At 70.7% G+C, this 227,719-nt stretch carries 202 protein-coding genes, 1 tRNA gene and 1 riboswitch (2 of these 204 running past the window's edge); of the genes, 80 read left to right on the top strand and 123 right to left on the bottom strand.

Annotated elements, in window-relative coordinates:
* The 3 genes from AB0G47_RS03320 to AB0G47_RS03310 form a co-directional block, all read left to right on the top strand.
* Positions 1–2,156 carry the 3' portion of a PEP/pyruvate-binding domain-containing protein gene (locus tag AB0G47_RS03320; protein WP_360763521.1) on the top strand. It extends 61 nt beyond the left edge of the window, so 2,156 of the gene's 2,217 nt are visible here — the last part of the coding sequence; the start codon falls outside the window, past its left edge; the stop codon is at positions 2,154–2,156.
* Positions 2,153–3,058 (top strand): hypothetical protein, encoded by a 906-nt coding sequence (locus AB0G47_RS03315; protein ID WP_360763519.1) that lies wholly within the window; start codon positions 2,153–2,155, stop codon positions 3,056–3,058. Before AB0G47_RS03320 ends, AB0G47_RS03315 begins: the two co-directional genes overlap by 4 nt.
* 96 nt (positions 3,059–3,154) lie before the next feature.
* On the top strand, positions 3,155–3,865 hold the full coding sequence (locus tag AB0G47_RS03310) for a dual specificity protein phosphatase family protein (protein ID WP_360763518.1): 711 nt from the start codon (positions 3,155–3,157) through the stop codon (positions 3,863–3,865).
* 30 nt (positions 3,866–3,895) lie between these two features.
* On the opposite strand, the gene AB0G47_RS03305 is transcribed toward AB0G47_RS03310, so the two are convergent.
* Positions 3,896–4,111, bottom strand: coding sequence for a DUF397 domain-containing protein (locus AB0G47_RS03305; RefSeq protein ID WP_360763954.1), 216 nt, complete (start codon positions 4,109–4,111; stop codon positions 3,896–3,898).
* A gap of 93 nt (positions 4,112–4,204) precedes the next feature.
* A complete protein-coding gene (locus tag AB0G47_RS03300) occupies positions 4,205–5,065 on the bottom strand; it encodes a helix-turn-helix transcriptional regulator (protein ID WP_360763516.1) in 861 nt (286 codons plus the stop codon).
* A gap of 63 nt (positions 5,066–5,128) precedes the next feature.
* Here AB0G47_RS03300 and AB0G47_RS03295 point away from each other — a divergent pair, with 63 nt between their 5' ends.
* Positions 5,129–5,692, top strand: coding sequence for an ATP-binding protein (locus tag AB0G47_RS03295; RefSeq protein WP_360763515.1), 564 nt, complete (start codon positions 5,129–5,131; stop codon positions 5,690–5,692).
* A gap of 107 nt (positions 5,693–5,799) precedes the next feature.
* Positions 5,800–6,261, top strand: a complete 462-nt coding sequence (locus AB0G47_RS03290) for a hypothetical protein (RefSeq protein WP_360763513.1) — start codon at positions 5,800–5,802, stop codon at positions 6,259–6,261.
* Here the strand turns inward: AB0G47_RS03290 and AB0G47_RS03285 are convergent.
* The 3 genes from AB0G47_RS03285 to AB0G47_RS03275 form a co-directional block, all read right to left on the bottom strand.
* Complete coding sequence (locus AB0G47_RS03285; RefSeq protein WP_360763952.1) at positions 6,258–7,529, bottom strand: acetoin dehydrogenase dihydrolipoyllysine-residue acetyltransferase subunit; 1,272 nt, start codon at positions 7,527–7,529, stop codon at positions 6,258–6,260. The genes AB0G47_RS03290 and AB0G47_RS03285 overlap by 4 nt on opposite strands.
* A gap of 2 nt (positions 7,530–7,531) precedes the next feature.
* Positions 7,532–8,395, bottom strand: coding sequence for a transketolase C-terminal domain-containing protein (locus AB0G47_RS03280; RefSeq protein WP_360763511.1), 864 nt, complete (start codon positions 8,393–8,395; stop codon positions 7,532–7,534).
* A 208-nt stretch (positions 8,396–8,603) separates the two neighbouring features.
* Entirely contained in the window at positions 8,604–9,608 is a 1,005-nt protein-coding gene (locus tag AB0G47_RS03275) for a thiamine pyrophosphate-dependent dehydrogenase E1 component subunit alpha (protein WP_360763509.1), read from the bottom strand.
* A gap of 219 nt (positions 9,609–9,827) precedes the next feature.
* On the opposite strand from AB0G47_RS03275, the gene AB0G47_RS03270 reads away from it, so the two are divergent.
* Entirely contained in the window at positions 9,828–11,774 is a 1,947-nt protein-coding gene (locus tag AB0G47_RS03270; RefSeq protein ID WP_360763950.1) for an ABC transporter ATP-binding protein, read from the top strand.
* A 3-nt stretch (positions 11,775–11,777) separates the two neighbouring features.
* On the opposite strand, the gene AB0G47_RS03265 is transcribed toward AB0G47_RS03270, so the two are convergent.
* The 4 genes from AB0G47_RS03265 to AB0G47_RS03250 all read right to left on the bottom strand — a co-directional run bounded on the left by AB0G47_RS03265 (position 11,778) and on the right by AB0G47_RS03250 (position 15,637).
* Positions 11,778–11,969 carry a hypothetical protein gene (locus AB0G47_RS03265; protein WP_360763507.1) on the bottom strand — a complete coding sequence of 64 codons (192 nt, stop codon included), beginning with the start codon at positions 11,967–11,969 and terminating at the stop codon, positions 11,778–11,780.
* Positions 11,970–12,084: 115 nt separating this feature from the next.
* Positions 12,085–12,774: a DUF899 domain-containing protein gene (locus tag AB0G47_RS03260; protein WP_360763505.1), complete on the bottom strand. Its 690-nt coding sequence runs from the start codon at positions 12,772–12,774 to the stop codon at positions 12,085–12,087.
* Between the two features lie 164 nt (positions 12,775–12,938).
* Positions 12,939–14,186 (bottom strand): cytochrome P450, encoded by a 1,248-nt coding sequence (locus AB0G47_RS03255; RefSeq protein WP_360763503.1) that lies wholly within the window; start codon positions 14,184–14,186, stop codon positions 12,939–12,941.
* A 50-nt stretch (positions 14,187–14,236) separates the two neighbouring features.
* Positions 14,237–15,637 (bottom strand): amidohydrolase, encoded by a 1,401-nt coding sequence (locus AB0G47_RS03250; RefSeq protein ID WP_360763502.1) that lies wholly within the window; start codon positions 15,635–15,637, stop codon positions 14,237–14,239.
* A 105-nt stretch (positions 15,638–15,742) separates the two neighbouring features.
* Here AB0G47_RS03250 and AB0G47_RS03245 point away from each other — a divergent pair, with 105 nt between their 5' ends.
* Positions 15,743–16,702 carry an endonuclease/exonuclease/phosphatase family protein gene (locus AB0G47_RS03245; RefSeq protein ID WP_360763500.1) on the top strand — a complete coding sequence of 320 codons (960 nt, stop codon included), beginning with the start codon at positions 15,743–15,745 and terminating at the stop codon, positions 16,700–16,702.
* A 22-nt stretch (positions 16,703–16,724) separates the two neighbouring features.
* On the opposite strand, the gene AB0G47_RS03240 is transcribed toward AB0G47_RS03245, so the two are convergent.
* Entirely contained in the window at positions 16,725–17,162 is a 438-nt protein-coding gene (locus AB0G47_RS03240; RefSeq protein ID WP_266868182.1) for a nuclear transport factor 2 family protein, read from the bottom strand.
* 103 nt (positions 17,163–17,265) lie between these two features.
* Between AB0G47_RS03240 and AB0G47_RS03235 the strand changes: the two genes are divergently transcribed.
* Positions 17,266–17,760: a helix-turn-helix domain-containing protein gene (locus AB0G47_RS03235; protein ID WP_360763497.1), complete on the top strand. Its 495-nt coding sequence runs from the start codon at positions 17,266–17,268 to the stop codon at positions 17,758–17,760.
* A 3-nt stretch (positions 17,761–17,763) separates the two neighbouring features.
* On the opposite strand, the gene AB0G47_RS03230 is transcribed toward AB0G47_RS03235, so the two are convergent.
* A complete protein-coding gene (locus AB0G47_RS03230) occupies positions 17,764–18,819 on the bottom strand; it encodes a phosphatidylinositol-specific phospholipase C domain-containing protein (RefSeq protein ID WP_360763495.1) in 1,056 nt (351 codons plus the stop codon).
* A 284-nt stretch (positions 18,820–19,103) separates the two neighbouring features.
* On the opposite strand from AB0G47_RS03230, the gene AB0G47_RS03225 reads away from it, so the two are divergent.
* On the top strand, positions 19,104–19,598 hold the full coding sequence (locus tag AB0G47_RS03225) for a DUF3574 domain-containing protein (RefSeq protein ID WP_360763494.1): 495 nt from the start codon (positions 19,104–19,106) through the stop codon (positions 19,596–19,598).
* Between the two features lie 63 nt (positions 19,599–19,661).
* On the opposite strand, the gene AB0G47_RS03220 is transcribed toward AB0G47_RS03225, so the two are convergent.
* Positions 19,662–21,497, bottom strand: a complete 1,836-nt coding sequence (locus AB0G47_RS03220; protein WP_360763492.1) for an FUSC family protein — start codon at positions 21,495–21,497, stop codon at positions 19,662–19,664.
* Between the two features lie 151 nt (positions 21,498–21,648).
* Between AB0G47_RS03220 and AB0G47_RS03215 the strand changes: the two genes are divergently transcribed.
* Entirely contained in the window at positions 21,649–22,290 is a 642-nt protein-coding gene (locus AB0G47_RS03215; protein WP_360763491.1) for a 2'-5' RNA ligase family protein, read from the top strand.
* Here the strand turns inward: AB0G47_RS03215 and AB0G47_RS03210 are convergent.
* From AB0G47_RS03210 to AB0G47_RS03180, 7 genes are all read right to left on the bottom strand, one after another.
* Positions 22,265–22,687 (bottom strand): hypothetical protein, encoded by a 423-nt coding sequence (locus tag AB0G47_RS03210; protein ID WP_360763489.1) that lies wholly within the window; start codon positions 22,685–22,687, stop codon positions 22,265–22,267. The genes AB0G47_RS03215 and AB0G47_RS03210 overlap by 26 nt on opposite strands.
* Before the next feature lie 244 nt (positions 22,688–22,931).
* A complete protein-coding gene (locus AB0G47_RS03205; protein WP_360763948.1) occupies positions 22,932–26,729 on the bottom strand; it encodes an AAA family ATPase in 3,798 nt (1,265 codons plus the stop codon).
* Positions 26,730–26,790: 61 nt separating this feature from the next.
* The gene (locus AB0G47_RS03200) at positions 26,791–28,851 is read right to left on the bottom strand and encodes a restriction endonuclease (RefSeq protein ID WP_360763487.1); all 2,061 of its coding nucleotides are present in this window, start codon (positions 28,849–28,851) and stop codon (positions 26,791–26,793) included.
* A 354-nt stretch (positions 28,852–29,205) separates the two neighbouring features.
* Entirely contained in the window at positions 29,206–30,201 is a 996-nt protein-coding gene (locus tag AB0G47_RS03195) for a DUF4073 domain-containing protein (protein ID WP_360763485.1), read from the bottom strand.
* A gap of 136 nt (positions 30,202–30,337) precedes the next feature.
* Entirely contained in the window at positions 30,338–31,969 is a 1,632-nt protein-coding gene (locus AB0G47_RS03190) for an SWIM zinc finger family protein (RefSeq protein ID WP_360763483.1), read from the bottom strand.
* 170 nt (positions 31,970–32,139) lie between these two features.
* Positions 32,140–32,619, bottom strand: coding sequence for a hypothetical protein (locus AB0G47_RS03185; RefSeq protein ID WP_360763481.1), 480 nt, complete (start codon positions 32,617–32,619; stop codon positions 32,140–32,142).
* A 51-nt stretch (positions 32,620–32,670) separates the two neighbouring features.
* A complete protein-coding gene (locus AB0G47_RS03180; RefSeq protein WP_360763947.1) occupies positions 32,671–35,631 on the bottom strand; it encodes a DEAD/DEAH box helicase in 2,961 nt (986 codons plus the stop codon).
* A gap of 286 nt (positions 35,632–35,917) precedes the next feature.
* Between AB0G47_RS03180 and AB0G47_RS03175 the strand changes: the two genes are divergently transcribed.
* From AB0G47_RS03175 to AB0G47_RS03165, 3 genes are read left to right on the top strand one after another with little or no spacing between them, the layout of a single operon-like run.
* Positions 35,918–36,919: a metallophosphoesterase gene (locus AB0G47_RS03175; protein ID WP_360763480.1), complete on the top strand. Its 1,002-nt coding sequence runs from the start codon at positions 35,918–35,920 to the stop codon at positions 36,917–36,919.
* A gap of 9 nt (positions 36,920–36,928) precedes the next feature.
* On the top strand, positions 36,929–38,260 hold the full coding sequence (locus tag AB0G47_RS03170; RefSeq protein WP_360763478.1) for an MFS transporter: 1,332 nt from the start codon (positions 36,929–36,931) through the stop codon (positions 38,258–38,260).
* Positions 38,257–39,255 (top strand): hypothetical protein, encoded by a 999-nt coding sequence (locus tag AB0G47_RS03165; RefSeq protein ID WP_360763476.1) that lies wholly within the window; start codon positions 38,257–38,259, stop codon positions 39,253–39,255. The genes AB0G47_RS03170 and AB0G47_RS03165 overlap by 4 nt, the downstream gene beginning before the upstream one ends.
* A 20-nt stretch (positions 39,256–39,275) precedes the next feature.
* Here AB0G47_RS03165 and AB0G47_RS03160 read toward each other — a convergent pair whose 3' ends face one another.
* A complete protein-coding gene (locus tag AB0G47_RS03160) occupies positions 39,276–40,118 on the bottom strand; it encodes an alpha/beta hydrolase (RefSeq protein ID WP_360763474.1) in 843 nt (280 codons plus the stop codon).
* Between the two features lie 113 nt (positions 40,119–40,231).
* On the opposite strand from AB0G47_RS03160, the gene AB0G47_RS03155 reads away from it, so the two are divergent.
* Positions 40,232–40,666 (top strand): RidA family protein, encoded by a 435-nt coding sequence (locus tag AB0G47_RS03155; protein ID WP_360763473.1) that lies wholly within the window; start codon positions 40,232–40,234, stop codon positions 40,664–40,666.
* 25 nt (positions 40,667–40,691) lie between these two features.
* Here the strand turns inward: AB0G47_RS03155 and AB0G47_RS03150 are convergent, their stop codons facing one another.
* The 3 genes from AB0G47_RS03150 to AB0G47_RS03140 all read right to left on the bottom strand — a co-directional run bounded on the left by AB0G47_RS03150 (position 40,692) and on the right by AB0G47_RS03140 (position 44,064).
* The gene (locus AB0G47_RS03150) at positions 40,692–41,744 is read right to left on the bottom strand and encodes a glycoside hydrolase family 6 protein (protein WP_360763471.1); all 1,053 of its coding nucleotides are present in this window, start codon (positions 41,742–41,744) and stop codon (positions 40,692–40,694) included.
* 118 nt (positions 41,745–41,862) lie between these two features.
* Positions 41,863–42,582: an aspartate/glutamate racemase family protein gene (locus AB0G47_RS03145; protein WP_360763469.1), complete on the bottom strand. Its 720-nt coding sequence runs from the start codon at positions 42,580–42,582 to the stop codon at positions 41,863–41,865.
* Entirely contained in the window at positions 42,583–44,064 is a 1,482-nt protein-coding gene (locus AB0G47_RS03140) for an NCS1 family nucleobase:cation symporter-1 (protein WP_360763467.1), read from the bottom strand. It abuts the gene before it with no gap.
* A 147-nt stretch (positions 44,065–44,211) separates the two neighbouring features.
* Here AB0G47_RS03140 and AB0G47_RS03135 point away from each other — a divergent pair, with 147 nt between their 5' ends.
* A complete protein-coding gene (locus tag AB0G47_RS03135) occupies positions 44,212–44,877 on the top strand; it encodes a GntR family transcriptional regulator (protein WP_360763945.1) in 666 nt (221 codons plus the stop codon).
* 46 nt (positions 44,878–44,923) lie between these two features.
* Here the strand turns inward: AB0G47_RS03135 and AB0G47_RS03130 are convergent, their stop codons facing one another.
* Both AB0G47_RS03130 and AB0G47_RS03125 read right to left on the bottom strand, forming a co-directional pair.
* The gene (locus AB0G47_RS03130; RefSeq protein ID WP_360763465.1) at positions 44,924–46,462 is read right to left on the bottom strand and encodes a YfcC family protein; all 1,539 of its coding nucleotides are present in this window, start codon (positions 46,460–46,462) and stop codon (positions 44,924–44,926) included.
* The gene (locus AB0G47_RS03125; protein ID WP_360763464.1) at positions 46,459–47,823 is read right to left on the bottom strand and encodes a M20/M25/M40 family metallo-hydrolase; all 1,365 of its coding nucleotides are present in this window, start codon (positions 47,821–47,823) and stop codon (positions 46,459–46,461) included. The genes AB0G47_RS03130 and AB0G47_RS03125 overlap by 4 nt, the downstream gene beginning before the upstream one ends.
* 190 nt (positions 47,824–48,013) lie before the next feature.
* Between AB0G47_RS03125 and AB0G47_RS03120 the strand changes: the two genes are divergently transcribed.
* Positions 48,014–48,442 (top strand): RNA-binding S4 domain-containing protein, encoded by a 429-nt coding sequence (locus tag AB0G47_RS03120; protein ID WP_360763462.1) that lies wholly within the window; start codon positions 48,014–48,016, stop codon positions 48,440–48,442.
* Between the two features lie 141 nt (positions 48,443–48,583).
* Here the strand turns inward: AB0G47_RS03120 and AB0G47_RS03115 are convergent, their stop codons facing one another.
* Together AB0G47_RS03115 and AB0G47_RS03110 are read right to left on the bottom strand one after the other, a co-directional pair.
* Positions 48,584–49,291: a class I SAM-dependent methyltransferase gene (locus AB0G47_RS03115; protein ID WP_360763943.1), complete on the bottom strand. Its 708-nt coding sequence runs from the start codon at positions 49,289–49,291 to the stop codon at positions 48,584–48,586.
* Positions 49,292–49,361: 70 nt separating this feature from the next.
* Entirely contained in the window at positions 49,362–50,264 is a 903-nt protein-coding gene (locus AB0G47_RS03110) for an acyltransferase domain-containing protein (RefSeq protein WP_360763942.1), read from the bottom strand.
* Positions 50,265–50,525: 261 nt separating this feature from the next.
* On the opposite strand from AB0G47_RS03110, the gene AB0G47_RS03105 reads away from it, so the two are divergent.
* Complete coding sequence (locus AB0G47_RS03105; RefSeq protein WP_266869865.1) at positions 50,526–50,798, top strand: DUF6343 family protein; 273 nt, start codon at positions 50,526–50,528, stop codon at positions 50,796–50,798.
* Here the strand turns inward: AB0G47_RS03105 and AB0G47_RS03100 are convergent.
* From AB0G47_RS03100 to AB0G47_RS03080, 5 genes are all read right to left on the bottom strand, one after another.
* Complete coding sequence (locus tag AB0G47_RS03100; RefSeq protein ID WP_360763460.1) at positions 50,795–51,187, bottom strand: tetratricopeptide repeat protein; 393 nt, start codon at positions 51,185–51,187, stop codon at positions 50,795–50,797. The genes AB0G47_RS03105 and AB0G47_RS03100 overlap by 4 nt on opposite strands.
* 110 nt (positions 51,188–51,297) lie before the next feature.
* On the bottom strand, positions 51,298–51,681 hold the full coding sequence (locus AB0G47_RS03095) for a DUF3592 domain-containing protein (protein WP_360763459.1): 384 nt from the start codon (positions 51,679–51,681) through the stop codon (positions 51,298–51,300).
* Positions 51,682–51,695: 14 nt separating this feature from the next.
* A complete protein-coding gene (coaE, locus tag AB0G47_RS03090; protein WP_360763458.1) occupies positions 51,696–52,298 on the bottom strand; it encodes a dephospho-CoA kinase in 603 nt (200 codons plus the stop codon).
* A gap of 23 nt (positions 52,299–52,321) precedes the next feature.
* Positions 52,322–53,260 (bottom strand): PAC2 family protein, encoded by a 939-nt coding sequence (locus AB0G47_RS03085; RefSeq protein WP_266868129.1) that lies wholly within the window; start codon positions 53,258–53,260, stop codon positions 52,322–52,324.
* Positions 53,261–53,392: 132 nt separating this feature from the next.
* The gene (locus AB0G47_RS03080; protein ID WP_360763456.1) at positions 53,393–53,824 is read right to left on the bottom strand and encodes a hypothetical protein; all 432 of its coding nucleotides are present in this window, start codon (positions 53,822–53,824) and stop codon (positions 53,393–53,395) included.
* 253 nt (positions 53,825–54,077) lie between these two features.
* Between AB0G47_RS03080 and AB0G47_RS03075 the strand changes: the two genes are divergently transcribed.
* Positions 54,078–55,049, top strand: a complete 972-nt coding sequence (locus tag AB0G47_RS03075; protein WP_360763454.1) for a right-handed parallel beta-helix repeat-containing protein — start codon at positions 54,078–54,080, stop codon at positions 55,047–55,049.
* A gap of 181 nt (positions 55,050–55,230) precedes the next feature.
* Here AB0G47_RS03075 and rpsA read toward each other — a convergent pair whose 3' ends face one another.
* A complete protein-coding gene (gene rpsA, locus AB0G47_RS03070; RefSeq protein ID WP_135336207.1) occupies positions 55,231–56,745 on the bottom strand; it encodes a 30S ribosomal protein S1 in 1,515 nt (504 codons plus the stop codon).
* A gap of 387 nt (positions 56,746–57,132) precedes the next feature.
* Between rpsA and AB0G47_RS03065 the strand changes: the two genes are divergently transcribed.
* Positions 57,133–57,963: a class I SAM-dependent methyltransferase gene (locus AB0G47_RS03065; protein WP_360763452.1), complete on the top strand. Its 831-nt coding sequence runs from the start codon at positions 57,133–57,135 to the stop codon at positions 57,961–57,963.
* 49 nt (positions 57,964–58,012) lie between these two features.
* Here AB0G47_RS03065 and AB0G47_RS03060 read toward each other — a convergent pair whose 3' ends face one another.
* Positions 58,013–58,528 carry a GNAT family N-acetyltransferase gene (locus AB0G47_RS03060; protein WP_360763446.1) on the bottom strand — a complete coding sequence of 172 codons (516 nt, stop codon included), beginning with the start codon at positions 58,526–58,528 and terminating at the stop codon, positions 58,013–58,015.
* 37 nt (positions 58,529–58,565) lie between these two features.
* Between AB0G47_RS03060 and AB0G47_RS03055 the strand changes: the two genes are divergently transcribed.
* A complete protein-coding gene (locus tag AB0G47_RS03055; RefSeq protein WP_360763444.1) occupies positions 58,566–61,253 on the top strand; it encodes an ATP-dependent helicase C-terminal domain-containing protein in 2,688 nt (895 codons plus the stop codon).
* Here AB0G47_RS03055 and AB0G47_RS03050 read toward each other — a convergent pair.
* The 5 genes from AB0G47_RS03050 to polA form a co-directional block, all read right to left on the bottom strand.
* The gene (locus AB0G47_RS03050; RefSeq protein ID WP_360763442.1) at positions 61,243–62,235 is read right to left on the bottom strand and encodes a DUF3068 domain-containing protein; all 993 of its coding nucleotides are present in this window, start codon (positions 62,233–62,235) and stop codon (positions 61,243–61,245) included. The two genes, AB0G47_RS03055 and AB0G47_RS03050, sit on opposite strands and share 11 nt — an antisense overlap.
* A 19-nt stretch (positions 62,236–62,254) precedes the next feature.
* Positions 62,255–62,389, bottom strand: a complete 135-nt coding sequence (locus AB0G47_RS03045; RefSeq protein WP_107099098.1) for an SPW_0924 family protein — start codon at positions 62,387–62,389, stop codon at positions 62,255–62,257.
* A 185-nt stretch (positions 62,390–62,574) separates the two neighbouring features.
* Positions 62,575–64,308, bottom strand: a complete 1,734-nt coding sequence (locus AB0G47_RS03040; RefSeq protein WP_360763440.1) for a lytic murein transglycosylase — start codon at positions 64,306–64,308, stop codon at positions 62,575–62,577.
* Positions 64,309–64,445: 137 nt separating this feature from the next.
* A complete protein-coding gene (locus AB0G47_RS03035; protein ID WP_360763438.1) occupies positions 64,446–65,465 on the bottom strand; it encodes a serine hydrolase in 1,020 nt (339 codons plus the stop codon).
* Positions 65,466–65,646: 181 nt separating this feature from the next.
* On the bottom strand, positions 65,647–68,388 hold the full coding sequence (polA, locus tag AB0G47_RS03030) for a DNA polymerase I (protein ID WP_360763437.1): 2,742 nt from the start codon (positions 68,386–68,388) through the stop codon (positions 65,647–65,649).
* 122 nt (positions 68,389–68,510) lie between these two features.
* Between polA and AB0G47_RS03025 the strand changes: the two genes are divergently transcribed.
* The 8 genes from AB0G47_RS03025 to AB0G47_RS02990 all read left to right on the top strand — a co-directional run bounded on the left by AB0G47_RS03025 (position 68,511) and on the right by AB0G47_RS02990 (position 78,462).
* Positions 68,511–70,805 carry an FdhF/YdeP family oxidoreductase gene (locus AB0G47_RS03025; protein ID WP_360763435.1) on the top strand — a complete coding sequence of 765 codons (2,295 nt, stop codon included), beginning with the start codon at positions 68,511–68,513 and terminating at the stop codon, positions 70,803–70,805.
* A 58-nt stretch (positions 70,806–70,863) separates the two neighbouring features.
* On the top strand, positions 70,864–71,337 hold the full coding sequence (locus tag AB0G47_RS03020; protein ID WP_360763433.1) for a hotdog fold thioesterase: 474 nt from the start codon (positions 70,864–70,866) through the stop codon (positions 71,335–71,337).
* Positions 71,338–71,422: 85 nt separating this feature from the next.
* Positions 71,423–71,827, top strand: coding sequence for a hypothetical protein (locus tag AB0G47_RS03015; RefSeq protein ID WP_360763431.1), 405 nt, complete (start codon positions 71,423–71,425; stop codon positions 71,825–71,827).
* Between the two features lie 866 nt (positions 71,828–72,693).
* The gene (locus AB0G47_RS03010; RefSeq protein ID WP_360763429.1) at positions 72,694–73,941 is read left to right on the top strand and encodes a branched-chain amino acid ABC transporter substrate-binding protein; all 1,248 of its coding nucleotides are present in this window, start codon (positions 72,694–72,696) and stop codon (positions 73,939–73,941) included.
* 154 nt (positions 73,942–74,095) lie between these two features.
* Positions 74,096–75,025, top strand: coding sequence for a branched-chain amino acid ABC transporter permease (locus AB0G47_RS03005; RefSeq protein WP_360763428.1), 930 nt, complete (start codon positions 74,096–74,098; stop codon positions 75,023–75,025).
* Between the two features lie 5 nt (positions 75,026–75,030).
* A complete protein-coding gene (locus tag AB0G47_RS03000; protein WP_360763426.1) occupies positions 75,031–76,875 on the top strand; it encodes a branched-chain amino acid ABC transporter permease in 1,845 nt (614 codons plus the stop codon).
* 4 nt (positions 76,876–76,879) lie between these two features.
* A complete protein-coding gene (locus AB0G47_RS02995; protein ID WP_360763424.1) occupies positions 76,880–77,746 on the top strand; it encodes an ABC transporter ATP-binding protein in 867 nt (288 codons plus the stop codon).
* Positions 77,746–78,462, top strand: coding sequence for an ABC transporter ATP-binding protein (locus AB0G47_RS02990; protein WP_360763422.1), 717 nt, complete (start codon positions 77,746–77,748; stop codon positions 78,460–78,462). The genes AB0G47_RS02995 and AB0G47_RS02990 overlap by 1 nt, the downstream gene beginning before the upstream one ends.
* A gap of 88 nt (positions 78,463–78,550) precedes the next feature.
* On the opposite strand, the gene AB0G47_RS02985 is transcribed toward AB0G47_RS02990, so the two are convergent.
* Positions 78,551–79,207, bottom strand: a complete 657-nt coding sequence (locus AB0G47_RS02985) for a response regulator (protein WP_360763420.1) — start codon at positions 79,205–79,207, stop codon at positions 78,551–78,553.
* Positions 79,208–79,307: 100 nt separating this feature from the next.
* Here AB0G47_RS02985 and AB0G47_RS02980 point away from each other — a divergent pair.
* From AB0G47_RS02980 to AB0G47_RS02970, 3 genes are all read left to right on the top strand, one after another.
* Positions 79,308–79,382: transfer RNA gene (locus tag AB0G47_RS02980), tRNA-Leu, on the top strand.
* Between the two features lie 110 nt (positions 79,383–79,492).
* Complete coding sequence (locus AB0G47_RS02975; protein ID WP_360763418.1) at positions 79,493–80,257, top strand: transcriptional regulator; 765 nt, start codon at positions 79,493–79,495, stop codon at positions 80,255–80,257.
* A 162-nt stretch (positions 80,258–80,419) separates the two neighbouring features.
* Positions 80,420–81,550 carry an alkyl sulfatase dimerization domain-containing protein gene (locus AB0G47_RS02970; RefSeq protein ID WP_360763416.1) on the top strand — a complete coding sequence of 377 codons (1,131 nt, stop codon included), beginning with the start codon at positions 80,420–80,422 and terminating at the stop codon, positions 81,548–81,550.
* 17 nt (positions 81,551–81,567) lie between these two features.
* Here AB0G47_RS02970 and pyk read toward each other — a convergent pair whose 3' ends face one another.
* Positions 81,568–83,013 (bottom strand): pyruvate kinase, encoded by a 1,446-nt coding sequence (pyk, locus tag AB0G47_RS02965; RefSeq protein WP_360763414.1) that lies wholly within the window; start codon positions 83,011–83,013, stop codon positions 81,568–81,570.
* Between the two features lie 157 nt (positions 83,014–83,170).
* Positions 83,171–83,878 (bottom strand): SIMPL domain-containing protein, encoded by a 708-nt coding sequence (locus AB0G47_RS02960; RefSeq protein ID WP_360763412.1) that lies wholly within the window; start codon positions 83,876–83,878, stop codon positions 83,171–83,173.
* A gap of 129 nt (positions 83,879–84,007) precedes the next feature.
* Between AB0G47_RS02960 and AB0G47_RS02955 the strand changes: the two genes are divergently transcribed.
* The gene (locus tag AB0G47_RS02955; protein ID WP_360763410.1) at positions 84,008–85,810 is read left to right on the top strand and encodes a 5'-nucleotidase C-terminal domain-containing protein; all 1,803 of its coding nucleotides are present in this window, start codon (positions 84,008–84,010) and stop codon (positions 85,808–85,810) included.
* A gap of 12 nt (positions 85,811–85,822) precedes the next feature.
* On the opposite strand, the gene AB0G47_RS02950 is transcribed toward AB0G47_RS02955, so the two are convergent.
* Entirely contained in the window at positions 85,823–87,004 is a 1,182-nt protein-coding gene (locus AB0G47_RS02950) for a GDSL-type esterase/lipase family protein (protein WP_360763408.1), read from the bottom strand.
* 104 nt (positions 87,005–87,108) lie between these two features.
* Between AB0G47_RS02950 and AB0G47_RS02945 the strand changes: the two genes are divergently transcribed.
* A complete protein-coding gene (locus tag AB0G47_RS02945) occupies positions 87,109–87,519 on the top strand; it encodes a hypothetical protein (RefSeq protein ID WP_360763406.1) in 411 nt (136 codons plus the stop codon).
* On the opposite strand, the gene AB0G47_RS02940 is transcribed toward AB0G47_RS02945, so the two are convergent.
* The 6 genes from AB0G47_RS02940 to AB0G47_RS02915 form a co-directional block, all read right to left on the bottom strand.
* Positions 87,509–88,939 carry a SidA/IucD/PvdA family monooxygenase gene (locus AB0G47_RS02940; RefSeq protein ID WP_360763404.1) on the bottom strand — a complete coding sequence of 477 codons (1,431 nt, stop codon included), beginning with the start codon at positions 88,937–88,939 and terminating at the stop codon, positions 87,509–87,511. The two genes, AB0G47_RS02945 and AB0G47_RS02940, sit on opposite strands and share 11 nt — an antisense overlap.
* The gene (locus AB0G47_RS02935) at positions 88,936–90,330 is read right to left on the bottom strand and encodes an aminotransferase class V-fold PLP-dependent enzyme (RefSeq protein WP_360763402.1); all 1,395 of its coding nucleotides are present in this window, start codon (positions 90,328–90,330) and stop codon (positions 88,936–88,938) included. Before AB0G47_RS02935 ends, AB0G47_RS02940 begins: the two co-directional genes overlap by 4 nt.
* A 223-nt stretch (positions 90,331–90,553) precedes the next feature.
* Positions 90,554–91,396 (bottom strand): NAD(P)H-binding protein, encoded by an 843-nt coding sequence (locus tag AB0G47_RS02930; protein WP_360763400.1) that lies wholly within the window; start codon positions 91,394–91,396, stop codon positions 90,554–90,556.
* A 116-nt stretch (positions 91,397–91,512) separates the two neighbouring features.
* The gene (gene pepN, locus AB0G47_RS02925; protein WP_360763398.1) at positions 91,513–94,026 is read right to left on the bottom strand and encodes an aminopeptidase N; all 2,514 of its coding nucleotides are present in this window, start codon (positions 94,024–94,026) and stop codon (positions 91,513–91,515) included.
* Between the two features lie 71 nt (positions 94,027–94,097).
* The gene (locus AB0G47_RS02920; protein WP_360763396.1) at positions 94,098–94,436 is read right to left on the bottom strand and encodes a chorismate mutase; all 339 of its coding nucleotides are present in this window, start codon (positions 94,434–94,436) and stop codon (positions 94,098–94,100) included.
* 11 nt (positions 94,437–94,447) lie between these two features.
* Positions 94,448–95,356, bottom strand: a complete 909-nt coding sequence (locus tag AB0G47_RS02915) for an AraC family transcriptional regulator (protein ID WP_360763395.1) — start codon at positions 95,354–95,356, stop codon at positions 94,448–94,450.
* Between the two features lie 147 nt (positions 95,357–95,503).
* On the opposite strand from AB0G47_RS02915, the gene AB0G47_RS02910 reads away from it, so the two are divergent.
* Entirely contained in the window at positions 95,504–97,252 is a 1,749-nt protein-coding gene (locus AB0G47_RS02910) for a beta-galactosidase family protein (protein ID WP_360763939.1), read from the top strand.
* Positions 97,253–97,353: 101 nt separating this feature from the next.
* Here the strand turns inward: AB0G47_RS02910 and AB0G47_RS02905 are convergent, their stop codons facing one another.
* Both AB0G47_RS02905 and AB0G47_RS02900 read right to left on the bottom strand, forming a co-directional pair.
* The gene (locus tag AB0G47_RS02905) at positions 97,354–100,437 is read right to left on the bottom strand and encodes an endo-alpha-N-acetylgalactosaminidase family protein (protein WP_360763393.1); all 3,084 of its coding nucleotides are present in this window, start codon (positions 100,435–100,437) and stop codon (positions 97,354–97,356) included.
* A gap of 198 nt (positions 100,438–100,635) precedes the next feature.
* The gene (locus AB0G47_RS02900; RefSeq protein ID WP_360763391.1) at positions 100,636–101,430 is read right to left on the bottom strand and encodes a serine protease; all 795 of its coding nucleotides are present in this window, start codon (positions 101,428–101,430) and stop codon (positions 100,636–100,638) included.
* 280 nt (positions 101,431–101,710) lie between these two features.
* Between AB0G47_RS02900 and AB0G47_RS02895 the strand changes: the two genes are divergently transcribed.
* Complete coding sequence (locus AB0G47_RS02895) at positions 101,711–102,619, top strand: hypothetical protein (RefSeq protein ID WP_360763389.1); 909 nt, start codon at positions 101,711–101,713, stop codon at positions 102,617–102,619.
* Between the two features lie 12 nt (positions 102,620–102,631).
* Here the strand turns inward: AB0G47_RS02895 and AB0G47_RS02890 are convergent, their stop codons facing one another.
* From AB0G47_RS02890 to AB0G47_RS02880, 3 genes are all read right to left on the bottom strand, one after another.
* Positions 102,632–103,504 (bottom strand): pentapeptide repeat-containing protein, encoded by an 873-nt coding sequence (locus AB0G47_RS02890; protein ID WP_360763387.1) that lies wholly within the window; start codon positions 103,502–103,504, stop codon positions 102,632–102,634.
* Between the two features lie 371 nt (positions 103,505–103,875).
* Positions 103,876–105,465, bottom strand: a complete 1,590-nt coding sequence (locus AB0G47_RS02885) for a DEAD/DEAH box helicase (RefSeq protein WP_360763385.1) — start codon at positions 105,463–105,465, stop codon at positions 103,876–103,878.
* A gap of 94 nt (positions 105,466–105,559) precedes the next feature.
* Complete coding sequence (locus AB0G47_RS02880) at positions 105,560–105,763, bottom strand: cold-shock protein (protein ID WP_037661310.1); 204 nt, start codon at positions 105,761–105,763, stop codon at positions 105,560–105,562.
* Between the two features lie 395 nt (positions 105,764–106,158).
* Between AB0G47_RS02880 and AB0G47_RS02875 the strand changes: the two genes are divergently transcribed.
* Entirely contained in the window at positions 106,159–106,410 is a 252-nt protein-coding gene (locus AB0G47_RS02875; RefSeq protein WP_360763383.1) for a hypothetical protein, read from the top strand.
* A 201-nt stretch (positions 106,411–106,611) separates the two neighbouring features.
* Entirely contained in the window at positions 106,612–107,559 is a 948-nt protein-coding gene (locus AB0G47_RS02870) for a tyrosine-protein phosphatase (RefSeq protein ID WP_360763381.1), read from the top strand.
* A gap of 27 nt (positions 107,560–107,586) precedes the next feature.
* On the opposite strand, the gene AB0G47_RS02865 is transcribed toward AB0G47_RS02870, so the two are convergent.
* Positions 107,587–108,312 carry a VWA domain-containing protein gene (locus tag AB0G47_RS02865; protein ID WP_360763379.1) on the bottom strand — a complete coding sequence of 242 codons (726 nt, stop codon included), beginning with the start codon at positions 108,310–108,312 and terminating at the stop codon, positions 107,587–107,589.
* Positions 108,313–108,484: 172 nt separating this feature from the next.
* Between AB0G47_RS02865 and AB0G47_RS02860 the strand changes: the two genes are divergently transcribed.
* Complete coding sequence (locus AB0G47_RS02860; RefSeq protein WP_360763377.1) at positions 108,485–109,231, top strand: glucose 1-dehydrogenase; 747 nt, start codon at positions 108,485–108,487, stop codon at positions 109,229–109,231.
* A gap of 12 nt (positions 109,232–109,243) precedes the next feature.
* Here the strand turns inward: AB0G47_RS02860 and AB0G47_RS02855 are convergent, their stop codons facing one another.
* The 3 genes from AB0G47_RS02855 to AB0G47_RS02845 all read right to left on the bottom strand — a co-directional run bounded on the left by AB0G47_RS02855 (position 109,244) and on the right by AB0G47_RS02845 (position 111,171).
* Entirely contained in the window at positions 109,244–109,600 is a 357-nt protein-coding gene (locus AB0G47_RS02855; RefSeq protein ID WP_360763373.1) for a hypothetical protein, read from the bottom strand.
* 241 nt (positions 109,601–109,841) lie between these two features.
* Positions 109,842–110,942 (bottom strand): hypothetical protein, encoded by a 1,101-nt coding sequence (locus tag AB0G47_RS02850; RefSeq protein WP_360763371.1) that lies wholly within the window; start codon positions 110,940–110,942, stop codon positions 109,842–109,844.
* Positions 110,943–110,952: 10 nt separating this feature from the next.
* A complete protein-coding gene (locus AB0G47_RS02845) occupies positions 110,953–111,171 on the bottom strand; it encodes a hypothetical protein (protein WP_360763369.1) in 219 nt (72 codons plus the stop codon).
* A gap of 113 nt (positions 111,172–111,284) precedes the next feature.
* Here AB0G47_RS02845 and AB0G47_RS02840 point away from each other — a divergent pair, with 113 nt between their 5' ends.
* Positions 111,285–112,184 carry a chitosanase gene (locus AB0G47_RS02840; protein WP_360763367.1) on the top strand — a complete coding sequence of 300 codons (900 nt, stop codon included), beginning with the start codon at positions 111,285–111,287 and terminating at the stop codon, positions 112,182–112,184.
* A gap of 24 nt (positions 112,185–112,208) precedes the next feature.
* Here the strand turns inward: AB0G47_RS02840 and AB0G47_RS02835 are convergent, their stop codons facing one another.
* From AB0G47_RS02835 to AB0G47_RS02810, 6 genes are all read right to left on the bottom strand, one after another.
* Positions 112,209–113,042, bottom strand: coding sequence for a carbohydrate ABC transporter permease (locus AB0G47_RS02835; RefSeq protein ID WP_360763365.1), 834 nt, complete (start codon positions 113,040–113,042; stop codon positions 112,209–112,211).
* A complete protein-coding gene (locus AB0G47_RS02830; RefSeq protein WP_360763363.1) occupies positions 113,039–114,034 on the bottom strand; it encodes a sugar ABC transporter permease in 996 nt (331 codons plus the stop codon). The genes AB0G47_RS02835 and AB0G47_RS02830 overlap by 4 nt, the downstream gene beginning before the upstream one ends.
* 36 nt (positions 114,035–114,070) lie before the next feature.
* On the bottom strand, positions 114,071–115,372 hold the full coding sequence (locus AB0G47_RS02825) for a sugar ABC transporter substrate-binding protein (RefSeq protein WP_360763361.1): 1,302 nt from the start codon (positions 115,370–115,372) through the stop codon (positions 114,071–114,073).
* 316 nt (positions 115,373–115,688) lie between these two features.
* Positions 115,689–117,149 (bottom strand): glutamate synthase subunit beta, encoded by a 1,461-nt coding sequence (locus AB0G47_RS02820; protein WP_360763359.1) that lies wholly within the window; start codon positions 117,147–117,149, stop codon positions 115,689–115,691.
* Complete coding sequence (gene gltB, locus AB0G47_RS02815) at positions 117,142–121,734, bottom strand: glutamate synthase large subunit (RefSeq protein ID WP_360763357.1); 4,593 nt, start codon at positions 121,732–121,734, stop codon at positions 117,142–117,144. Before gltB ends, AB0G47_RS02820 begins: the two co-directional genes overlap by 8 nt.
* Positions 121,735–122,040: 306 nt before the next feature.
* Entirely contained in the window at positions 122,041–122,772 is a 732-nt protein-coding gene (locus AB0G47_RS02810) for a VIT1/CCC1 transporter family protein (RefSeq protein WP_360763355.1), read from the bottom strand.
* Positions 122,773–123,019: 247 nt separating this feature from the next.
* Between AB0G47_RS02810 and AB0G47_RS02805 the strand changes: the two genes are divergently transcribed.
* The 7 genes from AB0G47_RS02805 (at position 123,020) to AB0G47_RS02775 (ending at position 130,911) form a co-directional block, all read left to right on the top strand.
* Entirely contained in the window at positions 123,020–124,027 is a 1,008-nt protein-coding gene (locus AB0G47_RS02805) for an ADP-ribosylglycohydrolase family protein (protein ID WP_266868077.1), read from the top strand.
* A gap of 182 nt (positions 124,028–124,209) precedes the next feature.
* Positions 124,210–125,418: an ADP-ribosylglycohydrolase family protein gene (locus tag AB0G47_RS02800; RefSeq protein WP_360763353.1), complete on the top strand. Its 1,209-nt coding sequence runs from the start codon at positions 124,210–124,212 to the stop codon at positions 125,416–125,418.
* Positions 125,378–126,541 (top strand): ADP-ribosylglycohydrolase family protein, encoded by a 1,164-nt coding sequence (locus tag AB0G47_RS02795; RefSeq protein ID WP_360763352.1) that lies wholly within the window; start codon positions 125,378–125,380, stop codon positions 126,539–126,541. Before AB0G47_RS02800 ends, AB0G47_RS02795 begins: the two co-directional genes overlap by 41 nt.
* Positions 126,538–127,947 (top strand): ADP-ribosylglycohydrolase family protein, encoded by a 1,410-nt coding sequence (locus tag AB0G47_RS02790; RefSeq protein ID WP_360763349.1) that lies wholly within the window; start codon positions 126,538–126,540, stop codon positions 127,945–127,947. The genes AB0G47_RS02795 and AB0G47_RS02790 overlap by 4 nt, the downstream gene beginning before the upstream one ends.
* Positions 127,944–128,891 carry a ribokinase gene (gene rbsK, locus AB0G47_RS02785; protein ID WP_360763348.1) on the top strand — a complete coding sequence of 316 codons (948 nt, stop codon included), beginning with the start codon at positions 127,944–127,946 and terminating at the stop codon, positions 128,889–128,891. Before AB0G47_RS02790 ends, rbsK begins: the two co-directional genes overlap by 4 nt.
* The gene (locus tag AB0G47_RS02780; protein ID WP_360763346.1) at positions 128,888–130,081 is read left to right on the top strand and encodes a CoA transferase; all 1,194 of its coding nucleotides are present in this window, start codon (positions 128,888–128,890) and stop codon (positions 130,079–130,081) included. Before rbsK ends, AB0G47_RS02780 begins: the two co-directional genes overlap by 4 nt.
* The gene (locus AB0G47_RS02775; RefSeq protein ID WP_360763344.1) at positions 130,078–130,911 is read left to right on the top strand and encodes a CoA ester lyase; all 834 of its coding nucleotides are present in this window, start codon (positions 130,078–130,080) and stop codon (positions 130,909–130,911) included. The genes AB0G47_RS02780 and AB0G47_RS02775 overlap by 4 nt, the downstream gene beginning before the upstream one ends.
* A 330-nt stretch (positions 130,912–131,241) precedes the next feature.
* On the opposite strand, the gene lgt is transcribed toward AB0G47_RS02775, so the two are convergent.
* The 9 genes from lgt to AB0G47_RS02730 all read right to left on the bottom strand — a co-directional run bounded on the left by lgt (position 131,242) and on the right by AB0G47_RS02730 (position 139,565).
* Positions 131,242–132,189 (bottom strand): prolipoprotein diacylglyceryl transferase, encoded by a 948-nt coding sequence (lgt, locus tag AB0G47_RS02770; protein ID WP_360763341.1) that lies wholly within the window; start codon positions 132,187–132,189, stop codon positions 131,242–131,244.
* Positions 132,190–132,267: 78 nt separating this feature from the next.
* Positions 132,268–133,044 carry a thioredoxin domain-containing protein gene (locus AB0G47_RS02765; protein WP_360763339.1) on the bottom strand — a complete coding sequence of 259 codons (777 nt, stop codon included), beginning with the start codon at positions 133,042–133,044 and terminating at the stop codon, positions 132,268–132,270.
* Positions 133,045–133,107: 63 nt separating this feature from the next.
* Positions 133,108–133,923: a tryptophan synthase subunit alpha gene (gene trpA, locus AB0G47_RS02760; protein ID WP_360763337.1), complete on the bottom strand. Its 816-nt coding sequence runs from the start codon at positions 133,921–133,923 to the stop codon at positions 133,108–133,110.
* Positions 133,920–135,206 (bottom strand): tryptophan synthase subunit beta, encoded by a 1,287-nt coding sequence (gene trpB / locus AB0G47_RS02755; protein ID WP_360763335.1) that lies wholly within the window; start codon positions 135,204–135,206, stop codon positions 133,920–133,922. The genes trpA and trpB overlap by 4 nt, the downstream gene beginning before the upstream one ends.
* A gap of 334 nt (positions 135,207–135,540) precedes the next feature.
* The gene (trpC, locus tag AB0G47_RS02750) at positions 135,541–136,350 is read right to left on the bottom strand and encodes an indole-3-glycerol phosphate synthase TrpC (RefSeq protein ID WP_266868057.1); all 810 of its coding nucleotides are present in this window, start codon (positions 136,348–136,350) and stop codon (positions 135,541–135,543) included.
* 147 nt (positions 136,351–136,497) lie between these two features.
* Positions 136,498–136,941: a DUF2752 domain-containing protein gene (locus tag AB0G47_RS02745; protein ID WP_360763333.1), complete on the bottom strand. Its 444-nt coding sequence runs from the start codon at positions 136,939–136,941 to the stop codon at positions 136,498–136,500.
* A 126-nt stretch (positions 136,942–137,067) separates the two neighbouring features.
* On the bottom strand, positions 137,068–137,301 hold the full coding sequence (locus AB0G47_RS02740) for an HGxxPAAW family protein (protein WP_360763332.1): 234 nt from the start codon (positions 137,299–137,301) through the stop codon (positions 137,068–137,070).
* A gap of 91 nt (positions 137,302–137,392) precedes the next feature.
* Positions 137,393–138,055 carry a TIGR02234 family membrane protein gene (locus tag AB0G47_RS02735; RefSeq protein WP_360763330.1) on the bottom strand — a complete coding sequence of 221 codons (663 nt, stop codon included), beginning with the start codon at positions 138,053–138,055 and terminating at the stop codon, positions 137,393–137,395.
* A 7-nt stretch (positions 138,056–138,062) separates the two neighbouring features.
* Positions 138,063–139,565, bottom strand: coding sequence for an anthranilate synthase component I (locus AB0G47_RS02730; RefSeq protein WP_360763328.1), 1,503 nt, complete (start codon positions 139,563–139,565; stop codon positions 138,063–138,065).
* A 79-nt stretch (positions 139,566–139,644) separates the two neighbouring features.
* On the opposite strand from AB0G47_RS02730, the gene AB0G47_RS02725 reads away from it, so the two are divergent.
* Positions 139,645–140,133 carry a hypothetical protein gene (locus tag AB0G47_RS02725; RefSeq protein ID WP_360763326.1) on the top strand — a complete coding sequence of 163 codons (489 nt, stop codon included), beginning with the start codon at positions 139,645–139,647 and terminating at the stop codon, positions 140,131–140,133.
* 12 nt (positions 140,134–140,145) lie between these two features.
* Here AB0G47_RS02725 and hisI read toward each other — a convergent pair whose 3' ends face one another.
* Positions 140,146–140,526 carry a phosphoribosyl-AMP cyclohydrolase gene (hisI, locus tag AB0G47_RS02720; protein ID WP_360763324.1) on the bottom strand — a complete coding sequence of 127 codons (381 nt, stop codon included), beginning with the start codon at positions 140,524–140,526 and terminating at the stop codon, positions 140,146–140,148.
* An 82-nt stretch (positions 140,527–140,608) separates the two neighbouring features.
* Between hisI and AB0G47_RS02715 the strand changes: the two genes are divergently transcribed.
* On the top strand, positions 140,609–141,244 hold the full coding sequence (locus tag AB0G47_RS02715) for a TIGR03085 family metal-binding protein (RefSeq protein WP_360763322.1): 636 nt from the start codon (positions 140,609–140,611) through the stop codon (positions 141,242–141,244).
* Between the two features lie 48 nt (positions 141,245–141,292).
* Here AB0G47_RS02715 and AB0G47_RS02710 read toward each other — a convergent pair whose 3' ends face one another.
* The 10 genes from AB0G47_RS02710 to hisD all read right to left on the bottom strand — a co-directional run bounded on the left by AB0G47_RS02710 (position 141,293) and on the right by hisD (position 149,097).
* Positions 141,293–142,588 (bottom strand): MFS transporter, encoded by a 1,296-nt coding sequence (locus tag AB0G47_RS02710; RefSeq protein WP_360763320.1) that lies wholly within the window; start codon positions 142,586–142,588, stop codon positions 141,293–141,295.
* A gap of 15 nt (positions 142,589–142,603) precedes the next feature.
* The gene (locus AB0G47_RS02705) at positions 142,604–143,206 is read right to left on the bottom strand and encodes a helix-turn-helix domain-containing protein (RefSeq protein WP_360763318.1); all 603 of its coding nucleotides are present in this window, start codon (positions 143,204–143,206) and stop codon (positions 142,604–142,606) included.
* A 118-nt stretch (positions 143,207–143,324) separates the two neighbouring features.
* Positions 143,325–144,080 (bottom strand): imidazole glycerol phosphate synthase subunit HisF, encoded by a 756-nt coding sequence (gene hisF / locus AB0G47_RS02700; protein ID WP_360763316.1) that lies wholly within the window; start codon positions 144,078–144,080, stop codon positions 143,325–143,327.
* Entirely contained in the window at positions 144,077–144,478 is a 402-nt protein-coding gene (locus AB0G47_RS02695) for a RidA family protein (RefSeq protein ID WP_360763314.1), read from the bottom strand. Before AB0G47_RS02695 ends, hisF begins: the two co-directional genes overlap by 4 nt.
* The gene (priA, locus tag AB0G47_RS02690) at positions 144,475–145,200 is read right to left on the bottom strand and encodes a bifunctional 1-(5-phosphoribosyl)-5-((5-phosphoribosylamino)methylideneamino)imidazole-4-carboxamide isomerase/phosphoribosylanthranilate isomerase PriA (RefSeq protein WP_360763937.1); all 726 of its coding nucleotides are present in this window, start codon (positions 145,198–145,200) and stop codon (positions 144,475–144,477) included. Before priA ends, AB0G47_RS02695 begins: the two co-directional genes overlap by 4 nt.
* Positions 145,201–145,217: 17 nt before the next feature.
* On the bottom strand, positions 145,218–145,862 hold the full coding sequence (hisH, locus tag AB0G47_RS02685; protein ID WP_360763312.1) for an imidazole glycerol phosphate synthase subunit HisH: 645 nt from the start codon (positions 145,860–145,862) through the stop codon (positions 145,218–145,220).
* Between the two features lie 16 nt (positions 145,863–145,878).
* Entirely contained in the window at positions 145,879–146,043 is a 165-nt protein-coding gene (locus AB0G47_RS02680) for a hypothetical protein (protein WP_360763310.1), read from the bottom strand.
* Positions 146,044–146,048: 5 nt separating this feature from the next.
* On the bottom strand, positions 146,049–146,642 hold the full coding sequence (gene hisB / locus AB0G47_RS02675; protein WP_360763308.1) for an imidazoleglycerol-phosphate dehydratase HisB: 594 nt from the start codon (positions 146,640–146,642) through the stop codon (positions 146,049–146,051).
* Positions 146,639–147,751 (bottom strand): histidinol-phosphate transaminase, encoded by a 1,113-nt coding sequence (locus AB0G47_RS02670; protein ID WP_360763306.1) that lies wholly within the window; start codon positions 147,749–147,751, stop codon positions 146,639–146,641. Before AB0G47_RS02670 ends, hisB begins: the two co-directional genes overlap by 4 nt.
* Positions 147,748–149,097: a histidinol dehydrogenase gene (gene hisD / locus AB0G47_RS02665; RefSeq protein WP_360763304.1), complete on the bottom strand. Its 1,350-nt coding sequence runs from the start codon at positions 149,095–149,097 to the stop codon at positions 147,748–147,750. Before hisD ends, AB0G47_RS02670 begins: the two co-directional genes overlap by 4 nt.
* Positions 149,098–149,243: 146 nt before the next feature.
* Between hisD and AB0G47_RS02660 the strand changes: the two genes are divergently transcribed.
* The 4 genes from AB0G47_RS02660 to ybaK all read left to right on the top strand — a co-directional run bounded on the left by AB0G47_RS02660 (position 149,244) and on the right by ybaK (position 153,290).
* Positions 149,244–150,830, top strand: a complete 1,587-nt coding sequence (locus AB0G47_RS02660) for an oxidoreductase (RefSeq protein ID WP_360763302.1) — start codon at positions 149,244–149,246, stop codon at positions 150,828–150,830.
* A 149-nt stretch (positions 150,831–150,979) separates the two neighbouring features.
* On the top strand, positions 150,980–151,987 hold the full coding sequence (locus AB0G47_RS02655) for a hypothetical protein (RefSeq protein ID WP_360763300.1): 1,008 nt from the start codon (positions 150,980–150,982) through the stop codon (positions 151,985–151,987).
* 11 nt (positions 151,988–151,998) lie between these two features.
* Complete coding sequence (locus tag AB0G47_RS02650; RefSeq protein ID WP_360763298.1) at positions 151,999–152,739, top strand: LON peptidase substrate-binding domain-containing protein; 741 nt, start codon at positions 151,999–152,001, stop codon at positions 152,737–152,739.
* Positions 152,740–152,786: 47 nt separating this feature from the next.
* Entirely contained in the window at positions 152,787–153,290 is a 504-nt protein-coding gene (gene ybaK, locus AB0G47_RS02645; protein ID WP_360763935.1) for a Cys-tRNA(Pro) deacylase, read from the top strand.
* Positions 153,291–153,436: 146 nt separating this feature from the next.
* Here ybaK and AB0G47_RS02640 read toward each other — a convergent pair whose 3' ends face one another.
* The 4 genes from AB0G47_RS02640 to AB0G47_RS02625 form a co-directional block, all read right to left on the bottom strand.
* Positions 153,437–154,102 carry a DUF2567 domain-containing protein gene (locus AB0G47_RS02640; protein WP_360763296.1) on the bottom strand — a complete coding sequence of 222 codons (666 nt, stop codon included), beginning with the start codon at positions 154,100–154,102 and terminating at the stop codon, positions 153,437–153,439.
* Positions 154,103–154,136: 34 nt separating this feature from the next.
* Positions 154,137–154,958 carry an ABC transporter permease gene (locus AB0G47_RS02635; RefSeq protein WP_360763294.1) on the bottom strand — a complete coding sequence of 274 codons (822 nt, stop codon included), beginning with the start codon at positions 154,956–154,958 and terminating at the stop codon, positions 154,137–154,139.
* Positions 154,959–155,007: 49 nt separating this feature from the next.
* Entirely contained in the window at positions 155,008–156,021 is a 1,014-nt protein-coding gene (locus tag AB0G47_RS02630; protein WP_360763933.1) for an ABC transporter ATP-binding protein, read from the bottom strand.
* Between the two features lie 107 nt (positions 156,022–156,128).
* Positions 156,129–157,373 (bottom strand): NYN domain-containing protein, encoded by a 1,245-nt coding sequence (locus AB0G47_RS02625; RefSeq protein WP_360763292.1) that lies wholly within the window; start codon positions 157,371–157,373, stop codon positions 156,129–156,131.
* A 251-nt stretch (positions 157,374–157,624) separates the two neighbouring features.
* On the opposite strand from AB0G47_RS02625, the gene AB0G47_RS02620 reads away from it, so the two are divergent.
* Positions 157,625–157,813: a hypothetical protein gene (locus AB0G47_RS02620; RefSeq protein WP_360763290.1), complete on the top strand. Its 189-nt coding sequence runs from the start codon at positions 157,625–157,627 to the stop codon at positions 157,811–157,813.
* Between the two features lie 72 nt (positions 157,814–157,885).
* Here AB0G47_RS02620 and dnaE read toward each other — a convergent pair whose 3' ends face one another.
* Positions 157,886–161,422, bottom strand: a complete 3,537-nt coding sequence (dnaE, locus tag AB0G47_RS02615; RefSeq protein WP_360763289.1) for a DNA polymerase III subunit alpha — start codon at positions 161,420–161,422, stop codon at positions 157,886–157,888.
* Positions 161,423–161,602: 180 nt separating this feature from the next.
* Between dnaE and AB0G47_RS02610 the strand changes: the two genes are divergently transcribed.
* The 5 genes from AB0G47_RS02610 (at position 161,603) to AB0G47_RS02590 (ending at position 167,886) form a co-directional block, all read left to right on the top strand.
* Positions 161,603–162,931 carry a DUF2252 domain-containing protein gene (locus AB0G47_RS02610; protein ID WP_360763288.1) on the top strand — a complete coding sequence of 443 codons (1,329 nt, stop codon included), beginning with the start codon at positions 161,603–161,605 and terminating at the stop codon, positions 162,929–162,931.
* 84 nt (positions 162,932–163,015) lie between these two features.
* Positions 163,016–163,699 carry a hypothetical protein gene (locus AB0G47_RS02605; protein WP_360763286.1) on the top strand — a complete coding sequence of 228 codons (684 nt, stop codon included), beginning with the start codon at positions 163,016–163,018 and terminating at the stop codon, positions 163,697–163,699.
* 45 nt (positions 163,700–163,744) lie between these two features.
* Entirely contained in the window at positions 163,745–164,563 is an 819-nt protein-coding gene (locus tag AB0G47_RS02600) for a thioredoxin domain-containing protein (protein WP_360763285.1), read from the top strand.
* A gap of 114 nt (positions 164,564–164,677) precedes the next feature.
* Positions 164,678–166,339: an alkaline phosphatase D family protein gene (locus AB0G47_RS02595; RefSeq protein ID WP_360763284.1), complete on the top strand. Its 1,662-nt coding sequence runs from the start codon at positions 164,678–164,680 to the stop codon at positions 166,337–166,339.
* Between the two features lie 44 nt (positions 166,340–166,383).
* Positions 166,384–167,886 carry a serine/threonine-protein kinase gene (locus tag AB0G47_RS02590; protein ID WP_360763282.1) on the top strand — a complete coding sequence of 501 codons (1,503 nt, stop codon included), beginning with the start codon at positions 166,384–166,386 and terminating at the stop codon, positions 167,884–167,886.
* 4 nt (positions 167,887–167,890) lie between these two features.
* Here the strand turns inward: AB0G47_RS02590 and AB0G47_RS02585 are convergent, their stop codons facing one another.
* On the bottom strand, positions 167,891–168,460 hold the full coding sequence (locus AB0G47_RS02585; protein WP_266868000.1) for a dienelactone hydrolase family protein: 570 nt from the start codon (positions 168,458–168,460) through the stop codon (positions 167,891–167,893).
* Between the two features lie 30 nt (positions 168,461–168,490).
* Between AB0G47_RS02585 and AB0G47_RS02580 the strand changes: the two genes are divergently transcribed.
* Positions 168,491–169,582: a mechanosensitive ion channel domain-containing protein gene (locus AB0G47_RS02580; RefSeq protein ID WP_360763279.1), complete on the top strand. Its 1,092-nt coding sequence runs from the start codon at positions 168,491–168,493 to the stop codon at positions 169,580–169,582.
* Between the two features lie 21 nt (positions 169,583–169,603).
* Here AB0G47_RS02580 and AB0G47_RS02575 read toward each other — a convergent pair whose 3' ends face one another.
* The 5 genes from AB0G47_RS02575 to AB0G47_RS02555 all read right to left on the bottom strand — a co-directional run bounded on the left by AB0G47_RS02575 (position 169,604) and on the right by AB0G47_RS02555 (position 174,478).
* Entirely contained in the window at positions 169,604–171,193 is a 1,590-nt protein-coding gene (locus AB0G47_RS02575) for a Na+/H+ antiporter (RefSeq protein ID WP_360763277.1), read from the bottom strand.
* A gap of 127 nt (positions 171,194–171,320) precedes the next feature.
* Positions 171,321–171,797, bottom strand: coding sequence for a GNAT family N-acetyltransferase (locus AB0G47_RS02570; RefSeq protein WP_360763275.1), 477 nt, complete (start codon positions 171,795–171,797; stop codon positions 171,321–171,323).
* Positions 171,794–172,735, bottom strand: a complete 942-nt coding sequence (locus tag AB0G47_RS02565) for an RluA family pseudouridine synthase (protein WP_266867992.1) — start codon at positions 172,733–172,735, stop codon at positions 171,794–171,796. The genes AB0G47_RS02570 and AB0G47_RS02565 overlap by 4 nt, the downstream gene beginning before the upstream one ends.
* A gap of 75 nt (positions 172,736–172,810) precedes the next feature.
* Positions 172,811–173,503: a signal peptidase II gene (gene lspA / locus AB0G47_RS02560; protein WP_360763273.1), complete on the bottom strand. Its 693-nt coding sequence runs from the start codon at positions 173,501–173,503 to the stop codon at positions 172,811–172,813.
* Positions 173,504–173,581: 78 nt separating this feature from the next.
* Positions 173,582–174,478 carry a TraR/DksA C4-type zinc finger protein gene (locus AB0G47_RS02555; RefSeq protein ID WP_360763271.1) on the bottom strand — a complete coding sequence of 299 codons (897 nt, stop codon included), beginning with the start codon at positions 174,476–174,478 and terminating at the stop codon, positions 173,582–173,584.
* 328 nt (positions 174,479–174,806) lie between these two features.
* Here AB0G47_RS02555 and AB0G47_RS02550 point away from each other — a divergent pair, with 328 nt between their 5' ends.
* Positions 174,807–174,998: a DUF1059 domain-containing protein gene (locus AB0G47_RS02550; protein ID WP_360763269.1), complete on the top strand. Its 192-nt coding sequence runs from the start codon at positions 174,807–174,809 to the stop codon at positions 174,996–174,998.
* A 376-nt stretch (positions 174,999–175,374) separates the two neighbouring features.
* Positions 175,375–178,515 carry an isoleucine--tRNA ligase gene (gene ileS, locus AB0G47_RS02545; RefSeq protein ID WP_360763931.1) on the top strand — a complete coding sequence of 1,047 codons (3,141 nt, stop codon included), beginning with the start codon at positions 175,375–175,377 and terminating at the stop codon, positions 178,513–178,515.
* A gap of 208 nt (positions 178,516–178,723) precedes the next feature.
* Here ileS and AB0G47_RS02540 read toward each other — a convergent pair whose 3' ends face one another.
* The 16 genes from AB0G47_RS02540 to rsmH all read right to left on the bottom strand — a co-directional run bounded on the left by AB0G47_RS02540 (position 178,724) and on the right by rsmH (position 196,347).
* Positions 178,724–179,821, bottom strand: a complete 1,098-nt coding sequence (locus tag AB0G47_RS02540; protein WP_266867984.1) for a DivIVA domain-containing protein — start codon at positions 179,819–179,821, stop codon at positions 178,724–178,726.
* 46 nt (positions 179,822–179,867) lie between these two features.
* Positions 179,868–180,158, bottom strand: coding sequence for a YggT family protein (locus tag AB0G47_RS02535; protein WP_030783884.1), 291 nt, complete (start codon positions 180,156–180,158; stop codon positions 179,868–179,870).
* A gap of 71 nt (positions 180,159–180,229) precedes the next feature.
* The gene (gene sepF, locus AB0G47_RS02530) at positions 180,230–180,874 is read right to left on the bottom strand and encodes a cell division protein SepF (protein WP_360763266.1); all 645 of its coding nucleotides are present in this window, start codon (positions 180,872–180,874) and stop codon (positions 180,230–180,232) included.
* A gap of 124 nt (positions 180,875–180,998) precedes the next feature.
* The gene (locus AB0G47_RS02525; RefSeq protein ID WP_360763264.1) at positions 180,999–181,718 is read right to left on the bottom strand and encodes a YggS family pyridoxal phosphate-dependent enzyme; all 720 of its coding nucleotides are present in this window, start codon (positions 181,716–181,718) and stop codon (positions 180,999–181,001) included.
* 6 nt (positions 181,719–181,724) lie between these two features.
* On the bottom strand, positions 181,725–182,435 hold the full coding sequence (gene pgeF / locus AB0G47_RS02520) for a peptidoglycan editing factor PgeF (RefSeq protein WP_360763262.1): 711 nt from the start codon (positions 182,433–182,435) through the stop codon (positions 181,725–181,727).
* A 17-nt stretch (positions 182,436–182,452) separates the two neighbouring features.
* Entirely contained in the window at positions 182,453–183,673 is a 1,221-nt protein-coding gene (gene ftsZ, locus AB0G47_RS02515; RefSeq protein ID WP_360763261.1) for a cell division protein FtsZ, read from the bottom strand.
* Between the two features lie 274 nt (positions 183,674–183,947).
* Positions 183,948–184,736 (bottom strand): FtsQ-type POTRA domain-containing protein, encoded by a 789-nt coding sequence (locus AB0G47_RS02510; RefSeq protein ID WP_360763259.1) that lies wholly within the window; start codon positions 184,734–184,736, stop codon positions 183,948–183,950.
* A gap of 35 nt (positions 184,737–184,771) precedes the next feature.
* The gene (murG, locus tag AB0G47_RS02505; protein ID WP_135333683.1) at positions 184,772–185,866 is read right to left on the bottom strand and encodes an undecaprenyldiphospho-muramoylpentapeptide beta-N-acetylglucosaminyltransferase; all 1,095 of its coding nucleotides are present in this window, start codon (positions 185,864–185,866) and stop codon (positions 184,772–184,774) included.
* A 6-nt stretch (positions 185,867–185,872) separates the two neighbouring features.
* A complete protein-coding gene (gene ftsW / locus AB0G47_RS02500) occupies positions 185,873–187,195 on the bottom strand; it encodes a putative lipid II flippase FtsW (protein WP_360763257.1) in 1,323 nt (440 codons plus the stop codon).
* Between the two features lie 81 nt (positions 187,196–187,276).
* Positions 187,277–188,704, bottom strand: coding sequence for a UDP-N-acetylmuramoyl-L-alanine--D-glutamate ligase (gene murD, locus AB0G47_RS02495; protein ID WP_360763255.1), 1,428 nt, complete (start codon positions 188,702–188,704; stop codon positions 187,277–187,279).
* On the bottom strand, positions 188,686–189,756 hold the full coding sequence (mraY, locus tag AB0G47_RS02490) for a phospho-N-acetylmuramoyl-pentapeptide-transferase (RefSeq protein WP_266867965.1): 1,071 nt from the start codon (positions 189,754–189,756) through the stop codon (positions 188,686–188,688). The genes murD and mraY overlap by 19 nt, the downstream gene beginning before the upstream one ends.
* Complete coding sequence (gene murF, locus AB0G47_RS02485) at positions 189,753–191,165, bottom strand: UDP-N-acetylmuramoyl-tripeptide--D-alanyl-D-alanine ligase (protein WP_360763252.1); 1,413 nt, start codon at positions 191,163–191,165, stop codon at positions 189,753–189,755. The genes mraY and murF overlap by 4 nt, the downstream gene beginning before the upstream one ends.
* 4 nt (positions 191,166–191,169) lie before the next feature.
* Entirely contained in the window at positions 191,170–192,822 is a 1,653-nt protein-coding gene (locus AB0G47_RS02480) for a UDP-N-acetylmuramoyl-L-alanyl-D-glutamate--2,6-diaminopimelate ligase (protein ID WP_360763250.1), read from the bottom strand.
* A 35-nt stretch (positions 192,823–192,857) separates the two neighbouring features.
* The gene (locus tag AB0G47_RS02475) at positions 192,858–194,819 is read right to left on the bottom strand and encodes a penicillin-binding protein 2 (protein WP_360763248.1); all 1,962 of its coding nucleotides are present in this window, start codon (positions 194,817–194,819) and stop codon (positions 192,858–192,860) included.
* Positions 194,820–194,824: 5 nt separating this feature from the next.
* Positions 194,825–195,340, bottom strand: a complete 516-nt coding sequence (locus AB0G47_RS02470; RefSeq protein WP_360763245.1) for a septum formation initiator family protein — start codon at positions 195,338–195,340, stop codon at positions 194,825–194,827.
* Positions 195,341–195,387: 47 nt separating this feature from the next.
* Positions 195,388–196,347: a 16S rRNA (cytosine(1402)-N(4))-methyltransferase RsmH gene (gene rsmH, locus AB0G47_RS02465; RefSeq protein ID WP_360763244.1), complete on the bottom strand. Its 960-nt coding sequence runs from the start codon at positions 196,345–196,347 to the stop codon at positions 195,388–195,390.
* Positions 196,348–196,706: 359 nt separating this feature from the next.
* Here rsmH and AB0G47_RS02460 point away from each other — a divergent pair, with 359 nt between their 5' ends.
* From AB0G47_RS02460 to AB0G47_RS02445, 4 genes are all read left to right on the top strand, one after another.
* Positions 196,707–197,330, top strand: a complete 624-nt coding sequence (locus tag AB0G47_RS02460; RefSeq protein WP_360763242.1) for a carbonic anhydrase — start codon at positions 196,707–196,709, stop codon at positions 197,328–197,330.
* A 225-nt stretch (positions 197,331–197,555) separates the two neighbouring features.
* Positions 197,556–198,575, top strand: a complete 1,020-nt coding sequence (locus tag AB0G47_RS02455; RefSeq protein ID WP_266867951.1) for a MoxR family ATPase — start codon at positions 197,556–197,558, stop codon at positions 198,573–198,575.
* Complete coding sequence (locus AB0G47_RS02450) at positions 198,575–199,939, top strand: DUF58 domain-containing protein (protein ID WP_360763240.1); 1,365 nt, start codon at positions 198,575–198,577, stop codon at positions 199,937–199,939. The genes AB0G47_RS02455 and AB0G47_RS02450 overlap by 1 nt, the downstream gene beginning before the upstream one ends.
* 73 nt (positions 199,940–200,012) lie before the next feature.
* Positions 200,013–202,436, top strand: coding sequence for a DUF3488 and transglutaminase-like domain-containing protein (locus AB0G47_RS02445; protein WP_360763238.1), 2,424 nt, complete (start codon positions 200,013–200,015; stop codon positions 202,434–202,436).
* A gap of 223 nt (positions 202,437–202,659) precedes the next feature.
* Here the strand turns inward: AB0G47_RS02445 and AB0G47_RS02440 are convergent, their stop codons facing one another.
* The 3 genes from AB0G47_RS02440 to AB0G47_RS02430 all read right to left on the bottom strand — a co-directional run bounded on the left by AB0G47_RS02440 (position 202,660) and on the right by AB0G47_RS02430 (position 204,776).
* Entirely contained in the window at positions 202,660–203,073 is a 414-nt protein-coding gene (locus AB0G47_RS02440) for a DUF3040 domain-containing protein (protein ID WP_266867945.1), read from the bottom strand.
* A 274-nt stretch (positions 203,074–203,347) separates the two neighbouring features.
* Complete coding sequence (locus AB0G47_RS02435) at positions 203,348–204,118, bottom strand: methyltransferase (protein WP_360763236.1); 771 nt, start codon at positions 204,116–204,118, stop codon at positions 203,348–203,350.
* Positions 204,119–204,248: 130 nt separating this feature from the next.
* Positions 204,249–204,776 carry an SAV_6107 family HEPN domain-containing protein gene (locus AB0G47_RS02430; RefSeq protein ID WP_360763235.1) on the bottom strand — a complete coding sequence of 176 codons (528 nt, stop codon included), beginning with the start codon at positions 204,774–204,776 and terminating at the stop codon, positions 204,249–204,251.
* A 160-nt stretch (positions 204,777–204,936) separates the two neighbouring features.
* Between AB0G47_RS02430 and AB0G47_RS02425 the strand changes: the two genes are divergently transcribed.
* The 5 genes from AB0G47_RS02425 (at position 204,937) to AB0G47_RS02405 (ending at position 211,054) form a co-directional block, all read left to right on the top strand.
* A complete protein-coding gene (locus tag AB0G47_RS02425; RefSeq protein ID WP_360763233.1) occupies positions 204,937–205,746 on the top strand; it encodes an ATP-binding cassette domain-containing protein in 810 nt (269 codons plus the stop codon).
* The gene (locus tag AB0G47_RS02420; RefSeq protein ID WP_360763231.1) at positions 205,733–207,817 is read left to right on the top strand and encodes a YhgE/Pip domain-containing protein; all 2,085 of its coding nucleotides are present in this window, start codon (positions 205,733–205,735) and stop codon (positions 207,815–207,817) included. The genes AB0G47_RS02425 and AB0G47_RS02420 overlap by 14 nt, the downstream gene beginning before the upstream one ends.
* A 29-nt stretch (positions 207,818–207,846) precedes the next feature.
* Positions 207,847–208,464, top strand: coding sequence for a TetR/AcrR family transcriptional regulator (locus AB0G47_RS02415; RefSeq protein WP_266867937.1), 618 nt, complete (start codon positions 207,847–207,849; stop codon positions 208,462–208,464).
* Positions 208,465–208,853: 389 nt separating this feature from the next.
* Positions 208,854–209,468, top strand: a complete 615-nt coding sequence (locus tag AB0G47_RS02410; RefSeq protein WP_360763229.1) for a DUF4126 domain-containing protein — start codon at positions 208,854–208,856, stop codon at positions 209,466–209,468.
* A 59-nt stretch (positions 209,469–209,527) separates the two neighbouring features.
* The gene (locus tag AB0G47_RS02405; protein ID WP_360763227.1) at positions 209,528–211,054 is read left to right on the top strand and encodes an NAD(P)/FAD-dependent oxidoreductase; all 1,527 of its coding nucleotides are present in this window, start codon (positions 209,528–209,530) and stop codon (positions 211,052–211,054) included.
* Positions 211,055–211,063: 9 nt separating this feature from the next.
* Here AB0G47_RS02405 and AB0G47_RS02400 read toward each other — a convergent pair whose 3' ends face one another.
* The 5 genes from AB0G47_RS02400 to AB0G47_RS02380 form a co-directional block, all read right to left on the bottom strand.
* Positions 211,064–211,921 (bottom strand): hypothetical protein, encoded by an 858-nt coding sequence (locus tag AB0G47_RS02400; RefSeq protein WP_360763225.1) that lies wholly within the window; start codon positions 211,919–211,921, stop codon positions 211,064–211,066.
* A 44-nt stretch (positions 211,922–211,965) separates the two neighbouring features.
* A complete protein-coding gene (metF, locus tag AB0G47_RS02395; RefSeq protein WP_360763224.1) occupies positions 211,966–212,886 on the bottom strand; it encodes a methylenetetrahydrofolate reductase [NAD(P)H] in 921 nt (306 codons plus the stop codon).
* Between the two features lie 88 nt (positions 212,887–212,974).
* Positions 212,975–213,625, bottom strand: a complete 651-nt coding sequence (gene thiE, locus AB0G47_RS02390) for a thiamine phosphate synthase (protein ID WP_266867929.1) — start codon at positions 213,623–213,625, stop codon at positions 212,975–212,977.
* An 87-nt stretch (positions 213,626–213,712) separates the two neighbouring features.
* Positions 213,713–214,078, bottom strand: coding sequence for an Rv2175c family DNA-binding protein (locus AB0G47_RS02385; RefSeq protein WP_360763222.1), 366 nt, complete (start codon positions 214,076–214,078; stop codon positions 213,713–213,715).
* A 51-nt stretch (positions 214,079–214,129) separates the two neighbouring features.
* Positions 214,130–215,350: an FAD-dependent oxidoreductase gene (locus AB0G47_RS02380; protein WP_360763221.1), complete on the bottom strand. Its 1,221-nt coding sequence runs from the start codon at positions 215,348–215,350 to the stop codon at positions 214,130–214,132.
* Positions 215,351–215,481: 131 nt separating this feature from the next.
* Positions 215,482–215,595, top strand: a riboswitch (TPP riboswitch).
* Here AB0G47_RS02380 and thiO point away from each other — a divergent pair.
* The 6 genes from thiO (at position 215,593) to AB0G47_RS02350 (ending at position 221,319) form a co-directional block, all read left to right on the top strand.
* Positions 215,593–216,783, top strand: coding sequence for a glycine oxidase ThiO (gene thiO, locus AB0G47_RS02375; protein ID WP_360763219.1), 1,191 nt, complete (start codon positions 215,593–215,595; stop codon positions 216,781–216,783). Its footprint overlaps the riboswitch before it by 3 nt.
* Positions 216,780–216,989, top strand: coding sequence for a sulfur carrier protein ThiS (gene thiS / locus AB0G47_RS02370; protein ID WP_266867923.1), 210 nt, complete (start codon positions 216,780–216,782; stop codon positions 216,987–216,989). The genes thiO and thiS overlap by 4 nt, the downstream gene beginning before the upstream one ends.
* A gap of 6 nt (positions 216,990–216,995) precedes the next feature.
* Positions 216,996–217,790 (top strand): thiazole synthase, encoded by a 795-nt coding sequence (locus tag AB0G47_RS02365; protein ID WP_360763217.1) that lies wholly within the window; start codon positions 216,996–216,998, stop codon positions 217,788–217,790.
* Positions 217,791–217,881: 91 nt separating this feature from the next.
* The gene (gene pknB / locus AB0G47_RS02360; RefSeq protein ID WP_360763215.1) at positions 217,882–219,834 is read left to right on the top strand and encodes a Stk1 family PASTA domain-containing Ser/Thr kinase; all 1,953 of its coding nucleotides are present in this window, start codon (positions 217,882–217,884) and stop codon (positions 219,832–219,834) included.
* Positions 219,835–219,960: 126 nt separating this feature from the next.
* Entirely contained in the window at positions 219,961–220,845 is an 885-nt protein-coding gene (locus AB0G47_RS02355) for a deoxyribonuclease IV (RefSeq protein WP_360763213.1), read from the top strand.
* Positions 220,846–220,854: 9 nt separating this feature from the next.
* On the top strand, positions 220,855–221,319 hold the full coding sequence (locus AB0G47_RS02350; RefSeq protein WP_360763211.1) for a DUF4396 domain-containing protein: 465 nt from the start codon (positions 220,855–220,857) through the stop codon (positions 221,317–221,319).
* Between the two features lie 27 nt (positions 221,320–221,346).
* Here the strand turns inward: AB0G47_RS02350 and AB0G47_RS02345 are convergent, their stop codons facing one another.
* Positions 221,347–221,979, bottom strand: coding sequence for a sulfite oxidase-like oxidoreductase (locus AB0G47_RS02345; RefSeq protein WP_266867914.1), 633 nt, complete (start codon positions 221,977–221,979; stop codon positions 221,347–221,349).
* A gap of 167 nt (positions 221,980–222,146) precedes the next feature.
* Between AB0G47_RS02345 and bfr the strand changes: the two genes are divergently transcribed.
* Positions 222,147–222,626 (top strand): bacterioferritin, encoded by a 480-nt coding sequence (gene bfr, locus AB0G47_RS02340; RefSeq protein WP_360763209.1) that lies wholly within the window; start codon positions 222,147–222,149, stop codon positions 222,624–222,626.
* A gap of 10 nt (positions 222,627–222,636) precedes the next feature.
* Here bfr and AB0G47_RS02335 read toward each other — a convergent pair whose 3' ends face one another.
* The 3 genes from AB0G47_RS02335 to AB0G47_RS02325 form a co-directional block, all read right to left on the bottom strand.
* Positions 222,637–222,885, bottom strand: a complete 249-nt coding sequence (locus tag AB0G47_RS02335; RefSeq protein WP_360763207.1) for a (2Fe-2S)-binding protein — start codon at positions 222,883–222,885, stop codon at positions 222,637–222,639.
* A 188-nt stretch (positions 222,886–223,073) separates the two neighbouring features.
* Positions 223,074–224,426 carry a class II 3-deoxy-7-phosphoheptulonate synthase gene (locus AB0G47_RS02330; RefSeq protein ID WP_266867911.1) on the bottom strand — a complete coding sequence of 451 codons (1,353 nt, stop codon included), beginning with the start codon at positions 224,424–224,426 and terminating at the stop codon, positions 223,074–223,076.
* A gap of 35 nt (positions 224,427–224,461) precedes the next feature.
* A complete protein-coding gene (locus AB0G47_RS02325) occupies positions 224,462–225,391 on the bottom strand; it encodes a DUF2867 domain-containing protein (protein WP_360763204.1) in 930 nt (309 codons plus the stop codon).
* A 51-nt stretch (positions 225,392–225,442) separates the two neighbouring features.
* On the opposite strand from AB0G47_RS02325, the gene AB0G47_RS02320 reads away from it, so the two are divergent.
* The 3 genes from AB0G47_RS02320 to AB0G47_RS02310 form a co-directional block, all read left to right on the top strand.
* Positions 225,443–226,030: a TetR/AcrR family transcriptional regulator gene (locus AB0G47_RS02320; protein WP_360763202.1), complete on the top strand. Its 588-nt coding sequence runs from the start codon at positions 225,443–225,445 to the stop codon at positions 226,028–226,030.
* A gap of 10 nt (positions 226,031–226,040) precedes the next feature.
* Complete coding sequence (locus AB0G47_RS02315; RefSeq protein ID WP_353962302.1) at positions 226,041–226,097, top strand: trp operon leader peptide; 57 nt, start codon at positions 226,041–226,043, stop codon at positions 226,095–226,097.
* 111 nt (positions 226,098–226,208) lie between these two features.
* Positions 226,209–227,719 carry the 5' portion of an anthranilate synthase family protein gene (locus AB0G47_RS02310; protein WP_360763200.1) on the top strand. It continues 340 nt past the right edge of the window, so only the first 1,511 of its 1,851 coding nucleotides appear in the window; its start codon is at positions 226,209–226,211; its stop codon lies off the right edge, out of view.

Below are 227,719 nucleotides of genomic sequence, written 5' to 3'. Positions count from 1 at the left end.
GCAAGGGCGGGCCGCGGGGCATGGACGCGGCGCACGCCACGGCGCTCCCGCCCGTTCCCCTGGAGGATCCGCGGGCCGCACAGACCCGTCTCACCGGCTCCAAGGCCGCGCACCTCGCGCGAGCCGCCCGTGCCGGACTCCCCGTACTGCCCGGCTTCGTCGTCCCGCACGGCGCGGATGAAGCACCCGGCACCCTGCACCACGCCTGGCGCGAGCTGTCGGCGGACGGTGCGCTGCCGCTCGTCGTCCGTTCCTCCTCTCCGCAGGAGGACACCCAGGAGTCCTCCCTGGCCGGGCAGTTCGCGTCCGTGCTCGATGTGCGGGGGTGGGATGCCTTCCGTGCGGCCGTCGATGTCGTCCGCGCGTCGGCGCGGCTTTCCGACGGCACGACGGCCGCGATGGCGGTCCTGGTCCAGCCGATGCTCACCGCCCCCGTCGGCGGCGTGCTGTTCGGCGCGGATCCCGTCGAGGGGCGGCGGGACCGGATGCTGGTGAGCGCGGTGCGGGGCGGTCCCGACACGCTCGTCAGCGGCGAACAGCCCGGCACGAACTATCTGCTGAGCCCGCGCGGGCGCGTCCTGCGCACCGAACCCCCGGCGCCGGAGGCGCTGTTGACCCCGGCGGAGCTGCGCCGCCTCACCCGCCTGGCCCGGCGCGCGCGCAAAGTGTTCGGCGGGCCGCAGGACATCGAGTTCGGCTTCGACGAGGGCGGGCGCCTTTGGCTCTTTCAGAGTCGTCCCATCACGGCGATGGCGGCCCGGCCGCCGCGCGGGGCCCGGCTGCTCGGTCCCGGCCCGGTCGCGGAGACGCTGCCGGACCAACTCCAGCCGCTGGAAGAGGACTTGTGGGTCGCTCCCATGGCGCGCGGGCTCGCCGCCGCGCTGGACATCGGGGGCACCGCGCCGCGCCGCACGCTGCGGACGACGCCCGTGGTCACGGTGGTCGGCGGACGCGCGGCGGCCGATCTGCGCCTCCTGGGCGCCGCCCCGCCGCCGCACCGCGGGCTCGCGCTGCTCAACCCTGCGCCGGGCGCCCGCCGGCTCGCCGCGGCCTGGCGGCTCGGCCGGCTGACCGCGGCGCTCCCCGGACTCGCCCTGGACCTCGCCGCGGACATCGACCGCGGGCTCGCAGGGACGGCACAGACCGCCCAACTCCCTTGCTCCGAGCTCGTGTCCACGCTCCGCTGGACCCGCGCCGCCCTCGTGTCCCTGCACGCCCAGGAGGCTCTGTGCGGGGCGCTGCTCCCCGAGCGGCACACCGCGACGGCGGCGGGTGCGGCGCTCACCGCGCTCGCGCAGGCGCGGGCACGGGGGCTGTCGGACGACCATGCCGTGGCGCGGGATCCGGTGCTGCTCGCGCTGGTTCCGCCCCGCCTGGAGGGACAAGTGCGGCTGCCGGGGAGCGCGGGGCGAGGCGGAAGCCCGTCGGCGTCGGCCGCGTCCATGGGCGCGGTGCGGCTGCCGGGGAGCGCGGGGCGAGACGGGAGTACGTCGGCGCCCGCTTCCGTGGGCGCGCCGGGGCTTCCGCCGCGCGAGGCGCTCCGGTTGCGCATCCGCTGGGTTCAGGAGCTGCAGGTACGCCTTGTGCGCGAGGCGGCGCGGCGCCTCGTGGCGCGGGGCGAGCTCGGCGCGCCGGGGCGGGTCGGGCTGCTGCGGTGGCCGGAGCTGATGGACGCGCTCACCGGCGGCCGGCTGCCCGGCGATGCCGGGGAGCGGCTGCCGCGGGCCGCGTCGGCCCGGCTGCCGGACGCGTTCCGGATCGCGGAGGGCGGCGCGGTGGTCGCGGAACGGTCCGCGCGGGGTGCGGGGGACGGCGGGCGCGGCGTGTCCGGCGGGCGGGCCGCGGGAACGGCGTGGGACGGCACCGGGGCGCGGCCGCCGGACGCGGTGCTCGTGGTGCGCACGCTCGACCCGGCGCTCGCGCATCTGCTGCCCGGCCTCGCGGGACTCGTCGCCCAGACCGGCAGTCCACTCTCCCATCTGGCCGTGCTCGCCCGCGAGTTCGCCCTTCTCGCGGTCGTCGGCGTGTCGGACGCGGTACGGCGCTTCCCGCCGGGTTCCCGCCTCACACTGGACGGCACGACCGGCGACGTACAGACGGACACGGACGCGGACGCGGAAGGCACAGCGGACACAGATCCCGAGGTGCCCCGATGAAGCGTCTCGCCTACTTCTTCGGCGGTGCGGCCGCCACCGGAGCCGCCGTCTACCTGGTCGTCTATCTCTACCGCTGGCAGTGGCAACGGGCCATCCTGTGCGGGGTGTTGCTCCTGGTCGTCGAGATCGCGCTGCTCGGCGCGGTGCTCCTCGGCCGTATCGCCCGCGTCGAGGAGCGGCTGCGCGACGCCGACCGGCGCCAGGAGGACGTACTCGCGCGGCTGCGTACGGACGGGAACACCGGCCCCGATTCGCGGACGGCACGCTTCCGCTGGCTCGACGACGACCCCGCAGGACGCACGTACGTCTTCGTGCCCGTCCTGATGGTGACCGGCGTACTCCTGTCCGGTCTCGCCTGGGCGGTGCAGCGCATCGCGTCCGCGACGGCGCGCCCCGCCGCCGAACAGCGGCTCGCCGGGCGCCTCACCGTCCTCGCGGCGCCGCCGCCCGGCACCGGCCTTGAGGATCTGCCGCCGCCGGGCGCGCCGCGCGACCGGCGCGGCACGGTGCGCCTCCTGGCCGCCGCGACCGTGGGCGCCGCCCTGCTCGCCGCGCTCCTCGTGGGCATCGCCGAGCTCACCCAGACCCGCGAGGATCAGGCGAACACGTCGGCGGCGACCTCGGTGCTCCTGCGGATCGACATGCGTGGCGCGGACGCCACACCGGAGCGCCGCTCGCTGGCCGCCCATCAGATCTGGGAACGCTGCCGGGACTCCACTTCCGCCCCCCTGCGCCATGCCGCGCTCGGGCCGCTGGGCGACGACATGTACGCGGGTGTCGTGCGGCCCGCGCTCACCGACCACGACCGTATGCGGCTGCGCGGCTGTCTGGAGGACACGGGTCTGGACAAGGCCCGTCTGACGGTGCGGGGAATCGGCGACACGGATCCGGACGACGGCTGAGCAGCCGTACCCCGACCGCCGGATCACTCCTCAACTCACCTTTATGTACGGTGCGTTACCCTTCCAGTACGCCTCGTCCCCGACCCTTGGTCACCCATGACCGTCACCTGCACGGCCCCGTCCCCGTCCCCACCGCTCCCCCGCCATCGCCGTCTGCGCCGCGTCTGTCTGCGCGTCATCGCCGGATGCGCGCTCGGCTATCTCGCGCTCTGGGCGACCGGCACCCTCGGCATCCTTGCGCTCTCCTTCTGGGCGCGGAACGCGACGGCGGCCCCCACAAGCACCGTCACCGCGCCCGGCATCCATCACTTCCGCCCGGTGGACGGCGAAGGACTCCTGTGGCGGGGCGCCGCGCCCTCGCCCGACGGGTACCGCAGGCTGGCGCAGCTCGACTTCGCCACGGTCGTCGATCTGCGCGCCGAGGACCTGAGCGCGGCCCAGCTCGCCGCACCGCGGCGCGCCGGACTCGACGTCGTACGGCTGCCGATCCGCGACGGCCAGACGCCGACGCCGGTGCAGGTGCGCCGGTTCCTCGACGTGGTGCGCACCGCCCACGGGCCGGTGTTCGTGCACTGCGGCGCGGGGGTCGGGCGTACGGGGACGATGGCGGCCGCGTATCTCGTGCGGACCGGAGAGAGGTCGTCGCAGGCCGCGGTGCGGCGCAATCTCGCGGTGGGGCCGCCCTCGGTCGAGCAGATCTACTACGCGCTGCGGCTCCGCGACGACCGTGCGCAGCAGCCCCCGATGCCGGTCGTCGCAGTCAGCCGTCTGGTGGACGCCCCGCGCCGGATGTGGTCGCGGCTGTGAGACGCCCGCGTCTCCTGAAGACCCTGGCGGTCACGACAGGAGAAAGTCGGCCTCCCCGTCCTTCGCCCCCTGGATGAACGCCGTGATCTCGCCATGGGTGTAGATCAGCGCCGGGCCGTCCGGATCGGCGGACTGGCGGACCGCGACCCTGCCGTCGGACAGCTTCATGGCCTCCAGGCAGTTGCCGCCGTTGCCGCCGCTCCACGGCTTGTGCCAGCCCTCGCTGCCGAGGTCACGGGCGGGCATGCCGTTGTAGATCCGGGAGTCGTCCCGGGACTCGGGGCGGGACCCGGCTCCGGGCTTTGACCCGGGTCGCGTACCGGCTCGGTGTCGATCCATTCACAGCTCCTTGCGGACATCCCGGAGGATCTCCTTTGTGCGATGTGCCGTCGCGGCTTGCGCCGCCATGCGGTCCATGACCTCCAGGTGGGTCGCCACCTCGCCCCGCGCGTCCAGATAGACGGCACCGGTCAGGTACTCGCTGTAGACCATGTCCGGCAGCTCCGGCATGGCGAACCGGAACAGCACGAACGGGCCGTACGTGCCGGGATGCGGCCCCGCCGAGAACTGCGCGATCTGCAGCGTCACATGGGGCAGTTCGACGGATTCGAGCAGCTTGTCGAGCTGCTCGCGCATCACATCGGGACCGCCCACGGGTCTGCGCAGCGCGGTCTCGTCCATCACGATCCACAGGCGCGGCGCGTCCTCGCGGGTGAGCAGCGCCTGACGCTCCATCCGCAGCGCCACATACCGCTCGATGTCATCGGGGTTGGTCTGGCCGATCGCCCCGGATCGCATCACAGCACGGGCGTACTCCTCGGTCTGGAGCAGTCCGGGCACGAAGTGCGGTTCGTAGGACCGGATGAGGCTGGCCGCGCCCTCCAGGCTGACGTACATGCTGAACCAGCCCGGCAGGATGTCGTGGAACCGCTGCCACCAGCCCGGCTTGTTCGCCTCCTCGGCGAGCATCACGAAGCCCTCGGCCTCTTCGTCCGTGATGCCGTAGGACTTCAGGAGCAGTTGGAGGTACGGGATCTTCAGCGCGACCTCGGCCAGCTCCATGCGGCGGACCGTGGCCGGGGCGACGCGCAGGATCCGCGCGGCCTCCTCGCGTTTGAGGCCGGCGCGCTCACGCAGGTCCTGCAGGCGGCGACCGAGAACGACCTGTCCGACGGTCGGCGCAGACCGCGGTTCGCTCACGTCCCTACCTCCACGTACTCCACGTAACCCCAACTCACTCCGCACCTGGAGCCGTTGCGAGCAGTGTGCCATGCGCCGTCTCGGAGGAACACGCCACTGTGCACTTTTCAGAGTGGGTCTTGCCAAGGTGTTCCCGGCGGGGCGATAGTGGATGGCGTGACTCCGCCCGCGCCGTTACATGCCGCAGCCGCCGAGACCCGTGTTGGCGATACCGCCGACGCATGGTCCGAGGGCGGTGCCGAGCTCTGCGTCAGCTTCGCGCTCGCGCCACGGCCGGGATCTGCCGCGCAGGCCAGACGACTCGCGGGCGCCCAGCTCGTGGGCTGGGACATCGACGAGGACGCGCGCGATGCCGCCGCCCTCGTCGTCTCCGAACTGGTCACCAACGCCATCGTGCACACGGCGAGCCACCGGATCATCTGCGAGCTCTGTACGCGCCCCGGGACGCTGCGCATAGCGGTACGTGACGAAGGGTGGGGGTCAGGTGCCCCGCGTCCCGCCCATCGAGGTCCCGACGACGAGCACGGGAGGGGATTGCTCCTCGTCGAGGCGGTCAGCAGGGCGTGGGGGGTGCGGGACGAGGGTCCCGGCGTGGGCTGCACGGTGTGGGCGGAGCTTCGGGCGTGAGCTGGTGTTCGGCGTGAGCCGGTGTTGAGCCGGTGTTCGGCGTGGGCGTGCGGGCGGCTTGGGCGTGCGGGCGGCCCGGGCGTGACGACGATGCGGGCGGGGAGCGTGTGAACGGGGTGACAGTGCGGCGGCCGTTGGATCTGAACACGCTGGTCCGCTTCGAGCGGGGGCGGGCCGCGGCCGCCGTTCCGCCGCTCACGCGGCTCGCCGTTCCCGAGGGGATGTCCCAGCCGCTGGGGTGCGATGCCGTGGCGGTGCCTGCGGGGATCGGGCCCCGGTTGATGGCGCGGTTGCCTCGGGTGGGGTGTGTGTACGAGGACGTGGACGGGGCGCGGTGGTGGTGGATCGTGCCGGCGGACTCCGATGTCGCTCTGGAGTGGCCGGCTCCCGCGTACTACGCCGCGGGGGCGGTCGTCCCCGGCGCGCGCCGGTCCCCCTCCCTGATCCACCGCCCGCCGGCGGAGGGCGCTGCCGCCGGTGTCCCCTACACTCCGCCGATTCCTCTGTACCTGGCGTTGTGCAGGGTGACGGGGACTACGCCGGGGTGGTCGCGAGCGGTGCGGGCCTAGCTTCCGGGGTTCCTTTCCCCAACCCCGCCCCTACCCGAATCAATTCCGGCTGCGCCGGCCGCGAGGTGACTGTCCATCACCGCCTTCGGCGAGTTCGTCCTCAAACGCCGGACGGGCTGAAATAACTGCGGCCGGGCTGAAAGAGCTCGCCGATCGGGTGGGCGGGCAACTGCGGAGATTGGGGTGGGTGGGTGGGAAAGATTCGCCGCGAAGCGGCGGTCTAGCCGGACACCGCCCGTTCCACCGTCGTCGCGGCCCCACACCGCCACCACCCGCAGCGACGCGGGCAACAGGTGCCGCACGTCGAGGGCCGGTGCGTCGTCCTCGTCGAGCAGCGTGGTCAGCAGCGTGCGCAGGGCGACGTCCACGCCATCCAGGCGTTTGTACTTGAGCAGGTCGTCCACCAACTGCCGCGTGACAAGACCCTCGTCGGCAAACAGCTTTCCCAGGTGGGGGCGGAGCTCACGCCGCGTACCGGCCGCCGCGAAGCCCCGCAGGTAGGAGGCGTCCACCTCCGGGCCGTACCCGGCGGGTGCGATCAGCGTCAGGGAGCGCACCCGCTCCGGGACCCGCGCCGCGACCGCCGTCACGACCGCGCCGCCCAGCGAGTGCCCCACCAGATGCGCCCGCTCGATGCCGAGCGCGTCCAGGAAGCCAGCGACCACGTCCGTCAGCGCGTCCAGACCGCCCACGCCGACGTCCTTGCCCGATTCCCCGTGACCGGGCAGGTCCAGCGCGTACACCGTGTGCCGCGCCGCGAGGGGCTCCTGCACGAAGAGCCAGGAGTTCTTGTCGCCGCCGTAGCCGTGGACGAGCACGATCTCCTCGGGGCCCGCGCCCGACGTCGCGTACGCGAGGGCCCTGCCGGCCACCTCCGCGAGACCGCCGACCGGGCTGCCCTCGTCCTCCGCGGGCACCCCGCGCGCCAGTTGCTCGCGTGCCTCGGCGGCCACCCGCTCGATCTCGCCCTCCGGGACCTCCGCGGGCGCGATGACCGCGATGACGCACCCCACGGGCGCCTCGCCGCCCGCCTCCGTGACGATCCGCCGCAGCACGCCGCCGGACGGAGCCTCCAGCGTGCCCGCGATCTTGTCGGTGTCGATCTCCGCCAGATCGTCTCCCTCCTCGACCTCGTCGCCCTCCCTGGCGATCCACTCGATGATCTTCCCGGTCTTCATGGACAGGCCCCACTTGGGCATGGTGACCCGCTCGACGAGCGACATCCCCTGCGTCCCCTCCGCCCCCTCCGGCCCCTCCGGCCCCTCCATCCTCACGGCTTCCAGTCCACGGCCGACTTGACCGCGGCGGCGACCCGCCCCGCGTCCGGCATGTACAGGTCTTCCAGCGCCGGGCTGAACGGCACCGGCGTATGCGGCGGCGTCACCGTCCCGATGGGCGCCCGCAGCGCCCCGAACTCCTCGCGCGCGACGAGCGCCGCGATGTCGGCGGCCATCCCGCAGCGCGGCGACGCCTCGTCCACCACGACAAGGCGCCCGGTCCGCGCGACGCTCTCCAGGATCGTGTCGGCGTCCAGCGGGCTCGTCGTGCGCGGGTCGATCACCTCGCAGTCCACCCCCGAGGCGGCCAGGTCCGCCGCCGCGTCGGACGCCACGGACACCATCCGCCCCAGCGCCACCACCGTCACGTCCTCCCCCTCGCGCACGATGCCCGCCTCCCCGAAGGGGATCGTGTAGCTCTCGGCGGGGACCTCGCCGACCACGTCGTACAGCGCCTTGTGCTCGCAGAAGATCACCGGGTCGTCGTCCCTGATGGCCTGGATCATCAGCCCCTTCGCGTCGTACGGAGATGAGGGGAGGACCACCTTCAGTCCGGGCACGGCCGTGAACGCGGGGTACATCGCCTGGGAGTGCTGGGCCGCCGCCCGCAGTCCGGCCCCGTACATCGCACGGATGACGACGGGGGTAACGGCCTTGCCGCCGAACATGTAGCGGAACTTGGCGGCCTGGTTGAAGATCTGGTCGAAGCACACGCCCATGAAGTCGATGAACATGAGCTCGGCGACCGGCCGCAGGCCGCGTGTCGCCGCGCCGATCGCCGCGCCGATGAACGCCGACTCGGAGATGGGCGTGTCGAGGACCCGCCCGGGGAAACGCGGGTGGAGCCCCTTCGTCACGCCCAGCACCCCGCCCCAGGCGTCGGATTCGCCGGGCGCCCCCCGCGCCGCCCGCGTTGTCCTCACCCATGACGATGACGGAGGGGTCGCGCTCCATCTCCTGCGCCAGTGCTTCGTTCAGCGCCTCGCGATAGCTGATGCTGCGTGCCACGGTCGACTCCCCTCAGAGGAACAGGATTCAGAGGAACAGGATTCAGCGGTACGAGATTCAGAGGTACGAGATGTAGACGTGGGTCTGCAGATCCGCGCCGGTCGGCAGCGGAGCCGCCTGCGCCTCCGACACGGCCTCGTCGATCAGCCGGGCCACCTGCGCGTCGATCGCGTCGAGTTGGGCGTCCGTCAGAGTTCCCGCCACTTGCTGCCGGAAGCGCTTGATGCAGTCGAGTTCGGCGCGGGCGCTCCGCACCTCGTCCGCCCGGTACTTCTGCTGGTCGCCTTCGAAGTGGCCGTAGTAGCGGGTCAGTTGGACCTCGATGAGGGTGGGCCCGCCTCCCGCGCGGGCCCGGTCGAGCGCCGCGCCCGCCGCCTCGTGCACCGCGAAGAAGTCGAAGCCGTCGACCGTGACACCGGGCATGCCGAAGGCCGCCGCGCGGGCCGCGATGGAGCCGCCGCCCACCGACCACTCGGCCGAAGTGGCCTCCGCGTAGCCGTTGTTCTCGGCGACGAAGACCGCGGGCAGCTGCCAGACCGAGGCGAGGTTGAGGGATTCGAGGGTGGTGCCCTGATTGCTGCCGCCGTCGCCGAAGAAGGCCACGCCGACGCCGCCGTCCCCGCGTACCTTCGCGGCGAGCGCGGCACCGCAGATGAGGGGCGGCCCGCCGCCGACGATGCCGTTGGCGCCGAGCATGCCCTTGGAGAGGTCGGCGATGTGCATGGAGCCGCCCTTGCCGTGGCACGCCCCGGTCGTACGCCCGTAGATCTCGGCCATCATCGACTTCACGTCGACGTGCTTGGCGATGCAGTGGCCGTGGCCCCGGTGGGTGGACGCGATGACATCGCGGTCGTCGTCGAGGTGCGCGCACACCCCGGTCGCGGACGCCTCCTCACCTGCGTACAGATGGACGAAACCGGGGATGTCACCGGTCGCGAACTCCTCGTGGAGCCGCTCCTCGAAGTCACGGATCGTACGCATCGTGCGGTACGCGTCGAGCAACGCGGGTCCGTCGAGGCCGTGTTCGTGCGGGGCCCGAGGTGTCCGGAGGGTGTCGGTCACGGGATAACTCCTTTGCCGGTGCGGGTGCGGAGTTGCGTGCATGGGGTATGGCACTGCGACCTGGGCCCGACCGGCAACAGTTGCCCGGGGTTGCAAGCCACCACACGACGTACGCAACCGGAGAAGGAGAAGCAGACGAACGACAAGCAGAACAAACAGAGCAACACCCCTACAGGCAGCGGAACTTCAGAGTCGGAGACGCTGCTCTTCGGCGGCCCGCTGCGCTACGACACCGGCTGGGCCCAGCACGAAGAGGCCTTCCTCCAGCTGGGGTTCCGTTCCATGGTGAAGCGGCTCCCCGCGCTCCTCGCCGCCAGCTTCCGGCTCGCCCGGCAGGCCGACCGCCAGGCCACACGCATCGTAGTCGGCTCCGAAGTGGGCCGGGGACTCGCGCAGGCGGTGAGCCTGCTCGCGGTCAACAGCGTGCTCGGCCGGCTGATGACGGACGCGCCCGTCGCCGACCGGCTGCGCGGCGCGGCGCCCGCCCTGGTGACCGTGGCGACCGTGCTGTTCGTCGCCGCGCTGCTGCGCGCCGCTTCGACGTACGCGACGGGACGCCTCGAGCCGAAGGTCGAACGGGTCGCCACCGAGCAGTACTTGGAGAAAGCGGCGTCGGTCGAGCTGTCGGCCATCGAGGACGACGCGTTCCACAAGCTGCTCGACACCGCGCAGTACGGCGCCGCTTCGGCCCGCCGCATGATCGGCATCGCGACGCGCGTGGTGAACGCGATGATCTCGCTGATCGCCGCGGCGGGCGTGCTGACCGTGCTGCACCCGGTGCTGCTTCCGCTCCTGGTGACGATGACCCTGCCCAGCGCGTGGAGCGCCCTGACGATCGCCCGGCGCCGCTATGTCTCCTTCCACGCCTGGGTGCAGCACGCCCGCGCGGGACGGCTGATCGGCAGCCTGCTGACGGAGGCGCGGGCCGCCCCGGAGATCCGGGTGCACGGCGTGGGCCCGTTCCTGCTGCGGCATTTCCGCTCCATGTCGGAGGCCGCGGAGGAGGAGCAGGCCCGCCTTGCGCGGCTCGCCGCGCGTACGGGGCTCATCGCGGCGGCGTGGACGGGCCTGGCCACGGTGGCGACGTACGCGACGCTCGGCGGTCTGCTGCTCGCGGGGGCGATGGCGCTGTCCGTCGCGGGCACGGCCGTGATCGCGATCCGTACCGGGGCGTCGAACCTGGACACGCTCGTCCTCGAGGTCAACTCGCTGCACGAGGACGCCCTGTTCGTGGGCGATCTGGACCGGCTCTTCGTGGAGGCGGCACAGCGCGCGATCCCGGTGGGCGGTGCCGAACTGCCTCCCGATCCAAGGGAGATACGGTTCGAGAACGTCACCTTCCGCTATCCGGGGACGTCGGGCAGGGACGCGCTCAGCGATGTCTCCCTCACCCTGCCCACCGGGAAGATCGTCGCCCTTGTGGGGGAGAACGGCTCGGGCAAGACCACCCTGGTGAAGCTCCTTGCGGGCCTGTATCCGCCGAAGGAGGGCCGGATCCTGTGGGACGACGTGGACGCGGCGACGGCGGACCGGCACCGCCTTGCCGAGCGCGTCGCGATGGTGGCGCAGGACTTCAAGCGGTGGCCGTTCACGGCCCGTGTGAACATCGCGATCGGCCGTGCGTCGGTGCCGCTGACCGACGAGCGGATCGGCGCGTCCGTCGCGGAGGCCGGCGCCGGTGACGTGGTGGCCGATCTGCCGCGCGGGCTCGACACCCTGCTCGCCCGCGCGTTCACCGGTGGGCACGAGCTCTCGGGAGGGCAGTGGCAGCGGCTCGGCATCGCGCGTGCGGCGTACCGGCGCGGCGGCATCCTGATCGTGGACGAGCCGACGGCGGCGCTCGACGCCCGGGCGGAACTGGAGGTCTTCGAGAAGATCAGGGCGCTGGCCGGGACGGGCCAGACGGTCATCCTGATCACCCACCGCCTGGCGTCGGTGCGGCACGCGGATCTGGTCCATGTCCTGGACCAGGGGCGCCTGGTGGAGTCGGGCACCCCGGACGAACTCCTGCGGACAGGCGGCGTCTACGCGGAGCTGTACGCGCTGCAGGCGGACCAGTTCACGGCGCAGGCGCCGTCTCCAAAGACGCAGGCTCCGTCCCCGAAGACGCAGGCGCCGTCCTCGGAGACGCGGGTCCCGTCCCCCAACGGGCACGCCGATCGCTGAGCCTCACGCGGCGGCGGCCACCTCCGCGACCTCGGTGTCGCGCACGATCACCAGGAAGGCGTCGGACGCGAGGTCCATGACGACCTCCGCCTGCTGCCCCTCCATGCGTCGGGCCCGCGCGAACTCCTCCGCGGGCCACGATCCGCGCGGCCCGCCGGCCGGAAAGCGTTCCAGTACCACTCGACTGTTCGTCATCGTCTTCCTGCTCCCCCGTCGGCAGTCCAGCAAAGGACTCTCATGGAGTAGAACGCACCAGGGGGCGGAAAGGACTCACAACGTGACGGACCTGACACCGAGTTGTGTCCGTCCCTCACTCCTCGTACTCGTCGTGGTACCGCACCCGGCTGCTTCCGGCGGGCGCTCCGAGTGCGGACGAGCGTCCCTTCGGCAGCTCCCACTCTTCCTGCCGGCCGAGGGCGGTGAGGTCGAGGAGGCTGGAGTAGGAACCCACCCAGTCGGTGCCGCGGTCGTACGCCGAGTATGTGTGGAAGACGCGGTCGCCGTCGCGCAGGAAGCAGCTGATGCCCGGTGCTTCGACAGTCCTGCCGTCCTCGTCGACGCTGGCGTGGAAATCGTGGTTGAAGTCGTCACCGTTCGACGAGTACCACGGCACCGTCCAGCCCATTCGTGCCTTGAAGGGCAGGATCTTGGTGAACGGGGCGCGGGAGACGGCGACGAAGTTGGTGCCGCGGGCCCGCAGATGGGCGAGGTGCCCGATCTGGTCGAGGAACGCCGAGCAGCTGGGGCATCCCGCGTCCCACTCCGGGGCGAACATGAAGTGGTGGACGATGAGTTGGGCGTGACCGTCGAAGAGGTCGAACAGCGTCGCCTTGCCGTCGGGACCGGCGAACAGATACTCCTTCTCGATCTCCACCATGGGGAGCCTGCGCCGCTCGGCATTGAGCGCGTCGCGCGCCCGGGTCGCCGCCTTCTCCTTGGCGAGCAGTTCCGCGCGCGCGGCGAGCCACTCCTCGCGCGTGACGATGTCGGGAAGTCCCATGGTCCCCAGTCCCTCCTGCGGATCCGCGCCTCGGATCCGTGCTTCTCGGAGGGGTGACCCGCGGGCTCACCGGAACTCATCGGTCGCGACGAAGAAAGTTGGAGAATTTCTGTTACGCCTGGTCAGCGGCCCGGGAGTTCAGCCATGGGTTCAGAGCCATGGGCTCAGAACGTCACCGGCAGCGCGAGCAGCCCGCGGGCCCGCATCGAGGGGCGCCACCGAAGCTCGTCCTCCGGCACACCGAGGGCGAGCCGGGGGAAGCGTTCGATGAGGGCGCCGAGCGCGGTGGCCGTCTCCAGACGGGCCAGGGGTGCGCCGACGCAGTGGTGGATGCCATGACCGAGGGCGAGGTGGCCCGTGGTGTCGCGGGCGATGTCGAGGCGGTCGGCGGCGGGGAAGCGGCGCGGGTCGCGGTTGGCGGCGGACGGCGAGAGCAGCACGGTCTCACCCGCCGGGACGGTGACCCCACCGATGGTGACGTCCTGGAGCGGGAAGCGGCGGATGGCGAGCAGTGCGGGGCCGTCGTAGCGGCTGAACTCCTCCACAGCGGCGGGCAGTTGGGATGGGTCCTTGCGCAGGGCCGCGAGCTGGTCGGGGTGCCGGAGCAGGGCCAGGGTCGCGTTGCCGATGAGCTGGACGGTGTTCTCGTATCCGGCGAAGAGGATCAGGAAGGCGAGCGACATCAGCTCGTCCTCGCTGAGGCGATCCCCCTGCTCGCTCTCGTCGCGTACGGCGATGAGGTCGGACAGCAGGTCGTCGGCGGGGGCCTCGCGCTTCTCGGCGAGCAGCCGGGTGAAGAAGCCGAGCATCGCGACGACGGCCTCCTTGGCGGCCCCCGGTCGCGCCGGATCGGGCGCGACCAGAGCGTCGGTCCAGGCCCGGAAGTCCGGCCGGTTGCCGTCCGGCACCCCGAGGAGGTCGCAGATGACGGTGATCGGGAGCGGGGCGGCGTAGGCGGCGACGAGATCGGCGCGGCCCGACGGCTCGACGGCGTCGAGGAGTTCGTCGGCGGTACGCCTGATCGGTGCACGCAGGCTCTCCACCCGGCGGGAGGTGAAGGCCTTGGCGACCAGGCGGCGGATGCGGGTGTGGTCCGGCGGGTCCATGTTGAGCAGGTTCGCTTCCAGGGCGGGCGGCAGCGCGAAGCCCCGGTAACTCCCGGGCAGCGCATGGCTGTTGTCGAGCGAGAGGCGTGGGTCGGCGAGCGCCGCGCGCACGTCGTCGTACCGCGTGACCAGCCAGGCCGGGCTGCCGTCGGGGCCGGCGACGCGGTGCACGGGCGCGGTCTCACGCAGCCGCGCGTACACGGCGTACGGGTCGTCGACGAGGCCGTCGGCAGGGTCGCCGATGAGGCCGTCGGCAGGGTCGTCGGCGAGGCCTTCGGCGGGGTCCGGGTGCGGGGCGTGTGACATGCCCTCCAGCCTAAGCAGCCGCCTGCCGCTGCCTCTTTCGGGCCCTGCCGTCAGCCCTCGTAGTCCTGGATCCGTTTGCCGTGGCTCCGGTCGATCAGGGCGGGCAGTTCGGCGTTCAACTCCCCGACGATCTCCGGCACATCGAGGGTCAGCAGCCGCCCGTCGCGCATCAGGACCCGCCCGTCGACGATCGTCGTGCGGACGTCCGCGGAACGCGCGCTGTGCACGAGCGTGGCCGCGAGGTCGTGCACCGGCTGGGTGTGCGGTCCGGCGAGGTCGACGAGGACGATGTCGGCGCGGCGCCCCGGCGCGAGGCTGCCGATCTGCTCGCCGAGGCCGATGGCTTGCGCGCTCTGCAGCGTGGCGTGGTCCAGTGCCTGACGTGCCGTCAGCCAGGACGGGTCGCGCTCCGTGGACTTCTGGACGAGCGCGGTGAGCGCCATGGACTCCCACACGTCGAGGGAGTTGTTCGACGCGGCCCCGTCCGTGGCCAGGCCCACGGGGATGCCGATCCCGCGCAGGGCCCGTACGGGCGTGGTGTCCCAGCCGAACTTGAGGTAGCCGCGCGGCGCGGACGCCACGGCGACGCGCCCCGTGGCCTGCCGCAGCACGGGCAGGTCGCGGTCCCGGATGCCGGTGCCGTGCGCGATGAGGACGTCCACGTCGAGGAGTCCTGCGCGGTGAAGGACCTCGATGGGGGTGCGGCCGTGCCGGGCCAGACTGTTGTCGGTCTGCTCGGCGTTCTCCGCGGCGTGCAGATGGACCATCAGGCCGTGTTCACGGGCGAGTTCGGCGGTCGCGGCGAGGTCGGCGTCGTCGACGGTGTACGGCGCGTGCGGGGCGAGCGAGGTGGTGATCCGCCCGTCGGCGGCGCCGCGCCGGCGCAGCGCGAACTCCAGGGAGGCGGCGCGGCCGTCGGGCCCCTGCGAGGAGAAGAACGCCGCGCCCAGGTTGGCGCGCAGGCCGCTGTCCGCCACCGCGTCGGCGACGGCGTCCATCGCGAAGTAGTGGTCGGCGAAGCAGGTCACCCCGCCCCGGATCATCTCGGCACACGCGAGCCGCGCGCCGAGCGCGACGACACGCTCGGTCAGGTTGGACTCGATGGGCCAGATCCAGTCGTTGAACCACTCGTGCGCCGGCAGATCCTCGGCGAGGCCGCGCAGGGCCACCATCGGGGTGTGCGTATGGCAGTTGATCAGGCCGGGCAGGGCGGCCTGGCCGCGGGCGTCGATCCGCTCGGCGGCGGCGAGGTCCGCCACGGCGCCGGTCGTGGTGACACTGTCGATGAGGCCGTCGCGTACGACGATGGCGGCGTCGTGGCGGAAGCTGACTTCACCGGCGGCGTCACCAGTGGTGTGACCGGCGGTGTGACCGGTGGCGTCGTCGTGGACGAGGGCCGTGCAGCCCGTGATGACCAGGTCGGCGGGGCCGTGCGCGGGAGGCGGCGTCATCTCTTCAAGGTACGGGGAGTGCGCATCCCGTGCCCTGTCGCGTCGCCGGTTTCGCGAGCACGCTGACGTCAACGGACGATCCCACGCGAAAAGTTGGAGCCCGTCATGCTCCTAGGCACCTGGAACCTGGAGAACCTCTACCGGCCCGGCGGCAGGTTCGGGCCCAAGGACAAGGCCGCGTACGAGGCGAAGCTGGCCTCGCTCGCGGCGACGATCAGGGCCCTGCGGCCCAGCGTCCTCGGCGTACAGGAGGTCGGCGACCCCGAAGCCCTGCGGGATCTGGCGGGGATGCTTGGCGAGCGCTGGGAAGTGACGCTCTCCGAGCACGCGGACGACCGGGGCATCCGGGTCGGCTTCCTCAGCAACCTGCCGGTGTCCGTGGTCGCGGACGAGGACTGCTTCCCCGGGCCGATGCGTCCGGTGCAGGTCGACGACTCGGGCAGGCCGGTGGCGCGGGCGGGGCGGGGTGTCCTTGCGGTGACGGTGTCGACGCGCGCCTTCTTCTTCGACGCGGTCGTCTGCCATCTGAAGTCCAAGCTCCTGTCGTATCCCGGCGGCCGTTTCCAGCCCGAGGACGAGGGCGAGCGGGCCCGCTTCGGCGCGTACGCGCTGTACCGGCGCGCTGCGGAGGCGACCGTGGTGCGTGCCCTGGCCGACCGGATGCTGCACGGCGACGGCCGCGAGCACCAGGTCGTGGTGCTCGGCGACCTCAACGACGAGGTGAGCGCGGCGACGACGCAGATCCTGCTCGGCCCGCCGGGATCGGAGATCGGCACACCGGGCTTCGACAAGCCGGACAAGGGCGACGCGCGACGGCTGTGGAACGTGGCCCCGCTCATCCCGGCCGAACAGCGCTACTCCCGCATCCATGCCGGGCGCCGCGAGCTCATCGACCACGTCCTGGTGAGCAAGAGCCTGCTCGACCTGGTCACGACGGCGGGGACCGGCGTGCCGGGGTCCGCCGCGACCGCGCTCCCCTCGATCGGCGACGACGAGAATCCGGCGGCGCGCAGGGACGCGCCGGGCTCGGACCACGCGCCGGTCTGGATACGGATCGAGCGCTGAGGCCATCCGCCGGATGCGGAGGCTATGCGGCGCCGGAAGTGGCCAACTCCTGGCGCCGCCAGGCCTCTTCGAGCCGCGCCGTGTCCTCGAGCACCGTGTCCTCGACCATCCGCCCCCAGCGGATCCTGACCCACTGGATGCCTTCGTTCTCGTACGAACTGCCGTCCGCGAGGGTCGCGTCGACGCGCAGCCGGACGACGACGGTGGTGTTCCAGGGCCACCCCTTCACGACGACGTCGGTGAGGGTGAGGCGCATGCCGGGGAAGCGCCGTCCCGCCTGCTCGAACCAGTCGGCGAAGGCTTCGGGGCCGCGCAGTTCGGCGCCGAGGATGTTGTCGCCGATGAAGCGGAACCGCAGGTCGGGGGCGGCCATGGCAACGGCCGGGTGGTAGTTGCCGCTGCCGTCGCCGGTGACGCGCCACAGGGCTCGGACTTTGCTGCGGACGATGGCGTGGTACATCGGGACCTCCGCTGGATCGCTCAGTGACTTGCAATTCGCAAGTGACCATCGATGGCCACCCTAGGCGGGTCCCTTGCAAACCACAAGCGAGTACCGTGGCCGCATGAAGGGTGAACGCTTCGCACGCATGCACTGCTCGGTGGCCCGCGCCGCGGCCGTCATGGCCGACCAGTGGACGGTGCTGATCCTGCGCGATCTGTTCCTCGGCCTGAACCGCTACGAGGACCTGCGCGCCGACCTGGGCATCGCGACGAACATCCTGGCGGACCGGCTCGAACACCTCACCGCGGAGGGCGTGGTGGAGCGCACCGCCTACCAGGAGCGTCCGGTGCGCCACGAGTACGTACTGACGGAGTCGGGCCGGGACCTGTACGGCGCCGTCCTCACCCTGCTGACCTGGGGCGACCACCACCGCCCCGAAGGGGGCCCGCCCCTGATCCCGGTGCACGACACCTGCGGCCGCCCGGCCGACCCGCGCGTGACGTGCGGCCACTGCGGCGAGGAGCTGACCCCGGAGACGGTGACGCACACGCCGGGCCCGGGCGGACGGACGGCGCCGGGGACGGCACTGGTGCACACGGTCCTGGCCGAGGGCTGAGCCTCAGCCGCGCGGAAGCACCGTCGAGAGCACACCCGGCAGCGGATACCAGTCGGACGAGACGATGCTGGCGTGGCCCCGCGCGAGCAGCGCGACCCGCTCCCTGGCCTGCGCCTCGGTCGGGTTGACGGCGTCGATGGCCGGGGCGATGTTGTGGGCGTCGGACATGACGACGAGATAGCGCCGGTCGGCGTACCACCGCGTGTCGATGGTCCCGCCGGCGTACGCGGAAGCGTCCCCGTCGAACAGCACGAACCAGGGCCTGATCGCCGCGTCCGCGTACCGCGCGCGCGGATCGCCCGCCTCGGCGCCGAGCACGGCGGGGAACGCCGCGGCCCCGTCCAGGCGCCCCGCCGCGGCGAGGTCCCGCAGATGGGTGGCGTACTCGCGGTCGGTCCACAGGGTGTCCGCAGGGTTGCCCTGCTCGACGGTGCCGGGGATGAGTTCGACCACGAACTTGCCTGCCAGCGCGCTCCGTTGGGGCCAGCCGTCGCTGCGTACGGCATCGTCGAGGGTGGCGTGGCCGCCGACGAGCTCGCCGGGCCGGTAGACGGCGTCACCGAGCCTGCTCGTGAGCAGGGCGTCGAGATCGGCGGGCCCGCGCCCGTTCTTCGCCTGGAAGCCGTCCTTCAGCTCGACCTTCACCAGGATCGGCCGGTGCCCCGGGTGGGCGTCGTGCCAGCTCTTCATGTCCGCGAGGCAGCCGGCCAGGCTCTGGTTACGTGCCTTGGTGCGCAGTTCGGCCGGGCTCGCGGCGTTCTCGCAGTTGTTGTCGTTGCCGACCGGGTTGCTGTGCGAGACCCGCCAGCCGCTGCCGAACACATTGGTCCATACGTCGAGTTCGAGCATCCCCGCGCCGGAGTCGAGCGCGTCGGCGAAGTAGGGGTACTTCGCCTTCTCGTACGCGTTGTGGACGCCGACGCCGGTGGTGGAGGAGTACGGCGAGGCGGGCGCCGGATCGTCGGCGGCGTGGGCGTTGCCGCCGGTGGTGCCGAACGCGAGGGCTCCCGCCGCCGCGACCGCCAACGCGAACCCCGCCCCGCTCACCCGTGCCGTCATGCCCACCGTCCTCCGCCGAAGCTCTGGTCAAGTCTTCGGCAACGTAGGGGAGTTGAGTGTCCATTGGGAAGACGGCGGCTTACGGGACACATCCGGGAGGGGAGAGATATTCAGCCGCGATGTCGGCGGACGCGGGCGGAAGGCGTCACCGTTCCGCTACTGTCTGCCACCGTAATTGATCTACGCCCCCGCAGAACTCGACTGCACCGAACCCCGTAGAACTCCTAGAACCCCTATAGCACCCCTAGAACTCCTAGAACTCCGCAGAAAGGGATCCCGCCGCCATGCCGCTCACCCTCCCCCGTATCTCCCGCACCCGGCTCGCGGTGACCGCCGCGGCGACCGCGGTCCTCGCGGTCGGCGCCCCGGCGGCGTACGCGTCGCTTGACGGATCCGACACGCGCGCCCGGACAGCGACGACGGCAAGCACGGTGACGGTGGCCCGCGGCGACGCCTACACCGAGACCCGGCTCTTCTTCGGCACGGAACGCCCCGACGGCGGCCCCGACGTGACCGACAAGCAGTTCATGGCCTTCATCGACGACGAGGTGACGCCGTCGTTCCCCGACGGTCTGACCGTGCAGGACGGCCGCGGCCAGTGGCGCGACTCGAACGGCAAGATCGAGCGGGAGCGTTCGTACGAGCTGATCCTGCTGTATCCGACGAGCGAGGCGCGCAAGCGTGACCCGCAGATCGAGGAGATCCGCTCGGACTACGAGAAGCAGTACGCGCAGGATTCGGTGGCCCGCCTCGACGACCGGCTCCGCGTGGACTTCTGACGGGGCGACAGCCGCTTTTCAGGACGCGGGGGCCGGTCGCCTTTCAGGCCACGTCAGGCCACGTCAGGCCACGGTCTCAAGCTCGAACTCGAGCTCGGCGAGGAGCGCGTCGATCCGCTCTTCGTGCCGCTTCGGCAGCCGCCCGGTGTCGTCGACGTGCACCGCGCAGGCCGTCGTGGTGTCGACGAGGCGTTCCAGGGTGGCCGCCACCTTCTCCGAGCCGGCGGAGTGCCGTGCCAGGGAGGGGAGTTCGGCGGCCGCCAGGTCGATCGCGGCGCGGGCCTCGGCCAGCGTCCGATAGGCCTCGCGGCGCAGGGCCCAGCGGTCGGCACGGTCACGGGCGGCTGCGCGTACGCCTTGTTCGACACCGCTCAGAACATGCCGCAGATAGGCATGCGCCGACTCGCAGGCGGTGTCGAGCCTGGCCTGTACGCGGCCGCCGCGCCGCACCGGCCACGGCAGATGCCCGACGAGCAGGACGATCCCGCAGGCGAGCAGCGTCTCGCCGATCCGCCCCCAGGAGGCCCCCGGCTCGCCGCCCACCATGACGAGCGAGAGCACGAGCACCGTCACGACGGCGGTCTGCGCGGCGAAGTGCCGGGTGGCGACGGGAATGAGGGCGCCGCACACGGCGACCACGGTTACGAGCCCGGCGGGTGCCGGCAGCAGGGCGGCGAGCCCCGCGAACAGCAGGGCACCCAGGACGGTACCGAGCGCACGGCACAGCACACGAGACGCCAAGGGCCCCAGATCGGGCTTGACCAGGAAAACTGCGGTGGCGGGCAGCCAGTACCAGTGCGCGTGGTGCAGTCCCTGCGCGACGGCGGCGCTCACCCCGAAGCAGAGCGCGACACGCACGCCGTACTCACGCCCTCCGGGACCCACTGCCGTACGCAGTACGTCGACGGGGCCGCTCCCCGTTGCGGGCGGCGGCTCGGCAGTCCCCCTGTCGAAAGCGTCGGCGGCGTGCAGCAGGGCGTCGTCGAGGGCGCGGAGCCCGGCGTCGGAGCGGGCGGGCGCGGGCAGCGGACCACAGGGGCGGCCGGCACGGACGGCGGCCGCGAGGCGCCGCACCCCCTCCCCCGTACGCGCGGGCAACGGCTCACCGGCCCAGGCGAGCGCGGTCGCGGCCTCGCCGAGCGGCAGCGCGGCAAGGTACTGCGCATGGATCCGCCGCTCGGCGGCTCGGCCGGGCCGCAGCCGCAGACGTGGCCCGGCGATCGCGTCCTGTGCCTGATCGAGAGCGGCCGTGAGGGCGGCACGGCGGGCGGGCGCGTGCGGGGTCCCGGCGGCGGCGAGGAGCGCGGCGACGGCTTCGTACACGGCGGCGACGGCCCCCCGCTCCCCACCGAACCGGTAGTCACCCCTCCCCGGCGAGGGCAGCACGAGCCGCAGCACAATGAGCCACCCGGCCCCGGCGAGGAAGAACAACGCCCGCTGCCACCCGGGCTCGGGCAACGGCATCCCGGCCCCGACGGCAGCCGCAACAAGCAACTGCGTACCACCGGCGGACGCGACGGGCCCCACCGCGCTGAAGGCACCGGCGAGCAGCCCAAGCACTCCGAAGAGGGCGGGCAGCAGCCACGCCCCACTACCCCACGCACCGACGTACGCCCCGAAGACCAACCCACCCGCGCCGCCGACGGCGGGCACCCCCAACCGCCGAACGGCGGCCCGCCGGCCTCCCGGCCGGTCATTGATCCCGGCAAGCATGGCCCCGAGCGCGGCCACCACCCCGATGGACGGCCGCCCGACAGCCACGGCCCCGAGAAGCAACGGCCCCGCGGCGAGCGCACCGCGCAGCACGGCGTGCCACGGAACGGGACCGCGCTGTATACGGAGGGCATGCCCGAGCCAGGGCGGGAGGGCGACCGGGCGCGGGATCGTCAGGCGGCTCACTGGTCCGGGCTCCTGTCGTCGTCGGAAGGTGTGCGTGCCGTGGGACGACGTCGGCCTGGGCGCTGCTCCTGATCAAACGGTAGGCCCCGTTCTTGGAGAGAAAGGGACGTACGCGTTTCCGTGATGTGACGCTTCGATGTGATGCTGCGGTGTGATCACTGAGGAGAGGGACGCAGGCGGGCACGGGGACGACGGCGACCGGGAGGGCGCCGAATCCGACGACGGCTGGCCCGACCGGCCGGGCGAGACCGCCCTGACGATCAAGGTCCCAGAGGCGGACCCCTTGGTGATCGCAAACTTCCCCGCCCACGTGACGGTCCTGTACCCGTTCCTCCACGAGTCCCGCATCGACAAGTCGACAGACGCCGAACTACTCAGCCTCTTCGCCGCACACCCCGAATTCCCCCTCCACTTCAAGGAGTTCCACCGCTACCCAGGGGTCCTCTACCTCGCCCCGACCCCGCCCCACCCGATACAGGCCCTCACCCGCACCCTCACCACCCGCTGGCCGGAGGCGGTCCCGTACCGGGGCATCTTCGGCGCCACCGGCCTGACCCCCCACCTGACGATCGCCAACCACGAGGGCCCGACCACTTACGAGACGGCCTACGACACCATCGAACACGAACTGACCCCGGCACTCCCCGTACGCACCCGGGTCCGCGAGGTCCACTTGATCGTGAAGGAGAACGGGGCATGGCAGGACCGCAAGACATACCGCCTGGGCCGTGCCCAGCCCTTGTCCCACCGGTCCAAGCCGCTGCCCGCTACCCGTTCCGCACCTCCCCGATAGACCCGCTCTGGATCACTATTCCGCCGTGCACATTCCCGCTGAGGTTGTTGTACACATCACCGCGCCGCTCGCCCTCAGAGCCGCCGGGCGTCAACTCATCAAGAAGCGAACGCAGTTCAGCGGCCGCCGCCGGATCGGCCCGCAGCGTACGCCGCATCCGCCCACGCCACTCGGCCAGCACGTCGGCCTCGGCGTCGGCATCCGAGCTGTCCCGCGCGGCGGCCAACTCGGCACGCGCCTCCTCCAGCTCCCCGGCGACGACGTCCTCATCCCCCGCACGCCCCCGCGAAAAGAACCCGGCGACCCGGTCCCGCACCTGCCCCCAGCCGTCGGTCACCATCCCCTGCACGAGCGCCGTCGCCCCCGCCGCCGCCAACGCGGTCAACTCAGCGTCCACCAGGCCCCCTTGTCCCACCACGCGCGTCACCACGCATCCAGATTCCGTGCTTCACGGTAACGCCCGCCACCGACAATTCGCTGGCGGACAAGGGACGACCGGCCTCAGGCTGGCGACCATGAACGGCACCGACGACCTCACAACCCCGCCCCCGAGCCACCAGATCCGCGCCCTGCACACGGACACGACCGTCACCGTCTCTTTCGTGGGCTGAAAAGGGTGGGACTACTCCGTTGATCGCTTCTCAGGGGTGCCCGAATCGGCTGAGCAGGCGAGGGCCCAGTTCGAGAACCATGATGCCGCGTGGCCCGGCCACGACGGCTCGGTTGCCGGGAAGGAACCTGGTGCTCCACAACGGTGATCCGACCCGCAGATGGTGCTCTCGTCGACTTTCCGCGGACCACAGGGCAGCGGAGCAGGTGTGTCCGCCGGAGAGGATGAGCAACTGCCTGTCGGTCTGGGTGATGTCCACGTCGGCCAATTGCATGTGATGGGCCTGCTCGAGTTGGGCATCGATCATCAGGGAGCCGTCTTCGGTGTTCCAGATGTGCAGACGAGAGTAGGCGCCGACTCCGACGGCGACCGGGATGTCACCTATGTGGCTGAAGGAGACAGCCGTGGTGGGAAACGGGTCGCCGTTGTCCATTCTGAGGACGCGATGCCGCGTCTCGTCGCTCGTCACGGTCCACAGCCGGGCCTGGAAGCACTCCCAGTCCCATGTGACGAACCGGTGTGCTTCGTCCGGTTGCTCTGGGAGCGGAGCCACCATGAAGCTGCTGGTGTGGCAGGCCAGCGGCGGCCGAACAGCATCACAAGTGGCTAAGTCGAAGAAGCCCAGTGTCCCGCTTGTCGCAGTGACGAGGAGTAGTGGCCGCTCTCTGTTGATGACAGCGATGGACCTCCACTCCTCGTCCGAGGCCAATTGGAAGTCGTGTGACGGCTGGCCGTCCGGGAAGCCCCGCAGCGTGATGTGCCTCTGCCTGTCCAGGGTGACGAAGGACCGCGGGTCGCCCGGGACCACGGCTGCGCAGCGGAAGCCCTCCTCGGCCGATCGCCCCAGTTCGGCGAGGACGTCACCGCCGTCTGCCTCGAAGATCACGAGAGAGCCGTTGGCCTTGATGGACGCGATGCAGCTCCGTCGGGTGGAGTCGGCGCCTGTGACGACGCTGCGGTGGTAGCCGAGAGAAGCCATCGGGCGGGCCGCTCGGATGTTCCAGGCGCGTACGGCACCGTCGCGTCCTCCCGAGACAAGCAGGCGGGCACCGTTCAGTTCGCACTGTGCCAGCGATTGCACCCCACCGTCATGAACGGCCAACTGCCGTACCTCCTCTTGGGCGGCGCCACGTATGAACAGGTTGCCGTTCCAATCGCCCCAACACCACAGATCGTTGTTGTGGCCCGTAATGAGGGTGGTGAACACTCCCGCGTCACCCTGATGCGGGTCCCCGACAATCTCTCCACGGACCGGGTCCCAACCGATCACCTGGCCTGCCGCAGCTCCCAGAAGGAACACAGGCCCGTCCTGGCGCTCGGCGAGCGATGCCGCCCAGAAGCGCGTGTCGCTCCGCCAGCCCGGCACGTGAACTCCGGGGTGCAGCGGTTCACCGAGCGGACGACCGGTGGTGAGGTCCCACGCCTCAAGGTCACCACTGTTGCCGCTCACCACGGCCAGGCACCGCCCGCCTACGACGTCCACCATGAGGACTCGGTCTTCTCGACCGATCACGACGGGCGGCAGATCCAGCACATGACCGTCCCTGGCGGACAAGACCTCGACTACGTGATCTCGGCTGACCGTAGCCACTGCGGATTGACCTGCGACGTCTAACGACCAGACACCGTTTGGCGCACGATCTTCCGCGAGAATCCTCTGCGGATCGGCCGCGTCCGGCGACGTGCGCAGTAGATGCCCATCCTTGTGAAGGGTCACGATGGCGATGCCGTCACCCTGCCGGAAGGCAGCCATGTCGAGGATGGGTGAATCCGGCTCCCGTACGCCGGTCACCATGGGTTCTCCATCGGCGAGGCGCCACGCCTGGATGCCCCATGCACTCGCCGAGAGCACCATGATCCCCCTCGCTGTCTCAATGGTGTCGACAGCCAGGACGTAGTCGTCATGGTGACCGAGCATGCGGCTCTCAATGAGAGCGTCCCAGCGAGTCCAGAGCACCGACCAGGGACGATCGGGAGCTGTAGCTGCCAATTCGCCCGCCAGGCGCACGTCGCCGGCCATGTGGGCCGCCATCTCGAGGTAGCAGATGCGCTCGTCTTCCGGTGCCACAAGCAGTTGCTGGCCGACTCGTTGAATGATGCGAGCCACTCGCCGGCCCGACCCGGTGCGAGCGGCGGGGAGTGCCGTCAGCAGGCGAGCCGGATCCACGGCAGCCAAAAAGCCCGCGTCATCGAGAAGCTGGTCCAGCACCTGGCCCTCGCCCGCATGGAAAGGCAGATAGGTACGCGTGTACCTGTCGGCGTGCGCCCAGTCCCGCTCGTCAAGGGAAGACGATGACAGCTTGTCGAGGAGGATGTCCGCAAGACGGCGGTGGACGTCGGCTGCCGGACGCTGACGGGTGCTCAGCTGCCGCAAATGCTCGCCCAGCGCTTCGTGGAAGAGCCGGAAGGCGACACGGTCTCCTTGGGTGCTGCGGTGGAGCAGGTCCACCGCAGAGCTGTCCAGGAGCAGCCGGGTGACATCGCGTTCGGAGTACTCGGCTGTTCCCAGCAGGCTGCCCGCGGCCGCCCAGATTCCTGGGTCGCTGAAGCCATCGCCCTGGGACCAGGCCAGAGCCATCAGCAGATCGCGCAACCATGGCCCACCTGGCTGAACGTCACGAAGGTATCGGTCCATGGCGGCACCCACTGTGGTGGGAAACGTCTCCGCCCACCCAGAGCTCCCTGTATCCACGGGTTCGTCAGATCCCATCAGGGACAGCGCCGTGAGCTGTGCCACGAGAAAACTGGAGCCGGCACGAGCTGCTACGGCCACAGCGACCTTTTCCGCGAGTGCAGGGCGGGCACGGTAGGGAGTGCGGACCTGCGGGTCCGGATCGGCCAGCAATGTGCTGCAGACGTACTCAGCAACATCGCGTCGATCCAGATACTGGTCCTCGTCCAGATCGAGTACGAGCGCCGAAGCTCCGAACAGCCGCAGCAGGTGGTCCTCGCCGCCTCGGCGCGTGCCGACGAGCAGACGGATACCCGTCCGCTCCGACGCCGCCGCCAGCGGCTCGAGCAGGTCAACGATGAGCCGATGGGCGTCGGCAGCCTCATCCACCCCATCGACGACGACCACAGTTGGTCGATGCTCGAAATCCTCGCGGAGATGTGCGAGGAGACCGCTGCACGTCCCCTCGTCGATCGTCAGGGCCTGTGAGATCTCGGCGGCCACTTCGTCTGCCGTGCGGCCACGTACATGCACCGCCATGCTGATGGAGCCGACCGGCGGTCGCGTCCCGGCTGGTGCGGCGGCAAGCACCACATTGGGTTGTCCGGCATCGGCCAGACTCACCAGCCTTCCGAGAACCGCTGACTTACCGGATCCCGGGGCACCGGTCACGACACGAGACCACGCAACGTCCAGACCGGCGCCGTTGATCCAGTCCACCAGCTCACGCAGCACTCGAAGTCGACCCATGAAGTATGAGCCCTCGCGCACGAGCGAAGGCAGAATTCCACGCCCTCTGGGGTGGAAGTGACTTCGCAACTGCTCCGCCCGCTGCGCAGCCGCGGTGTCAGACCTGTGAGCCAGCAGTTGCTGGTGCTGCGCCCGCCTCGAAACTCGATCGCTGAGCGCATCAACCGCCGGTGGTACCGCAAATCCGCACACCATGACCAGGGCTGTGAGGACCACCAGGACAGGGGAGACGTGGTCAGACGTGAGGAGCCCCAGCAAGGCCCCAATCGCAACTGCCAGGCCCGGCAGCATATAGAGCAACAGGCGCTCGGCCAGTGACCGTCGGTTGTCACGCTGGCGCAGTGAGTACACGGTTTCATTCGTATAGCCAATCGCGCCTCCTCGTCCATGGAATCCGCGGACGATCACCAAGCCGGCTCGGCTTGGTCATCAAGCCGCGTTCACAGACCCCATCCACGCCCAGCCTGTCCTACTCCACATCGATGCCATAGTCCTGAACGAGTTCCTCCAGACCGCCCCTGTAGCCCTTGCCGCCAAGGACGAACTCCCAGTCTCCGCTTGCCCTTCGGCGGAAGGACCCGAGTACCAAGGCGGTTTCGAGCGGTCGGCCGTCAGAGACCTCAAGCCGTCCCAGCTCCGACATCGCCGGATCGAGCAGCCGGATGCAGGCATCTGTGAAGCCGGAGAGATCCGCGTCCGGGTTGGCCTCCGGATCGATGGCCGCCACCAGCACGAACCGATCAGCTTCCACCGGCAGCCCGTCGAAGGCGACACAGATCGCAGCCTTGTCAGGCGCCTCCGCGGGAAGGGCGCGCACGGAGCCGTCGGGAGTCTGTGGGTTGTTGAAGAAGACGAAGTGATCGTCGCTCAGGACGCGGTTGCCATGGCAGACGAGTGCACACACGTCCAAGGCAACGCTTCCGGTCCACGACATTCCCAGGACGTTGTAGTCGTCAGGGAGCCGAGTGTTCGGGTCCGACGGGGTCGGCTGCGGTGAGGCTTGGTGACCGCCCTCTCCTAATCGTCCGCGCAGTCCGTGACGATGCAGCAGGTCGACGAGTTCCGTGCCCGAGATGAGTTCCAGCGGCTTGCCGTTGGCAAAGGTATGAGAGCCGGGTCCGAACCCGGACGTCGTCACCAGGACGCCCTTGTTGGCGCCGGCGCCCTGCGCCGTCCCGTACAAGTCACGCACGGCAGTGGGTGGCACCGTGTTGCGATAGCGCTTCACCTGTACGACGATCTTGCCGCCTCGGATCGGTGTCGGATCCAGCGCGTCGACGTCCACACCTCCATCGCTGGAGCGCTGGGTCGTCACTGCCTGCATCCCCATGGCGCGGAAGAGATCTGCCACGAGATTCTCGAATTCCACCGGATCCATGTCGTACAGGTCCGGTTCTTCATCGCTGCCGTGGGCGACAACGCGGTTTCCGACGTCTTGTGGCCGACGGCTCGGCCGTACCGGTGTGAGTTGATCCGGCCTGGTCGAGAGCTGTCCTCTCAGGGCGCCGGCCAGGCAACTGCCGGCATCCACCTGTGCCAAGTGCAGGTCACGGAACGAGGAGCGTGAGGCCATGACCGTCGCAAGGAAGATGTGGCCCGGCCGGCCCGTCGTGGGGTCATGTCCATCGACGAACCCGTTCAGGGCCACGGACTCCAGCGCCCCCTGTTCGTCCGCTGCGAAGAGCTCGTGCAGGACAAGCAACATGCACTGCGCGAGAACCTCCTTGTACAGAGCCCGGCGCTGGCTTTCCGGTCGGGGAGTCTCCTTGTCCTGGTCGGTCCCGTACATGTACCGAACGGACTTGATCGCTGGGACGATGTCGTAGGCAGGCAACTCCCAATCGAGCACCAGCTGTCGGGCAGCGGAGTCGTACGCTGCCGCTATCTGTCGCGGGAAGCCGTCAGGCCACGCCGTTGAGGAGTACAGCGCAGCTGAGAAGTACTCGACCGCGGAGTCGGGGTCTCGGCGCCTCACGCCTTCGGATGTCGCGACCACGCCGGCGTTGTGCTCACGTACCGCGGCCAGCTGGGAGTCGACCCACTGTTGGTACTCACGCTGATACGAAGCCAGTTGCTGTTGGCGGTGAGCCTCCGCTGCCTGTGCAACCTGCAGGTCCCGCTCGAACCGCGCTCGCGCCTCGGCCTGCGCATGAGCCCGGCGACTCGCAGTCCAACCACCCTGGGCTTGGTACTGACTGGCATCCGGCATGGTCACCGGCTGCGCCAACTGACCTGGAGCGAAGGGCTGAACATCCTCGGCTCGCATGAGTGAGGACGCCCTGAAAGCCGGAGCGTCACAACCTGAAGCGAGAAGGCTTTGCAGTGCTGCTACCTCTGCGTCCAGATCCTCCGTGCGACGCAGCGCGTCTGCTTGCCTGTACTCGCGGTGGCTTTGGGCAGCTCGGCGCTGGTACGCCCGTGTTTGCTGAGCTTCTTGTCTCCGCTGTCTGGCCTCGGCTTCCGACTGGCGCTGCTGCTGTCGTTGCACCTCAGCCCACGCGCCGACAAGACCGGTAGAACGACGACTCATTGCTGCAGGCCCTCCCCAGGACGTTGGCAGCCGAAAGACACTTCGGTTGTCCCCACAACCAACTGTGACGAGACGACTCTAGCCAGCAACTGCCGCCACGCATATGCATTCGTCAAAGGCTGGGTGGAGATCCAACGCTGCAGGTCAACTCGCTGGAGGCAACTGAGGGGGCGGCCCACCCTCCCGTCCGAGTGGTCGCCCTTGGTACGTCAAATCTGCTCATGGCGTGCCAGCCACGGAAAGGGCTCTGAACAAGGCTTGACGTGGATCAAGCCGTCCTGGCCGTCGAGATCACCCGCGAGGGCTTCGAGCTGGTCCACCGGATCCACGCCTGACGCGCCCGCGCCGACGCCGTCAGACGGCGAGGCTGCGGATCAGCTTGTTGGCCTTGAAGTCGCGGGATTCGACGGTGAGTTTGCCGTCGCTCCCGAGGAGTACGCGCAGGCCCTGCGACTCCGCGCCCCAGCCCGGCTTCTCGCCGCCGTTGCCGTCGGGGCCGTACATGGTCTGGATGAAGCCGGTGTTGACGACGGTGAACCCCTTCGGGTCGCCGCCCTCGACGATCTTCTTCGCCGCCCAGTCCGAGCGGTTGAGGTCCCAGTGGGTGTGCCCGGAGAAGAAGACGACGTTCGGGTGCGCGCCCAGGATCGTGAGCAGGTCGGCCTCGTCGACGAAGTCCTGGTCGTAGAAGCGGGCGGCGTCCGGTCCTGTGGTGCCGGAGACCGAGCCGGGCAGGACGTGGTGGCTGAAGATCAGTACGTAGGGCTTGTCCGCGTGGGACTTGAGGGCGCCGTCCAGCCAGGAGAGCTGGGAGGAACCGAGCGTCACGAAGGGCGGGTTGGTGCCGTTCACCGCTGGCGCGGTGGTGCCGATGAAGAGCAGCGGGAGGTCGCCAGCCGTCGTCTGGGAGTAGACGTCCGGCATGCCTGTGTAGTCGAGGAAGCGCTTGACCTGGGTGTCGAAGGGGTCGGCGTTGTACTGCTCGTGGTTGCCGAGCGCGGCGAGGACCCGCTCCGGGTGGGGGTGGTCGGCGAGCGTCGCGTAGAGGTCGTCGTACTGCTGGGCGGTGCCCTGCGCGACGAGGTCACCGGCGATGACGAGGGCGTCGGAGCCGCCGAAGGAGTTGAGGTCGTCCAGGGCGTTGCCGAAGTCGGCCAGGTCGCCCTGGATGTCGGAGATGACGTCCAGGGCGGTGACCGGGGCCTTTGCCCTTCCGGCCGCTCCCGCCTGGGCGGCGGTGAGGCCGCCGAGGGGGATGGTGGCCAGGGCGAGACCGCTGGCCGTGAGGAAGGTTCTGCGGGAGGGGGGCGTCGCCTCTGGGAACGTGGGGAACGTGGGGGGAGTTTTCATGGCGGGGAGAGTAATGGGGGTGCGGCGACGGGGAGTTGGACTCGTTGCTGCGGGGTGTTGGACTGTTGGAGATCTCTTGGGGGTTGCGGTTCCCGCCTCCGACGTCGGGCCCGCGCCTCCAGATCGCTCCACTCCCCTACGTCCCGATCATCCCCGTCACCGCCCCCACCGGATCCTCGTCCGGCTCCCCCTCCGGCCACCAGTCGTCCCGCCCCGGCTCGCTCCGGTACGGGTACCAGCGGCCGTCTCTCCCGTAGCGGAGCTGGAGGGAGCCGGAGGCGTTGGTGAGGTGGTTGCGGTGGATGGTCATGCGGGGGAGGTCTGCCGTGATGAGGGCGCCCCGGGCCCGGTCGAAGGGGCCCGCCGGGGGGTCCCAGGGGGATTCCAGTACGGCCAGGCCCTCCTCCGCGCCCTGGCGCCACGCCGCCGCTGCGCGGGAGAGGTCGGTGGGGTTGTGGCCCACCGCCCTTGCCAGTTCGGCGAATTGGCGGCTGAAGCTGCGGCGGCCGGTGAGGCCGGGGTGTGATGCGGCCAGGCGTACCGCGTCGTGCCAGGGGTCGGCGGCCGCGAAGGGGTCCGCGCCTGTGGTGAGGAAGGCGTGGGCTCGGGCCGCCGCGTCCGTTGCCAGGAACTCCAGGGATGTGGGGTCGGGGGCGCCGGGGAGTGAGGGCAAGAGCGGGGGGTCGCCCGCGTGGGCGGGGGCGGCGAGAGGGGGTGGGAGCGGGGGGCGGTATTCCGTGGCGAGGGCGTCCCGTGCCAGGGTTCCCGGGAGGTTCTCGGGGCCAGCCTCGGTCGCCGATTCGGACTGCTCGCGGGCCGCCTCGTGCGCGTTGCGCTGCGCCAGTTCGTCCAGGAGCGCCGCCTCGTCTCCGCCGCGCAGGAGGAGAAGTACGAAGGGGTCCGCGTCCAGGAGCCTGGCCGTCTGGTAGGTGAGGGCCGCCGCGTGCTTGCAGGGGCGGCCGTGGTCCGGGCAGCTGCAGGACGGGACCAAGTCACCGGGGCCGGGGAGGAGTTGGACGTCGGCTCGTTCCGCCGCCTCCGCAAGCGCGTGCGGCATGTCCTTGTCCAACAGCGCCGCGATGTGCGCGGGTTCCGTGGCCACCGCGTCCAAGAAGGTGTCCCAGTCCTCCGAGGTGAGGGTGCGCATGCGGATCTCGGCGCGGTAGGGGCGCGGGCGACTTCCGTGTACGTACGCGACGATGCGGCCCGGCGCGACGGTGATCGTGTCGACGTGCCCCTCACGGGCGTACGCGCGGCCGCGACTGAGCCGGCCCGCGTCGAGCGACGTCCCCTCCAGGGCGGCGATCCAGGCGTTGCCCCACCAGGAGGTCGCGAACGGGGCCTGGGGGTCGGGGTGTTGAGGGAGCGGCGGGAAGACCCGGCCGTTGCCGCCGGTGCGGGTGGCGGCGGTGCGGGTGCCTCCGCCCGCGCGGGTGGCGGGGGTGCGGGTGCCTCCGCCCGTGCGGGTGGCGGGGGTGCGGGCGCCTCCGCCCGCGCGGGTGGCGGGGGTGCGGGCGCCTCCGCCCGTGCGGGTGGCGGGGGTGCGGGCGCCTCCGCCCGTGCGGGTGGCGGGGGTGCGGGCGCCTCCGCCCGTGCGGGTGGCGGGGGCGCACGTGTCACCCGTGCCAACGGCGGATGCTTGCGTGTCTCCCGCGTGGGCAGCGGCGGATGCTCGCGTGTCGCTCGCGTCGGCAGCGGCGGACCGCGTATCACCTGAGCCGGCGCCAGCCGGCCCCGCGTCACCCGAACGACCAGCGGCAGACCGCACGATCCCAGCACGCGCAGCATCCCGCGCCCCTCCAGCGGACCCTGCATCACCCGAGCGGCCAGCAGTCATCTCACCCGAGCCAGCGCCAGCACCGGTGCCATTGCCAGCGCCGGTGCAAGTGCCGGTGCCGGTGCCAGCACCAGCGCCGGTGCCAGCAGACCGTGCATCACCTATCCGTACAACAGCAGATCGCCCATCACCCGAGCCGGCACCACCAGCCGACCGCACGATCCCCGCGCGGGCGGCAGCAGACCGCCCATCACCCGTGCGAGCATCGGGGGACTGCGCATCACCCGTGCGAGCATCGGGGGACTGCCCATCACCCGTGCGAGCACCGGAAGACCGCCCATCACCCGTGCGGGCATCGGCAGACCGCACGATGCCTGCGCGGGCAGCGTCCCGCGCTCCCCCCGCACCCCCCGCACCGCGTACGACCGCACCCCCTCCGCCGCCCATGTCGGCGCCCGCGCCCGCACCGCCGCCCACATCAGCACCCGAACCCGCACGATCAGCTCCAGCAGCAGGACTCCCCCCGACCCCGGCGGCCCTCGCATCACCCGAGCTCTCGGCAGCCGCCCCCGCATCACCCGAGCGAGCGGCAGCGGACCGCACGATGCCTGCGCGGGCAGCGGCCCGCGCTCCACCGGCACCGCCCGCACCGCCTACGCCCCCGGCCGAGCCGCCCCCGGCAGAGCCGCCCCTCACGACGCCCTCCGCAACGACACCAGATCCGAAAGCTCCGCATCCGTCAGCTCCGTCAGCGCCGCCTCGCCGCCGCCCAGTACCGCGTCCGCCAACGCCTGCTTGTGGGAGAGGAGTTCGGCGATGCGGTCCTCCACCGTGCCCTCGGCGATCAGGCGGTGGACCTGGACCGGCTGGGTCTGGCCGATGCGGTAGGCGCGGTCCGTTGCCTGGTCCTCGACCGCCGGGTTCCACCAGCGGTCGTAGTGGATGACATGGCCCGCGCGGGTCAGGTTCAGGCCCGTGCCCGCCGCCTTCAAGGAGAGCAGGAACACCGGGGCCTCGCCCGACTGGAAGCGGTCCACCATCGCCTCGCGCCGCGGGACCGGCGTACCGCCGTGCAGGAATTGGGTGCCGATGCCGCGCGACGCCAGATGCGATTCGAGGAGGCGGGCCATCTCCACGTACTGCGTGAAGATCAGCACCGCCCCCTCCTCGGAGAGGATCGTGTCCAGGAGTTCGTCCAGGAGTTCCAGTTTGCCCGAGCGCGGGCGGCCTGCGCGGGTCATGATCGCGGCGTCCTTCAAGTACTGCGCCGGGTGGTTGCAGATCTGCTTCAGGGCCATGAGCAGCTTCATGACCAGGCCGCGGCGTGCGATGCCCTCCGACGCCTCGATGTGGGCCAGTGTCTCGCGCACGACCGCCTCGTAGAGCGAGGCCTGTTCGCGGGTGAGGCTGACGGGGTGGTCCGTCTCCGTCTTCGGCGGCAGCTCCGGGGCGATGCCCGGGTCGGACTTCTTGCGGCGGAGAAGGAAGGGGCGGACCAGGCGGGACAGGCGGTCCAGCGCCTCCTCGTTCTCGGCGTTCTCACCGCCCTCCACCAGGCGGGCGTAGCGTGCGCGGAACGCCTTGAGCGGGCCGAGCAGGCCCGGTGTGGTCCAGTCGAGCAGGGCCCAGAGTTCGGAGAGGTTGTTCTCGACGGGGGTGCCGGTCAGGGCGACGCGCGCCGCCGAGGGGATCGTGCGCAGCGCCTTCGCCGTCGCCGCGTGCGGGTTCTTGACGTGCTGGGCCTCGTCCGCGACCACCAAACCCCAGGAGTAGGACGCCAGTTCGGACGCACTCGTACGCATCGTGCCGTACGTCGTGAGGACGAAGCCGCCCCCCAGGTCGCCTTCGAGGCTGCGGCCCGTGCCGTGGAAGCGGCGCACCGGCACGCCCGGCGCGAAGCGCTCGATCTCCCGCTGCCAGTTGCCGAGCAGCGAGGCCGGGCAGATCACCAAGGTCGGCTCGGGGCGGGCGCGGTGCAGATGGAGGGCGATCAGGGTGACCGTCTTGCCGAGGCCCATGTCGTCGGCGAGGCAGCCGCCGAGGCCGAGGGATGTCATCCGGTCCAGCCAGGACAGGCCGCGGAGTTGGTAGTCGCGCAGGGTCGCGGCGAGGGCGGGCGGCTGGGGGACGGGGTGCAGCTCGTCGGTCAGGCGTTCCCGCAGCCGGGCGAGTGCGCCGATCGGCACGGCCTCGACCCGCTCCCCGTCCACCTCGGCGCCGCCCGTCAGCGCGACGGACAGCGCGTCCACCGGGTCGAGCAGGCCGAGGTCCCGCTTGCGTGCCTTGCGTACGAGTTCGGGGTCGACCAGGACCCATTGGTCACGGAGGCGCACTACGGGGCGGTGCGCCTCCGCGAGGACGTCCATCTCTGCCTCGGTGAGCGGATCACCGGACCCGTCGGATCCGTCTGATCCGTTTGATCCGTCTGATCCGTGTGATCCGTCGGCCCTCTCCGATCCCAGCGCCAACTGCCAGCGGAATTCCAGGAGTTGTTCGGTCTTGAAGAAGTCGAAGTTGTCGGCCGCCGTGCCGGGTGCGGGGCGTACGACAGCCGTCGCCGTCAGGCCACGCGTCAGCTCGCGGGGCCAGTGCACGGCCACGCCCGCCGCGCCGAGCCGGGCCGTGGCCACGCCGAGGAGTTCGTACAACTCCTCCTCGCTCAGCGGCAGTACGTCAGGCAGCGGCCGTTCGAGGAGCCGGGCGAGCGGCGGCCAGACGCGGGCGGCGCGGCGCACGGCGAGGAGCGTGTCGACGCGGGCGCGCGGCCCGAAGTGATCGGCCCCCGCCCAGAGTTGGGCGGCGTCCGCCACGAGCGTGGGGTCGGCGAGGCTGTGCACCTGGACCACCGCCGCGGCCGCGCCCTCGCCGCCGCCGGAGCCGAAGCCGGAGCCGGAGCCGGAGCCGGAGCCCTCGGCAGGGTCCGCCCTGTCGAACACCTCGTGCGCCCGCAGATCGAGCCGCAGCGACACCCGCACCCCGGCGTCCATCCCGGCCGCCACCTCCGCGGCCCACTCCCGCGCGCCCGGCAGCCGCTGCGGCTCGCGCGCGGCGAAGGGCGCCCCGACGGCGTGCGCCGCGGCGGGCGTACGGGGCAGGGCGTCCACCACGGCGTCGACGAAGGCCCTGACCAGGGCGAGCGGCTCGGGCAGCAGGAGGGGCCTGCTGCCGGGCAGCGGTACGGCGTGCGCCTGCGCGGGCATGGCCGAGGCGATCGCCCGCAGCTGCGTGACGTCGGCCTCGTCAAGGGGCCCCGCCCGCCAAGCGTCGAGGTCGCCGCCGGTGAGACCGGGCAGCAGCCGCCCCCGCGCGGCCAGGTGCATCGCGTGCCGGGCGGCGGCGGTCCAGCAGACGACGGCGGGGTGCGGGTGCACCGGCTCGGCGCGCAGGAGCAGCGGCAGCGCGTCCGCCACGGGCAGGATCAGCGCGGGAACGGTGCGCGTACGGACACCCTTGCCGTGTCGGCGTACGACGCGGATCTCATCCTCGGCCGCGCGGGACAGGCCCGCGTCCACCCCCGGGGCCGGAAGACCCCCGCCCGGAAGCCCCGCCCCCGCGCCCCCGACCGGCAGCTCCCCCTCCGGCGCCCAGAACCCGATCCGCCCCTCCCTCGGCACCTCGGCCGGCAGAAAGACAGCAGCACAGGACCTCAGCAGCTCACGGGCCTCCGGGGGCACGAGGGTGTCGCCGGCACCCGCGGCAGCGTCCCGCACCCGCACCGCCCTCACGTTCACCGCCTCGCTCACCCTCAGCCACCCGCACGTCATTCCCGAAAGCCACCCTAAGTCAGCAGGTCGGCCACCTCGGGATGAACGCTGGTAGGAAACTTTCCTAACAATAGTTCGCCCCGCGTTATTGACGCGCACATGTCGTCTCGACAAGATGCCTGCGGAACGGTCCCCACACCGCTCACGGCCCCCCACGCCGATCTAGGAGACGGACATGCCGCCCACCCCCCGCGCCATGAACACCCGTACAAGCAAGACCCGTTCAAGCAAGGCCCGCACGAGGAAGGCCCGTACGACGAAGGCCCGTTGGGCCATCCCCCTCGCCGCAGGCGCCTCGCTCGCGCTGGTCGGCGGGGTGCTGCTCTGGTCCCCGGCCGACGAGGCCGACGCCGCACCGACCGGCAAGGACGCGAAGGCGGCGTTCACCGCGGTCGCCGCCGGCGACATCGCCGAACAGTGCACCGAGGGCGACAGCGGCTGCGAGCACCCCAAGACCGCCGCGCTCGTCGAGAAGCTCAACCCGTCCTTCGTGATGACGATGGGCGACAACCAGTACGACGACGCCCGGCTGCAGGACTTCGAGCAGTACTACGACACCAGCTGGGGCGCGTTCAAGGACAAGACCCGTCCGACTCCGGGCAACCACGAGACGTACGACCCGGAGGGCGCGCTCGCCGGCTACAAGTCGTACTTCGGCGATGTGGCCTACCCCAAGGGCGAGAGCTACTACAGCTACGACCAGGACAACTGGCACTTCATCGCGCTCGACTCCAACAGCTTCGACGACGACGCGCAGATCGAGTGGCTCAAGGCCGACCTCGCCGCCAACTCCAAGAAGTGCGTGGCCGCTTACTGGCACCACCCGCTCTTCTCCTCCGGCGAGCACGGCAACGACCCGGTCAGCAGGCCGATCTGGAAGATCCTGTACGACAACAAGGCCGAGCTGGTGCTCAACGGCCACGACCACCACTACGAGCGGTTCGCCCCGCAGAACGCGGACGGCGAGGCAGACGAGAACGGCATCGTCGAGCTGCTCGGCGGCATGGGCGGCGCCAACCCGTACAAGATCGAGGAAGTGCAGCCCAACAGCGAGAAGCGGCTGACCGAGACCTTCGGCGTGGTGAAGCTGGACTTCACCGACACGGGCTTCTCCTGGGACCTCGTCGGCACGGACGGCGCGACCAAGGACAGCAGCCCGTCCTACGAGTGCCACTGAGCCGGCGGGATGTATCTGGCATCCACCGACGCGGTCGCGAAGGCCAAAGCAAAGACCAAGCCCGAAGCCGAAGCCGCCCCCGAAGGGGCGGCGGAAGCCAAGGCCGAGGGCAAGGCCGAGCGCGGCCGCGTCGCCGGGCCCGTCATCGCCCTCGGCGCGGTCAGCCTGGTCACCGACATCTCCTCCGAGATGGTCACGGCGGTGCTTCCGCTCTACTTCGTGCTCCAACTCGGCCTCTCTCCCCTCCAGTTCGGCTTCCTCGACGGCCTCTACAACGGCGTGACCGCCTTCGTGCGGCTCCTCGGCGGTTACGCCGCCGACCGCGGCGGACGGCACAAGCTCGTCGCGGGCGGCGGCTATGCGCTCTCCGCGCTCTCCCGGCTCGGCCTGCTCCTCGCGGGCGGCGCCACGGCCGGGATCGGCGCGGCGCTCGCGGCGGACCGCATCGGCAAGGGGGTGCGCACCGCGCCGCGCGACGCACTGATCTCGCTCAGCAGCCCGCCGGAGACCCTCGGCCGCGCCTTCGGCGTGCACCGGGCGATGGACACGACGGGCGCGCTGCTCGGTCCGCTCGCCGCGTTCGCGCTGCTGTGGGCGACGGCGGACGCGTACGACGCCGTGTTCGTGGTCAGCTTCTGCTTCGGGCTGCTCGGGGTCCTCATGCTGGTCGCGTTCGTACCGGGGCGGCACGACGCCAGCTTCGTCGCCGCCACCCGTCGGGAGCCTTCAACCACCAAGCGGGGCAGGGTTGTCGACCTCCTGCGCATCCCCGCGTTCCGGCGCGTCCTCGGGGCGGCGGCGCTGCTCGGCGCGGCCACCATCGGCGACGCCTTCCTGTACCTGCTGCTCCAGCGGCGGCTCGACTTCGCGGTCAGCTGGTTCCCGCTGCTGCCCCTGGGTGCCGCCGCCGTCTATCTGCTGCTCGCGGTGCCCGCGGGACGGCTCGCCGACCGTGTGGGCCGCCGCGTCCCGTTCCTTGCCGGGCACGCGGCGCTGCTCGGCGGGTACGTCCTGCTGCTCTGCCCCACCGACGGCTTGCCCCTGCTCGTCGGCGTACTGCTGTTGCTCGGCATCTTCTACGCCGCCACCGACGGCGTCCTGATGGCGCTCGCCACGCCCGTGCTGCCGCGGGGGTGCAGGGCGAGCGGCATGGCGGTGCTCCAGACGGGCCAGGCCCTGGCCCGGCTTGTCGCCGCGGCCGGCTTCGGCGCGGCGTGGACGCTGTGGGGCATCGGCCCCGCGCTGACCTGCGCGGTGCTCGCCCTCACGGTGGCGCTGGCGGGGGCGGCGCTGCTGCTTCCCCGCACCGGAAGCCTCCAGAACACCGAAAGGCAGGCATGACCGCGCAACCCCCCTCCCTGCGCGCCCGGATCATCGCCGTGTCCGCGGCGGCGGCCGTCCTCGCCACGGTCGCCGTCGCCTACACGCTGCACGCCGCCGGGCGCGCCCAACCGACTGCTGCCGCATCGGAGTTCGCCCTCGACACCGGGCAGCTGTACTTCCGCAGCTCGGAGGCCGGTGCGGGCCGCGTCGCCCGCACCGCCCTGCCGTCCGGCAAGGGGCCGCGCACCACGGGCGGCCCCTCCTGCGAGCGGTTCTACGCGGCCGGTGGCACCGCCGTGTGCCTGCAGCGCCGCTCGGGCATCCCGCCCAAGTCGTACGCCGTGGTCCTGGACGACAGGCTCAAGGAGAAGCGCCGTATCGCGCTCACCGGCATCCCCAACCGGGCCCGGGTCTCGGCATCGGGCCGGATGCTGTCGTGGACGATGTTCGCGACCGGCGACTCCTACGCGGGCTCGTCCTTCTCCACCCGTACGTCGATCCTGGACACCCGCACCGGCTATCTCATCAAGAACATGGAGGAGATCCCCCTCACCCTCGACGGCCGCCGCTACCACTCCCCCGACGTCAACTACTGGGGCGTCACCTTCGCCAAGGACGACAACCGCTTCTACGCGACCGTCTCGACGAAAGGGAAGACGTACCTCGTCCAGGGCGACATGAAGAAGTGGGCGGCGCGCACCCTGCGCACCAACGTCGAGTGCCCGTCCCTCTCCCCCGACAACACCAGCATCGCCTTCAAGAAGCGCGTACGTAAGGGCACTTCGGACCCGTGGCGCCTGTATGTGCTCGACCTGCGGACGATGCGCGAGCGCCCGCTCGCCGAGTCCCGCAACGTCGACGACCAGGCGGCCTGGCTCGACGACGACACCCTCGCGTACGCGCTTCCCGGCAAGGAGGGCCGCAAGCAGGACATCTGGACGACACGGGCGGACGGCGAAGGAGAGCCGAACCTCCTTGTAGAGGGCGGGACTTCACCTGCGGCTGTGCGCTGACCGCGCACGCGGGCGGTCCCTCACGCGAGGAACTCCGCGACGGGCGCGACGAATCCCTCCGCGTCGTCGAGCCACGGAAAGTGCCCCGCGCCCGGCCGCACGACGAGCGTCGCGTCCGGGAACAGCGCGGCGACCTCGGCCACGGCGGCCGGCGGCGCGCCCAGGTCGAACTCCCCGGCGACCACGAGGACCGGCGCCCCGAACCCGGCGAGCGCCGCGCGCGTGGCCTCGGGCTCAAACGCACCGTCGGCGCCGAAGGCCTCGGTGACGGCCGGGTTCTGCTGGCCGGCCTCCGCCGCCTGGTGCGCCTGCGCCGCAGCGTCCCAATTGCCGTACGAGAAAGGCGCGATGGCCTGCCAGCTGTCCGCCGTGGCGTTGCCGGACACGATGGCTTCGAGGGCCGCGAAGGCCTCCGGGAACCAGGGCTCGTCCTTGCGGAGCAGCGCGGTCTCGCGCCGCGTCGCACCGTCGATCGCGACGCCGACGGCCCTGGTGCTCGGCGTGACCAGGACGAGCCTGCCGACCCGCTCGGGGTACCGGGCCGCGTACTGGACGGCGATGGTCGCGCCCGCGCTGTGCCCGAGCAGATCGATGCGGTCGAGCCCGAGGTGCTCGCGCAGGGCCTCGACGTCGTCGACGAGCCGGTCGCACCGGCAGGACGCGAGATCCTGCGGCAGCGCGGACTCCCCCGTACCCCGGATGTCCAGCATGATCAATTGCCGGTGGGCGGACAGCCCGCCGAGCTCACCGAGGTACACGGAGTCCTGCGGACCGCCGGGCAGGCAGATGAGCGGGGCGCCGGCGTCGTCGCCGTACACGTGATGGGCGAGGTCCGTGCCGTCAGGGGCGGGGAAGAGGGGCATGGCGGCGATCTTTACAGCGCGGCGCCGACCGGGCAACCGAATAGCCCGCCCGCCCCCTCGGCGCCACCGAATTCGGATGCGTACGACCATCCTGATCCCGCACGATCAGGGGCATGACCCCCATCCACCGCACCACGGTCCCCGCCCTCTTCCCGCCACCCGGATACGCCCACGCCGCCGTCGTCGAGGCAGGCGCCCGCCTCGCCTTCATGGCGGGCTCCGTGCCGCTCGACCCCGAGGGGAACCTCGTCGGGGACGGCGACGTGCCCCGGCAGACCGCGCAGGTCATCGCCAACCTCGACGAGGCGCTGCGCGCGATCGGCAGTGATCTCTCCCTGGTGGTGGCCAGCACGGTGTACGTGGTCGGGGACGAACCCGGCGTCCTGACCGAGGCCTGGGAGGTCGTCCGCGCCTCCGCCCTGCACGCGGGCCCGCACACGTCGACGCTCCTCGGCGTCACGTGCCTCGGGTACCGCGGCCAGCTGGTGGAGATCACTGCCACGGCCGTCGTGCCGGAGGCCGCCGCCGGGCCCCGGGCGGCCCGCTGAGCGCTCCGCGGGACGTGCGGAGCGCTCAGTTCTTGGCCCGGCTCGCGAGGCCCAGCGCATACTCCGGCCACCACTCTCCCGCCTCCGGCCCGCCCCGGCAGGCGCCGTCGGACTCACCGGGGCGCTTGATCCACAGGTAGGCGTCGAGCGCGAGGTCGCCGGTGAGGGTGGTGGGCGGGGTGCCGAGGGCGCGTCCCGGCGGGTTGCACCAGGTCGAACCGGAGCCGGTGTAGGGGCCGTTGCCGTTGCGGCTGCTGTCGACGACGAAGTGCTTGGCGCCGCCGATGAGGGCCGCGAGACGATGCCCGTACGCCGAACTCACCGCGTCCGTCTGGTAGTTGGACACGTTGAGCGCGAAGCCGTCGGCCTTGTCGATCCCGGACTGCCGCAGCGGGGTGACCAGGCGCTCCTCATCGGGGATCCAGTCGGCGTTGCCCGCGTCGAGGTACACCTTGGTGTTCGGGCGGGCCTTGAGGCGGTCGACGGCGTGCGCGAGCAGCGCGTACCGCTCCCCGGCGTCGGTCATCTCACAGCCCGCCACCTCCCGCGCGACGGCGTCCGGTTCGACGATCACGTACGCGGCACGGTCGCCGATCGCCGCCGCGAACTCCTCGATCCACAGCCGGTACTCCGCCGCGCTCGCCGCGCCGCCCCGGGAGTGGTCGCCGCAGTCGCGGTGCGGAATGTAGTACGCGACGAGTACGGGGACGCGCCCCGCGCCGGCCGCCGCCTCCGTGACCGCACGGACTCTTGGCCCCGGCCCCTCGTCGGCCAGCCACACGGCCTGGGCGCGGCCGCCGATGCGGTCCATGAGCAGCGCTTGGGAGGTATGACCCTGGCGTCGCCACTCGGCCGCCTGGAGGGCGGCGGAGCTGTCCGGTTCAACCCAGAAGGCGGTGTCCTGCGGCACGGACTCGGACGCCCCCAGAGCCCCGGGAGCCCCGGACGCCCCAGCGCACCCGCTCGCCGCCGCGCCGAGCAGCAGCGCGGCGGCCAGGAGCCCGGAGCGGACGGTACGGCGAAGTGCGGCGCGGGGACGGGGACGGGCCCCGCCGGACCGGACGGTCGACTGCGACACCGGGCACCTCCAGTTGCTCGGCGCCGGACCTGCCCGGCGCCTTGCACGGAGTCTGCGGTCGCCCGGCCCGCGCAGCGCACTGTCCCCCGCCGTGCGCGCCACAGATCGTTCCCGAACATCACTCCGACGGCGGCGGCGCCCAAGTACGGCTCTTCGGGAGGGGTTTGGCATATCCGCCGATCCGGCTGGTGGTCAGGCCGAGCCCGACGAGCGACTCGGCGAGCTTCACGGCGGCGGCCACGCCGTCGACCACCGGCATGTCGAGCGCGGCGCCGACCTTCTCCTGCAGCCCGGTCATCCCGGCGCAGCCGAGCACCAAGACCTCGGCCCCCGCATCGCGCGCCCGCCCCGCGGCGGCGAGGAAGGCGCGCAGGGTGGCCTCCTCGTCCCCCAGGTCGAGGACGCCGAGCCCGGTGCCGACGACAGCCGCACAGTTCCGCGCGACCCCCGCCGCGTGCAGGCTGTCCTCGATCTGCCCGCGTGCCCGGTCAAGGGTGGTGACGACGCCGTACCGCCGCCCGAGCAGACAGGCCAGATGGGCGGCGGCCTCGGTGATGTCGACGACGGGCACGTCGAGCAGCTCCCGGGCGCCTTCGCGTCCGTGCTCACCGAACCCGGCCAGGACCACGGCGTCGTACGAACCCTCATAACCACGCAAGGCGTCGAGGACGGCGGCCGCCGAGAGATAGCTGTCGAGCCACCCCTCGGCTGACTCGGGGCCCCAGGCGGGGGTGAGCCCGGTGATCGTGGTGCCCGGGGCGGCCGCGTCCCGGGCGCCGCGCACGATCTCCTCGGTCATCGACCGCGTGGTGTTGCAGTTGGTGACGACGATGCGCACTTAGCCCTCCACCGCGGGCTCGGCGGCCTCCACTGGCTGGGCGGTCCGCTCCGAGCGGCACAGCGCGCCGTACAGCAGCGCGGCGGTCGCGGTCCCGATGAACCACGAGTACGGGGCCACGTAGTCGAAGAACGGCACCAGCGCGCACACCGCCGCAAAGCCCGCCGTCGGCAGGAAGGCCGCGAGCGCCTTGGGGTTGACGCCCTTCTTGTAGTAGTACGGCGATCCCGGCTCGGCCTTGAAGAGCGCCTCGGTGTCGATGCGTCCGCGCTTCACCCAGAAGTAGTCGACGGCGATGATGCCGAACAGCGGCCCGAGGAAGGCGCCGAGACCACCGAGGAAGTAGTTCACGACGGTCGGGTTGGAGTACAGGTTCCACGGCGTGACAAGGAGGGCTGCGACCGTGGAGATGAGTCCGCCGATCTTGAAGGTGATCTTCTGCGGCCAGACATTGGCCAGGTCGTACGCGGGCGAGACGAAGTTGGCGACGATGTTCACGCCCATCGTGGCGACGGCGAAGGTGAGCGCACCGAAGATCAGCACCCAGGTGTTGCCGATCTCGGCGACGAGTTCGGCGGGATCGGTGATGGCCTTCCCGAAGACCTCCAGGCTCCCGGCCGTGACCACGACCGAAAGGATCACGAAGGCGGTCGAGTTGATGGGCAGTCCCCAGAAGTTGCCGCGCTTGACGGTGCGGTAGTCGGGGGCGAAGCGCGAGAAGTCGCAGAAGTTGAGCATCAGCGTGCCGTAGGTGGCGAGGATGAGCCCGATGGCGCCGAACCACTGCCGCACCTGCTCGCCCGTGGAGACGGGGTTCGGGGTGCTGGTGAGCGAGATGGTCCAGCCGGCCTTCCAGAGGATCCACACGGCGAGGGCGATCATCACGACCCAGATGGCGGGCCCGCAGAAGTCCTGGAACTTCCGTACGGACTCCATGCCCTGGGTCATGATCAGCCCCTGCACCAGCCAGAGGGCGACGAAGGAGCACCAGCCGAGCGCGTGAAGGCCGAGGAAGGAGCCCTCGGTCCACGACTCCAGGCCCGGGAAGGCGGCGATGAGCATCACGTTGACCGCGATGGAGGCCAGATAGGTCTGGATTCCGTACCACATGATGGCGATCACGGCCCGGATCAGGGCGGGGACGTTGGCGCCCCAGACACCGAAGCTGATGCGGCTGACCACGGGGAACGGCACGCCGTGGCGCTGGCCGATGCGCCCCATCATGTTCATTCCGGCGTAGATCAGTACGAAGCCGACGAGCAGCGAGGTGAAGATCTGCCAGACGTTGAGCCCGAGCACCAACAGGCCGGCGGCGAAGGTGTAGTTGCCGAGGTTGTGGACGTCGGACATCCACAGGGCGAAGAGGTCGAAGACCTTCCACTTGCGTTCGGCGGTGGGGGCGAGGTCTTCGTTGGTGAGGCGGGGATCGGGGACGAAGTCGTGCGTCGCGCCGGGGGAGTCGGCGCGCTGGGCGAGGGACACGGGGCCTCCTGAGCTGGGGCGGAGGTGCGGCACCTTTGGTATACCAAAGTTTGGTATACCAAAGTGCCGCCATGTTCCCGCCCCCGGCGGCGTCCGGCAATGTCCGTACGGTTACGAATCGGTAAATCGATGCGGGGTTCGGCAATGATGGACACCATGACGACCGTGGAGCAGCCGCTGGGCGCCGTACGCGAACGCGTGCTCGCCGAGCTGCGGCAGGAGATCATCGCCGGACGCCTCGGCCCGGGCGACCGCCTGGTCGAACGCGAACTCGCCGACCGCCTGGGGGTGTCCAGGGTCCCGGTGCGCGAGGCGATCCGGGCGCTGGTCGCCGAGGGCTTCATCACCTTCGAGACCCCGCGCAGGACCGTGGTGCGCCGGCTCACCCGCACCGACGTCACCGAACTCTTCGAACTGCGCGAGGCGTTGGAGGTCTTCGCCGCGGGGCGCGCGGCACAGCGGGCCACCGAGGAGGGGCTCGCGGAGCTTTCGGCCCTCCTCGACAGCGCGGCGGAGGCGACCCGAACGGCGGACGCCGAGGCGATCACGGACATCAACACCCGCTTCCACGACCGCATCCTGGCGATGGCGGGCAACAGCCTGCTGACGTCCGTCATGGAACCGGTCGACGGGCGGCTTCGGTGGATGACGCGGCGAAACGAGGAGTGGGCACACCTGCTTGAGGAACACCGTGAGCTGTACGAGGCGGTGGCGTCGGGGGACGCGGAGCGCGCGCGGGCGCATGCGCTGGTCCATGTGCGGACCAACTACCGCTCCACGGTGTGGCATCTCTTCGGTGAGGAAGCGGACTGACCGGGGAAGCGGACTGACCGAGGAAGCGGACTGACCCCGGACACGCTCAGGTCACCGCCGCCCCCAGCGCCACGAACCCGCAGATGAGCACGAACAGCACCGCCAGCAGCGGCCACACGAACCGCAGGTACTTGTCGTAGCCGACCTTCGCGAGGGCGACGCCGCCGATGGTCACCGCCGTGGTCGGCACCCACAGGTTCATCCAGCCGCTGGCCGACTGCCAGGCCGTGACGACGACCGCGCGCGAGACCCCGGCGAAGTCGGCGAGCGGGGCGAGGATCGGCATGGCGAGGGTGGCGTGCCCGGAGGTGGAGGGGATCAGGAAGGCGAGCGGCAGGTTCACGATGAAGACGATGATCGCGAACAGGCTCGACGACGTGCCCTTGACCACGCCCTCGATCGAGTGCAGCACGGTGTCCGTGATCTTCGAGTTGTTCATGATCGTCGTGACGCCGCGGGCCAGCAGGATGACAAGCGCCGGCGAGACGAAGTCGGCCGCGCCCTGGATGATCGTCGAGCTGAGCTTCTGCTCCCCCATCCGCGCGACCAGCCCGACGAGGACCGCGGCGCACAGGAACAGGGCGGCCAACTGCGGGAAGGACCAGCCCAGTTCGAAGCCGTACGGCTCGGCGTCCGCGTCGCCGGTGAGCGCGCTCCGCCACGGCACCACCGAGAAGATCATGAAGGCGAAGACGAGCGCGGTCACGATGAGCACCGCCTTGTGCAGACCGGTGAGCTCGGGCACCTCCGCCGCCCCCGCCGAGGCCTGCTCCTGGTCCCGGTCGCCGGGCAGGAACCCGGAGAGCGAGCGCTCCGGGCTGCGCTGGACGCGCCTGGCGTAGCGGATGACGTAGGCGACCGTCACGGCCGTCAGGACGATCCACATGGCGAAGCGAAGGACGATGCCGTCGCCGAGCGAGATGTCGGCGGCGGACGAGGCGACGCCCGTCGCGAAGGGGTTCACCGTCGAGCACAGGACGCCGACACCCGCGCCGAGGATGATCGCGCCGACGGCGGTCATGCGGTCGTAGCCGAGCGCGAGCATCAGCGGCACGATCAGGCCGTAGAACCCCAGCGTCTCCTCCGCGAAGCCCTCGACCGTGCCGAGTACGGAGAAGACGACCATGACACCGGCGATGAGCAGCGCCCCGCGATCGCGCAGCCGGTGCGCGAGCCGCCCGATGCCACGGTCGAGCGCGCCGGTGGCGAAGACGACGGTGATGAAGGCGCCGATGGCGAGTACGAAGAGGAAGACCCCCGCGCTGCCGTACAGCGCGCCGACGTTGTCCGGCGCGACCAGCGAGGTCTTCTCGTCCTGGATGCCGTAGAGGCCGTTGACCGGGGCGAGGAAGAGATCGCCCAGCCGGTCGACGAACGACTGGCCGGAGTCGACCCGGTGGTAGGTGCCCTGGACGGGGGCGCCCGAGTCGTTGCGGTCGTACTGGCCGGACGGGATGAGGAAGGCGAGCAGCCAGACGGCCACGGTGACGATCGCGAGGACCGTCAGCGCACTGGGGAAGGTGAACTTCCCTTTCCGCGCGGGCTCTTCAGTACCCGGTTCGGGATCCGTGTCGGTCGTGCTCACGCGGCGCCGTCTCCGGTCGGGAAGTCGGCGGCGTACTCGCGGACGAAAGCGCACATCGCGACGACGGTGTTGCGCAGTTCGGAGAAGAGGACGCGCTCGTTCGGGGCGTGCAGATTGCACATGCTGTCCTGGGCGCCGAAGAGCAGCACCTCCGCGCCGGGTGCCGCCTTCGCCAGGCCGTTGACCAGCGGGATGGAGCCGCCGGTCGCGACGGACGAGGCCTCCTCTCCCCAGGCCTCCTTGAGCGCGGCGCGCGCGGCACGGTAGGCGGGGCCACTGGTGGCCGCCTCATAGCCGGGGCCCGTGTCGCCGGGCGTGACGGTGAGCGGGACGCCGAACGGCTTGAGCGAGCGCAGGTGGTCGACCAGCTTGGCCTGCGCCTCCTTCGGGTCCTGACGCGGGTGGAAGCGCAGGTTCAGCTTGGCCCTCGCGTACGGCACGACGGCCGATGCGGCGTGCTCCACGCCGGGCGCGTCCAGGCCGATGACGGTGATCGCGGGGCCGCTCCAGAGCCGCTCCCCCAGGCCGCCGCTGCCGACGAGCGGCACCCCGTCAAGCACCCCGGCGAGCTCACGGAACTCCTCCTCGGTGTAAGTGGTGCCGCTCCACTCCGCACGCCGCAGCCCTTCCACGGCCACATCCCCGTGTACGTCGTGGAGCGTGGCGAGCGCCTTGAGGAGTACGACCAGGGCGTCGGGTGCCGCCCCGCCGAACTCCCCGCTGTGGCGCGGCTCTTCGAGGGTGCGCACCTCGACGATCACCTCGGAGGCGCCGCGCAGCGCGGTGGTGAGGGTGGGGGTGCCGGGCCGGAGATTGCCGAGGTCGGCGATGACCATGGCGTCGCAGGCGAACCGCTCCGGGTCGGTGGGCGGATAGTCGTCGAAGGTGCTGCCGTACTCCTCCTGCCCCTCGATGACGATCTTGATCCCGACGGGCGGCCGCCCCCCGTACGCGCGCAGCATCCCCAGGTGCGCGATCACATTGGACTTGTCGTCCGCGATGCCCCGGGCCCGCAGCCCGCCCTCGATGGGCGTCGGCTCGAAGGGAGGCGACTTCCACAGCCTCTGGTCGCCGGGCGGCTGGACGTCGTAGTGGCCGTAGAGCAGGACCGTGGGTGCGTCGGGGCTCGGCGGCGGGATCTCGCCGTAGATCACGGGCGCGGTGTTCGGCAGATCGAGCCGCTCGACGGTGGGCACCCCCGCACCCCGCAGCAGTTCGACGAGCAGATCGTGCGCCGCGAACACCGCCTCGGCCGGGAAGCCGGGGAAGGCGATCGACGGGATCGTGGTGAGCCACTCGAGGTCGGCACGGAGCGTGTCCATCAGGTCGTCGACGGTGGCGACGGTGTCTTCGGGCTTCATGGGCGGCACCCCTCGTTCTTCGTCCCGCTTTGCGGCGATCAGCCCGAATTATCGAACCAGGGGACGGGTGCTTCCCGGACGGCTCGCCGCGCGCCCGGCGATGCGGCCCTGCTGCCGCACCGGCCCTTGCCCGGCCCTTGCCCGCCCGTTGTCCCGGTCCCGTCCGCCGGACAGGCACTAAAGTCGGGGCATGGCTTCGGAGACTTCGGGCGGCGGCAAGGGCAACGGCGGTGCGGCGGGCGCGGGCGAGAGTTCCGTGCGCGTCGACGCCTGGATCTGGTCCGTACGCCTGGTCAAGACCCGCTCGATGGGCGCGGCGGCCTGCAAGGGCGGCCATGTACGGGTCAACGGCGAGCGCGTGAAGCCCGCTTACGGCGTGCGCGTGGGCGACGAGGTGCGGCTGCGCCACGCGGGCGGCCGGGAGCACGTCGTCGTGGTCAAGCGCGTCATCCGCAAACGCGTCGGCCCGCCCGTGGCCGTCGAGTGCTACGTCGACAACAGCCCTCCCCCGCCGCCCCGCGAGGCGGTCGCTCCCGCCGGCGTACGCGACCGGGGCACGGGCCGCCCCACGAAGCGCGACCGCCGCGACATGGAGCGACTGCGGGGCCTGGAGGGCTGAGCGCTCCGCGGGACGTGCGGTGAGGAACCTGCGGGCCGGTGGTGATGAACCCGCGGGCCGGTGGGGGCTGAGCGCGCCCACGCGGCGGAGCCGCATATGTCACAGCCCCGCGCCCCTTTCGGGGCGCGGCCAGCGGCTCGGTTACCCCGCAACCGCCCGCACCCAGATCCCGTCCTCCGTCAGGTACTTGTCCACCTTCAGGCCCGCCTCCGCCAGCGCCTCCTCGAACTGTTCCTTCGTCATGGGGCGGGCGAGGAACGTCTGGGTCCACTGGGCGTCCGGGAAGACGTACTCCGCGCGCACCCTGTTCACACCGTCGCCCACCGGGTCCGCCGACACGATCCGTACGGTGTAGCCGCCCGGGTCGACCCGCTCCCGCGGCAGGTTCGTGTGATAGTCCATGCCCTCCCGCTGGATCAGGACGCAGCCGTCGTCCGCCACATGCTTCCGGCAGGTCTCCAGCATGCCGTCCCGCACCGCCAGGTCGCCTTCGTGCACGAGGAACGAGCCGAGCATCACCACGTCGAACTTCTCGTCCAGGTCGAGCGACTCGATCGCGCTGCGCACCGTGCGGACCACACCGCCGGGCCCTTCGGTCCCGGCGAGCGCCTCGACCTTCTCCAGCATCTCGGCCGACTCGTCCACCGCCGTCACCCGGAAGCCCCGCTCGATCAGCGGCCGGGTCACCCGCCCCGCCCCGCTGCCCAGTTCCAGAATGTGCGCCCCGGCCGGCACGGCGGCCTCGATGACGTCCGGCTCGTCCCCGACGGTCAGGCGGGTGTACAGGTCCACCGCGCAGCCGTCCGGCGTGATCGCTCCGGGCCCCGTTCCCTCGTGTCCCTCACGCATCTCAGCAGTCATGACCCGTCAACGAAGCGTCCCGCAGGCCCGTTCCCCCCTCATGCTCCTGTCGCTCCGGCTACAGCGGGAACCAGCCATGCCCCCCGTACCAATGACCTCCCGCCCGCAGATGGTCCCCCACCGCCCTCTCCACGCTGGTACGGCGCGGCAGTTCGGCCACGGGCAGGCCCCGGTCGCCGAAGACGAAGGCTATGGGGCCGTCGTCGTCCGGCTCCTCCTCATATCCCCGCGCCGCATGGAATCGCTCCTGGAAGCGGACGATGTTCGACTCCGCGGGCAGATACCGCTTCAGCTGCGGATCGAGCAGCCAGGAGTGGCAGACAGCTGTCTCATACCGTTCCTCCGGGAAGTGGCGCGCGAAGAACTCCCGCGCCAGCGCAAGCGACCGGTCACACGCCTCCGGAGTCAGCGGCCCCCGGAAGTCAGTGATGTGGATGTTGAGGCAGGGGTCGCCCGGGCCCGCGCTGTGCCCGCCGACGGATGTCGCCGCACCCATGCGCGCGCCGAGCACGGCGCGCTGGAACTGCAGTCGGCCCAATTGGTAGAGCTCTCCCCGGAAATGCAGGCTGTTCCACCCCGGCACCACGAGACCGCGGCCGCCGTGCGACCTGCGGTGCACCGCCAGATGCCGGCCCAGATCGGCGAGGGTGCGGCGCGAGACGTCGTCCGGGACACCGCGGCCGCGGTGATAGGAGCGGACCCGGGGCAGCGCCGCCACGTACACGAACACGAAGAAGCAGCGTCCGAGCTCCCCCAACTCCTCGGGCAGCACCGGGATCCGGGGGCCCGCTCCGGGCTTGCCCATGTCCCGTACGAGCGCGCCGACGCAGCGGTCGAGCAGCCATCGCGCGTCGGGATCATCCAGGAGCCGGCCGCGCAGCGCCACGAGGCCGTTGATGTCCTCGTGCCCGACGGCCAGGTCGAGCAGGACCTCCGGCAGGTCGTCGGCGTCCGGGAGCACCGCGCCCGCCCGCGGCGCGTCCGCGCCATCGAGATCCTTCAGCCACGACGCGAGGCTCTCGTCCGTCCTCGCCCGATCCCTCAGTACGTCCAGCACAGCCTTACCCCCGTTACAGCCAGCACAGCCTTGCCCCCGTTCGGCGACGCCGGCGACACGACGGCATCGGCGGCACATCCACGATCTTGCCGCCTCCGGCCCTTCCGGACCACCACCCACGGGTGGATCCTGGAGGGTGGAGAAGCAGGTGGAGAGAGGGTGGAGATGACCCTCATGATGCGTACAGGCAGTGAGCCGTTGACCGCGCGCAGTCCGCTGCGGATGCGTTTCTGGTTCAGCGTATGGGGCCTGGTCTGGGCAGTCTTCGGCACCGTCGTCTTCGCGCTCGTGGGACGCCCGCAGTGGGCGGCGGCGTGCGGCGTGCTGTTGCTGGTCGTCACCGTCGACATGGCGGTGGTGGTGCACCGCATCCACCAGGGGCCGCACTACCAGCCGGGCCGCGACATCCCGCCGTACGAGCCGCCGAGGACCGGCTAGCCGCCGCTGCTCTCGGCGCTGTTCTCGCCGCCGTCGAAGCGGGCCGCGGCCAGATACTCCGGCTGCGGGTCGAGCGCCGCGGCGAGGCGGAAGTGCCGCCGGGCCTGGTCCGGCCTCGCGGCGCGCTCATAGGTGCGGGCGAGCGCGAAGTGGGCGAACGCGTTGTCCGGCTCACGCTCCAGGACGATGCTGAACTCCAGCTCGGCGGCGCGCAGTTGGGCGGCGGCGAAGAAGGCGCGGGCCCTCAGCAGCCGGGCCGCCGTGTTCTCGGGGTGGGCAGCAATGACCGTGTCGAGCAGCTTCACCGCGCCTCGGGGATCGCGCGCGGCAAGGAGCTGCTCCGCCGCACGGAAGTCGATGACATGGGTCTCCGGGGTGATTTCGGGCACGCGTGACTCCTTCCCTCGCTCCACTGTGTCAACGCCCGCCACGCCGAAGCCTATTCCGCCGATTCACACGGGTCCCAAACCACAGAGCTCCGCCCTTTCGAGGCAGAGCTTCACAGCGCCACGGCCACCAGCACCAGCCCCAGAACCAAGATCGCCGAACCTGCCGCCACAAAGCCCCGGTCGATGCCCCTGCGCTCATGCCCGAGCAGCACCGCCTCGCGGGGATCGTCGCTGTCGTACGCGATCCGCACCCGGTCACCCGCGACCAGCGGCCGCTTCCGGCTGCGCGGCACCGGCGACACCACCTCGACGACCCGCCCGTCCCCCGTCTCGAACTGCAGCAGCGGCCGCTCGGCTCCCGGCTGCACCGCCTTGACCAGGGCCTGCGTCACCTCGCCCGAAGCGATGATGTGCCGGGTGCGCCCCAGGCCGTAAGCGCCGGCAAGCAGCGCGACCAGGCCGCCCAGAGCGGTGACCACCGCCAGTACGACCACCGACCCGCCCCCTTCTAGGCAGTCCGGGCCCGCCGCGCGAGGTCCGCCCATACGGCGGCGACGCGCTCTGCGAGGCCCTCCAGGGGGCCGTCGTTGTCGATGACGACGTCGGCGATCTCCCGTCGCTTCTCGCGCGTCGCCTGGGCGGCCATCCGCGCGCGAGCGTCCTCCTCGCGCATGCCGCGCAGCCGCACCAGACGGTCCAGCTGCGTCTCGGGGCTCGCGTCGACGACGACCACGAGGTCGTACAGCGGCGCCAGGCCGTTCTCCGCGAGCAGCGGCACGTCGTGGACGACCACCGCGTCCTCGGCGGCGGACGCCTCAAGCTCGGCGGAGCGGGCGCCGACCAGGGGGTGCACGATCGAGTTCAGTACGGCCAGCTTCTCCGGGTCGGCGAAGACGATCGCGCCCAGCTTCGGACGGTCGAGGGTGCCGTCCGGCGCGAGAATCTCCCGGCCGAAGGCTTCAACGACCGCCGCCAGACCCGGAGTTCCCGGTTCCACCACCTCGCGGGCGATCTTGTCGGCGTCGATAAGCACCGCTCCGGACGCGACGAGCAGCCGCGAGACTTCACTCTTGCCGGCGCCGATACCGCCGGTCAGGCCCACCTTCAGCATGACCGGCAGCTTAGGCGGTGGCGTCAGACGTCGCCCTCCCGCTCGGCGAGAAAGCGTTCGAATTCCTGGCCGATCTCGTCGGCCGACGGGATGTCCACGGGCTCCGCGAGCATGTTGCCCCGGTCCTGGGCACCCGCCGCCGCGTCGTACTGGTGCTCAAGCCCCTGGACCAGGGCGACCAGTTCCTCGTCGCCCTCCTGGATCTGCCGGTCGATCTCGGTCTGGGTGCGGTGCGCCTCGGTGCGAAGGCCGTGCGCGATGCCGGGGAGCACCAGGCCGGTCGCCGCGGTGATCGCCTCCAGGACCGTGAGGGCCGCGTCCGGGTACGCGGAGCGCGCGATGTAGTGCGGAACGTGCGCGGCGACACCGAGCACGTCGTGCCCCGCCTCCAGGAGGCGGTACTCGACGAGCGCAGCCGCGCTGCCCGGCACCTGCGCCTCGTCGAAGGGGCTGCGGTGCCCCGGCACCAGGTCGGTGCGGTTGCCGTGCGGGGTCAGGCCCACGGGCCGGGTGTGCGGCACGCCCATGGGGATGCCGTGGAAGTCCACCGAGAGACGTACGCCGAGGCGCTCGACAATCTGCCCGACGGCCGCCGCGAAGCGCTCCCACTCGACGTCCGGTTCGGGCCCGGAGAGCAGCAGGAAGGGCGCGCCGGTGGCGTCCTGGAGGAGCCGCACGTCGAGCGTGGGCACCTCGTAGTCGGTCCAGCGCTCACGCTTGAAGGTGAGCAGCGGGCGGCGCGCGCGGTAGTCGACGAGCCGGTCGTGGTCGAAGCGCGCCACCACCTGGCCCGGCAGGCTGTCCACGAGACGCTCGACGATCTGGTCGCCGGTCTCGCCCGCGTCGATGTATCCGTCGAAGTGGTAGAGCATGACAAGTCCGGCCGATTCCTGGGCGAGCGCCATGTCGACCACGTCGAGGCCCTTCGGCTCCCATGCGTACAAACCCTGCGGATCAAGCACTGTGACCGCTCCTCGCCCTCTGCATCGTGACTCGTACAGCAGAACGCCCGCCTGGGCACGGGCATTCCCTCCCGCGCCCCTTCACAGCGGCTTCTTACGTCACGTACATCCGGGCGGCCTGCACGCGCGCACCTAGGCGGCCGGCACGCGCGCGTGGAGCTTGCCGATCGCCCGGCGTACCGAGGTGAACGCGCCGTGCTGCCAGGCGTAGGTGTAGCCCAGCCAGTCACCGGCGAAGTAGACACGCCCCGTAGGCTCGTTGAGCGGCTTGCAGCGCGGGTCGTCGGGGCCACCTGGAGTGTCGTACCAGGCGGCCTCCAGGTACGGCGTCTTCTCCCGGCTGAAGCCGGGAGATTCCTGCTTACCTCGCGGCAGCGGGCTTGACGCGCTTTGCGCGCCTGACGACTGCCCTCCCGGCAGCCGAGATGAGCGCGAGGCCCATCCGGTAAAGGTGCAGAATGGGGCAGCGTGCGCCTGGGCGTCGGCCCTGAGCTCACACGCAGGGGACAGTGCCTGACGGGCACGACGCCCGAACAGCCGCTTCTCCAGGGCGTGTTCGCTCACGGAGCCACTCTGCTAACCGAGCGCCCCCCTCGCCGATCTTGCTGGACGCAGGGGCTCTGGCAACGGCCTGTTACGGCACGGGAGTTACTCGTACATCCACCACGTTTCTCTCCTCGCACACCCCGCGCGCCCACACCCTCCCGCACCCACCCAGGTCCAGACCTTGACGCGAACATGCCCCACCCGTACGTTCAGAATCACGCCCAAAGTTCATGTAGAAGAACACCCACACGAACAGAGAGGCCACCCCCACATGCGCACCCGACGCACCCTGCTCCTCTCCGCGCTCGCTGCGACGGCCGCCACCGGAGGCCTGGCCGTCGTGGCCACGGCGTCGCCCGCCCCGGGAGCCGCCGAGGTCATCGAGGTCTCCACGGCCGCCGAGCTCAAGTCCGCGCTCACAGAAGCCTCCCCGGGCGACACGATCCACCTCGCCGACGGAACGTACTCCGGGAACTTCAAGACGAGCACGGCCGCGAGCTCGGGCTCCCGCATCACGCTGACCGGCTCCTCCAAGGCGGTGCTCACCGCGGGCGGCGGCTACGGCCTGCACCTGAACGGCGCCTCCTACTGGACGGTGCGGGGCATCACCGTCACCGGCGGCCAGAAGGGCATCATGATCGACTCCGCCAAGGGCGTCGTGGTCGACACGGTCACGGTCCACGGCCTCGACATGGAGGGCGTCCACTTCCGGAAGTCGAGCAGCGACGGCGTCATCAAGAACTCGCGGATCTACGACACCGGGAACGACGGCCGCGGCATGGGAGAGGGCGTCTACGTAGGCACCGCCAACACGCTCGACGACAAGAGCGACAACGTACAGATCCTGGACAACACGATCGGCCCGGACGTGGGCGGCGAGGCCGTCGACATCAAGGAAGGCACCACGGGCGGCAAGGTCACCGGCAACACCTTCGACGGCAAGGGCCTGACCGGCGTCCACTACGACGACTCGTGGATCGACGTGAAGGGCAACGACTACGTCATCGCGAACAACACCGGCAAGAACACCACGAACAACGGCTACGAAACCCACACCCAGCAGTCCGGCTGGGGCTGCGGCACGGTCTTCCGCGCCAACAAGTCGGACCTGACCGGCTCGACGGGCGACAAACAGCTGGCGATCAACGTGACGAACTACAGCGACAACTGCAAGACGACGGTGTACGCGAGCAACACAGTGACGGCAGGCAAGGGCCTGACGAACATCAAGGTGACGCCGTAAGCAGGTCTTTGACTGACGCCCTCAGGTGCGCCCCGAAGGGGCGCGGGGAACTGCGCGACAAGCCCCCACGACCCGCAGACGACACACGACCGGAGGCGCGAAGCGCGAACGCACCGCGGGCCCGCACCTCCGAAGAGGTGCGGGCCCGCGGTGTTCAGCTACTACCGCCTAGGGGCGAGCCTCAGCTCTGACCGCCGGCAAGCTTCTCGCGAAGCGCGGCAAGCGCCTCGTCCGAGGCCAGCGCACCAGAGGTGTCGTCCGACTCCGAGGAGTACGAACCACCGCTGCTGCTGCCACCGGCAGCCGGCGCACCGGCGGAAGCCGGAGCGGCAGCGCCCTCGGCCTCGGCCTGGGCGTCCGCCTCGCGGGACTTGATGACCTGGGCCTGGTGCTGCTCGAAGCGCTGCTGCGCCTCGGCGTACTGGCCCTCCCAAGCCTCGCGCTGGGTCTCGAAGCCCTCGAGCCAGTCGTTGGTCTCGGGGTCGAAGCCCTCGGGGTAGATGTAGTTGCCCTGGTCGTCGTAGGACGCGGCCATGCCGTACAGGGTCGGGTCGAACTCGACGGCCGACGGGTCGGCACCGAAGGACTCGTTGGCCTGCTTGAGGCTCAGCGAGATCCGGCGACGCTCGAGGTCGATGTCGATGACCTTGACGAAGATCTCGTCGTTGACCTGGACGACCTGCTCCGGGATCTCCACGTGGCGCTCGGCCAGCTCGGAGATGTGGACCAGACCCTCGATGCCCTCGTCGACGCGCACGAACGCACCGAACGGAACGAGCTTGGTGACCTTACCGGGAACGACCTGCCCGATCTGGTGCGTGCGGGCGAACTGCTGCCACGGGTCTTCCTGCGTCGCCTTGAGCGACAGGGACACGCGCTCGCGGTCCATGTCCACGTCGAGAACCTCGACGGTGACTTCCTGGCCGACCTCGACAACCTCGGAGGGGTGGTCGATGTGCTTCCAGGAGAGCTCGGAGACGTGCACGAGACCGTCGACGCCGCCGAGGTCCACGAACGCACCGAAGTTGACGATCGAGGAAACGACGCCGGAGCGGACCTGACCCTTCTGCAGGGTCGTGAGGAAGGTCTGACGGACCTCGCTCTGGGTCTGCTCGAGCCAGGCACGGCGGGACAGGACCACGTTGTTGCGGTTCTTGTCCAGCTCGATGATCTTGGCCTCGAGCTCCTTGCCCACGTAGGGCTGGAGGTCGCGGACGCGGCGCATCTCGACGAGGGAGGCCGGAAGGAAGCCACGGAGGCCGATGTCGAGGATGAGACCACCCTTGACGACCTCGATGACGGTACCGGTGACGATGCCGTCTTCTTCCTTGATCTTCTCGATCGTGCCCCAGGCACGCTCGTACTGAGCGCGCTTCTTGGACAGGATCAGACGGCCTTCCTTGTCCTCCTTCTGGAGAACCAGGGCCTCGATCTCGTCACCAACCGCGACGACCTCGTTCGGGTCGACGTCGTGCTTGATGGAGAGCTCGCGGCTCGGGATGACGCCTTCGGTCTTGTAACCGATGTCGAGCAGGACCTCGTCCCGGTCGACCTTCACGATGACGCCGTCGACGATGTCGCCGTCGTTGAAGTACTTGATCGTCTCGTCGATCGCGGCGAGGAAGGCTTCCTCGTTACCGATGTCGTTGACCGCTACCTGCGGGGTGGTGGCGGTGGTCTCGGTGCTGCTCGTCATGTGGGTAAGGGCTCCGGTACGGACAGAGAGTCGTAGGTACTGCTAGCGCCGGAGCCGATTTCGCTCTGAAGAAGCCGGACAGCTTTGGAAGCGCCCAATCCAGGTTTCCGGAGAAACGGAAGGCGCCTCGACAACCGAGGGGTTTACAACAGACGCGAGCGCAGCCTGCTATGTCTGAGGAGCGCAGGCTCGCAGCGCAACTTGTAGCATACGGGGGCAGCCGGACAGGGTCAATGCGCGAAGGCGCACACCCGGGGCGGATCGCCGCAATCCCGGCACAAATGCTGTCGCATGAGGCCACACGGGCCGCAGCGCGCCCTGCCGCGACGCATGGGGGGCACGTCCCGCTGCACCGAGCCGCGACAAGTCAGACGGAAGAGTACGACGATGGAGCCGATCATCCAAGAGTCCGAGCCGCCCGAGACGCCCGAACCGGAAGCCACCCGGCGTGACGCAGACGTCACGGAGAGCAGCCGCGCCAATCGCGGCTGGTGGGACAGGAACGCGGACGAGTACCAGATCGAGCACGGCACCTTCCTGGGGGACGACCGTTTCGTGTGGGGTCCCGAGGGGCTCGACGAGGTGGAGGCCGAGCTGCTTGGCCCGCCGGACGACCTGAAGGGCAAGGACGTACTGGAGATCGGCGCGGGCGCGGCGCAGTGCTCGCGCTGGCTCGCCGCGCAGGGCGCCCGCCCGGTCGCCCTCGACCTCTCGCACCGCCAGCTGCAGCACGCGCTGCGGATCGGCGGCGGGGTGCCGCTGGTGGAGGCCGACGCGGGAGCGCTGCCGTTCGCCGACGGCAGCTTCGACCTGGCGTGCTCCGCCTACGGAGCGCTGCCCTTCGTCGCCGATCCGGTGCGGGTCCTCAAGGACGTGCACCGGGTGCTGCGGCCCGGCGGCCGGTTCGTGTTCTCGGTGACGCACCCGATGCGCTGGGCCTTCCCCGACGAGCCGGGCCCGGAGGGTCTCTCCGTGGCGGCCTCCTATTTCGACCGCACTCCTTATGTAGAGCAGGACGAGAAGGGGGGTGCCGTCTACGTGGAGCACCACCGGACGGTCGGCGACCGGGTGCGGGACGTGGTGGCCGGCGGCTTCCGCCTGGTCGACCTGGTGGAGCCGGAGTGGCCCGCGTGGAACACCCAGGAGTGGGGCGGCTGGTCCCCGCTGCGCGGGAATCTCATCCCGGGGACGGCGATCTTCGTCTGCGTACGGGACTGACCGCCTACGTAGACACCGCCTATGTAGGCGGTGTCTACGTAGATACCGCCTAGCCGTCGGTCTCGTGGGCCCAGGTCAGCAGGGTGTAGACGCGGCCGCCCTTGCCCGTCACATGCTCCGGCTCCTCGTCGGTGAGGCGGAAGCCGAGCCGGTCGGCGACGGCGACGCTCGGGCCGTTGTCCGGTTCTATCTGCAGCAGGACGCGCGGCAGGCCGAGCGTTGTGTGGGCGTACTCCGTGAGGAGCCGGGTGGCGCGCGGGGCCAGGCCCTGTCCCCGGTGGGCGGCCCCGACCGCGTAACCGATGGTGCAGCGCGTGAGGCTGAGCAGGATCTCGCCCAGGGGCCGCAGGCCGTCGGTGGTGATGGCGAGGTTGATGCGCTTGCCCTCGCTCTCGCGGATCGCCTGGAGGTAGTCGCGGGCGGCGGCCTCGTCGAAGGGCGAGACGAGCGGGGTGCGGTGGGCGACGGCCGGGTCGTCGAAGAGTTCGGCCATGACCGGCAGGTCGTCGCTCGTCCACTCGCGCAGCACGAGTCCGTCGCCGGTGATCCGCAGGGGTTCGGGCATGGGATCACCGTATCCGCGTACTTGGGAGACTGGGGGCGTGATCCGTACCGACGAACTTCAGCGCCTTCCCGTGCGTGCTGCCCTGCCCGCTCTGCGCGGCGCCCTCGACGACCACGGTGTCGCCGTGCTGTGCGCGCCGCCCGGCACCGGCAAGACGACGCTGGTGCCGCTGGTGCTCGCTGGGCTCGTCGGGGACGCGCCGGTACGTCGTGTGGTGGTCGCCGAGCCCCGGCGCATCGCGGCGCGGGCGGCCGCGCGGCGGATGGCGTGGCTGCTCGGCGAGAAGGTCGGCGGGAGTGTCGGCTACACGGTGCGCGGTGAGCGCGTGGTGGGGCGGCACACGCGCGTGGAGGTCGTCACGACCGGTGTGCTGTTGCAGCGGCTGCAGCGGGACCAGGAGCTGGCCGGTGTCGACGTGGTCGTCATCGACGAGTGCCATGAGCGGCATCTGGACGCGGACACCGTGGCGGCGTTCCTGGTCGACGTGCGGGCTGCGCTGCGGCCCGAGCTGCGTCTGGTGGCGGCGTCGGCGACGACGGACGCGCAGGGGTGGGCGCGGCTGCTCGGGGACGCGCCGGTGGTCGAGGCCGAGGGAGTCTCGCATCCGGTGGATGTCGTCTGGGCGCCGCCCGCGCGGCCGGTGCGGCCGCCGCACGGGATGCGGGTGGACCCGGCGCTGCTTACGCATGTGGCGGCGACGGTGCGGCGCGCGCTGGCCGAGCGGGACGGGGACGTGCTGTGTTTCCTGCCCGGGGTCGGTGAGATCGCGCGGGTGGCGGGGCAGCTGGGGGACGCGCCCGCCGAGGTCCTTCAGGTGCACGGGCGGGCGCCGGCGGCCGTGCAGGACGCGGTGCTCGCGGGCTCGGCGGGCGGTGCGCGCAGGGTGGTCCTCGCGACGTCGGTGGCCGAGTCGTCCCTGACGGTGCCGGGGGTGCGGGTCGTCGTCGACTCGGGGCTCGCGCGTGAGCCACGGGTGGATCACGCGCGGGGGCTGAGCGCGTTGGCGACGGTACGGGCTTCGCAGGCGGCGGGCCGGCAGCGGGCGGGGCGCGCGGGGCGTGAGGCTCCTGGGGCCGTCTACCGCTGCTGGGCGGAGGCGGAGGACGGGCGTCTGCCGCGCTTTCCCTCGCCCGAGATCAAGGTGGCCGACCTGACGGCGTTCGCCCTGCAGGCGGCCTGCTGGGGCGATCCGGAGGCCTCCGGGCTCGCCCTGCTCGACGCTCCGCCGGGCGGTGCGATGGCGGCGGCGCGGGGGGTTCTGACGGCGATCGGGGCGGTGGACGCGGGCACGGGGCGTGTGACGGAGCGGGGGACCCGGCTGGCCCGGGTGGGCCTGCACCCCCGCCTTGCCCGCGCCCTGCTGGACGCCGCACCGGTGGTCGGCGCCCGGCGGGCCGCAGAGGTGGTGGCCCTCCTGAGCGAGGAGCCGCCCCGCGAGTACGGCGACGACCTCGCGGCGGCGTGGCGCGAGGCCCGGCGGGGCGGGGACGGGTACGCCGCCCGCTGGCGCACCGAGACCCGGCGGCTCGCCTCCTCAGTACCCGCGCCTCCGGCGCGGGATCTTTCCCACTCGCCCACCCATGACCCTGCATCGAGCCCTCCTGACGCCGAGGTACGTGCGGGGCGGTGGGAGGAGGGCAGCAGCGGGAATGCCGGGGGCAGGGGCAGCCGGACGGCGCAGGAGGGCCCGAGCTCAGACGCCGGAAAAGGGGCGGGCGGGTGGGAGAGGGGTCATGCCGGAGGCGATGAGCGGGCCGCCGGGCTCATTGCCGCGCTCGCGTTTCCCGAGCGGGTCGGGCGGCGGGTGTCGGACGGGACGTATCTCATGGTCGGCGGGCCCCGGGGCGAGATCAGGCCCGGGTCCGCGCTGAGCGGCGCCGAGTGGATCTCCGTAGCCGTGGCGGACCGCCCCGTAGGCGCCGGGCACGCACGCGTGCTGCTCGGCGGGCATATCGACGAGGACGTCGCCCGGAGCGCGGCAGCGCCGCTGTACAGCGAAGGGGACGAGGTCGGCTGGGGCGACGGGGATCTCGTCGCGCGGCACGTCGAGCGGCTGGGGGCCGTGGAATTGGCGGTGCGGCCTCTCAAGAAGCCCGCCCCCGGACTCGTACGAGAAGGGCTGCTCGCCGGGCTGCGAGAAGAAGGGACCGCGCTCCTGAACTGGTCGCGGGGTGCGCGGGAGCTGCGGCAGCGGCTCGACTTTCTGCATCGGCACCTCGGGGCGCCCTGGCCCGACGTATCGGAAAACGCCCTCCACGCGCGCGTGGACGAGTGGCTGGAGCCCGAGCTCTCCAAGGCGCGGCGGCGCTCCGATCTGGGCCGCATCGACGCGGGGCAGGCCCTGGGCCGGCTCCTGCCGTGGGCGACCGGTGAGGCGACCCGCCTGGACGCGCTCGCCCCGGAGCGGGTGGAGGTGCCGAGCGGGTCCAGGATCCGGATCGACTACGCCGACCCCGAACAGCCCGTCCTCGCCGTGAAGTTGCAGGAGATGTTCGGCCTCGCCGAGACGCCGCGCATCGCGGACGGCTCCGTACCCGTCGTCGTCCATCTGCTGTCCCCCGCCGGGCGCCCCGCGGCCGTCACCGCCGATCTCGCGTCCTTCTGGCGGGACGGCTACCGGGCGGTGCGGGCGGAGCTGCGCGGGCGGTATCCGAAGCATCCGTGGCCGGAGGATCCGGTGGGGGCCGAGGCCACGCGGTTCACCAAGGCGCGGCTCAGGCGTTGACGGGTTCCGGTTCGGGGGCCGCCGCGGGCTCCGGCTCGCCCGGCCTTCGGCTGCGGGCCTCGAGCCAGAGGGAGAGCGCGAGCAGGAGCAGGCCGAGGCCCAGGAAGCCCCAGGGGAGATAGGACGTCATGAGGAGGACCAGGACGCGCTGGGACTTGACCAGGTCGACGGTGTTCTGGATGTAGTCCTCGCGCATCTTCACGTGCCCCGAGAACACGGTGAGCTTGTCGCGGTCGCCAAGGAGCGTGCCGCCGCGCAGTTCGTTGCGCTGGATCTCCTCGCCGTAGACGGGCGCCCCGGTGGTCGGCTCGACCCAGAACTTGCGGACCGTGGTGTACCAGCGGGTGGTGCCGGTCTTGGCGAGCGACTCCGCGGTGACGCCCTTGACCGGCATCGTCTTGGGGAAGGGGACCTTGGTCCAGGGGATGGTCTGCTCGAAGTAGTAGACGTCGACGCCGCGGAACTTCTGGGTGCCCTTGTAGTGGATGGGCCTGGTGATGCGGGCCTGCGCGTCGAAGTACTCGTAGTCCCGCTTCTCGGTCAGGAAGGGCCACTTGAACTCGATGCCCTGCCGCTTGACCGGGTCGCCGTCGACCATCTCGCCCTTGGCGTGCACCGGTTCCTGGCTGTGCGCGTCGAAGATGTAGCGCTCGGGGATCTTGGAGACCATCTTGCCGTCGGCGTCCTGGACGTAGGAGAGGGCGTCCCAGACGACGACGTCGCGGTCGGCGCTCTTCTCGACCTTCTCCGAAGCCTCCACATTGCCCTTGAGGGTCTGCACGATGGTGACCTTGTCGACCTTCTTGGCCGTCATGGAGCCATAGTCGATGAGGGTCGGGTTCTGCGCCTCGAGGACGGCCTCCTGGTACTGGTTCGGCGGGATCTTGGCGAGGCGCGGGAAGGCGTACCAGCGCATGAGCGGGGACATCGCCGTGAAGAAGACGGCGAAGGCGAGCAGGATCAGGCTGGCCTTGCGGCGCATCGCGGCGGCCCTCCCTACGTTATGGGTGCTTGGGGACGGTGGTGAGGAGCGGCTCCGGTGAGGTCTCGCCGGGCGGGGCTCCGATCGCCGTGATCGTCAGGACCAGGGCGAAGGCGACGGCAAGACCGGTCGCGGCGGCGATGAGAGCGCGCATGCGGATCCTCCCGAGGCGGGGACGCTGATGACACCGGCACCCGGACGCGCCGACCATGAACTGACAGGGCGTCAGGGCTGGGGCACCGTAGCAACGCGGCGGCGAGATGAGAACACGTTGCACACACAGGAACGCCCCTGCGCCGTGCGGGCGCAGGGGCGTTGCTCGGGAGACGTGCGGTGCGGCTAGGCCACCGGGGCCGCCACCTTCAGTTCGACCGTGAGCGTCGCGCCGCCCGCGGTGGTGATGCGCAGGAGGTAGGTGCCCGCCGTGTCGTCCGCGTACATCTTCGGGAGCTTGAGTACGCCGTCGGCGTCCGTCTTCAGGGCCTTGAGCGTACGGACCGGCTTGCCGTCCGCGTCCTTGAAGTACGGGCCCTTGTCGTTGGCCGTGGCGTCGGTCGCCGACGTGACCATGGTCGCGGTGGCCGCGACGCGGTCGGCGACTGCTCCCTTGTACGTCGCCTTGACCTCCACCTGGTCGGCGAACTCCGTGCCCGGCACGCAGGTCAGCGCCTTGTCGTCGGTCCTGGCCAGGGCGTCGGCCTGGCGCGCGGTGACCGTCGCCGTGTAGTCGAGGCCGGGCAGCGAGCGGCCGACGACCGTGGCCCGCACCGTGAACTCGCCGCTCTTCTCCCCCGCCTTGATCACCGGGGCGGTGGCCTTTCCGGTGGCGCTCGTGGTGACCGTGGCGCTCGTCGTGCCGCCGTCGAAGCGGGCGTCCGTGTCGCCGACGATCGCGAACTTGACCTGGACCTTGGCCACGGCGGATCCCGAAGCGGACTCCGTACGCACCACGACGCGTCCGGCGAAGGCGTCGCCCGCCGTCGCGGAGAGCTTGCCGGTGCCGGCGTCCTCCAGGCGCGAGACCCGGTCGGTGGGCGAGGGGGTGGGGTCCGGGCTCTCGGAGCCGCCGCCGCTCGGCGGCGTGGTCGGGCCGGTGCTTCCGCCGCTGCCGGGCTCGGACGGGTTGCCCGAACCGGGCTTGTCCGTACCCGGGTTGCTCGGCTTGCTGGGCTTGCTCGGCTTCGGCGAGGGCGAACCTGAGCCGCCGGGCACCGGGCTCGGGCTGATGCTCGGCCTGCCGCCGTCGCTGCGGTCGTCCGGCAGGACGCCCGTGCCGTCGGGGATCTCGTGGGTGCCCTTGCGGTAGTACTCCAGCCACGTCAGGACGGTGGTCAGGTACTCCGTCGAGTGGTTGTAGCTCAGGATCGCCTTGTGCAGGTCGCCGCCGCCGGACTCGTCGGACAGATCGCGGTCGCTCGCGCAGAGGTAGTGGCCCGCGGCGAGCGCGGCGTCGTAGATGTTGTTGGGGTTCTTCTTGCCGTCGCCGTTGCCGTCCTGCGCCCAGGTGTCCCACGTCGACGGGATGAACTGCATGGGGCCGACGGCGCGGTCGTGCGTGGTGTCGCTGTCGTACGCGCCGTTGTCGGTGTCGGTGATCTTCGCGAAGCCGTTGCCGTTGAGGACCGGGCCGAGGATCGGTTTGAGCGTGGTGCCGTTCGCGTCGACGCGGCCGCCGCGCGCCTGGCCCGACTCGACCTTGCCTATCGCCGCGAGCAGCTGCCAGGGGAGGTTGCAGCCAGGCTTGGAGGCGGCGAGGGAGGACTCGGCCTTCTTGTACGCGTCCAGGACCGTGGCCGGTATGCCGCCCGCCACCGCGGCGTCCGAGTCGCCGCCGGTGGGCGCTCCGGTCGGCGGGACCGGGGTGTTCAGGGGCGGCAGGTCCGTGTAGTAGGGCGAGTTGCCGGTCGCGGAGTCCTCGGGTGGCGGCGTGGCGCCGGATGCTCCCGCCCGCTCGTCGCGCGGGACGTCCGTCACGCCCGGGGCCTGGGACGCGGCGAGTGCCGCCACCGCCGCCGCGGCCACCGCGGTGGTCACCGCTCCCCTGCGCAACCGCCTGCCGAATACCGCCGCCATGACTGTGGACCCCTCCCCTGGACGACTCTGCGTCTGCGTGCCGCCACCCGCACTCTCGCGCTCATGTTCCCCTGCGGGCCGACCCAGGCGACACTACGACAACTTCCGGCGCCCAGACACCCGTTCGTGCCCGATTTTCACCGGTTGGCCGAGTCCTGTTCGGGTGGGGCTTCGGGTGGTTCCTCGGGTGTGGCTTCCGGCGGGACCTCGAACTGGCTCTCGGGCGGGGCCGAGCCGTCGGGGACTTCGCTGATCTCGTTCTCCGGGGTCAGTCCCTGCCCCGCGGCGCGGCCCTTGTTGAGCGCGCGGTGCACGGCCTGTGCGACGCGTTCGATGGTACGGACCCCGTACTTCATCGTGGGGTTGTCGTGCGAGAGGACGACGATGCGGTACGCGCGGCCCGCGGACTCGGCGGCGGTGAACGCGCCGACGCTGTGCACCCGCCAGCCGTGCGTGGAGCGGGGCAGCCAGCCGTTCTTGAGGTGGGCCCTGGTGCCGCGGGGCATTCCGGCGGGCACGCCCCAGCGCTGGTCGCGGCGCACCTCGTTCAGCTGCTTCAGGCCGTACGCGCGTGAGGCGGGGCTCAGCAGGGATTGGGCCTTGGCCGTCGTGAGAACGCCGAGGACGCGGAGCTGGTCGGCCGCGGTGCTGCGGGTCAGCCCCCAGAAGCCGTACGGGTTGAGCGTGGTGTCCGTGGTGCCTGCGCGGCGCAGGTAGCGGGCGATGTAGGGCATGCCGAGGTCGTCCCAGAGGCTCCGGGCCGCGGTGTTGTCCGAGCGGATGATCATGGGGCGGATCGTGCCGCGCTCCCAGGCGGTCAGTCCGCGCCGCCAGTCCTGGGCCCGGCGCAGCGCCGCCTCCATGATCATGACCTTGGCGACGCTCGCGGTGTCGTAGCTGCGGCGTTCGGCCACGGCGCAATGGAGGCCCGTGCCGGGGTCGTGGACGGCTACGGAGACGGTGCCCCGCCGGGCGGCCAGGACGGCGCGGATGTCGCGGGAGAGCTGGGCGGCGAGGGCGAGGTCGCTGCGGGCTGTGCAGGAGGCGGCGCGTTGCGCCGTGCTTGCCCTTGCGGCGGTCGCGGGGAGGGGGGTGAGGAGGGTGGTGACCAGTGCCGTGGCTATCGCTATTCGACGCTTTCGCAGGTGAGGGGACATGCGGTCATCGTGGCGGGGTCGCCTTCTGCGGGCCTGGGGGCCTGGGCCACGTGGGTGAGGGGCCCTGGCCGGGGCGGGCGGGGCCCGGTGCGCACTCCGCAGCGCGCGCACCGCCCTGGGGCTCCGCCCCAGACCCCGCTCCTCAAACGCCGGAGGGGCTGAATTTTGCCCCCGCGCAGCCCTAGTGCGCCGCCGACTCCCAGTCCGCGCCATCCCCCACCGAGACATCCAGCGGAGCCCGCAGCGACACCGCTCCCGCCATCTCCCGGCGGACGATCTCCTCCACCTTCGCGCGCTCGCCCGGGGCGATCTCCAGGACGATTTCGTCGTGGACCTGGAGCAGCATCCGCGAGCTCAGCTTCGCCTTGGTCAGGGCCGCGTCCACATTCAGCATGGCGATCTTGACGATGTCGGCGGCCGTGCCCTGGATCGGGGCGTTCAGGGCCATCCGCTCGGCCATCTCGCGGCGCTGGCGGTTGTCGCTGTTGAGGTCCGGGAGGTAGCGGCGGCGGCCCAGCATCGTCTCCGTGTAGCCCGTCGCGCGGGCTTCGTCGACGGCTCGGCGCAGATAGTCGCGTACGCCGCCGAAGCGCTCGAAGTACGTGTCCATCAGTGAACGGGCCTCGCCCGCCTCGATGTTGAGCTGCTGGGAGAGGCCGAACGCGGAGAGGCCGTACGCCAGGCCGTACGACATGGCCTTGATCTTGCGGCGCATCTCGGCGTCGACGTCCGAGCGCTCCACGCCGAACACCTGCGAGGCGACCGTGGTGTGCAGGTCCTCGCCGGACGTGAAGGCCTCCAGGAGGCCCTCGTCCTCGGAGAGGTGGGCCATCACGCGCAGTTCGATCTGGCTGTAGTCCGCGGTCATCAGGGACTCGAAGCCCTCGCCGACCACGAAGCCGCGGCGGATCGCCCGGCCCTCGTCCGTGCGGACCGGGATGTTCTGCAGGTTCGGGTCCGTGGAGGACAGGCGGCCCGTCGCCGCGACCGTCTGGTTGAAGGTCGTGTGGATACGGGTGTCCGCGGCGATCGTCTTGATCAGGCCCTCGACCGTGACGCGGAGCTTCGCCTGCTCGCGGTGGCGCAGCATGATGACCGGCAGTTCGTTCTCGGTCTGGGCCGCGAGCCAGGCCAGGGCGTCCGCGTCCGTGGTGTAGCCGGTCTTGGTCTTCTTGGTCTTGGGGAGGTTCAGCTCTCCGAAGAGGACTTCCTGGAGCTGCTTGGGCGAGCCCAGGTTGAACTCGTGCCCGGCCGCCTCGTGCGCCTCCTTCACCGCCTGCTGCACCGCGCCCGCGAACTGCTGCTCCATCGCCTCCAGATGGGCGCGGTCCGCCGCGATGCCGTGCCGCTCCAGGCGGGCCAGGAGGATGGAGGTGGGCAGTTCGACGTCCTTGAGGAGGTCGGCCGCGCCGACCTCCTGGAGCTTCTCGCCGAAGGCCGTGCCCAGGTCGAGGATCGTGCGGGCCTGCGTCATCAGCGACTCGGCCTCGGCCTGGTCGTCCTCCTCCGTACCGAAGGCGAGCTGGCCGTCGGCCGCCGACGCGGGCGCGAGCTCACGGCCCAGATACTCCAGGGACAGCGCGTCCAGGGCGAAGGAGCGGCGGCCCGGCTTCACCAGGTACGCGGCGAGTGCCGTGTCCATGGTGACGCCGTCCACGGTCCAGCCGTGCTCGGGGAAGACCCGCATCGCGCCCTTGGCGTTGTGCAGGACCTTGGGCTTGGCCGGATCGGAGATCCAGGCCGCGAACGCGTTCTCGTCGGCCTCGTCCAGGCGGGACGGGTCGAACCAGGCGGCCGCTCCCCCGGCCGCCGCGAGGGCCACCTCGGTCACCGAGCCCGTGCCGAGCTGCCAGGTGTCGACCGAGGCCATACCCAGGACCGCCTTGCCGTGCTCGGCGAGCCACGGGGCGAGCTCGCCCGCGCCGAGCACCGTGCCGTCCAGCTCGACGCCGGGCTCCGCCGGTGTCTCCTCGGCCTCCTCCGCGCCGGGGTCCACGGCGAGCAGCCGCTCGCGCAGCGAGGGGTTACGGATCTCCAGGGTGTCGAGCACCATGGCCAGGGCCGTGCGGTCGTACGGAGCGCGCTCAAGGTCGGTGACCGTCTTGGGCAGCTCGACGTCGCGCACCATCTCCGTGAGCCGGCGGTTCAGCTTCACCGCGTCCAGGTGGTCGCGGAAGTTCTGCCCGGCCTTGCCCTTGACCTCTTCGGCGCGCTCGACCAGCTCGGCGAAGGAGCCGAACTGGTTGATCCACTTCGCGGCGGTCTTCTCGCCGACGCCGGGGATGCCGGGGAGGTTGTCCGACGGGTCGCCGCGCAGGGCCGCGAAGTCGGGGTACTGGCCGGGCGTGAGGCCGTACTTCTCCTGGACCTTCTCCGGCGTGAAGCGCGTCAGCTCGGAGACGCCCTTCGTGGGGTACAGCACCGTCACGTGGTCGGTGATCAGCTGGAAGGAGTCGCGGTCGCCGGTGACGATCAGGACCTCGAAGCCGGCCGCCTCGGCCTGGGTGGCGAGCGTGGCGATCACGTCGTCGGCCTCGAAGCCGTCCACCGCGAACCGCACCGCGTGCATCGCGTCGAGCATCTCGCCGATCAGCTCGACCTGGCCCTTGAATTCGTCCGGGGTCTTGGAGCGGTTCGCCTTGTACTCGGGGAACTCCGAGGAGCGCCACGTCTTGCGCGAGACGTCGAAGGCCACCGCGAAGTGCGTGGGCGCCTCGTCGCGCAGCGTGTTCGCCAGCATCGACGCGAAGCCGTAGATCGCGTTCGTCGGCTGGCCCGTCGCGGTCGTGAAGTTCTCCGCGGGCAGCGCGAAGAACGCCCGGTACGCCAGGGAGTGCCCGTCCATGAGGAGCAGGCGCGGGCGCTGCTCGCCACTGGGCTTCGTCGCGGTCTCGGACTTCTTCTTCGCTGCTTTTTCTGCCACGTCCCCGATCCTGCCACGCCCCACTGACAGTCAGACCCAACCCTCACCCGCCGCCGCCCTGTCACTGCCGCGTGGGAGGATCGAAGACGTAGCCCACGCACGTGCTCGAAGGGGAGCCGACCATGGCAAGCAAGCCGCCCAAGGGTGATCCGGTCCAGGACGCGCCGCAGGTCGCGGAGGTGCAGCACGCCGCCGCGGGGCTGCCCGCCATCGGTCATACGCTGCGGATGGCGCAGCAGCAGATGGGTGTGCGCCGCACGGCCCTGACCTTGCTGCGGGTCAACCAGAAGGACGGCTTCGACTGCCCCGGCTGCGCCTGGCCCGAGCCGGAGCACCGGCACAAGGCCGAGTTCTGCGAGAACGGCGCGAAGGCGGTCGCCGAGGAGGCGACGCTGCGCCGCGTCACCCCCGACTTCTTCGCCGCGCACCCCGTCGCGGACCTCGCGACGCGCAGTGGGTACTGGCTGGGGCAGCAGGGCCGCCTCACCCACCCCATGTATCTGGCGGAGGGCGCCGAGCGCTACGAACCGGTCTCCTGGGAGCGGGCCTTCGACATCGTCGCCGATGAACTCGCGGCGCTTGAGAGCCCGGACGAGTCCGTCTACTACACCTCGGGCCGCACCAGCAATGAAGCGGCGTTCCTGTATCAGCTGTTCGCCCGCGAGCTGGGCACGAACAATCTGCCCGACTGTTCGAACATGTGCCATGAGTCGTCGGGCTCCGCGCTCACGGAGACCATCGGCATCGGCAAGGGCAGCGTCCTCCTGGAGGACCTCTACCAGTCGGATCTGATCATCGTCGCCGGGCAGAACCCGGGCACGAACCATCCGCGCATGCTCTCCGCCCTGGAGAAGGCGAAGAACAACGGCGCGAAGATCATCACGGTCAATCCGCTGCCCGAGGCGGGCCTGGAGCGCTTCAAGAACCCGCAGACCCCGCAGGGCATGCTCAAGGGCACCGCCCTGACCGACCTCTTCCTGCAGATCCGCCTCGGCGGCGACCAGGCTCTCTTCCGCCTCCTCAACAAGCTCATCCTCGACACGGACGGTGCGGTCGACGAGGAGTTCGTCCGCGAACACACCCATGGGTACGAGGAGTTCACCGAGGCCGCTCGGGACGCCGACTGGGACGAGACGCTCGCCGCGACCGGCCTGGAGCGCGCGAGGATCGAGGAAGCCCTCGCCATGGTCCTCGCCTCGAAGCGCACCGTCGTGTGCTGGGCGATGGGCCTGACCCAGCACAAGCACGCCGTCCCGACCATCCGCGAGGTCGTCAACTTCCTTCTGCTGCGCGGCAACATCGGCCGCCCCGGTGCGGGCGTCTGCCCGGTGCGCGGGCACTCGAATGTGCAGGGCGACCGCACGATGGGCATCTTCGAGCGGCCCGCGCCCGCCTTCCTCGACGCCCTGGAGAAGGAGTTCGGCTTCGCGCCGCCGCGCGAGCACGGCCTGGATGTCGTCCGCGCCATCAAGGCCCTGCGGGACGGCGAGGCGAAGGTGTTCTTCGCGATGGGCGGCAACTTCGTGGCGGCGTCGCCCGACACGGAGGTGACGGAGGCGGCGATGCGCAAGGCCCGCCTGACGGTGCACGTCTCGACGAAGCTGAACCGTTCGCACACCGTCACGGGTGCGCGGGCACTGATCCTGCCGACGCTGGGCCGCACGGAGCGGGATCTCCAGATCACCCCGGAAGGGAAGCACGCCGAGCAGTTCGTGACCGTCGAGGACTCCATGGGCATGGTGCACGCCTCGCGCGGCCGCCTTGAACCCGCGAGCCCGCATCTGCTCTCCGAGCCGGCCATCGTGTGCCGCCTCGCCCGCCGCGTTCTCGGCGCCGAATCGGCCACCCCCTGGGAGGAGTTCGAGAAGGACTACGCGACGGTGCGCGACCGCATCGCGCGCGTGATCCCCGGCTTCGAGGACTTCAACGCGCGCGTGGCGGACCCCGCGGGCTTCACCCTGCCGCACGCCCCGCGCGACGAGCGCCGCTTCCCCACGGCGACCGGCAAGGCCAACTTCACCGCCGCCCCGGTCGAGTTCCCGGAGCTCCCCAAGGGCCGGCTGCTGCTGCAGACGCTGCGCTCGCACGACCAGTACAACACCACGATCTACGGCCTTGACGACCGCTACCGGGGCATCAAGAACGGCCGCAGGGTGGTCCTGGTCAACCCAGAGGACGCCCGTGAGCTGAACCTGGCCGACGGGTCGTACGCGGACCTCGTCAGCGAGTGGAAGGACGGCGTCGAGCGGCGCGCGCCCGGCTTCCGGATCGTGCACTATCCGACGGCCCGGGGCTGCGCGGCGGCGTACTACCCGGAGACGAACGTGCTGATCCCGCTGGACGCGACCGCCGACACCAGCAACACCCCTGCCAGCAAGTCCGTCGTCGTACGCCTGGAACAATCAGGCACCGACTGAGCGTTCGCTCAGCGACAGCAGCAGCGACAACCGTGGACGACGAACGGAGCAGGGCCCCATGGGCGAGCAGCACAGCGTGAAGTTCCCGCAAGAGGTCATCGACGAGTACGCCGCGCTCGGCGTCGACCTGCCCGCCCTGTTCTCCGCGGGCGACCTGGGCACCCGGATGGGCGTCCAGATCCTTGAGGCCTCCGCGGACCGCGTCGTCGGCACCATGCCGGTCGAGGGCAACACCCAGCCGTACGGCCTGCTGCACGGCGGCGCGTCCGCGGTGCTCGCCGAGACCCTCGGCTCGGTGGGCTCGATGCTGCACGGCGGCAGCACGAAGCTCGCCGTCGGTGTCGACCTGAACTGCACGCACCACCGGGGCGCGCGCTCGGGCCTGGTCACCGGCGTGGCGACGCCCGTGCACCGGGGCCGCTCCACGGCGACGTACGAGATCGTGATCACCGATGAGCAGGACAAGCGGGTGTGCACCGCGCGGCTGACGTGTCTGCTGCGCGACGTGGAGCCCAACGGCTCCGCCGGGTAAGCAGGTTGAGGGCGGGCGCACCCCCGCTGGATCAGGCGCGCCCCGCGCATTGTCGGAGCGCACGGCTCCGGTCTAGCGTCGGTGCATGAGGCACCGGAAGCAGGTCTGTGCGCTCGCCCTCACCACCCTCCTGGCCGCCACGCCCGGTGTCACCGGATGCGGAGGCTCCTCTCCCACCGACACCGCGAGCCGCGGCAGGACCCCCGCCCCCTCCCCGAGCACCACACCACCCGAAGACCTCTGCACCCTCCTGATCACCCAGTGGGGCCGGCAGATCTACGACTCGGGCGAGGAGACGTACGGCGACTATCAGTCGATGGGCCTCTCCAACGGCCAGTACATGATCCTGCGGGACACCCTCGACCTCGCCCGCGCCGAGCGCAAACGCCAAGGCGCCGACGCGGGACGGAAGTTGATCGCCCGGGAGGCCCGTGAGCGGTGCGAGCGGCGCTACCGCGACGGGGAGCCGAGCGGCGGGCCGTGGGTGTGAACGCCATCGGCCCCATCGAGCCCGGCGAAGACACCTATGACGCCCACGAGGCCCAGGGCCCCGCACACCCCGTGCGCCCCCGCCCGCGCCTCACCCGTCGCCACCGCACAGCGCTGGTCCTCGCCACGGCCGCCGCCGTAGGGGCCGCCTCCCTCGGCCTCTACCTGACCCGCCCTCGACCTCCGGCGCCGCCGCCACCGCTCCATCCGTCGCAGACCGTGTCCGTGAAGTACGAGGGCGACATGACGCGTCCACGGGCCGACGAACGCACCTTCAGCTTCACCATCGGCGTCAGTCAGGACGCGGGTCCCCCGGTGTCCGTCAGACGGATCGCCCAGCCGTCGGCGGCCCTTTCGGTCACCGCCGCCCCCCATACCCCATTCACAGTGAAAACGGGAAGCCCTCGTACAGCACGAATCACCATGCACATTCGCGAATGTCGAAATGTGCCACGGAATGCCGGTCTCCCTTTCCTCGCCGTAACACTGCGTAATGCGCGCGCAAAGGAGACGCAGAGCTTCATCCTCGGCTCGGCGTACGCAAAAGATCTTTCTCGGGCCCTGACAGCTGCATGCCCCCAGAACACTGATGTCATGAGTAAAACACCCTGACAGTCCTGCAAGGTCTCAGCATGCGGGATGCGCCGAAGGTGGCGTATTCCGCCCCATCCACCCCCTGAGTTCCGGCCCTGAATACTCCCTGGCATAACAAGAGCGTCACACCTTTGGCCTGACCACTCCACCAGGAACAATTCGGCCCTTAGAGTCACGGCCAGTCACCGCGCCCACCGGATTCCTGTCAGTTCGGTTCCGCGCACGACTCGGCCACCCAACAGGGGAGGGCCGTGCCAGGGGAAAGGACTGATCGTGCGTCAACGTTCGCTCATAGCCATCACCGCAGCACTCACCGCGGGGGCACTCACCCTCACCGCCTGTGGCTCGCGCGACGACAAGGACAAGGGAGACTCCGCGGGCGGCGGCACCACCGTCGTCATCGGTGTCGACGCGCCGCTGACCGGTGACCTGTCCGCGCTGGGCCTCGGCATCCGCAACTCCGTGGATCTCGCCGCCAAGCAGGCCAACGAGAAGAAGTACGTCGACGGCATCACCTTCAAGGTGGAGTCCGCCGACGACCAGGGGCAGCCCGCCTCGGGCCAGACCAACGCCACGAAGTTCGTCGCCAACAAGGACATCCTCGGCGCCGTCGGCCCCCTGAACTCCTCCGTCGGCGAGTCGATGCAGAAGGTCTTCGACGACGCGAAGCTCGTCCAGGTCTCCCCCGCCAACACCAACCCGGCCATGACCCAGGGCCAGGACTGGAACGGCGGCAAGAAGGTCCGCCCGTACAAGGCCTACTTCCGTACGGCGACCACCGACGCGATCCAGGGTCCGTTCGCCGCGCAGTACCTGTACAACAAGGCCAAGAAGAAGAAGGTCTTCGTCGTCGACGACAAGAAGACCTACGGCGCGGGCCTCGCCGCCACCTTCAAGGACGAGTTCACCAAGCTCGGCGGCAAGGTCGCCGGCACCGAGCACGTGAACCCGGACACCAAGGACTTCGGCGCCGTCGCCACCAAGATCAAGAACTCCGACGCGGACGTCGTCTACTACGGCGGCGAGTACCCCGCGGCAGGACCGCTCAGCAAGCAGATGAAGAAGGCCGGTGCCAACATCCCGCTGGCCGGCGGTGACGGCATCTACAGCGCCGACTTCGTCAAGCTCGCGGGCAAGGAGGGCAAGGGCGACTTCGCCACCTCCGTCGGCCAGCCCGTCGAGAAGCTGCCGTCCGCCAAGGAGTTCATCGCGAACTACAAGAAGGCCGGCTACAAGGAGGCCTACGAGGCCTACGGCGGCTACTCGTACGACTCGGCCTGGGCGATCATCGAAGCGGTGAAGAAGGTCGTCGAGGACAACGACGGCAAGCTGCCCGACGACGCCCGCGAGAAGATCGTCGAAGCCATGCAGGACGTCTCCTTCGACGGCGTGACCGGCAAGGTCTCCTTCGACCAGTACGGCGACGCCACCAACAAGCAACTCACCGTGTACGAGGTCAAGTCCACCGAGGACCCGGCCAAGGGCTGGAAGCCCGTCGAGTCCGGTACCTACACCGGCTGACCCTCCCCGCAGCCCACGACACCACCGCGCGGGGCGCTGCCCTCTGCAGCGCCCCGCGCGGCGTCGCATCCGTCACCTGAGCCGTCCGGCCATCGCGAGGCCCCCCGCCGCCGCAAGCAGGCCGCACGGCACCGAAAGACTCGGAGGACCTGCGGTGCACGAACTGCCGCAACAGCTGGTCAATGGCCTGCTACTGGGATCCATGTACGGCCTGATCGCCATCGGCTACACAATGGTCTATGGCATCGTCCAGCTCATCAACTTTGCCCACGGCGAGATCTTCATGGTCGGCGGCTTCGGCGCCCTGACCGTGTGGCTCTGGCTGCCGGGCGGCACCAGCATGTGGCTCGCCCTGCCGCTCATGCTCATAGGCGCCGTGATCGTCTCCACCCTCATAGCGGTCGGAGCCGAACGCTTCGCCTACCGCCCCTTGCGCGGCGCACCCCGCCTCGCACCCCTCATCACCGCCATCGGCCTCTCGCTGGCCCTGCAGCAGGCCGTCTGGGCCTGGTACCCCAACGCGAAGTCGTCCCGCACGTTCCCCGAGATACCCGGCGACTCCATCCACATGGGCTCCGTCACCATCCAGCCCGGCGACATCTTCCTGCTGATCACCGCACCGATCTGCATGTTCGCCCTCGGCTGGTTCGTGATGAAGACCCGCGTCGGCCGCGGTATGCAGGCCACCGCGCAGGACCCCGACACCGCCAAGCTGATGGGCGTCAACACCGACCGCGTCATCGTCGTCGCCTTCGCGATCGGCGCCGCCTTCGCCGGTATCGCCGCCGTCGCGTACGGCTTCCGGTACGGCGAGGTCCAGTTCCGCATGGGCTTCCTCTGGGGCCTCAAGGCATTCACCGCGGCCGTCCTCGGCGGCATCGGCAACATCTACGGCGCCATGCTCGGCGGCCTCGTCCTCGGCATCGCCGAAGCCATGGCCACCGCCTACATGAACGACATCCCCGGCATGAGCCAGCTCGGCGGGCAGTCCTGGGCCGACGTCTGGGCCTTCGTACTCCTCATCGTCGTACTCCTCGTCAGGCCACAAGGTCTCCTTGGCGAGCGCGTCGCGGACAGGGCGTGACAACCATGACCACACAGACCACTGCGGCCGACGCGCCCAGCCCGAAGCAGGACGACACCCCGACCGGCCTCATCGCCATACCCGTGGGCACCGCCCGCGCGATGGCGACCGGCGGCGGTGTCCTCACCGTCATCTCCGCGTTCCTCGCCTGGACCTGGACCGCGGCGTTCCCCGGCGACCTCACCGTCTACGGCTACCCCGGTGGCCTCCAGGTGCTCGTCCTCATCGTCGGCGCCCTGACCGCGCTCCTCGGCCTCGCCTCGTACGGAGTCAAGGGCGTACGCGCCATCGCTCCCGGCGGAGCCGACGCCGCGCTCAAGTACGCGGCGCTCGCCGCCTTCGCCACCACCTGGTACACGCTCATCGCGATCAGCTACCAGCTCGGCGGGCTCGCCAACCTCGAGGTCGGCGGCTGGGTGGCCGGCATCGCCACGCTCACCGCCCTGATCGGCGCCCTCGCCCTGCCCTTCAAGCGGCCGCACACCTACCCGGTCGACCCCGAGGACAGCGGCAGCGAGCAGTTCAAGCACCGCATGCGCAACGCGATGACCGTCTTCAAGGGCGCGTTCGCCGCCGAGGCGCCGCCCACGCCGCGCAAGCTCTCCTCGTACATCGAGATCCTGATCATCATCGCGGCGCTCGCCGTGGGCCTGCTGGTCTTCACCTACGGCATCGGGACCGAGTACGACGAGCTCTTCATCGGCTTCCTGGTCACCGTCGGGTTCGGCTTCGCCTCGCTCTCCAAGGCGGGGCTCGTCGCCCAGGTCTCCACGTACACCGCGCGGCACCGCAACGTCACGCTCGCCGGTGCGTTCGCCGCCGCGGCGGCCTTCCCGTTCACCCAGAGCGACGACCAGTACGCCACCATCGGCGTGTACATCCTGATCTTCGCGACCGTGGCCCTCGGCCTGAACATCGTCGTCGGCCTCGCGGGACTCCTCGACCTCGGATACGTCGCCTTCCTCGGCGTCGGCGCGTACGCCGCGTCCATGGTGTCGGGATCGCCCTCGTCGCCCTTCGACGTGCACCTGCCGTTCTGGGGAGCCATCCTCGTCGGCGCGGGCGCATCGCTGGTCTTCGGTGTGCTGATCGGCGCCCCGACGCTGCGGCTCCGCGGCGACTACCTGGCCATCGTGACGCTCGGCTTCGGTGAGATCTTCCGGCTCGTCGCCATGAACTCCGACGGCACATCGGGCCCGGACATCACCAACGGCTCCAACGGCATCTCCTCGATCCCGAACCTCAAGATCTTCGGCTTCGACCTCGGCATCGAGCACACCTTCGGCGGCTTCACCATCGGCCGCTTCGCGAACTACTTCTTCCTGATGCTGCTCATCACCTTCGTGGTCGTCCTGGTCTTCCGGCGCAGCGAGAACTCCCGCATCGGGCGCGCCTGGGTCGCCATCCGCGAGGACGAGACCGCGGCGCTCGCCATGGGCATCAACGGCTTCCGCGTGAAGCTGATCGCCTTCGCCCTCGGCGCCTCGCTCGCCGGCCTCGCGGGCACGGTGCAGGCGCACGTCACCTACACCGTCACCCCCGAGCAGTACCAGTTCGCCAACACCGTCCCGCCGAACTCCGCGTTCCTGCTCGCCGCCGTCGTCCTCGGCGGCATGGGCACCATCAGCGGGCCCCTGGTCGGCGCGGCGCTGCTCTATCTGATCCCGAGCAAGCTGTCGTTCCTCGGCGACTACCAGCTCTTCGCCTTCGGCCTCGCGCTCGTGCTCCTCATGCGCTTCCGCCCCGAGGGCCTGATCCCCAACCGCCGCCGCCAGCTCGAGTTCCACGAGGCCGACCTGGCCCCCGGCGAGACGCCGCCTCCCACAGTCCTCAGCAAGACAGGGGCCTGAGCCAATGACCACCGACACCACCACCAGCAAGGGCAGCGCCGCCGCGGCGCCGGCCGGCGAGACCGTCCTGGACGCCCGGGGCGTCACCATGCGCTTCGGCGGCCTGACCGCCGTGCGCTCGGTCGACCTCCAGGTCAACAGCGGCGAGATCGTCGGCCTGATCGGCCCGAACGGCGCGGGCAAGACGACCTTCTTCAACTGCCTCACCGGCCTCTACATCCCCTCCGAGGGCGAGGTCCGGTACAAGGGCGAGGTCCTGCCCAGCAAGTCCTTCAAGGTCACCGCGGCCGGCGTGGCCCGCACCTTCCAGAACATCCGTCTCTTCGCCAACATGTCGGTCCTGGAGAACGTCCTGGTCGGCCGCCACACCCGGACGAAGGAAGGCCTCTGGTCGGCCCTTCTGCGCGGCCCCGGCTTCCACAAGGCGGAGGCCGCGTCCAAGGAACGCGCCATGGAGCTCCTGGAGTTCGTCGGCCTCGCCGACAAGGCGGAGCACCTCTCGCGCAACCTGCCCTACGGCGAGCAGCGCAAGCTGGAGATCGCCCGCGCGCTGGCCAGCGAGCCGGGCCTGCTCCTCCTGGACGAGCCGACCGCGGGCATGAACCCGCAGGAGACCCGCGCCACCGAGGAACTGGTCTTCGCCATCCGGGACATGGGCATCGCCGTCCTCGTCATCGAGCACGACATGCGCTTCATCTTCAACCTGTGCGACCGCGTCGCCGTGCTCGTCCAGGGCGAGAAGCTCGTCGAGGGTGACAGCGAGACCGTCCAGCAGGACGACCGCGTCATCGCCGCATATCTGGGCGAGCCCTTCGAAGGAGACCCCGGCAGCACGGAGACCGGCGGCTCGGGCGACGAGGAGAACCACTGATGACCACACTGCTCGAAGTCGAAGACCTCAAAGTCGCCTACGGCAAGATCGAAGCCGTCAAAGGCATCTCTTTCAAGGTCGAAGCCGGCGAGGTCGTCACTCTGATCGGCACCAACGGCGCGGGAAAGACCACCACCCTGCGCACGCTCTCCGGCCTTCTCAAGCCGGTCGGCGGCTCCATCCGATTCAATGGAAAACCGCTGCGGAAATACCGCGCCGACCAGATCGTCGCGCTCGGTCTCGCCCACTCCCCCGAGGGGCGGCACATTTTCCCGCGCATGACGATCGAGAACAATCTCCGGCTCGGCGCGTATCTCCGCGGCGACAAAGCGGGCATCGAAAAGGACATCAAGCGCGCCTACGATCTCTTCCCCATTCTCGGGGAGCGCAGCAAGCAGGCCGCGGGCACTCTCTCCGGCGGTGAGCAGCAAATGCTCGCCATGGGGCGCGCCCTGATGTCCCAGCCGAAACTGCTCATGCTCGACGAGCCCTCCATGGGCCTTTCGCCGATCATGATGCAGCGGATCATGGCGACGATCGCCGAGCTCAAGTCCCAGGGCACGACCATCCTGCTCGTCGAGCAGAACGCCCAGGCGGCGCTCTCCCTCGCCGACCACGGCCATGTCATGGAGGTCGGCAAGATCGTCCTGTCCGGCTCGGGGAACGATCTGCTGCACGACGAGTCGGTGCGCAAGGCGTACCTCGGCGAGGACTGAGCAGCACTTCGCGTACGGAGAAGGCCCGCACCCCGGCTTCGGGGTGCGGGCCTTCTCCGTACGCGTATGAAGGGGCGGGCCAGGGGGGCTACTGCCCCTTGGACGCCTTCTTCTCGTCGGCGTCCTCGATGACGGCCTCCGCGACCTGCTGCATGGAAAGACGCCGGTCCATCGACGTCTTCTGGATCCAGCGGAACGCGGCGGGCTCGGTGAGGCCGTACTCGGTCTGCAGGATCGACTTGGCGCGGTCGACCAGCTTGCGGGTCTCCAGGCGCTGGGTGAGGTCGGCGACCTCCTTCTCCAGCGTCTTCAGCTCCGTGAAGCGCGAGACGGCCATCTCGATGGCCGGGACGACGTCGGTCTTGCTGAAGGGCTTCACGAGGTACGCCATCGCGCCGGCGTCACGGGCCCGCTCGACGAGGTCGCGCTGCGAGAACGCGGTGAGCATGAGGACCGGGGCGATGCTCTCCTCGGCGATCTGCTCGGCCGCCGAGATGCCGTCGAGGACGGGCATCTTCACGTCCAGGATCACCAGGTCGGGCTTGTGCTCCCGGGCCAGCTCGACGGCTTTCTGGCCGTCTCCGGCCTCGCCGACGACGCTGTAGCCCTCCTCCTCGAGCATTTCCTTGAGGTCGAGCCGGATAAGAGCCTCGTCCTCGGCGATGACGACACGGGTCGTCAGCGGAGGCACATGCGACTTGTCGTCGTCATCGGCTACGGGCTGGGGCGACTCGGGGGAAGTCACGGGGGCTCCTTGATCAGGGCTGGGGTGCAGCTCCCAAGAGCCTACCTAGCTGCGGTATGGTGGTCTGGCAGCGGGTCAGGGGAAACCTTGGATTCTGCGAGCCCCGGTAGCCCAACTGGCAGTAGGCAATGGATTCAAAACCCATACAGTGTCGGTTCGAATCCGACTCGGGGCACTTTTCCTTCGGTTCCAAGGCCGTGCAATCGGTCGACGATCTTCACTCGTCGCGGTGAACGGGCCTTCGAAAGCCCACTCAACTACCAAGATCCAGCCAAGCTCGGCCGCATGTACGACATCGACGCACGCAAGCGCGCCCTCACGCTGGTCGGCCATGGCCGCAGCCTGAACTCCGTAAGCAAGGAAACCGGTATATCGCGCGCGGCAATCCGCTCCTGGCAAACCCGGATCGAACCGCTCGACTGGAACCGCGCAGTCCCGTGCCCACGTTGCTGTGACAACCCTTCCCCGCCTGAAGACCCTGCCGCGTACGCGTACCTCCTGGGCCTCTACCTCGGAGACGGCTGCATCAGCTCAGGCCGACGAGGCGTCTACTTCATCCGCATCGTGTGCGCTGACGCCTGGCCCGGCTTGATCGAGGCGTGCGAGGCCGCCATCCTCACCGCACGCCCGGGCAACCGCGTATGCCGCGTCAAGAAGCAGGGCTGTGTCGCAGTCACTTGCTCCAGCAAGCACTGGCCCTGCCTCTTTCCCCAGCACGGCCCCGGCAAGAAGCACAACCGCACCATCGCCCTCGAACCCTGGCAACAAGAGATCGTCGACGCCCACCCTTGGGAGTTCATCCGCGGCCTCATCCACTCCGACGGCTGCCGCGTCACCAACTGGACCACCCGCCTCGTCGACGGCGAGCGCAAGCGCTACGAATACCCCCGGTACTTCTTCACCAACCTGTCGGGCGACATCATCCGGCTCTTCACGGGCGCCCTCGACAAGGTGGGCGTCGACTGGAAGGCAGCCAACCACCGCAACATCTCCATTGCCCGCAAGGCCTCCGTAGCCCTCATGGACACCCACGTAGGTCCCAAGTACTAGCCCACCAGGCGCCCGCGCGCATGTACGGCTCCCTGCCCCCGAGTCGCGCCCGCGGGGCAGATCGGTTGTGGGCTCGGGCAGACCGTTTCCGTCGGGTCGATCGGGCTGATACCGCCGACCGAGGACATCACGGAGACCGGTCAGGACGAGACGGTCGACGGGGTGCGGTTCGAGTTCCAGATGACGCCGGGGACCGAGGCTCCGGCGGAGATGAACTTCGTGCTCCCGGACCTGCGTGCCGTCTGCATGGCGGAGAACGCGACGCACACGATGCACAACATCATCACGTTGCGTGGTGCGCAGGTGCGGGATGCCCGGCAGTGGGCGCGGTATCTCGACGAGTCGGTGGTGCTTTTCGACGGGCGGGTGGATGTCGCTTTCGCCTCGCATCACTGGCCGACCTGGGGTGGCGACACGATCGTCGAGCTGCTTGAGCAGCAGCGGGATTTGTACGCGTACATGCATGACCAGACGTTGCGGATGATCAATGCGGGGATGACGGGGCGTGAGATCGCCGAGGAGATCGAGTTGCCGCCGGCGCTCGCCGGGGTGTGGGCGAACCGTGGGTACTACGGCTCGCTGAGTCATAACGTGAAGGGCATCTATCAGCGGTACATGGGGTGGTTCGACGGGAATCCCGCGCATCTGTGGGAGCATCCGCCGGTCGAGGAGGCCAAGCGGTACGTCAAGGCGATGGGGGGCCGCACGGCTACGGTCGCCAAGGCGAAGGCGTTCGCGAGGAGCGGCGATCTGCGGTTCGCGGTGACGCTGCTCAATCATGTGGTGTTCGCCGACCCCGGGCACAAGGCTGCCAAGGCCGAACTCGCCGAACTGTACGTCAAGTTGGGGCAGGCATCGGAGAACGCCGTGTGGCGGAACTTCTATCTGGTGGGTGCCCAGGAGCTGCGCGAGGGTGTGCGGGACTCCCCGACGTCCGTGACGAGCGCGGACATGCTGATGGCCCTTTCGGTGGACCAGTTGATCGACTCCGTGGCGGTGCGGATCAACGGCCCCAGGGCGTGGGAGCTGAAGCTGCGGATGGACTGGAGCCTTCCGGCGCTCGGGAAGGTCTGGCATCTGACGCTGCGGAACGGCGTGTTGACGTATCGCAGCGACACGGAGAAGAACCCGGGCGCGGGCGTCACCCTCACCATGACCAAACCCCAGCTGCTCGCCATGCTGGGCGGCAAGGGGCTCGGGGACATCAAGGTCGAGGGTGACGCCTCGCTGCTGTCCGATCTGCTCGGCGTGGTGGACAAGCCGGATCCGGCCTTCGCCATCGTCACGCCGTAGGGGCGATGGGAAAGCGGCTACTTGGGGGTGTCCCCGGTGTCGTCCTCGCCGATGTGGTGGATGCGGACGAGGTTCGTCGAGCCGGGGACGCCGGGCGGGGAGCCCGCCGTGATGACCACGATGTCGCCGCGCTCGCAGCGGCCGATCTTCAGGAGCAGCTCGTCGACCTGGTTGACCATCGCGTCGGTGGACTCGACGTGCGGGCCGAGGAAGGTCTCCACGCCCCAGGTGAGGTTCAGTTGCGAGCGCGTCGCCCGGTCCGGGGTGAAGGCGAGGAGCGGGATCGGCGAGCGGTAGCGCGAGAGGCGGCGGACCGTGTCGCCGGACTGGGTGAAGGCGACGAGGAACTTGGCGCCGAGGAAGTCGCCCATCTCGGCGGCCGCGCGGGCCACCGCACCGCCCTGCGTGCGGGGCTTGCTGCGCTCGGTCAGCGGCGGCAGCCCCTTGGCGAGGATGTCCTCCTCGGCGGCCTCGACGATGCGGCCCATCGTGCGGACCGTCTCGATGGGGTACTTGCCGACGCTGGTCTCGCCGGAGAGCATCACCGCGTCCGTGCCGTCGATCACGGCGTTGGCGACGTCGGACGCCTCGGCGCGCGTGGGCCGGGAGTTGTCGATCATCGAGTCGAGCATCTGGGTGGCGACGATGACCGGCTTGGCGTTGCGCTTGGCGAGCTTGATGGCGCGCTTCTGGACGATCGGCACCTGCTCCAGGGGCATTTCGACGCCCAGGTCGCCGCGGGCGACCATGATGCCGTCGAAGGCGGCGACGATGTCCTCGATGTTCTCGACCGCCTGCGGCTTCTCCACCTTGGCGATCACGGGGAGCCTGCGGCCCTCCTCGTCCATGATCCGGTGGACGTCCTCGATGTCGCGTCCGCTGCGTACGAAGGACAGGGCGATGACGTCGAATCCTGAACGCAGGGCCCAGCGCAGGTCCGCCTCGTCCTTCTCGGAGAGGGCGGGCACGGAGACCGCGACGCCGGGGAGGTTGAGGCCCTTGTTGTCGGAGACCATGCCGCCCTCGACGACCGTGGTCGTCACGCGGGGGCCGTCGACCGCGGTGACCTCCAGGGTCACTTTGCCGTCGTCCACGAGGATCCGCTCGCCCGGGGTGACGTCATCGGCGAGGCCGCCGTAGGTCGTGCCACAGGTCTGGCGGTCGCCCTGGACGCCCTCCTCGACGGTGATGGTGAACTCGTCGCCCCGTTCGAGAAGTACGGGACCTTCGCTGAAGCGGCCGAGGCGGATCTTCGGGCCTTGAAGGTCGGCGAGGACGCCGACGCTGCGGCCGCTCTCGTCGGAGGCCTTGCGTACGCGCTGGTAGCGCTCCTCGTGATCGGCGTAGGAGCCGTGGCTGAGGTTGAAGCGGGCCACGTCCATTCCGGCTTCGACCAGTGCCTTGATCTGGTCGTACGAGTCCGTGGCGGGGCCCAGGGTACAAACGATTTTTGCTCGGCGCATGGTTCGACCCTAGGCCTTACCGGCGGGTAGAGAATTGGCTGGGCATGACTACTCAACAACCTTTGCGTGAAGGGTTATTGACAAGTGTTGAATTGTGCGGGGCGCTGCTCTGATGAGCGATTTACCGAGCGCCCCGCACTGTCAAGCACGCCTGTGGCTACAGCTGCGGAGGCGTCATCGTGAAGCGCGCGTTGACCTGTGCGTAGACGCGCTGCCGCTGGGGTTCGAGGTCCAGGGGTGCCGCCTCCTGGGCCATGTCGGCCGCGCCGCCGTACGCGACCGAGCGCATGGCCGGCGCTCCCCCGTAGCCGTACGGCGCCGCGTTCTCCGCGCCGATGTCGGCGAGCTCCACCAGGGCGGCGAGCCCGGCCCCCAGCGCCTGGGCGTATTCGCGGCCCCGCTGCACCGCCTCCCTGACGGCCTGCTGGCGGGCCTCGCGATGGGCGGGCGAGTCGGGCCGCAGCGACCACCACGGACCGTCCACCCGGGTCAGCTCCAAGTCGGCGATGCGCGTGGTGAGTTCACCGAGGGCGGTGAAGTCGGTGAGCTCGGCGGTGACATTGACCCGCCCGTGGTAGGTGCGGACGCGCTCCCCCTTGCCCCGCTTGGTGAGTTCGGGGGTGATGGAGAAGGCACCGGTCTCCAGCTTCTCCACCGCGTCGCCGTACGACTTGACGAGGTCGAGGACGGCGGCGTTGCGCCGCGTCAGGTCGTTCAGGGCGTCGCGCCGGTCGCTGCCGCGCGCGCTCACGGTGATGCCGATGCGGGCGATCTCGGGGTCGACTTCGAGGTGCGCCTCGCCCTTGACGGCGAGCCGCGGGGCGTCGGGGGTCCCATACGGAGTGGGGGTGGTCGTGTCATCCATGCGGCCACTCTCGCACTGGGGCACGGCACCGGACAGTCACCGGATCGAAACCTGCGGGGTCTGTTGCCGGTGGTGTGGTCGGGGACAGAATCTACGCGCGTTACATCGGTCGACCAAGGGGAGCACGAAATGCCGCTGAACCGCCGGAAGTTCCTGGGGAAGTCCGCAGCCACGGGGGTGGTACTCGCCGGAGGCGTGGCCGCAGCGCCGTCCGCGACGGCCCAGGCACCCGGGAAGCCCGCCAAGCGGACGAAGCGGTACTCGTTCACCGTCATGGGCACCACGGACCTGCACGGCAACGTCTTCAACTGGGACTACTTCACGGACAAGGAGTTCGACGACAAGGACCACAACGACGTGGGCCTGGCGAAGATCTCCACGCTCGTGAACGAGATCCGCGAGGAGAGAGGCCGCCGCAACACGCTTCTGATCGACGCGGGCGACACCATTCAGGGCACCCAGCTCTCGTACTACTACGCCAAGATCGACCCGATCACCGCCGAGCGCGGCCCGGTCCATCCGATGGCGCAGGCGATGAACAGCATCGGCTACGACGCCGCGGCGCTCGGCAATCACGAATTCAATTACGGCATTCCGGTCCTCCGGAAGTTCGAGGAGCAGTGCGACTTCCCGCTCCTTGGCGCGAACGCGCTCGACGCGAAGACGCAGAAGCCCGCTTTCCCGCCGTACTTCATGAAGCGCCTGCGCACCCCGCACGGCCGGGACGTGAAAATCGCCGTCCTCGGTCTGACCAACCCCGGCATCGCGATCTGGGACAAGGCGAATGTCCAGGGCAAGATGACGTTCCCCGGCCTGGAGGAGCAGGCGGCGAAGTGGGTGCCGAAGCTGCGCTCCATGGGCGCGGACGTCGTCATCGTCTCGGCGCACTCCGGCTCCAGCGGCACCTCTTCGTACGGTGACCAGCTGCCGTACATCGAGAACGCGGCCGGTCTGGTCGCCGAGCAGGTGCCCGGGATCGACGCGATCCTGGTCGGGCACGCGCACACGGAGATCCCCGAATACTTCGTGGAGAACAAGGAGACCGGCAAGAAGGTCGTCCTCTCCGAGCCCCTGAAGTGGGGCCAGCGGCTCACCCTCTTCGACTTCGACCTGGTGTGGTCGAAGGGCCGCTGGACGGTCGAGAAGGTCGGCGCGAAGGTCCTCAACTCCAATACGGCGGCGGAGGATTCAAAGGTCACCAAGCTGCTCGCGGACGAGCACAAGAAGGTCGTCGCGTACGTCAACCAGGTCATCGGCACGTCGACGCAGGCGATGAGCACGGCCGAAGGCCCGTACAAGGATGTCGCGATCATCGACCTGATCAACCACGTCCAGGCGGACACGGTCAGGGAGGCGCTCAAGGGTGGCCAGTACGCGGCGCTGCCCGTGCTCTCCCAGGCCTCGTGCTTCTCGCGCACGGCGAAGATCCCGCAGGGCGAGATCACCATCAAGGACGCGGCGGGCCTCTACCCGTTCGAGAACACTCTGGAGGCGCGGCTCGTCACGGGCGCGCAGCTGAAGGAGTACCTGGAGTTCTCCGCCCGTTACTACGTCCAGACGGCGGCCGGCGCCCCGGTCGACCCGGCGAAGCTCACGAACGCGGACAACATCCCGGACTACAACTACGACGCGCTGTACGGCGTGACGTACGAGATCGACATCGCCAAGGCGGCGGGTTCCCGCATCGTGAAGCTGAGCTTCGACGGCAAGGAGCTCGACCCGAAGGCCGAGTTCGTGCTCGCGGTGAACAACTACCGGGCGAGCGGCGGCGGGAACTTCCCGCACATCGCGGGCGCCAAGCAGCTGTGGGCGAACTCGGACGAGATCCGGAACACGATCATTAAGTGGGTGCAGGCGAAGGGGACGGTGGACCCGGGCCAGTTCGCGTCGGTGGACTGGAAGCTGACCCGGGACGGGACTCCGGTGTTCTGATGCTCTGAGCGGTTACAGCTTCAGGTGCGCCAGGTCGACGGCGTCGGCGAGCGCCCGCGCGCCGGCGTCGTTGACGTGCAGGCCGTCGCCGCTGTCGTAGTCGTCGTGGATCCGGTCGGGGTCGGCCGGGTCCGCGACGGCGGCGGCGAGGTCGGCGTAGGCGTCGAAGGGGCTTTCGCCGCTTCGGATCCAGTCGTTGACCTCGCGGGCGACGGCCACGCCCTCGGGGGTGGAGTAGCCCTCGAAGATCGTGTCCTTGTAGGGGCCCACGGTGGTCGCGATGGCGGTCAGACCCGCCGCGTGCAGCCGCTCGGCGAGGGCGGTGAAGCCCGCGATGAGCTCATCGGCCGTGGGCACGGGTGCGGTGGCGGGGTAGGCCTCCTGGCCGGGTATGCCGAGGTCGTTGAGGCCGAAGTGGACCAGGACGTGGGTGACGCCGGGCACGTCCAGGGCGTCCCGTTCGAGGCGGGCCAGGGCGTGCTCGCCGATCTCGTCGGTCAGCAGCCGGTTCGCCGAGAGCCCCTGGTTCACCACCCAGCCGGTGCTTCCGCTGTCGCGCAGGCGCTGGTTGAGCAGGTCGGGGAAGCGGCGGTCGGTGTCCGGGGTGGTGCCGGTGCCCTCGAACCAGGAGTCGCCGAAGGCGACGGCTATGGCGGTACCGGCGGGCGCGAGGACGTCGGCGCCGGTGATGAAGTGACGGGTCGCCAGCTCTTCGAGGCCGTCGATGCCGTCGAAGGTCGTCGCGGAGAGGGCGTTGCCGGGGACCGCGTAGCCGGTCCTGAGGGGAACCGCCGAGTAGGTGGAGAGCCCGGTGTCGTCCGGCAGCCAGAGGCTGAGGGCCAGTTCGTCACCGGCGGCCACGGCACGCTCGACCGGGTCGCTGATGACCTCTTCGCCCACGGGGACGGTGAAGTCCTCGGCCCCGCCGACGCGTACCGGCGTATCGCTGCCCGCATCGATGCCGCTGCCTTCGGTCCGGATGGCGAGGCGTGCGCCGCCGATGTGGAGGGGCTCCTTGCCGTAGCGGTTGGTCAGCCGGACGCGTACGGCGCCGCCTCCACCGTCGAGGCGCAGTACCTGGCGTACGGTCTGGCCGGCGAAGCCGCGGAGTTCGAAGAGGTCGATGCTCTCGTGGGGGCTGACGACGGCGGAGCGGAAGGCGGCGGTCCAGGATGCGGTGGCGTTTGTGATCATGACCGCCACAACCTCCGGGTGGAGCCGGGTATTTCGCGACAGCGGCCCGATTTCGGGGAATATTTACGCGACGTGACGGCGGCCTGCGGCGCACAATCGCGTGCATGGATGACCAGCTCGTACATCTCAAGGACAGGGCACTCGCGGCGGCGCTCGACGTCGTGCTCCGGGACGTGAGGGCCACGTGCGCCGTGCGGCCCATCGTCCATGAGGAGCGGGACTTCATGAGGCTCGGCGAGGACGTGATCATGCTCTACGCGCCCGGTGGCTCGGGCCAGGGCGTCTCCGTCGCCGAGTGGCAGAGCCCCGCCGAGCAGGTGGCGGATCTCGCGGACCAGGTGCAGGGATGGGCCGTCGAGGAGCTGTGCGCGGCCCTGAAGCCCGCGACCTGGCCCGAGTGCCCCACCCACCCCGACTCCCATCCGCTGGAGGCCGGGGTGGTGAAGGGCGTGGCGGTGTGGTCCTGCCCGAGGACGCGCAAGGCCGTGGCGCCGGTGGGAGAGCTCAGTTCTTGAGGCGTACGAGATTGCCCCGCTGCTCCCCGACCGCGACCGCGTCGCGGCCCTGCGGCTCCTGGAGCCCGAAGCTGGTGAACGCCGTGCGCCCGGGCAGCGGGTAAGGGTCCTTGCCCGTGACGGAGTTGAGGATCGTGGCGCTGCGCCAGGCGGCGAGGCCGAGGTCGGGGGCGCCGACGCCGTGGGTGTGGCGCTCGGCGTTCTGGACGTAGACGTGGCCGGTGACGGACGGGTCGAGGACGAGGCGGTACCGCTCGTCGATGCGGGGGCGTTCGGATGCGTCCCTGCGCAGGAACGCGTCGAGCCCGCCCAGGAGTTGGTCGAGGGGGCGCTCGCGGTAGCCGGTGGCCAGGACGACGGCGTCGGTGGTGAGGCGGGAGCGGGTGCCCTGCTGGAGATGCTCCAGGTGGAGCTCGACGCGGGTGGTGGCGACGCGGCCCGCGGTGCGCACACTGACGCCGGGGGTGAGGACGGCGTCGGGCCAGCCGCCGTGCAGGGTGCGCTGGTAGAGCTCGTCGTGGATGGCGGCGATGGTGTCGGCGTCGATGCCCTTGTGCAGCTGCCACTGGTGCGGGACGAGGCCGTCGCGGACGGCTTCGGGCAGCGCGTGGAAGTAGCGGGTGTAGTCGGGTGTGAAGTGTTCCAGGCCGAGCTTGGAGTACTCCATGGGTGCGAAGGCCTCGGTGCGGGCCAGCCAGTGGAGCTTCTCGGCGCCCACGGGGCGGCGCCCCAGCAGGTCGAGGAAGACCTCGGCGCCGGACTGGCCCGAGCCGATGACGGTGATGTGCTCGGCGTCGAGCAGCCGGTCGCGGTGCAGGAGATAGTCCGAGGAGTGGATCACCGGCACGGCGGGGGCGTCCGCGAGGGGCTTGAGGGGCTCGGGGACGTACGGCGCGGTGCCGACGCCGACGGCGACGTTCCTCGTGTACGTCCGGCCGAGCGCCTCGGCCTCTCCCTCCGCGTCCAGCTGGGTGAAGTCGACCTCGAAGACGGCCCGTTCGGCGTTCCAGCGCACCGCGTCGACCTGGTGGCCGAAGTGCAGCCCCGGCAGGTTCTCACTGACCCAGCGGCAGTAGGCGTCGTACTCGGCGCGCTGGATGTGGAAGCGCTCGGCGAAGTAGAACGGGAAGAGCCGCTCACGGGCCTTGAGATAGCTGAGGAAGGACCAGGGGTTCGCCGGGTCGGCGAGGGTCACCAGGTCGGCCAGGAAGGGGACTTGGAGGCTTGCGCCTTCGATGAGGAGCCCCGGGTGCCAGTGGAAGCCGGGCCGCTGTTCGTAGAAGGCGGTGTCGAAACCTGCCAGTGGCTGGGCGAGGGCGGCGAGGGAGAGGTTGAAGGGGCCGATGCCGATGCCGACCAGGTCCCGGGGTTCGTCGGGTGTGGTGAGCGGTGGGGTGGGCTGCGCGTTCTGGCCGGTCATCGGGGGGTGGTTCCTTCCACGAGCTTCAGGATCTCGGCGAGTTCGCCGGGCCGGGTGTACGGGTTGAGCAGGGTGGCCTTGAGCCAGCGGCGCCCTTCGAGCCAGGCCCGGCCGAGCACGGCGCTGCCTTCGCCGAGCAGATGCCGCCGGGCGTGCACGATCTGCTTGTCGTCGGCGCCGGCGGGCCGGAACAGGACGGTGCTGATGGCGGGCCGGTCGTAGAGCTCGAAGCCGGGGTGCGCGGCGACAAGATCCGCGAACTCATCGGCCCGCGCGCACACTTGGTCGACGAGAGCGCCGATGCCGTCCCGCCCGAGGGCCTTCAGCGTGACGGCGATCTTGAGCACGTCGGGCCTGCGGGTGGTGCGCAGGGAGCGGCCGAGGAGGTCGGGGAGGCCGGCTTCGGTGTCGTCGTCGGCGTTCAGGTAGTCGGTGTGGTGGCCGAGGATGCCGAGGTCGCGCGGGTCGCGGACCAGGAGCAGCCCGGCGGCGACGGGCTGCCAGCCGAGCTTGTGCAGATCGAGGGTGACGCTGTCGGCCCGCTCGATGCCGCGCAGGAGTTCTCTTCGTACGTCGCTGAAGAGGAGCCCGCCGCCGTACGCGGCGTCGATGTGCAGCCGGGCGCCGTGGGCGGCGCAGAGGTCGGCGATCTGGTCGATGGGGTCGATGAGCCCGGCGTCGGTGGTGCCCGCCGTGGCGGCGACGAGGACCGATCCCGGCGGGCCGGTGAGCTGGCTGAGCGCCTCGTCGAGCGCGACGGGGTCGAGGGTGCCCGAGGGCGCGGGGACGACGGCGGGTTCGGACATGCCGAGGAGCCAGGCGGCGCGGGGCAGCGAGTGGTGGGCGTTCTCGCCGACGAGGAGGTGCACCGGGCCGTGGGCGATGGTGTGTTCGCGGGCGAGGAGCAGCGCGAGCTGGTTGGACTCGGTGCCGCCGGTGGTGACCAGGGCGTCGCCCGCGGGATCCGTGCCGTACACCTCTGCCGCGAGGGCGCGGGTGACCTGGACCTCGATCGCGGACGCCGCGGGGGCCTGGTCCCAGGAGTCCATGGACGGGTTGAGCGCGGACGCGGCGAGGTCGGCGGCGACGGCGAGCGCGAGCGGCGGGCAGTGCAGATGGGCGGCGCACAGCGCGTCGGCGGGGTCGGCGGCCCCCGCGGCGACGGCCTGCACCAGTGCGCGCAGGGCCGCTTCGGCGCCTTCGCCGCGCGTGGGCAGCACGTCACCGGTGGCCTCGCGCACCCGCAGGGCGACGGCGGTGGGTCCGCCGGCCGGCAGCGGGCCGCCGCGTGCGAGCGCCCCGTCGCGCAGGGCGTCCAGGGTGACGGCGAGCAGCGGCCGCAGCGCTGCGGGGCCCTGGACGCCTCCGGCGAGGGGCGGCGGAGTGCTCATGGGGACGTCCTTCGGGTGCGCGCGGGCGGGGCAACCAGCCTGTACGCCGCGTGCGCGGCACGCCCGGAGAGCGGACGATACGAACCCGAAAGTGGTACTGCCGTGCGGAGAAAGCCTGTTGGCCTTGGACGGGGTGCTAGGCGCTCCGCGGGGTGTGCGGTATTCGTCTGCGGGTGCGTTGTGGTTGCTCGCGCAGTTCCCCGCGCCCCTTCGGGGCGCCCCCCTAGCTGAAGTCGTTCCTGTGGTCCTGTGCCCACTCGTCGAACGTTCGCGCCGGCGTGCCCGTCACCGTCTCGACCGTCGTGGTGACCTCCGCCTCGGCTCCGACTGACGCGGCGAAGGATGTCAGGAGGGCCGGGAGCATCTCCGGTGGGACGTGCGGGAACAGGTCCTGGCCCACCTCCTCCGGCGGCACCTCGACGAAGCGCAGGTCGCGGCCGACGGCACGCCCGATGCTGTCGATCTGTTCCACGGTCGTCACCGCCGCGGGTCCCGTGAGGCGGTGGACGGCGCCCCGGTGGCTGTTGTCGGCGAAGGCGCGGGCGGCGACGGCTGCGATGTCGGCCTCGTGGATCGGCGCGGTCACGGCTCCGGCGAAGGGGCCACGGACGGTGTCGCCGGAGCGGATCTGCGGCGCCCACTGGAAGCTGTTGGTGGCGAAGGCGTTGGGCCGCAGGAAGGTCCCGGCGAGGCCGCTCGCGCGGACCTGGTCCTCCAGGACCGCGTGGGCGACGTAGATGGGGTGGGACGTGTCTGCGCCGTCCTCGATGATGCCCGACGACAGCATGACGACATGCTCGACGCCACCCTTGCGGGCTGCCGCGAGCACCGCTTCGGCGTGCTCGCCGACGGCCGACAGGTGCAGGAACAGCGCGGACGCGCCCTCGAACAGCGGGGCGAGCACGGCGGGTTCGGCGGCGGGGTCGAAGCGCGCCACATCGGCGGACGGCGGGAGCCCGGCCCGCGCCGGGTCACGGGTGAGGGCGCGGACCGGGGTCCCGCCGGCGGTGAGCTGGGTGACAAGGGCGCGGCCCACGTTTCCGGTGGCACCGGTGACGACGATCACGGAAGCTCCTAGGGATCTTGTACTGGGACTTCGACCCTAGGGGGACGCACCGGGACGTCGGATCGGCGGCGGGGACCAGTCCGCATAGGTCCGCGGACCTAGTCCCCGCGGCCCGTTCAGGACGTCGTGACCTGCCGGACCTTCAACGCCCGTGCCAGATCGTCCAGTTGGTCGGCCAGCTTGCGGCGAAGCGCCGGGATCGGGGCGGCGTCGCGCAGGCATGCCTCGCCCAGGCGGAGGGTCTCGGGGTCCACCGCGGAGGCGGGGAAGGCCCAGCGTCCCGCGACGTCGGCGATGGCGGGGCCGCGGCGGGCGGCGACGGCGACCGCGTCCTCGAAGTAGCGCGGGACGTACTCCCGTACGAGATCGGCCTGTTCGGGGTGCCAGAAGCCCTGGGCGGTCGCGGTCAGGAGGTAGTTGGAGAGGTCGTCGGTGGCGAACATCGCCTCCCACGCCCGCCGCTTGGCCTCCGGCTCCGGCAGCGCCGCGCGGGCCCGGGCCGCGCCTTCCTGCCCGGCGGCGCTGGGGTCACGCTCCAGCTCGCCGGCGATCGCGGACTCGTCGACGGCGCCCAGGACGGCGAGGCGGGTCAGGGCGCGCCAGCGCAGCTCGGGGTCCAGTTCGGGGCCGCCGGGCACGGTGCCCTCGGCGAGCCACTCCTGGAGCGGGTCGGGCCGCGTCGCCACGTCGATGAAGCCGCGTACGGCGGTGAGCCGCAGGCCCGCGTGCGAGCCGTCCTCGGTGCGCCGGATCAGGTCGCGGCAGAGCTCGGTGAGGGTGGTGAGCGCGATGGACCGCTCCTCCGCCGGGAGGTAGCGGCCCGCGATCTGGGCGGTGGCGAAGGTGAGGACGCCCTGGACGACGGCGAGGTCGGTCTCCTCGGGCAGATGCTCGCGGGCGGCCCGCACATAGGCGGCGCCCGCGAGTTCACCGTCGCGGACCAGGTCGCGCAGGCTGTTCCACAGGACGGCGCGGGTGAGGGCGTCGGGAACACTGGACAGGCCGCGCAGCGCCGTCTCCTGGGAGACCTCGTCGAGGCGGATCTTGGCGTAGCTGAGGTCCTGGTCGTTGGGGACGATCAGGACGGGGCGCCCGCCGTCGCGCGGCTGCTCGGATGCGGAGTGCGGGACGTCCGTCTCGTACCGCTCGCGCAGCACGAGGCCGCGCCCGTCGGTGAGGTCACGGTCGTACACCCCGACGGCGATGCGGTGCGGGCGGCTGCCGTCGCGGTCGACGGTGAGGGTCCATTCGCGGGCGTCGTGCCCGACCGTCGAGGTGAGCGTGTCGACGCCGGTGGTGCGCAGCCAGGCATCGGCCCAGCCGTGCACGTCGCGGTCGGTGTTGTGGGCGAGGGATTCGATGAAGTCCTTGAGCGTCGCGTTGCCGAACTTGTGCCGTGCGATGTGGGTGTTGATGCCGGCAAGGAAGTCCTTCTCGCCGAGCCAGGCGACGAGCTGGCGCAGGGCGGATGCGCCCTTGGCGTACGAGATGCCGTCGAAGTTGAGCATCGCGGACGCGGTGTCGGGCACGGCGTCCGGGTCGGGCGCGACGGGGTGCGTGGAGGGGCGCTGGTCGGCGTCGTACCCCCAGGCCTTGCGGGTGACCCCGAAGTCCGTCCAGGTATCGGTGAAACGGGTGGCCTCGGCGGTGGTCTGGAAGCCCATGTACTCGGCGAAGGACTCGTTGAGCCAGATGTCGTCCCACCAGCGCAGGGTGACGAGGTCACCGAACCACATGTGGGCCATCTCGTGGGCGATGACCATGGCGCGGGTCTGCCGCTCGGTGTCGGTGACGGCGGAGCGGTAGATGAACTCGTCGCGGAAGGTGACGAGTCCGGGGTTCTCCATCGCGCCCGCGTTGAACTCCGGGACGAACGCCTGGTCATAGGAGTCGAAGGGGTAGGGCTCCTCGAACTTCTCGTGGTAGCGGTCGTAGCACGCGCGCGTGATGTCGAGGAGCTCGTCGGCGTCGGCGTCCATGAAGGGCGCGAGCGAGCGGCGGCAGTGGATGCCGAAGGGCAGCCCGCGGTGCTCGGTGCGCACCGAGTGCCAGGGTCCTGCCGCGACGGCGACGAGGTATGTGGAGATCAGCGGGGTGGCCGCGGCCCGCCAGGTGCCGCCGCCCACATGCTCGGTGATGCCGTTGGCGAGGACCGTCCAGCCCTCGGGGGCGGTGACGGTCAGCTCGAACACGGACTTCAGGTCGGGCTGGTCGAAGGCGGCGAAGACGCGCTGCACGTCCTCCATGAACAGCTGTGTGTACGTGTACGTCTCGCCGTCCGTGGGGTCGGTGAAGCGGTGCATGCCCTCGCCGGTGCGGGAGTAGCGCATGGCCGCGTCGACGCGCAGTTCGTGCTCGCCCCCGGTGAGCCCGGTGAGCGCCAGACGGTTCTCGTCCAGGCCCGCCGGGTCGAGGGGCCGCCCGTCGAGGGTGACGGAGCGCAGCTCGGCGGGCTTGAGCTCGACGAAGGTGTCCACAGTGGCCCCGTCGTCCGCGAGCGCGCTGAACCGGATGACCGTGCGGGAGTCGAAGGTCTCGTCCCCCACGGTCAGATCGAGCTCGACCGCGTACCGGTGGACGTCGATGAGCTGGGCTCGGGTCTGCGCTTCGTCGCGCGTCAGTACGGACATGGGTCCATGCTGCCCGATGGCGCCGACAACCGTGCGGGCCGCCCGGAGATCGGTGCCGGGCCGCCCCGCCGTTACGAGGACTTGGCGATGGTCTCGTGGTGGCGGATGACCTCCGCGATGATGAAGTTGAGGAGCTTCTCGGCGAACGCCGGATCCAGCTTCGCGTTCTCCGCGAGTTCGCGCAGGCGCTCGATCTGCCGGGCCTCACGGGCCGGGTCGGCGGGCGGAAGCTGGTGGTTGGCCTTGAGATGGCCGACCTGCTGGGTGCATTTGAAACGCTCGGCGAGCATGTGGACGACGGCCGCGTCGATGTTGTCGATGCTGTCGCGCAGACGGGACAGCTCGGCGCGCACGGCCTCGTCCGTCGCCCCGGATCCGTTCGCTTCGGTCGTGTTGTGGCTGGTGGTCATGGTTCACGAGCCTACGTTGCCGCTGCACCGCCGCCGATGCCGGAAGAGCGCAAAATGGGTGGGTCGTCAGGGTCCGGTATCTGCTGCGACCAGCCGCCGGGGACGGCACGTCCCTGCTGCTCACGGAAGCGGACCGGAGCCATGCCCACACGGCGCGTGAAGAGCCGCGAGAAGTACGCCGGATCGTCGTAGCCGACACGGCGTGCGACGGCCGCGACCGGCAGCTCCGTGGCGGCGAGCAGCTCCTTGGCGCGGCCGAGGCGGATGCCGAGGAGGTAGTCCTTGGGGCTGCAGCCGGCCCCGCGGCGGACGGCGGTGCGCAGCTCCGCGGGGGTCATGCCGTGCCGTGCCGCGTGCTCGGCGACGGAAAGTGGCTGGAAGGCGTCGCGGGCCAGCGCCTGAAGCACCGGATCGCCGTCGGGGGCGATGTCGGCGCGGGCCCGGCGCAGGGCGACGAGCAGTTCATGGACGGCGGCGCCCGTCTCGACCTCCAGGAGCGGATTGCCGCGCCGTGCCGCGCGCGCGATGCGCCCGACGGCGGCGCGCGCTCCGGCTGCGTCGGACAGCGGCACCACGGGGCGGGTCGGCTCGATGTAGCCGAGTTCGGTGTACGTCGCCGTCGCGGGGCCCGTGAAGTCGACGAAGCACTCGTCCCAGCCGCTCTCCGGGTCGGGCCCGTAGTGGTGGCGCACCCCTGGGGTGAGCCAGATCAGCGCGGGCGCCGTCACCGTCGTACGCCGGCCGTCGACGCCCTGGAACCAGCCGCCGCCCGCGCTCACGACGACGGCGACATGGTGGTCGAGGGTGCGCGGGCCCACGGTCGGCAGCAGGCCGTGCTGCAGGCCGACGCCCAGGCAGGCCAGGCCGAGCTTGTGGTGGGCCGGGCTCGGCGTGAAATACCGCATCCACGTGTGATACATCCGCTGGTGCCCCTTTCGTCCCGCACTCTGGTGCACTCGCCGCGTCTGCCGCGTCCGCTGCGTCCAACCCGCCTAGATCTTTGTCCATGGACCCTGCCGCCCGCCAGAGGTGATCGTGGCGAGCAGTAAGTGAGCGAGAGGGAAGTGATGGCCGAGTTCACGGTGGGCGAGGACGATTTCGAGCTGGACGGGCGGCCCGTACGGCTGCTCTCCGGGGCGCTGCACTACTTCCGGGTGCACGAGGCGCAGTGGGGGCATCGGCTCGCGATGCTGCGCGCCATGGGACTCAACTGCGTGGAGACGTACGTCCCGTGGAACCTGCACGAGCCGCACCCCGGCGAGTACCACGACGTCCAGGCACTCGGCCGCTTCCTGGACGCCGCCGAGGAGGCGGGCCTGTGGACGATCGTCAGGCCGGGCCCGTACATCTGCGCCGAGTGGGAGAACGGCGGCCTTCCGCACTGGGTGACCGGAGCCGTGGGGGCACGCGCGCGTACCCGCGACGAGGAGTACCTGGAGTACGTGGACCGCTGGTTCGACCGCCTCCTGGAGGAGGTCGTGCCCCGCCAGCACGACCGGGGCGGCCCCGTGATCATGGTGCAGGTGGAGAACGAGTACGGCAGCTACGGCTCGGACGCCCTCTACTTGCGCCACCTCACCGACCTGCTCCACGCGGCGGGCGTGACCGTCCCCCTGTTCACCTCCGACGGCCCCGAGGACCACATGCTCACCGGAGGCTCGGTCCCCGGTGTCCTGGCGACGGCCAACTTCGGCTCGGGGGCGCGGGCCGCCTTCGAGACCCTGCGCAGGCACCGCCCCAAGGGGCCGCTGATGTGCATGGAGTTCTGGTGCGGCTGGTTCGACCACTGGGGCGCGGAGCACGTCGTACGAGACGCGGCGGACGCGGCTCGTGCCCTGCGCGAAATCCTGGAGTGCGGAGCCTCGGTGAACCTCTACATGGCGCACGGGGGTACGAACTTCGCGGGCTGGGCGGGGGCGAACCGGGGCGGCGGCGCGCTGCACGACGGCGCCCTCGAACCCGACGTCACGTCCTACGACTACGACGCCCCCATCGACGAGTTCGGCCGCCCGACTCCCAAGTTCTGGGCCTTCCGGGAGGTCCTCGCGCGGTACGCGGACGGCCCGCTGCCGGATCTCCCTCCCCAGCCGCCGGCGCTGGGTGCGCCGGTCGCTGCGGAGCTCGGCGAGTGGTCTGCTCTCCCCGCCGTCATGGAGTCACTGGGCGGCCCGGTGGTGGAGCGCGCGGTACCGCCCACCTTCGAAGAGCTCGACATCGACCGCGGCCTGGTCGGGTACGCGCTGACCGTGCCGGGTCCCCGGCGCCCGCTGCCGCTGAGCGTGCGGGGCCTTCGGGACCTGGCGGTCGTGTATGTGGACGGGACGCGCTCCGGTGTCCTCACGGAGGACGCCCCGACGCTCCCCGAGCCTGTTGCGGGGCACGCGCGCGTGGAGCTGTGGGTGGAGTCTCTGGGGAGGGTCAACTACGGGCCACGGACGGGCGAGACGAAGGGGATCACCGGGGGGATTCTGCACGAGCGGCAGTATCTGCACGGGGTGCGGGCGCAGGGGTTGCGGCTTGACGCGTTCGACGTGGCGTCGGCCGTGCGGGGCGTTCCGGCCGCGGGAGCAGCGGGGGCCGGCCGCCCCGGCCTCTACCGGGGCACCCTTGACCTCCGCTCCCCCGGGGACGCCTCCCTCGAACTCCCCGGCTGGACACGGGGGTTCGTATGGCTGAACGGCTTCAACTTGGGCCGGTACTGGACAGTGGGCCCACAGGCCTCGCTGTACGTCCCCGGGCCGGTGCTGCGGGAGGGGGCCAACGAGGTGTGGGTGCTGGAGCTGGAGAGGGCTGGGGGGAGGGTGGAGCTGGGCTGATCACCGGCTTCGCCGAGTTCGTCCTCAAACGCCGGACGGGCTGAAAAGTCAGCTGCCGGGCAATCCGGGGGGCCGGGGCAGCACCCCGGCCCCCCCCAGCCCTACACCTCCCGCACCTCGAAGCCGTCCAGGACGAACTCCGCCTTGCCGTCGTCCCCCGTCTTGCGGAGACCGACCCACGCCTCCCCCTTGGCGGGAGCCGTGAACTCGTAGGTGAGAGGCGTCGGCTCCGTGGCCACCGGAAGTTCCTTCCGGTCCGTCTCACGCGGGCCCGGCTCGTCCACCGCCGTCACCCACACGTACTCCCCCGCCTTCTCGTTCTCGTACCGGAAAGAGACCCGATACCGCTTGCCGGGAGCAAAACGCACCGTATGCGGCACCGTCCGGTACACGAGACCCGCGTTCTCACCCCGCGACTTCAGGGAGTTCGCGCCGTCGACGACGTCGTCGATCGCCTTCCCGTTCCAGCCCCGCTGCGTATACGGCGCGTGCCGCTGCGCGATGTGCGTACGCGGATCGGTGACATCGCCCGCGTCACCCTTCACGAACGGCCCCCAGCCCTGCGGGACATGCTCGAAGTCCTCGTGGGCGAGGACACCGCGGGGCAGCTTCACCGGACGGCCGCTCGCGACGACCCGTACGTTGTCGAACCGCACGCGCGCCTTCCCCGCCTCGGCCCGCAGCGTCAACTCCACCGCTCCACCTCCCTCGGGCACGGTGAAGTACGTGAACATGCGCTGGAAGCGCGTCCCGTGCTTGCGGTCGGCGGCCACGAAGTTCCCCGCCGTGGACGTCCGCGTCCAATTCGCCGCCGAGACCCCGTCCGCCGTGCGCACCTCCAGGCTCGCCCTGCGTTCCTCACCCGCCTTCGCGCCCACCTCCACCTGCACGGACGCGACGTACGTCCCCGCCTTCAGCCGGCTCAGCCGCCGGCCGACGGCCGCCGCGCCGCCCGATGCGATCACCAGCTCGTGGTCGCCGAGGTCGCTGAGCTCGACGGACGCGGGTCCGGACACCTTCCAGCCGTCCAGGGAACCGGAGTTGAAGCCCGGGTCGTGCAGCGGCGTCCCCTGCCCCCACTCCGGGGCCGGCACGGCATCGGCGCGCGAGCGGTAGAGGACGTAGGGCTGCTTGGCCTCGGCGTCGAGCGTCACCTCACCGCCCCCGCGCACCGGGACGTCCGCGACGAAGACCCGCCCCTGGTCGGTGAGCCGGTACAGGGCGACCTTGGACAGACCCGCCCACCCCTTCGGCAGCCGCCAACTGCCGCTGCCGCCCTCGGGGTTGTAGTGGTACAACTTGGCGGGATCCGTCGCCTTGCGCGGCTCCCAGGGGAGCAGATAGCTGCCTCCGTCGTAGACGACGCGGCCGTCGGTCGTGATGCGCCGGGTGCCGCCGGTGTCGGAGACGGTCGTCCCGGAGTCGCCGAAGAAGGTGATCTCGTGCTCGCCCCAGGACTTGATGGGGTGCGCCTGGAGGTACTTGGCGGGCAGCGATTCGGTCCAGATCAGGTCGTAGAAGTACGTCCAGTCCGTCTTGCCGACCCAGCCCTCGAAGTTGCCCATGCGGGCGATGCCGAGCAGCGTGGGCCACTTGTCGGCGAAGACGTCCTTCTGGTGGTTGCGGATGAAGCGGATCAGGCGGGAGTTGATGCCGCGCGACGTGTCGCCGCCGTAGTCGGGCTCGGTGGCCCAGTGCGACCAGACCGACGAGCGCTCGAAGCCGTGGCCCCACTCCGACGTGACGATCCAGCCCTGCTCGCGGAAGGCCCGCTGGAGCCGGTCGGAGGTCCAGCCGGACTCCCGGAACACGTCGATGTAGAGGGTGTTGAGGGCCTTGTCGGTCTGTGCGCGCAGATCGGCGAAGCGCTTGATGATGTCGCCGGAGACCAGGTCGCGGCGCTGGTCGATGCGGTAGCTCTGGTCGAGCCAGTCCCACTGCTCGTTGGCCTTGTCGACGAGCGTGTCCGAGAAGGCGTTCGCGACGGGGTACGACTCGGTGGCGTTGACGTGCACGCTGAAGTCGCTGTTCCACTTCTTGCCCTCGCGGACCAGGGTGTTGAGGTCGTCCAGGCCGCCCGCGCGGGTGTTGTAGTTGTCCGCGTAGTCGGGGTGCGCCGAGTCGTGGCCCTCGGACTGGTAGCCCTTGAGCAGGGTGTACTGCCGCAGGCCGTCGGTGGCGAGACTGATCCGTTTGACGTTGTCCAGGGTCGTCAGGAACGGGTTCGTCGCCTGTGACGCGAAGTTGAAGGGGATGTGCGGGACGACCCTCAGGTGCTGCTCGTCGGCGCCCAGCGGGTTCACCATGATGTCGCGGAAGGCGATGGCGGCGTCCTGCCAGTCGACCTTGCCGTCGCCGTTGCGGTCGCCGGTGACGACGACGGTGGCGTACGGAAGCGGCTCGGTGTCCCCGGCGGGCGCGGTCGCCGCGCGGTGCGTCCACTGGCCGGGCGTGAGCCGGGCCTCCACATACCCGTCCCGCTTGACGGTCTCCCGCCAGAGGCGGCCGTTCTCCCAGGTCGTCCCGGCCTCGGTGGTGGGCTTGTCCCAGACCGTGTTGGTCTCGACAGCGCCGCCGAGCCTGTCGTGCGCGACCACCGCGTACGCGCATCCCGTGGCCGCCTCCGCGGCGGTGTCCGGCGTCGGCCTGACCTCGGTGTCGCCGCTCTTGGCCTTGTCCAGCTGGACCTTGGCGGCGAGGAGTGTGGCGCCCGCCTGGTCGCTGCGTACGGAGAGCAGGGCGAGGCCGGGGACGCGGAGGGTGCCCACGCGCAGCGCGTCGGTGTCGGCGATCTCCGTCACCCGCCAGTGCACCTGCCGGTCGTCGACGGCGATCTCGACGGCGACGGTGGTGCCGCCGGTGAGCGTGAGGACGTACGCGACACGGTCGTCACCGGCGGTGTGGGTGACCTTCGGGGTGTGCTCCTTCTCGTCGATCAGGAGCGTCGTGACGGTGTCCGACTGGGCGTACAGGACCGCGTTCGTGGCCCGGTCCTTGTACGACACGATGCGCGGGAAGTCGGTGGCGACGCGCACCTCCAGCGTGCCGGAGCGGATGACGGTCTCGCCCGCCGCGGGCCCGGCGAACGCGGTGCCGCCGAGGCCGACGGCGGCGCCGACACCGGCCAGCGCTCCCGCGGCGACGACGGTTCTGCGGCTCGGCCCGGACGTTTCTGACGACACCATGGCACCCCTCCTGGGACGGTTCTCGGTGTCGATCACCTTGCGCCGGACGGGACTTGTGCGCCCATGGACAAAGAGGGGACAGGTGTTGGACTAACGGTGCGCGGGTGCGTGCGGGGGGACACGACGCGGGGCCGGACCACAGACTGGTCCGGCCCCGCGCTTGGTGTGGTGCGTTGTGCGTTGTACCCGGCTAGCGCCTCAGAGCTCCGACGCCGCCTTCTCTATGTCCGCGGCGAAGGTCGAGACCTCGGTGTAGACACCGGGGAACTTCGGCCGCGCGCAGCCTTCGCCCCAGCTGACGATGCCCACCTGGATGTACTCGCCCGCCTCGTCCTTGCGGAACATGGGGCCGCCCGAGTCACCCTGGCAGGTGTCCGTGCCGCCCTCGGGGAGGCCGGCGCAGAGCTCCTCGCCGGGCGTGAGCTGGTCGCCGTACGCGGCCTTGCAGTCGTCGTCGCTGACGAACGGGACCTTCGCCTTGAGGAGGTAGCGCTGCTGCTCGCCACCCTCCTTGTCGGCACCCCAGCCCGCGATGTCGAAGTCGCCGTTGTTGAGCTTGTCGTCCTTGGCGATCTTCAGGGTGGGCTGGTCGATCGGCTTCTCGAGCTTGATGAGCGCCCAGTCCTTGCCCTTGCCGTTGTAGCCGGGGGCCTGCAGGACCTTGGTGGACTTCACGTTGATCGCGTCGGGGCTCTCGAGGTCCACGACGCCACCGGTGGCGGTGATGCTGGTGTTGTCGCCGGATCCGTCCACACAGTGGGCGGCGGTCAGCACGATGTCCTGGGCGTACAGCGCGCCGCCACAGCCCATCGACAGACGGACCATGAACGGGAACTCGCCCTGCTCGGCGGGGGTTCCGCCGACCACACGCTCACCGGGGTTGGGGCCGGGGTGCGGGGCCGCCTGAGCGGCGGGCTGAAGGCTGACGGCGGTCGCAAGGGCGATGGCACCGAGGGCGGCGGCTCTTGTCACTCCACGCAGCTTGGTGTTCAACGGGCTTCCCTTCGTGGGGGGTTCGTGGGGGGTTGCACGCATGACGGGCCCTTGCCGTCCCCACAGGGTGCGCGTGGATGGCATGAGCCCGCCAAAGCGTTGTTGCGGATTATGGAGATCGGTGTCCGCATAGAGCAAGGGGCGGTTTTCAGCCAGGGGGCTCCGCGTGGGCTGGTTCCGGATGAGGGGATCCGCCCTACAGTGGAGTCGAGTTGAGGCGAGGTTGAGGCGAACTGGTGCGCGACAGGGACCAGTCGGAGCGTCTTCAGGGGGTGCGCGCGTGGCGGACGGCGGGCCGGTGCAGCACGGCTATCCCCACCTGGAGACGGTGCGTTCCGCGATCACCGCGCTGTACAAGCGCCTTTCGTACGACACCGTCCACACCTTCGAGACCAGCGTCTCCCCCGCCGACGTCGCCTTCTGCGACGACGACGATCTGTATCTGGGCGTGCAGCGGGTCGCCCGCGAGATGGTGCGGCATCTGCGCCTGCCCGACGCCCGCATGATCGTCAGCTTCCGCGAGATGGAGCACGCGGCATACGTCGAACTCGCCGCGGGGCCCGAGTACTTCATCGAGCTCAACGACCGGTTCCGCACCCACCGGCGGGACATCGGAGCGGCACTCGCCCACGAGGTCATGCACGTCTATCTGCACCGGCTCGACCTGGAGTTCCCCGGCACCCGCGACAACGAAATCCTCACCGACACCGCCACGACCTATCTGGGCGCGGGCTGGCTGCTCCTCGACGCCTACCGCGAGGACGGGGCCTCGTCGCAGAAGCTCGGCTATCTCACTCCTGAGGAGTTCGGGTACGTCCTCGCCAAGCGGGCCATCGCCTTCGGTGAGGCGCCGGAGACGTGGTTCACCAGCGCGCAGGCGTACACGGCGTACACGAAGGGCCTTGCCCAGGCGCGGCGCGACGAGCAGGAGCCGCCGCTGACGGCCGCGGGGTGGGCGGGGCGGCGGCGGTACGCGAAGGACCGGCGGTACGCGCAGGATCATGGCTCCGCGGGCGCTGCGCCCCGCGGCGGCTCGTACGCGTTCTCCCGCGACGGGAGCGGGAGCGGCGGCGTGCTGCGCGTCTCGTTCCCGTGTCCCACCTGCCGGCAGCGGATCCGGGTGCCTGCGGGGAGGCGGATCCGGGCGCGGTGCGGGTTGTGCCGGACGGTGGTGGAGTGCGACGCGTAGGGACCGCGCCCGCTACGTCCCGTTCCAGTGCGATGGCCGGTTCAACGCCGGCGGCAGCTTGGTGGCCGCGTCGCCCTTGGCCGCGTTCACCTGCGACTGGGTCAGGAAGATGCTGCCGGTGAGGTCCGCTCCGCGCAGGTCGGCGTCCCTGAAGTCCGCGCCGATGAGGTCGGCTTGCCTGAGGTCCGCGCCGCGGAGGTCCGCCGCGATGAGGTAGGCACCGCGAAGGCTGACGCCGCGCAGGTCGGCGCCCTTCAGCTTGGCGCCGAACAGGTCGGCTCCCCTGCGGTCCTTCTTCTTCCGGCGGATGTCCGCGCGCGCGAGTTCACTGACGCGCAGGAGAAGGGCGCCGACGCCCTCGCGGTGCGTGGCGACGTCCGTCGCGGCGACTTCGGCGGGGGTGCCCCGGGTGAGGCGCTCGGTCTCCGCGAGCGCGCGCTCGACGTCCGGCCTGATGGGGCGGGCCTGGGGCAGGTCGCGCGCCTCGGTCAAGTACCAGAGCAGTTCGTGGAGTTGGCGCATCACGGGGAACACGTCGAACATCTCGCGGGCGGCGCCCTTGTCGCCCTGCCGCCAGTCGACGCCGTCGAACGTGCCCTGGGAGACCTTCTGGCCTGCGCCGAAGCAGTCGTAGACGGTGCAGCCGGAGTAGCCCCGCTGACGGAGATCCTGATGGATGCCGCAGCGGAAGTCCTGCTGGAGGTTGGTGCAGGGGGTACCGGCGGCCTTGTTGACGGGAAAGTCCGAGGACTTGGCAAAGGTGAGGGCCACACAGCAGAGCCCGAAGCAGCTGCCGCAGTCGGCACGAAGATCGTCGACTACGGGGAGCTGAGGCCGTGGCTGGAGATTCGACTCGATCCCATGCTCTCGCTGTCTGCGACCCATCACGTACTCCTTCGGGCCTCGGTCTCGGTGCTGTTCGTCTTGGGGGCGCGGCGGTTGATGCGGTGCCGTCCGTCTTGGCGGCGCGGCGGCCGGCGTCTCGCCTCGGTGGTGGGGCGGGGCCGCGCCGGTATGTCCGTACTCGCCATCTCGGTCCGAGCGTCTTGCTGCTTCGGCTCGCAAGACATGCTTACCGTGCTCCGTGCGGACATACCGACACGTCCCCTCGCGTCCGCTGCCGAGTTTCGGGCGGGTGGGCGGGAAAGGCTCGTTCGGTGAGCCGAGGCTGCGGGGCAATCGGGCGGGTGGGCGGGAAGGCTTGTTCGGTGGCCCGGGGCTGCGGGTGCAGGAACTCCGCAACCCCGGGCGGAGCCCTACGCCGCGCTTCGGCGGGAGGGACCGCCTCGGCCGCCGCCGCGGCGGGGGCGGCCGCCTTCACCACCGGTGGACCGGGGCTGGCCCTGGCCCTGGCCCGGGGTGCGGGACTGGCCCTCGCCCCGGGGCGACTGGGAGCCGCCCGAGCGGGCGCGACGCTGACCGCCACCCTGGCCCGCAGGCCGACGCCGCCCCCGCTGCGGAGCAGCCTGCTGCTGCGGGACCTCGATGACCACCGGCACCCCGGAGGGCTCCCTCGCACCCGTGATCCGCGCGAGCTCCTCGTCCGACGACGACACCCGCGTCGTGTTCGGGCGGATGTCCGCGTCGGACATGAGCCGCGTCATGTCCCGCTTCTCGTCGGGGAGTACGAGCGTGACGACACTGCCGGACTCACCCGCGCGGGCGGTACGCCCACCCCGGTGGAGGTAGTCCTTGTGGTCGGTGGGCGGGTCCACGTTCACGACCAGGTCGAGGTCGTCGACGTGAATGCCGCGCGCCGCCACGTTCGTCGCGACCAGCGCGGTGACCTGTCCGTTCTTGAACTGGTCGAGCGTCCGGTTGCGCTGCGGCTGCGAGCGGCCGCCGTGCAGCCCGGAGGCGCGCACCCCGTTGGCGAGCAGCCGCTTGGTGAAGCGGTCGACGGCACGCTTGGTGTCCAGGAAGAGGATGACGCGGCCTTCGCGGGCGGCGATACGCAGCGCGACCGCCTTCTTGTCGGTCTCGTCGGCGACGTACAGAACGTGGTGCTCCATCGTCGTCACCGCGCCCGCGGACGGGTCGACCGAGTGCACGACCGGGTCCGTCAGGAACATCCGGACCAGACGGTCGATGTTCTTGTCGAGCGTCGCGGAGAACAGCATCGTCTGGCCGCCCTGCTCGACCTGCTTCAGGAGCGCGGTGACCTGCGGCATGAAGCCCATGTCGGCCATCTGGTCGGCCTCGTCGAGGACGGTCGTACGGACCTGCGAGAGGTCGGCGTCGCCGCGCTCGATCAGGTCCTTGAGACGGCCGGGGGTCGCCACCATGATCTCGGCGCCGCGGCGGAGCGTGCCCGCCTGCTTGGTGATGGAGAGGCCGCCGACCACCGTCGACATGCGGAGGTTCACCGACGTCGCGTACGGCGTCAGCGCGTCCGTCACCTGCTGGGCGAGCTCACGCGTCGGCACCAGGACCAGGGCGAGCGGCGAGCGCGGCTCGGCGCGCCGGCCGGCGGTGCGGGCGAGCAGCGCGAGGCCGAAGGCGAGGGTCTTGCCCGAGCCGGTGCGGCCGCGGCCGAGGATGTCGCGTCCCGCGAGGGAGTTGGGGAGCGTGGCGGCCTGGATCGGGAACGGCTCGGTCACGCCCTGCGCGGCCAGCGTCTTGAGCAGCGCCTCCGGCATGTCCAGGTCGGCGAACTGCTCGACCGCGGGCAGCGCGGGGGTGATGCTCTCGGGCAGTGCGAATTCGCCCTGCACGGGCCTCGCCTTGGGGCGGCCTGACTTCTTCGCGGTGCCCTTTGTGTGGCCGCCGCCGGCCACCGGGGCCTTTCCGCGTGCGTTCGTGGAGCGCCTGCGGGCAGGACGCGCCGGGCGGTCGGAGCGATTCATACGGAAATGCCTTCCTGGACCTGGTGACAGCACAAGCCGGGACCCGCACCTTTCTGGTGCGGGCCCCGGCCGAGAGGTTCGCGTGCTTCGACGATCAGGCGGGAACGATGTTCTCGGCCTGCAGGCCCTTCTGGCCCTGCGTGACGTCGAAGGAAACCTTCTGGCCCTCGAGGAGCTCACGGAAGCCCGAGGACGCGATGTTCGAGTAGTGGGCGAAGACGTCGGGGCCGCCGCCGTCCTGCTCGATGAAGCCGAAGCCCTTTTCCGAGTTGAACCACTTCACGGTGCCAGTTGCCATGTCAATCTCCTAAGACAGGGGCAGAGTACGGATGCCCGCGGTTTTGCGGATATCCCAGCGCTGCAATGACCCCCATCCCGGAAAGACCGGTAAAACAAACAATGCGCCTTCGGAGCATTCCCGTCAGGCGCACATCATGTTCATGGGTACCAAAACTGCAACACATAACGGTAACACGCCCACGGGCGACCCTTGTTCCGGGCCGCCCGCGTGACCTACGCCACTTCCGTCGAAACCGCCCGCCATCAGGAGCGACCCTGCGACCAGGACCAGGCGCCCGAACCGCACCGCGAGCCGGTCCGCGACCGGCGCGGTCTGGAAGCCGCCGACGGAGAATCGGTGGCGAGGGTCCCTGCCATGTCGGCTCCGCCTCCGCCGAGCGCGAGAACAGCGCGGTGACGGTGATGTTCCACTCCGCCGTCGCCGCCCGGCAGGGCCTCAGCGCCACCGAGAGCGACAAGCGGCGGGTGCTCATCGAGATCCGCCGCGAGAAGCTCGCGGACCTGGCCGGCATCTTCGAGGACTGGAAGCGCGAAGTGGACGAACTCTGCGAGGAGTTCACGGTCGACGAACTGGAGACCGTGATCCGCTTCCTTCAGGGAGCGACCGAGCGCCGGCGCCGGGCGACCGCACGGCTCGCCGAGTAGCGGACACCGAAGGGCTCATACCGGGGCACTCTTTACATCGCGGTGACACCTGTCACCCACCAAAGTAACGACCCGTCAGATAGTCGCCGCACACGCCTTCCCCACGCACGGGCACCCCGCTACCTTCGGCCAAACAATCGCTTGGTTGGTTGAACGACGAGTGGCCATGAGCGACCGCTACCGAACGGAAGGCGGCCCCACATGCACATCGCCCGCACGCGCACAGCAGTCGGCGTCGCGATCTCCGCGATCGCCCTGGGCACCCTGCCCGCCTGGGCGGCCCACGCCGAGCCCACGGCCCCCGGGCGCGACACCGCCCGGCACGCCCCGCAGCACCCCCGCCCCGCATCCGACGGCGTACGCCAGATCCCGCTCCAAGGAGCCGTCAACGCAAGAGACTTGGGCGGCTATCGCACCTACGACGGGGAGCAGGTCCGTTACGGCCGGGTCTTCCGCGCCGACGCCCTGGCCAAGCTGACGGACGCCGATGTAGGCACCCTCGCCAAGCTCGGCCTGAAGAAGGTCGTCGACTTCCGGGTGCCGGCCGAGGTGAAGTACGAGGGGGCCGACCGGCTGCCCGCGGGGCTCACCCCGACGTCCCGGGCCGTCAGCGACAACGGTCTCTTCACCATGCTGATGACCGTGATCGGCTCCAAGGACCCCGTCAAACAGGAGGAGATGCTCGGCAACGGCAAGGCGGAAGCCTTCATGCGCGACGTCTACCGCACCTTCGTCACCGACGGCACCAACCGCGCGCAGTTCGCGGCGACCCTGCGCGACATCGCGCGGGGCGGCGACGCCTCACCGCTGCTCTACCACTGCACGTCGGGCAAGGACCGTACCGGCTGGACGAGTTATCTGCTGCTTCGTGCCGTCGGCGTCCCCGAGCGCACCGCCGTGGGCGACTATCTGGCGTCCAACACCTATCGGGCCGCGTACGACGCGAAGGTGCGCGAGAGCCTCAAGCAGAGCGGGATGATGCAGAACCCCGATCTGCTGATCCCGCTCCAGGAGGTCCGCACCGGATATCTGGAGGCCTCGCTCGACGAGGTGAAGAAGCAGTACGGGAGCTTCGACGGCTATCTGCGCAAGGGACTCGGGCTCGACGCGCGGACGATCCTCGCGCTGCGGGAGCGGATGGTCGACTAGGCGCTCCGGGCGCGCGCGGCGCAGGGGTCAGGCGGTCACGATCCCCTGCGTCCGCGCCGCCGCGAGCCACGCCGGGAACTCCCCCACCAGCTGGTCGTAGAGGCGGTCGTCCGGGACGGCGCGGGGATCGTGGCCCGCGTGGAAGAAGCCCGCGTTGTCGACGGTGCGCTTGGCGGGGACGGCGAGTTCGTCCAGCTTGCGGAGGTAGTCGAACTGCTTGCTCTTCGCGTCGCCGAAGCCGATGAACTGCCAGAACAGCGGCAGCTTCGACGCCTTGCACAGGTACCGCTCGGCGGCGAGCTTGTTGATGGGGCCGCCGTCGGTCTGGAAGACGACCAGGGCGGGCGCCGTGGAGCCGCTGTCCACGTAGTGGTCGATCACGGCGTCCATCGCCAGGTGGTAGCTGGTCTTGCCCATGTGACCGAGCCCGGCGACGATCTCGTCGACCCGGCCGTGGTGGCGTTCGAGGGCGATCTCCGTGACGGCGTCGACGTCCGTGGAGAAGAAGACCGTGGGCACCACGCCGTCGTCGTCGAGGTGCGCGGACAGGCCGAGGACGCGGTCGGCGAGTGCCTGGACGGTGCCGTCCTTGTAGTACGGCTTCATGGAGCCGGAGTAGTCGATGACGAGGTAGACGGCGGCACGCTCGCCCTCAAGGCCGTGCTTGTGGAAGCTGACACCGGCGCTCTTGTAGAGGCTGACCAGGGCGGGCGCCGCCTCCTCCACCTTGCGCAGACTGATCGCAGGTCCCATGTGCCGCTCCGCTCTGCTGTGCCCTGCTCGGTGCTGCTGGTCGCAGTTCGGCCATCTTATGTACGCCGCCGGCGCGAGGACCGTCCCTCTTCATGTCTCCATGTATGCCTGCTAGAAGCATGACTGTTAGAAACAGATGGCGGACCGTGGCGGTACTGGAGGCGTGTGCGACATGAACTCCCGGGCGATCTCATACGGGCTGGACGGCAAGACGGTCCTCATCACCGGCGCGGGGCGCGGTCAGGGGGCCGCGGAGGCGCGGCTCTTCGCGGCGGCCGGGGCACGGGTGGTGGTGACGGACGTCCGGGAGGAGGAGGGCCACGAGGTCGCCAAGTCCCTTGGCGAGCAAGGGGTGTTCGTACGCCATGACGTCGCGGACGCGGAGAGCTGGGGCGCGGCCGTGGCGCGTTCCCTCGACACCTTCGGCCGCCTGGACGCCCTGGTCAACAATGCCGCGCTATGGCACACCGCGTCCGTGGAGAACGAGACGTACGAGAACTTCGACGCGCTGATCCGCGTCAATCTGCTCGGGCCGTTCCTGGGGATCCAGGCGGTGCTTCCGGCACTGCGGGACGCCGGGGGCGGCTCGATCGTGAACGTCTCGTCCACGGCGGGGCTCGTGGGGATACCGGGGCATGCGGCGTACGGGTCGACGAAGTTCGGACTGCGGGGCCTGACCCGGTCATCGGCGCTCGACCTCGCGCGGTTCGGCGTCCGGGTCAACTCCGTGCACCCGGGGGCGATCGACACGCCGATGATCTCCGCGGCCTCCGCCGGGCGGGACTGGTCCCATCTGCCGCTCGGCAGAATGGGCCGCCCGGAGGAGGTCGGCGATCTTGTGCTGTTCCTGGCGTCGGACGCGTCGTCGTACATCACGGGGGCGGAGTTCACCGTGGACGGCGGGTCGACGACAGGGTGACCGCGCCGGGGCTCAGCGGCTTTCGGACAGGTACACCGAGCGGAGCTTGAGCCTGTCCGTGGCGGGGTTCCCGTGCGGTTTCAGCTTCCACGAGTCGCCGGTGCAGCCGGGCTCGGTGAACACCGTCGCCCAGACGTCGGTGTTGTTGTGCGGGGCGAACGCCGGCGGGGAGACGTACGGGTCGGCGACCTCCGGGAGCGTGATGCAGGCGGGGCTGTGCGGGTCGTGGAGCGTGACCGACCGGGGCAAGCCGTCGAGGCCCACGTACTTGTAGGAGAAGTCGCCGGTGGCGGCGCTCGCGGAGGTCGGCAGGGTGACGACGAGAGCGAGCGCGCCGAGAGAGGCGGCGACGGTGTGGCGAAGGCGCATGGATTCCTTTTCCGTACGGGAATGAGCGGACCGCCGGGAACCCGACGTCCGCCTTCGCCCTGCCCCGGCGGCGGCTCCTCGACGCCTGCCGTCACCCGTGCGGGGCTGCCGCAACGATCCTGCGTACGCCGTGTGGGCTACCCGCTCCGGCGGGAAGTGCGGTAGTCGTCCGCGGGTCCGTCGTGGCCGGTCGCGCAGTTCCCCGCGCCCCTTCGGGGCACTGCCGAACCGCAGCCCCCGCTCACCCCGCCTGCTCCTGGAACGCCGGCAGCTCGAAGATCCGTGTCTTGGCCTCGTCGTCCATCAACTCGACCAGAGGCATGACCAGTTCCCACAGGTCCTGTTTGTCGACCTCCAGGGCAAGCGCGTCCAGGTCGGTCGCGGGCAGCGCCCCGGCGGCGTCGGCGACGACCTTGCGGGACTCCTCCGGTAGGGCGTCCACCAGCGGCAGGAACTCCGCCCACAGACCGGTGGCCACCACCGCCCGGACGACCCCGGCAAGGACCCCCGCGTCCCGCAGGGACGGCAGCACCGCGACCGCCCGCCGCTCCTCCTCCCCCAGCAGCGCGACCAGCGGAAGGAGCGACTCCCAGAGGTCTTGCTCGGCCACGGTCGCGACCAGGGAGTCGAGCTCCGGCTGCGGGCGCCCCGCGGCGAGCGAGGCGATGCGGCCCCGCTGCTCCCCCGTCACCATCCCGGCCACGGCGAGCGCCTCCGGCCACAGCCCCTCCCCGGACGCCGAGGCGATGACCGACGCGAGCCGTTCCGCGCCCATCAGCTCGATGATCCCGCCGAGCCGCTCCGGCACATCGATCAGGAAGCCCGTCCGCAGTACCGCCGCGTCGTCCACCTGCGGCAGGATCCGCCGCAGCGCGGAGTCCCGCAGATGGCCGACGAACCGCCCCATCGTCAGGTGGTCGCCCCGCTCGGCCAGTGCCACCGCGATGCGTACGACGAGACCCTCGTCGAGCCGGTCGACGATCCCCTGGATCCGGCGCGGGTCCAGGTGTCCGCACGACTCCGCGGTGAAGGCCACCGGCAGCTTCTCGATGATGTCGGCGGCCCGCGTCGGTTCGAGGCGCCCGGCGACCCCGGCGGCGAGCCGCGGGCCCAGCGCCTTCTGCGATATGGCGGCCGCCACCCCGGCGGGCACCAGCTTGGTCGCCGACGCGATCCGATCGAGCATCTCCGGCGTCCCGTCGAAGAGCGCCGCCACACACTGCGTACGGAAGCGGCGTACGTCATCGACGGGCAGCGCCTGGAGGAAGCCGAGCTCGTCCGGCTCGACGTCCAGGAGGCGGGCGATCTTCAGGACCTCGGCCCTGCCGCGCAATGTGTCCATGCTGACTCCTCTATCGGAAGAGAATCCGGCGGACGGGCCCTCGCGCCAGCGCCGGCACCAGTTTCAGCGCCTCCTCGGCGGCCTCGCCCAGACCGGCCGCCCGGCTCTCCCGCTCCCGCCTCAGCGCGTCGGCCAGTGACTCCAGCTGCTCGGAGGTCAACTGCCCGAAGGATTCCGCCGGTTCGTCCCGCAGCTCCCCGCTCAACCGCTGCCGTGCCTCGCTGCTCATATCGCCTCCCACGACCGGGTCCGGCTCATGAGGCTGGCGCGCGATTGACTATTAGTCAATAGGGTCGGATCCGGAAGACGCGCTACCGCAAAAGCGCACGTAATCTTGGCCGAATGAAACGTGCTGGTCTCCTCCTTCTCGCCGTCGCCCCGGTCGCCACGGTCGCCGTCTACTTCCTGGGCGGCGACTCGGACAGCGCCGATGCCGGAGCCGGCGGAAAGGCGCCCGGCACGCAGCGGCCGTACGACGAGGACAAGACCGCGGCCGAGCGCAAGGCCGACGACAAGCTGATCGCGAGCCTGCCGCCGGGCCTGGCCGCACCCGCCAAGAAGGAGCTGGCACAGCAGCTCGTGGCGAGCGCGGAGAACTCGACGTTGAACTGGCGCGGCCAGTACGGCTACATCGAGGACATAGACGACGGGAACGGCTACACCGCCGGGATCATCGGCTTCTGCACCGGTACGCACGACCTGCTCACCCTCGTCGAGCGGTACACGAAGGACCACCCGGACAACGGCCTTGCCCGCTATCTGCCCGCCCTGCGCAAGGTCGACGGCAGCGACTCGCACGAGGGTCTGGACCCCGGCTTCACCAAGGCCTGGAAGGCGGAGGCCGCCGAGCCCGCGTTCCAGAGGGCCCAGGACAGGACGCGCGACCGCGTCTACTTCGACCCCGCGGTGCGCCTGGCCAAGCTCGACGGGCTCGGCACCCTTGGCCAGTTCATCTACTACGACGCGATGGTGCTGCACGGCCCCGGCACCGGCCCCCGCGGCTTCTACGGCCTGCGCGAGGCGGCGCTGAAGGAGGCGAACACGCCGGCCCAGGGCGGCAAGGAGAAGGCGTACCTGGACATCTTCCTCGACATTCGCACCAAGGTGATGAAGGAGAAGAAGGCCCACCGCGACACGACCCGCGTCGAGACGGCCCAGCGGCAGTTCCTCTACGACGGCAATCTGGACCTGAAGACTCCGCTGGAGTGGAAGGTGTACGGGGAGACGTTCAAGGTCCCGTAACCCTGAACGCCGTCCCCACCGGACTCAGCCCTTGACGGCTCCCGCCGCGAGGCCCGACCCCAGCTTCCGGTGCACGATCACGAAGAAGATCATCACCGGCAGCGTGACCAGCGTGGAGCTGGCCATGACGGGACCCCAGGCCGTGGAGTTCTCACCGAAGAACTGGTAGATCCCCACGGCTGCGGTGTACTTGTCGCTGCCCTTCATGAAGGTGTACGCGAAGACGAACTCGTTCCACGCCGTGATGAAGGCGAAGATCGAGGTGGCGACAAGACCCGGCGCGACCAGCGGAAGCAGCACGGACCGGAACATCCGCCACCAGGACGCCCCGTCGATATAAGCCGCCTCCTCGACCTCCTTCGGCACGGTCTGGACGAACCCGCGCAGGGTCCAGATCGCGAAGGGCAGCGAGAGCGCGACGTACACGATGGTCAGACCGAGCAGCGAGTTGAGCATCTCGTAATCGCGCATCTGGATGAAGAGCGGGATCACGAGCGCCTCGAGCGGCACCATCTGCACGATCAACACCATGATCAGTACGGAGGTGCGGAAGCGGAACTTGAAGCGGGCCACGGCGACGGCGGCGAACAACGAGAGCACTCCGGCCGCCAGGATCGTGCCGAACCCGACGATCGCCGAGTTCAGCAGGTACGTACCGAAGTTGCCCTTCTCGAACACGAAGGTGAAGTGCTCGAAGCTGAGGCCGCTCGGCAGGACGTCCGAGCCGCGGGTGATCGCCTTCGGATCGAGTGCCGTGGAGATCATCCAGTACACGGGAAAGAGCGTGAAGCCAAGGAGCGCGGCGACCGCGACCGGAAGCCCGATGCGCCCCGCGAGAGTGGTGCGACGGGCGCTCACAGATCCTCATCCCCCTGCCGGAACAACGTACGGATATAGACGATCGTGATGACGAGGAGCAGAAGCGTCAGCAGCACGGCCGCTGCCGCGCCCGTCCCGTAGTCGTTCTTGGCGAAGGCCTCGATGTACGAGAAGACGCCCAGGTTGTAGACCTCCTCGTTGGAGCCGTCGCCGCCCGGCATCAGATAGATCTGGGTGAAGACCTTGAAGTCCCAGATGGTGGAGAGGATGGTCACCACCAGGAAGACCGGCTTGATCGTCGGCAGGGTGATCTTCCAGAACCGCTGCCAGGCGTTGGCGCCGTCCAGCTCCCCTGCTTCGTAGAGCTCCTTGGGGATCGTCATCAGTCCGGCGAGGACGGTGATGGCGACGAACGGGAAGCCGTGGTGGACGACGTTGAGGGTCGCGATGGCGTAGAACGGGCCGCGCTCGGTGAACCAGTTGGTGGTCTCGGGATCGATGAGCCCCATCGAGCCGGCGATCTGGCTGACCATGCCGTCCTGCGGCTGGAAGAGCCAGATCCACACATACGTCCCCGTGACGGCGGGCATGGCCCAGGCGGCGAGGATCGCGATGGAGCAGATCAGCCGCCACACCGGACCCAGGCGGTTGAGCAGCAGCGCGACGAGGGTGCCGATGGCGACGGTGAGGCCGACGCAGGCGATCGCGAAGAACGCGGTGTTGGGCAGCACCGTCTGCCACAGCAGTTCACTACCCAGCAGGTCGGAGTAGTGCTCGAAGCCGACGTACGTGCCCACTCCGCCGCCGAACTTGACGGCGTAGTCCTGCAGCGAGAGCTTGCCGACCTGGATCAGCGGCCAGAGCAGCAGACCGGCGAGGACCAGCAGGGACGGCGCGAGGAGCAGCCACGGCCGGGCGAGGCCGACCAGCTTCTTCTTCCGGAGGGCCGCTTCGTGTTCGGGACGGGGGGCGGGGCGACGGGCCTTGGCGCTGCCTTCCTTCGGCCCGTCGCCGACAAACGTGTCTTTCACAGTGCTGTGTCTTTCACAGTGCCGACTCGCCCTCGCCTACTTGTCCTTGGCGAAGATCGCGTCCATGTCCTTGGCCGCCTTGTCCGCCGCTTCCTGGACGGAGGACTTGCCGGTGAGGATGGACTGCACCATGCCGGGGATGACCTTCGAGGCCTGGATCTCGCCGTACGCCTTGGTCTTGGGGACGGTCGCGCCGGCCTCCAGCATCTGCTTGGCGAACGGCTCGACGAGCGGGTCCTTCTTCGCCTCGATCTTCTCCAGCTCGGAGTTCTGGCCCGGGAAGTAGTTGGTCTGTGCGGCCCACTTGGCGGCGAACTCACCCGTGGTCAGCATCTTCACGAACTCCCAGGCGAGGTCCTTCTTGTCCGTGTTGAACGTGGACAGGTAGGAGCCGCCCAGGAAGGACTTGCTCATGCCGCCGGTCTGGCCGGGGATCGGCACGGCGGCGAGCTTGCCCTTGAGGTCCGGGTTCGCGTCGACGATCGCCTTGGGGGTCCAGTTGCCGCCGACGGCCATGGAGATCTGCCCCTTGTTCCAGGCGTCGCCGACCTCCTTCTCCGTCCAGGTGTTGACCTTGGCGGGAGAGACCTTGTCCTTGGTGGCGAGCCCGGTATAGAACTCGATCCCCTTCACGGCCTCCGGCGAGTTGATCCCGGACTTCCACTTGCCGCCCGACTCGGCGGCCAGTTCACCGCCGGCGCCCCAGATGAAGGGAGCGGCGAACATCTCGGCGCCGCCCGCGACCGGGAAGGGAATCATCCCCGGCTCCTTCTCCTTCAGCGTCTTGGCGGCGGCCTGAAGTTCCTTCCAGGTGGTCGGGGCCTTCAGCTTGTGCTTCTCGAAGATGTCCTTGCGGTAGACGATGGAGCGCACACCGGCGTACCAGGGCATGCCGTACTGCTTGCCGTCGAGCGTGCCGGCGTCCTTGAGCCCTTCGACGAGGTCGTCATTGAGCCCGGACTCCTTCACGTCATCCGTCACGTCCACGAGCGCACCGGTCTCGGCGAACTGCGGCACCCAGGTCGTACCGACCTCGGCGACATCCGGGACCTGGTCCTCGCCGCCTTCGATCGCGGTGGTGAACTTCTTCTGCGCGGTGGCCCACTGCTGGTACTCGACGTGGATCTTGGCGCCGGTCTTCTTCTGGAAGGCCTTCTCGGCCTCCTTGAAGAAGGGCCTGGCGTCGGGGTTGGTCCCCTCCATGATCCATACGGTGAGAGTCTTGCCCTTGCCGTCGGTGGCGTTGTCGCCGCTGTCGCTCCCGTCATCGCCGCCGCATGCCGTCGCGGTCAGTCCGAGCGTCATGGCGATACCTGCCGCGATGACCCGTCGCTTCATGCCGGCCCCCTCATGGGTTCGTGCCTGGTCCTGCGCCGATCCGTTTGTGGGAGCGATTGTGGTCGCAGGCTCTCGACGCGGTCTAGACCCATTCGGCTAGCGGGGCCGAAACGTGATTTGCGTTGCGTCATGCGCTGCGGAGGGTCTTGCGTGCTGCCGGGCGGGGGCGGTTCCCGGTGTCCTCCCTGCGCAGGAGTCGATCGTCGCCGCGAAGCGGCGGTCTGAAACGCCACGACGCCCGCCCAAGTCCGGTCGGGGACAAGGCGGGCGTCGCTCAGTTCCGTACGCCGTTGTACGGGACGTATATAGGGGCGTACTAGACCATCAGGGAGCGGTCCGTCGGGCGGATCGGGGCCGGCAGATCGCTGGCCCCGGTCAAGAATCGGTCCACGCCCCGCGCAGCGGAACGGCCCTCGGCGATCGCCCAGACGATGAGCGACTGACCGCGGCCCGCGTCACCGGCCACGAAGACACCCGGCACGTTCGTCTGGTACTCGCCGTCGCGGGCGACATTGCCGCGCTCGTCGAGGTCCAGGGCGAACTGGTCGACCAGGCCGTTCTCGCGGTCCGTGCCCGTGAAGCCCATGGCGAGGGTGACCAGCTGGGCGGGGATCTTGCGCTCCGTGCCCGGCTTCTGCGTCAGCTTGCCGTCGATGAACTCGACCTCGATGAGGTGCAGGAACTGGACGTTGCCGTCCTCGTCGCCCTCGAAGTGCGTGGTCGAGACGGAGTAGACCCGCTCGCCGCCCTCCTCGTGCGCCGAGGTGACCTTGTAGAGCATGGGGAACGTCGGCCACGGCATGTTCTCCGGACGCTCCTCGCCCGGACGGGGCATGATCTCCAGCTGCGTGACCGAAGCCGCGCCCTGGCGGTGGGCCGTGCCCACGCAGTCCGCGCCGGTGTCGCCGCCGCCGATCACGACGACGTGCTTGCCCTCGGCGGAGACCGGCGTGGTGACGTAGTCGCCCTCCTGGACCTTGTTGGCCAGGGGCAGGTACTCCATCGCCTGGTAGACGCCCTTGAGCTCACGCCCGGGGACGGGCAGGTCGCGGGCGGTCGTGGCACCCGCGGCGATGACCACGGCGTCGTACCGCTTGCGCAGCTTCGCCGCGTCGAGGTCGCGGCCGATCTCCACGCCCGTACGGAACTTGGTGCCCTCCGCGCGCATCTGCTCGATGCGGCGGTTGATGTGCCGCTTCTCCATCTTGAACTCGGGGATGCCGTAGCGGAGCAGGCCGCCGATGCGGTCGGCGCGCTCGTAGACGGCGACCGTGTGGCCGGCCCGCGTCAGCTGCTGGGCGGCCGCGAGACCGGCGGGGCCCGACCCGATGACCGCAACCGTCTTTCCGCTCAGCCGCTCCGGGGCCTGCGGCGCGACATCGCCCGTGTCCCACGCCTTGTCGATGATCGAGACTTCGACGTTCTTGATGGTGACTGCGGGCTGGTTGATGCCGAGGACACACGCCGACTCACAGGGCGCCGGGCACAGACGGCCCGTGAACTCCGGGAAGTTGTTCGTGGCGTGCAGCCGCTCGGACGCGGCCTGCCAGTCCTCGCGGTACGCGTAGTCGTTCCACTCCGGGATCAGGTTCCCCAGCGGACAGCCGTTGTGGCAGAACGGGATGCCGCAGTCCATGCAGCGCGACGCCTGCTTGGAGATGATCGGGAGGAGGGAGCCCGGAACGTAGACCTCGTTCCAGTCCTGGACGCGCTCGCCGACCGGGCGGGTCTGCGCGACCTCGCGGCCATGGTTCAGAAAGCCCTTGGGATCAGCCATTGGTCGCCGCCTCCATCATCTTCTCGGTGATCTCGGTCTCGGAGAGACCGGCTCGCTCGGCGGCGTCCTTGGCGGCGAGCACTGCCTTGTACGTGCTGGGGATGATCTTGCTGAAGCGCTCCACCGAGACGGACCACTCGGCGAGCAGCTTCTCGGCGACCGTCGACCCCGTCTCCTCCGCGTGGCGGCGCACGACGTCGTGCAGCCACTGCTTGTCGGAGTCGTCCAGGGTCTCTACGGCACCCACGTTCCCGGAGTTGACGTTGTCCCGGTCGAGGTCGATGACGTACGCGATACCGCCCGACATGCCGGCCGCGAAGTTACGGCCCGTCTCACCGAGGACCACCGCGTGGCCACCGGTCATGTACTCGCAGCCGTGGTCGCCCACGCCCTCGGACACGACCGTCGCACCGGAGTTGCGGACGCAGAAGCGCTCGCCGGTGCGGCCACGGAGGAAGAGCTCGCCGCCCGTCGCGCCGTACGCGATGGTGTTGCCGGCGATCGTCGAGTACTCGGCGAGGTGGTCGGCGCCGCGGTCCGGGCGGACCACGATGCGGCCGCCGGACAGGCCCTTGCCGACGTAGTCGTTGGCGTCGCCCTCCAGGCGCAGGGTCACACCGCGCGGCACGAACGCGCCGAACGACTGGCCTGCCGAGCCGGTGAAGGTGATGTCGATGGTGTCGTCGGGCAGGCCCGCGCCACCGAACTTCTTCGTCACCTCGTGGCCGAGCATGGTGCCGACCGTGCGGTTGATGTTGCGGATCGCGACCTGAGCGCGGACCGGCTGTGCGTCCGTCGCGCTCGAGGCGGAGAGCGCGTCGGCGGCGAGCTTGATGAGCTCGTTGTCGAGTGCCTTCTCCAGGGCGTGGTCCTGGGCCGTGATCTGGTGGCGGACCGCGCCGTCGGGCAGCGCGGGCACGTGGAAGAGCGGCTCCAGGTCGAGGCCCTGCGCCTTCCAGTGGTCCACGGCCCGCTCGGTGTCGAGGAGTTCGGCGTGGCCGACGGCCTCCTCGATGGTGCGGAAGCCGAGCTCGGCGAGGATCTCGCGGACCTCTTCGGCGATGAACTCGAAGAAGTTGACGATGTACTCGGCCTTGCCGGAGAACCGCTCGCGCAGCGCCGGGTTCTGCGTGGCGATGCCGACCGGGCAGGTGTCCAGGTGGCAGACGCGCATCATGACGCAGCCGGAGACGACGAGCGGCGCGGTCGCGAAACCGAACTCCTCGGCGCCGAGCAGCGCGGCGATGACGACGTCACGGCCGGTCTTCAGCTGGCCGTCGGTCTGTACGACGATGCGGTCGCGCAGGCCGTTGAGCAGCAGGGTCTGCTGGGTCTCGGCGAGGCCCAGCTCCCAGGGACCGCCCGCGTGCTTCAGAGAAGTCAGCGGCGAGGCGCCCGTACCGCCGTCGTGGCCGGAGATCAGGACGACGTCCGCGTGCGCCTTCGACACACCCGCGGCCACGGTCCCGACGCCGACCTCGGAGACCAGCTTCACGTGAATCCGCGCCTGCGGGTTCGCGTTCTTCAGGTCGTGGATCAGCTGGGCCAGGTCCTCGATGGAGTAGATGTCGTGGTGCGGCGGCGGGGAGATGAGGCCCACGCCGGGGGTGCTGTGCCGGGTCTTGGCGACCCAGGGGTACACCTTGTGTCCTGGCAGCTGGCCGCCCTCGCCGGGCTTGGCGCCCTGGGCCATCTTGATCTGGATGTCGTCGGCGTTGACGAGGTACTCGCTCGTCACACCGAAGCGGCCGGAGGCGACCTGCTTGATGGAGGAGCGTCGCGCCGGGTCGTACAGACGGTCCGGGTCCTCGCCGCCCTCACCGGTGTTGGACTTGCCGCCCAGCTGGTTCATGGCGATGGCGAGGGTCTCGTGCGCCTCGCGGGAGATCGAGCCGTACGACATGGCGCCGGTCGAGAACCGCTTGACGATCTCGGAGGCCGGCTCGACCTCGTCGATGGAGATCGAGGGGCGGTCCGACTTCAGGTTGAACAGGCCGCGCAGCGTCATCAGGCGCTCGGACTGCTCGTTCACGCGGTCCGTGTACTTCTTGAAGATGTCGTAGCGGCGGTTGCGCGTGGAGTGCTGCAGGCGGAAGACCGTCTCCGGGTCGAAGAGGTGCGGCTCGCCCTCGCGGCGCCACTGGTACTCGCCGCCTATGTCGAGCGCGCGGTGCGCCGAGGGGACGCCGGACGCCGGGTAGGCCTTGGCGTGCCGGGCGGCGACCTCCTTGGCGATGACGTCGAGACCGGCGCCGCCGATCTTCGTCGTCGTACCGCTGAAGTACCGCTCCACGAAGGCGGATTCGAGACCGACGGCCTCGAAGACCTGGGCACCGCGGTAGGAGGCGACGGTGGAGATGCCCATCTTGGACATGACCTTCAGTACACCCTTGCCGAGGGCGTAGATCAGGTTCCGGATGGCCTGCTCGGCCCCACCATTCTCGTCGGCCTGCAGGAACGTGCCCGCGCGGACGAGGTCCTCGACGGACTCCATCGCCAGGTACGGGTTGACCGCGGCGGCGCCGTAGCCGATGAGGAGGGCCACGTGGTGGACCTCGCGCACATCGCCCGCCTCGACGAGCAGACCCACCTGGGTGCGCTGCTTCGTACGGATGAGGTGGTGGTGGACGGCCGCGGTGAGAAGGAGCGAGGGGATCGGCGCGTGCTCGGCGTCGGAGTGCCGGTCGGAGAGCACGATCAGGCGGGCGCCGGCCTCGATGGCGGCATCGGCCTCGGAGCAGATCTCGTCGATGCGGGCGGCGAGGGCATCGCCGCCGCCGCTGACGCGGTAGAGACCGGACAGGGTCGCGGCCTTCATGCCGGGCATGTCGCCGTCGGCGTTGATGTGGATGAGCTTGGCCAGCTCGTCGTTGTCGATCACCGGGAAGGGCAGCGTGACGCTGCGGCAGGTCGCGGCGGTCGGCTCCAGGATGTTGCCCTGCGGGCCGAGCGAGGAGTGCAGCGACGTCACCAGCTCTTCACGGATGGCGTCGAGCGGCGGGTTCGTGACCTGCGCGAACAGCTGCGTGAAGTAGTCGAAGATCAGCCGCGGGCGCTCGGAGAGTGCCGCGATCGGGGTGTCCGTGCCCATGGAGCCGAGCGGCTCGCCGCCGGTCTTGGCCATCGGCGCGAGGATGATGCGCAGCTCTTCCTCGGTGTAGCCGAAGGTCTGCTGGCGGCGCGTGACGGAGGCGTGCGTGTGCACGATGTGCTCGCGCTCGGGCAGGTCGGAGAGCTCGATCTCGCCGGCTTCCAGCCACTCCTGGTACGGGGCCTCCGCGGCGAGGCCCGCCTTGATCTCGTCGTCCTCGACGATGCGGTGCTCGGCGGTGTCGACGAGGAACATCTTGCCGGGCTGCAGACGGCCCTTGCGGACGACCTTGGCCGGGTCGATGTCCAGGACGCCGACCTCGGAGCCGAGGACGACGAGTCCGTCGTCGGTGACCCAGTAGCGGCCCGGGCGCAGACCGTTGCGGTCGAGCACGGCGCCGACCTGGGTGCCGTCGGTGAAGGTGACGCAGGCCGGGCCGTCCCAGGGCTCCATCATCGTGGAGTGGTACTGGTAGAAGGCCCGCCGTGCCGGGTCCATCGAGCCGTGGTTCTCCCACGCCTCGGGGATCATCATCAGGACGGAGTGCGGCAGCGAACGCCCACCGAGGTGGAGCAGTTCGAGCACCTCGTCGAAGGACGCCGAGTCGGAGGCGTCCGGCGTACAGATCGGGAAGACGCGATCGAGCTTCTCGGCACCGCTGTGCTTACCGTCGGCAGAGCCGAACAAGTCCGAGGCGAGCTGCGACTCACGGGCCCGCATCCAGTTCCGGTTGCCCTTGACCGTGTTGATCTCGCCGTTGTGCGCGACGAAGCGGTACGGGTGGGCGAGCGGCCAGCTCGGGAACGTGTTCGTCGAGAAGCGGGAGTGGACGAGCGCGACGGCCGAGGCGAAACGGCGGTCGGACAGGTCCGGGAAGAACGGCTCCAGCTGGCCGGTGGTCAGCATGCCCTTGTAGACGATCGTGCGGGCGGAGAGCGAGGGGAAGTACGTCCCGGCCTCCCGCTCGGCGCGCTTGCGCAGCACGAACGCCTTGCGGTCGAGCTCAAGGCCGGTGCTCTCGCCGTCGGCCACGAAGATCTGCCGGAAGACCGGCATCGTCGAGCGGGCGGTGGCACCGAGCAGCTCGGGGGCGACGGGAACATCGCGCCAGCCGAGGACGGTCAGGCCCTCCTCGGAGGCGATCGTCTCGATCTGTGAGACGGCCTCGTCCGCTTCGGAGACGGGCAGGAAGGCAATACCGACGGCGTACGCACCGGCCTCGGGGAGCGCGAAGTCGGTGGCCTCGCGCAGGAAGGCGTCCGGCACCTGCAGCAGGATGCCCGCGCCGTCACCGGAGTCCGGCTCGGAGCCGGTGGCGCCACGGTGTTCGAGATTGCGCAGTACGGTCAGCGCCTGTTCGACCAGCTCATGGCTGGCTACACCGGTGAGGGTGGCCACGAACCCGACACCACAGGCATCGCGTTCGTTACGGGGGTCGTACATGCCCTGAGGGGCGGGGCGACCGTCCATGGGCGACCAGGCGTGCGTACGCATGGGCTCTCCCGTCGTCGTCGTGGCATATGCAGAGCGAGGGACGACGTTGGCCCAGGCAAAATTTCGTGCAGGTTACATGATGGAACGCTTCTCGAAAAGCGGATAGCTCATTCCAACATGTGGACACCGCTCGGAAAGGTGGAGAGCGGCAGGGAAGGGGCCCATGCGGACAGATCCATGACCGTAGGCCCAGAGCGACACAGGCCTCATTGCCCGCAGCGCTTACGGCTCATGCCCGGTGGTTAAGGAATCGAAACCGCCAAGTAACGACTACTTATGCAGGGCCCCGCATAGGGCTGCATCGACTCATCCTACGGCGGTACCGAACAAGCTGCCCAGGGCGTACGTCACACCCGCCGCCGCCCCGCCGAGCGCGAGCTGCCGCAGACCGCTGAACCACCAGGAGCGCGCGGTCACCTTCGCAACGACGGCACCGCAGGCGAAGAGCCCGATGAGCGCGAGCAGCAGGGCGGGCCAGAGCGAGGTCGCGCCGAGCAGATACGGCAGCACGGGAAGCAGGGCGCCGAGCGCGAAGGCACCGAAGGACGACACCGCGGCGACGACAGGCGAGGGCAGATCGCCCGGGTCGATGCCGAGCTCCTCGCGGGCATGGATCTCCAGGGCCTGCTCGGGATCCCTGGACAGCTGCCGGGCGACCTCGCGGGCCAGACCCGGCTCGACGCCGCGCGACGCGTACAGCTCGGCGAGCTCCTTCTCCTCGTCCGCCGGGTGCTTGCGCAACTCCCTGCGCTCCACGTCCAGTTCGGCCTGCACCAGCTCGCGCTGTGAGGCGACGGAGGTGTACTCGCCCGCGGCCATGGAGAAGGCACCCGCGGCGAGCCCCGCGAGGCCGGTGATGACGATCGTCTGCTGTGCGACCGAGCCGCCCGCGACACCGGTCATCAGCGCCAGGTTGGACACCAGGCCGTCCATCGCGCCGAACACGGCCGGGCGCAGCCAGCCACCGTTCACATCACGGTGGGTGTGGTTGTCGCGGTGCGCCTCGTGCAGCGTCGCTTCGGTCTCGATGATCGCCATGGTGTGGACCCCCTCAATAGTTGGACGAGATCTAAATTACGCGGGAAAAATCACTCCCGCCAGCAAGGAAGGCCGTACTTACCTGCGAAAACGCGGGTCTGCGGAGGGGGTGCCCACGGCCTCGGAGAGGCGAGCGAAGGAGTGATCTGAGCTCGGGGATGCTCGTGTGAGCACCCCATGTGGCAGGGATGAACCAAGCACCGCATCCAGCGGTACTCGCTCCACCTGCGCTACAGGGAGGCTCGGCATGGCATCCATCGCATGCGTTCCCTCGGTCCCGACGCCCGGCGACGCCGGCGACCTCCGTGAACGGGCGCGCGGCGCGCTGCTCGGCCTGGCGGTCGGCGACGCGCTCGGCGCACCCGCGGAGAACATGAAACCGTCCGAGATCCGGGCCCGTTGGGGCCGCATCACCGGTTACGTCGCCGAACAGCCGGCGGGCACGGACGACACCGAGTACGCGATCTTCTCCGGCCTTCTGCTCGCCCGGCACGGCTCGGCGCTGACCGTCGGGCATGTCGAGGCGGCGTGGCACGAGTGGATCGCGGATCTCGACGAGGGGCCCTTTCGGGGGGCCGGGTTCAGCGAGCGGGGCACGCTGGAGAATCTGCGGCGGGGTCTGGCCGCCCCCATCTCCGCCCAGCACCGGCACGCCTGGAGCGACGGCCTGGCGATGCGGGCAGCGCCCTTCGGGGTCTTCGCCGCGGGCCGGCCCGCCGAAGCGGCCCGCCTCGTCGCGATCGACGGCTCGGTCAGCCATGACGGCGAGGGCATCTACGGCGGGCAGGCCGTGGCGGCGGGGGTCGCGGCGGCGATGGGCGGCGCACCGGTGGACTCCGTGGTGGCCGCCGCGCTGTCCGTCATCCCGGAGGACTGCTGGACGTCGCGCTCGCTGCGGCGGGCGGTGGCGGTGGCGCATCGGGGGGAGCGGGCGGTGCGCTCCGCGGTGGTGATCGGGGGCTACCCCTGGACCGACCTCGCTCCGGAGGCGGTGGGCCTCGCCTTCGGCGCGTACGCCTCGGCGGCGGGCCGGTTCCGGGGGGCGGTGCTGACCGCGGTGAACATGGGGCGGGACGCGGATACGACTGCCGCGGTGGCCGGCGCGTTGGCCGGCGCGTCCTGCGGGGTTTCGGCGATTCCCCTGCCGTGGGGGGCGGCGATCGCTCCCGCGCGGGGCAGCTGTCTGCCTTCGATGCGGGGGCATCACGTACTGGACGTGGCGGAGCTGCTGGTCCCTGACGGGGAGGCGTGGTGACCCCCGACAAAGCCGCCGCTTCGCGGCGGATCTCTCCCGCCCACCCACCCGTTTACCCCGCAGCGACCCCCACCGATGAAGGACAGGCCGCCCCGGCTGTGGGCAGGCGTTCCGCACGGCGAGTGGGGTCTCCCCTGCTCGAGCGAAGTCGAGAGCTTGGGGAAGGGTGGGCACAGCCCTCGATGCCGGGTGCCGATGAACTGGGCGTCCAGGAAAGCGGGGCAAGTCGCACCGAGGGGCTGCTCCTTGGCCTCGCGGCGGGCGACGCCGCCGGTTGGCCCGCCGCCCGCCACCGGGCAAGCCGCATGCCCGAGTGGACCCGCAGGCTCACCCGCGAGCTGGACACCTTCGCCGAGCAGAACGCAACGACCACCCTCCCCGTCCCCATCGCACTCAACCAGCCCCCGGAACCCCTCCGCCTCGGCCCCTCCGACGACGCCGAATGGGCCGCCTTCACCGCCGAATCACTGCTCCGCGCGACGGACGGAACGCTCGACCCCCAACTGCCCCTGGACCGCCGGGTCCGCGCGGCCCTGGACCTCGCCTGGTCCGCCCTCGCCAGCGAAATCGCCGCCGCAGCGGCCCGCGCCCCCGAGGTCGAGTCCGCCGTACTCCCCCTCCGCGCCCGCATCTCCGTCCGCGCAGGCCTCGGCAACCTCGCCACAGGCCTGCGCCCACCCGCCACCGGCCACGACAACCCCCACTTCTTCGACGACGCCGCCTGCGTACGCGCCTGCGTCCTCGCCCTGGTCCACCCGGGCGACCCCGAACAGGCCGCCGCCCTCGCCGAGTTCGACGCCCGCTACACCCAAGACGGCGACGGCGTGCACGGCGCCCGCGCCATGGCCGCGGCGATCGCCGCGGCACTCGGCGGCGCGGACGTCGACGCCGCCGTGGACGCCGCCCTCGCCCTGCTCCCCGAGCACACCGAGATCGGCCGCAACGCCTGGCACGCCGTCAAACTCGCCCGCACCCAGGCAGCGGGGGACGGCGCGTTCGGCATCGTCCCCCTCCTGGAGCACCAGATCGTCGACCACGTCTACAGCTACGGCATCGCCGCCGCCGAGACCGTCCCGGTGGCCCTCGCCCTGACCACCGCCGCCCGCGGCCGGATCCGCGACGCGGTGCCCGCCGCCGCGTGCCTCTCCCGCGTCGCGGACTCCGCACCCGCCCTCGCCGGCGCACTGACCGGCGCGCTCGGCACGGCGACCGCCATCCCCGAGGCCTGGCGCGACGCCTGCCGCACCCTCTCCGGCTGCGCGCTCCCCCGCCTCGCCGGCACCGACCTGGTGGAACTCGCCGGGCACCTGGCAGCCACGGAACCGACCACCCCAGGAGGACAATCCCGACATGACGCAAGCAATGGAACCACCAGCGGCATCTCTCCCTGAACGCGTCACCGCCTGCCTCGTCGGCGCCGCCGTCGGCGACGCCCTGGGCGGCCCCGTCGAGGGCTACTCCCCCGAGCAGATCCTCGAACGGCACGGCGGCCGCGTACACGGCATCGTCGGCCCCTGGAACGCCGAGCGCTGGCGCACCGCGCGCCCCATCGCGCCGTACCACAAGGGCGACGGACACGTCACCGACGACACCTTGATGACCCACGCGCTGATCCGCGTGTACGCCGCCGTCCGCGACCATTTGGACGCCTACGCCGTCGCCGACCACCTGGTCCCCGACCTCATGACGAACCCCCGCTGGATCCCGGAACTCGAGGCCGAAGCCCTCCCCCTCCAGCGGATCTTCCTCGCCGAGAAGTGGCTCGTCGCCCGCATCCACTACGGCCACGTCGACCCGCGCGAGGCGGGCACCGGGAACATCGTGAACTGCGGCGCCGCGATGTACATGGCACCGGTCGGCCTCATCAACGCGGCCAACCCGGCGGGCGCGTACGCCGAGGCGCTCGACGTCGCGGGCGCGCACCAGTCGTCGTACGGACGGGAGGCCGCCGGAGTCTTCGCGGCGGCGGTGGCGGCGGCGTGCGTACCGGGCGCCACACCGACCTCGGTGATCGACACCGCCCTCTCCCTCGCGAAGGACGGCACCCGGTCCGCGATCGAGGAGGCGGCCGAAGTGGCCTCCCAGTACCGGGAGTTCGAGTCGGCGCTTGTCCCCCTCCGAGCCGCGGTCACCCCCTTCGACACGGTCGGCCCCGACTACCGCAACCCGTCCCTCGGCGCCCGCCGGCCATCCCGCCTCCACTCCATCGAGGAACTCCCCATCGCCCTCGCCATGCTCCTGATCGGCGACGGCGACTACCGCCACACCGTCCTCGGCTCGGTCAACTACGGCCGGGACTGCGACTCCATCGCGACGATGAGCGGCGCGATCGCGGGCGCACTGGGCTCCGGCGCCCCGCCCGAGTGGGCCAAGACGGTGGCGGAGGCCAGCCGCCTGGACCTCCAGGCCCCCGCGACCACCCTGACGGAGGTCACCCAGGAGATCTTCACCCGGGACGTACACCGCCGCCGCGCCCACGAGTCGGCGTACACGGCCCTGACGGCAACAACATGATCCGCCTCACCTGGGTCCAGCCGGAGGACCTCCTGGGCCACGAACTCCGCCAGGCGGAGGAGGAGGGCCGGGACACCACCACCATCCAAACCCGCTGGCTGGCAGCGGGGGGCACCCTCCCCCCACCCCAAGCCGGCGCGTCCCCAACCCCGGCTTCCCCTCACCTGCGAGCCCTGGCAGAACACCTATTGACCGAGCTGACCGTCCCGCCTCAGTTGTGGGCAGGCGTTCCGCAGGGCGAGTGGGGTCTCCCCTGCTCGAGCGAAGCCGAGAGCTTGGGGAAGGGTGGGCACAACGCCAACCTCCGAGCACCGACCAAGCAGCCCAAGGGCGTCATCAGGCCCCGCCTACACGCGGCGTGGCTCGGCAGAGCCGCAGGCTGCCTCCTGGGCAAACCAGTGGAGAAACTCCCCCTCGCCGGCATCCGAAGCCTCGCCCAAGCAACAGGCAACTGGCCCCTGAACACCTGGTTCACAGCAGCAGGCGTCCCCCAGGACCTCAAACAGGCCTACCCCTGGAACAAGCGCTCCGCAAAGACCTCCCTCGCCGAAAACATCACCGGCATGCCCGAGGACGACGACCTCAACTACCCCCTCCTCAACCTCCGCCTCCTCCAACGCCACGGCAAGACCTTCACCACCACGGACGTGGCACGGCTCTGGCTGGACGAACTCCCCGCGGCCCGCACCTTCACCGCCGAACGCATCGCCTACCGCAACCTCCTCAACGGCATCGAACCCCCGCACACCGCCACCCACCACAACCCCTTCCGCGAGTGGATCGGCGCCCTGATCCGCGCCGACGTCCACGGCTGGACCAACCCCGGCGCCCCCGCGAAGGCCGCCGAACAGGCCCACCGCGACGCGGCCCTCACCCACACCGCCAACGGCGTGTACGGCGCGATGTTCGCGGCGGCCACCATCGCCGAGGCGGCGGCAGGCACCGGCGACGTCCACCACTGTCTGCGCACCGGCCTCACCGTCGTACCCGAGGACTCCCGTCTCGCCCGAGCCGTCCGCCACGGCATCCAACTGGCCCGAGAACAGCGCCACTTCGACCACATCGTGGACGAGCTCCACACCACCTACGGCCACTACCACTGGGTCCACGTCGTCCCCAACGCCGCCCTGCTCGCCGCCGCCCTCACCCACGCCGAAGGCGACTTCACCGGCTCCATCACCCGCGCCGTCTCCGGCGGCTGGGACACCGACTCGAACGGCGCCACCGCGGGTTCGATCGCGGGCCTGCTCGCCGGCCGCCCCGACGCGCTCCCGGACCGCTGGACGTCCCCGCTCGAGAACCGTCTCGCCACCTCCGTCACCGGCTTCGACGGCATCGGTTTCGACACCCTCGCGGCCCTCACCACCGAACTCGTCCACGCGACCCAGGAGACCCCCCACCCATGACCCACATCGCCGTGCTCGGCAGCACGAACATGGACCTCATCGCGTACGTGGCCAAGGCGCCGCAACGCGGCGAGACCGTCACCGGGCGGGAGTTCCGCACGCTCCCCGGCGGCAAGGGCGCCAACCAGGCCGTCGCCGCTGCCCGCGCCGGCGCCGACAACGTCTCGATGATCGGCGCGGTCGGCGCCGACGCCTTCGGCACCCAGCTCCGCAGCGCACTGGAGCACTCCGGCGTCGACACCGACCTGCTGCGCACCGTCGACACCGCGGCCACCGGCACGGCCCACATCGTGGTCGACGACGAGGGCGGCAACGCGATCGTCGTCATCCCAGGCGCCAACGGCACGCTCACCGCGCTCGCCCCCGGCGACGAGGGCCTGATCGCATCGGCCGACACCCTGCTCCTCCAGCTGGAGATCCCCGTGGAAGGGGTGCTCGCCGCGGCGCAGGCCGCCCGCAGGCACGGCGTACGCACCGTCCTGACCCCGGCTCCCGCACAGCCTTCCCCAAGCTCTCAACTACGTTCGAGCAGGGGATACCCCATCCCACCCGAACTCCTCGCCGCCATCGACCTGTTGGTGCCCAACGAGCACGAGGCGGCCACCCTCACCGGCATCACCGACCCGCACGCGGCGGCCAAGGCGCTGCTCGACCAGGTCCCCGAGGTCGTCGTCACCCTGGGCGCGCGCGGCAGCCTGTACGCGGCCCGCGACGCCGAGCCGGTCCTCGTGGAGGCCCCGCACGTCACCGCCGTGGACACGACCGGCGCGGGCGACACCTTCGTCGGCACCCTCGCGGTGGCACTCACCCAGGGCGGCTCGATGCCGGATGCACTCGCGTGGGCGTCGACGGCGGCGGCGCTCTCCGTCCAGCGGCCCGGGGCCTCGGCGTCCATGCCGTACCGCTCGGAGATCGACAACGAGGCGAACGGAACGGCGTCATGACAGCACAGGCACCCCTCACGGGTCTGCGCGTTCTCGATCTCGCGACCCTCTTCGCAGGACCGCTCGCCGCGACGATGCTCGGCGACTTCGGCGCGGAGGTCGTCAAGGTCGAGCACCCCACGCGCCCCGACCCGTCCCGCGGCCACGGCCCGTCGAAGGACGGCGTCGGCCTGTGGTGGAAACTGCTGGGCCGCAACAAGCGCACCATGACCCTCGACCTCTCGACACCCGGCGGCCGTGCCACGCTCCTGCGGCTCGCCGCGACCGCCGACGTGATCATCGAGAACTTCCGTCCCGGCACCCTGGAGAAGTGGGACCTGGGCTGGGAGGAGCTGAGCGAGGCCAATCCCCGCCTGGTCCTGACCCGCGTCACGGGCTTCGGCCAGTTCGGCCCGTACGCCCGCCGACCCGGTTTCGGCACGCTCGCCGAGGCGATGAGCGGTTTCGCCGCAGTCACCGGCGAACCGGACGGGCCGCCGACCCTTCCGCCCTTCGGCCTCGCCGATTCGATCGCAGGTCTTGCGACGGCGTACGCGGTGATGACGGCGCTCGCGGCACGCGACCGCACGGGCCGTGGCCAGGTCGTCGACATGGCGATCATCGAGCCGATCCTCACGGTCCTCGGCCCGCAGCCGCTCTGGTACGACCAGCTGGGCCACGTACAGCCCCGCACGGGCAACCGCTCGACGAACAACGCGCCCCGCAACACCTACCGCACGGCGGACGGGAGTTGGGTCGCCGTCTCCACCTCCGCGCAGTCCATCGCGGAACGCGTGCTGCGCCTTGTTGGCCGCCCCGACCTGATCGCCGAGCCCTGGTTCGCGAGCGGCGCGGACCGGGCCGGCCACGCGGACGTGCTCGACGAGGCGGTCGGCGGCTGGATCGCCCGCCACACCCGTGCGGAGGTGATCGAGGCGTTCGAGAAGGCGGAGGCCGCGGTCGCCCCGATCCAGGACGTACGCGACGTCATGACCGACCCGCAGTACGAGGCTCTGAACACCGTCACCACCGTCCCCGACCCGGAGCTGGGGCCCCTGCGCATGCAGAACGTCCTCTTCCGGCTCTCCGAGACACCGGGCGGCATCGGCTGGGCGGGCCGCCCGCACGGCGCGGACACGGATGCGGTCCTGACGGAACTCGGCCTGTCCGAAGGGGAGATCACCGAGCTGCGCAAGGCGGGCGCCCTGTGAGAGACACCCCGCTGACCTGGCTGTACGCCCCCGGCGACCGTCCGTCCGTGGTGGCGAAGGCGCTGCTCGCGGGCGCCGACGTCGTCATCGTCGACCTGGAGGACGCGGTCGGGCCCGACCGCAAGGAGTACGCGCGATCGGCGACGGCCGACCTTCTCTCCGAGCCTCCGCCCGTCCCGGTGCACGTCCGTGTGAACGCTCTGGACGGCCCGCTCGCCGGGGCCGATCTCCGGGCGATCGCGCACCTTCCCGGGGTCTCCGGGCTTCGCCTGCCGAAGGTGACGTGCGCCGCCGACGTCGTCCGCGTCGCCGAGCAGGCGGCCCCCGCGGACGGCGGCGCCCCGGCCCTGCACGCCCTGCTCGAATCGGCCGTCGGTCTTGAGTACGCGTACGCCATCGCCACCGCGCACCCGGCCCTGCACGGCCTGTCCATCGGCGAGGCGGATCTCCGCGCGGATCTGGGAGTACGGGACGACGCGGGCCTCGACTGGGCGCGGGCCCGCGTGGTGGTGGCCGCGCGGGCGGCGGGGCTCGCGCCGCCGGCGCAGTCGGTGTACCCGGACATCCTCGACCTGCCGGGGCTCGCCGCGTCCTGCGCCCACGGGCGCGGGCTCGGCTTCCTGGGCCGCGCGGCGATTCATCCCCGGCAGCTCCCGGTGATCGAGCGGGCGTACCTCCCCACCCCGGAGGAGGTGGACCACGCCGAACAGATCCTCAAGGCGGCGGCAACGGAGTCGGGAGCACTGGCCCTGCCGGACGGCACGTTCATCGACGCGGCGGTGGTGGAGGGCGCCCGCCGCACCCTCTCCCTCACCCACCGCCACCTCTGACCCCCTGGCCCGGCCTCCCCCTCTCCCACCCACCCACCCGATTGCCCGGGATGGCTGGGCGGGCATGTCCGCCGCAGAGCAATCGGGCGGGTGGCGAGCGTCTGCCGCAGAGCAATCGGCTCGGTGACGGAAAGTCTGTCGCAGAGCAATCGGCTGGGTGGCGAAAAGTCCGCCGCAGGGCAATCGGGTGGGTGGGTGGGAAAGTCTGTCGTAACGGCGAGAAGCCCAGACGGCGCGCAGCGGTGATCCCAGGCCCCCGCCCCTCCGCCCACGCGAAGGGGCCGCCGGATCAAACGATCCGGCGGCCCCGTCTACGTACGAAAAGGGCGGCTAACCCTTCTTGGCGGACCCGGACCCGGACCCGAACTCCGCCTCAGCTTCGCTCTCGCCCTCGGACCGCTCCCCCTCGCCGGAGGCGGACCGCTCCCCCTCGCCGGAGGCGGACGGCTCCCCCTCGCCGGAGGCGGCCGGTTCCACCACTTCCTCCCGGCCGGGCCGCAGCTTCGCCGACAGGACGAAGTAGACGACCGCGAGGACGAACACCGCGATGGCGGTCCAGACGTTCAGGCGAAGGCCCAGGACATGGTGGGCGTCATCGACGCGCATGTACTCGATCCAGCCGCGCCCGGCGCAGTACGACGCCACGTACAGCGCGAACGCCCGCCCGTGCCCGAGCTTGAAGCGCCGGTCGGCCCAGATGACCAGGAAGCCGACGCCGATGCACCAGAGGGATTCGTAGAGGAACGTCGGGTGGTAGGTGCCCGGCACCCGCCCGTCCTCCGCCGAAGTGATCTTCAGCGCCCACGGCAGATCCGTGGCCTTGCCGTACAGCTCCTGGTTGAACCAGTTGCCCCAGCGGCCGATCGCCTGGGCGAAGGCGATGCCGGGGGCGAGCGCGTCGGCCCAGGCGGGCAGCGGGATGCCGCGCCGGCGACAGCCGATCCAGGCGCCGACCGCGCCGAACGCGATCGCGCCCCAGATACCGAGGCCGCCCTCCCAGATCTTGAAGGCGTCCACCCAGTCACGGCCCTCGCTGAAGTACAGCTGGTAGTCCGTGATCACGTGGTAGAGACGCCCGCCGACGAGGCCGAACGGCACGGCCCAGACGGAGATGTCGGCCACGGTGCCTGGGCGGCCCCCGCGAGCGATCCACCGCTTGTTGCCGAGCCAGACGGCGACGAAGACGCCGATGATGATGCAGAACGCGTAGCCGCGCAGCGGAATGGGTCCGAGTTCGACCACACCGCGCGACGGGCTGGGAATGAAGGCAAGGTCCATGGCAGGTCCGACGCTACCGTGCCGGGTGGTGCCCAAGGCAACCAGCCCGGCTACGGCTCCATAACTACGCCGCGTCAGCTATGCCGCGTTCGCCTTCTCCACCATGGCCTTCAGCTTCGCCGGGGTCAGCGGATTCTTCTGGTCCGCGAAGATGTTCTTCCCGTCGAGCAGCACGGTGGGCGTGCCCTGCAGGCCCGCGTCCTGGAAGGCCTTGTTCGACTTTTCGACCCAGCTGTCGTGCTCGCCGTCCTCGACGCACTTCTTGAAGGAGGCGGTGTCGAGCCCGTCGACCTGGCCCGCGAGCTCGAGCAGCCGGCTGTTCTTGGCGAAGGCGTCGTCCGTCTCCGCGGGCTGATTCTTGAACAGCACGTCGTGGTACGGGGTGAACTTCCCGGCGTCCTGGGCGCAGGCCGCCGCGTTGGCCGCGCGCAGCGAGCCGCTGCCGCCCATGTTCCCGTCGATGAGCGTGGCCAGGTGATAGTCGACCTTGAGCTGACCCTTGTCGGTGAGCTCATGGATCGTCGTGCGGTACGCGTCCTCGAAGGACTTGCAGGCGGGGCAGCGGAAGTCCTCCCAGATGGTGAGGGCGGACTTGGCGCTGTCCTTGCCCACGGGGAGCGCGAGCTGATCCTTGCCGTTCGCCCCCTGCGGGATCGCGACAGGACCCGACGTTTCCTTGTCGTCTCCCGAGTTGGAGGCGAGCAGGCCCGCCACGGCGGCCAGCGCGAGCACGCCGACGACGGCGGCGCTCACGATCAACACCCTGCGCTGCTTCTCCCGCGACTTCTGCCGCTCTCGCTCTTCCGCCAGCCGGTCGCGGGCCGCGCGCTTTCCCTCACGGTTCTTCTCGCTCACACCCCGCCAACGAACCGGGGAGGCACGAGCATGCCCCCCCGGTCCCAGGTCCACCCGTACGAGTTACGCGTTCCCGCGCACACCCTTGGCAAGATCACCCGCGAGCGCGCGGACCTCGGCAAGACCGGCGGCCTCGTCCGGGGCGTCCAGCATGCGCTGGACGAACGCGGAGCCGACGATCACGCCGTCGGCGAAGCCGGCGACCTCGGCGGCCTGGCGGGCGTTGGAGACGCCGAGGCCGACACAGACCGGCAGGTCGGTGGTGGCCTTGGTGCGCCGGACCAGTTCCTGCGCCTGCTCGCCGACGGACTCGCGGGTGCCGGTGACACCCATCAGGGACGCCGCGTACACAAAGCCCGAACCCGCCGCCGTGATGGTGGCGAGGCGCTCGTCCTTGCTGCTCGGCGCGACGACGAAGACCGTCGCGAGGCCGTGCTTCTCGGCGTGCTCCCTCCAGAGCGCGGACTCCTGGACGGGCAGATCGGGCAGGATGCAGCCCGCGCCGCCCGCATCGGCGAGCTCGGCGGTGAAGCGCTCGACGCCGTAGCGGTCGATCGGATTCCAGTACGTCATGACGAGCACCGGCTTGCCGGTCGCCTCGTGGGCCTCGCGGACCGTGCGCATCACGTCGGCGATCTTCAGCCCCGCCTTGAGCGCGATGTCGTCGGCGGTCTGGATGACGGGGCCGTCGAGCACGGGGTCGCTGTGCGGGAGACCGACCTCCACGACGTCCGCGCCGCCGTCGAAGACGGCCTTGATCGCCGCGATGCCGCCGTCCACGGTCGGGAACCCGGCCGGGAGGTAGGCGATGAGGGCGGACCGGCCCTCGGACTTGGCCGCTGCGAGGGTGTCGCTCAACAGCTGGATGTTGCCGCTCACTTGGCGTCCCCCTTGATCTCGGCGCCGTTGGCGGACGCGTCCGCCTCTACGGTGGCGTCCGTGTCGTACAGGCCGAAGTACCGCGCGGCCGTGTCCATGTCCTTGTCGCCGCGGCCGGACAGGTTGACGATCATCAGCCCGTCCTTGCCGAGCTCCTTGCCGACCTCGATCGCCCCGGCCAGCGCGTGGGCGCTCTCGATGGCCGGGATGATGCCCTCGGTCCGCGACAGGAGCCGCAGCGCCTGCATGGCGGCGTCGTCGGTGACCGCGCGGTACTCGCCGCGGCCGCTGTCCTTGAGGAAGGCGTGCTCGGGGCCGATGCCGGGGTAGTCGAGTCCGGCGGAGATCGAGTAGGGCTCGGTGATCTGGCCCTCCTCGTCCTGGAGGACGTACGACCGTGAGCCGTGCAGGATGCCCGGCTCGCCCGCGGTCAGCGTGGCCGCGTGCTCGCCGGTCTCGACGCCGTGCCCCGCGGGCTCGCATCCGATGAGGCGTACGTCGGCGTCCGGGATGAAGGCGTGGAAGAGGCCGATGGCGTTGGACCCGCCGCCCACACAGGCGACGGCGGCGTCGGGCAGGCGTCCGGCGCGCTCCAGGATCTGCCGCCGGGCCTCCACTCCGATGACCCGGTGGAAGTCGCGGACCATGGCGGGGAAGGGGTGCGGGCCCGCGACGGTCCCGAAGAGGTAGTGGGTCCTGTCCACGTTGGCGACCCAGTCGCGGAACGCCTCGTTGATGGCGTCCTTGAGGGTGCGGCTGCCGGACTTCACGGCCACGACCTCGGCGCCCAGCATGCGCATCCGGGCCACGTTCAGGGCCTGGCGCTGGGTGTCGATCTCGCCCATGTAGATGGTGCAGTCGAGGCCGAAGAGCGCGCAGGCGGTCGCCGTGGCGACGCCGTGCTGGCCCGCGCCGGTCTCGGCGATGACGCGGGTCTTGCCCATGCGCTTGGTGAGCAGGGCCTGGCCGAGCACGTTGTTGATCTTGTGCGAGCCGGTGTGGTTCAGGTCCTCGCGCTTGAGGAAGATGCGGGCGCCGCCGGCGTGCTCCGCGAAGCGGGGCACCTCCGTGAGGCTGCTGGGCCTTCCCGTGTAGTTGACGAGGAGATCGTCGAGCTCTGCGGCGAAGGCGGGGTCGTTCTTGGCCTTGTCGTACTCGACGGCGACCTCGTCCACGGCGGCGACGAGGGCCTCCGGGATGAACTTGCCGCCGAACGCGCCGAAGTAGCCCTCGGCGGTGGGGACTTGACCCTCCGGGTCGGGGATGAAGAAGTTGCTGGGCATGCGGAAACCTCGCTAAGGCTGGCGTTGTCGTTTGGCATGAGTACGCCCTGACGCCGTAGCTGGTCACGGTTCTGTCGCGACTGCGGCCCGGCTTGGGCTGATCGCGCCCACGCGGCGGAGCCGCATATCGAAACAGTCCCGCGCCCCTTGCAGGGGCGCTTCAGCTCTCGGCGGCGTTCAAGGCGCCGCCCTGCCATCGCATCCCAGGGATCTGGCCCGGCTCAGATCCGATGTGGTAGCGCACTCGCCTGCCGCGCACGCGTCGCGCAGGCGCCCGGCAGCCGCGGGGGCGGCAGCCGGGGGCGAGGCGGGCGGCGATCGACATGGCTGAGGGTCAGCTCCGTCCGTGGCGGAGGGCCGGGTGGGCGCCCGCGGCGACCAGGTCGGAGACGGCGGACTTCGGGTCGCGGCCGGTCACCAGGGACTCGCCGACAAGCACCGCGTCGGCGCCCGCGTTGGCGAAGGCGATCAGGTCGTGCGGCCCGCGCACACCGGACTCGGCGATCTTGACGACGCTGTCCGGCAGCTCGGGGGCGACGCGCTCGAAGGTGGAGCGGTCGACCTTGAGGGTCTTGAGGTCGCGGTTGTTGACGCCGATGACCCGCGCCCCCGCGTCCACGGCCCGCTCGGCCTCGTCCTCGTCGTGCACCTCGACGATCGGCGTCAGGCCGATCGACTCGGCGCGCTCGATGAGCGACTCCAGGGCGGGCTGTTCAAGTGCGGCAACGATCAGCAGAACGAGGTCGGCGCCGTAGGCCCGTGCCTCCCACAGCTGGTACGAGGTGACGATGAAGTCCTTGCGGAGCACCGGGATGTCGACCCTGGCCCGGACGGCCTCCAGGTCGGCGAGCGAACCGCCGAAGCGGCGCTCCTCGGTCAGCACGGAGATGACGGCCGCGCCGCCCGCCTCGTAGTCGGCGGCGAGACCCGCCGGGTCGGCGATCGCGGCGAGCGCGCCCTTGGACGGGCTGGAGCGCTTGACCTCACAGATGACCTTGACCCCGTCGCCACGCAGTGCGGCGGCGCCGTCCTTGGCTGCCGGAGCCTTCGCCGCGCGCTCCTTGAGCTCGTCGAGGCTGACGCGCGCCTGCCGTTCCGCGAGGTCGGCACGGACTCCGTCGATGATCTCGTCGAGCACACTCACGCGAGCGGCCCCCTTCCCTGCTCATCAGGCATTCCGTTGGTCACTGCGATGGTATCCGCAGGAGGGCGAAGGCCCCGCATCCGGTTGACACCAGTCCCACGTCCTGGACACTCCGCACCCCCTCGGGCCTGCGCGTTCACCGTTCAATCAAGGGTGCAGCCATGCCCCGAACGGCAGATTGCGAACGAGGGTGAAAACGGCGATCAGCGCGCCGACGCCGTACAGCTGTGCGGTCCCCAACGCGATCCGCAGCGGCCGCCCGCGCACCGCCCGCACCGCCCACAGGGTCCACACCACGGCGAACACGACGTACCCGGCGACGGCGAGCGCGTTGGCGCCGAGCGCCGCGGCGAGGTCGCCGTGGATGAAGGCGTGGGCGCTGCGCAGTCCGCCGCAGCCGGGGCAGAAGATGCCGGTGAGCCGGAGCAGCGGACAAGGCGGGTAGTGGCCCGGCTCGTTCGGGTCGACGGTCCCCACGTACGCGAAGGCGGCCACGACCGAGCCGAGCACGCCGACGGGCACGGCGAGGCGCCGCAGCGCGAGGCCGGCGGCCGGTGCCGTGCTCCCGGGTTCAGCGTTCACCCGACGCATTCTGCCCTCCGGCGGCGCCCGCCGCCCTGCGGGGAGACACGAATGAGGCGGCCCGGCATCTGCCGGACCGCCTCATTCGACTGCGTACGAGAAAGCTGCGTACGAGAAACCCGTACGAGAAAGAAATCAGCCCTCGGACGGCGCGAGCCGGGCCTGCGGCTGGCGCTTGGGAGCCTGGCCCAGGCCGGCGGCGCGCATGGCGAGGCCGACGAGGCCGCCGACGCCGCAGATGACCATGCCGGCCCAGAAGCCGAGCGGGTTGGCCATCACCATGAAGGCACCCGAAACACAGAAACCGATGAAGACGATGATGGCACCGGTCCAGGCGGCCGGGGTGTGTCCGTGGCTCGTGCCCGCCATTACTTGCTCCTTGTTGCTGTCTGCGTGGTGGTGAGTCGAACGCTCACTGTTCCATTGTCCCGTACTCGCGGGAAAGCCGTGAGCGCGGGGGTCATGCCTCGCGCGTCGGGTCCTCGCCGCGGTCGAGTGCCTTCCACAGGTCCTCGGGCCGGTCGGGGTCCACCGTGGGGGTCGCCTTGCGGGGGCGGGGGGCGCCGTCGCGTTCGTAGCGCCCCGACATCGCGGGCCAGGACTTGCCGTACGTCAGGGCGAGCAGCCCGGCGATCAGGATCAGCGCGCCCGCGGCGGCCGCAGCGTACGGCCAGCCGGTGTGGCTGAGATCACCGATCCGCGCGGCCGTGTCGCCGGAGGCCTCGGCGGCCTTCTCGTCGAGCGCGCCGCTGTCGTTGGCGGCGAGCAGGGCGGCGGCGACCGTGCCCGCGCCGCTCAGCGCGAGCAGCAGCGAGACCAGCATCCGGCCCGCCTTGCGGACCGCGAAGACGGCGACGAGGGCGGCCAGGCCCACTATCGCCAGGGCCGCGGGCACGCCCGTGACATCGCTGCCCGTGGCGGTCAGCGGCAGGTCGCCGCCCGCCACCGACGCGGTGCCGTGGGCCCAGGCCCGGCGGGACGCGAGCAGCGCGAGAGCCGCGCCGACGGCGCCGAGCAGCAGGGCCACGGCGATGCTGCGCCGCCCGCCGCGCCGGGCCCGGGTCTCGGGTTCGGCGTCGGCGCGGGCGGCATCGGATCGTGGCGTTGGTACGGCAGAAGTCACCCCTCCACTATCCCTCACGTCCATCCGTGCGCCGCAGCCGGTTCGCCGTGTGGACGGCCCGCAGGACCGCGGCCGCCTTGTTGCGGCACTCGGTGTCCTCGGCGACCGGGTCGGAGTCGGCGACGACTCCCGCGCCCGCCTGCACATACGCCGTGCCGTCGCGCAGGAGCGCGGTGCGGATGGCGATGGCGGTGTCGGAGTCGCCCGCGAAGTCGAGATAGCCGACACAGCCGCCGTACAGGCCGCGCCGGGACGGTTCGACCTCGTCGATGATCTGCATCGCGCGCGGCTTGGGCGCTCCGGAGAGGGTGCCCGCCGGGAAGCAGGCGGTGAGGACGTCGAAGGCGGTGCGGCCTTCGGCGACCTGTCCGGTGACCGTCGACACGATGTGCATGACGTGGGAGTACTTCTCGATGGACATGAAGTCGACGACCTCGACCGAACCGGGCTCGCAGACGCGCCCCAGGTCGTTGCGCCCCAGGTCGACGAGCATCAGATGCTCGGCGCGCTCCTTGGGGTCGGCGAGCAGTTCGTCGGCGAGCGCCTGGTCCTCCTGCGGGGTGGTGCCGCGCGGCCGGGTGCCGGCGATGGGGTGCACCATGGCGCGCCCGTCCTCGACCTTGACGAGGGCCTCGGGCGACGAGCCGACGACGTCGAATCCGTCGAAGCGGAAGAGATACATGTACGGCGACGGATTGGTCGCCCGCAGCACCCGGTAGACGTCCAACGCGCTTGCCGAACAAGGGGTTTCGAAGCGCTGCGAGGGGACGACCTGGAAGGCCTCGCCCGCGCGGATGCGCTCCTTGATGTCCTCGACGACGGCCTGGTACTGCTCGCCGCCCCACAGCGCCGTGTACTCCGGGAGCTCGGACGGCGGCAGCGCGGCAGGGGGCTGGGCGACGGGCCGGGACAGATCGGCCTCCATCGCGTCGAGCCGGGCGACGGCGTCGGCGTACGCCTCGTCGACGCCGGTCTCCAGGTCGTTGTGGTTGATCGCGTTGGCGATCAGGAGCACGGACCCGTCCCAGTGGTCGAGGACGGCGAGATCGCTGGTGAGCAGCATGGTCAGTTCCGGCAGACGGAGGTCGTCCCGCTCGCCGGGGCCGATCTTCTCCAGGCGGCGCACGATGTCGTACCCGAGATAGCCGACCATCCCGCCGGTGAACGGCGGCATCCCGGACCCCAGGTCGTGCGGGGTGTGCAGGGTCTGGACGGTGGCGCGCAGGGCCTCGAGCGGGTCGCCGGACGTGGGGACGCCGATCGGCGGGGTGCCGAGCCAGTGGGCATCGCCGTCGCGCGTGGTGAGGGTGGCGGCGCTGCGGACGCCGACGAAGGAGTAGCGAGACCATGAGCGGCCGTTCTCCGCGGACTCCAGGAGGAAGGTGCCGGGCCGCTCGGCGGCGAGCTTGCGATAGAGCGCGACCGGAGTGTCGCCGTCCGCAAGAAGTCTGCGGCTGACGGGGATCACTCGGCGGTCGCTCGCGAACTTGCGGAAGGTCTCGAGATCCATGGGATGAGCTTACGGCCGTGTGGGTGGGGGCCCGGTGTTGGTGCCGCTCCCGTTCAAGGCGAGCCGCTAGAAGGGGACGATGAAGACGACGACCGGGCTCCGCGCCCTCTCCCCTCTCGCCCTCGCCCTGCTGCTGACCACGTCCGCGTTCGCGGCCGCGGCGCCCGACCAGGTGGTGTGGCCCGCCCCCAAGGACGTACCGGAACGGGTCCGGGCGGCGGGCCTTGAGATGCTCGACGCCGAGGCGATGGACATGCACATCCACACGATGCTGAGGGTGTACTCCGACGGCCACCCCGTCACGGTCCCCGCGGACCTGGGCATCGACCGCTCGGGCCCGAAGCCGCGTTACAGCCCGCTGCACACGCACGACACGAGCGGCACGCTGCACGTCGAGTCGGAGCGGTGGCAGGACTTCACGCTGGGTCAGCTGCTGATCGAGTGGGGCGTACGCGATCGGGTACGGGAGGACAACTGTCACGCCGACGTCGCGGGGCGCCGGCTGCCCGGCGACCCGTCCCGCATCGTGCTCAGGGACGGCGAGACGATCACGCTGCGGTGCCGGTGACGAGGGCTTCGGTCACTCCTCGGTGCCGGTGAAGGTGACCGTGAGGGTGTCGGTGTCGAAGCAGGTGCGGGTGCCCGTGTGACAGGCGGCGCCGATCTGGTCGACCTGGACCAGGACGGTGTCCGCGTCGCAGTCCAGGGCCACGGACTTCACGTACTGGAAGTGGCCGGACGTGTCGCCCTTCACCCAGTACGACTGCCTGCTGCGCGACCAGTAGGTGCAGCTCCCGGTCGTGAGCGTGCGGTGCAGCGCCTCGTCGTCCATCCAGCCCAGCATCAGCACTTCGCCGGTGTCGTACTGCTGGGCGATGGCGGGGAAGAGCCCGTCGGCGCCGCGCTTGAGGCGGGCGGCGATCTCGGGGGCGAGGCTGCTGGGCGGGGGCGTGACGGTCATACGGCCATTGTGCCGCGCCGGTGTGGTCCGGTCGGCCCGCGTCCACTGCACGGACGGGCTACTCGGTCGTAGGCTGGGGGGTATGTCGACCCATGCAAAGCGTGAACGGCTCCTCCTCGCCGATCTGTTGGAGGCGGCGGGCCCCGACGCGCCCACCCTCTGCGAGGGCTGGAACGCCCGCGATCTCGCGGCCCATGTGGTGGTGCGCGAGCGCCGCGCGGACGCCGCGGGCGGGCTTCTGATCAAGCAGCTCGCGGCGCGGCTCGAGCGGGTGCAGGCCGAGTTCGCCGCGAAGCCGTACGAGGAGCTGATCCAGCTGATCAGGACGGGGCCGCCGCGCTTCTCGCCCTTCTCCCTCAAGCAGATCGACGAGGCGTCGAACGCCATAGAGTTCTACGTCCACACCGAGGACGTGCGCCGCGCCCAGCCCGACTGGACGCCGCGCGATCTTGACCCCGTCTTCTCCGACGCGCTCTGGTCCCGCCTGGAGCGAATGGCCCGCCTGGTGGGCCGCAAGGCCCCCGTCGGCCTGGTCCTGCGCCGCCCCGACGGCCAGACGGCGGTGGCGCACCGGGGCACCCCGGTGGTGACGGTGACCGGCGAACCGGCCGAGCTCCTGATGTTCGCGTACGGCCGCCAGGACGCGGCGAACGTGGAACTGGACGGCGACAAGGACGCGGTGGCGAAACTGCACGAGACGAAGCAGCTGGGGATCTGAACGGGGGGGGCGCCCGGCGGCGTTTCCGGGGCTCGCCCCGGACCCCGCTCAAGACCGCCGCTTCGCGGCGGATTTTTCCCGCCCACCCACCGGATTGCCCGGCAGCTCAACCCCCCGCAACCCCCTCGCGCACAGCCCGTACGCCCCCGCCAGGCCGCAGGCCACCGCGCTGACGGTGAAGACCGGCGCCGTCCCCCATGCCTCCACGGCGACCCCTGTCACGGGATACGTCAGCGGCGCCATGCCCAGGCTGACCAGACCCCCGACGGCGGTGACCCGCCCCAGGTAGGCGGGATCGGACTCGGTCTGGGTGAGGGCCCCGGACACCGCCCCCGTAAAACCCACCACGAGCCCCGTCATCAACGCCACCGCCACGGCGCCCCGAAGCTGCGGCACATATGCGATGCCCGCGACTCCCGCCGCCGCGACGAGACATGTGACGGACAGGACGAGCCCCGCCCTCGGCACCCGCCCCCGCACCGTCAGCCACAGCGCGGACGTCCCGGCCCCCGCCCCGAATCCGGCGAGCACGACGCCCATCCCCGACGCGCCCCACCCCCGCTCGTCGGCCAGCATGGTGAGCCCGATGTTCAGCGGCCCGACGAACCCCAGGTCGGCGAGGGCGACGACGACCATCAGCGGCGCGAGGACCCGGTGCCGCCGGATGTACCGCAGCCCGTCCCCCAGTTCGCGCCACGCCGTCCGCCCACCGTCCGCCGCGTCGTCGGGCGGCAGCTCGCCCATGCGGACGGACATCAGCAGCGGCAGCGACACCGCGAACAGGAGCCCCGCGATGCCGAACGCCGCCGCCGGGCCGCCGAGCGCGATGCCGAGACCGCCGAGCGGCGCCCCGACGACATGGGCGAGGCGGATCACCAGCCCCCGCATGCCCTGCACCCGCGCCAGTTGGTCCCGCCCCGTGACCCGGGCGGGCAGCGCACCCACGGCCGGCATGAACAGCGCGTCGACCGTCCCGAAGACCAGACCGAGCACGGCGAGCAGCCACAGCCCGGGGCTCGTCACGACCAGCAGCGCCGCCACCGCGAACACCGCCGCACACCGCACCGCGTCACTGCCGATGACGACCCGCCGCGGCCCGAACCGGTCGGCGATCACTCCCCCGCCCAGCATCAGCAGGGCCCGCGGGACGGCGCTCACGGTCATCACCAGGCCCGCCTGCGAGGGGCTGCCGGACTGGACCGCCGCCCAGGACAGGGCCAGGTAGTAGATGTTGTCGCCGACGGCTGACGCGCTGTACGCGCCGAGCCAGCGCAGGACGTTGCCGTCGCGGTGCGCGGGGCGTTCCCCGGCGGGGGCCGTGCGTATGACGGGCGTCGCGGTCACGGTGGGGAAGCCCTCTCAGAGACGGAACGGGAAGCTGGCCAGATGCACGGCGACGTTCTCGCGCCCCTCGGTGTCGCCCGCCGCCTCGGCGGCCTTGCCCCGCTCCTCGTACGTCTTGATCAGGGCGTGGATCTCGGCGTTGAGGCGGGTGAGTTCGGCCGGGTTCAGGCGGGCGAGGAAGTCCGACTGGTCGGCCGCCAGGCGCCATTCGGCGCCCCATGCCGCCTGCTGGTCCAGGTAGGTCTCGGACTGCTCCTTGCGGAACGCAATCAACCGGCGGATGACCGCCGCGTGCTCCGCGACCCCCTCCGGGGTGTCCTTGAAGTCCTCGTGCCGGAAGCTCACAGTCTCCTGCGCGGCCTGCCACCACCGTTCCCGCGCATCTTCGCTCTGCGTCTCGGCCTCCTCGATGAGGCCGTGCTCCGCGAGCTTGCGCAGGTGGTAACTGACCAGCGAGACCGCCTCGTCGACCTGTGCGGCGAGGTGGGACGCGGTCGCCGGGCCCGCCACCCGCAGCGTGCTGTAGATCTTCAGGCGCAGCGGATGCCCGAACGCCTTGAGCGTGCCGAGGTCGGTGATGCGGCGGGGCTCGGGAGGGTTGGGCTGCTTGTCGTCCATGCCCCGACCGTAGATGCGAAGGAAAACTTGCGCAATATATATTGCGCAAGTTTTCCTGCCTAACTGGGCAGAGCAAAGCCCTGGCCACCCAGTGACCAGGGCTTACGCGGAAAGCGCCTCAGCGGACCGGGTGGCCCGCCTCCCGCAAGGTGTCCTTCACCTCACCGATCCGCAGATCCCCGAAGTGGAAGACCGACGCGGCAAGCACCGCGTCCGCGCCCGCGGCGATGGCCGGCGGGAAGTGGTCGAGGCGGCCCGCGCCGCCGGAGGCGATCACCGGAACCGTGACATGGCGGCGCACCGCCGTGATCATCTCGATGTCGTAGCCGTCCTTCGTGCCGTCCGCGTCCATCGAGTTGAGCAGGATCTCCCCCGCGCCCAACTCGGCGGCCTGGTGGGCCCATTCGACGGCGTCGATCCCGGCGGACTTGCGGCCGCCGTGGGTCGTGACCTCGAAGCCCCCGGACGGAGTCCGCCTCGCGTCCACCGAAAGGACGAGCACCTGGCGGCCGAACCGCTCCGCGATCTCGCGGATCAGCTCGGGGCGCGCGATGGCGGCCGTGTTCACGCCCACCTTGTCGGCGCCGGCTCGGAGGAGCTTGTCGACGTCTTCCGCCGTGCGTACTCCCCCACCCACCGTGAGCGGGATGAAGACCTGCTCGGCGGTGCGGCGCACCACGTCGTACGTGGTCTCGCGGTTGCCGGAGGACGCCGTGATGTCCAGGAAGGTCAGCTCGTCGGCGCCCTCGGCGTCGTACACCTTGGCCATCTCGACGGGGTCGCCCGCGTCGCGCAGGTTCTGGAAGTTGACGCCCTTGACGACCCGGCCGTTGTCCACGTCCAGGCAGGGGATCACTCGTACGGCCAGGGTCATGAGCTCTCAGCTCCCCGGTACGCCTCGACCTCGACCTCGACGACCAGGCTCGGGTCGATGAAGCCGGAGACGATGATCATGGATGCGGCGGGGCGGACGTCGTCGAAGAGCTCCTTGTGGGCCCGGCCGACCTCGTCCACGTCACGCGCGTGGGTCAGATACATGCGGGTGCGTACGACGTGCTCGCGACCGAGGCCCAGCTTCTTGAGGGACTCGACGGCTACGTGGAACGCGTTGGCAGCCTGCTCGTAGGGGGTTCCGGCGTCTATGACGCCGTTCACCACCGACGTGCAACCCGACACCAGGACAAGGCCGTTGGGCAGCTCGACGGCGCGGGAGTAGCCGATGGCTTCCTCCCACGGTCCGCCCGAGCTCACCCTGCGGACGATGTCGCTCATGACGCCACCGCTGCGAGGGCCTCTTCCAGGGTGAAGGCCTTCGCGTACAGCGCCTTGCCGACGATGGAGCCCTCGACGCCCAGGGGCACGAGCTCGGCGATCGCGCGCAGGTCGTCGAGAGACGAAACACCGCCCGATGCCACGACCGGACGGTCCGTCGCCGCGCAGACGCCCCGCAGAAGCTCCAGGTTCGGGCCCTGCAGCGTGCCGTCCTTGGCGATGTCCGTGACGACATAGCGGGCGCAGCCCTCGGAGTTGAGGCGCTCCAGCGTTTCGTAGAGGTCGCCGCCGTCGCGGGTCCAGCCGCGGCCGCGCAGGGTCGTACCGCGTACGTCCAGGCCGACCGCGATCTTGTCGCCGTGCGACGCGATGACCTTGGCGACCCACTCCGGGGTCTCCAGGGCCGCCGTACCGAGGTTCACTCGCGTGCAGCCGGTGGCGAGCGCGGCCTCCAAGGACGCGTCGTCGCGGATGCCGCCGGACAGCTCCACCTTGATGTCCATGGCGCCCGCGACCTCGGCGATCAGCGCGCGGTTGTCGCCGGTGCCGAACGCGGCGTCCAGGTCGACCAGGTGCAGCCACTCGGCGCCCGACCGCTGCCAGGAGAGTGCGGCCTCCAGCGGGGAGCCGTAGGAGGTCTCCGATCCGGACTCGCCGTGCACGAGGCGTACGGCCTGGCCGTCACGGACGTCGACGGCGGGGAGGAGTTCGAGCTTGCTCACAGAAATCCCTGACATCCCTAGAGGGTTCCGATCCAGTTGGTGAGGAGCTGGGCGCCGGCGTCGCCGGACTTCTCGGGGTGGAACTGGGTGGCCCACAGCGCGCCGTTCTCGACGGCGGCCACGAACGGCTCGCCGTGCGTGGTCCAGGCGACCTTGGGGGCGCGGAAGGCGGGGTTGCCGACCTCGAAGTCCCAGTCGTGCACGGCGTACGAGTGCACGAAGTAGTAGCGGGCGTCGGCGTCGAGGCCCGCGAACAGCTCGGAGTCCTCGGGTGCCTTGACCGTGTTCCAGCCCATGTGCGGCACGATGTCGGCCTTGAGCGGCTCGACGGTGCCGGGCCACTCGTCGAGACCCTCGGTCTCGATGCCGTGCTCGATGCCGCGCGCGAAGAGGATCTGCATGCCGACGCAGATGCCCATCACCGGGCGGCCGCCCGCGAGCCTGCGGCCCACGATCCAGTCGCCGCGCGCCTCCTTGAGCCCCTGCATGCAGGCGGCGAAGGCGCCGACGCCGGGGACGAGCAGACCGTCGGCGTTCATGGCCTTGTCGTAGTCACGGGTGATCTCTACGTCGGCTCCCGCGCGCGCGAGAGCACGCTCGGCGGAACGGACGTTCCCGAAGCCGTAGTCGAAGACGACGACCTTCTTCTGGGGAGTGCTCATGATCGCTGCGTCCCCCTCAGTTCCAGTAGTCGAGCCGCAGGATGCCCGCGGTCAGGCACATGGCGGCGCCGATGGACAGGAGCGTGATCAGGCTCTTCGGCATCCCCTGCTTGACGAAGGAGATGATGCCGCCGATCAGGAAGAGGCCGACGACGATGAGGACGGTGTTGAGACCGGTCATGGCGGTTACAGCGCGCCCTTCGTGGAGGGGAGGATTCCGGCGGCGCGCGGGTCACGCTCACAGGCGTAACGCAGGGCGCGGGCCAGGGCCTTGAACTGGCACTCCACGATGTGGTGGGCGTTGCGGCCGTAGGGCACGTGGACGTGCAGGGCGATCTGCGCCTGGGCGACGAAGGACTCCAGGATGTGCCGGGTCATCGTCGTGTCGTACGTGCCGATCATCGGCGCCATGGTCTCGGGCTCGGTGTGCACGAGGTAGGGGCGGCCGCTCAGGTCGACGGTCACCTGGGCGAGCGACTCGTCGAGCGGGACCGTGCAGTTGCCGAAGCGGTAGATGCCGACCTTGTCGCCGAGCGCCTGCTTGAAGGCGGCGCCCAGCGCGAGGGCGGTGTCCTCGATGGTGTGGTGGGTGTCGATGTGCAGGTCGCCCTCGGTCTTGACCGTGAGGTCGAAGAGGCCGTGGCGGCCGAGCTGGTCGAGCATGTGGTCGTAGAAGCCGACACCCGTCGACACCTCGACCTTGCCGGTGCCGTCGAGATCGATCTCGACGAGGACCGACGTCTCCTTCGTGGTGCGTTCGACCCGTCCAACGCGGCTCATGCCTGCTGCTCCTTCTTCAGTTCGCGTACCGCATCGAGGAACGCGTCGTTCTCTTCGGGGGTTCCGGCGCTGACCCGCAGCCAGCCGGGCACTCCGTTGTCCCGGACCAGGACGCCCCGGTCGAGGATCCGCTGCCAGACCGTGTGCGCGTCTTCGAACCGCCCGAACTGCACAAAGTTGGCGTCCGAATCGGTCACTTCGTAGCCGATCGCACGCAGCTCGCCGACGAGCCGGTCGCGCTCGGCCTTGAGCTGCTCGACGTACTTCAGGAGCGTGTCGGTGTGCTCGAGGGCGGCGAGCGCGGTGGCCTGGGTGACGGCCGACAGGTGGTACGGCAGGCGTACGAGCTGCACGGCGTCGACGACCGCCGGGGCGGCGGCCAGATAGCCGAGGCGCAGACCGGCCGCGCCGAAGGCCTTCGACATGGTGCGCGAGACGACCAGATGCGGCCGCCCCTCGATCAGCGGGAGCAGCGAGTCGCCGTGGCTGAACTCGACGTACGCCTCGTCGACCACGACCATCGACGGCTTGGCGGCCTGCGCCGCTTCATAGAGCGCGATGACCGTCTCGGCCGAAACGGCGTTGCCCGTGGGGTTGTTGGGCGTGGTGATGAAGACGACGTCGGGCTGGTTCTCGGCGACGGCCTTCGCCGCGGCTTCGACGTCGATGGTGAAGTCGTCCGAGCGGGGGCCGGAGATCCAGCCCGTGCCGGTGCCGCGCGCGATCAGGCCGTGCATCGAGTACGAGGGCTCGAAGCCGATGGCGGTGCGTCCTGGCCCGCCGAAGGTCTGCAGGAGCTGCTGGATGACCTCGTTGGAGCCGTTGGCCGCCCACACGTTGGCGAGGGTGACCTCGTGGCCGCCGGTGCGGGTGAGGTAGCGCGCGAGCTCGGCGCGCAGCTCCACCGCGTCCCGGTCGGGGTAGCGGTTGAGGTCGCGGGCGGCCTCGCGGACCCGCTCGGCGATGCGCTCGACGAGCGGCTCGGGGAGCGGGTAGGGGTTCTCGTTCGTGTTCAGGCGTACGGGTACGTCGAGCTGGGGCGCCCCGTAGGGGGACTTGCCGCGCAGTTCGTCGCGTACGGGGAGATCGTCGATGCGCACGTCGCTCACTGGCCCGGCACCTTCCACCCGCTGTGCCAGTCTTGTTCGCCTTCGGCAAAACGGGCCTTGATCGCCGCACCGTGCGCCGGCAGGTCCTCGGCCTCGGCCAGCGTCACCACGTGGTGGGCGACGTCGGCGAGCGCGTCCCGCGTGTAGTCGACGATGTGGATGCCCCGCAGGAACGACTGGACGCTGAGCCCGGAGGAGTGGCAGGCGCAGCCGCCGGTGGGCAGGACGTGGTTGGAGCCGGCGCAGTAGTCGCCGAGGGAGACCGGCGCCCAGGGGCCGACGAAGATCGCGCCCGCGTTCTTCACGCGCTCCGCGACGGCGGCGGCGTCCGCGGTCTGGATCTCCAGGTGCTCGGCGCCGTACGCGTCGACGACGCGCAGGCCCTCGTCCAGGCCGTCGACCAGGACGATCGCGGACTGGCGTCCGGCGAGCGCGGGGACGATCCGGTCCTCGATGTGCTTGGTGGCGGCGACCTGCGGCTCCAGCTCCTTGGCGACCGCGTCGGCCAGGTCCACGGAGTCGGTGACGAGCACGGCGGCCGCGAGCGGGTCGTGCTCGGCCTGGCTGATCAGGTCGGACGCGACGTGCGCCGGATCGGCGGTGTCGTCAGCGAGGACCGCGATCTCGGTCGGGCCCGCTTCGGTGTCGATGCCGATGCGTCCGGTGAAGTAGCGCTTGGCGGCCGCGACCCAGATGTTGCCGGGCCCGGTGACCATGTTGGCCGGGGCGCAGGTCTCGGTGCCGTACGCGAACATCGCGACGGCCTGGGCGCCGCCGACCGCGTACACCTCGTCGATGCCGAGGAGCGCGCAGGCGGCGAGGATCGTGGGGTGCGGAAGGCCGCCGAACTCCTTCTGCGGCGGCGACGCGAGAGCCATCGACTCGACGCCGGCCTCCTGCGCGGGGACCGCGTTCATGATCACGGAGGACGGGTAGACGGAGCGGCCGCCCGGCGCGTAGAGCCCGACGCGCTCGACCGGCACCCACTTCTCGGTGACCGTGCCGCCGGGCACGACCTGCGTGGTGTGCGGGGCTCGGCGCTGCTCGCGGTGGACGATGCGGGCGCGGCGGATCGACTCCTCGAGCGCCTCGCGCACGGCGGGCTCGAGACCCGCGAGGGCCTCGGCGAGCGCGGCCGCGGGGACGCGGACCTGCTCGAGCCGTACGCCGTCGAACTTCTCCGCGTAGTCGATCAGCGCCGTGTCGCCACGATGATGTACGGCCTCGCAGATGGGCCGCACCTTCTCCAGGGCGGCCGCGACGTCGAAGTCGGCACGGGGCAGCAGGGCGCGCAGGGCGGGGCCCTCGGGGAGGGCGTCGCCGCGCAGATCGATTCGGGAGATCACAGGCCCAATTCTCTCAGACCCGCAACCTCGCTCGGACGCCCGTATCACTGGCTGATATAGATCCCGGAAGACCACGTTCACCACTAGCGTTCAGGCCGTCACTGAGCGGGCATGAACAGGTGTACGAGGCACAAATACATTGCGGCATGGGGAGGACACCAGCAGTGGTCGACGGCACCGGCACCGGAGAGCCGCCGGATTGGCTGACCGCCGCCGAGATGGGCATGTGGCAGGCCTTCCGCAACGGCAGCGTCTACGACCTCCGGTCGGGGGATCCGATGGCGGACGATCCGCACGGCGGCCATCCCTGGGGACCGGAGCGGAGCGTGCGCGCACGCATCGTGTGCATGCTGTTGCTCGACGGCCCGCCCGCGCTCTCCGGCCGGGTCTCCTCGCTGAAGCTGGCGGGGCTGCAGATCACGGACGTACTCGATCTGGCGGGCGGCGAGATCCTCCCCTACGCGGAGCTGAAGCACTGCCGCTTCGAGAAGGAAGTGCTGTTCCCCGAGGCCAAGTTCACCACCCTGCGGCTGGTCAACTGCTCGATCCCCCGGGTGGAGGCGGCCCGCCTGCACACCGAGGGCGATCTGCATCTGCCGCGCTGCCGGATCCACAACGGCATGCGCCTCACGGACGCCCAGATCGGCACCGACCTGCTGCTCAGCCAGGCCGTGATCTACCGCGACCGGCGCGGCTACTCGATCATGGGCGACGGGCTCTCGGTCGGGCAGGACCTGCAGGCCGAGATGATCGAGTCGCACGGCCAGCTGAGCCTGCGCGGCGCGAAGATCGGCGTCTCCTTCAGCCTGCGCGGCAGCAAGCTCGCCAATCCGTACGGGCCGCGCGCGCTCAACGCCCCGCAGCTGACGGTGGAGCGCACGCTCTACCTGACGCCGGGCTCGCCCGGTGACGTGACCAGCGGCCAGACGCCCGCGCGCGGCACCCGCATGCAGCGCTTCGAGTCCCAGGGCGGCATCCGGCTCGACGACGGGCGGTTCGGTGACGCGGTGGACCTAGGGCAGGCGCGCTTCACCCTGGAGAACGACCAGGAGGTGTCGCTGCGCCGCGTCCAGACCCCCGAGCTGCGCTTCCTCGGCGAGGCCCCGCAGCGCGGCAAGGTCGTCCTTTCCGGCGCGAAGGTCGTCACCCTGGTCGACAAGTCGACCAGCTGGCCGGGTCCCGGCGGCCTCCAGATGGGCGGCTTCAGTTACGAGAACCTCGTCCCGCAGGGCAGTTTCCCGCTCTCCCGGCGGCTGAGCTGGGTGGCGGCCGCGACCGCCGAGTACAACCCCGAGCCGTACGAGAAGCTGGCCACCGTGCTGCGCAACGGCGGCGAGGACGCCGACGCCCGCGAGGTGCTGCTCGCCAAGCAGCGCAGACGCCGCGAGACCCTGCCGCTTGCGGCGAAGCTCTGGGGCTTCGCCCAGGACTGGACGGTCGCCTACGGCTACCGGCCCGGCCGGGCGGCGCTCTGGATGGCGGTGCTCTGGGCGGTGAGCGCGGTGGCCTTCACGCGCGCGGACCATCCGGCGATCAAGCCGGGCGAGCACCCGAACTGGAACCCGGCGCTGTTCTCCCTCGACCTGCTGCTCCCGGTCATCAACCTCGGCCAGGACAGCTACTGGCAACTGCGCGGCGGCTGGCAGTGGTTCGCGGCGATCCTCATCCTGCTCGGCTGGGTGCTCGCGACGACGGTCGCGGCGGGGGCGACACGGCTGCTGCGGAGGAACTGAAGAGGCCCCCTGGGGGGCGCCAGGGGGCTAACGGGGCTTCAGATTTTGCCTTCCCTTGACCAAGGTCCAGGCAACCGAACGACCGATACGAAAGCGTCACCAACTACCCCCTGGTACTGCTCCCACCTGCGGTTTTCAATACCCACACCATGCACCTGCTGCGCGCTCTGATCCGCACCACCCGGATGGTCAAGCACACCCCGCTCCTCGCCGCCGGCCTGACCCCCGACGACGAGGTGCTCCTCGACGTGCCCGACGACCGGCTCGGCCCTGCGCTCGTCGCCGCGGGCCGGGGAGATCACGGCCCTGCCGCCAAGCTGCTCGCCATGACCCGCGAGGCCGCCGAGTGGGAGAACCGCGACCGCTACACCACCCGCCTCGCCGCCTTCGCCCGCTCCCGCTCCGAGTGGTTCGACGACTGGCAGTCCGCCGCCCCGCACGACCCGGACGCGCTGCTCGTCAAGGCCGAGCTCGCGGTCGTCCGCGGCTGGGAGTCGCCCGCCCGCGCCGAACTCCTGCGCGAGACGGCACCGCTGCTCTCCGCGGCCGCCGAGGCCGACCCGCGCGACCCCGTGCCGTGGCGGATCGCCCTGGACCATGCCCGCGGCACGCACGCTTCGCAGACCGTCTTCGACGAGGTGTGGGCCGAGGCGGTGCGCCGCTCCTCGCACCACTACGGCTGCCATGCCTCGGCCCTGCAGTACCTCTCGGCCACCTGGTACGGCTCGCACCGCCAGTGCTTCGACTTCGCCGAGCGCGCGGCCCGTGACGCACTGCCGGGCTCGCTGATCCAGGCGCTGCCCGCGCGGGCCGCCTTCGCCTATCTGACCAGCGCGTCGGGGAACGTGCCGCGCGAGCGCCTGGACGCGGCGGCCGACCTGGGCATCACCCTGTCCGCCGAGTACGACGCCGGGGACCCCTGGCCGGCCGAGGTCCGCAACCTCCTCGTCTACGTCCTGGTCCGCCTGGAACGCTGGCACGACGCCCTCGAACAGCTGCGCCTCATCGGGCCGTACGCGACGTCGTTCCCCTGGGACCGGCTCGCCGACGATCCGCTCGGCCAGTTCCTCGAACTGCGCGACGGCGTGCGCATCGAGGTGGCGTCCACGACCCCGCTGCGCACCGGGCGCGGACGTGCGCACCGCGGCGACCATTAGGCTTTTGGCTCGTGACCACCGTCCGGCTTCCGCTCTTCCCGCTCAACTCGGTGCTGTTCCCGGGGCTCGTGCTCCCGCTGAACGTGTTCGAGGAGCGTTATCGCGCCATGATGCGCGACCTGCTCAAGACCTCCGACGAGGAGCAGCGGCTCTTCGCCGTCGTCGCGATCCGCGACGGCCTCGAAGTGGCGCCGAGCGCCCCCGGCCTCCCGGACCCGACCTCGCAGCCCGAGCAGGGGCCCGCCGCCGGGTTCGGTGACGACCCGCTCAAGGCCTTCCACGCGGTGGGCTGTGTGGCGGACGCGGCGACGATCCGGGAGCGCGCCGACGGCGGCTTCGAGGTCCTGGCCACCGGCACCACCCGGGTCCGGCTGCACTCGGTGGACGCGTCGGGCCCGTTCCTCACCGCCGAGGTCGAGGAGCTGCCCGAGGAGCCGGGCGAGGAGGCGGGCACGCTGGCCGCGGGTGTCCTGCGGGCGTTCCGCGCCTACCAGAAGCGGCTCGCCGGGGCGCGCGAGCGGTCCCTGTCGACCGGCGCCGAGCTGCCGGACGACCCGTCCGTGGTGTCGTATCTGGTCGCGGCGGCGGCCGTCCTCGACACCCCGACCAAACAGCGGCTGCTCGAAGCCCCCGACACCGCCGCGCGCCTGCGCGACGAGCTGAAACTCCTTCGCGCGGAGACCGCGATCATCCGTAATCTGCCGTCGTTGCCGGCGACGGACCTCACGCGCGGCACCACAAGCCTCAACTGACGTACGACGCATCTGACGTACGACGCATGACGTAAGGCGTGAGCGCTTTGGCGAAGAAGCAGAAGAAGCAGTCGGGCACGGGCGGCACCCCCGCCACGGTCGCCCTCACCGCGGCGGGCACCGGCTACACCGTCCACGCGTACGAACACGACCCCGCACACCCCTCGTACGGCGACGAGGCGGCCGAGGCGATGGGCGTCTCCCCCGACCGCGTCTTCAAGACCCTGGTGGCCGAGGTGGACGGCGAGCTGACGGTGGCCGTGGTCCCCGTGGCGGGCACCCTGAACCTCAAGGCACTGGCCGCCGCGGTCTCCGGCAAGCGCGCGGTGATGGCCGACCCGGCGGCCGCCGAGCGCACCACGGGGTACGTACGGGGCGGCATCTCCCCGCTCGGCCAGCGCAAGAAGCTGCGCACGGTCCTGGACGACTCGGCGTCCGCCCACGCCACGATCTGTGTGTCGGCGGGCCGCCGCGGCCTCGAGGTGGAACTCGCGCCGGCCGACCTGGCGGCGCTGACCGGCGCGGTACTGGCCCCGATCGGGCGCGAATAACCCCTTCGAGCCCCGTCGGCATCAGGCGTGAAGTGACCCTCGACGCCCGCCCGGTTCTCGACTAGTACCACCCTCATGTCGAAGAAGACGCGCAAGAGGAAGTGGCGGGTGAGGAAGGGCAGGGCGAACCACGGGAGGCGCCCGGCCTAACTGTGCGAGCTGTCCTCGGGCCGAGCCGGATCCCCGTAGGCGAGGGGGTACGGCTCGGGATCCCGCGGCCCGAACAGCGCGGTCAGACCCAGGTGCACGAGCAGCGCCGCAACCGGCCACGCCAGCAGCGCACCCTTGGCCTTGAGCTCCAGGGGCGCGTCGAACACCACGCCCTTGCCCACCGACTTCGCATGCGCGACGACATCCGTCTCGGGCCCGAGGAAGATCCCGAGACGCCAGGCGAGCACCGCGCCGAGCAGGCCGCCCGCCGTGAGGCCGACGACCAGCGGAATCCCGCCGCGCTTGCGCAGCAGGAAGACGACGAGTCCGCTCACCGCGCCGAAGCCGAGCGCGAGCAGAGTGAACGTTCCGTCGACCCCGATCGCCTGCTCCCCCTCGGTGTCCTTGAGGTACACCGCTTCGCCGTCCGAGATCAGCGGCACGCGCGGCGCGAGCCACAGCCACAGCAGCCCGAGCAGTACGCCGCTGACGGCCACCGCGACCGCGATGACCACGGCCTGCCGCACTTCGGTCTTCATGCCGGGCCCGTCCTCCTCGTGAGCCGACGGGGGAAAGTCTCCGGACGGCTTGGCGGCTTGCTGCCAGGGGTCGTGCGGGGACTCGCCGTGGGGCGGTTGGGAGGGCGTCAGCGGTGCAGTCACCCACACATGGTGCCAGTAGTGCCCACGGACCGCGTCACCGCACAGCCGCCCGGCGGTACGCCCAGGTGGCGAGCGCCAGGGAGGCGACGCCGACGCCCGCGCACACCGCCAGGTCGAACCCGACGGCCGCCCAGTCCGGATCGGGCCCGAAGGTGCGGGCGAGCGCCTCGACTCCGTACGTCGAGGGCAGCAGGTCACGCGCGTACTGCAGGATCTGCGGCATCCGCTCAGCCGGAAGCACACCGAGAAGGAGCGCCGCCGACATGCCCAACTGGCCGAGCAGCGTGGCCAGTTCGGGCCGCGGCGCGAGCAGCCCGAGGGCCGCGCCGAGCCCCGCGAGCGCGGCGCCGGCCAGCGGGATCACCGCGACGAGCACCCACAGATGGGTGAGCGGAAGGCCGAAGAGTCCGCAGCCGACGACGGCGGTGACCAGCGTGCCGGGCACGGTGAACGAGGCGTAGGCGGCCGCGGCGCCGAGGACCACCGCGGCGGGCGGCACGGGCAGCGTGGCGTAGTGGTCGAGCCCGCCGTCGGACCGCAGCTGCCCGAAGTACTGCGCGAGCAGGTTGAGCGCGACGAACGCGACGACGAGCACGGAGGACCCGGCGACCACGGCATGCGCCTCGCCGCCGCCGTCGACCACGCCGCGCATCAGGATCATGATGCCGACGGACTGGAAGGTCGCCACGAAGAGCAGGGGGATGCGGGCCACCCGCGCCCGGGAGAGCTGCGCACGGTAGACGGCCGAGAGCGCGGGGAACAACCGCGCGCGGGGCCCAAGGGGCGCGGGGGCTTCGGTCTGCCGCTCGTAGCCGTCGTCAGCCCGTACCGCGGCTTCCAAAGGAACCGCACTCATCGGACGCCCCTCCTGATCATGTGCCTGTCTCTTCGCCGGCTGGCAGACCTCACGCCTTTACCAGCCCCTTGGCATTCCCGCCCAGGGCAAGGTAGACGTCCTCCAGGCTGGGCGTGGCCAGGGTGAAGTCGTCGAGCGATGCGAAAGCGGCCCCTCCGGTGATCGCCCCGACCGCGGCCCGCGCCTCGTCGGGGGCGAGCCGCAGCGACCAGCGCCGCCCGGATTCCACGGCGGACGAGCGCAGCGCCGCCACCTCGGGGACGTCGAGCGGCGCCCGGTCGCGCCAGACGAGCTCCACCCGCACCTCTCCCGCGACCTGCTCCTTGAGCCCGGCCGGGGTGTCGCAGGCGATGACCTTGCCGTGGTCGAGTACGGCGACACGGTCGAGGACCGTCTCGGCCTCGATGACGTTGTGGGTGACGAGCAGGACCGTCGTGCCGCGCTCGGCCCGGCGCCGGTCGACGGCGCCCCAGACGGCGCGCCGCGCGATGGGGTCCATGCCGGTCGTCGGCTCGTCGAGGACGAGCAGCGGCCGCTCGCCCACCAGCGCGGTGGCGAAGCAGGCGAGCCTGCGCTGCCCGCCGGAGAGTTTCTTCAGCGGCCGCGCCGCGAGAGGGGTGAGCGCCAGCTCTTCGAGTACGCCGTCGCGCTCGGCCCGCGCCCGGCGCACATCGAGGCCGCGAAGCCGCGCGGTCGTCTCGACGGCGAGCGAGACGGTCAACTCGTCGAGCGCGGTGGACTCCTGCCCCAGGTAGGCGAGGATCCGCGCGGCCCGCTCGGGGTGGCGCAGGATGTCGTGGCCGAGGATCTCGACGCCACCGCTGTCGGGCCGCATCAGGCCGGTCAGCTGGCGTACGAGGGTGGACTTGCCGGCGCCGTTGGGCCCGAGCAGGCCGAAGATCTCGCCGCGCAGCACATCGAGGCTGATGCCGTCGGTGGCGCGCACCTCGGGCGTCGCGGGCGTGCCGCGCCGGCCACGGGCGGCGGGATACGTCTTGACGAGGTCGCGCACCGCGCAGACGGCATCGCTGCCGTGACCCTGTCGGAGCCCTTGGCGGACCACCTGTGCCGAGCGCGTACTCACGAAGGACGAGGGTACGGGGTCCCGCGTCCGGCACGACGCCCGGGGCGCCCCGTACGCCCTGTATCGGTCATCTCCGTACGCGTGTGTCACTCCCCCGAGCGGTCGCCCACCGGCGCGTGTTCGACCGCGGTGTGGACGTCGATCTCGCGCCAGAAGCCCGCCCGGATCGCGTACCGGTCGTGCTCGTCGATCTGGTCGTCCTTGTGCGCGAGCAGGCCGAACCGGGCCGCGTACCGCAGCAGCTCGCCGTCGACGCGGTGCGGGATGCGCGGGTACATCGTCGAGAGCTTCTGCAGGCTGTGCTGCTCGGGCAGGCGCGCCATCCAGCGGCGCGCGAACACCTGTCCCACTTCGAAGGGGTCGCCGCCGACGGTGGTGATGTCCTCCTCGCGGTCGGCCCAGCGCTGCTCGGCCGTGGTGAGCTGGGCCAGCGTCGGCAGCGCCGCGGCCTCCGCGCTCTCGGCGGCGCCGCCGGGCCGCTCGACCCAGCCCTTGTCGGACGACCAGCGCAGCGTCGCGTTGGTGGGGTGCTGTGCGGCGGCCGGGGCGCCGGGGCCGCGCAGGGCGGCCAGGTCCTTGGGGGTGGGGACGCCCTTGCCCGCTGGGATGTGGTGGGGGGCGGCGCTGTCGCCGTTGGCCGTGGCCTCCGTGTGCTGCACGCCCGCGGCCTCCTCGGCGGCCCGCTGGGCGCCGGCGGCGAGCGCGGACTCGGGAAGGGGCGCGGAGAGGATCGCGGCGATCTCCGGGCGCGGCGCGGGCGGCGGCGCGCAGACACCGGTGAGCTCCTTGGCGCGTACGGCCTTGGTGATCCAGGCCCGGTCGAGGACGCGGCGCTCGTCGGCCTCGGCCACCAGGTCCTCGGACTGGTTGTAGTCGCCGTCGGCGGCCTGCACGGCCCACAGGTGGACGGCGACGCCGTGCTCCTTGGCGGCCATCATGCCGGGCAGCAGGTCCCCGTCGCCGGTGACGAGCACGACGTCCGAGCAGGCGCGGTTGCGGGCCAGTTCCGTCAACTCGGCGTGCATGGCGGCGTCCACGCCCTTCTGGGCCCACCGCCCGTCGCTGCGGGTCAGCGCGCCGAGACGGACCGTCACGCGCGACATGACCCGCAGCCTGCGGTGCTCCGGCTGGGGCACGCGGTCGGGGGCGCCGTCGAACCAGTAGATCCGCAGCAGGGGGCGCTCGGTGTCGGACTCGGCGCGCTCTCGGATGCCCTGGATCAGGGCGGCGTGATCGACGGTGATCCGGGACCGGGACGGCTCGCCCGCGAGGAGACTCGCGGCGGCACCCAGCAGATACCCGGCGTCCACCAGGACGATGCAGCGGTCCACGCGATCCACCCTCTTTCCCTGGAGATTCCCTGGAAGTCATGGCTCGGGAAGTAATGCTTCGGGTTTCCTTCGAGTCTGCCCGACCCTGCGGAGGTTAACGGCCGGAACTCGATCTTCGGCGTGGCGTGTCTCGACTTCGCCCCACGAGACAGCTTGTTACGCACGGTAATTCTCTGAAATGCGCCATTTGCCGCCATATGTGAATCTGGTCCCGTCCTGGCCCCCAGATCCCCCTCAGGAGGAAGATCACAATGGCCAAGAAACAGCACCGCAAGACCGGCGTCTCGGACCGGGGTCGTGCTTCGGCCGCCGAGCAGGCGGGCGAGCACGCGAAGACGTCCGCGGAGCAGGCCGAGTCGAGGATGAAGGACGCCGTGCAGTCGCAGGGCAGCCCCGCCGAGGTCGCCCGCAAGCACCAGCGCCGCTTCGGCCACAACTGACCTACACGCAGGCACACATGAAGGGGCGCACCCGGGCTTCCGGGTGCGCCCCTTCATGCGGTGGGCCGGGCGCTACCCCGCCAGGCAGGACGGGCCGAGCAGCACCTTCAGGTCACCGAAAAGGGCCGGATCGGGCTGCACCCGGTGCCGGTCGAGCCGCAGCACCGTCGTCTTCTGCGCCCCCTGGAGCTTGATCCGCACCTCGCTGTTGCCCCGGTGGTGGCTGAGGATCTCGCCGAGGCGGCTGACCATCGGCGGGGTCACCTTCACCGTCGGGATGGTGATCAGGACGGGCGCGTTGGTGCCCGCGTTCGACAGGTCGGGGACCTGGAGCTCCATCGCCACCAGGCGCGGCACGTCCTCGCGCTTGTCGAGACGGCCCTTGACGAACACCACGGCGTCCTCGACGAGTTGGGTCGACACCAGCTGGTACGTCGCCGGGAAGAACATGCACTCGATGGAACCCGCGAGGTCCTCGACGGTGGCGATCGCCCAGGCGTTGCCCTGCTTGGTCATCTTGCGCTGGAGGCCGGAGATGATGCCGCCGATGGTGACGATCGAGCCGTCCGAGTAGTCACCGCCGGTGAGCTGCCCGATGCCCGCGTCGGCCTTGTCCGACAGCACGTGCTCCAGGCCGAAGAGCGGGTGGTCGGAGACGTACAGACCGAGCATCTCCCGCTCCTGGGCGAGCAGATACGTCTTCTCCCACTCTTCGGTGGAGAACTCCACGTCGAGTCCGAAGCCCGGCTCGTCACCGGAATCGTCGCCACCTCCGAAGAGGTCGAACTGCCCCTCCGCTTCCTTGCGCTTGACCGCGACGACGTTGTCGATCATCGGCTCGTACTGCGCGGTCAGGCCCTTGCGGGTGTGCCCCATGGTGTCGAAGGCGCCCGCCTTGATCAGCGACTCCGTGGTCCGCTTGTTGCAGGCGGTGGCCTCGACCTTGTCGAGGTAGTCGGGGAAGGAGGTGTACTTCCCCTTCGCCTTGCGCGAGCGGATGATCGACTCGACCACGTTCGTGCCGACGTTGCGGACCGCCTCCAGGCCGAAGAGGATCACGTCGTCGCCCTGGGCGGCGAAGTTGTGCACCGACTCGTTCACGTTGGGCGGCAGCACCTTGATGCCCATGCGCCGGCACTCGTTCAGGTAGATGGCCGACTTGTCCTTGTCGTCCTTCACCGAGGTGAGCAGCGCGGCCATGTACTCGGCCGGGTAGTTCGCCTTGAGGTAGGCGGTCCAGTAGGTGACCAGGCCGTACGCCGATGAGTGCGCCTTGTTGAACGCGTATCCGGCGAACGGCACCAGGACGTCCCACAGGGCCTGGATCGCCGCGTCCGAGTAGCCGTTCTTGCGGGCGCCCGCCTGGAAGAGGACGAAGTTCTTCTCCAGCTCCTCGGGCTTCTTCTTGCCCATCACGCGGCGCAGGATGTCGGCCTCGCCGAGCGAGTAGCCGGCGACGATCTGGGCGGCCTTCTGCACCTGCTCCTGGTACACGATGAGGCCGTAGGTCAGGCCGAGCGTCTCCTTCAGGGGCTCTTCGAGCTCCGGGTGGATCGGCGTGATCTCCTGGCGGCCGTTCTTGCGCTCCGCGTAGTTCGTGTGCGAGTTCATGCCCATCGGGCCCGGCCGGTACAGGGCCGAGACGGCGGAAATGTCCTCGAAGTTGTCGGGCTGCATCTGGCGGAGCAGCGAACGCATCGGCCCGCCGTCGAACTGGAAGACGCCGAGCGTGTCACCGCGGCAGAGCAGTTCGAAGGTCTTCGGGTCGTCGAGCGGGAGCGAGAGCATCTCCAGGTCGATGCCCTTGCCGGCCCGCACCATCTTGACGGCGTCGTCCATGATGGTCAGGTTGCGCAGGCCCAGGAAGTCCATCTTGAGCAGGCCGAGCGACTCGCACTGGGGGTAGTCCCACTGCGTGATGGTCACGCCGTCGGTGTGCCGCACCCAGATCGGCGCGTGGTCCACGATCGGCTCGCTGGACATGATCACGCCGGCCGCGTGCACACCCATCTGCCGGACCAGGCCCTCCACACCCTTCGCGGTGTCGATGACCTTCTTCACGTCCGGCTCGTTCTCGTACATCCCCCGGATCTCGCCCGCCTCGCTGTAGCGCGGGTGCTTCGTGTCCGTGATGCCGGAGAGGTCGATGCCCTTGCCCAGGACGTCGGCGGGCATCGCCTTGGTGAGGCGGTCGCCCATCGCGTACGGATATCCGAGCACGCGCGCGGAGTCCTTGATGGCGTTCTTCGCCTTGATCTTTCCGTACGTGCCGATCATGGCGACCTTGTCGGCGCCGTACTTCTCCGTCACGTACCGGATCACTTCGACGCGCCTGCGCTCGTCGAAGTCGATGTCGACATCGGGCATGGAGACGCGCTCGGGGTTGAGGAACCGCTCGAAGATCAGGCCGTGCGTGATCGGGTCGAGGTCGGTGATGCCCATCGCGTACGCGACGATCGAGCCGGCCGCGGAGCCTCGGCCCGGGCCCACCGCGATGCCGTTGTTCTTCGCCCACATGATGAAGTCGGCGACCACCAGGAAGTACCCCGGGAACCCCATCTGGATGATGATGTCCATCTCGTACTCCGCCTGCTTCTGGCGGTCTTCGGGGACACCGGCCGGGTAGCGGCGGTTCATGCCGACCCGGACCTCCTCCTGGAACCAGGTGACTTCGGTGAAGCCCTCCGGGATGTCGAACTTCGGCATCAGGTCGCGCTTCTCGAACATCCCGGTGGTGTCGATCTGCTCGGCGACCAGCAGGGTGTTGGCGCAGCCCTCCTGCCAGGCGTCCGAGGAGTCGATGGCGTACATCTCGTCCGTCGACTTCAGGTAATAGCCCGTGCCGTCGAAGCGGAAGCGGTCCGGGTCCGAGAGGTTCTTGCCGGTCTGGATGCAGAGCAGGGCGTCGTGTGCGGTCGACTCGTGGGCGTAGGTGTAGTGCGAGTCGTTCGTGACCAGGGGCGGGATGCCCAGCTCCTTGCCGATCTTCAGGAGGTCGTCGCGGACCCGGCGCTCGATCTCGATGCCGTGGTCCATCAGCTCCAGGAAGTAACGGTCCTTGCCGAAGATGTCCTGGTACTCGCCGGCCGCCTTGCGCGCCTCCTCGTACTGGCCGAGGCGCAGGCGGGTCTGGAGCTCTCCGGAGGGGCAGCCGGTGGAGGCGATCAGGCCCTCCGACCACTGGGAGATGGTCTCCTTGTCCATGCGCGGCCACTTCTGGAGCCAGCCTTCGGCGTACGCGTCCGAGGAGAGCCGGAAGAGGTTGTGCAGACCGGTCTTGTTCGCCGCCCAGATCGTCTTGTGGGTGTAACCACCCGAACCGGACACGTCGTCACGCTTCTGGTGCGGCTGCCCCCACTTGATCTTCCGCTTGTTGCGCCGCGACTCCGGCGCCACATACGCCTCGATGCCGATGATCGGCGTCACGCCGGCCTTCTGCGCGGAGTGGAAGAAGTCGTACGCCCCGTGGAGATTGCCGTGGTCGGACATGGCGATGTGCGACATGCCCATCTCTTTACACGCGTTGAACATGTCCTTCAGCCGCGCGGCACCGTCCAGGAGCGAGTACTGGGTGTGGACGTGGAGGTGCGTAAAGGGCGGCTTGGTCACGGCGGGAGGCCTCCGGAGAACGGTGGGTGACAGGCTGCGGGCAGTCTGGGGGGACAGCGTGGAAGTCTAATCCGCGGCACTGACAAGCGACGGGCACTCGGGGGTACCGTCGAGCGTTGGACAGGACGGAGCACCTGTCCCAAATGTCATGCACCACCTGTTACCTGGAGGCACCCCGCGATGTCGGTCCCGCAGCCCACCGCTGAGCAGCGCGGCGAGCAGATCCTCGCCGTCTTCGACACCGCGTTCGGTGAGCTGCTCGCCGCGGACCCCGCCGCGTTCCGGGTGAAGTTCCGGAAGATGGCCGCCTCCGCCTTCGCGTTCTACCGCGGCACGGCCTGCCTCTTCTACGCGGACCTGGAGCGCGAGCAGCACGGCGGGCCCTACCTGGACGACCGCACGGGCCGGGTGTGGATCCACGGCGACCTGCACGCGGAGAACTTCGGCACGTACATGGACGCCCAGGGCCGCCTGATCTTCAACGTGAACGACTTCGACGAGGCGTACGTCGGGCCCTTCACCTGGGACCTGAAGCGCTTCGCCGCCTCCGTGGCGCTGATCGGCTACACGAAGGCGCTGAGCGACGAGCAGATCACCGACCTGGTGCGGATCTACGCCGCGGCCTACCGCGAGCGGATCCACGACCTGGCGACGGGCGCCAAGAGCGACGAGGTGCCGCCCTTCACCCTGGACACCGCCCAGGGCCCCCTCCTGGACGCGCTGCGCGACGCGCGTTCGCTGACCCGCTTCGGGCTCCTGGAGTCGATGACGGAGATCCGTGACTTCGAGCGCCGCTTTGCCTCCGGCGGCGGCTCCATCGAGCTGGACGCCGCGACCCGTTACAAGGTCCTCGCCGCCTTCGACGGCTATCTGGAGACGCTGCCGGAGTCCTCGCTCGCCCGCCCCGACTCCTACCGCGTGAAGGACGTCGTCGGCCGCCGCGGCATCGGCATCGGCTCGGCGGGTCTGCCCTCGTACAACATCCTTCTGGAGGGCAACAGCGACGCGCTGGAGAACGACGTCGTGATCTACCTCAAGCAGGCCCAGACCCCGGCCGTCTCGCGGCACATCACGGACGCCGCGATCCGCGACTACTTCCAGCACGAGGGCCACCGCACGGTCATCTCGCAGCGCGCGCTGCAGGCGCACGCCGACCCGTGGCTGGGCTGGACCGAGCTGGACGGCTCGGGTCAGCTGGTGGCCGAGGTCTCCCCGTACGCCGTGGACCTGGACTGGTCGGACATCGACGACCTGGACGAGATCGCCGCGGTCGTCGCCGACCTGGGCCGTGCCACGGCCACGATGCACGCGGCGGCGGACGACGAGAGCGGCCACTCCGACCTGGTGCCGTTCTCCACGGAGCGCGCGATCGACGCCGCCATCGCGGCCGACGAGGACGGCTTCGGGGACCTGCTCGTGGACTTCGCGCACGAGTACGGCGCTCGCGCCCGCCGCGACCACCAGATCTTCGTCGACCTGTTCCGCAACGGCCGGATCCCCGGCCTGTAGGCCGACGGGCGGCGTGCCCCCGTGCAACTCATAGGCACCCTTTAGGGCTGTCCTACAGGATCACATGGCACACTCGCTTGCGCGATGGACATATCCGGGACCCACCTCAGAGCCGTGCGCGCGGCGCTCTTCACGGCGCTCGTCGTGATGCTCTCCGCCGCGTCGCACGTCCTGCTGTCCCGCGCCCCGCTGCCCCTTGCCACGGTCGGCGCGATCGCCGCGGGTGTCTTCGTCATCGCGTACGCGCTCGCGGGGCGTGAGCGCGGCTATCTCCGCATCGCCGCGCTGCTGATCCCGCTGGAGCTCGCCGCCGACACGGTGTTCACCACCGGACAGCACGTCTGTTACGGCCAGGCGGGCGGCCCCGTCGCGGGACCGCTGCGCTCGGTCGGCTTCGACGTGCTGTGCGGCGGCAGCGTCGGCACCCCCCTGGCCCGGATGGCCGGCGGCGAGGGGCACCGCGCCGCCGTCCTGCTCACCGACACCGATCCGCACACCGCCTGGCTGCTGCTCGCCGCGCACATCGGCGTCGGCCTGCTGGCGGCGGCCTGGCTGCGGCGCGGCGAGCGCGCCCTGGCCCAGCTGCTTCGCGCGGTGACCGCCGCCACCTTCCGGCCGCTGCTGATCGCGGTCGCCGCGGTGAGCATCCGGCCGCGGCCCGTACGCCGCCTGCCGCGCCCGGCCCGCCGGGTCACGGTCGCGCGTACGCGGCCGCTCGTGCACTTCGTGGGACGGCGTGGACCGCCGTGCTCGGCCGCCTTCGCCTGAGCACGACCGTCCCCACGTACGTAACCCCCTACGGAGAACATCATCATGAGCAAGCGCAACAGTCAGGCGGCCAAGTCGGCGGCCCGCGAGCGGATCCGCGCCCAGCAGGAAGCCGAGCGCAAGCGCGAGAAGCGCAAGCGCCAGACGATCGTCGGCATCTCCGTCGTCGCGGTCCTCGCGATCGCCGGCGGCGTCGGCTACGCCGTCATGCAGGCCAACAAGCCCAGCCACTGGGACGCCGCCAAGGACGAGAAGCTGGTCAAGCCCGCGAACTCCTCGGGCAAGGACGGTACGACGGTCGTCATCGGCAAGGACAGCGCCAAGAAGACCCTCAAGGTCTACGAGGACCCGCGCTGCCCGATCTGCGCCAGCTTCGAGCAGACCGTCGGCCCGACCGTCGAGAAGGACGTCGAGGACGGCAAGTACAAGCTCCAGTTCATCGGCGCCTCGTTCCTCGACCGCAACCTCACCGGTGAGGGCTCCAAGAACGCGCTCAGCGCGCTCGGCGCCGCCCTGAACGTGAGCGACCAGGCCTTCGTCGACTACAAGAAGGCGCTGTTCTCCAAGGAGAACCACCCTGCGGAGACCTCCGACAAGTTCAAGGACGACTCGTACCTCCTCAAGATCGCCAACGAGGTGCCCGAGCTCAAGAAGAGCGCGTCCTTCAAGAAGGACGTCAAGGACGGCACGTACGACCGCTGGGCCATCGAGATGTCGAAGAAGTTCGACGACAACAAGGACAAGGTCGACGGAACGCCGGCCTTCGTCATGGACGGCAAGAAGCTGACCGGCGCCGACCAGAAGAACGCGCCCTTGACGGTCGAGGAGTACAAGAAGGCCGTCGACGCGGCACTCAAGGGCTGACCAAGGGCTGAACCGGCGCAAAAGCCGCACGCTGAGCGGCTGTTGGCGGAAGAGCGGGCGAACTTTTACAGGTCGCCCGCTTTTCGCGATTACTGATCAGTAAGGTGATCGCCCGTGACCAGTCGAAACAGCGCCCAGACGCCACTCAACTCCTCGAACCCGCGCCGCCGTACGGTCGTCAAGGCCGCTGCCGCCGGCGCGGTCCTGGCGGCCCCGCTCGCCGCCGCCCCCTCCGCGCACGCCGCCGAAGGGCCCGCGTTCCACCACGGGGTGGCCTCCGGCGACCCGCTGCCCGACGGTGTGCTGCTGTGGACGCGTGTGACGCCGGTGCCGGAGGCCACGCCCGGGTCCGGCAAGGGGCCTGACACCGAGGTGAGTTGGGAGATAGCCGAGGACAAAGGCTTCACCCGGATAATCAGCCGCGGGAGATCCACCGCGCGGGCCGCGTCCGACCACACGGTCAAAGCGGACGTAAGAGGCTTGCGCCCGGCCACCGCCTATTACTTCCGGTTCTCCGCGGGCGACACGCACTCCCCCGTGGGCCGCACCCGCACCACCCCCGCGCACGACGCGGCCGCCCCCGGCGTCCGGTTCGGCGTGGTCTCCTGCGCCAACTGGGAGGCCGGCTACTTCTCCGCGTACCGCCATCTCGCGGCCCGCACCGAACTCGACGCGGTCCTGCACCTCGGCGACTACCTCTACGAGTACCCGACCGGCGAGTACCCGGCCGCCAAGTACGTCGTACGACAGCACGAGCCGCGGCACGAGATCATCACGCTCGCCGACTACCGCACCCGGCACGGCGTCCACAAGGCCGACGCCGACGCGCAGGCGATGCACGCGACGCACCCCGTGATCGCGATCTGGGACGACCACGAGTTCGCCGACAACACCTGGTCGGGCGGCGCCGTCAACCACTCCCCCGAGACCGAGGGCGACTGGGCGCAGCGCATGGCGGCCGCCAAGCAGGCGTACTTCGAGTGGATGCCCGTACGCCCTTCTACTGAAGGCACCGTCTACCGCCGTCTGCGCTTCGGCAAGCTGGCCGATCTGCACCTGCTCGACCTGCGCTCGTTCCGCTCCGAGCAGGCGGGCTTCGGCAGCGGTGACGTCGACGACCCGGACCGTACGCTCACGGGCCGCGCCCAGCTCGACTGGCTGAAGGCGGGCCTGGCCTCCTCGGACGCCGCCTGGAAGCTGGTCGGCACCTCGGTGATGATCTCGCCGGTCGCCTTCGGGTCCGTGCCGGGCCATCTGCTCGGCCCCCTCGCGGAGTTGCTCGGCCTGCCCAAGGAAGGCCTGGCCATCAACGCCGACCAGTGGGACGGCTACACGGACGACCGCAAGGAACTCATCGCGCACCTGGTCGACAAGGCCGTGCGCAACACGGTCTTCCTCACCGGCGACATCCACATGGCCTGGGCGAACGACGTGCCGGTCAGGGCCGCCACGTACCCCGGATCGCCGTCCGCAGCCACGGAGTTCGTGGTCACGTCCGTGACCTCCGACAACGTGGACGACATGCTGCACGTCGCCCCGCACACCCTCTCGCTGGTCGCGGTGGGCGCGATCAAGGCGGCCAACCGCCATGTGAAGTGGCTGGACATGGATTCGCACGGCTACGGCGTCCTGGACGTGACGGCCGAGCGCTCGCAGATGGACTACTACGTCCTGTCCGACCGCACGGACCCCAAGGCGACGTCGAAGTGGGCCCGTTCGTACCGCACGCTCAGCGGCACCCAGAAGGTCGAGCGCGCGGACGCCCCGGTGCGCTGACCTCCGCGTCACGGGGTTTCGGCGTCGCCCTTTACTCTTGCGGCATGAGTGGCCAGGGGGACGTGATCGACGGGCGCTTCGAGCTGCTGGAGCGGCTCGGCAGCGGAGGCATGGGCACGGTGTGGCGGGCGCGCGACACCGTGCTGCACCGAGAGGTGGCCATCAAGGAGGTGCGGCCCTCGGGGCCCGAGCTGACGGCCGAGCAGTCGCGCGTCCTGCGGGAGCGGGTGCTGCGCGAGGCCCGCGCGCTGGCCCGGCTCAATCACCCCCATGTGGTGACGATCCACCAGATCCTCGACACTTCGGCGTCCCCGCACCCGTGGCTGGTGATGGAGCTGTTGCCGGGGCGCACCCTCCAGGACCTCCTGGAGGAAGGGACGCTGACGCCGCGCGAGGCGGCGCGCATCGGCCGTGAGCTGCTGTCGGCCCTGCGGGTCGCGCACGCCGCGGGCATCCTGCACCGGGACATCAAACCGGCCAACGTCCTGCTGCGCGAGCGATCGCCGCAGGACGCGGGAGGCACACCCTCGGTGGTCCTGACCGACTTCGGCATCGCCTCGCTGAGCGGCTCCACGCAACTCACCGCCACGGGCGACCTGATCGGCTCTCCGGAGTACATCGCGCCCGAGCGGATCCGCGGCACCGGCGAGGGCCCGCCGGGCGACCTGTGGTCACTCGGCCTGGTTCTGTACGTGGCCGTGGAGGGCGTCAGTCCGCTGCGCCGCGGCACGTCGCTGGCCACGCTCGCCGCCGTGCTCGACTCCCCGGTGCCGCCGCCGGTCCGCTCCGGACCGCTCGCTCCGGTCCTGGGCGCCCTCCTGGTGCGGGACCCGGCACTGCGCCCGGACGCGGACCGGCTCGATGCGATGCTCGCCGCGGTGGCGGACGGGACCACGCGGCAGCCGACGGCGATTTCGGAGCGGCCCGCCACCCCTGTGGGATCGCCCGCCACCCCCGTGGGCCCGCCCGACGTCGCGGTGAGCCCGCCCGACGCCACGATGGGCCCGCCCGACGTCGCGGTGAGCCCGCCGCCCGCCGAGCCCCGAAGACGTACGCCGGTGATCGTCGCGGCGGTTGCCGTGGCCTTCGCCCTGGTGGCCGGCGCCGCGCTGGTGCTCGCGCTGCGGGGCGGTGCCGGCACGGGCGGGGAGCAGGACAAGGGCGGCAAGCGCCCCGGCCCGACCACGCCGCCGGCGTCCTCCCCCGCCGCCCCGCCCGCCCCGGGCTGGATCGCCCAGCTCGTCTCCGAGCCCGTCGGCTCGGGCGAGGCCGCCCGCGACCGCAGGCTCGCGGCGGTGCGCAAGGACGTGCCGGAGGCCGCGTATGTGCGCAGCGACGACTACGCATCGCTGCGGCCCGGCTTCTGGGTGATCTACGCTCCCGGGCCCTTCGCGGACGGCCGGGCCGCCCTGCGGTTCTGTGCCGAGCGCGGCAAGACCAGCGGCGACACCTGCGTCGGGCGGTATCTCAGCTCCAGCGGCGGTGACTACGGCCTGCAGTGCAAGCCGCCGGTGAGCGCCCCGGTGGGGCGCTGCACGCGCGCGTGAACCCTCAGAGGGTCTCCAGGAAGCCCAGCGCCGTCCGCCAGGTCGACTCCGCCGCCTCGGCGTCGTAGTCGTCCAAGTCGGGGTCGGTGTACAGATGTCCGGCGCCCGCGTAGCGGTAGACCTCCACGTCGGCCCCGGCACGCCCCATCTGCAGGTACCACGCGCTCAGCCAGTCGTCCGTCTCGAACGGGTCGGGCTCGGCGACGTGCAGCTGCACCGGCAGCTCGTCCACCGTGGCGCTCTCCGCGATGTCGGAGGTGCCGTGCAGGAGCAGCAGGCCGCGCGCCTTGTCGTCGCCGAGCGCGAGCGTCTGCGCGGTGGCGGCGCCGAAGGAGAACCCGGCGTAGACGAGACCCCGCTCGGAGTAGGGCGCCGCGGCCAGAATGGCCCGCTTCAGGAGCTCGTCCTTGCCGAGCTCCTCCTTGAAGGCCATGCCTTCCTCGACGGTGTCGAAGGTGCGCCCCTCGAAGAGATCAGGGGTCCACACCTGGTGCCCCGCCGCGCGCAGCCGGTCGGCCGCCGCGTGCACCGCGGGCCGCAGCCCGTACGTCGAATGGAAAAGCACGATGTTCATGAGGCCATCGTGCCACCTACCCTCTGAGGCATGGAGAACGTACTGCGTCCGTTGATCGTGGTCGGCGGCTCGGTCGTGCTCACGCTGGCCGTCGGGTGGCTCGCCGACGTGCTGCTGCGCAGGGCCGACGCCCGGCACCCCGAAGCCCCCGTGTGGGGCCTCCTGCGCCGCTGCCGGCTACCGCTCCAAGTCGTCCTCTGCGTCGCCCTGCTGCGTGGCTTCTACGACCAGGCAGAGATCGCCGAGGACCATTCGGCGGGCATCGGCAGAACGCTCACCCTGGTGCTCATCGGATCCATGGCGTGGCTCCTTGTCCGCATCGCGGCGGCCGTCGTCGAATCCTCGTACGCGCGTTACGCAGCCGCCCACCGCGACCCGGCCCGGGTGCGCCGGGTGCGGACGCAGGTCACGCTCATCCAGCGGGTGGTCACCGCGATCGTCGGTGTGGTGGCCGTCGGCGCAATGCTGCTGACGTTTCCCGCGATGCAGGCGGCCGGCACGTCGCTCCTCGCGTCGGCGGGCGTGCTCGGCATCGTCGCCGGTGTCGCCGCGCAGTCCACGCTCGGCAATCTCTTCGCCGGGCTGCAGATCGCCTTCGGCGACATGGTGCGGCTCGGGGACACGGTGGTGGTGGACGGCGAGTGGGGCACGATCGACGAGATCACGCTGACCTTCCTGACCGTGCGGACCTGGGACGAACGCCGGATCACGATGCCCGTGTCGTACTTCACGTCGAAGCCCTTCGAGAACTGGTCGCGCGGCGGCGCCCAGATGACCGGCACGGTCTTCTTCCAGCTCGACCACAGCGCGCCAGTGCAGGAGATGCGCGAGAAGCTGCGGGACATCCTGCGCGAGTGCGGCGCCTGGGACGGCAGGGACTGGGGCCTCGCGGTCACGGACACGACGCCGAACACGATCCAGGTGCGCGCCCTGGTCACCGCCAAGGACGCGGACGACATCTGGACGGTGCGGGTCACGGTGCGCGAACAGCTGATCGGCTGGCTGGCCGAGGAGCATCCCTACGCGCTGCCGCGGGTCAACACGGCCTGGGCCGAACTGCCGCCGAACGGCGAACGTCCGCATACGGCCCCGCCGATCATCCCGCGCACGGGCCGGGGCTGACACCCCGTTCGGGGCCAGGCCTCAGGGACGCAGACTGCGTACGTCGAGATGGTGCAGGACGCGGTCGACGATCTCGGGGTCGGCGCCGGGCTCGCTGCGCGCCGCGAGCACTTCGTGGCGGGCGGCGGACATCATCTCGCGCTGGATGCGCTGGACCGCCTTGAGCCGGTCGACGCGCTTGGCGTACCGCTCCCGCCGCTCGTCGTCGACGATGTCGGGGCTGATGCGGGCTCCGATGTCGAACGCCCCGCGCTGCAGCCGCTCCTGGACGTCCTCCGGCAGCTCCTCGACCTCCTCGATCTCCTTGAGCCTGCGCTTGGCCGCCTTGGCGGCACGGACGGCGAGCTCCCGCTCGATGGCCCGCTCGACGTCGGTGTCCGCGCGCACGCCGAGCTTCTTCACCAGCCAGGGCAGGGTGAGCCCCTGGACCACGAGGGTCGCCATGATGACGCAGAACGCGATGAAGATGATCTCGTCACGGGCCGGGAAGGGATCCCCGCCGTCCGTCTTCAGGGGGATGGCGAGCGCCAGCGCGACCGATGCGACGCCGCGCATCCCCGACCACCACATGACGACGGTCTCGCGCCAGGTCGTGGGAATGTCCTCGTCGTAGTCCCTGCGCTTGTGCAGCTTCTTGGCGAGCCACGTCGCGGGCAGCAGCCACATCAGTCGTACGCCGACGACGACCGCCACGACCGCCGCGCCCCAGCCGAGCATCTGCAGCTCGCGGCCTTGCGACGTACCGAAGACGTTGTGCAGTTCGAGCCCGATGAGCCCGAAGGCGACCCCGGTGACCAGGGTGTCGACGATCTGCCAGAACGTCTGCCCGGTGATCCTTCCTTGTACGTCGTCGGCGTCAGCGGCGTTCTCCGCGAGGTAGAGCGCGGTGGTCAGCACCGCGAGGACGCCGGAGCCGAGGAGCTCCTCGGCCAGCACATAGCTGACGAAGGGCACGAGCAGCGTGAGGCCGGTCTGCAGGGTGGCCTCGCCGAGGAGACCCATCAGCTTGTTGGTGAGCCAGCCGAGCGCGAGCCCCACGGCGACGGCGACCACTCCGGAGAGCACCAACTGCCCCACCGCCGACGGCCAGGAGAACGTCCCGCTGACGGCCGCCGCGATCGCCACGTGGTACAGCACGATCGCCGTGACGTCGTTGAAGAGCCCCTCCCCCTCCAGGATCGACACGAGCCGCCGGGGCAGCCCGAGCGACCCCGCGACGGCGGTCGCGGCGACCGGGTCGGGCGGCGCGACGAGCGCCCCGAGCGCGACGGCCGCGGCGATCGGAAGCCCGGGAACGACCGAGCCCGCGACCGCCGCCACGGCCGCCGTCGTCACGAAGACCAGCGCAACGGCGAGCAGGAAGATGGGGCGTCTGTTGGCCGTGAACTGCCGCCAGGAAGTGCGCTGGACGGACGCGTAGAGCAACGGCGGCAGCACCAGCGGAAGGATGAAGTCCGGCGGGATCTCGACGTTCGGCACCCAGCTCACGAAGGCCAGGACGATTCCGGCGATGGTCATCAGAACGGGCGCGGGGAGCCCGAGCCGCTCCCCCAGCGGCACGGTCACCACGGCGCCGAGCAACAGGACGAGCAGCAGCGCCAGTTGGTCCACGGTGTGCCCTCCGGCGGTTCGCGTGTCGGTCGATCAAGACCTCAACCCTGCCACGCATTCCGCCCGAACCGGACAGGACGGGCCGCGCCGGAGGGCGACAACGGTCCGTCGCGGCGCCCGGGTCTCGCTAGGCCAGCGCCTTCCGCATCGCCCGGTGCGGGATCCCCGCGTCGGGGAACTCCGGGCCGTAGACGGCATATCCGAGCCGCTCGTAGAACCCCAGCGCATGCGTCTGCGCGTGCAGGTCGACGGCGGTCAGGCCACGCGCGCGTGCCGCGTCCTCGATCGCCCGCACCAGGGCCGCCCCGACACCGAGGCCCCGCGCGGCCTTGGTCACCGCGAGCCGGCCGAGCGCGCCCACCCGGTCATCGCCGCCGTTCTTCGCCGCTGCGGCCGCGCCGGTCAGCAGCCGGCCGGTGCCCAGCGGCAGCCCGTCCGCGCGGACGGCGATGACATGCGCGGCCCCGGCGTCGTACGCGTCGTACTCGAGGTCCTCGGGGACCTGCTGCTCGACGACGAAGACTTCCTTGCGGACCGCGAAACAGGCCTCCAGGTCACCGGGCTCCACGGCGACCCGGCAGACGAAGGCGGCCCCTGCGCTCACGAGCTCTCCGCCCGCACGCGGTCGAGGGCCTGCTGGAGGTCGTCGGGGTACTGGCTCTCGAACTCGACCCACTGGCCGTTCCCGGGGTGCTCGAAACCGAGTCGCACCGCGTGCAGCCACTGGCGGGTGAGCCCGAGCCGCTTGGCGATCGTCGGGTCCGCGCCGTACGTCAGGTCGCCGACGCACGGGTGTCGGTGTGCCGCCATATGGACGCGGATCTGGTGCGTGCGCCCCGTCTCCAGCTTGATGTCGAGCAGCGAGGCCGCGCGGAACGCCTCGATGAGGTCGTAGTGCGTCACGGAGGGCTTGCCCTCCGCCGTGACCGCCCACTTGTAGTCGTGGTTCGGGTGCCGGCCGATGGGGGCGTCGATGGTGCCGCTCATCGGGTCGGGGTGACCTTGCACCAGCGCGTTGTAGCGCTTGTCGACCGTGCGCTCCTTGAACTGGCGCTTCAGGGACGTATACGCCCGCTCGGACTTGGCGACCGCCATCAGGCCGGACGTGCCGACGTCCAGGCGGTGCACGATGCCCTGGCGCTCGGCGGCACCGGAGGTGGAGATGCGGTAGCCCGCCGCGGCGAGGCCGCCGATCACGGTCGTCCCGGTCCAGCCCGGGCTCGGGTGCGCGGCCACGCCCACCGGCTTGACGATCACCACGATGTCGTCGTCGTCATGGATGATCTCCATGCCCTCGACGGGCTCGGCGACGATCTGCACCGGGGCGGGCGCCTGCGGCATCTCGACCTCCAGCCAGGCGCCGCCGTGCACACGCTCGGACTTGCCGACCACGCTGCCGTCGACCATCACCTTGCCTGCCGCCGCGAGGTCGGCGGCCTTCGTGCGGGAGAACCCGAACATGCGCGAGATGGCGGCGTCGACGCGCTCGCCTTCCAGGCCGTCCGGTACGGGCAGGGTGCGGATCTCGGGAATCGTGCTCACCCATTGAGTATGCAGGAGCCCACCGACACTCCCGCACCAAAGCCTCCCGCGGGAGGCCCGGGGGATCAGTCCCAGTCAGTCCTTGTGGACGGTCCCGTCCGGGTCCAGGCCGCGGAAGGAGAGGATCACGATCAGGATGCCACCGCACACGATCGCCGAGTCCGCGAGGTTGAACACCGCGAAGCCCTTCGGTGCGATGAAGTCGACCACGGCCCCCTCGAAGACACCGGGGGAACGGAAGATCCGGTCGGTGAGGTTGCCGAGGGCCCCGCCGAGCAGCATGCCGAGCGCGATCGCCCACGGCAGGCTGTAGAGCTTGCGGGCCAGGCGGGCGATCACGACGATGACGGCCGCCGCGATGCAGGTGAAGATCACGGTGAAGGCCTCACCGAACCCGAAGGCGGCGCCCGCGTTGCGGATGGCCTCGAACCGGAGCCAGTCGCCGACGACCTGGATCGGCTCATGGTGCTCGAGCTTCTCGACGACGACCATCTTGCTGACGAGGTCCAGGGCGTACGCGAACACGGCCACCGCGAACAGCACGAGGATCCGGCGCTTGCCCTTGGGCTTCTCCTCGTCCGCCGGGGCCTGCCCGTCAGCCGGGGCCTGCTCATCCGACGGAGCCTGCTCGTCGGGCGAAGCCTTCCCGTCCTGCTCGCCCCGCGCGTCCTGACGCGCGGCGTCGGAGCCCGAGTCGGACTGCTCCGGCTCGGCCCCAGCCGCCTCAGGGGTATCCGGCGTACCGATGATGCGCTCCGCCTCTGCCACGTGAGTCCCTCAACCTAGGTACCTGACTGGGGACGAGGGTACGGCACACACGTACGGCCCCACGTGGCCAGGCCGTGGTCAGTAGCGCCGTTCCTGCTTCTGCTTGCACTCGACGCACAGCGTCGCCCGCGGGAAGGCCTGCATGCGCGCCTTGCCGATGGGATTGCCGCAGTTCTCGCAGATGCCGTACGTCCCGGCGTCCAGCCGCTCCAGGGCGCGCTCGGTCTGGACGAGCATCTCGCGCGCATTGGCGGCCAGCGACATCTCATGTTCCCGCGTGATGTTCTTGGTGCCGGTGTCCGCGTCGTCGTCGCCCGCGCCGTCCCCGGAGTCCCGCATCAGACCCGCCAGGGCGTCCTCGGAGGACGTGATCTCGGCTCCGAGCCGCAACGCCTCGCTCTGCAGCTCCGCGCGGGCCTCCTCGACCTCCTCCGGGGTCCAGGGATCCTCGCCGGGCCGGACCGCGAGCTCACCGGGCTCCGCGGCGGCGACACGCGCCTTGGGCACCGCGGTCGGCTTCTTCGCTGCCGTCGCCGTGCCCGGAGTCTTCTTCGCAACCACTGTCGTGGCTCCCGTCGTCTCCGCGGCCTGAGCCGCACCATCGGCCGCGGTCGCGGCCGTCTTCTTGGCTGTGCTCTTCTTGGCCGTGCTCTTCTTGGCAGCCGTCTTCTTGGCCGGTGAGGCCGCTTCCTCCGGTGGCGCCTTCTTGGCGGCCGTCTTCTTGGCCGCCACCTTCTTGGCGGCGGCCTTCTTGGGGGCCGCCTTCTTAGCGGCCGTCTTCTCGGCGACCGGCTTCTCGGCCGCCGTCTTGGTGGCCGTCTTCTTGGCGGTGGCCTTCTTCGCGGTCGTCTTCTTGGCCGCCGCCTTCGCCACCTTCTCCGCCTTCTCGGGCTCCACCCCGTTCGCTCCCTGCGTGGCCGCGCCCGTGGATCTGCCCGACGCCGAATGCTGTACGGCGGTCTTCTTCGCCACCATGGCCGCGGCCCCTTCACATATTGTGATCTTGCTCGCGAATCGTGCTGGGACGATAAATCGACTCAACGCCCGCGGCAACGGGGCACGCCGCCCGATTCGCCCGCCCCGCGGGTCCCGCGCGGCAGGCATGCAAGCGTTGTGCCCAGCTCCCCGCCCGGTAATCCGCCAGGCACCGGCGGTCAGGATCCGGACGCTCCGCATGTCGCCATTCGGGTCAGTCCACGAGGCCTGACCCGCACCTGCCGCCCACCCCCGCAGGACCGGCGCCCAGACCCGACCAGGATGGCCGTACAGGCATAAACTTGGACACGACCTAGGAAGGTGCGCCATGCGCAAAATCACCGACTGCCGCGAATTCCCGAGCGAGACCCACTGCACCCTCGCCATCTCCGGCGAAGAGGAAGAGGTGGTCCGCGCCGCCAGCGAGCACGCCGTCTCCGTCCACGGACACACGGACGGCCCCGAGCTGCGGAAGATGATCCGCGACTCCCTCAAGGACGAGGTCCCCCAGCACGCCTGAGCGGGCCCGCCGCCGACCGTCCCGCCGCCCACCCGAAAACCGGTCGGCCGGGTCCGCCGCGGCCCCGTACACTGGGCGGAGCGAGAAGCGTGGATGGGGACGAGTAGCGGCGTAAGCGGCCATGAGCGACCCGGGGACGGTGTGAGCCCGGGGGCAGGCGCGACGTGAAGATCACCCCGGAGCCGCCGGAAGAAGGCCGAAGCCCCCGCGGAGGCCAGTAGACCCGGCATCGCGACCCCAATGAGGGGGCTTTCCCGTGCGCCCGGCGCATCCGGAAGGCCAAGGAGGGTGGTACCGCGGGAGCGCGACAAGCGGCTCTCGTCCCTCCGACGGAACGGAATCGTCCGCCGGAGGAAGCGCGTTGAACACGCAGCCGTTGAATACGCAGCCGCAGTACCGCCAGGTGCCCGCCCAGGTCGACCTGCCCGCCCTTGAGCACGCCGTGCTCGAGTTCTGGGACGAGCAGAAGATCTTCGCCAAGAGCCTCGAGCAGTCCGATGGGCGCCCCGAGTGGGTGTTCTACGAGGGCCCGCCCACGGCCAACGGCATGCCGGGCGCCCACCACATCGAGGCCCGCGTCTTCAAGGACGTCTTCCCGCGCTTCCGCACCATGCGGGGCTACCACGTCGCCCGCAAGGCCGGCTGGGACTGCCACGGCCTGCCGGTCGAGCTCGCGGTCGAGAAGGAGCTCGGGTTCAACGGCAAGAAGGACATCGAGGCGTACGGCATCGCCGAGTTCAACGCCAAGTGCCGCGAGTCCGTGACCCGCCACACCGACGCCTTCGCCGACCTCACGACCCGCATGGGGTACTGGACCGACCTCGACGGCGCGTACCGCACGATGAACCCCGAGTACATCGAATCGGTCTGGTGGTCCCTGAAGGAGATCTTCAACAAGGACCTCCTGGTCCAGGACCACCGCGTCGCCCCCTGGTGCCCCCGCTGCGGCACCGGCCTCTCCGACCACGAGCTGGCGCAGGGCTACGAGACGGTCGTCGACCCGTCCGTCTTCGTGCGCTTCCCGCTCACCGGCGGCCCCCTGGCGGGCGAGGCGTCCCTCCTGGTGTGGACGACCACTCCGTGGACGCTCGTCTCCAACACCGCGGTCGCCGCGCACCCCGACGTCACGTACGTCGTCGCGACGAACGGCGAAGAGAAGCTGGTGGTCGCCGAGCCGCTGGTCGAGAAGGCGCTCGGCGAGGGCTGGGAGACCACCGGCCAGACCTTCACCGGCGCCGAGATGGAGCGCTGGACCTACCAACGCCCCTTCGAGCTGGTCGAGTTCCCGGCCCCGGCCCACTTCGTGGTCAACGCCGACTACGTGACCACCGAGGACGGCACGGGTCTGGTCCACCAGTCCCCCGCCTTCGGTGAGGACGACCTCAAGGTCTGCCGCGCGTACGGCCTCCCGGTCGTGAACCCTGTGCGCCCCGACGGCACCTTCGAGGAGGACGTCCCGCTCGTAGGCGGTGTCTTCTTCAAGAAGGCCGACGAAAAGCTGACCGAGGACCTCGACAGCCGCAATCTGCTCTTCAGGCACATCCCGTACGAGCACAGCTACCCGCACTGCTGGCGCTGCCACACGGCGCTCCTCTACTACGCGCAGCCGTCCTGGTACATCCGCACGACCGCCATCAAGGACCGCCTCCTCCAGGAGAACGAGAAGACCAACTGGTTCCCCGACTCGGTCAAGCACGGCCGCTTCGGCGACTGGCTGAACAACAACGTCGACTGGGCGCTGTCCCGCAACCGCTACTGGGGCACCCCGCTGCCCATCTGGCGCTGCGAGGAAGGCCACTTGACGTGCGTGGGCTCGCGCGCCGAGCTCTCCGACCTGACGGGCACCGACCAGTCGCAGCTCGACCCGCACCGCCCGTACATCGACGCGGTCACCTTCCCCTGCCCGACCTGCCAGGAGACCGCGACGCGCGTCCCCGAGGTCATCGACGCCTGGTACGACTCCGGTTCGATGCCGTTCGCGCAGTGGGGATACCCGCACAAGAACAAGGAGCTCTTCGAGAGCCGGTACCCGGCGCAGTTCATCTCGGAGGCCATCGACCAGACGCGCGGCTGGTTCTACACGCTGATGGCGGTGGGCACGCTCGTCTTCGACAAGTCCAGTTACGAGAACGTGGTCTGCCTCGGCCACATCCTCGCCGAGGACGGCCGCAAGATGTCCAAGCACCTGGGCAACACCCTCGACCCGATCCCGCTGATGGACCGGCACGGCGCCGATGCCGTGCGCTGGTTCATGGCGGCCGGCGGCTCCCCGTGGGCGGCCCGCCGGGTGGGCCACGGCACCATCCAGGAGGTCGTCCGCAAGACGCTCCTCACGTACTGGAACACGGTCGCCTTCCAGGCCCTGTACGCCCGTACGTCGAAGTGGGCCCCCAGCGACGCCGACCCGGCGCCCGCCGACCGCCCGCTCCTGGACCGCTGGCTGCTCAGCGAGCTGCACGCGCTGACCGACCAGGTCACCCAGGCCCTTGAGGGCTACGACACCCAGCGCGCGGGCAAGCTCCTGTCCACGTTCGTCGACAACCTCTCCAACTGGTACGTACGCCGCTCCCGTCGCCGCTTCTGGCAGGGCGACAAGGCGGCCCTGCGCACCCTGCACGAGGTCCTGGAGACGGTCACCCGCCTGATGGCCCCGCTGACGCCGTTCATCACCGAGCGCGTCTGGCAGGACCTCGTGGTGCCGGTCACCCCGGACGCCCCGGAGTCGGTCCACCTGACGTCCTGGCCCGAGGCCGACCTGTCGGCGATCGACCCGGACCTGTCGCGCCAGATGGTGCTCGTGCGCCGCCTGGTCGAGCTGGGCCGTGCCACGCGCGCCGAGTCGGGCGTCAAGACCCGTCAGCCGCTCTCCCGCGCCCTGATCGCGGCCACGGGCTTCGAATCGCTCAACCCGGAGCTGCACGCCCAGATCACCGAGGAGCTCAATGTCTCCTCGCTTGCGTCACTCTCCGAAGTCGGCGGATCACTGGTCGACACGACCGCGAAGGCCAACTTCCGCGCCCTGGGCAAGCGGTTCGGCAAGGGCGTCCAGGCGGTCGCCAAGGCCGTCGCCGACGCCGACGCGGCGGCGCTGTCCCTGGCCCTGCGCGAGGGCACGGCCTCGGTCGAGGTCGACGGCGAGACGGTGACGCTGGCCCCGGATGAGGTCATCATCACGGAGACCCCGCGCGAGGGCTGGTCGGTGGCGTCCGACTCGGGTGCCACGGTCGCTCTGGACCTGGAGATCACGGAGGAGCTGCGCCGGGCAGGACTGGCCCGTGACGCGATCCGCCTGATCCAGGAGGCCCGCAAGAACAGCGGCCTGGACGTCGCGGACCGGATCGCCCTGCGCTGGACCTCCACGGACCCGGCCGTGATCACGGCCCTGTCCGACCACGCCGACCTGATCGCGGACGAGGTCCTCGCCACGGACTTCGTCCAGGGTCAGGCGGACGACACCTACGGCGAGACGTTCACGGACGAGTCCCTGTCCCTGACGTTCCGCCTCCGCAAGGCGTAGCCGCACAGCCCTCAGGGCGCCGGCGAAGGCCCGTATCCGCCAAAGAATCTTGGTGGGTACGGGCCTTCGGCGTTGCGTGCCCACGCACAGATGAACGTTTCTGCACCCACCCCCGGCGAGCGGGGAGGCACACAAAAGGGCGGGGCCCCCAGAGAGTCTGGGGGCCCCGCCCTGAACGCTGCCGACGCCTACGGCGTGGAAGTGCCCGTCAGTTGTCGTCCTCGTCGATGAGGAAGCCACGCATCGGCGACGGAGCCTGCTGCATCGGCTGCGGGCCCTGCGGCCGCACCGGCGCCATCGGCTGGGTCATCGCCGGGGACATCTGCTGCTGGCCGCCGTAGGACGGACCTGCGGCCGGCTGGTTGCCGCCCATCGACTGGTTGCCGCCGTAGGACGGGGCACCCGCGCCGGCCGGAGCCATGGAGGGCGCCGGGGACGGCGGAAGGGAAGCCGTCGCCGGGGTCCGCGGCGGAGCCAGCGAGTCGTCGGCCTGGGTCTCCAGCTGACGGAGCTGCGACTCCAGGTAGGACTTCAGACGCGTGCGGTACTCGCGCTCGAAGCCGCGCAGGTCCTCGACCTTGCGCTCCAGCGTGGCGCGGGCGGACTCCAGGGAGCCCATCGCGACGCGGTGCTTCTCCTGCGCGTCCCGCTCCAGGGCGTCGGCCTTGGCACGGGCGTCACGCTCCAGACCCTCGGCGCGCGAACGGGCCTCGCCGACGATCTTGTTGGCCTCGGAACGGGCCTCCGCGATCGCCTGGTCAGCGGTCTGCTGGGCAAGGGAGAGCACACGAGCGGCGCTGTCGCCGCCGGGGCCCTGACCGGGCTGCGGCATCTGCGGGCCGTGGCCGCCCATGGGACCGCCCATCGGGCCACCCATCGGACCCTGACCCATGGGGCCGGGGCCCTGCGGACCGGGACCCTGCGGGCCGTGCCCACTGGGGCCTGCGGGCAGCTGCGGTGCGCCACCGGGAAGCTGCGGCGGGCCGCCCATCTGCTGGTGCTGCGGGTGCTGCTGCGGCGGCACCGGCTGCGGGCCCGATATTGCGGCGGGCACCGGGGCGCCAGGACCGCGCTGGTCCTGCGGCCCGTCGGGACCCTTGCGCATCCCGCCCTGCTGCTGGTTCTGCGCAGCGGCGCGGGTGGCCGCGGCCAGCTTGGCGCGCAGGTCCTCGTTCTCGCGGAGCAAGCGGGTCAGTTCGGCTTCGACCTCATCGAGGAAGGCATCGACCTCGTCCTCGTCATAGCCTTCTCGGAGGCGGACGGTCGTGAACTGCTTGTTCCGCACGTCCTCGGGGGTCAACGGCATCTCTTCACCTCAACGTAATCGTCGGCATTCGGCAAGACCGTATCGTTCACACAGACACCGACCTGACGACGGTGATCAGGATGTAGACGATGATCATCAGTACGAAGAAGGACAAGTCGAGCGCCACGCCCCCGAGACGCAGCGGCGGAATGAATCGCCGCAGAAGCTTGAGCGGTGGATCAGTGACAGTGTAGGTGGCCTCCAGAACGACCACCATCGCCTTGCCGGGTTGCCATGAGCGGGCGAACTGGAAGACGTAGTCCATGACCAACCGGAAGATCAGCACGATGAGGAAACACATCAGCGCGATGTAAAGCACCTGCAAGACCACGCTCATGTTCGCGGTTCCCTCTCCCCTGTTACTCGTGCTTCGTTGCCGGTTCTTGCGTCTACTGGGTCACTTACGTCTCAGCTCTGGTTGAAGAACCCGCCCTCTGCGATGCGAGCCTTGTCCTCCGCCGTTACATCGACGTTAGCAGGCGACAACAGGAACACCTTCTGCGTCACTCGCTCAATGCTGCCATGGAGACCGAACACCAGACCGGCGGCAAAGTCGACAAGTCGCTTCGCATCCGTGTCGTCCATCTCGGTCAGATTCATGATCACCGGAGTGCCCTCGCGGAAGTGTTCCCCGATGGTACGGGCCTCGTTGTACGTCCGCGGGTGCAGCGTGGTGATGCGGTAGGGCTCCCGCTCGGACACGACCTTGGGCATGATCACCGGTGCGTTCTTCTCCAGGCTCTGGCGTTCAGGTGTGATGGATGCCACGGGGGCGATACGGGCCGGACGTCCGGATTCGGCGGCTACCGAAGCGGAATGGGCGACCGGCTCACGCTGAGCGGGGGGTTGTACCACTCGTACCGATTCGTCCCGATCAGACACATGCGCCTGGCGGGACTGGTGCGACTGATGTGGCGGCTCGTGCCGCCGGCGGTCCCGCTCGGGCTCCGGCTCGGGTTCGAACTCGTCATCGGGGTCGAACCCCGGACCGTCGTACCCATCGTCCTCCACGAGGCCGAGGTAGACCGCCATCTTGCGCATCGCGCCGGCCATGCTCTGAGTCCTCCGCTCTGTGGTGGATCGGCTGTCGTCACCAACTGCCCGAGATCCACGAGGTATCCCCGCCCAACAGCGAGAATGACCATATTTTCTGCTGTGGTCCGACTTCTTGGCGACGTTACCCGAGCCCGGGTCGGACTCCGAGTACCGCCGTACCGACGCGCACATGTGTCGCTCCGGCCGCCACGGCCTGTTCGAGGTCCGCACTCATCCCTGCCGACACCATGTTCGCAGCAGGATGAGCCGCGCGCATGAGGGTTGAGAATTCCATCAGCCGCTCGAACGCCGCCTGTTGCCGCCCCGCGTACGGCCCGGTGAGCGGCGCGACGGTCATCAGACCGTCGAGCCGCAGTCCGGGAGCTTCCGCCACGAGTCCGGCCAACTCTTCGATTCCGCCCGCTCCTACGCCCCCGCGCTCGCCCCGCCCGTGCTCATCGGCGTCGAGCGCGACCTGGATCAGACAGCCGAGCTCCCGCTCCGCGCGCACCGCGGCCGTCGACAGGGCCGTGACGAGCTTGGGACGGTCCACGGACTGCACCACATCGGCATAACTGGCCACAGAACGGACCTTGTTGGTCTGCAGCTGACCGACAAAGTGCCAAGTAAGGGGCAGATCCGAGCAGTCGGCGGCCTTGGGGGCCGCGTCCTGGTCGCGGTTCTCGGCGACATGGCGCACACCTAGTTCCGACAGGATCCGCACATCGCTCGCGGGATAGGTCTTGGTGACCACGATCAGGGTCACCTCCTCCCGCTTGCGCCCGGCCGCCGCGCACGCCGCGGCGATGCGCTCCTCGACCTCCGCCAGATTTGCGGCGAGTTGAGACTTGCGGTCCGTCATGTGCAATCAGTCCAGCCAGACATAGCCCGCGAGACGGCCGGTGGTCCGGTCGCGGCGGTAAGAGAAGTGGTCACCGGATTCCAGGGTGCACACCGGCGACTGCTCCCGGTCGCACACCCCGAGCCGCTCCAGCTGGGCGTGCACCCCCGCGGTCACATCGACCGCCGGTGTGCCCCAGCTCGTCTCGGCGTACGCCGCGGGCTCCGCGGCGGCGACGTCGGCGCGCATCGCCTCCGGTACTTCGTAGCAGCGCCCGCAGACGGCGGGCCCCGTGCGGGCGACGATGCGAGCCGGGTCCGCGCCGAGCCCCACCATCGCCTCGACGGCGGCCGGTACGACCCCGGCGACCATCCCGGGGCGACCCGCGTGCACCGCGGCCGCGACCTTGGCGACCGGGTCGGCAAGGAGGACCGGCGTGCAGTCGGCGGTGAGGACCGCGAGGGCCAGGCCCCGGCGTGCGGTCACCACGGCGTCGACGGCCGGGATCTCGGCGCCGGCGCCCCAGGGGCCGTCCACCACCGCGACATCGTTGCCGTGCACCTGGTTCATCCAGACGACCCTGGCCGGGTCGATCCCGAGGGACTTGGCGGCCAGGTCGCGGTTGGTGCGCACGGCCTGCGGGTCGTCGCCGCCCGCCCCGCCGAGATTGAGCTCTTCGTACGGAACGGCGCTCACCCCGCCCCACCTGTCGGTGAAGGCGAAGTGCGCGCCGCTCACGGTGCTGTGCGTGCTTATCACTTGAGGAAGTCCGGCACGTCCAGCTCTTCGGCCTGGCTGTCCTGGTACGGACGGGCCGGCGGAACCTGCGGCGGGGCCACCGGCGCGGACGGGGCCTCGCCGACCGGGGCGGCCTCCACGGGCTCCGGCGTCGCCGGCTCCTCGCGGGTCGTGACGCTGCCGAGGCCGCCGTAGGGCGGGCGGGACTCCGCGGGACGGGCCGGGGCCGCCGGCTGCTCCTCGCGTTTGGCCGAAGCCGAGCCAAGGACGTTGTCCCGCTTGGACGGTGGCTGACCGCCGTCGAAGCCGGCCGCGATGACGGTGACCCTGACCTCGTCGCCCAGGGCGTCGTCGATGACGGCGCCGAAGATGATGTTGGCCTCGGGGTGGGCCGCCTCGCTGACCAGCTGGGCCGCTTCGTTGATCTCGAAGAGGCCGAGGTCGGAGCCGCCGGAGATGGAGAGCAGGACGCCCCGCGCTCCGTCGATGGACGCCTCGAGCAGCGGCGAGGAGATCGCCATCTCGGCGGCGGCCACCGCGCGGTCGTCGCCGCGTGCCGAGCCGATGCCCATGAGGGCCGAACCCGCCTCGGACATGACCGACTTGACGTCGGCGAAGTCGAGGTTGATCAGACCCGGCGTTGTGATCAGGTCGGTGATGCCCTGGACACCGGAGAGCAGGACCTGGTCCGCCGACTTGAAGGCGTCGAGGACCGAGACCTGGCGGTCCGAGATGGACAGGAGCCGGTCGTTGGGGATGACGATGAGGGTGTCGACCTCTTCGCGCAGCTCCGCGATGCCGTCCTCGGCCTGGTTGGCGCGACGACGGCCCTCGAAGGTGAACGGCCGGGTGACGACGCCGATGGTCAGGGCGCCCAGGGAGCGTGCGATGTTGGCGACGACAGGTGCGCCGCCGGTGCCGGTGCCGCCGCCTTCGCCGGCGGTGACGAAGACCATGTCGGCCCCCTTGAGGACCTCCTCGATCTCCTCGCGGTGATCTTCGGCCGCCTTGCGGCCGACTGCCGGGTTCGCTCCGGCGCCGAGTCCACGGGTGAGTTCACGGCCGACGTCGAGCTTGACGTCGGCGTCGCTCATCAACAGGGCTTGCGCGTCGGTGTTGATGGCGATGAACTCGACGCCCTTGAGACCGACCTCGATCATCCGGTTGATGGCATTGACACCACCGCCGCCGACACCGATGACTTTGATGACTGCGAGGTAGTTCTGCGGTGCTGCCACGTCGAAGGCCTCTCGCCTCGAGTTACGTGTCGCCGCCTCGCGGTCTCGCGCCGCGACGACTGATGCCGAATGGGACGGTCCGAACGCCGACCCGAACCCTAACGCTGAAGTTTAGGGTTACCAGTGTGTCTGTTCCTTGGACTCTCCGAACAGGACACTAAGTCGACAAGTGGCGCACGTTCAACGAACACGCCGAACCTCCCGTTTTTCTTTTCACCCTATGTGATCAGCCGTAGCGCTGCCGAACCAGGGTGCTGGCCTGCGCAGATATGCGTCAACTCGCCGATGATGCAGGGGCGGTGGGAACGCTCACATCGAAGTGCCGTGCCTTGGGTGCGGCTTTCATCAGGGCGGTGAGTGTGCTCGCCTTCGCGCGGCCCTTCTCGCTGCTGCCCCAGTCCACGGTCCGCCCGTCGCTCAACTCCAGTGAGAGCGAGTCGTACGAACGGGCCTTGACCACCCGGGTGTCACGTGCAACCGCGGCCGGCAGGGCGCCCGCGACGCGGACCGCCTCGCGCCGCAGACGGTCGCTGTCGAAACGGCGCAGACTCGCCGCCGCGTTCTCCTGATCCGGCATCAATTCCAGGAGCGGAACACCCTTCGACGCATGACCGACCGTGGCGAATCGCACTCCCTTGGCGTCCACTTCGACGAACTTTCCGCCCTTTTCGATAAGCAGGACCGGCTTGCGTTCGGTCACTTTCAGACCGATTCCGCGCGGCCAGGAACGGACGACGTCGACCGAGTCGATACGCGGCAGTTTCCTGCGCAGCCGGTCCTCGATGGCATCGGTGTCGACCGAAACGAGCGGCACCCCGACCGGGACCGCGGCGGCCTCGCGCACCTGCGCGGGCGTCAGGACCCGGGTCCCCGAAGTCGTCACGCGCTCCACGCGCAGCCACTGCGAGCCGTAGAGCGCCCAGACGCCCCCCGCGCCGACCAGCACGAGTGCGATCAGCCAGAGGACGAGGGTGCGCGGCCGCGGCAGGCGCACCCGGGAGCGGGGCGGGCGGGGCGGGCCGGAGTCGAGCTTCTGCCGTTCGGCGGTGGTCGGTCCGGCCACGGTCCCCTGCCTTCTAGGTGCCTGCTAGCACCTGCTCACGCGTGATGGCGTGAGGCGATCGCCTCGTACACCATGCCGACGAGGAGGTCGTCGGCGTCCCTGCGGCCGAACTCCGATGCGGCGCGGGACATCTCGTACAGCCGGTGCGGATCGGCGAGCACCGGGAGCACATTGCCCTGGACCCACTCGGGCGTCAGCTCGGCATCGTCGACCAGGAGTCCACCGCCCGCCTTGACCACCGGCTGGGCGTTCAGCCGCTGTTCGCCGTTGCCGATCGGCAACGGGACGTAGGCGGCCGGCAGCCCGACGGCGGAGAGTTCGGCGACGGTCATCGCGCCCGCGCGGCAGAGCATCATGTCGGCAGCGGCGTACGCGAGGTCCATCCGGTCCACGTACGGTACCGGGATGTAGGGCGGCATACCGGGCATGTTCTCGACGTACGGCATTTCGTTCTTCGGGCCGACCGCGTGCAGGATCTGGATGCCCGCGCGCTGAAGGACCGGAGCGATCTGCTGGACGACCTCGTTGAGCCGCCGGGCGCCCTGCGAGCCGCCGGAGACGAGCAGGGTCGGCAGGTTGGGGTCGAGGCCGAAGGCGGCGCGCGCCTCCGGGCGGACCCGGGCCCGGTCGAGCGTGGCGATGGTGTGCCGCAACGGGATGCCGATGTAGCGGGAGTTGCGCAGCTTGCTGTCGGGGGTGGCGACGGCCACCCCGTGGGCGTACCGCGAACCGATCTTGTTGGCGAGGCCGGGACGGGCGTTGGCCTCGTGCACGACGATCGGCGTCCCGGTCCGCTTGGCCGCGAGGTAGCCGGGCAGGGCGACATAGCCGCCGAAGCCGACGACGCAGTCCGCCTTGGTGCGCTCCAGGATCTGCTCGGCCGCCTTGATCGTGCCGCGCAGCCGTCCCGGCACGGTGATCAGCTCAGGGGTGGGCTTGCGGGGCAGCGGTACGGCGGGGATCAGCGCGAGTTCGTAACCGCGCTCGGGTACGAGTCGGGTCTCGAGTCCACGCTCCGTGCCCAGGGCCGTGATGCCCACGGTCGGGTCCTGCCTCCGCAGGGCGTCCGCGAGGGCAAGCGCGGGCTCGATGTGGCCGGCGGTCCCCCCACCGGCGAGTACGACATGCACCGAAATTCACCGCTCTCCGGACGAACGCGCCTTGACGCGCCGTCTCATCGTGTTCCATCTCACCCGAGGTTGCCGCATGGCAAGGGCCGCCTTCGCCGCGGGGTCCGATCGCGCGAAAGCGATGAGGAGCCCGATGGCGAACATGGTCGGCAGCAGGGCCGAACCCCCGTAGGAGAACAGCGGGAGCGGGACACCGGCGATCGGCAGCAGACCGAGCACCGCACCGACATTGATCACGGCCTGCGCCGTGATCCAGGTGGTCACGCCTCCCGCGGCATACCTCACGAAGGGGTCCTCCGTGCGTCCGGCCACGCGGATACCCGCATAGCCTAGAGCCGCGAACAGAGCGAGCACCGACAGTGTCCCCGCCAGGCCGAGTTCCTCCCCGGTGATGGCGAAGATGAAGTCGGTGTGCGGTTCCGGAAGTTGACCCCATTTTTCCACACTCGCGCCGAGACCGGAACCGAAGAATCCGCCGGAGGCCAGGGCATAGATCCCGTGCACGGCCTGCCAGCACTGGTCGCCGGGCCCCGGATCGGTCGCGCCGATGCAGGCGAGCCTGGCCATCCGGTTGGGGCTTGTCTTGATGAGGATCACACCGATAAGGGTCGCGACCGAGAGCACCCCGGCGAAGAGCCGCGTCGGCGCCCCCGCGAGCCAGAGCAGGCCGAAAAGGATCGCGGTGAGGATGATCGCCGTGCCCATGTCGCCGCCGAGCATGATCAGTCCGAGCAGCATGAAGGCGACGGGGACGAGCGGCACCAGCATGTGCTTCCACTGCGTGAGCAGCCGCTTGTCGTGCTTCCGGGCAAGGAGGTCCGCGCCCCACAGCACGAGGGCGAGCTTGCCGAACTCACTGGGCTGCAGCTGGAACGGGCCGCCCAGATAGATCCAGTTCTGGTTGCCGTTGACGCTGCGCCCTATCCCCGGGACCTGCACGAGCACCATCAGGAAGACGGTCACGGCGAGGATGGGATAGGCGAGCGCTCGATGCAGCTTGACCGGCATCCGCATGGCGACGAGCAGCAGGACCGTACCGAGTACGGCGGCGACGAACTGCTTGCGGAAGAAGTACGAGGCGGGCAGGTCCAGCTGCAGCGCCTGGATCATCGAGGCCGAGTAGACCATCACCAGGCCGAGCACGGTGAGCAGCAGGCTGCTGCCGAGGATGAGGTAGTACGCGGTCAGCGGCCGGTCCCAGGCCTTGCGGGCCCTGGTGTGCAGCCGCCGCAGGGGGCTCTCCCGCGGCGGGCGCGGTGAGCCCGTGGAACGGACCGGCGCGGGCCGTCTGGCCACCCGCGCGGGCGCGCGCCCGCTACTGCCGGCCATCGGTGCCCCCACCCAGCCACGACGACGCTGCCACGTGCCCTCCTCCGGGTGCCGGGCGCCCCCGGACCACAGGGGTCCGCGTCAGGCGCTCGCGCCGAGTTCGCGGACCGCGTCCGCGAACGCGTCACCACGCTTGTTGTAGTTGGTGAACATGTCCATCGACGCACAGGCCGGAGCCATCAGTACGGTGTCCCCCGGCTCGGCGAGCCGTGCCGCCTGTCGTACCGCCTCGGACATCGCCCCAGTGTCGGTCCGGTCGAGGTCGACGACCGGGACCTCGGGCGCGTGTCGCGCGAGGGCTTCGCGGATCAGCGCGCGGTCGGCGCCGATCAGGACGACCCCCCGAAGTCGCTTGGCCGACTTGGTGACCAGCTCGTCGAAGGTGGCGCCCTTGGCGAGCCCGCCCGCGATCCAGACGATCGATTCGTACGCGGCCAACGAGGCTTCGGCGGCGTGGGTGTTGGTGGCCTTGGAGTCGTCGACGTACGCCACCTCGGCCACGTCCGCGACGTGCTCGATGCGGTGGGCGTCCGGACGGAAGGCGCGCAGACCGTCGCGCACGGCCGTCGCCGGAACGCCGTAGGCGCGCGCGAGAGCGGCCGCGGCCAGGGCGTTGGCGATGTTGTGCGGCGCGGGCGGCTTGACGTCGGAGATCTCGGCGAGCTCCTGGGCCTGCTTCTGGCGGTCCGGCACGAAGGCACGGTCGACCAGGATGCCGTCCACGACGCCCAGTTGCGAGGGGGCGGGCGCATTCAGCGTGAAACCGATGGCGCGGCAGCCCTCTTCGACGTCGGCCTCGCGCACCAGGTCCTCGGTGGCCTTGTCCGCGACGTTGTAGACGCAGGCGACCTGATTGCCCTCGTAGATGCGGCCCTTGTCGGCGGCGTACGCCTCCATGGAGCCGTGCCAGTCGAGGTGGTCGGGCGCGAGGTTCAGGACGGTCGCGGAGTGGGCGCGCAGCGAGGGCGCCCAGTGCAGCTGGTAGCTGGAGAGCTCGACGGCGAGCACGTCGTACGCGTCGTCGCCCTCCAGGACCACGTCCACGATCGGCGTTCCGATGTTGCCGACCGCGGCCGTGCGCAGGCCGGCCGCCGTCAGGATCGAGGCCAGCATCTGCGTGGTCGTGGTCTTGCCGTTGGTGCCCGTGATGCCGAGCCAGGGCGCGGCGTCCGGGCCGCGCAGCCGCCAGGCGATCTCGACGTCGCCCACGACGTCGACGCCCGCCGCTGCGGCGGCCGCGAAGAGCGGGCTGTCCGGCTTCCAGCCGGGCGAGGTGACGACCAGGTCGGTGCCGTCGGGCAGCGTGGCCGCGTCGGCCAGGCGTACGGCGATGCCCTCGCCCTCCAGCGCGGCGGCGCGCTCACGGTGGCTCTCCGACGAGCCGCCGTCCACGACGGTCACCGATGCGCCGAGGCCGGCCAGGGCGCGGGCGGCGCTGACGCCGCTCACGCCGAGCCCCGCGACGGTGACGTTCCTGCCCTGCCAGCTGGTCACTTCTTGGCTGCCCATCCTGCGTAGAAGAGGCCGAGTCCGACGATCACGCACATGCCCTGGATGATCCAGAAGCGGACCACCACAAGGACTTCGGACCACCCCTTGAGTTCGAAGTGGTGCTGCAGTGGCGCCATCTTGAAGACCCGCTTGCCGGTCATCTTGAAGGAGCCGACCTGGATCACGACGGACATGGTGATCAGGACGAACAGGCCGCCGAGGAGCGCGATGAGCAGCTCGGTGCGCGAGCAGATCGCGAGGCCCGCGAGCGCGCCGCCGAGGGCGAGCGAGCCGGTGTCGCCCATGAAGATCTTGGCGGGCGAGGTGTTCCACCACAGGAAGCCGAAGCAGGCACCCATAAGGGCGGAGGCCACGACCGCGAGGTCGAGTGGGTCTCTGACCTCGAAACAGGCCTGCGGGTTGGTCAGCGTGACCGCGTTGGCGCAGGACTCCTGGTACTGCCAGACACCGATGAAGGTGTACGCGCCGAAGACCATCACGGAGGCGCCGGTGGCGAGGCCGTCGAGGCCGTCGGTGAGGTTCACGCCGTTCGACATCGCGAGGATCATGAACAGCGCCCAGACCACGAAGAGCACCGGGCCGATCGACCAGCCGAAGTCCGTGACGAACGACAGCTTGGTGGAGGCCGGGGTCTGGTTGCGGTTGTCCGGCCAGTTCAGCGCGAGCACGGCGAAGCCGATGCCGACGATCAGCTGGCCGAGCATCTTCGCCTTGGCGCGCAGGCCGAGCGAGCGCTGCTTGACGATCTTGATGTAGTCGTCGAGGAAGCCGACGAGGCCCATGCCCGCCATCAGGAAGAGCACCAGGACGCCGGAGAGGGTCATCTCCGAGCCCGTGATGATCTTCGTGAGGAAGTACGCGATGAGCGTGGCCAGGATGAAGGCGATACCACCCATGGTCGGCGTACCGCGCTTGCTGTGGTGCTCGCGCGGGCCGTCGTCCCGGATGAACTGGCCATAACCCTTGCGGGCCAGGAACTTGATCAGGAGCGGGGTTCCGACCAGGGTCAGGAAGAGCCCGATCACACCCGCGAAGAGGATCTGCCTCATCGGCCGGCGACCTGCCCCTCAGAAGACGCGGCGTCGTCGAGCAGCGCCGTGGCGACCCGCTCGAGACCGACCGATCTGGAAGCCTTCACCAGCACGACGTCCCCCGGGCGCAGCTCGCTGCGCAGCAGGTCGATCGCCGCCTGTGCGTCGGACACGTGCACCGACTCCTCACCCCACGAACCCTCGTTGTATGCGCCCAGTTGGAGCCAGGACGCTTCCCTGCCCCCGACTGCCACGAGCTTGCTCACGTTCAGCCGGACAGCGAGCCGTCCGACCGCGTCGTGTTCGGCGAGCCCCTCGTCACCGAGCTCGGCCATGTGACCGAGCACCGCCCACGTACGACGTCCCTTGCCCATGGCCACAAGCGCGCGCAGGGCGGCTCGCATGGACTCGGGGTTCGCGTTGTAGGCGTCGTTGACGACCGTCACGCCGTCCGGGCGCTCGGTGACCTCCATCCGCCAGCGGGACAGCGTGCCCGCGTCGGAGAGCGCGCGGGCGATCTCGTCTGCGGACATGCCCAGCTCATGGGCGACGGCGGCCGCGGCAAGCGCGTTCGACACGTGGTGCTCACCGTACAGCCGCAAGGTCACGTCGCTGCACCCGGAGGGTGTGTGCAGCGTAAAGGCAGGCTGTCCGATCTCCGTGAGCCGGACATTTTCGGCGCGTACGTCGGCGTCGGCGGACTCTCCGAAGAGCAGGACGCGCGCCTTCGTGCGCGAAGCCATGGCGCGGACGAGTGGGTCGTCGGCGTTGAGGACGGCGGTGCCGTCGGCGGGGAGCCCCTCGACGAGTTCACCCTTCGCCTCTGCGATCTGCTCGCGTCCGCCGAACTCGCCGATGTGGGCGGTGCCGACGTTGAGGACGAGGCCGATCTTCGGCGGGGTGAGGCCGGTGAGGTAGCGGATGTGGCCGATGCCGCGCGCGCCCATCTCCAGGACGAGGAACTTCGTCTCGTCGGTGGCGCTCAGCGCGGTCAGCGGGAGCCCGATCTCGTTGTTGAGCGAGCCCGGCGTCCAGACCGTGGGCGCCTTGCTCCGAAGCACCTGGGCGAGCAGGTCCTTGGAGCTGGTCTTGCCGACGGATCCGGTCAGCGCCACGAGGGTCGCGCCGAGCCGCTCCACGACGTGCCGCGCAAGGGCGCCGAGCGCGGTCTGTACGTCGTCGACGACGATGGCGGGTACGCCGACGGGGCGCGAGGCGAGGACGGCCGCCGCGCCCGCTTCGACCACCGCGGCCGCGTAGTCGTGGCCGTCGACGCGCTCGCCGACGAAGGCGACGAAGAGGCTGCCGGGCTCCACTTCACGGGAGTCCCTGACGACCGGTCCGGTGACCTGGACGGACGGATCCGGTATGTCGTACGTCTGCCCGCCGACGACTTCTGCGATCTCGGCGAGGGAGAGGGCGATCACAAATTCATCCCTGGGTTTGCTGGATAGCTTCGCGAAGCACCTGGCGGTCGTCGAAGGGACGTACCACCCCGGCGATGTCCTGTCCCTGCTCGTGGCCCTTGCCCGCGACGAGCACCGTGTCGCCCGGTTCGGCCCGGGCGACGGCCGCGCGGATGGCGGCGGCGCGGTCCTCGAAGACGGCGACCTCGCCGCGCTCGTGGGCCGGCACGTCGGCGGCGCCCGCGAGCATCGTGGCGAGGATCGCGAGGGGGTCCTCGCCGCGGGGATTGTCGGAGGTCAGTACGGCGGTGTCGGCGAGGCGGGCCGCGGCCGCGCCCATCGGCATCCGCTTGGTCTTGTCGCGGTCGCCGCCGCAGCCGAGCACGATGTGCAGCTTGTTCTCGGTGACCTTGCGCAGCGCGCGCAGGACCGATTCGACGGCGTCCGTCTTGTGCGCGTAGTCGACGACCGCCAGGTAGTCCTGGCCCGCGTCGATGCGCTCCAGGCGGCCGGGGACGCCCGGCACCGCGGCGACGCCGTCGGCGGCCTGCTGGGGGTCGATCCCGGCGACGGCAAGCGAGACGATCGCGGAGAGCGTGTTGGCGACGTTGAACGGTCCCGCCAGCGGGGATTTCGCGGTGATCCGCTCCCCCTGCGGGCCGACCGCGACGAACGTGGAGTCGAACGGCGTGACCTCGACGTCCTCCGCGCGCCAGTCGGCGTCGGGGTGCCCCTCGGCGGAGAACGTCGTGACGGGGACCTCGGACTCGTCGATGAGCCGACGCCCGTACTCGTCGTCGAAGTTGACCACTGCGACCTTGGAGCGCTCCTTGGTGAAGAGCTGCGCCTTGGCCTGGAAGTAGTCCTCCATGTCGGAGTGGAACTCCATGTGCTCCGGGCTGAGGTTGTTGAAGACGGCGACGTCGAAGACGCAGCCGTCCACCCGGCCGAGCACAAGGGCGTGCGAGGAGACCTCCATGGCGACCGCCTCGACGCCGCGCTCGCGCATCACCGCGAACAGCGCCTGGAGATCGGTGGCTTCAGGGGTCGTACGCTCCGACTTGATCCGCTCGTCGCCGATGCGCATCTCGACCGTGCCGATCAGGCCGGTCGACCGGACGCCCTTGAGACCGCCCTCGACGAGGTACGCCGTCGTGGTCTTGCCGGACGTACCGGTGATGCCGATCTGCAGCAGATCGCGTCCCGGATGGCCGTACACCGTGGCCGCGAGCTCGCCCATGACGCCGCGCGGATCGGCGACGACCAGGACCGGCAGGCCCGTGGCGGCCGCGCGTTCGGCGCCCGTCGGATCGGTGAGGATCGCGGCGGCGCCGAGGTCGGCGGCCTGGGCGACGAAGTCCGCGCCGTGCAGCCGGGCACCCGGCAGTGCGGCGTAGATGTCGCCGGGCCGGACCGCGCGGGAGTCGTGCGTGATGCCGCTGACCTCCCCCGCGCCGGGGGCGGCGACGCCCAGCTGATCGGCGATCCGGGCGAGCGGCGTCGCGTCGACCTGGACCGGCCGTGGCGGTCCCGGATATGTCACGGGAACGCCCTTCTGGGTGGTTTGGGACTGATCAGCGTGTGGCACGGCGGTGAGCGTACCGGGCGCACCCGCCTCGGGGCGAAGCGGGCGGTGCGGCGGGGGCTGGTTCCCCGGCTTCGGGGTGATCGTTGTCACGGATTTGTCCTGGTGGGGCTCAGGGTTGGGTCGGCTCAGGGTTCGAAGGTGACGGGCAGTCGGGCCGCGCCCTTGCCGGTGGGCGGCACCTGGAGGGTCTTCAGGGCGAACTGCATGACTTCCTTGTAGATGGGGCCGCAGATCTGGCCGCCGAAGTAGCTGCCCTTGGTGGCGTTCTGGATCGCGCAGTAGACGGTGACGCGCGGCTTGTCGGCGGGCGCGAAACCGGCGAACGACGAGGTGTAGCCCTGGTAGCGGCCGGTGTCGGGGTCGACCCGGTTGGCCGTACCGGTCTTGCCCGCGACCCGGTAGCCCGGGATGCGCGCCTTGGTGCCGGTGCCCTCTTCGTCGTCGACGACGGACTCCAGCATCTGCGCCAGCGTCTTCGCGGTCTTCTCGCTCACCACGCGGGTCTTCTTGGGCTTGGGCGCGGGCGTGAAGCGGCCGTCGGGGCCCTTGGTGCCGCGCACCAGGGTCGGCTCGACGCGTACGCCGCCGTTGGCGATCGTCGAGTAGACGGAGGCCGCCTGCATGGCGTTGATCGAGACGCCCTGGCCGAACGGGATCGTGTACTGCTGCGAGGTGGACCACTTCTCGGCCGGGGCGAGGATGCCGGACGTCTCGCCCGGGAAGCCGAGCCCGGTCTCCTTGCCGATGCCGAACTTGCGCAGATACGAGTAGAGGACCTCGTTGGCCTCCTTCTGCGTCTTGCCCAGTTCGCCGGTGGCGAGGATCGTGCCGATGTTGGAGGACTTGGCGAGCACGCCGTTGAGCGTCAGGTGCCAGGTCGGGTGGTCGATGTCGTCCTGGAAGAGCCGGTCGCCGCGGTGCAGCCGGTTGGGGACGGTCACATGGGTGCCGGGCGTGGCCGCGTTCTCCTCAAGGACCGCCGCCATCGACATGACCTTGGCGGTGGAGCCCGGCTCGTACGCGTCCTGCAGCGCTGCGTTGCCCATCGCGGTGCCGTCGGCCTGCGAGAGGTCGTTCGGGTCGAAGCCCGGGGAGTTGGCCATCGCGAGGATCTCGCCGGTCTGGTTGTCCTGCACCATCACATAGCCGCGGTCCGCCTGGGACTTCTCGACCTGCTCGCTGATGGCGTTCTGCGCGGCCCACTGGATGTCGCGGTCGATGGTGAGCTCGACATCGGATCCGGGCACGGCGGGCGTCTCCGTGGAGCCCGCGGTCGGCACCTGGCGGCCGCCGGACTGGGCGTAGCGGATCTTGCCGTCCTGGCCCGCGAGATCCTTGTTCAGCTGCTGCTCAAGGCCGCCCGCGCCCTTGCCGTCGGCGTTGACCCAGCCCAGTATCCCGGCGGCCAGGGTGTCGTTCGGGTACAGGCGCTTGCTGCTGGGGTCCTGGAAGATGCCCGCGAGGACGTTCTTGGTGGTCTTGTCGGTGCGGGCCTTCTCGGCGAGCGCGCCGCGCAGCTCCTTGATCTGCTTCCAGGCCTGCGGGGTCTGCCGGCGGGCCAGCAGGACGTAGCGCGTGTTCCGCTTCTCGAGCTGCTTGGTCAGTTCGGCGGCGTCCTTGTCGAGGATCGGGGCGAGGAGCGCGGCCGCCTGCTCGGGCGCGTCCTTGATGCCCATCTCCTTCGCCGTGAACATCGTGGGGTCGGCCGTGATGTCGTACGCATCGACACTCGCGGCCAGTTCGACACCGCTCCGGTCGGTGATGCCGCCCCGCTCGGCGGCAAGGACATGGCTGAAGTAGCGGTTCTTCTCGGCCTTGGCGGTGTACGCGCTGGCATCGACCGCCTGCACCTGGAGAAGGCGTACGACGAAGGCCAGCATCACAAGGGTCAGGCCGAGGCTCACCATGCGCAGACGGGGCCGCGGGCTGCCGAGCCGGATCGTGCGGGCCTTGGGCGCGGCGGGGCGCGGGCGGCGGGCGGCCGGGCGGGCGCCTTGCGAGTCCCGTCCCGGACTGCGCGGGGCACCGGGGCGCGAGGGCCTCGCCGGGCCCGGCACCCTGCGCCGCGGGGGTTGGCGGTCCGTCACTTACGTCACCTGCCGGAGGTCGTGGGGCCGGGCTTCGCGGAGGGGGTGGGGGCCGCCGGAGGCGACGAGGGCACGGGTGGGACCGGGATCGAGACCGAGGGAGCCGGGGAGGCCACCTCCTGGAGACGCGGCTCGGGCAGCAGCTGCGTCGATGGCCTCACGGCGGCCCCCGGGACGCCACGGATGGTGCCGTCGGGGTTCAGGAAGGCCGGGTCGCCGCCGGGGACCATGCCGAGCTCACGGGCGCGCCGCTGGAGGGCGTCGGGGGCCGAGTAGGCGTCCACGTCCCGCTGGAGCTCCTGCTCCTGGTCGGTGAGCTCCGTCGTCTCCTTCTTGAGCTCGCTCAGCTGGAACGAGCCTTCGTTGAGCGAGGAGTTCAGGATCAGGAGCGTGATCAGGCCGCCGCCGAGCAGCAGCACGACGAGCAGCACGAAGGGCGTACGGGCGGCCTGGCTCGGCCCCGACGGAAGCAGCCTCGCGAGCCGCGCGGCCCGCCCCCGCAGTTCGGGCTTCTTGCTCATGGGGCCTCCTCAGGGACGCCGCTCACCGGACTCCTCGGGGACGCGCTTCACGGGGCCTCCTCGCGGATGCGCTGCGCACCCCGCAGCCGCGCCGGGGCCGCCCGGCGGTTCTCGGCGACCTCTTCCTCGGTGGGGAGCTCCGCGCCGCGTGTGAGCAGCTTGAGCCGGGGCTGGTAGCGCTCGGGGACGACGGGCAGACCGGGCGGCGCTGTGGTCGCGGCGCCGGCCGCGAACACCTGCTTGACCAGCCGGTCCTCCAGCGAGTGGTACGACAGGACGGCGATCCGGCCGCCGACGGCGAGCGCCCCCACGGCCGCCGGGATGGCCGACTCCAGGACGCTCAGCTCGCCGTTGACCTCGATGCGCAGGGCCTGGAAGGTGCGCTTGGCGGGGTTGCCGCCGGTGCGCTTGGCGGCCTGCGGCAGGGAGTCACGGATCAGTTCGACGAGCCGCGCGCTGTTGCTGAACGGCTCCTTCTCGCGCTCACGCACGATGGCGCCGACGATCCGCTTGGCCTGCTTCTCCTCGCCGTACTGGCGCAGGATCCGCACCAGTTCGCCGGGGGCGTACGTGTTGAGCACCTCGGCCGCGCTGATGCCGGTCGTCTGGTCCATGCGCATGTCGAGGGGCGCGTCCTGGGCGTACGCGAATCCCCGGTCCGCCTCGTCGAGTTGCATCGAGGAGACGCCGAGGTCGAAGAGGACGCCCTGCACCTTCGGGATGCCCAGGCGGTCGAGCACGTCGGGCAGTTCGTCGTAGACCGCGTGCACCAGCGTGGCCCGGTCGCCGAAGGGGGCGAGCCGCTCTCCGGAGAGGCGCAGTGCCTCCTTGTCGCGGTCGAGGGCGACGAGGCGGGCCGAGGGGAACGTGGAAAGGAGCGCCTCGCTGTGGCCGCCGAGGCCGAGGGTGCAGTCGACGACGACCGCGCCCGGCTCGGCGAGCGCGGGGGCCAACATGTCCAGGCACCGCTGGAGCATCACCGGGACGTGTCGGCTGTTGTCGCTCAAGGGGCCCTCTCAGGTCCGGCGCGGCGTTCGCACGCACTGCCGGGTCCCCGCCCGCTCCGTGAAGGGGAATGGCCCGCTGGCGCCGGGGAAGTGGCGTCAGCCGACCGGGAGCGGGAGGAGGCCGAGCCGTACGTACGCGCCGCGCACGTGGGGGGATTACGAGGAATCCCCGGGGTGAACAGTCCAGCGGGGAACAGGTCACGTCTCCCACTTCGCGTCACTTTAGTCCACCCTGTCGCCCGGTCAATCAACTGGCCTGCGCGTCGCGGGCGGGCCTTTCGAGGACCCGGACATCCGCCGCCATCACCCGTTCGGACGTAGCCGCATTACTCCTGTGGGTTACCTCACAACAAGACTCATTGACGTTCTTTGTCCCTTCTCACAGCGGGCCCGAGCGATCAGTGCCGACTACGGTCATAGTCATGTCGACTTCCGCATCCCCTACGGGCCACTCCCCCGCAGCGCCGATCGGTGACATAGCCACCGGCGGCACCGTCACGGACCGTCTCGTCGAGGCGAACCACCAGTACGCCGAAGGTTTCACCGATCCGGGCATGGACGCCCGCCCCGTCCTGCACGTCGCGGTCGTCGCCTGTATGGACGCCCGCCTCGACCTCCACGACGCGCTCGGCCTCGAGCTGGGCGACTGCCACACGATCCGCAACGCTGGCGGCGTGGTCACCGACGACGTCATCCGCTCGCTCACCATCAGCCAGCGGGCCCTGGGCACCAAGAGCGTCGTCCTCGTCCACCACACCGGCTGCGGCCTGGAGAGCCTCACCGAGGACTTCCGCCACGAGATCGAGCTGGAGGTCGGCCAGCGCCCCGCCTGGGCGGTGGAGGCCTTCCGCGATGTCGACCAGGACGTACGGCAGTCCATGCAGCGTGTGCGGACCTCGCCGTTCCTGCTGCACACGGACGATGTGCGGGGATTCGTCTTCGATGTGACCACCGGCCTGCTGCGGGAGATCGACCCTGCGTAACCGGATCTGCCGGGCGTCGCCGCCACCGCTGCGGCGCCCAAAAGGCCGCAAGACCCGACATACCGCCGCCAGTTATCCACAGGCGAGTGACACAACCCGGTACGCCCAACAAGAATGCGGTGTGGGGCATCACGCTGAACCATTCACGCGTGGTGTCCGTGATTCGGGGTGGGCCGGGCCGCACACACATGCATCGGCCCGGAGAACGTGTCCGAGGAGGGCCGGGTGACGACCTATGACGATCGAGCGAGCCTCACAGATCTGACCACCACAGCGGAAAGTGTCCGCAGGTCGGTCGAGGGTGTGATCGAGGGCAAGCCAGAGGTCGTACGGCTTTCGCTGACCGTGCTCCTCGCCGAGGGGCACTTGCTGATCGAGGATGTACCGGGCGTGGGCAAGACCATGCTCGCCAAGGCGCTGGCGCGGTCCATCGACTGCTCGGTGCGCCGCATCCAGTTCACGCCTGATCTGCTGCCGTCGGACATCACTGGTGTGTCCATTTTCGACCAGCAGCGCCGGGACTTCGAGTTCAAACCCGGCGCGATCTTCGCGCAGATCGTGATCGGCGACGAGATCAACCGTGCGTCTCCGAAGACGCAGTCCGCGCTCCTGGAATCCATGGAGGAGCGCCAGGTCACCATCGACGGGCAGACCTATGAACTGCCGAGCCCCTTCATGGTGGTGGCGACGCAGAACCCCGTCGAGATGGAGGGGACCTATCCGCTGCCCGAGGCGCAGCGCGACCGCTTCATGGCGCGCGTCTCGATCGGCTATCCGAACGCGGAGGCCGAGCTGCAGATGCTGGACGTGCACGGCGGCGTCTCGCCGCTCGACGACCTCCAGCCGGTGGCGCACGCGCACGACATCGTGAAGCTCATCGACGCGGTCCGGAAGGTCCATGTCGCCGACGCCGTGCGGAGGTACGCGGTCGACCTGGTCTCCGCGACCCGCAACCACCCGGAGCTGAGACTCGGCGCCTCACCGCGCGCGACGCTGCACCTGGTGCGGGCGGCCAAGGCCTCCGCGGCGCTCAGCGGCCGTGAGTTCGCCCTGCCGGACGATGTGCAGGCGCTCGCGGTCGCGGTGCTCGCGCACCGGCTGCTGCCCACGGCACAGGCCCAGTTGAACCGGCGTACGGCCGAATCGGTTGTCCTGGAGATACTCCAGCGGACGCCGGTCCCGGCCGCAGCCCAGCCGAACAGCGGCTTCTTCGGTCAGCAGCCGCCCGGCGCACGGAGGCTGTGATGGCGGCCGGGGGGCCGCAGCCGGCGCAGGCAGAGGAGGGCAAGGGCGGCATTCGGACCGCGCTCGCGGGACTGACCACGCGCGGGCGTTCGTTCCTGGCGGCCGGGATCGCCGCGGCCGTCTGCGCGTACGTCCTGGGGCAGAGCGATCTGCTCCGGGTCGGCCTGCTGCTCGCGGTGCTCCCGCTGGTGTGCGCGACGGTGCTTTACCGCACCCGCTATCGCGTGGCGGGCAGCCGCAGGCTCTCCCCCGCGCGCGTGCCCGCCAGTTCCGAGGCCCGCGTCCATCTGCGGATGGACAATGTCTCGCGGCTTCCCACGGGGCTCCTCATGCTCCAGGACCGGGTGCCCTACGTCCTGGGGCCACGGCCCCGGTTCGTGCTCGACCGGGTGGAGGCGGGGGGCCGCCGCGAGGTGTCCTACCGGGTCCGCTCGGACCTGCGAGGGCGCTATCCGCTCGGTCCGCTGCAGCTGCGCCTGACGGACCCCTTCGGGATGTGCGAGCTGACCCGCTCCTTCTCGACGTACGACACCTTGACGGTGATCCCGCGGGTGGAGGCGCTGCCTCCGGTGCGGCTCACCGGCGAGGCCAAGGGGTACGGCGACGGGCGGCACCGTTCGCTGGCGCTCGCCGGCGAGGACGACGTGATCCCGCGCGGCTACCGCCACGGCGACGACCTGCGCCGCGTCCACTGGCGCTCCACGGCTCGCTACGGCGAGTTGATGGTGCGCCGCGAGGAGCAGCCGCAGCGGGCCCGCTGCACGGTGCTCCTGGACACCCGGGCGCTCGCCTTCCGGGGCGCGGGTCCGGACTCGGCGTTCGAGTGGGCGGTGTCGGGCACCGCGTCCACGCTTGTGCACATGCTCGAACGGGGCTTCTCCGTAAGGCTGTTGACCGACACCGGCAACTCGGTGCCGGGTGAGGGCGCGGACGGTTTCGCGGGCGCGAGCCAGGAGTCGGCGGACGCCGCCGGACTGATGATGGACACCCTCGCCGTGGTCGACCACTCGGACGGCGCGGGGCTCTCGCGCGCGTACGACGTGCTGCGCGGCGGCAACGAAGGGCTGCTGATCGCCTTCCTCGGCGACCTGGACGAGGAGCAGGCCACGGTGGCCGCCAAGATGCGCCAGCGCAGTGGCGCCGCCGTCGCCTTCGTCCTGGACAGCACGGCCTGGGCGCAGGGCCCTGGCGGCTCTCCTGCGGGCCCCGGAGAGGAGCGCCTTCGGATGCTCCGCGAGGCGGGCTGGACGGCCGTGGCGGTGCCTCCGGGGGTCGGCCTGACGGACCTGTGGCGCCAGGCGGACCACCTGCGGACGACCGCGGGCCCGGCTCCGACGGCGGGGACGACGGGGGGCTGGGCATGAGCGGCGGCCGGTTCCCGACGGGGCCACGCAGCACCACACGTACGACCATGTGTACGACAACGGGGGGACGCTCATGAGTGGGCGCGCACGACTGGCGCTCAGTGCCACGGCAGCCACGCTGATGGCGTCGGGGGCGCTGATTCCGCTCGTCGATCCGGCGACGTGGTTCGTCCAGGCGGCGATCCTGCTCGCGCTGCAGAGCGGCGTGGGCGCGCTCACCCGGCGGGTGCCGCTGGCCCGGCCGGTCACGGTCGCGGTACAGGCCCTGGTGACACTGCTCCTGCTGACCCTGGTGTTCGCCCGCGAGCAGGCGATCGCCGGGGTGCTTCCCGGGCCCGACGTGTTCCGGGAGTTCGGTCTGCTGCTGCAGGCGGGCGGCGACGATGTCGGGCAGTACGCGATCCCCGCGCCGCTCAGCGACGGCATCCGGCTGATGCTGGTCGGCGGCGTCCTGGTGATCGGCCTCGCGGTGGACGCCCTCGCGGTGACCTTCCGTACGGCGGCGCCCGCGGGGCTTCCGCTGCTCGCGCTGTACTCGGTCGCGGCGGGCCTCTCCGGGGACGGCGCGGGATGGCTGTGGTTCCTGCTGGCGGCCGCCGGATATCTGCTGCTGCTCCTGGCGGAGGGCCGGGACCGGCTCTCCCAGTGGGGGCGCGTCTTCGGGGGCGCGGCGCGCGGTCCCGGCCGGATCTCGGGGGGCCTGGAGAGCGACACCGGCGCGGTCGCCCCGATCCGCACCGGGCGGCGCATCGGCGCGGTCGCGCTGGGCATCGCCCTGGTGGTGCCGATCGGCCTGCCCGCACTGGACGGCGGTCTTCTCGACGGCTCCGGCGGCCCCGGAGGCTCGGGTTCCGGCGGTGGCGGCACGATCTCCGCGGTGAATCCGCTGGTCGCGCTTCAGGACAGCCTGAACGAACCGGACGACCGCGAGGTCATCTCGTACAAGACGAACGCCGAGTCGACCGAGAACCTCTATCTGCGGATCGTCTCGCTCGACCAGTTCGACGGGACGACGTGGAAGACCACCGTCCGGCGCATCCAGGACGTGCCGTCGCGGCTCGACGACCCGCCGGGGCTCTCCCCCGACGTGCCGAGGACGGAGATCCAGACCAACATCTCGGCCGCCGACAGCTACGCGCAGAACTGGCTGCCGATGCCCTACCCGGCGAGCGAGGTCGACATCAGCGGCCGCTGGCGGTACGAGCCGGTGGGGCGCGCCCTCGTCGGTGACCGCGGGCAGACGACGCGTGGTGCGCAGTACGAGGTCAAGAGCCTGGTCGTGAATCCGACGGCCGCGCAGCTCGCCGACGCGCCCGAGGCTCCCGAGGCCCTGCAGCGCGAGTTCACCAAGGTGCCCGACTCGCTGCCCCCGGTGGTGTCGACGGAGGCGCGCAAGATCACCCAGGGTGCGTCGAACGACTACGAGAAGGCGGTCAAGCTCCAGGACTATTTCGCGTCGGAGGGCGGCTTCACGTACAACACGCAGGTGCGTGCGGGCAGCGGCCCGGCGGCGATCGCCCGCTTCCTGGAGCAGAAGGAGGGCTTCTGCGTCCACTTCTCGTTCGCCATGGCGTCGATGGCGCGGACGCTGGGCATCCCGGCGCGCGTCGCGGTGGGCTTCACGCCCGGAGCGGCCCAGGCCGACGGATCGATGTCGGTCGGCCTGCGGGACGCGCACGCCTGGCCCGAGCTGTACTTCGAGGGCGTGGGCTGGACCCGCTTCGAGCCGACGCCGAACCGTGGCACGGTGCCGGACTACACCCGCGCGGACACCCCGTCCGACGATGCGAGCGACCCCGCGGCGCCGGAGCCGACGCAGTCCACCGCGCCGTCCAGTGAGCCCTCGGCGTCCGCGAGCTGCCCGGCCGACCAGCAGAAGCAGGGCGGCTGCGCGAGCACGGCGCCGGCGATCGCGGGCGGTTCGGGCGGCGACGGGCCACCGCTCGGCATGATCCTTGCCGTGACGCTGGGCGCGCTGGTGGTCATCGCGGTGCCGCTGCTTCCGATGCTGTGGCGCAAGCGGATCCGGGCCGTACGCCTGGGGTCGCCCGGCCGGACGGCCGAGGAGGCGTCCGCGCGGACGCTCGCCGCCTGGCTCGAAGTGACCGACACGGCCTGGGACCACGGCATCACGCCGGACGAGTCGCAGACCCCGCGCAAGGCGGCGGCCCGGATCGTCCGCGTCGGGCAGCTGGGCGCGGCGCCCGCGGAGTCCGTCCATCGCCTCGCGGCGGCGGTCGAGCAGGTTCTCTACGCGCCGCGGCCCCAGCCGACGGCCGGCCTGGTCGACGACGTCCATCGTGTACGGGACGGGCTGCGGGCCGCGGTGGGCCGCCCGGCCCGGCTGCGGGCGACGCTCGCGCCGCGTTCGGCCGCGCGGGTGGTGTGGGCCGTCTCCGAGCGCTGGGCGGCGGCCAGGGCCCGGTGGGCCGAGCGGGTGGCCAAGCGCTGGGCCGCGCTGCGCAGGCCGTCACGGCCGTCCCAGCAGCAGGGCTGAGCGCCCCTGCGGGGGCTGAGCGATGTGTAAGGGGTGACCGCCCATGGGCGGTCACCCCTTACACGGTTCACCTGGCCCCTACGGTTCACACGGCCGCCCACAGAGTTCACAGGGCATGGCCCACAGGGCTCCGGAAACACGTCAGCCGTCAGCCCCACAAGTGAGGCCGACGGCTGACGGAAAGATCAGCTGCGGAGAGATCAGCTGGGCGAAGCCCAGAAGTTCACTGCCCCTGTTGCTCGTCGCGGCGACGCTGCCACCGCTGCTCGATCCGGTCCATCACCGACCGGCGTTGCCTGGTCTGCCGACGGGCGGGAGCGCCGCCCGGCGCTGTGGCCGCGCCGGCTGCCGGCTGTTCGCCAGGCTTGGGCGCCTTGCGCCATCCAGTGACCGCGAGCACCGCACATCCCAGCATGACGAGGAATCCCACCACGCTGACCCAGATCAGCTGGGCGACCATTCCGGCCATGAGAAGGGCGATACCCACAAGGAAGCCCGCGACCGCTTGGTAGACCCGTCGCCGGGTGTACGTACGCAGCCCGCTTCCCTCGAGCGCTGTCGCGAACTTGGGATCTTCGGCGTACAGCGCTCGCTCCATCTGCTCGAGCATGCGCTGCTCGTGCTCCGAGAGCGGCACGGAGTCCTCCTCATCGTGCAGTCGCCGGGGCGACCGGGGGTCCCCTTCAGGATAGGCAGGGAATCGCCCCCGTGAAACCCGCCCCTCTGCGCCAACTTCGCCAAACCGGACCGCCCTGCCGCTCCGGCTCGCTGAAGCGTGCATTCCCCAGCTGCCGGTCCGGCATGCCGGACGGTCTGCCTCGATCATACGGCGCCCATAGCCCGTTCGGAGGGTGTGTGCCGTACTCCATGTGCCGCTGCGCCCCTGATCAGCGCGGCGGCCAGGGCGGACATCAGGCCTCGTCGGCATCCCCGGTCTCACCGAGCACATGCAGCTGGGTGGCCACGGCATGGAAGGCGGCGAGCTCCGCGGCGGCCGCCTCCAGCTTGAGCAGGGCTTCCAGGGCGCCGGGCTCGGTGTCCACCAGGACGCCGGGGACGAGGTCGGCGAAGACCCGCACGCCGTGCACCGCGCCGACCCGCACACCCGCGGCCTCGACCAGACCCGTGAGCTGCTCGGCGGTGAACCGCCGGGGCACGGGGTCGCCGTCGCCCCAGCGGCCCGCGGGGTCGCCGAGCGCCTGCCTGGCCTCGGTGAAGTGCCCGGCGAGCGCCCTGGCGAGCACGGCCCCGCCGAGGCCCGCGGCGAGCAGGCTGAGGGTGCCGGAGGGACGCAGGGCGCCGACGGCGTTGCGTACGCCCTCGGCGGGGTCGTCCACGTACTCCAGGACGCCGTGGCACAGCACGGCGTCGTACCCGCTGCGCTCCACGACGTCGAACAGGCCGTGTACGTCGCCCTGGACGCCGCGCACGCGGTCGGCGACGCCGGCCTCGGCGGCCCGGCGCTCGAGGGCGAAGAGCGCGTTCGGGCTGGGGTCGACGACGGTGACGGTGTGGCCGAGGCGGGCGACGGGCACGGCGAAGTTGCCACTGCCGCCCCCGGTGTCGAGCACATCGAGCGACTCGCGGCCCGTGGCCTTGACCCGGCGGTCGAGAGCGTCCTTGAGGACCTCCCAGACCACGGCGGTACGGAGAGAAGCGCGGGGGCGCATCGGGTCCGACACGGCAGTTGACTCCTCGGCGCGTCCACCGCGTGGTCCGCGGCGGAGCTAGGGGGGTTCCCTCCTCTCGGCCCATGAGCGGCGGAGGAGGGTGCGGGCGTTCCCACCCTATTGCCTTCGGCCGACTGCCCCGTCACCCGGCGTCCGGCGGCTCCTGCCTGGGCTGGGGCAGCACGGGCTGCAGCACAAGCATCCGCTCGACCAGGCGCAGGAACATCGCGGTGTCACGTATCAGGTCGTCGGCGTCGCGGGTGGTCGCCGCGCCCCGTATGCCCGCCTCGGCGCGGGCCCTGCGCGCGGCGCCCGATGCGAACAGGGCGCTCCACTCCGTCAGTTCGGGCGCTATCTCCGGGAGCACTTCCCAGGCGCTGCGGATCCGCTGCCTGCGGCGCGGTGTCGTCTCGGGGCGGCCACGGGCGGCGAGGACGGCGGCCGCGGTGCGCAGGGCGGCGAGGTGGGCGGTGGCGTAGCGCTCGTTCGAGGTCTCCAGGTGCGCCGCCTCGTCGAGTCCGGCGCGGGCCTGGGCGAGCAGTTCGAGTGCGGCGGGCGGGGCCGTGGCCCGGCGCAGGACGGGGTGGACGTCGCTCGCCGGGCCGGTCAGCGAGGGGGCAGGGCCGACGGGGCGGTGCCGACGTGCGGCTGCTGCGGAAGTGCTGGCCATGACGAACCTCCTGTCGTCGCGTGACGGCGCAGTGGCCGTATGTGCCCATCGTGAAGTACGCCACTGACAATCGGCTCTGACCTGCGACTTTGCCTCGATCGCGGCTTCGCGCTAGTTTTTGCACTGACCAGTCAGTTCAAAAGGGGTGCGAGGGGGGACCGTGGACGGTCCGACGGACGACGGTCGGCGGGGAGCCGCTGTCACAGCCAAGGGCTTCGGCCTGAAGGGGCCGCGGGGCTGGGCGTTCCGCGGGGTCGATGTCGACGCGGAGCCGGGGGCGCTGATCGCGGTCGAGGGGCCCTCTGGGTCGGGCCGCACCTGTCTCCTCCTCGCACTCACCGGACGTATGCGCCCGACCGAGGGCGATGCCTCGGTGGGCGGCTTCCGACTGCCCAAGCAGCTCGCGGCGGTGCGCCGGATCAGCGCGCTCGGGCCCGTGCCCGGCGTCACGGATCTCGACCCGGCACTGACCGTGGCCGAGCATCTGCACGAACGGGCGCTGCTGCAGCGGCGGTTCGGCGGCTCGCTGCGTGATCTGCTGAAGCCGCGGGCCGAGCGGGCGACCGAGGCACGGCTGCGGATCGACACGGCGCTGACCGCGGCGGGACTCGACATGGAGTCGCTGCCCAAGGGCCGGCGCACCTCCGTACGCGATCTGGAACGCCTGGAGGCGCTGCGGCTCTCCGTGGCCCTCGCGCTGATCGGGCGGCCGCGGCTGCTCGGCGTCGACGACATCGACCTCAAGCTCTCGGACGCCGAACGGGTGGCGGCCTGGGCCCTGTTGAGGTCCGTCGCCGAGCGCGGCACCACGGTCGTGGCGGTGTGCAGCGAGGCACCCGATGACGCGGTCGTCGTGTCCACCGAGCGTCCCGCCGACGCCGCCGGCGAGCCCGAAGCCGCATCTGAAGCCACCGAGACCGAGCCCGAGCCCGAGACACACGACAAGGAGGCGGCCGATGCGCGCGCCTAAGCTGGCCTCGCTCGAGCTCCGGCGCTTCGGCAGGGGGAAGCTGCCCCGAGCGGCGCTCGTCGCCCTCCTGCTGCTGCCCCTGCTGTACGGCGCCCTGTACCTGTGTTCCTTCTGGGACCCGTACGGCCGTCTCGACCGGATACCCGTCGCGCTCGTCAACGACGACAAGGGGGCCACCGCCGGGGGCAAGAAGCTCGCGGCGGGCGACGGCATCGTCGACGGGCTGCGGGACAGCAAGACGTTCGACTGGCACGAGGTGAGCGCCGCCGAGGCGCGCGACGGCGTCGAGGACGGGACGTACTACCTGTCCCTGACGATGCCGTCGGACTTCAGCAAGCGCATCGCGTCGAGTTCGGGCGAATCCCCGGAGACGGGTGCCCTGCAGGTCAGGACGAACGACGCCAACAACTACATCGTCGGGCAGATCTCGCGGACGGTCTTCTCCGAGGTGCGTACGGCGGCCTCCACGAAGGCATCCCGCTCCTTCCTCGACAAGATCTTCATCTCGTTCTCCGACATCCACGGGGCGACCGAGAAGGCCGCCAAGGGCGCCGACAAGCTCGATGGCGGCATCGGCAAGGCGAAGAAGGGTTCGAAGGACCTCGCGAAGGGCCTGAAGGACGCCAAGGACGGCAGCGGCGACCTGGCCGGAGGCATCAAGAAGCTCCACAAGGGCGCGGGCGAGCTGAAGGACGGCTCGAAGAAGGTCTCGGACGGCACACAGAAGCTGGCCGACAAGGTCAACGGCACCGCGGACCAGGTGCGGCCCTTCCTGAAGGACAACGGCAAGACCATCGGGGACACGGCGCAGCTCGTCGCCGACTCCTCCAAGGCGATGCGCCACAACCTGGACACCTGGGTCAAGCTCGCGCCCGGGGCGGCCGAGGGGGCGGCTGACGGCTCCAAGGTCATCGGCGACCTCTACACGGAGCAGTGCGAGAAGGCCCCTCTTCCCAACCCCTCCTGCCCGAAGCTCAAGGAGGCCAAGAAGTCCGCGGAGAACGTGTCGACCATCGCGGACGACATGAACACCTTGATCAAGGACCAGAACAGCGACGTCAAGGCGCTCGACAAGCACCTCGCCACGCTGCAGAAGAAGTCGCAGGCACTGGCCGACCGCGCACCGCACCTCGACGATGACCTGGAGACCGCGGTCACCCAGATCAACGACCTCAACAAGGGCGCGGGGAAGGTCGCCAAGGGCGCCAAGAAGCTGCACACGGGCCTCGGCACCGCCAAGACCGGCTCCGTCGACCTCGACGAGGGCGTCGGCAAGCTCAAGACAGGCGCGAACGACCTGGAGGGCGGCCTGTTCAAGCTGGCCGACGGCTCCGGGAAGCTGGCCAGCGGGCTGCACGACGGCGTCGAGCAGATCCCCGACTACGACAAGCAGGACCGCGACCAGCGCACCGACGTGATGGCCGACCCCGTGCAGCTCGCCTCCCAGTCGATGCACAAGGCGCCCAACTACGGCACCGGTTTCGCGCCGTACTTCATCCCGCTCTCCCTGTGGGTCGGCGCGATGGTGGCGTACATGCTGATCCAGCCGCTGAACCGGCGCGCGCTCGCCGCGGGCGCGTCCGCCTGGCGGATCGCGTTCGCGGGCTGGCTGCCGGTCGCCGCCCTGGGTGTGCTGCAGACGGCCGCCCTGATGTCGGTCCTGCACTGGGGCCTCGGTCTGCAGATGGCGCGGGCGGCCGGGACCGTGGGCTTCCTCTGCCTGGTGACGTGCTGCTTCGCGGCGATCGTGCAGTGGCTCAACGCGCGCTTCGGAGCGGCCGGGCGGATCCTCGTCCTGGCGGTCCTGATGCTGCAACTGACCTCGGCGGGCGGCACGTACCCCGTCCAGACCAGCCCGTCCTTCTTCGGCGCGATCCACCCCTTCCTGCCGATGAGTTACGTCGTCGACGCTCTACGGAGGCTCATCACGGGCGGCGGACTCGGCCCCGTCTGGCAGGCGTGCGCGGTGCTCACGGCCTTCACTCTGGGCGCCCTCGCGCTCACCGCGCTCTCCGCGCGCCGCAAGCAGGTGTGGACGCTGGACCGGCTGCACCCGGAGCTGAGCCTGTGAGCACCGCAAGACCTGTGAGAATCGGGCCCATGGACAGCAGCGCAACCAGCACCCGGCGCGAGGCCACCCGGCAGAAGCTCTACGAGGCGGCCGTCACGCTCATCGCCGAGCAGGGCTTCTCGGCCACGACGGTCGACGAGATCGCCGAGCGGGCCGGGGTGGCGAAGGGCACGGTCTACTACAACTTCGCGAGCAAATCGGTCCTCTTCGAAGAGCTCCTCCGGCACGGCGTCGGCCTGCTCACCGCCTCCCTGAAGGAGGCGGCCGAGAAGGCCGACGCGAGCGGCGGCAGCAAGGTCGACGCCCTGGACGCGATGATCCGGGCCGGCCTCGTCTTCATCGACCGCTATCCGGCCTTCACCCAGCTGTACGTCGCCGAGCTGTGGCGCACCAACCGGGCCTGGCAGTCCACGCTGATGGTGGTCAGGCAGCAGGCGGTCGCCGTGGTCGAGGACGTACTGCGCGGAGGCGTCGAGAACGGCGAGCTCAGCGAGGAGATCGACATCCCCCTGACGGCCGCCGCGCTCGTCGGGATGGTCCTCGTCGCGGCGCTCGACTGGCAGGCGTTCCAGCCGGAACGCTCGCTCGACGACGTGCACTCGGCGCTCTCACGGCTGCTGCAGGGCCGGGTGAGCGGAGGCCGCTGAGCGGCACACAGAAGACCGGGCAGCACACAGAAGAGCGCCGGTCCGGTGCCTCCTGATCTCCAGGCGGCGCCGGACCGGCGCTTCTCGTTCCCCCTAAACCCCCGTTCGGCCCCGGGCGGTCATCCCCGAGTCCCCCGGTCCCCCGAGTCACCCCCGCGCCTCGCTCCCACCTTCGGTGGGGTGGGAGGAGCGGCCAAGGGCGCTGCGCGGTTCCGCCGCCCCGTGTCGGCGGTACCGGCGCCGCGCCCTTCTCCGTGCCCCTCACTCTTCCGTCTTCGCAGGTCGGGACCCATCCGCGTGCGTACTCATCTCCCTCACTAGGTACGGATACTCAGGCCTGGGTGCTCAACCCCACGCCCGTGGGTCCGCCACTGGTTACGATCGCGTCCGTGTCCGTACTCCCCCTGGTGTTCACCAGTGGCTGGGCCAGCGGGATCAACGCGTACGCCGTGGTCCTGCTGCTCGGTGTCTTCGGCGCGACCGGGGTCAGCGACGAGGTGCCCGAGTCGCTGCAGCGAACCGATGTGCTCGTCGTCGCCGGGGTGCTGTTCGCCTGCGAGGCCGTCGCCGACAAGATCCCGTACGTCGACTCGATATGGGACTCCGTGCACACCGTGATCCGGCCGGTGTCCGGCGCCGTGGTCGGGGCGCTGCTCGCTGGGCAGAGTGGCTCGCTGCCGGATCTGGCGGCCGGAGCGGTGGGCGGGTCGACGGCGCTGGCCAGTCACTGCGTCAAGGCCGGGACCCGGATGGCGATCAACAGCTCCCCCGAGCCGTTCAGCAACATCATCGTGAGCACGGCGGAGGATCTCGGGGTCGGCGGGATCATCAGCTTCGCGATGTTCTACCCGGAGGCCGCGGCGATCATCGCGGCGGTGCTGCTGCTCCTCGGGCTGCTGATACTGGTCTTCCTGATCTCGCGGATCCGGCGGTTCCTGCGGCGCAGGGCCCAGCGGCGCGAGGAGAAGCGGATCGCGGCGCGGCTGGGTCGGCCGCCGGACTGAGGGCTCCGGACCGAGGGCTCCCGGCGTGACTGTCAGTGGTGGCCGATAGGGTTTTTCGCATGGCACGGATTGTGGTGATCGGCGCCGGGATGGGCGCGATGGCGGCGGCCGCCCGGCTGGCCGTCGCGGGCCACCGGGTGGTGGTGCACGAGCGGTCGGGGACGTACGGCGGCGCGCTCGGCCGCGTGGAGCGGGACGGCTTCGCGTTCGACACGGGCCCGGGCCTGCTCCATCTCCCCGCCGTCTACCGCGACTTGTTCGTGAAGACCGGCAAGGAGCCGCTGGAGAAGGTCGTCGAGCTGTCCCAGGTGGAGCCTGCGGTCCGGCACGTCTTCGCGGACGGCACCACGGCCGATCTGCCGAACGCGTCCCGCGCGGGCGTCGGCGAGGCCTTGGACGCGGCCCTCGGCAGCGGTGCGGGCGCCGGCTGGTCGGCGTTCATGAACCGCGCCCGTGAGGCCTGGGACCGCACCCGCCGCCCCCTCCTGGAAGAGCCGCTCTGGCCGAACTGGCAGGTGCTGGCCGACCGCGAGCCCTACCCCTCGGTGCCGCACAAGCGCCTCCTGCGGCGCGAGCGCCGCGCGGCCACCCTCACCGAGGTCGCCGAGCTCGAACTGGGCGGGGACGCCCGGCTGCGCGCGCTCCTCGAGCAGTACGCCCTCGCGTACGGCCTCGACCCGCGGACGGCCCCGGCCAGCGCGGCCGTCCTGCCCTACCTGGAGCACACCTTCGGCGCGTGGTCCGTGCGCGGCGGGATGCGCGCCCTCGCCCAAGCCGTGTACGAGCGGTGCCTGGCCCGCAGGGTCGAGTTCGCGTTCGACTCCGCGGTGACCCGGATCGCCGAGAAGGACGGCCGCGCGGCGGGCGTCGAGCTCGCGGACGGGACGGCGCACGAGGCGGACTTCGTGGTCGCCGGTGTCGCGCCCGGCGTACTGGACGGCCTACTGTCCGGTGTATCCGGCATGTCCGGGGCATCCGGTGTGAACATACGCGCGGAGGGTGAGGTGCCGGCCAGGTCCGGACTGCCCAGCCGCCTCACGGTGCTCCTCGCCCTGCGCGGAGCCCGGCCCGCGGGGACGCCGCACCGGACGGTGCTGCACACCCCCGACCGGCAGGACGAGCTCGACCGGCTCTTCGGGGACCGCCCGGGGCTGCCCGCCACGCCGACCGTCACGGTGCTGCGCCCCGACGACCCTTCGCTCACGCCCGACGCCGGGCATGAGGCGGTCACCCTCACGGTCACCGTCCCCGCGCACACGGAGATCACCGAGGCGGACGTGGACCGGCTGCTGACCCGCGCCGAGACGGCCGTGCCGGGGCTGCGGGAGCGGCTCCTGTGGCACGAGGTCCGCACCCCGGCCGACATCGCGGAGGCCACCGGCGCCGAAGGCGGCGCGGTCCCGCCCCCGTCCCTCGCGGCGGGCGAAGGCCGGCTGCTTCACCCGGCCAACAGCACGCGCGTGCCGGGGCTCTTCGCAGTCGGCGGCTGGTCGCACCCGGGCGGCGGGCTTCCGCACGCCGGCATGTCGGGCACGCTGGTCGCCGGGCTGATCGTGGAGGGACCGGAGTTCCGCGGCTCGCAGTGAGCCCCGGGGTCAGTAGCGGTACTGCTCGTTGTACCCCGCGTCGTACCCGTGCCCCTGGGCCTGGTCGCCCTGGTTCGGATACGGCTGCTCGGGCGGGAGTTCGCCCCCGTACGCCCCGTAAGGGTCGTCGACGCTGCGCTGCTGGGGCACCCAGACCCCGCCGGGCGGCGTCTCGCTGTAGCCACCGCCGCCGTTGCCATTGCCGTACGGATCGGCGGCGGGATAGGGCGGGTACGGCTGCTGGTCGCCGTAGGTGTCGTAGCTCTGCTGGCCGCCGTAGGTCTGCGTCCCGATGTACGGGTCGGAGTACGCGGCGTACTGCTGCTGTCCGGTCTCCCCGTAGGCGTAGGGCTGCTGCGGGTCATAGCCCGCCGTGGCGTACGTGTCGTAGCCGTAGCCGCTGTCCTGGGCGGGCTGCTCCTGTGCGTACGCGGAGTCGCTGTACACGCCGTACTGCCCGGTGTCGTCCGGCATGGGCTCCGGCGCGTAGACCCCCTCGCCGGGCGCGTGCGCGGGCGGCTCGGGCTGCTCGTACGCGAGGTCGGAGACCTGGAGCGTCGGGTCCTGGGCGGCGGCCCGCGGCGAGGTCTTGCGGCGCTTGCTCAGGCCGGGCTGGCCGCCGAGCGCCCAGCCGGTCGAGAAGCCGCGGCGGAACGACAGCGTCACGTACGTCTGCCCCGTCGCGAAGGCGATCGCGCCGGCGCCGATCACGACCACCGACGGCATCAGGACGCCGATGACCACCCCGAGGAAGCCCCCGAAGGCGAGCAGCCGCCAGCGCAGTCGCGCCTTGTACTGCAGCAGCACCTCGCCGAGCAGCCACAGCGCGACGCATCCGAACGCGATGTAGAGGACCGTCCAGCCCATGTACGCCCCTCTCCCCACGGCCGCCGCCCCAGGGGTACGGCCGGTCAGGCCTGCGGGTGATGCAGACCCAGATTCTCGTAGATCTCCAGCGTCGCCGTGGAGTTGTTCAGCGTGATGAAGTGCAGCCCCGGCACACCCTCGGCCAGCAACCGCGCGCAGAACTCCGTCGCGAACTCGATGCCAATGGAGCGTACAGCCGCCGGATCGTCTTTGGCTGTGAGGATGCGCTCTTTGAGCGCCGGCGGGAAGGAAGCATTGCTGAGCTGGGGCAGCCGCTCCAGCATGCGCACGTTCGTCACCGGCATGATCTCCGGGATGATCGGCGTCGAACAGCCCGCGGCCTCGACCCGGTCGCGCAGGCGCAGATACTCCTCCGGGTAGAAGAACATCTGTGTGATTGCGTAGTCGGCGCCCGCGCGGCACTTGTCGACGAAGTGCCGGACGTCCGTGTCCCAGTCCTCCGACCGCGGATGCATCGCGGGGAAGGCCGCGACGCCCACGCAGAAGTCACCCGACTCCTTGATCAGCTGGACCAGTTCGGCGGCGTATGTGAGGCCTTCGGGGTGCTTGACCCAGTCGGCGAGCGGGTCGCCGGGCGGGTCGCCGCGGACCGCGAGCATGTTCCTGATCCCGGCGTCCGCGTACTGCCCGATGATGTTGCGCAGCTCGGCCACGGAGTGGTCGACCGCGGTGAGGTGGGCGACAGGCGTGAGCGTCGAGTCGGCGACGATCTGCTGGGTCTCCTTGACCGTGCCCGCACGCGTCGAGCCGCCCGCTCCGTACGTCACGGAGACGAAGCTGGGGGCCACCGCCTCGACCCGGCGCAGCGCGTTCCACAGGTTCCGCTCGCCCTTCGGGGTCTTCGGCGCCGAGAACTCGAACGAGTACGTGGTCTTGCCGGTCGCAAGCATGTCGCGCACGGTGCGTGCGCGATCTGTCCTGGTGGAAGCAGTGCCTAGGGCCATACGGGCAGGTTAGCGACGGGGTGCCGCACCGGCTAATCCCCGTCCACCTTACGGACAGCTTCCCCGGAGGATGGCCGAAGAACGCCGATCAGGCCGTACGCAGCCGCTTTGCGAAGTCCGCCGCGGCCGCCGCCGGATCGTCCGCCTCGGTGATGGCCCGGACGACGACGACGCGGCGGGCGCCCGCTTCGAGCACCTCGTCCAGATTGCCCGCGTCGATACCGCCGATCGCGAACCACGGGCGGTCCGTGCCCAGCGACGCCGTGTACCGGACCAGGTCGAGACCGGGGGCGTGCCGTCCCGGCTTAGTGGGGGTCGGCCAGCAGGGGCCCGTGCAGAAGTAGTCCACGCCGTCCTGGACGGCCGCCGCCGCGGCCTCGGACTCGGCGTGTGTGGAGCGGCCGATGAGTACGTCGTCGCCCAGGATGCGGCGGGCCGCGGGCACGGGCAGGTCGCCCTGGCCCAGGTGCAGCACATCGGCGCCGATGGCGTGCGCGACGTCCGCGCGGTCGTTCACGGCGAGGAGCTTGCCGTGCCGACGTGCGGCGTCGGCGAAGAACTGGAGGTGCTCGAGCTCCTCGGCGGCCTCCAGGCCCTTGTCGCGCAGCTGCACGATGTCGACGCCGGCACCGAGGACGGCGTCGAGGAACTCCGGGAGGTCTCCCTGGCGCTTGCGGGCGTCCACGCACAGGTAGAGGCGGGCGTCGGCGAGCTGCTCGCGGGCAGGCGTGATGGCCATGGAGTGTTCCCCCCGGGTGTCGGTGGCGGTGGCGTACGGGCCGCGTGGAGCACGCTGCGGCCCGTACACCGCACGGTTCGGATCAGGTCAGACGGCGAGCGCCTGGGCGCGGCGCTTCACCTCCGTGCCGCGATTCTCGCTCAGCGCCTGCGCGGGCGTGCCCGGCAGGGTCGGGTCGGCGGTGAAGAGCCACTCCAGCATCTCTTCGTCGGAGAAGCCGTCGTCCCTCAGGAGCGTCAAGGTGCCGGTCAGGCCCTTGACGATCTTGTCGCCGTCGATGAAGGCGGCGGGCACCTGGAGCGCGCGGTTCTCACCACGGCGCACGGCGATCAGCTGGCCCTCCTTGACCAGCTGGCGCACACGCGTCACCTCGACGTCGAGCATTTCGGCGATGTCGGGGAGGTGGAGCCATGCGGGGACGAGAGCATCAGTCTTTGCGTCAATCTCGGTCACAGGACAAAGCGTATCCCCGGCGACTGACAGAGGGCGGCACAGGCGGCGCGGCTACTCCAGGACCGCCTTTTTGAGCGGCACCGACGGATCCGCCGCCTTGGCCGGATCGAGCCGCGCGCCGCTCTCGATCAGCTTGCGGCCCTGGGCGAGGTCCCGGGGGCGCCCCACCGCGAGGACGGCCACCAGGGCGCCCGCGCGCAGCCAGCACACCGTCCAGGCCGCGCCCGCCGGGTCACCTCGCCACACCAGTGCGTCGGCGGAGCCGTGGTGTCCCGCGTACTGGACGAAGCGGCCGAACTGCTCGGACCAGAAGTACGGGACCGGGTCGTACGCCGCGGGGGCCTCGCCGATGATGTTGGCCGCGACCGTGCGCGGGCCCTGGAGGGCGTTGTCCCAGTGGTGGACGAGGAGGCGCTCGCCGTACCTTCCCGAAGGGAAGGAGGAGCAGTCCCCGACCGCGTACACATCCGGTTCCGAGGTCCTCAGGTGGTCGTCGGCGACGACCTCACGGTGGGCGCCGAGGGCGATCCCGGAATCCGCGAGCCACTGCGTGGCGGGCCGGGCGCCGATGCCGACGACGACCGCGCCGGCGGGCAGCCGGGTGCCGTCGTCGAGGAAGACGGTGCCGGGCTCGACGCGCTCCACGCGCGCGTGGGTGCGCAGTTCGGCCCCGGAGTCCGCGTACCAAGCGGCCATCGGCGCCGCGACCTCCGCAGGCAGCGCCCCCGCGAGCGGCCGCTCGGCGGCCTCGACCACGGTGACCGCGCAGCCCGCCTCGCGCGCGGCGGTGGCGAACTCGGCGCCGATCCAGCCCGCCCCGACGACCACGATGTCGTGCTGCTCGGCGAGCACCGGGCGCAGCCGTTCGGCGTCGTCCAGCGTGCGCAGCAGATGGACGCCGGGGACTCCGGAGGCGCCGGGCAGCAGGATCGGCTCGGCGCCGGTGGCGATGACGAGGGCGTCGTACGGGACCGGACCCCGCTCGGTGTCCAGTTCGTGGTCCGCGGGGCGGACACCCGTGACCTCGTGGCCCAGGCTCAGCTCGATGCCCAGCGCCTCGAAGTCGACGTCGAAGGCGGAGCCCTCCGCCTTGCCGAGCAGCACGGCCTTGGACAGCGGCGGCCTGTCGTACGGCTGATGGGGTTCCGCCCCGATGAGGGTGACCGCACCGGTGAACCCCTGATCGCGCAGGGCCACGGCGGTCTGCACCCCGGCCATCCCCGCGCCGACGATGACGACCTGGCGCTCTGCCTGCCTCTGCTGCTCGCTCACCCGATCACTGTAGGGCGGCACGGGACGCCGACTTCAGGGCGCGACGAGGAGATCTCTGACACACCGTCACCGCCCATATCCGGACAGCTCCCCCTACTGCCGCCGGACCCGACGGGCTAGGGTGGCCGGTGCAGAGCACTCGCGGGAGCCCGGACGCACCGGGCTGAGAGGGAGGCTGGGACGGCCTCCGACCGTACGAACCTGATCCGGGTCATGCCGGCGAAGGGAGGGGCTGGACACCCATGCATCCACGTACACCACCCCATGCGACAACGGACGTCCTCGTCGTCGGGGGCGGCATCATCGGCCTGGTCACGGCCTGGCGGGCGGCGCAGCGCGGTCTGTCCGTGGCGGTCGTGGACCCCGAGCCCGGCGGCGGCGCGGCGCAGGTCGCCGCGGGCATGCTGGCCGCGGTCACCGAGCTCCACTACGGCGAGCAGACGCTGCTCGGCCTGAATCTGGCCTCCGCGAAGCGTTATCCGGCGTTCGCACAGGAGCTGACGGAGGCGAGCGGCCGCGATCTCGGCTACCGCGCCTGCGGCACGCTCGCCGTCGCGCTGGACTCCGACGACCGCGCCCATCTGCGCGAACTGCACACCCTTCAGCGCCAGTCGGGGCTTGAATCGGAGTGGCTGAGCGGGCGTGAGTGCCGCCGCCTCGAACCGATGCTCGCGCCCGGTGTGCGCGGCGGGCTCCGCGTGGACGGCGACCACCAGGTCGACCCGCGCAGGCTCACCGCGGCGCTCCTGGTGGCGTGCGAGCGGGCCGGCGTGGTCTTCCACCGGGCGTGGGCGCAGCGCCTGACGGTCGTGCGCGACCGGGCCACCGGTGTCGTCCTCGAGGACGGCGCCGCCCTGGAGGCCGGCCGGACCGTGCTGGCCGCGGGCAGCCTCAGCGGACGCCTCTCAGGGGTCCCTGAGGGGGTTCTGCCGCCCGTTCGCCCGGTCAAGGGGCAAGTGCTGCGTCTTACGGTGCCGGAGCGCTACGCGCCGTTCCTGAGCCGTACGGTGCGCGCCGTGGTCCGGGGCAGCCATGTCTATCTGGTGCCGCGCGAGAACGGCGAGCTGGTGGTCGGCGCGACCAGCGAGGAGCTCGGCTGGGACACGACGGTCACCGCGGGCGGCGTGTACGAGCTGCTTCGGGACGCCCACGAGCTCGTACCGGGCATCACGGAACTGCCGCTGACCGAGACCCGCGCGGGACTGCGCCCCGGCTCCCCCGACAACGCGCCGATGCTCGGCCCCACCGCCCTGCCCGGCCTCCAGCTGGCCACCGGCCACTACCGCAACGGCGTCCTTCTGACACCCGTCACCGGCGACGTCATGGCGCACGCCCTGGTCACCGGTGAACTGCCCGACGAGGCACGGGCGTTCACCCCCCGCCGGTTCGCGACGACACCCTCGGCACAGTCCCTCATGGAGCAGCCCGCATGACCCACTCAGCCGTCTCAGTCAACGGAGAAGTCCGCGAGGTGGCCGCGGGCACCACGCTCGAATCCCTGGTCGCCACGCTCACCGCGGCCCCGTCCGGCGTCGCCGCTGCGCTCAACGAAACCGTCGTCCCGCGCGCGCGGTGGTCCACCACGGCGCTCGCCGACGGCGACCGCGTCGAAGTGCTCACCGCCGTCCAAGGAGGCTGAACCGACATGGCAGACGACCCCTTCGTCATCGGCGGGCTCACGCTCTCCTCACGGCTGATCATGGGTACGGGCGGTGCGCCGAGCCTCGACGTGCTGGAGCGGTCACTCGTCGCCTCCGGAACGGAGCTGACGACGGTCGCGATGCGCCGCCTCGATCCGGGCGTGCAGGGCTCGGTGCTCTCCGTGCTCGGCAGGCTCGGCATCCGGGTCCTTCCGAACACGGCGGGCTGTTTCACCGCGGGCGAGGCCGTCCTGACCGCCCGGCTCGCCCGGGAGGCGCTCGGCACGGATCTGGTGAAGCTGGAGGTCATCGCGGACGAGCGCACCCTGCTCCCCGATCCGATCGAGCTCATCGACGCCGCCGAGACCCTGGTCGACGACGGCTTCACGGTGCTTCCGTACACGAACGACGACCCGGTCCTCGCCCGGAAGCTGGAGGACGTGGGCTGTGCGGCGATCATGCCGCTCGGGTCGCCCATCGGCTCCGGGCTCGGGATCCGCAACCCGCACAACTTCCAGCTGATCGTCGAGCACGCGCGCGTGCCGGTGATTCTGGACGCGGGGGCGGGCACGGCGTCCGACGCGGCGCTCGCGATGGAGCTGGGGTGCGCGGGTGTGATGCTCGCCTCGGCCGTGACGCGGGCGCAGGAGCCGGTGCTCATGGCGGAGGCCATGCGGCACGGCGTCGACGCGGGGCGCCTGGCCTTCCGGGCGGGCCGGATTCCGCGGCGGCACTTCGCCGAGGCGTCCTCTCCCGCGGAGGGCATGGCCAGGCTGGATCCGGAGCGGCCGGCGTTCTGAGCGCAGGGCGCCTGTTACAGGTCGGCTGCAGTCGGGCCCCGGGGCCGCCCGCGCGGGCATCGGTGTCAGCGGTGGCTCGTAGACTCCCTCCGTGGACACGACCCTTCAGGACCCGCTCGTCGGGCAGGTGCTCGACGGCCGTTATCGCGTGGACGGACGGATCGCGGTAGGCGGGATGGCCACGGTCTACCGGGCCGTGGACACCCGCCTCGACCGCGTGCTCGCGCTCAAGGTGATGCACCCGACGCTCGCCGCCGACGTCTCGTTCGTCGACCGCTTCATCCGCGAGGCGAAGTCGGTCGCCCGGCTCTCGCACCCGAACGTGGTGGGGGTCTACGACCAGGGCACCGACGGTGCGTACGTCTATCTGGCGATGGAGTACATCGCCGGGTGCACCCTGCGCGACGTCCTGCGCGAGCGCGGCGCCCTGCAGCCGCGGGCCGCGCTCGACATCCTGGAGCCGGTGCTCGCCGCGCTCGGCGCCGCGCACCGCGCCGGGTTCGTGCACCGCGACATGAAGCCGGAGAACGTCCTCATAGGGGATGACGGCCGGGTCAAGGTCGCCGACTTCGGCCTCGTGCGCGCGGTGGACACCGTCACGAACACGACCGGCACGGTCCTCGGGACGGTCTCCTATCTCGCGCCCGAGCAGATAGAGCACGGCACGGCCGACACCCGTGTCGACGTGTACGCGTGCGGTGTCGTGCTCTACGAAATGCTGACCGGCGCCAAGCCGCACTCCGGCGAATCGCCGGCCCAGGTGCTCTACCAGCACCTCCACGAGGACGTGCCGCCCCCGTCGGCGGCCGTCCCGGGGCTCCCGGTGGAGCTCGACGAGCTGGTCGCCTCCGCCACCGCCCGCACCCCGGACGTCCGCCCGCACGACGCGGTGGCGCTGCTCGGGCAGGCCAGGGAGGCACGGGCCGCGCTCTCCCTCGAGCAGCTGGACGCGGTGCCCCCGCAGGCGCGCACCACGGAGCACGACAACGCCGACGACCGTACGAGCGTGATCCCACGCGCCGCGCGGTCCGTGCAGCTGTCGCTCCCCGCGGACGGCGATGACCAGCAGCAGGACCCGCTCAACCGCACCAGCATCCTGGCGACACCACCGTCGGCCCCGCCGCAGGCCCCCGGCCGCGGACGCGGGCGGTCCAACCCGCGCCGCGGAGTCCTGGCGATCGTCGCCGCCGTACTCCTGGCGCTCGGCCTCGGCGCGGGCGTCTGGTACATCAACTCCGGCCAGTTCACGAACGTCCCGCCGCTCCTGGCGAAGACCGAGGCGGCCGCCAAGCAGCGGCTCGACGAGGCCGGGCTCGAGGTGAAGGACGTCAAGCGCGCGTACAGCGACACCGACAAGCGGGGCACGGTCATGGCCACCGACCCCAAGGCGGGCGAGCGCATCCGGGGCAACGACGGCGTGACGCTGACCATCTCGCTGGGCCCGGAGATCGTCAAGGTCCCGAACCTGGAGGGCACCCCGCTGACCTCGGCGAAGAAGGAACTCAAGGACGCCGGTCTCGCTCCCGGCATGACGACGAGGGCCTTCAGCGAGGAGGTCAGCAAGGGCTCCGTGATCAGCACGGAGCCGGGCGCGGGCACCAAGCGCAAGGCGGGCTCCGCCATCGCCATCGTCGTCAGCAAGGGCTCCCCGATCGACGTCCCCGACGTGACGGGCGAGTCCGAGGCCGACGCGACCGCCGAGCTGGAGGACGCCGGGCTCAAGGTGAAGATCGCCACGGCGCGGGTCCACTCCGAGGAGGACAAGGGCGATGTCGCCGCGCAGTCCCCCAAGGAGGGCCAGAAGGAGCTCGCCACGGGTGACACGGTCACGCTGCAGATCTCCAAGGGCCCGCAGATGGTCGAGGTGCCGGACGTCGAGGGCATGAAGGTCGACGAGGCCACGAAGAAGCTGACGGACGCGGGCTTCCAGGTCGAGGAGGACAAGGGTCTGCTCGGCCTCTTCGGGGACACCGTGAATGATCAGTCCGTGGACGCCGGCGAGAAGGCCCCCAAGGGGTCGACCATCACCATCGAGATCCGCTAGCAGGCGCCTGTCCCGTCTGCGGGTCGTTTGTGGCCGGTCGCGCAGTTCCCCGCGCCCCTTGTCAGGGGCGCGGTATCGCCGACCCGCAGGCCAGGGCCCGCCCACGGGCGTGCCACCCTGGACCCCGTGAGCAGCATCAAGTCCCCCAGCGCAGCGTCCCGCAACCCCGTCGGCGGTCATGTCCCCGTGGCCGGCGGGCTCGCCTCCGTAGGGCTCTCGTACGCCCGTGAGATGGGCGCCGAGACCGTCCAGGTCTTCGTCGCCAATCCGCGCGGCTGGGCCACGCCGCCCGGCAATCCGAAGCAGGACGAGGAGTTCCGCGCGGCCTGCGCCGCCGAGCGGATTCCCGCGTACGTCCACGCGCCCTATCTCATCAACTTCGGCTCGCACACCGAGGCGACCGTCGAGAAGTCCGTGGAGTCCCTGCGCCATTCGCTGCGCCGCGGCCGCGAGATCGGCGCACTCGGCGTCGTCGTGCACACCGGCTCCGCGACCGGCGGCCGGGACCGCTCCGTCGCCCTGAAGCAGGTGCGCGACCGGATGCTGCCGCTGCTCGACGAGCTGACGCACGACGACGATCCGTATCTCCTCCTGGAGTCGACCGCCGGGCAGGGCTTCTCGCTCTGCTCCCGCACCTGGGACTTCGGCCCGTACTTCGAGGCGCTCGACGCCCACCCGAAGCTGGGGATCTGTCTGGACACCTGCCACATCTTCGCGGCGGGCCACGACCTGACCGGGCCGAGCGGCATGCACCAGACCCTCGATCTCCTGGTCGACACGGTCGGCGATGGCCGGCTGAAGCTGGTGCACGCCAATGACTCCAAGGACGTGGTCGGCGCCCACAAGGACCGCCACGAGAACATCGGCACCGGCCACATCGGCGAGGACCCGTTCCGCGCGCTGATGGCCCACCCCGCGACCGACGGCGTACCGCTGATCATCGAGACACCTGGCGGCAAGGAGGGGCACGCGGCGGACGTGGCGCGGCTGAAGAAGCTCAGGGACGGCTGAGGACTTCTCATGCAGCAGCACACGCACGGCATCGGCAAGGTCAGCTGGCGCATGGCGGCCCAGGCGACGCTGCACTGCCTCACCGGGTGCGCCATCGGCGAGGTCCTCGGCATGGTGATCGGCACCGCGCTCGGCTGGGGCAACGTGGAGACGATGATCCTCGCGATCATCCTGGCCTTCTTCTTCGGCTACGCCCTGACTCTGCGCGGCGTTCTCAAGGCCGGGGTCGATTTCAAGACGGCGTTCCGGGTCGCGCTCGCCGCGGACACCCTGTCCATCGCGGTGATGGAGCTGATCGACAACGCCGTGATCGCGTTCTGGCCGGGAGGGATGGACGCCCATCTCTCGGACCCGATGTTCTGGTGGATCCTCGCCATCGCGCTTGCCGCCGCGTTCGTGATCACCACTCCGGTCAACAAGTGGATGATCGGCCGCGGCAAGGGCCACGCCGTGGTGCACCAGTACCACCACTGACCGGCGAAATCAGCGGCGTACGCAGGACTAGAGCTCGGGGCCGTCTCCGGGCTCTTCCTGGTACGAGTAACGCTGCTCTGCCCAGGGGTCGCCGACGTTGTGATAGCCGCGCTCCTCCCAGAAGCCGCGGCGGTCGGCCGTCATGTACTCGATGCCGCGGACCCACTTGGGGCCTTTCCAGGCGTACAGATGGGGCACCACGAGCCGCAGCGGGAAACCGTGCTCAGCGGTGAGCAGTTCGCCGCCTTTGTGCGTGGCGAAAATCGTGCGGTCGGAGGCGAAGTCGGCCATCCGCAGATTCGAGCTGAAGCCGTACTCGGCCCAGACCATCACATGCGTGGCATTGGGCGCGGGCGGCGCGATGTCGAGCAGCGCACGTGCGGGCACCCCGCCCCATTCGGCGCCGAGCATGCTGAATTTCGTGACGCAGTGCAGATCGGCGACGACGGTGGCATACGGAAGAGCCGAGAACTCCTCATGCGTCCAGCAGTGCTTCTCACCGTCGGCGGTGGCCCCGAAGACCCTGAACTCCCAGCGCTCCGGGCGGAACTTCGGCACCGGGCCGTAGTGCGTGACCGGCCAGCCACGCTGCAGGCGCTGTCCCGGTGGAAGCTCCGGCTCCGCTGCTCTCCGAGATGCGTGATCCGCCGGCTGACCCATGCCTCCATCCTGACAGACCCGGGGCAGTGGACGTGACCAGGCAGCCCCCGCCCAAACGCTGATTCGGGCAACTCCTACTAAGCGTGCACTTACTGGACGACCTCCGAACACCGGTGCAAAGATGCGCGCTACCTGGCCAGTCAACACACTTGGAAGGAGCCTCTGCGATGCAGGGCGACCCCGAGGTCATCGAGTTTCTCAATGAGCAGCTGACCGCCGAACTGACGGCGATCAACCAGTACTTCCTTCACGCGAAAATGCAGGAGAACTTCGGCTGGCCGAAGCTCGCCAAGTACACCCGGGCCGAGTCGTTCGACGAGATGAAGCACGCCGAGACGCTGACCGACCGGATCCTGTTCCTCGACGGTCTGCCCAATTACCAGCGGCTCTTCCACGTCCGTGTGGGCCAGACGCTCACCGAGATGTTCCAGGCCGACCGGCAGATCGAGGTGGAGGCGATCGACCGCCTCAAGCGCGGTGTCGAGGTGATGCGCGGCAAGGGCGACATCACCTCCGCGAACATCTTCGAGTCGATCCTCGAGGACGAGGAGCACCACATCGACTATCTCGACACTCAGCTCGAGCTGATCGAGAAGCTGGGCGAGCCGCTCTACATCGCGCAGCTCGTCGAGCAGCCGGAGGGCTAGAGCCGGAGGGCTAGGCGGCTTCCGGGAGGTCGGCGTCGGAAGCGAGGGCCACCGCGGGGTTGCCCTCCTTCACCAGCTCGCGAGTGGGGCACGCGCCCCGGCCGAGCAGCGCCTGGATGCGTCGTACGCACGAACCGCAGTCCGTGCCCGCCTTGCAGGCCGACGCGATCTGGCGGGGGGTGCACGCACCGTCGTCCGCATGCTTCTTCACCTGCTCTTCGGTGATGCCGAAGCAGTTGCAGACGAACATGCGGTTCACCTCCCCGGTGCGTCGATCGGGATCGACGGCAGGATCTATAAGTGGCGATCTATAAGTGGCGCCCGTCCCGATTGATCGGTGAGGCTAACCTAACCTTACCCGCCGCTTCCTGCTCGCAAAAGCCCCGGATACGCCGGTGGGGCGCGGATCACATGGATCCGCGCCCCACCGCCTCGTACACGAGGGAATTACTGGTCCCGGTACATCTCCGCCACCAGGAACGCCAGGTCCAGGGACTGGCTGCGGTTCAGGCGCGGGTCGCAGGCCGTCTCGTAGCGCTGGTGCAGGTCGTCGACGAAGATCTCGTCGCCGCCGCCCACGCACTCGGTGACGTCGTCACCGGTGAGCTCGACGTGAATGCCGCCCGGGTGGGTGCCCAGGCCCTTGTGGACCTCGAAGAAGCCCTTGACCTCGTCGAGCACGTCGTCGAAGCGGCGGGTCTTGTGGCCGGACGCCGCCTCGAAGGTGTTGCCGTGCATCGGGTCGGTGACCCAGGCGACGGTCGCGCCGGACGCGGTGACCTTCTCGACCAGCTCCGGGAGCTTGTCCCGGACCTTGTCGGCGCCCATGCGGACGATGAAGGTGAGGCGGCCGGGCTCGCGGTCCGGGTCGAGGCGCTCGATGTACTGCAGCGCCTCTTCCGTGGTCGTCGTCGGGCCGAGCTTGATGCCGATCGGGTTGCGCACCTTGGAGGCGAACTCGATGTGCGCGCCGTCCAGCTGACGGGTGCGCTCGCCGATCCAGACCATGTGGCCCGAGGTGTCGTAAAGCCGGCCCGTGCGCGAGTCCACGCGGGTCAGGGCCGATTCGTAGTCGAGGAGCAGCGCCTCGTGCGAGGCGAAGAACTCGACGGTCTTGAACTCCTCCGGGTCGGTCCCGCAGGCGCGCATGAAGTTGAGGGCGTTGTCGATCTCGCGTGCCAGCTGCTCGTAACGCTGGCCGGAGGGCGACGACTTCACGAAGTCCTGGTTCCAGGCGTGCACCTGGCGCAGGTCGGCGTAACCGCCGGTGGTGAAGGCGCGCACCAGGTTGAGCGTCGAGGCGGATGCGTTGTACATCCGCTTCAGGCGCTCGGGGTCCGGGATGCGGGCCTTCTCGTTGAAGTCGAAGCCGTTGACCGAGTCGCCCCGGTAGGTCGGCAGGGTCACGCCGTCGCGGGTCTCGGTGCCCTTGGAGCGGGGCTTCGAGTACTGCCCCGCGATGCGGCCCACCTTCACGACGGGCACGGAGGCGGCGTAGGTCAGGACGGCGCCCATCTGGAGCAGCGTCTTCAGCTTGTTTCGGATGTGGTCGGCGGACACGGCGTCGAAGGCCTCGGCGCAGTCGCCGCCCTGGAGCAGGAACGCCTCGCCCTTGGCCACAGACGCAAGGCGGGCGCGCAACTGATCGCACTCGCCTGCAAAGACGAGCGGCGGATACGACTCGAGGTCCGCGATCACATCGCGCAGAGCCTCGGCATCGGGGTACTCAGGCTGCTGCGCCGCGGGAAGGTCTCGCCAGGTGTTGCCACCGGTCGGGGTGCTCTTAGCGTTCACGGTCACCCCGACAACATTACGGGGTCGTGTCCGCCGTCCATTCACCCGCTCACCAAGTGAGACGGAGGCGACACAGCCGAGCGGCGCCGCGCCAGCTCCCGCTCGCCCGCGTTCGGCGTCGCGAGGGCCAGCCTGCGGTGAGTGCGGCGCAGCATGGTGCGGGCCATGAAGGGGTGGACGCGCCGCACCGCTCCCCAGTAGACCCGGGCGCGCAGGGTGTCGGCGCGCACGGCGGTGCTGAGCGTGACATGGCGCCCGTCGACCAGGATCGATGCGCGGGCGGTCAGGCCGGCCGTGTCCACGTCCAGGAGCAGTTCGCCGCCCTCGCGGGCGAGCACCGGGAAGGCGTCGCGCAGGATGCCGGTCCAGGCCTCCGGGTCGCGCGGCTGCCCGGGGAGCAGGGGCATGCGGTACGCGTCCTCGTAGCCGGGCCGGTCGATCGCCGAGCGGATCAGGGTGGCGGCCTCCGGTGCGCCGACGGTCTCCGGGCGGGCCCAGGCGAGCCGGTTGTAGAGCCGCACCAGCGGTGACCACCGGACGGGGCGTGCGCAGCCGCCGGTCGCGACACGCTCGATGTTGTCGAAGACCTCTTCGATGATCGTGTTGTGCAGCGGCCTGATGAGGGTGGGCCACAGGACGCGGTTCATGCCCTCCGGCCGGGTCCGCAGCACGTGCCGCACGCGGCAGCGCCGCTCCCCTATCGGCTCGACCGACAGCTCGTGGAAGCCGTTGTCGGGCGGGGTGAAGTCGAAGCGGACGCGGTGGCCCGGCTCGTACTCCCTGACGCTGTAGCGGACCGGGCCGTGGCCGCCGGTCGCGCCCACGCCGAGCGGGCGGTCGAAGATCATTCCCTCCCAGGCGGGCGTCGGGAAGATCGGGTCGTCATCGGCGGAGAGACGGTCGAGCAGGGCGCCGACCACCTCCGCCGGAGCCTTGATCACGCGCTCGTGCTCATTGAGTACCGCGCTCATCACGCACCTCCATACGCTGGCGTATGGTCGACCATACGGTACCGTACGGACATGGTGCAACGGCAGCAGAAGAAGACCGCGGCGAAGCCCCGCCTGACCGCCGACGACTGGGCGGACGCCGCGCTCACCGCGATCGGCGAGGGCGGTATCGCCGCCGTCGCCGTGGAGCCCCTCGCCGTCCGCCTCGGCACCACCAAGGGCAGTTTCTACTGGCACTTCGCCAACCGTGACGCGCTCATCGAGGCCGCCCTGAACCGCTGGGCGGAGATCCACACCGAGGGGACGATCCAGGAGGTCGAGGCCGAGCCCGACCCGCGCGAGCGCGTCCGGCTGCTCTTCGCCGAGGCCATCGCGTCGGCGACCTCCGACCCCCTGGAGGTCGCCCTCCTCGCGACCGCGTCGCACCCCCAGGTCGCCGATGTGATGCGCCGCGTGACCGAGCGCCGGGTGGCGTACGTCGCCGAGCTCTTCGCCGAGCTCGGCTTCCCCGAGGCGGAGGCGCGGCGGCGCGGTCTGCTCGCGTACACGGTCTATCTGGGGCACGCCCAGCTCGGGCACGCGGTGCCGTCGGCGCTGCCCGCGGCCGACGAGTTCGGCGCCTATCTCAACGAGGCCCTTGACGTCCTGATGATGCGCTAGGGTGCCTGGCATGTACTCGCAGCAGACCCGTAACTGGTGGTGGCCCGCTCATCCGGCGGCCCACTGAATCTGCGCGTACCCAGACTCGCGAAGGCCGCCCGAGGGGCGGCCTTCAGTGTTTTCCGGACCAGGACTCCGGACCGGGCCGTTCCTCTCCGAGTGAGAAGGAACCACACCGATGCACCTGACAGACCTCCTGTCCGACGACCGCCCCTTCGCCGTCCTGCGCCGCCGCACCCCCGGCCGCGACCACGACACGGTGGAGGTCCTCATCGGCTCCGTCGGCACCTACGACCGGCTCGCCGACATCCCCGACGAGGGCCTCGCGCTCATCCCCTTCCGGCAGATCAGGGAGCGCGGCTTCGACGTGCGCGACGACGGCACACCGCTGGCCGTCCTCACCCCCGACGAGACGCATGAACTCCCGCTCGCCGAGGCCCTGTCGGCACTGCCCGCCCACGACGTGCGGGTCGAGGGCGGTGCCTTCGACGTGGCCGACGACGCGTACGCGGACATCGTCGGGCGGGTCCTGCGCGAGGAGATCGGGCGGGGCGAGGGCGCGAACTTCGTCATCCGCCGTACGTACGAGGGTGAGATCCCCGGCTTCGGCAGGGCGGACGCCCTTGCCCTCTTCCGCAGGCTGCTCGTGGGCGAGCGGGGCGCCTACTGGACGTACGTCGTGCACACCGGGGACCGCACGCTCGTCGGGGCGAGCCCCGAGGTGCATGTGCGGATGTCCGGCGGGACGGTCGTGATGAACCCGATCAGCGGGACCTACCGCTACCCGGCCGATGGCCCCACCACGGACGATCTGCTCGCCTTCCTCGCCGACGGCAAGGAGACCGAGGAGCTGTCGATGGTCGTCGACGAGGAGCTCAAGATGATGTGCACGGTGGGCGACATGGGCGGTGTCGTCGTCGGCCCGCGTCTGAAGGAGATGGCCCATCTCGCGCACACCGAGTACGAGTTGCGGGGCAAGTCGTCGCTCGACGCGCGCGAGGTCCTCAAGGAGACGATGTTCGCGGCGACGGTCACCGGGTCGCCGGTGCAGAACGCCTGCCGCGTCATCGAACGCCACGAGACAGGCGGGCGCGGCTATTACGCGGGCGCCCTCGCCCTCATCGGCCGCGACGCGGGCGGCGCGCAGACCCTCGACTCCCCCATCCTGATCCGCACCGCCGACATCTCCCCCGCGGGCCGGCTTCGCGTCCCCGTAGGCGCCACGCTGGTGCGCGGCTCGGACCCGGCGGGCGAGGTCGCGGAGACCCACGCGAAGGCGGCGGGCGTGCTCGCGGCTCTGGGTGTACGTCCCGGACGGCCCCGCCACGAAGACGTACGCCCGGCACTGGCCGACGACCCGCGGGTGCGGGCGGCACTGGACAGCAGGCGGGCCGGGCTCGCCCCGTTCTGGCTGCGGATGCAGGAGCAGACGGCTGAACTGTCCGGGCACGCCTTGGTGATCGACGGCGAGGACACGTTCACGGCGATGCTGGCGCACCTGCTGCGCTCCTCCGGTCTCGACGTGACGATCCGGCGCTACGACGAGCCGGGCCTGCGGGAGACGGTGCTCGCCCACGAGGGCCCGCTGGTCCTCGGTCCCGGGCCCGGCAACCCATCGGACCCCACCGACCCGAAGATGGCCTTCCTGCGCTCCCTGGCGGCCGAAGTGATTCGCGATCACCGCCACGG

Source organism: Streptomyces sp. NPDC021622, assembly GCF_040640795.1.
Taxonomy (GTDB): Bacteria; Actinomycetota; Actinomycetes; order Streptomycetales; family Streptomycetaceae; genus Streptomyces.
This window is presented reverse-complemented; position numbering and strand designations above follow the sequence as displayed.

What these genes read in the sequence shown, in the direction of transcription:
- hisF (WP_360763316.1), bottom strand. Translation starts at nt 144,080, where the DNA reads ATGACCCTGGCCGTACGAGTGATCCCCTGCCTGGACGTGGACAACGGC.
- AB0G47_RS02695 (WP_360763314.1), bottom strand. Translation starts at nt 144,478, where the DNA reads ATGAGCGACATCGTCCGCAGGGTGAGCTCGGGCGGACCGTGGGAGGAA.
- AB0G47_RS02910 (WP_360763939.1), top strand. Translation starts at nt 95,504, where the DNA reads ATGGCCGAGTTCACGGTGGGCGAGGACGATTTCGAGCTGGACGGGCGG.
- AB0G47_RS02860 (WP_360763377.1), top strand. Translation starts at nt 108,485, where the DNA reads ATGAACTCCCGGGCGATCTCATACGGGCTGGACGGCAAGACGGTCCTC.
- AB0G47_RS02715 (WP_360763322.1), top strand. Translation starts at nt 140,609, where the DNA reads ATGTCGACCCATGCAAAGCGTGAACGGCTCCTCCTCGCCGATCTGTTG.
- AB0G47_RS03245 (WP_360763500.1), top strand. Translation starts at nt 15,743, where the DNA reads ATGCTCCTAGGCACCTGGAACCTGGAGAACCTCTACCGGCCCGGCGGC.
- AB0G47_RS03015 (WP_360763431.1), top strand. Translation starts at nt 71,423, where the DNA reads ATGAGGCACCGGAAGCAGGTCTGTGCGCTCGCCCTCACCACCCTCCTG.
- AB0G47_RS02540 (WP_266867984.1), bottom strand. Translation starts at nt 179,821, where the DNA reads ATGCCGTTGACCCCCGAGGACGTGCGGAACAAGCAGTTCACGACCGTC.
- AB0G47_RS02610 (WP_360763288.1), top strand. Translation starts at nt 161,603, where the DNA reads ATGTCGGTCCCGCAGCCCACCGCTGAGCAGCGCGGCGAGCAGATCCTC.
- AB0G47_RS02935 (WP_360763402.1), bottom strand. Translation starts at nt 90,330, where the DNA reads ATGAGCACTCCGCCGCCCCTCGCCGGAGGCGTCCAGGGCCCCGCAGCG.
- AB0G47_RS02825 (WP_360763361.1), bottom strand. Translation starts at nt 115,372, where the DNA reads ATGAAGCGACGGGTCATCGCGGCAGGTATCGCCATGACGCTCGGACTG.
- AB0G47_RS02790 (WP_360763349.1), top strand. Translation starts at nt 126,538, where the DNA reads ATGATCCGCCTCACCTGGGTCCAGCCGGAGGACCTCCTGGGCCACGAA.
- hisI (WP_360763324.1), bottom strand. Translation starts at nt 140,526, where the DNA reads ATGACCGTCACGCCCCCGCCCAGCAGCCTCGCCCCCGAGATCGCCGCC.
- AB0G47_RS03050 (WP_360763442.1), bottom strand. Translation starts at nt 62,235, where the DNA reads ATGCGCCGCAAGGCCAGCCTGATCCTGCTCGCCTTCGCCGTCTTCTTC.
- AB0G47_RS02850 (WP_360763371.1), bottom strand. Translation starts at nt 110,942, where the DNA reads ATGGACACATTGCGCGGCAGGGCCGAGGTCCTGAAGATCGCCCGCCTC.
- AB0G47_RS02870 (WP_360763381.1), top strand. Translation starts at nt 106,612, where the DNA reads ATGCACATCGCCCGCACGCGCACAGCAGTCGGCGTCGCGATCTCCGCG.
- AB0G47_RS02705 (WP_360763318.1), bottom strand. Translation starts at nt 143,206, where the DNA reads ATGGACGACAAGCAGCCCAACCCTCCCGAGCCCCGCCGCATCACCGAC.
- AB0G47_RS02470 (WP_360763245.1), bottom strand. Translation starts at nt 195,340, where the DNA reads ATGAGCAAGAAGCCCGAACTGCGGGGGCGGGCCGCGCGGCTCGCGAGG.
- murD (WP_360763255.1), bottom strand. Translation starts at nt 188,704, where the DNA reads ATGGGCAGCCAAGAAGTGACCAGCTGGCAGGGCAGGAACGTCACCGTC.
- AB0G47_RS02805 (WP_266868077.1), top strand. Translation starts at nt 123,020, where the DNA reads ATGGCATCCATCGCATGCGTTCCCTCGGTCCCGACGCCCGGCGACGCC.
- AB0G47_RS02580 (WP_360763279.1), top strand. Translation starts at nt 168,491, where the DNA reads ATGGAGAACGTACTGCGTCCGTTGATCGTGGTCGGCGGCTCGGTCGTG.
- AB0G47_RS02415 (WP_266867937.1), top strand. Translation starts at nt 207,847, where the DNA reads ATGGACAGCAGCGCAACCAGCACCCGGCGCGAGGCCACCCGGCAGAAG.
- lgt (WP_360763341.1), bottom strand. Translation starts at nt 132,189, where the DNA reads ATGGACCTTGCCTTCATTCCCAGCCCGTCGCGCGGTGTGGTCGAACTC.
- AB0G47_RS02605 (WP_360763286.1), top strand. Translation starts at nt 163,016, where the DNA reads ATGGACATATCCGGGACCCACCTCAGAGCCGTGCGCGCGGCGCTCTTC.
- AB0G47_RS02660 (WP_360763302.1), top strand. Translation starts at nt 149,244, where the DNA reads ATGGGGAGGACACCAGCAGTGGTCGACGGCACCGGCACCGGAGAGCCG.
- AB0G47_RS03000 (WP_360763426.1), top strand. Translation starts at nt 75,031, where the DNA reads ATGACCACACAGACCACTGCGGCCGACGCGCCCAGCCCGAAGCAGGAC.
- AB0G47_RS02585 (WP_266868000.1), bottom strand. Translation starts at nt 168,460, where the DNA reads ATGAACATCGTGCTTTTCCATTCGACGTACGGGCTGCGGCCCGCGGTG.
- AB0G47_RS02730 (WP_360763328.1), bottom strand. Translation starts at nt 139,565, where the DNA reads ATGGATCTCGAGACCTTCCGCAAGTTCGCGAGCGACCGCCGAGTGATC.
- AB0G47_RS02350 (WP_360763211.1), top strand. Translation starts at nt 220,855, where the DNA reads ATGCAGCAGCACACGCACGGCATCGGCAAGGTCAGCTGGCGCATGGCG.
- AB0G47_RS03175 (WP_360763480.1), top strand. Translation starts at nt 35,918, where the DNA reads ATGCCGCCCACCCCCCGCGCCATGAACACCCGTACAAGCAAGACCCGT.
- AB0G47_RS03285 (WP_360763952.1), bottom strand. Translation starts at nt 7,529, where the DNA reads ATGGAGGGGCCGGAGGGGCCGGAGGGGGCGGAGGGGACGCAGGGGATG.
- AB0G47_RS03165 (WP_360763476.1), top strand. Translation starts at nt 38,257, where the DNA reads ATGACCGCGCAACCCCCCTCCCTGCGCGCCCGGATCATCGCCGTGTCC.
- AB0G47_RS02525 (WP_360763264.1), bottom strand. Translation starts at nt 181,718, where the DNA reads ATGACGGACCGCAAGTCTCAACTCGCCGCAAATCTGGCGGAGGTCGAG.
- AB0G47_RS03235 (WP_360763497.1), top strand. Translation starts at nt 17,266, where the DNA reads ATGAAGGGTGAACGCTTCGCACGCATGCACTGCTCGGTGGCCCGCGCC.
- AB0G47_RS02365 (WP_360763217.1), top strand. Translation starts at nt 216,996, where the DNA reads ATGGCAGACGACCCCTTCGTCATCGGCGGGCTCACGCTCTCCTCACGG.
- bfr (WP_360763209.1), top strand. Translation starts at nt 222,147, where the DNA reads ATGCAGGGCGACCCCGAGGTCATCGAGTTTCTCAATGAGCAGCTGACC.
- AB0G47_RS03155 (WP_360763473.1), top strand. Translation starts at nt 40,232, where the DNA reads ATGACCCCCATCCACCGCACCACGGTCCCCGCCCTCTTCCCGCCACCC.
- AB0G47_RS02865 (WP_360763379.1), bottom strand. Translation starts at nt 108,312, where the DNA reads ATGGGACCTGCGATCAGTCTGCGCAAGGTGGAGGAGGCGGCGCCCGCC.
- AB0G47_RS03195 (WP_360763485.1), bottom strand. Translation starts at nt 30,201, where the DNA reads ATGAAAACTCCCCCCACGTTCCCCACGTTCCCAGAGGCGACGCCCCCC.
- AB0G47_RS03120 (WP_360763462.1), top strand. Translation starts at nt 48,014, where the DNA reads ATGGCTTCGGAGACTTCGGGCGGCGGCAAGGGCAACGGCGGTGCGGCG.
- metF (WP_360763224.1), bottom strand. Translation starts at nt 212,886, where the DNA reads ATGGCCCTAGGCACTGCTTCCACCAGGACAGATCGCGCACGCACCGTG.
- AB0G47_RS03250 (WP_360763502.1), bottom strand. Translation starts at nt 15,637, where the DNA reads ATGACGCCGCCTCCCGCGCACGGCCCCGCCGACCTGGTCATCACGGGC.
- AB0G47_RS03240 (WP_266868182.1), bottom strand. Translation starts at nt 17,162, where the DNA reads ATGTACCACGCCATCGTCCGCAGCAAAGTCCGAGCCCTGTGGCGCGTC.
- AB0G47_RS02880 (WP_037661310.1), bottom strand. Translation starts at nt 105,763, where the DNA reads ATGGCAACTGGCACCGTGAAGTGGTTCAACTCGGAAAAGGGCTTCGGC.
- thiS (WP_266867923.1), top strand. Translation starts at nt 216,780, where the DNA reads ATGACCCACTCAGCCGTCTCAGTCAACGGAGAAGTCCGCGAGGTGGCC.
- AB0G47_RS02890 (WP_360763387.1), bottom strand. Translation starts at nt 103,504, where the DNA reads ATGGGTCGCAGACAGCGAGAGCATGGGATCGAGTCGAATCTCCAGCCA.
- sepF (WP_360763266.1), bottom strand. Translation starts at nt 180,874, where the DNA reads ATGGCCGGCGCGATGCGCAAGATGGCGGTCTACCTCGGCCTCGTGGAG.
- AB0G47_RS02920 (WP_360763396.1), bottom strand. Translation starts at nt 94,436, where the DNA reads ATGACCACCAGCCACAACACGACCGAAGCGAACGGATCCGGGGCGACG.
- AB0G47_RS02960 (WP_360763412.1), bottom strand. Translation starts at nt 83,878, where the DNA reads ATGGATGACACGACCACCCCCACTCCGTATGGGACCCCCGACGCCCCG.
- AB0G47_RS02325 (WP_360763204.1), bottom strand. Translation starts at nt 225,391, where the DNA reads ATGAGCGCGGTACTCAATGAGCACGAGCGCGTGATCAAGGCTCCGGCG.
- AB0G47_RS02450 (WP_360763240.1), top strand. Translation starts at nt 198,575, where the DNA reads ATGGCGGCCGGGGGGCCGCAGCCGGCGCAGGCAGAGGAGGGCAAGGGC.
- AB0G47_RS03075 (WP_360763454.1), top strand. Translation starts at nt 54,078, where the DNA reads ATGCGCACCCGACGCACCCTGCTCCTCTCCGCGCTCGCTGCGACGGCC.
- AB0G47_RS03040 (WP_360763440.1), bottom strand. Translation starts at nt 64,308, where the DNA reads ATGGCGGCGGTATTCGGCAGGCGGTTGCGCAGGGGAGCGGTGACCACC.
- AB0G47_RS03225 (WP_360763494.1), top strand. Translation starts at nt 19,104, where the DNA reads ATGCCGCTCACCCTCCCCCGTATCTCCCGCACCCGGCTCGCGGTGACC.
- AB0G47_RS02320 (WP_360763202.1), top strand. Translation starts at nt 225,443, where the DNA reads ATGGTGCAACGGCAGCAGAAGAAGACCGCGGCGAAGCCCCGCCTGACC.
- AB0G47_RS03035 (WP_360763438.1), bottom strand. Translation starts at nt 65,465, where the DNA reads ATGTCCCCTCACCTGCGAAAGCGTCGAATAGCGATAGCCACGGCACTG.
- thiO (WP_360763219.1), top strand. Translation starts at nt 215,593, where the DNA reads ATGCATCCACGTACACCACCCCATGCGACAACGGACGTCCTCGTCGTC.
- ftsW (WP_360763257.1), bottom strand. Translation starts at nt 187,195, where the DNA reads ATGGCCGGCAGTAGCGGGCGCGCGCCCGCGCGGGTGGCCAGACGGCCC.
- AB0G47_RS02905 (WP_360763393.1), bottom strand. Translation starts at nt 100,437, where the DNA reads ATGGTGTCGTCAGAAACGTCCGGGCCGAGCCGCAGAACCGTCGTCGCC.
- AB0G47_RS02795 (WP_360763352.1), top strand. Translation starts at nt 125,378, where the DNA reads ATGACGCAAGCAATGGAACCACCAGCGGCATCTCTCCCTGAACGCGTC.
- AB0G47_RS02855 (WP_360763373.1), bottom strand. Translation starts at nt 109,600, where the DNA reads ATGCGCCTTCGCCACACCGTCGCCGCCTCTCTCGGCGCGCTCGCTCTC.
- AB0G47_RS02945 (WP_360763406.1), top strand. Translation starts at nt 87,109, where the DNA reads ATGGATGACCAGCTCGTACATCTCAAGGACAGGGCACTCGCGGCGGCG.
- AB0G47_RS02955 (WP_360763410.1), top strand. Translation starts at nt 84,008, where the DNA reads ATGCCGCTGAACCGCCGGAAGTTCCTGGGGAAGTCCGCAGCCACGGGG.
- pyk (WP_360763414.1), bottom strand. Translation starts at nt 83,013, where the DNA reads ATGCGCCGAGCAAAAATCGTTTGTACCCTGGGCCCCGCCACGGACTCG.
- AB0G47_RS02535 (WP_030783884.1), bottom strand. Translation starts at nt 180,158, where the DNA reads ATGAGCGTGGTCTTGCAGGTGCTTTACATCGCGCTGATGTGTTTCCTC.
- AB0G47_RS03315 (WP_360763519.1), top strand. Translation starts at nt 2,153, where the DNA reads ATGAAGCGTCTCGCCTACTTCTTCGGCGGTGCGGCCGCCACCGGAGCC.
- AB0G47_RS03125 (WP_360763464.1), bottom strand. Translation starts at nt 47,823, where the DNA reads ATGAAGCCCGAAGACACCGTCGCCACCGTCGACGACCTGATGGACACG.
- AB0G47_RS02655 (WP_360763300.1), top strand. Translation starts at nt 150,980, where the DNA reads ATGCACCTGCTGCGCGCTCTGATCCGCACCACCCGGATGGTCAAGCAC.
- AB0G47_RS02940 (WP_360763404.1), bottom strand. Translation starts at nt 88,939, where the DNA reads ATGACCGGCCAGAACGCGCAGCCCACCCCACCGCTCACCACACCCGAC.
- AB0G47_RS02405 (WP_360763227.1), top strand. Translation starts at nt 209,528, where the DNA reads ATGGCACGGATTGTGGTGATCGGCGCCGGGATGGGCGCGATGGCGGCG.
- AB0G47_RS02555 (WP_360763271.1), bottom strand. Translation starts at nt 174,478, where the DNA reads ATGGTGGCGAAGAAGACCGCCGTACAGCATTCGGCGTCGGGCAGATCC.
- AB0G47_RS02885 (WP_360763385.1), bottom strand. Translation starts at nt 105,465, where the DNA reads ATGAATCGCTCCGACCGCCCGGCGCGTCCTGCCCGCAGGCGCTCCACG.
- AB0G47_RS02620 (WP_360763290.1), top strand. Translation starts at nt 157,625, where the DNA reads ATGGCCAAGAAACAGCACCGCAAGACCGGCGTCTCGGACCGGGGTCGT.
- AB0G47_RS03135 (WP_360763945.1), top strand. Translation starts at nt 44,212, where the DNA reads ATGGACACCATGACGACCGTGGAGCAGCCGCTGGGCGCCGTACGCGAA.
- hisB (WP_360763308.1), bottom strand. Translation starts at nt 146,642, where the DNA reads ATGAGCCGCGTTGGACGGGTCGAACGCACCACGAAGGAGACGTCGGTC.
- pepN (WP_360763398.1), bottom strand. Translation starts at nt 94,026, where the DNA reads ATGTCCGTACTGACGCGCGACGAAGCGCAGACCCGAGCCCAGCTCATC.
- AB0G47_RS02780 (WP_360763346.1), top strand. Translation starts at nt 128,888, where the DNA reads ATGACAGCACAGGCACCCCTCACGGGTCTGCGCGTTCTCGATCTCGCG.
- AB0G47_RS02430 (WP_360763235.1), bottom strand. Translation starts at nt 204,776, where the DNA reads ATGGCCAGCACTTCCGCAGCAGCCGCACGTCGGCACCGCCCCGTCGGC.
- AB0G47_RS03160 (WP_360763474.1), bottom strand. Translation starts at nt 40,118, where the DNA reads ATGCCCCTCTTCCCCGCCCCTGACGGCACGGACCTCGCCCATCACGTG.
- AB0G47_RS03310 (WP_360763518.1), top strand. Translation starts at nt 3,155, where the DNA reads ATGACCGTCACCTGCACGGCCCCGTCCCCGTCCCCACCGCTCCCCCGC.
- AB0G47_RS02725 (WP_360763326.1), top strand. Translation starts at nt 139,645, where the DNA reads ATGAAGACGACGACCGGGCTCCGCGCCCTCTCCCCTCTCGCCCTCGCC.
- AB0G47_RS02740 (WP_360763332.1), bottom strand. Translation starts at nt 137,301, where the DNA reads ATGGCGGGCACGAGCCACGGACACACCCCGGCCGCCTGGACCGGTGCC.
- AB0G47_RS02600 (WP_360763285.1), top strand. Translation starts at nt 163,745, where the DNA reads ATGAGCAAGCGCAACAGTCAGGCGGCCAAGTCGGCGGCCCGCGAGCGG.
- AB0G47_RS02995 (WP_360763424.1), top strand. Translation starts at nt 76,880, where the DNA reads ATGACCACCGACACCACCACCAGCAAGGGCAGCGCCGCCGCGGCGCCG.
- rpsA (WP_135336207.1), bottom strand. Translation starts at nt 56,745, where the DNA reads ATGACGAGCAGCACCGAGACCACCGCCACCACCCCGCAGGTAGCGGTC.
- AB0G47_RS02635 (WP_360763294.1), bottom strand. Translation starts at nt 154,958, where the DNA reads ATGAGTGCGGTTCCTTTGGAAGCCGCGGTACGGGCTGACGACGGCTAC.
- AB0G47_RS02550 (WP_360763269.1), top strand. Translation starts at nt 174,807, where the DNA reads ATGCGCAAAATCACCGACTGCCGCGAATTCCCGAGCGAGACCCACTGC.
- AB0G47_RS02345 (WP_266867914.1), bottom strand. Translation starts at nt 221,979, where the DNA reads ATGGGTCAGCCGGCGGATCACGCATCTCGGAGAGCAGCGGAGCCGGAG.
- AB0G47_RS03105 (WP_266869865.1), top strand. Translation starts at nt 50,526, where the DNA reads ATGACCCTCATGATGCGTACAGGCAGTGAGCCGTTGACCGCGCGCAGT.
- AB0G47_RS03065 (WP_360763452.1), top strand. Translation starts at nt 57,133, where the DNA reads ATGGAGCCGATCATCCAAGAGTCCGAGCCGCCCGAGACGCCCGAACCG.
- AB0G47_RS03260 (WP_360763505.1), bottom strand. Translation starts at nt 12,774, where the DNA reads ATGGGACTTCCCGACATCGTCACGCGCGAGGAGTGGCTCGCCGCGCGC.
- AB0G47_RS03020 (WP_360763433.1), top strand. Translation starts at nt 70,864, where the DNA reads ATGGGCGAGCAGCACAGCGTGAAGTTCCCGCAAGAGGTCATCGACGAG.
- AB0G47_RS02915 (WP_360763395.1), bottom strand. Translation starts at nt 95,356, where the DNA reads ATGTATCACACGTGGATGCGGTATTTCACGCCGAGCCCGGCCCACCAC.
- trpB (WP_360763335.1), bottom strand. Translation starts at nt 135,206, where the DNA reads ATGCCCAGCAACTTCTTCATCCCCGACCCGGAGGGTCAAGTCCCCACC.
- AB0G47_RS03025 (WP_360763435.1), top strand. Translation starts at nt 68,511, where the DNA reads ATGGCAAGCAAGCCGCCCAAGGGTGATCCGGTCCAGGACGCGCCGCAG.
- hisH (WP_360763312.1), bottom strand. Translation starts at nt 145,862, where the DNA reads ATGAGCACTCCCCAGAAGAAGGTCGTCGTCTTCGACTACGGCTTCGGG.
- AB0G47_RS03200 (WP_360763487.1), bottom strand. Translation starts at nt 28,851, where the DNA reads ATGAGTCGTCGTTCTACCGGTCTTGTCGGCGCGTGGGCTGAGGTGCAA.
- AB0G47_RS02680 (WP_360763310.1), bottom strand. Translation starts at nt 146,043, where the DNA reads ATGACCGGTCTCAACACCGTCCTCATCGTCGTCGGCCTCTTCCTGATC.
- AB0G47_RS03255 (WP_360763503.1), bottom strand. Translation starts at nt 14,186, where the DNA reads ATGTCACACGCCCCGCACCCGGACCCCGCCGAAGGCCTCGCCGACGAC.
- AB0G47_RS02840 (WP_360763367.1), top strand. Translation starts at nt 111,285, where the DNA reads ATGAAACGTGCTGGTCTCCTCCTTCTCGCCGTCGCCCCGGTCGCCACG.
- AB0G47_RS03230 (WP_360763495.1), bottom strand. Translation starts at nt 18,819, where the DNA reads ATGACGGCACGGGTGAGCGGGGCGGGGTTCGCGTTGGCGGTCGCGGCG.
- AB0G47_RS02400 (WP_360763225.1), bottom strand. Translation starts at nt 211,921, where the DNA reads ATGGGCTGGACGGTCCTCTACATCGCGTTCGGATGCGTCGCGCTGTGG.
- AB0G47_RS02845 (WP_360763369.1), bottom strand. Translation starts at nt 111,171, where the DNA reads ATGAGCAGCGAGGCACGGCAGCGGTTGAGCGGGGAGCTGCGGGACGAA.
- AB0G47_RS02800 (WP_360763353.1), top strand. Translation starts at nt 124,210, where the DNA reads ATGCCGGGTGCCGATGAACTGGGCGTCCAGGAAAGCGGGGCAAGTCGC.
- coaE (WP_360763458.1), bottom strand. Translation starts at nt 52,298, where the DNA reads ATGCTGAAGGTGGGCCTGACCGGCGGTATCGGCGCCGGCAAGAGTGAA.
- AB0G47_RS02420 (WP_360763231.1), top strand. Translation starts at nt 205,733, where the DNA reads ATGCGCGCGCCTAAGCTGGCCTCGCTCGAGCTCCGGCGCTTCGGCAGG.
- AB0G47_RS02445 (WP_360763238.1), top strand. Translation starts at nt 200,013, where the DNA reads ATGAGTGGGCGCGCACGACTGGCGCTCAGTGCCACGGCAGCCACGCTG.
- rbsK (WP_360763348.1), top strand. Translation starts at nt 127,944, where the DNA reads ATGACCCACATCGCCGTGCTCGGCAGCACGAACATGGACCTCATCGCG.
- AB0G47_RS02950 (WP_360763408.1), bottom strand. Translation starts at nt 87,004, where the DNA reads ATGATCACAAACGCCACCGCATCCTGGACCGCCGCCTTCCGCTCCGCC.
- AB0G47_RS02820 (WP_360763359.1), bottom strand. Translation starts at nt 117,149, where the DNA reads ATGGCTGATCCCAAGGGCTTTCTGAACCATGGCCGCGAGGTCGCGCAG.
- mraY (WP_266867965.1), bottom strand. Translation starts at nt 189,756, where the DNA reads ATGAGGCAGATCCTCTTCGCGGGTGTGATCGGGCTCTTCCTGACCCTG.
- AB0G47_RS02745 (WP_360763333.1), bottom strand. Translation starts at nt 136,941, where the DNA reads ATGCGTCGGGTGAACGCTGAACCCGGGAGCACGGCACCGGCCGCCGGC.
- AB0G47_RS03045 (WP_107099098.1), bottom strand. Translation starts at nt 62,389, where the DNA reads ATGCGCGCTCTCATCGCCGCCGCGACCGGTCTTGCCGTCGCCTTCGCC.
- AB0G47_RS02990 (WP_360763422.1), top strand. Translation starts at nt 77,746, where the DNA reads ATGACCACACTGCTCGAAGTCGAAGACCTCAAAGTCGCCTACGGCAAG.
- AB0G47_RS02810 (WP_360763355.1), bottom strand. Translation starts at nt 122,772, where the DNA reads ATGGCGATCATCGAGACCGAAGCGACGCTGCACGAGGCGCACCGCGAC.
- AB0G47_RS02975 (WP_360763418.1), top strand. Translation starts at nt 79,493, where the DNA reads ATGTACGACATCGACGCACGCAAGCGCGCCCTCACGCTGGTCGGCCAT.
- AB0G47_RS03265 (WP_360763507.1), bottom strand. Translation starts at nt 11,969, where the DNA reads ATGACGAACAGTCGAGTGGTACTGGAACGCTTTCCGGCCGGCGGGCCG.
- AB0G47_RS02590 (WP_360763282.1), top strand. Translation starts at nt 166,384, where the DNA reads ATGAGTGGCCAGGGGGACGTGATCGACGGGCGCTTCGAGCTGCTGGAG.
- AB0G47_RS03305 (WP_360763954.1), bottom strand. Translation starts at nt 4,111, where the DNA reads ATGCCCGCCCGTGACCTCGGCAGCGAGGGCTGGCACAAGCCGTGGAGC.
- AB0G47_RS03060 (WP_360763446.1), bottom strand. Translation starts at nt 58,528, where the DNA reads ATGCCCGAACCCCTGCGGATCACCGGCGACGGACTCGTGCTGCGCGAG.
- thiE (WP_266867929.1), bottom strand. Translation starts at nt 213,625, where the DNA reads ATGGCCATCACGCCTGCCCGCGAGCAGCTCGCCGACGCCCGCCTCTAC.
- AB0G47_RS03115 (WP_360763943.1), bottom strand. Translation starts at nt 49,291, where the DNA reads ATGCGTGAGGGACACGAGGGAACGGGGCCCGGAGCGATCACGCCGGAC.
- gltB (WP_360763357.1), bottom strand. Translation starts at nt 121,734, where the DNA reads ATGCGTACGCACGCCTGGTCGCCCATGGACGGTCGCCCCGCCCCTCAG.
- AB0G47_RS03170 (WP_360763478.1), top strand. Translation starts at nt 36,929, where the DNA reads ATGTATCTGGCATCCACCGACGCGGTCGCGAAGGCCAAAGCAAAGACC.